Annotated in this window: 191 protein-coding genes and 1 pseudogene (2 of these 192 only partly in view); 123 read left to right on the top strand and 69 right to left on the bottom strand. The window is 49.5% G+C overall.

The genetic code is table 11. The features are described 5' to 3' along the window. The 3 genes from B2739_RS01770 to B2739_RS01760 form a co-directional block, all read right to left on the bottom strand. On the bottom strand, positions 1-2,337 hold the 5' portion of the coding sequence (locus B2739_RS01770) for an LTA synthase family protein (RefSeq protein ID WP_331344155.1). Its footprint begins 441 nt before the window's first position; only the first 2,337 of its 2,778 coding nucleotides appear in the window; its start codon is at positions 2,335-2,337; its stop codon lies off the left edge, out of view. A 13-nt stretch (positions 2,338-2,350) separates the two neighbouring features. Next, a complete protein-coding gene (locus B2739_RS01765; RefSeq protein ID WP_331344154.1) occupies positions 2,351-2,866 on the bottom strand; it encodes a hypothetical protein in 516 nt (171 codons plus the stop codon). A gap of 111 nt (positions 2,867-2,977) precedes the next feature. After that, on the bottom strand, positions 2,978-3,199 hold the full coding sequence (locus B2739_RS01760; RefSeq protein ID WP_331344153.1) for a hypothetical protein: 222 nt from the start codon (positions 3,197-3,199) through the stop codon (positions 2,978-2,980). Between the two features lie 152 nt (positions 3,200-3,351). Here B2739_RS01760 and gmk point away from each other — a divergent pair, with 152 nt between their 5' ends. The 4 genes from gmk (at position 3,352) to B2739_RS01740 (ending at position 7,097) form a co-directional block, all read left to right on the top strand. Then, positions 3,352-3,969, top strand: coding sequence for a guanylate kinase (gmk, locus tag B2739_RS01755; RefSeq protein ID WP_331344152.1), 618 nt, complete (start codon positions 3,352-3,354; stop codon positions 3,967-3,969). Positions 3,970-4,080: 111 nt separating this feature from the next. Continuing rightward, entirely contained in the window at positions 4,081-4,332 is a 252-nt protein-coding gene (gene rpoZ, locus B2739_RS01750) for a DNA-directed RNA polymerase subunit omega (RefSeq protein ID WP_049631254.1), read from the top strand. A 98-nt stretch (positions 4,333-4,430) separates the two neighbouring features. Then, positions 4,431-6,545 (top strand): bifunctional GTP diphosphokinase/guanosine-3',5'-bis pyrophosphate 3'-pyrophosphohydrolase, encoded by a 2,115-nt coding sequence (gene spoT, locus B2739_RS01745; protein WP_331344151.1) that lies wholly within the window; start codon positions 4,431-4,433, stop codon positions 6,543-6,545. Positions 6,546-6,713: 168 nt separating this feature from the next. Continuing rightward, positions 6,714-7,097 carry a RidA family protein gene (locus tag B2739_RS01740; RefSeq protein ID WP_049631252.1) on the top strand — a complete coding sequence of 128 codons (384 nt, stop codon included), beginning with the start codon at positions 6,714-6,716 and terminating at the stop codon, positions 7,095-7,097. A 133-nt stretch (positions 7,098-7,230) separates the two neighbouring features. Here the strand turns inward: B2739_RS01740 and lpdA are convergent, their stop codons facing one another. Both lpdA and B2739_RS01730 read right to left on the bottom strand, forming a co-directional pair. Next, entirely contained in the window at positions 7,231-8,649 is a 1,419-nt protein-coding gene (gene lpdA / locus B2739_RS01735; RefSeq protein WP_331344150.1) for a dihydrolipoyl dehydrogenase, read from the bottom strand. A 126-nt stretch (positions 8,650-8,775) separates the two neighbouring features. Further along, positions 8,776-9,273, bottom strand: a complete 498-nt coding sequence (locus B2739_RS01730; protein WP_331344149.1) for a LysR substrate-binding domain-containing protein — start codon at positions 9,271-9,273, stop codon at positions 8,776-8,778. Positions 9,274-9,355: 82 nt separating this feature from the next. On the opposite strand from B2739_RS01730, the gene ahr reads away from it, so the two are divergent. Further along, positions 9,356-10,360, top strand: a complete 1,005-nt coding sequence (gene ahr / locus B2739_RS01725) for an NADPH-dependent aldehyde reductase Ahr (RefSeq protein ID WP_331344148.1) — start codon at positions 9,356-9,358, stop codon at positions 10,358-10,360. A gap of 124 nt (positions 10,361-10,484) precedes the next feature. Here ahr and trkA read toward each other — a convergent pair whose 3' ends face one another. The 4 genes from trkA to def form a co-directional block, all read right to left on the bottom strand. Then, positions 10,485-11,870, bottom strand: a complete 1,386-nt coding sequence (gene trkA / locus B2739_RS01720) for a Trk system potassium transporter TrkA (RefSeq protein WP_331344147.1) — start codon at positions 11,868-11,870, stop codon at positions 10,485-10,487. A 133-nt stretch (positions 11,871-12,003) separates the two neighbouring features. Beyond that, a complete protein-coding gene (rsmB, locus tag B2739_RS01715; protein ID WP_331344146.1) occupies positions 12,004-13,302 on the bottom strand; it encodes a 16S rRNA (cytosine(967)-C(5))-methyltransferase RsmB in 1,299 nt (432 codons plus the stop codon). Then, positions 13,296-14,267, bottom strand: coding sequence for a methionyl-tRNA formyltransferase (fmt, locus tag B2739_RS01710; RefSeq protein WP_331344145.1), 972 nt, complete (start codon positions 14,265-14,267; stop codon positions 13,296-13,298). The genes rsmB and fmt overlap by 7 nt, the downstream gene beginning before the upstream one ends. A gap of 68 nt (positions 14,268-14,335) precedes the next feature. Next, a complete protein-coding gene (gene def, locus B2739_RS01705; protein WP_331344144.1) occupies positions 14,336-14,845 on the bottom strand; it encodes a peptide deformylase in 510 nt (169 codons plus the stop codon). A 154-nt stretch (positions 14,846-14,999) separates the two neighbouring features. On the opposite strand from def, the gene B2739_RS01700 reads away from it, so the two are divergent. From B2739_RS01700 to B2739_RS01675, 6 genes are all read left to right on the top strand, one after another. Next, positions 15,000-16,058, top strand: coding sequence for a LysM peptidoglycan-binding domain-containing protein (locus tag B2739_RS01700; protein ID WP_331344143.1), 1,059 nt, complete (start codon positions 15,000-15,002; stop codon positions 16,056-16,058). A gap of 51 nt (positions 16,059-16,109) precedes the next feature. Further along, a complete protein-coding gene (gene dprA, locus B2739_RS01695) occupies positions 16,110-17,300 on the top strand; it encodes a DNA-processing protein DprA (protein ID WP_331344142.1) in 1,191 nt (396 codons plus the stop codon). A 41-nt stretch (positions 17,301-17,341) separates the two neighbouring features. Beyond that, entirely contained in the window at positions 17,342-17,911 is a 570-nt protein-coding gene (locus B2739_RS01690) for an L-threonylcarbamoyladenylate synthase (RefSeq protein WP_331344141.1), read from the top strand. Positions 17,912-18,051: 140 nt separating this feature from the next. Then, the gene (gene hemF, locus B2739_RS01685) at positions 18,052-18,969 is read left to right on the top strand and encodes an oxygen-dependent coproporphyrinogen oxidase (RefSeq protein WP_331344140.1); all 918 of its coding nucleotides are present in this window, start codon (positions 18,052-18,054) and stop codon (positions 18,967-18,969) included. A gap of 49 nt (positions 18,970-19,018) precedes the next feature. After that, on the top strand, positions 19,019-19,849 hold the full coding sequence (aroE, locus tag B2739_RS01680; protein ID WP_331344139.1) for a shikimate dehydrogenase: 831 nt from the start codon (positions 19,019-19,021) through the stop codon (positions 19,847-19,849). Positions 19,850-19,859: 10 nt separating this feature from the next. Further along, positions 19,860-20,285, top strand: coding sequence for a YqaA family protein (locus B2739_RS01675; RefSeq protein WP_331344138.1), 426 nt, complete (start codon positions 19,860-19,862; stop codon positions 20,283-20,285). Here the strand turns inward: B2739_RS01675 and B2739_RS01670 are convergent. After that, positions 20,278-21,174: a LysR substrate-binding domain-containing protein gene (locus B2739_RS01670; protein ID WP_331344137.1), complete on the bottom strand. Its 897-nt coding sequence runs from the start codon at positions 21,172-21,174 to the stop codon at positions 20,278-20,280. The two genes, B2739_RS01675 and B2739_RS01670, sit on opposite strands and share 8 nt — an antisense overlap. 171 nt (positions 21,175-21,345) lie before the next feature. Between B2739_RS01670 and B2739_RS01665 the strand changes: the two genes are divergently transcribed. Together B2739_RS01665 and B2739_RS01660 are read left to right on the top strand one after the other, a co-directional pair. Next, positions 21,346-21,786: a DoxX family protein gene (locus B2739_RS01665; protein ID WP_331344136.1), complete on the top strand. Its 441-nt coding sequence runs from the start codon at positions 21,346-21,348 to the stop codon at positions 21,784-21,786. Positions 21,787-21,855: 69 nt separating this feature from the next. Next, entirely contained in the window at positions 21,856-22,548 is a 693-nt protein-coding gene (locus tag B2739_RS01660) for a pirin family protein (protein WP_331344135.1), read from the top strand. A gap of 42 nt (positions 22,549-22,590) precedes the next feature. On the opposite strand, the gene B2739_RS01655 is transcribed toward B2739_RS01660, so the two are convergent. Together B2739_RS01655 and B2739_RS01650 are read right to left on the bottom strand one after the other, a co-directional pair. Then, entirely contained in the window at positions 22,591-23,262 is a 672-nt protein-coding gene (locus tag B2739_RS01655) for a fumarylacetoacetate hydrolase family protein (protein ID WP_331344134.1), read from the bottom strand. A gap of 33 nt (positions 23,263-23,295) precedes the next feature. Beyond that, a complete protein-coding gene (locus tag B2739_RS01650; RefSeq protein ID WP_331344133.1) occupies positions 23,296-23,835 on the bottom strand; it encodes a gamma carbonic anhydrase family protein in 540 nt (179 codons plus the stop codon). 83 nt (positions 23,836-23,918) lie between these two features. Between B2739_RS01650 and prlC the strand changes: the two genes are divergently transcribed. The 6 genes from prlC to B2739_RS01620 all read left to right on the top strand — a co-directional run bounded on the left by prlC (position 23,919) and on the right by B2739_RS01620 (position 33,321). Then, entirely contained in the window at positions 23,919-25,991 is a 2,073-nt protein-coding gene (gene prlC, locus B2739_RS01645; RefSeq protein WP_331344132.1) for an oligopeptidase A, read from the top strand. Then, complete coding sequence (locus tag B2739_RS01640; protein ID WP_331344131.1) at positions 25,992-26,243, top strand: YheV family putative zinc ribbon protein; 252 nt, start codon at positions 25,992-25,994, stop codon at positions 26,241-26,243. Positions 26,244-26,706: 463 nt separating this feature from the next. Then, positions 26,707-29,778 carry a TonB-dependent receptor gene (locus tag B2739_RS01635; RefSeq protein WP_331344130.1) on the top strand — a complete coding sequence of 1,024 codons (3,072 nt, stop codon included), beginning with the start codon at positions 26,707-26,709 and terminating at the stop codon, positions 29,776-29,778. Between the two features lie 203 nt (positions 29,779-29,981). Continuing rightward, positions 29,982-30,704 (top strand): SapC family protein, encoded by a 723-nt coding sequence (locus B2739_RS01630; RefSeq protein ID WP_331344129.1) that lies wholly within the window; start codon positions 29,982-29,984, stop codon positions 30,702-30,704. Between the two features lie 40 nt (positions 30,705-30,744). Beyond that, positions 30,745-31,779, top strand: coding sequence for a cupin-like domain-containing protein (locus tag B2739_RS01625; protein ID WP_331344128.1), 1,035 nt, complete (start codon positions 30,745-30,747; stop codon positions 31,777-31,779). Between the two features lie 57 nt (positions 31,780-31,836). After that, positions 31,837-33,321, top strand: coding sequence for a tryptophan halogenase family protein (locus B2739_RS01620; RefSeq protein WP_331344127.1), 1,485 nt, complete (start codon positions 31,837-31,839; stop codon positions 33,319-33,321). A 183-nt stretch (positions 33,322-33,504) separates the two neighbouring features. On the opposite strand, the gene B2739_RS01615 is transcribed toward B2739_RS01620, so the two are convergent. Continuing rightward, positions 33,505-36,093: a glycoside hydrolase family 3 protein gene (locus B2739_RS01615; RefSeq protein WP_331344126.1), complete on the bottom strand. Its 2,589-nt coding sequence runs from the start codon at positions 36,091-36,093 to the stop codon at positions 33,505-33,507. A 483-nt stretch (positions 36,094-36,576) separates the two neighbouring features. Between B2739_RS01615 and B2739_RS01610 the strand changes: the two genes are divergently transcribed. Then, positions 36,577-38,559 (top strand): carbohydrate-binding protein, encoded by a 1,983-nt coding sequence (locus B2739_RS01610; RefSeq protein ID WP_331344125.1) that lies wholly within the window; start codon positions 36,577-36,579, stop codon positions 38,557-38,559. A 182-nt stretch (positions 38,560-38,741) separates the two neighbouring features. Here B2739_RS01610 and B2739_RS01605 read toward each other — a convergent pair whose 3' ends face one another. From B2739_RS01605 to B2739_RS01595, 3 genes are all read right to left on the bottom strand, one after another. Next, positions 38,742-44,402, bottom strand: a complete 5,661-nt coding sequence (locus B2739_RS01605; RefSeq protein ID WP_331344124.1) for an alpha-2-macroglobulin family protein — start codon at positions 44,400-44,402, stop codon at positions 38,742-38,744. A gap of 50 nt (positions 44,403-44,452) precedes the next feature. After that, positions 44,453-45,289, bottom strand: coding sequence for a BRO family protein (locus B2739_RS01600; protein WP_331344123.1), 837 nt, complete (start codon positions 45,287-45,289; stop codon positions 44,453-44,455). 99 nt (positions 45,290-45,388) lie between these two features. After that, complete coding sequence (locus B2739_RS01595) at positions 45,389-47,641, bottom strand: arginine/lysine/ornithine decarboxylase (protein ID WP_331344122.1); 2,253 nt, start codon at positions 47,639-47,641, stop codon at positions 45,389-45,391. A 75-nt stretch (positions 47,642-47,716) separates the two neighbouring features. Between B2739_RS01595 and B2739_RS01590 the strand changes: the two genes are divergently transcribed. Beyond that, complete coding sequence (locus tag B2739_RS01590) at positions 47,717-48,040, top strand: hypothetical protein (protein WP_331344121.1); 324 nt, start codon at positions 47,717-47,719, stop codon at positions 48,038-48,040. On the opposite strand, the gene B2739_RS01585 is transcribed toward B2739_RS01590, so the two are convergent. Then, a complete protein-coding gene (locus B2739_RS01585; RefSeq protein ID WP_331344120.1) occupies positions 47,979-48,485 on the bottom strand; it encodes a helicase in 507 nt (168 codons plus the stop codon). The two genes, B2739_RS01590 and B2739_RS01585, sit on opposite strands and share 62 nt — an antisense overlap. A gap of 198 nt (positions 48,486-48,683) precedes the next feature. Here B2739_RS01585 and ubiE point away from each other — a divergent pair, with 198 nt between their 5' ends. From ubiE to B2739_RS01560, 5 genes are all read left to right on the top strand, one after another. Further along, positions 48,684-49,433 (top strand): bifunctional demethylmenaquinone methyltransferase/2-methoxy-6-polyprenyl-1,4-benzoquinol methylase UbiE, encoded by a 750-nt coding sequence (gene ubiE / locus B2739_RS01580; RefSeq protein WP_331344119.1) that lies wholly within the window; start codon positions 48,684-48,686, stop codon positions 49,431-49,433. Continuing rightward, positions 49,433-50,059 (top strand): ubiquinone biosynthesis accessory factor UbiJ, encoded by a 627-nt coding sequence (locus B2739_RS01575; protein WP_331344118.1) that lies wholly within the window; start codon positions 49,433-49,435, stop codon positions 50,057-50,059. The genes ubiE and B2739_RS01575 overlap by 1 nt, the downstream gene beginning before the upstream one ends. 168 nt (positions 50,060-50,227) lie before the next feature. Continuing rightward, a complete protein-coding gene (ubiB, locus tag B2739_RS01570) occupies positions 50,228-51,865 on the top strand; it encodes a ubiquinone biosynthesis regulatory protein kinase UbiB (protein WP_331344117.1) in 1,638 nt (545 codons plus the stop codon). A gap of 170 nt (positions 51,866-52,035) precedes the next feature. Next, positions 52,036-53,853: a putative bifunctional diguanylate cyclase/phosphodiesterase gene (locus B2739_RS01565; protein WP_331344116.1), complete on the top strand. Its 1,818-nt coding sequence runs from the start codon at positions 52,036-52,038 to the stop codon at positions 53,851-53,853. 31 nt (positions 53,854-53,884) lie between these two features. Beyond that, positions 53,885-56,635 carry an ATP-binding protein gene (locus B2739_RS01560; protein WP_331344115.1) on the top strand — a complete coding sequence of 917 codons (2,751 nt, stop codon included), beginning with the start codon at positions 53,885-53,887 and terminating at the stop codon, positions 56,633-56,635. Between the two features lie 18 nt (positions 56,636-56,653). On the opposite strand, the gene B2739_RS01555 is transcribed toward B2739_RS01560, so the two are convergent. The 3 genes from B2739_RS01555 to B2739_RS01545 all read right to left on the bottom strand — a co-directional run bounded on the left by B2739_RS01555 (position 56,654) and on the right by B2739_RS01545 (position 59,188). Beyond that, complete coding sequence (locus tag B2739_RS01555) at positions 56,654-57,472, bottom strand: Cof-type HAD-IIB family hydrolase (protein WP_331344114.1); 819 nt, start codon at positions 57,470-57,472, stop codon at positions 56,654-56,656. A gap of 166 nt (positions 57,473-57,638) precedes the next feature. Next, the gene (locus tag B2739_RS01550) at positions 57,639-58,874 is read right to left on the bottom strand and encodes a HipA domain-containing protein (RefSeq protein WP_331344113.1); all 1,236 of its coding nucleotides are present in this window, start codon (positions 58,872-58,874) and stop codon (positions 57,639-57,641) included. Beyond that, entirely contained in the window at positions 58,871-59,188 is a 318-nt protein-coding gene (locus B2739_RS01545) for a helix-turn-helix domain-containing protein (protein ID WP_049631211.1), read from the bottom strand. Before B2739_RS01545 ends, B2739_RS01550 begins: the two co-directional genes overlap by 4 nt. A gap of 448 nt (positions 59,189-59,636) precedes the next feature. Between B2739_RS01545 and B2739_RS01540 the strand changes: the two are divergent. Further along, positions 59,637-60,182 (top strand): annotated as a pseudogene (locus tag B2739_RS01540) (hypothetical protein); the annotation flags it as partial. Continuing rightward, on the top strand, positions 60,169-60,846 hold the full coding sequence (locus tag B2739_RS01535; RefSeq protein WP_331344112.1) for a hypothetical protein: 678 nt from the start codon (positions 60,169-60,171) through the stop codon (positions 60,844-60,846). The pseudogene B2739_RS01540 and the gene B2739_RS01535, both read left to right, overlap by 14 nt. 136 nt (positions 60,847-60,982) lie before the next feature. On the opposite strand, the gene B2739_RS01530 is transcribed toward B2739_RS01535, so the two are convergent. After that, on the bottom strand, positions 60,983-61,438 hold the full coding sequence (locus B2739_RS01530) for a very short patch repair endonuclease (protein ID WP_331344111.1): 456 nt from the start codon (positions 61,436-61,438) through the stop codon (positions 60,983-60,985). Between the two features lie 120 nt (positions 61,439-61,558). Here B2739_RS01530 and B2739_RS01525 point away from each other — a divergent pair, with 120 nt between their 5' ends. From B2739_RS01525 to B2739_RS01510, 4 genes are read left to right on the top strand one after another with little or no spacing between them, the layout of a single operon-like run. Next, positions 61,559-61,771, top strand: coding sequence for a helix-turn-helix transcriptional regulator (locus B2739_RS01525; protein WP_331344110.1), 213 nt, complete (start codon positions 61,559-61,561; stop codon positions 61,769-61,771). A 46-nt stretch (positions 61,772-61,817) separates the two neighbouring features. After that, positions 61,818-63,053: a DNA cytosine methyltransferase gene (locus B2739_RS01520; protein ID WP_331344109.1), complete on the top strand. Its 1,236-nt coding sequence runs from the start codon at positions 61,818-61,820 to the stop codon at positions 63,051-63,053. Position 63,054: 1 nt separating this feature from the next. Then, positions 63,055-64,839, top strand: a complete 1,785-nt coding sequence (locus tag B2739_RS01515) for a hypothetical protein (RefSeq protein ID WP_331344108.1) — start codon at positions 63,055-63,057, stop codon at positions 64,837-64,839. Between the two features lie 22 nt (positions 64,840-64,861). Further along, positions 64,862-67,270 carry a restriction endonuclease-like protein gene (locus B2739_RS01510; RefSeq protein ID WP_331344107.1) on the top strand — a complete coding sequence of 803 codons (2,409 nt, stop codon included), beginning with the start codon at positions 64,862-64,864 and terminating at the stop codon, positions 67,268-67,270. 8 nt (positions 67,271-67,278) lie between these two features. Here the strand turns inward: B2739_RS01510 and B2739_RS01505 are convergent, their stop codons facing one another. Continuing rightward, on the bottom strand, positions 67,279-68,199 hold the full coding sequence (locus B2739_RS01505) for a nucleotidyl transferase AbiEii/AbiGii toxin family protein (RefSeq protein ID WP_331344106.1): 921 nt from the start codon (positions 68,197-68,199) through the stop codon (positions 67,279-67,281). Further along, the gene (locus B2739_RS01500) at positions 68,186-69,037 is read right to left on the bottom strand and encodes a type IV toxin-antitoxin system AbiEi family antitoxin domain-containing protein (protein ID WP_331344105.1); all 852 of its coding nucleotides are present in this window, start codon (positions 69,035-69,037) and stop codon (positions 68,186-68,188) included. Before B2739_RS01500 ends, B2739_RS01505 begins: the two co-directional genes overlap by 14 nt. Positions 69,038-69,287: 250 nt before the next feature. Here B2739_RS01500 and B2739_RS01495 point away from each other — a divergent pair, with 250 nt between their 5' ends. The 3 genes from B2739_RS01495 to B2739_RS01485 all read left to right on the top strand — a co-directional run bounded on the left by B2739_RS01495 (position 69,288) and on the right by B2739_RS01485 (position 73,107). Beyond that, positions 69,288-70,301, top strand: a complete 1,014-nt coding sequence (locus B2739_RS01495) for an alpha/beta hydrolase (RefSeq protein WP_331344104.1) — start codon at positions 69,288-69,290, stop codon at positions 70,299-70,301. Positions 70,302-70,529: 228 nt separating this feature from the next. Next, positions 70,530-72,335 carry a DNA helicase RecQ gene (gene recQ, locus B2739_RS01490; protein ID WP_331344103.1) on the top strand — a complete coding sequence of 602 codons (1,806 nt, stop codon included), beginning with the start codon at positions 70,530-70,532 and terminating at the stop codon, positions 72,333-72,335. 73 nt (positions 72,336-72,408) lie between these two features. Continuing rightward, on the top strand, positions 72,409-73,107 hold the full coding sequence (locus B2739_RS01485) for a hypothetical protein (protein ID WP_331344102.1): 699 nt from the start codon (positions 72,409-72,411) through the stop codon (positions 73,105-73,107). Positions 73,108-73,157: 50 nt separating this feature from the next. Here B2739_RS01485 and B2739_RS01480 read toward each other — a convergent pair whose 3' ends face one another. After that, the gene (locus B2739_RS01480) at positions 73,158-74,057 is read right to left on the bottom strand and encodes a LysR family transcriptional regulator (protein WP_331344101.1); all 900 of its coding nucleotides are present in this window, start codon (positions 74,055-74,057) and stop codon (positions 73,158-73,160) included. Between the two features lie 121 nt (positions 74,058-74,178). Between B2739_RS01480 and B2739_RS01475 the strand changes: the two genes are divergently transcribed. Continuing rightward, entirely contained in the window at positions 74,179-74,934 is a 756-nt protein-coding gene (locus B2739_RS01475; RefSeq protein ID WP_331344100.1) for an SDR family NAD(P)-dependent oxidoreductase, read from the top strand. Positions 74,935-74,984: 50 nt separating this feature from the next. On the opposite strand, the gene B2739_RS01470 is transcribed toward B2739_RS01475, so the two are convergent. From B2739_RS01470 to B2739_RS01455, 4 genes are all read right to left on the bottom strand, one after another. Beyond that, entirely contained in the window at positions 74,985-75,845 is an 861-nt protein-coding gene (locus B2739_RS01470) for a PA4780 family RIO1-like protein kinase (protein ID WP_331344099.1), read from the bottom strand. A gap of 164 nt (positions 75,846-76,009) precedes the next feature. After that, entirely contained in the window at positions 76,010-77,002 is a 993-nt protein-coding gene (locus B2739_RS01465) for a glycosyltransferase family 2 protein (protein WP_331344098.1), read from the bottom strand. Positions 77,003-77,032: 30 nt separating this feature from the next. Next, positions 77,033-78,202 carry a glycosyltransferase gene (locus B2739_RS01460; RefSeq protein ID WP_331344097.1) on the bottom strand — a complete coding sequence of 390 codons (1,170 nt, stop codon included), beginning with the start codon at positions 78,200-78,202 and terminating at the stop codon, positions 77,033-77,035. A gap of 200 nt (positions 78,203-78,402) precedes the next feature. Then, positions 78,403-80,448, bottom strand: coding sequence for an alpha/beta hydrolase family protein (locus B2739_RS01455; RefSeq protein WP_331344096.1), 2,046 nt, complete (start codon positions 80,446-80,448; stop codon positions 78,403-78,405). 208 nt (positions 80,449-80,656) lie between these two features. Here B2739_RS01455 and B2739_RS01450 point away from each other — a divergent pair, with 208 nt between their 5' ends. The 5 genes from B2739_RS01450 to B2739_RS01430 all read left to right on the top strand — a co-directional run bounded on the left by B2739_RS01450 (position 80,657) and on the right by B2739_RS01430 (position 85,359). Next, positions 80,657-80,989 carry a PepSY domain-containing protein gene (locus B2739_RS01450; protein WP_331344095.1) on the top strand — a complete coding sequence of 111 codons (333 nt, stop codon included), beginning with the start codon at positions 80,657-80,659 and terminating at the stop codon, positions 80,987-80,989. A 15-nt stretch (positions 80,990-81,004) separates the two neighbouring features. Beyond that, a complete protein-coding gene (locus B2739_RS01445) occupies positions 81,005-81,334 on the top strand; it encodes a PepSY domain-containing protein (protein WP_331344094.1) in 330 nt (109 codons plus the stop codon). Next, positions 81,334-82,005 carry a response regulator transcription factor gene (locus tag B2739_RS01440; RefSeq protein ID WP_331344093.1) on the top strand — a complete coding sequence of 224 codons (672 nt, stop codon included), beginning with the start codon at positions 81,334-81,336 and terminating at the stop codon, positions 82,003-82,005. Before B2739_RS01445 ends, B2739_RS01440 begins: the two co-directional genes overlap by 1 nt. Beyond that, a complete protein-coding gene (locus B2739_RS01435) occupies positions 82,002-83,468 on the top strand; it encodes a sensor histidine kinase (protein ID WP_331344092.1) in 1,467 nt (488 codons plus the stop codon). Before B2739_RS01440 ends, B2739_RS01435 begins: the two co-directional genes overlap by 4 nt. A 73-nt stretch (positions 83,469-83,541) precedes the next feature. Next, positions 83,542-85,359 (top strand): ABCB family ABC transporter ATP-binding protein/permease, encoded by a 1,818-nt coding sequence (locus B2739_RS01430; RefSeq protein ID WP_414633199.1) that lies wholly within the window; start codon positions 83,542-83,544, stop codon positions 85,357-85,359. A 4-nt stretch (positions 85,360-85,363) separates the two neighbouring features. Here B2739_RS01430 and B2739_RS01425 read toward each other — a convergent pair whose 3' ends face one another. Both B2739_RS01425 and B2739_RS01420 read right to left on the bottom strand, forming a co-directional pair. After that, a complete protein-coding gene (locus B2739_RS01425; RefSeq protein WP_331344091.1) occupies positions 85,364-86,554 on the bottom strand; it encodes a Bcr/CflA family multidrug efflux MFS transporter in 1,191 nt (396 codons plus the stop codon). 109 nt (positions 86,555-86,663) lie between these two features. Beyond that, a complete protein-coding gene (locus B2739_RS01420) occupies positions 86,664-87,131 on the bottom strand; it encodes a hypothetical protein (RefSeq protein WP_331344090.1) in 468 nt (155 codons plus the stop codon). A gap of 259 nt (positions 87,132-87,390) precedes the next feature. On the opposite strand from B2739_RS01420, the gene B2739_RS01415 reads away from it, so the two are divergent. From B2739_RS01415 to B2739_RS01365, 11 genes are all read left to right on the top strand, one after another. After that, positions 87,391-87,600, top strand: a complete 210-nt coding sequence (locus B2739_RS01415; protein WP_049631191.1) for a cold-shock protein — start codon at positions 87,391-87,393, stop codon at positions 87,598-87,600. A gap of 213 nt (positions 87,601-87,813) precedes the next feature. After that, positions 87,814-89,613, top strand: coding sequence for an ABC transporter transmembrane domain-containing protein (locus B2739_RS01410; protein WP_331344089.1), 1,800 nt, complete (start codon positions 87,814-87,816; stop codon positions 89,611-89,613). A gap of 47 nt (positions 89,614-89,660) precedes the next feature. Further along, positions 89,661-90,563 (top strand): LysR substrate-binding domain-containing protein, encoded by a 903-nt coding sequence (locus tag B2739_RS01405; RefSeq protein ID WP_331344088.1) that lies wholly within the window; start codon positions 89,661-89,663, stop codon positions 90,561-90,563. A gap of 656 nt (positions 90,564-91,219) precedes the next feature. Continuing rightward, the gene (locus tag B2739_RS01400; protein WP_331344087.1) at positions 91,220-94,102 is read left to right on the top strand and encodes a TonB-dependent receptor; all 2,883 of its coding nucleotides are present in this window, start codon (positions 91,220-91,222) and stop codon (positions 94,100-94,102) included. A gap of 136 nt (positions 94,103-94,238) precedes the next feature. Beyond that, the gene (locus B2739_RS01395) at positions 94,239-95,441 is read left to right on the top strand and encodes a glycoside hydrolase family 88 protein (RefSeq protein WP_331344086.1); all 1,203 of its coding nucleotides are present in this window, start codon (positions 94,239-94,241) and stop codon (positions 95,439-95,441) included. Between the two features lie 75 nt (positions 95,442-95,516). Beyond that, the gene (locus B2739_RS01390; protein WP_331344085.1) at positions 95,517-96,908 is read left to right on the top strand and encodes a glycoside hydrolase family 28 protein; all 1,392 of its coding nucleotides are present in this window, start codon (positions 95,517-95,519) and stop codon (positions 96,906-96,908) included. Then, positions 96,901-98,082, top strand: a complete 1,182-nt coding sequence (locus tag B2739_RS01385; RefSeq protein WP_331344084.1) for a lactonase family protein — start codon at positions 96,901-96,903, stop codon at positions 98,080-98,082. The genes B2739_RS01390 and B2739_RS01385 overlap by 8 nt, the downstream gene beginning before the upstream one ends. 141 nt (positions 98,083-98,223) lie before the next feature. After that, a complete protein-coding gene (locus B2739_RS01380; RefSeq protein WP_331344083.1) occupies positions 98,224-99,633 on the top strand; it encodes an MFS transporter in 1,410 nt (469 codons plus the stop codon). 18 nt (positions 99,634-99,651) lie between these two features. Beyond that, a complete protein-coding gene (garD, locus tag B2739_RS01375) occupies positions 99,652-101,199 on the top strand; it encodes a galactarate dehydratase (protein WP_331344082.1) in 1,548 nt (515 codons plus the stop codon). Between the two features lie 173 nt (positions 101,200-101,372). Beyond that, positions 101,373-102,290 carry a 5-dehydro-4-deoxyglucarate dehydratase gene (kdgD, locus tag B2739_RS01370; protein ID WP_331344081.1) on the top strand — a complete coding sequence of 306 codons (918 nt, stop codon included), beginning with the start codon at positions 101,373-101,375 and terminating at the stop codon, positions 102,288-102,290. Positions 102,291-102,323: 33 nt separating this feature from the next. Continuing rightward, positions 102,324-103,904: an aldehyde dehydrogenase (NADP(+)) gene (locus tag B2739_RS01365; RefSeq protein ID WP_331344080.1), complete on the top strand. Its 1,581-nt coding sequence runs from the start codon at positions 102,324-102,326 to the stop codon at positions 103,902-103,904. Between the two features lie 94 nt (positions 103,905-103,998). Here the strand turns inward: B2739_RS01365 and B2739_RS01360 are convergent, their stop codons facing one another. Continuing rightward, positions 103,999-104,610 (bottom strand): response regulator transcription factor, encoded by a 612-nt coding sequence (locus B2739_RS01360; RefSeq protein ID WP_331344079.1) that lies wholly within the window; start codon positions 104,608-104,610, stop codon positions 103,999-104,001. Beyond that, positions 104,603-105,721 (bottom strand): sensor histidine kinase, encoded by a 1,119-nt coding sequence (locus B2739_RS01355; protein ID WP_331344078.1) that lies wholly within the window; start codon positions 105,719-105,721, stop codon positions 104,603-104,605. Before B2739_RS01355 ends, B2739_RS01360 begins: the two co-directional genes overlap by 8 nt. A 198-nt stretch (positions 105,722-105,919) precedes the next feature. Between B2739_RS01355 and B2739_RS01350 the strand changes: the two genes are divergently transcribed. Further along, positions 105,920-106,336 (top strand): DUF2141 domain-containing protein, encoded by a 417-nt coding sequence (locus tag B2739_RS01350; RefSeq protein ID WP_331344077.1) that lies wholly within the window; start codon positions 105,920-105,922, stop codon positions 106,334-106,336. Positions 106,337-106,480: 144 nt separating this feature from the next. Here B2739_RS01350 and B2739_RS01345 read toward each other — a convergent pair whose 3' ends face one another. From B2739_RS01345 to B2739_RS01325, 5 genes are all read right to left on the bottom strand, one after another. Then, complete coding sequence (locus B2739_RS01345; protein ID WP_331344076.1) at positions 106,481-107,659, bottom strand: lytic polysaccharide monooxygenase; 1,179 nt, start codon at positions 107,657-107,659, stop codon at positions 106,481-106,483. Positions 107,660-107,943: 284 nt separating this feature from the next. Further along, positions 107,944-109,227 (bottom strand): phosphate regulon sensor histidine kinase PhoR, encoded by a 1,284-nt coding sequence (gene phoR / locus B2739_RS01340; protein WP_331344075.1) that lies wholly within the window; start codon positions 109,225-109,227, stop codon positions 107,944-107,946. 148 nt (positions 109,228-109,375) lie between these two features. Next, positions 109,376-110,074, bottom strand: coding sequence for a phosphate regulon transcriptional regulator PhoB (gene phoB / locus B2739_RS01335; protein WP_331344074.1), 699 nt, complete (start codon positions 110,072-110,074; stop codon positions 109,376-109,378). 112 nt (positions 110,075-110,186) lie between these two features. Further along, entirely contained in the window at positions 110,187-111,011 is an 825-nt protein-coding gene (ubiA, locus tag B2739_RS01330; RefSeq protein ID WP_331344245.1) for a 4-hydroxybenzoate octaprenyltransferase, read from the bottom strand. A 285-nt stretch (positions 111,012-111,296) separates the two neighbouring features. Continuing rightward, a complete protein-coding gene (locus B2739_RS01325) occupies positions 111,297-111,863 on the bottom strand; it encodes a chorismate--pyruvate lyase family protein (RefSeq protein WP_331344073.1) in 567 nt (188 codons plus the stop codon). Between the two features lie 179 nt (positions 111,864-112,042). Between B2739_RS01325 and B2739_RS01320 the strand changes: the two genes are divergently transcribed. Further along, complete coding sequence (locus B2739_RS01320) at positions 112,043-112,318, top strand: HU family DNA-binding protein (protein ID WP_331344072.1); 276 nt, start codon at positions 112,043-112,045, stop codon at positions 112,316-112,318. A 108-nt stretch (positions 112,319-112,426) separates the two neighbouring features. Continuing rightward, the gene (locus tag B2739_RS01315; protein WP_331344071.1) at positions 112,427-113,728 is read left to right on the top strand and encodes a dicarboxylate/amino acid:cation symporter; all 1,302 of its coding nucleotides are present in this window, start codon (positions 112,427-112,429) and stop codon (positions 113,726-113,728) included. Positions 113,729-113,861: 133 nt separating this feature from the next. On the opposite strand, the gene B2739_RS01310 is transcribed toward B2739_RS01315, so the two are convergent. Together B2739_RS01310 and B2739_RS01305 are read right to left on the bottom strand one after the other, a co-directional pair. Further along, positions 113,862-114,527, bottom strand: coding sequence for a hypothetical protein (locus B2739_RS01310; RefSeq protein ID WP_331344070.1), 666 nt, complete (start codon positions 114,525-114,527; stop codon positions 113,862-113,864). Between the two features lie 201 nt (positions 114,528-114,728). Further along, entirely contained in the window at positions 114,729-115,346 is a 618-nt protein-coding gene (locus B2739_RS01305; RefSeq protein WP_331344069.1) for a hypothetical protein, read from the bottom strand. A gap of 207 nt (positions 115,347-115,553) precedes the next feature. Here B2739_RS01305 and hisB point away from each other — a divergent pair, with 207 nt between their 5' ends. From hisB to hisF, 4 genes are all read left to right on the top strand, one after another. Next, positions 115,554-116,147 (top strand): imidazoleglycerol-phosphate dehydratase HisB, encoded by a 594-nt coding sequence (hisB, locus tag B2739_RS01300; protein ID WP_323813637.1) that lies wholly within the window; start codon positions 115,554-115,556, stop codon positions 116,145-116,147. A gap of 3 nt (positions 116,148-116,150) precedes the next feature. Continuing rightward, positions 116,151-116,822 (top strand): imidazole glycerol phosphate synthase subunit HisH, encoded by a 672-nt coding sequence (hisH, locus tag B2739_RS01295; RefSeq protein WP_331344068.1) that lies wholly within the window; start codon positions 116,151-116,153, stop codon positions 116,820-116,822. Between the two features lie 128 nt (positions 116,823-116,950). Then, positions 116,951-117,682 (top strand): 1-(5-phosphoribosyl)-5-[(5-phosphoribosylamino)methylideneamino]imidazole-4-carboxamide isomerase, encoded by a 732-nt coding sequence (hisA, locus tag B2739_RS01290; RefSeq protein ID WP_331344067.1) that lies wholly within the window; start codon positions 116,951-116,953, stop codon positions 117,680-117,682. A 121-nt stretch (positions 117,683-117,803) separates the two neighbouring features. Further along, complete coding sequence (hisF, locus tag B2739_RS01285) at positions 117,804-118,577, top strand: imidazole glycerol phosphate synthase subunit HisF (RefSeq protein WP_331344066.1); 774 nt, start codon at positions 117,804-117,806, stop codon at positions 118,575-118,577. Between the two features lie 76 nt (positions 118,578-118,653). Here hisF and B2739_RS01280 read toward each other — a convergent pair whose 3' ends face one another. The 5 genes from B2739_RS01280 to gpmI all read right to left on the bottom strand — a co-directional run bounded on the left by B2739_RS01280 (position 118,654) and on the right by gpmI (position 124,305). Next, positions 118,654-118,878, bottom strand: coding sequence for a DUF6316 family protein (locus B2739_RS01280; protein WP_049631168.1), 225 nt, complete (start codon positions 118,876-118,878; stop codon positions 118,654-118,656). Between the two features lie 156 nt (positions 118,879-119,034). Beyond that, positions 119,035-119,919, bottom strand: coding sequence for a divergent polysaccharide deacetylase family protein (locus tag B2739_RS01275; RefSeq protein WP_331344065.1), 885 nt, complete (start codon positions 119,917-119,919; stop codon positions 119,035-119,037). Between the two features lie 4 nt (positions 119,920-119,923). Beyond that, a complete protein-coding gene (locus B2739_RS01270) occupies positions 119,924-121,300 on the bottom strand; it encodes a S41 family peptidase (RefSeq protein WP_414633203.1) in 1,377 nt (458 codons plus the stop codon). A 179-nt stretch (positions 121,301-121,479) separates the two neighbouring features. Further along, positions 121,480-122,658, bottom strand: coding sequence for a murein hydrolase activator EnvC family protein (locus B2739_RS01265; protein ID WP_331344063.1), 1,179 nt, complete (start codon positions 122,656-122,658; stop codon positions 121,480-121,482). 99 nt (positions 122,659-122,757) lie between these two features. Next, entirely contained in the window at positions 122,758-124,305 is a 1,548-nt protein-coding gene (gene gpmI, locus B2739_RS01260) for a 2,3-bisphosphoglycerate-independent phosphoglycerate mutase (RefSeq protein WP_331344062.1), read from the bottom strand. A 397-nt stretch (positions 124,306-124,702) separates the two neighbouring features. Between gpmI and B2739_RS01255 the strand changes: the two genes are divergently transcribed. The 4 genes from B2739_RS01255 (at position 124,703) to B2739_RS01240 (ending at position 127,681) form a co-directional block, all read left to right on the top strand. Further along, entirely contained in the window at positions 124,703-125,116 is a 414-nt protein-coding gene (locus tag B2739_RS01255; RefSeq protein ID WP_331344061.1) for a rhodanese-like domain-containing protein, read from the top strand. A 53-nt stretch (positions 125,117-125,169) separates the two neighbouring features. Continuing rightward, positions 125,170-125,427 carry a glutaredoxin 3 gene (gene grxC, locus B2739_RS01250; RefSeq protein WP_331344060.1) on the top strand — a complete coding sequence of 86 codons (258 nt, stop codon included), beginning with the start codon at positions 125,170-125,172 and terminating at the stop codon, positions 125,425-125,427. Between the two features lie 58 nt (positions 125,428-125,485). Then, the gene (gene secB, locus B2739_RS01245) at positions 125,486-125,998 is read left to right on the top strand and encodes a protein-export chaperone SecB (protein WP_331344059.1); all 513 of its coding nucleotides are present in this window, start codon (positions 125,486-125,488) and stop codon (positions 125,996-125,998) included. Positions 125,999-126,178: 180 nt separating this feature from the next. After that, the gene (locus B2739_RS01240; RefSeq protein WP_331344058.1) at positions 126,179-127,681 is read left to right on the top strand and encodes a Ppx/GppA phosphatase family protein; all 1,503 of its coding nucleotides are present in this window, start codon (positions 126,179-126,181) and stop codon (positions 127,679-127,681) included. 37 nt (positions 127,682-127,718) lie between these two features. On the opposite strand, the gene B2739_RS01235 is transcribed toward B2739_RS01240, so the two are convergent. Then, positions 127,719-128,588: a YicC/YloC family endoribonuclease gene (locus B2739_RS01235; protein ID WP_331344057.1), complete on the bottom strand. Its 870-nt coding sequence runs from the start codon at positions 128,586-128,588 to the stop codon at positions 127,719-127,721. A 167-nt stretch (positions 128,589-128,755) separates the two neighbouring features. On the opposite strand from B2739_RS01235, the gene rph reads away from it, so the two are divergent. Both rph and B2739_RS01225 read left to right on the top strand, forming a co-directional pair. Further along, positions 128,756-129,475, top strand: a complete 720-nt coding sequence (gene rph / locus B2739_RS01230; protein WP_331344056.1) for a ribonuclease PH — start codon at positions 128,756-128,758, stop codon at positions 129,473-129,475. Between the two features lie 213 nt (positions 129,476-129,688). After that, the gene (locus tag B2739_RS01225) at positions 129,689-131,191 is read left to right on the top strand and encodes an acetyl-CoA hydrolase/transferase family protein (RefSeq protein WP_331344055.1); all 1,503 of its coding nucleotides are present in this window, start codon (positions 129,689-129,691) and stop codon (positions 131,189-131,191) included. Positions 131,192-131,259: 68 nt separating this feature from the next. Here B2739_RS01225 and metF read toward each other — a convergent pair whose 3' ends face one another. The 4 genes from metF to B2739_RS01205 all read right to left on the bottom strand — a co-directional run bounded on the left by metF (position 131,260) and on the right by B2739_RS01205 (position 136,085). After that, a complete protein-coding gene (metF, locus tag B2739_RS01220) occupies positions 131,260-132,108 on the bottom strand; it encodes a methylenetetrahydrofolate reductase [NAD(P)H] (protein ID WP_331344054.1) in 849 nt (282 codons plus the stop codon). 142 nt (positions 132,109-132,250) lie between these two features. Continuing rightward, a complete protein-coding gene (gene ahcY / locus B2739_RS01215) occupies positions 132,251-133,621 on the bottom strand; it encodes an adenosylhomocysteinase (RefSeq protein ID WP_049631156.1) in 1,371 nt (456 codons plus the stop codon). A 138-nt stretch (positions 133,622-133,759) separates the two neighbouring features. Further along, positions 133,760-134,914: a methionine adenosyltransferase gene (gene metK / locus B2739_RS01210; protein ID WP_049631155.1), complete on the bottom strand. Its 1,155-nt coding sequence runs from the start codon at positions 134,912-134,914 to the stop codon at positions 133,760-133,762. A 145-nt stretch (positions 134,915-135,059) separates the two neighbouring features. Then, positions 135,060-136,085, bottom strand: coding sequence for a metalloregulator ArsR/SmtB family transcription factor (locus B2739_RS01205; protein ID WP_331344053.1), 1,026 nt, complete (start codon positions 136,083-136,085; stop codon positions 135,060-135,062). A gap of 367 nt (positions 136,086-136,452) precedes the next feature. Here B2739_RS01205 and tkt point away from each other — a divergent pair, with 367 nt between their 5' ends. The 3 genes from tkt (at position 136,453) to B2739_RS01190 (ending at position 140,157) form a co-directional block, all read left to right on the top strand. After that, positions 136,453-138,456, top strand: coding sequence for a transketolase (tkt, locus tag B2739_RS01200; protein ID WP_331344052.1), 2,004 nt, complete (start codon positions 136,453-136,455; stop codon positions 138,454-138,456). A 76-nt stretch (positions 138,457-138,532) separates the two neighbouring features. Beyond that, the gene (locus B2739_RS01195; RefSeq protein WP_331344051.1) at positions 138,533-138,955 is read left to right on the top strand and encodes a DUF5991 domain-containing protein; all 423 of its coding nucleotides are present in this window, start codon (positions 138,533-138,535) and stop codon (positions 138,953-138,955) included. A gap of 29 nt (positions 138,956-138,984) precedes the next feature. After that, entirely contained in the window at positions 138,985-140,157 is a 1,173-nt protein-coding gene (locus tag B2739_RS01190; protein ID WP_331344050.1) for a phosphoglycerate kinase, read from the top strand. A 97-nt stretch (positions 140,158-140,254) separates the two neighbouring features. Here the strand turns inward: B2739_RS01190 and smpB are convergent, their stop codons facing one another. After that, on the bottom strand, positions 140,255-140,737 hold the full coding sequence (gene smpB / locus B2739_RS01185) for an SsrA-binding protein SmpB (protein WP_331344049.1): 483 nt from the start codon (positions 140,735-140,737) through the stop codon (positions 140,255-140,257). Between the two features lie 234 nt (positions 140,738-140,971). Here smpB and B2739_RS01180 point away from each other — a divergent pair, with 234 nt between their 5' ends. The 6 genes from B2739_RS01180 to B2739_RS01155 all read left to right on the top strand — a co-directional run bounded on the left by B2739_RS01180 (position 140,972) and on the right by B2739_RS01155 (position 149,739). Beyond that, on the top strand, positions 140,972-142,354 hold the full coding sequence (locus B2739_RS01180) for a sodium-dependent transporter (protein WP_331344048.1): 1,383 nt from the start codon (positions 140,972-140,974) through the stop codon (positions 142,352-142,354). Positions 142,355-142,359: 5 nt separating this feature from the next. After that, a complete protein-coding gene (locus tag B2739_RS01175; protein WP_331344047.1) occupies positions 142,360-142,794 on the top strand; it encodes a type II toxin-antitoxin system RatA family toxin in 435 nt (144 codons plus the stop codon). A gap of 49 nt (positions 142,795-142,843) precedes the next feature. After that, positions 142,844-143,179, top strand: coding sequence for an RnfH family protein (locus tag B2739_RS01170; protein WP_331344046.1), 336 nt, complete (start codon positions 142,844-142,846; stop codon positions 143,177-143,179). A 124-nt stretch (positions 143,180-143,303) separates the two neighbouring features. Beyond that, on the top strand, positions 143,304-147,257 hold the full coding sequence (locus B2739_RS01165) for a PAS domain S-box protein (RefSeq protein ID WP_331344045.1): 3,954 nt from the start codon (positions 143,304-143,306) through the stop codon (positions 147,255-147,257). Further along, positions 147,254-149,272, top strand: coding sequence for a PAS domain S-box protein (locus B2739_RS01160; protein WP_331344044.1), 2,019 nt, complete (start codon positions 147,254-147,256; stop codon positions 149,270-149,272). The genes B2739_RS01165 and B2739_RS01160 overlap by 4 nt, the downstream gene beginning before the upstream one ends. Positions 149,273-149,355: 83 nt before the next feature. Then, entirely contained in the window at positions 149,356-149,739 is a 384-nt protein-coding gene (locus B2739_RS01155) for a response regulator (RefSeq protein ID WP_331344043.1), read from the top strand. Positions 149,740-149,838: 99 nt separating this feature from the next. On the opposite strand, the gene B2739_RS01150 is transcribed toward B2739_RS01155, so the two are convergent. Then, positions 149,839-151,059, bottom strand: coding sequence for an HD-GYP domain-containing protein (locus tag B2739_RS01150; RefSeq protein WP_331344042.1), 1,221 nt, complete (start codon positions 151,057-151,059; stop codon positions 149,839-149,841). A gap of 293 nt (positions 151,060-151,352) precedes the next feature. Between B2739_RS01150 and B2739_RS01145 the strand changes: the two genes are divergently transcribed. Next, positions 151,353-152,984 (top strand): diguanylate cyclase, encoded by a 1,632-nt coding sequence (locus tag B2739_RS01145; protein ID WP_331344041.1) that lies wholly within the window; start codon positions 151,353-151,355, stop codon positions 152,982-152,984. Between the two features lie 96 nt (positions 152,985-153,080). On the opposite strand, the gene B2739_RS01140 is transcribed toward B2739_RS01145, so the two are convergent. Continuing rightward, complete coding sequence (locus tag B2739_RS01140; protein ID WP_331344040.1) at positions 153,081-153,536, bottom strand: outer membrane protein assembly factor BamE; 456 nt, start codon at positions 153,534-153,536, stop codon at positions 153,081-153,083. A 78-nt stretch (positions 153,537-153,614) separates the two neighbouring features. Here B2739_RS01140 and fur point away from each other — a divergent pair, with 78 nt between their 5' ends. Continuing rightward, on the top strand, positions 153,615-154,022 hold the full coding sequence (gene fur, locus B2739_RS01135; protein ID WP_049631139.1) for a ferric iron uptake transcriptional regulator: 408 nt from the start codon (positions 153,615-153,617) through the stop codon (positions 154,020-154,022). A 215-nt stretch (positions 154,023-154,237) separates the two neighbouring features. Here fur and recN read toward each other — a convergent pair whose 3' ends face one another. Together recN and B2739_RS01125 are read right to left on the bottom strand one after the other, a co-directional pair. After that, on the bottom strand, positions 154,238-155,911 hold the full coding sequence (gene recN / locus B2739_RS01130; RefSeq protein ID WP_331344244.1) for a DNA repair protein RecN: 1,674 nt from the start codon (positions 155,909-155,911) through the stop codon (positions 154,238-154,240). A 149-nt stretch (positions 155,912-156,060) separates the two neighbouring features. Further along, positions 156,061-157,680, bottom strand: a complete 1,620-nt coding sequence (locus tag B2739_RS01125; protein WP_331344039.1) for a methyl-accepting chemotaxis protein — start codon at positions 157,678-157,680, stop codon at positions 156,061-156,063. Positions 157,681-158,134: 454 nt separating this feature from the next. On the opposite strand from B2739_RS01125, the gene grpE reads away from it, so the two are divergent. The 5 genes from grpE to B2739_RS01100 all read left to right on the top strand — a co-directional run bounded on the left by grpE (position 158,135) and on the right by B2739_RS01100 (position 163,956). Then, positions 158,135-158,713 (top strand): nucleotide exchange factor GrpE, encoded by a 579-nt coding sequence (gene grpE / locus B2739_RS01120; RefSeq protein WP_331344038.1) that lies wholly within the window; start codon positions 158,135-158,137, stop codon positions 158,711-158,713. A 226-nt stretch (positions 158,714-158,939) separates the two neighbouring features. Beyond that, entirely contained in the window at positions 158,940-160,868 is a 1,929-nt protein-coding gene (gene dnaK, locus B2739_RS01115) for a molecular chaperone DnaK (protein WP_331344037.1), read from the top strand. Positions 160,869-161,116: 248 nt separating this feature from the next. After that, the gene (gene dnaJ, locus B2739_RS01110; RefSeq protein WP_331344036.1) at positions 161,117-162,235 is read left to right on the top strand and encodes a molecular chaperone DnaJ; all 1,119 of its coding nucleotides are present in this window, start codon (positions 161,117-161,119) and stop codon (positions 162,233-162,235) included. A 74-nt stretch (positions 162,236-162,309) separates the two neighbouring features. After that, on the top strand, positions 162,310-163,071 hold the full coding sequence (locus B2739_RS01105; protein ID WP_331344035.1) for a hypothetical protein: 762 nt from the start codon (positions 162,310-162,312) through the stop codon (positions 163,069-163,071). An 81-nt stretch (positions 163,072-163,152) separates the two neighbouring features. Beyond that, positions 163,153-163,956: a CPBP family intramembrane glutamic endopeptidase gene (locus B2739_RS01100; protein WP_331344034.1), complete on the top strand. Its 804-nt coding sequence runs from the start codon at positions 163,153-163,155 to the stop codon at positions 163,954-163,956. Positions 163,957-164,125: 169 nt separating this feature from the next. On the opposite strand, the gene B2739_RS01095 is transcribed toward B2739_RS01100, so the two are convergent. The 3 genes from B2739_RS01095 to B2739_RS01085 are packed head-to-tail and all read right to left on the bottom strand — an operon-like array spanning position 164,126 to position 166,390. Further along, a complete protein-coding gene (locus tag B2739_RS01095; protein WP_331344033.1) occupies positions 164,126-165,043 on the bottom strand; it encodes a TlpA family protein disulfide reductase in 918 nt (305 codons plus the stop codon). Between the two features lie 25 nt (positions 165,044-165,068). Next, entirely contained in the window at positions 165,069-165,515 is a 447-nt protein-coding gene (locus B2739_RS01090; RefSeq protein WP_331344032.1) for a carboxymuconolactone decarboxylase family protein, read from the bottom strand. Between the two features lie 44 nt (positions 165,516-165,559). Then, the gene (locus tag B2739_RS01085) at positions 165,560-166,390 is read right to left on the bottom strand and encodes a helix-turn-helix domain-containing protein (protein WP_331344031.1); all 831 of its coding nucleotides are present in this window, start codon (positions 166,388-166,390) and stop codon (positions 165,560-165,562) included. A gap of 180 nt (positions 166,391-166,570) precedes the next feature. Here B2739_RS01085 and B2739_RS01080 point away from each other — a divergent pair, with 180 nt between their 5' ends. Together B2739_RS01080 and B2739_RS01075 are read left to right on the top strand one after the other, a co-directional pair. Then, positions 166,571-168,064 carry an OmpA family protein gene (locus B2739_RS01080; protein ID WP_331344030.1) on the top strand — a complete coding sequence of 498 codons (1,494 nt, stop codon included), beginning with the start codon at positions 166,571-166,573 and terminating at the stop codon, positions 168,062-168,064. Between the two features lie 328 nt (positions 168,065-168,392). Next, a complete protein-coding gene (locus B2739_RS01075) occupies positions 168,393-169,250 on the top strand; it encodes an AraC family transcriptional regulator (RefSeq protein WP_331344029.1) in 858 nt (285 codons plus the stop codon). 170 nt (positions 169,251-169,420) lie between these two features. Here the strand turns inward: B2739_RS01075 and B2739_RS01070 are convergent, their stop codons facing one another. Together B2739_RS01070 and B2739_RS01065 are read right to left on the bottom strand one after the other, a co-directional pair. Then, on the bottom strand, positions 169,421-170,212 hold the full coding sequence (locus B2739_RS01070; protein WP_331344028.1) for a carbohydrate-binding protein: 792 nt from the start codon (positions 170,210-170,212) through the stop codon (positions 169,421-169,423). A 242-nt stretch (positions 170,213-170,454) separates the two neighbouring features. Beyond that, entirely contained in the window at positions 170,455-173,457 is a 3,003-nt protein-coding gene (locus B2739_RS01065) for a discoidin domain-containing protein (protein ID WP_331344027.1), read from the bottom strand. 556 nt (positions 173,458-174,013) lie between these two features. Between B2739_RS01065 and B2739_RS01060 the strand changes: the two genes are divergently transcribed. From B2739_RS01060 to B2739_RS01045, 4 genes are all read left to right on the top strand, one after another. Continuing rightward, positions 174,014-175,951, top strand: coding sequence for an ATP-dependent DNA helicase RecQ (locus B2739_RS01060; protein WP_331344026.1), 1,938 nt, complete (start codon positions 174,014-174,016; stop codon positions 175,949-175,951). 263 nt (positions 175,952-176,214) lie between these two features. Further along, positions 176,215-177,267 carry a sugar phosphate isomerase/epimerase family protein gene (locus B2739_RS01055; protein WP_049631128.1) on the top strand — a complete coding sequence of 351 codons (1,053 nt, stop codon included), beginning with the start codon at positions 176,215-176,217 and terminating at the stop codon, positions 177,265-177,267. A gap of 167 nt (positions 177,268-177,434) precedes the next feature. After that, positions 177,435-178,580: a Gfo/Idh/MocA family oxidoreductase gene (locus tag B2739_RS01050; protein ID WP_331344025.1), complete on the top strand. Its 1,146-nt coding sequence runs from the start codon at positions 177,435-177,437 to the stop codon at positions 178,578-178,580. A gap of 103 nt (positions 178,581-178,683) precedes the next feature. After that, positions 178,684-179,916, top strand: coding sequence for an MFS transporter (locus B2739_RS01045; RefSeq protein WP_331344024.1), 1,233 nt, complete (start codon positions 178,684-178,686; stop codon positions 179,914-179,916). Positions 179,917-180,349: 433 nt separating this feature from the next. Here the strand turns inward: B2739_RS01045 and B2739_RS01040 are convergent, their stop codons facing one another. The 3 genes from B2739_RS01040 to B2739_RS01030 form a co-directional block, all read right to left on the bottom strand. Then, complete coding sequence (locus B2739_RS01040) at positions 180,350-181,738, bottom strand: cellulase family glycosylhydrolase (RefSeq protein ID WP_331344023.1); 1,389 nt, start codon at positions 181,736-181,738, stop codon at positions 180,350-180,352. Between the two features lie 415 nt (positions 181,739-182,153). After that, the gene (gene fghA / locus B2739_RS01035; RefSeq protein WP_331344022.1) at positions 182,154-183,005 is read right to left on the bottom strand and encodes an S-formylglutathione hydrolase; all 852 of its coding nucleotides are present in this window, start codon (positions 183,003-183,005) and stop codon (positions 182,154-182,156) included. Positions 183,006-183,053: 48 nt separating this feature from the next. Then, positions 183,054-184,166, bottom strand: a complete 1,113-nt coding sequence (locus B2739_RS01030) for an S-(hydroxymethyl)glutathione dehydrogenase/class III alcohol dehydrogenase (protein WP_331344243.1) — start codon at positions 184,164-184,166, stop codon at positions 183,054-183,056. 98 nt (positions 184,167-184,264) lie between these two features. On the opposite strand from B2739_RS01030, the gene B2739_RS01025 reads away from it, so the two are divergent. After that, a complete protein-coding gene (locus B2739_RS01025; protein WP_331344021.1) occupies positions 184,265-185,158 on the top strand; it encodes a LysR family transcriptional regulator in 894 nt (297 codons plus the stop codon). Here the strand turns inward: B2739_RS01025 and B2739_RS01020 are convergent. From B2739_RS01020 to B2739_RS17865, 4 genes are all read right to left on the bottom strand, one after another. Next, the gene (locus B2739_RS01020; RefSeq protein ID WP_331344020.1) at positions 185,155-186,048 is read right to left on the bottom strand and encodes a chemotaxis protein; all 894 of its coding nucleotides are present in this window, start codon (positions 186,046-186,048) and stop codon (positions 185,155-185,157) included. The genes B2739_RS01025 and B2739_RS01020 overlap by 4 nt on opposite strands. Positions 186,049-186,124: 76 nt before the next feature. After that, positions 186,125-188,035, bottom strand: a complete 1,911-nt coding sequence (gene dxs / locus B2739_RS01015) for a 1-deoxy-D-xylulose-5-phosphate synthase (RefSeq protein ID WP_331344019.1) — start codon at positions 188,033-188,035, stop codon at positions 186,125-186,127. 74 nt (positions 188,036-188,109) lie between these two features. After that, on the bottom strand, positions 188,110-188,997 hold the full coding sequence (locus B2739_RS01010; protein ID WP_331344018.1) for a farnesyl diphosphate synthase: 888 nt from the start codon (positions 188,995-188,997) through the stop codon (positions 188,110-188,112). Further along, on the bottom strand, positions 188,997-189,377 hold the full coding sequence (locus B2739_RS17865) for an exodeoxyribonuclease VII small subunit (protein ID WP_414633198.1): 381 nt from the start codon (positions 189,375-189,377) through the stop codon (positions 188,997-188,999). The genes B2739_RS01010 and B2739_RS17865 overlap by 1 nt, the downstream gene beginning before the upstream one ends. Positions 189,378-189,803: 426 nt before the next feature. Here B2739_RS17865 and gspC point away from each other — a divergent pair, with 426 nt between their 5' ends. The 35 genes from gspC (at position 189,804) to B2739_RS00830 (ending at position 226,430) form a co-directional block, all read left to right on the top strand. Beyond that, on the top strand, positions 189,804-190,832 hold the full coding sequence (gene gspC / locus B2739_RS01000; protein ID WP_331344017.1) for a type II secretion system protein GspC: 1,029 nt from the start codon (positions 189,804-189,806) through the stop codon (positions 190,830-190,832). Between the two features lie 7 nt (positions 190,833-190,839). Then, a complete protein-coding gene (gspD, locus tag B2739_RS00995; protein ID WP_331344016.1) occupies positions 190,840-192,909 on the top strand; it encodes a type II secretion system secretin GspD in 2,070 nt (689 codons plus the stop codon). Between the two features lie 3 nt (positions 192,910-192,912). Continuing rightward, on the top strand, positions 192,913-194,454 hold the full coding sequence (gene gspE, locus B2739_RS00990; RefSeq protein ID WP_414633197.1) for a type II secretion system ATPase GspE: 1,542 nt from the start codon (positions 192,913-192,915) through the stop codon (positions 194,452-194,454). Between the two features lie 21 nt (positions 194,455-194,475). Beyond that, entirely contained in the window at positions 194,476-195,714 is a 1,239-nt protein-coding gene (gspF, locus tag B2739_RS00985) for a type II secretion system inner membrane protein GspF (RefSeq protein WP_331344015.1), read from the top strand. Positions 195,715-195,764: 50 nt separating this feature from the next. Next, entirely contained in the window at positions 195,765-196,226 is a 462-nt protein-coding gene (gene gspG, locus B2739_RS00980) for a type II secretion system major pseudopilin GspG (protein ID WP_331344014.1), read from the top strand. Positions 196,227-196,242: 16 nt separating this feature from the next. Next, positions 196,243-196,815 (top strand): prepilin-type N-terminal cleavage/methylation domain-containing protein, encoded by a 573-nt coding sequence (locus B2739_RS00975; protein WP_331344013.1) that lies wholly within the window; start codon positions 196,243-196,245, stop codon positions 196,813-196,815. Next, on the top strand, positions 196,812-197,300 hold the full coding sequence (gene gspI, locus B2739_RS00970; protein WP_331344012.1) for a type II secretion system minor pseudopilin GspI: 489 nt from the start codon (positions 196,812-196,814) through the stop codon (positions 197,298-197,300). Before B2739_RS00975 ends, gspI begins: the two co-directional genes overlap by 4 nt. Then, entirely contained in the window at positions 197,297-197,986 is a 690-nt protein-coding gene (gene gspJ, locus B2739_RS00965) for a type II secretion system minor pseudopilin GspJ (protein WP_331344011.1), read from the top strand. The genes gspI and gspJ overlap by 4 nt, the downstream gene beginning before the upstream one ends. Further along, positions 197,949-199,082: a type II secretion system minor pseudopilin GspK gene (gspK, locus tag B2739_RS00960; RefSeq protein WP_331344010.1), complete on the top strand. Its 1,134-nt coding sequence runs from the start codon at positions 197,949-197,951 to the stop codon at positions 199,080-199,082. Before gspJ ends, gspK begins: the two co-directional genes overlap by 38 nt. Positions 199,083-199,152: 70 nt before the next feature. After that, positions 199,153-200,433 carry a type II secretion system protein GspL gene (gene gspL / locus B2739_RS00955; RefSeq protein ID WP_331344009.1) on the top strand — a complete coding sequence of 427 codons (1,281 nt, stop codon included), beginning with the start codon at positions 199,153-199,155 and terminating at the stop codon, positions 200,431-200,433. Positions 200,434-200,454: 21 nt separating this feature from the next. Then, positions 200,455-200,934, top strand: a complete 480-nt coding sequence (locus tag B2739_RS00950; protein ID WP_331344008.1) for a type II secretion system protein M — start codon at positions 200,455-200,457, stop codon at positions 200,932-200,934. Between the two features lie 51 nt (positions 200,935-200,985). After that, positions 200,986-201,780, top strand: a complete 795-nt coding sequence (gspN, locus tag B2739_RS00945; RefSeq protein ID WP_331344007.1) for a type II secretion system protein N — start codon at positions 200,986-200,988, stop codon at positions 201,778-201,780. After that, positions 201,780-202,757: an FAD:protein FMN transferase gene (locus tag B2739_RS00940; protein ID WP_331344006.1), complete on the top strand. Its 978-nt coding sequence runs from the start codon at positions 201,780-201,782 to the stop codon at positions 202,755-202,757. The genes gspN and B2739_RS00940 overlap by 1 nt, the downstream gene beginning before the upstream one ends. Positions 202,758-202,862: 105 nt before the next feature. Continuing rightward, positions 202,863-204,062, top strand: a complete 1,200-nt coding sequence (locus tag B2739_RS00935) for a hypothetical protein (protein ID WP_331344005.1) — start codon at positions 202,863-202,865, stop codon at positions 204,060-204,062. A 342-nt stretch (positions 204,063-204,404) separates the two neighbouring features. Then, positions 204,405-204,935, top strand: coding sequence for an AraC family transcriptional regulator (locus tag B2739_RS00930; protein WP_331344004.1), 531 nt, complete (start codon positions 204,405-204,407; stop codon positions 204,933-204,935). Continuing rightward, the gene (locus B2739_RS00925; RefSeq protein WP_331344003.1) at positions 204,935-206,896 is read left to right on the top strand and encodes a hypothetical protein; all 1,962 of its coding nucleotides are present in this window, start codon (positions 204,935-204,937) and stop codon (positions 206,894-206,896) included. Before B2739_RS00930 ends, B2739_RS00925 begins: the two co-directional genes overlap by 1 nt. Continuing rightward, complete coding sequence (locus tag B2739_RS00920; RefSeq protein WP_331344002.1) at positions 206,893-209,784, top strand: tetratricopeptide repeat protein; 2,892 nt, start codon at positions 206,893-206,895, stop codon at positions 209,782-209,784. Before B2739_RS00925 ends, B2739_RS00920 begins: the two co-directional genes overlap by 4 nt. After that, positions 209,771-210,589, top strand: a complete 819-nt coding sequence (locus tag B2739_RS00915) for a tetratricopeptide repeat protein (protein WP_331344001.1) — start codon at positions 209,771-209,773, stop codon at positions 210,587-210,589. The genes B2739_RS00920 and B2739_RS00915 overlap by 14 nt, the downstream gene beginning before the upstream one ends. Continuing rightward, entirely contained in the window at positions 210,582-210,950 is a 369-nt protein-coding gene (locus B2739_RS00910) for a hypothetical protein (RefSeq protein ID WP_331344000.1), read from the top strand. The genes B2739_RS00915 and B2739_RS00910 overlap by 8 nt, the downstream gene beginning before the upstream one ends. Positions 210,951-211,023: 73 nt before the next feature. After that, positions 211,024-211,704 carry a MotA/TolQ/ExbB proton channel family protein gene (locus tag B2739_RS00905; RefSeq protein WP_331343999.1) on the top strand — a complete coding sequence of 227 codons (681 nt, stop codon included), beginning with the start codon at positions 211,024-211,026 and terminating at the stop codon, positions 211,702-211,704. 34 nt (positions 211,705-211,738) lie between these two features. Further along, positions 211,739-212,287: a biopolymer transporter ExbD gene (locus B2739_RS00900; protein ID WP_331343998.1), complete on the top strand. Its 549-nt coding sequence runs from the start codon at positions 211,739-211,741 to the stop codon at positions 212,285-212,287. Further along, positions 212,284-212,802: a biopolymer transporter ExbD gene (locus tag B2739_RS00895; RefSeq protein ID WP_331343997.1), complete on the top strand. Its 519-nt coding sequence runs from the start codon at positions 212,284-212,286 to the stop codon at positions 212,800-212,802. Before B2739_RS00900 ends, B2739_RS00895 begins: the two co-directional genes overlap by 4 nt. Before the next feature lies 1 nt (position 212,803). Next, positions 212,804-213,772, top strand: a complete 969-nt coding sequence (locus tag B2739_RS00890; protein WP_331343996.1) for an AgmX/PglI C-terminal domain-containing protein — start codon at positions 212,804-212,806, stop codon at positions 213,770-213,772. Between the two features lie 452 nt (positions 213,773-214,224). Then, entirely contained in the window at positions 214,225-215,376 is a 1,152-nt protein-coding gene (locus tag B2739_RS00885; protein ID WP_331343995.1) for an AGE family epimerase/isomerase, read from the top strand. A gap of 305 nt (positions 215,377-215,681) precedes the next feature. Continuing rightward, positions 215,682-216,065 carry a TfoX/Sxy family protein gene (locus B2739_RS00880; protein WP_331343994.1) on the top strand — a complete coding sequence of 128 codons (384 nt, stop codon included), beginning with the start codon at positions 215,682-215,684 and terminating at the stop codon, positions 216,063-216,065. 100 nt (positions 216,066-216,165) lie between these two features. After that, positions 216,166-217,041 (top strand): response regulator, encoded by an 876-nt coding sequence (locus B2739_RS00875; RefSeq protein WP_331343993.1) that lies wholly within the window; start codon positions 216,166-216,168, stop codon positions 217,039-217,041. A gap of 145 nt (positions 217,042-217,186) precedes the next feature. After that, the gene (locus tag B2739_RS00870) at positions 217,187-218,452 is read left to right on the top strand and encodes a hypothetical protein (protein ID WP_331343992.1); all 1,266 of its coding nucleotides are present in this window, start codon (positions 217,187-217,189) and stop codon (positions 218,450-218,452) included. Further along, positions 218,452-218,877: a hypothetical protein gene (locus B2739_RS00865; protein WP_331343991.1), complete on the top strand. Its 426-nt coding sequence runs from the start codon at positions 218,452-218,454 to the stop codon at positions 218,875-218,877. Before B2739_RS00870 ends, B2739_RS00865 begins: the two co-directional genes overlap by 1 nt. Then, positions 218,874-220,487 carry a sensor domain-containing diguanylate cyclase gene (locus B2739_RS00860; RefSeq protein ID WP_331343990.1) on the top strand — a complete coding sequence of 538 codons (1,614 nt, stop codon included), beginning with the start codon at positions 218,874-218,876 and terminating at the stop codon, positions 220,485-220,487. The genes B2739_RS00865 and B2739_RS00860 overlap by 4 nt, the downstream gene beginning before the upstream one ends. Before the next feature lie 228 nt (positions 220,488-220,715). Further along, complete coding sequence (tpiA, locus tag B2739_RS00855; RefSeq protein ID WP_331343989.1) at positions 220,716-221,477, top strand: triose-phosphate isomerase; 762 nt, start codon at positions 220,716-220,718, stop codon at positions 221,475-221,477. Between the two features lie 170 nt (positions 221,478-221,647). Beyond that, positions 221,648-222,727 (top strand): class II fructose-bisphosphate aldolase, encoded by a 1,080-nt coding sequence (fbaA, locus tag B2739_RS00850; RefSeq protein WP_331344240.1) that lies wholly within the window; start codon positions 221,648-221,650, stop codon positions 222,725-222,727. 89 nt (positions 222,728-222,816) lie between these two features. Next, entirely contained in the window at positions 222,817-223,785 is a 969-nt protein-coding gene (locus tag B2739_RS00845) for a class 1 fructose-bisphosphatase (protein ID WP_331343988.1), read from the top strand. Positions 223,786-223,874: 89 nt separating this feature from the next. Beyond that, positions 223,875-224,861, top strand: a complete 987-nt coding sequence (locus tag B2739_RS00840) for a DUF2157 domain-containing protein (RefSeq protein ID WP_331343987.1) — start codon at positions 223,875-223,877, stop codon at positions 224,859-224,861. Beyond that, a complete protein-coding gene (locus B2739_RS00835) occupies positions 224,858-225,910 on the top strand; it encodes a DUF4401 domain-containing protein (protein WP_331343986.1) in 1,053 nt (350 codons plus the stop codon). Before B2739_RS00840 ends, B2739_RS00835 begins: the two co-directional genes overlap by 4 nt. A 1-nt stretch (position 225,911) precedes the next feature. Then, positions 225,912-226,430: a GDYXXLXY domain-containing protein gene (locus B2739_RS00830; RefSeq protein WP_331343985.1), complete on the top strand. Its 519-nt coding sequence runs from the start codon at positions 225,912-225,914 to the stop codon at positions 226,428-226,430. A gap of 8 nt (positions 226,431-226,438) precedes the next feature. On the opposite strand, the gene B2739_RS00825 is transcribed toward B2739_RS00830, so the two are convergent. From B2739_RS00825 to B2739_RS00815, 3 genes are all read right to left on the bottom strand, one after another. Next, complete coding sequence (locus B2739_RS00825) at positions 226,439-228,721, bottom strand: methyl-accepting chemotaxis protein (protein ID WP_331343984.1); 2,283 nt, start codon at positions 228,719-228,721, stop codon at positions 226,439-226,441. A gap of 207 nt (positions 228,722-228,928) precedes the next feature. Next, a complete protein-coding gene (locus tag B2739_RS00820) occupies positions 228,929-230,050 on the bottom strand; it encodes a pectinesterase family protein (protein WP_331343983.1) in 1,122 nt (373 codons plus the stop codon). A gap of 163 nt (positions 230,051-230,213) precedes the next feature. Beyond that, positions 230,214-230,686 carry the end of a mannitol dehydrogenase family protein gene (locus tag B2739_RS00815; RefSeq protein WP_331343982.1) on the bottom strand. It continues 1,018 nt past the right edge of the window, so the window shows 473 of its 1,491 coding nt (coding positions 1,019-1,491); its start codon lies off the right edge, out of view; its stop codon occupies positions 230,214-230,216.

Here is a 230,686-nt window from a genome sequence, read left to right as displayed (position 1 = left end):
GTAAAACACAATAATGACTGGCGGTGCATTGTCCTCGCTATACCTGCGGATGAGCTCTTCCAATGCCAGCCGCGATTCGCGCACGCCGATCGAATAGGTTTTGATAGCCTGTTGCTCCTCTTCCGTTAGCATTGGCAACTGCTCCCAATCAATTGCCACATCGCGCAACGAGGAATAACGTTGGTCGGTAAACGGCGCGTGGTTGGCCATAGTAACTGCAAAAATAAATTGCGCCTGTTGTGCCTGCTCAATCCGGTTATAAATTAATTGGTTTATGGCTCGGTCCATCACATACAGTTGATTTTTTTCTGCATCATCGAAGGCGCTGATATCCAAAAATTCCTGGAAACCAAGAGATGGGTAGGCTTTATCACGGTTCCAAAACCAACCGCCATTGGGATGAATCCCCAGCGTGTGGTAATTGGCTTGCTGTAGTCGCCAACCAATACTGGGAATCGGTTTTTGGATGTAATGAACAAACGGTACTGTCGCTGGCGGTAACAACCTCATGGATAAACCAGTGAGAAATTCAAACTCACTATTAGCAGTGCTGCCGCCAAAGACAGGAACTTCCACATAGCCTGTCTGGCAATATCCAACGTAGTTTTCACAAATGGTCGATAAATTTCCGGGCGATCCGTGAGGAAATAACTCGCGGTGCAATAGGCCTGGATCCCAAAACGCTTCGGATTGGATTGCAATAATATGGGGTTGCGGTTGATTTGTAATTTGTTGGGGTAGTACGGGAATATCTTGCAGGGAGATATTGATCTGTGCTGCCAGTGACGGAATAGATCGGTTGGAAAAGTCCTGCGGTGGGCTTATGTAAAATTGTTGATAGCGAAATAAAAATCCGGTAATGAAACCAATTTTTTTATACAGACCTGCGCTGTCACCGCTTTCCCATGCATTGGGGATTTTTTCATCCAGAGACCAATTACCTGGTTGTAGTAACCAAAAAATAGCCAACAAGGAAAGTGCCCCGCGCACACCAATCCATGGACTTTTGTTGGCGAGTCGTTTTGCGAAGCGCCACACGCCTAATGAAAATACAGAAAGCACTATAAAGATCGTCAAAAAAACCAAAAATGCTTTTGCTGTTCCGACAATAAATACCAATGAATCCAGTGCTTGATTTATCAGGTTTAAATCGCTGGGCACCAGAGGAACGCCAAGGTATCGCGTTTTTATTTCGCTGGTGACAGAAAAAAGCCCTGCCAAAATAAACAGCATGATTGCTGCTGCATGCCAACTTAAAAAAGTGCGCAGACTGCAATAAATAAGAAAGATAATGCCATAGGCTATTGCGGCGAAAGAAATTGAATCATGTACCCAATACAAAGCGGTTTGAATCGACCAATAACGGAGTGGCAATTCAATAATCAAAAATGTCAGTGTTGTGATGAGCAGGATACGGAATACAGCAAACGATAGAGCAAACACGGCGCTAATGCTCCGTGATTGGTTCAAACGCTTCCACAGGGGAACATCGCCTAAAGCAGAGTTAAGGGAAGCAATTTCATGTGCATTATTGTTTTGGCGTTGTGCTCCGCTGATCCAACCAATCCATCCACTTATCCAGGCCCACAATGTGGTAGCTGAATGTGTTGCTGATAGCAATAGGATCAAAGCGCCCATCACCATGCAAAACAAATACTTTAATAAAAGACGAGAGTCTGCAAAAAAAGCCGGCGACCAGTGGACGACTATAGATGTAAAAATCAAACTGATATAAAGCCAGGATTTGCGTGTACTGAATATGCTGGATATAAATGAATGCAATGGTATTTTTTTATCGTGGAGAAAATATCCGGCAGTTATAACAATAGAAAGACCGACAAAATAATAACCCTGATGGCGAATACTTAACGCAACCATCAATACCAGCAAAAGCACAGGCAACAATAAGGATCGCCAGTGCATCAGTTTTTTTAACTGGAAACTATTTAACTGGAAACTGTGGAAAACAATAATTCCACTTAGCGACATTAATGCAGCACCCGCGAATAACCCTGCCCCTTGTGGCTTCAACCAGGAAAATACTTGTGCATCATCAAGGATCGGGTTTTGGAGCGGATAGTTAATCAGTTGAAGCAATAGGTAACTGACCAGTATTTGCAGTAACAATGTGTTGCTGTGCTGCGGATTAAATTGTTGCTGTAAATGTGTTCCGAGCAATATTGCGATTAGTGCATTGCCTAGATGTGTCCCTATCCACAGGCTGTGGTTAACCCATGGAATGCCTGCGCTTGTCCAGTGGTAAATCAAATGGGTGCAAACCAACACAAAAAGTATGCTGCCAGACCAACCTTGTGGCGATATTAAAAATCGTTTCATAAGCGCTTATGATTTAGTGCGTGATATTCACTGTGAACAGAGTTCGCTGCGATAAAAAAATGGGTGATCCTTGCGCGGGATTTATTGTGTAATGTTCAAAGGGATATAAATAAGTAACGACTTCGTAAATACCAGGTTGTGTATCAGCTGGTATTGGAAGTGAAATCCGGTCATTAAATACCGTGCCACCAGCGGGAATGGAGGCATACGTTTGCCCACTGGTTTGTATGCCAGTGGTATCAAGTACAGCAAGATCCTGTTGCCGGTTGCGCAACCGATAAGAAATCGTATGGCCTGCGGGTAGTGGCTCAAGCAGCCACCAGCTCACCACAAATTCAACATTGCGTCCGCGCATAATTTTTTCCGGTGCGGGAATGACACTGACAAGTTGTGCCTGATTGCCAAAATTAACGCGGTGAATTTCTGCTGCAGGTTGATTGATAAGAGTAAACATCCAGATGAGTGCAATCACAATCGCAATAATGAATGTTTGGGTAATGCGCTGTTCGAGTCCTGTGTGTAGTGACATGTCCTTACCTGTAAATCATGTATGCCAAAAAAAGACATCATTAAAATAATTGTCATATTTTTGTAATGGTGCCATTTTTTACAGGGGGACGTAAACCTTTCAGATTTTGGATTATCCCTCTTGGTGTTCTTGAGCAGTAATTTCCACCAGTGTTGCTATGCCATTGCTGCGCAGTTTTTCCATAAGCTGTGCAAGGCGTTCAACTTGCGCGGCATCCAATTGCTCACCATGAATGAAATCCAGGCGCTTTTTAGCAACTAATTGGCGCACATACTCAGGGCGCACGCGCAAACGTTCGGCTGTTTGGGTAATCGAGAGAAGTTGACGCAACATGGATGAACTCTTAGGCAGATGGACAAGAGCTCTACTATGGCACAGAGCGCGATGTATGGTTAGTGAAACAGGGGTTATTGCAATCCAATGTGCGAGATGGGCGTGCTGTGCCATAATTTGGTTTTTCACTTTTCTGCGAGCAGGTTTTGTCCATGGCTAATCTCGGTACTCTCTACACTGTTTCCGCCCCTTCGGGTGCGGGCAAAACCAGTCTTGTCAGTGCGCTGGTCAAATCCAACCCGGAAGTCTGCGTATCGGTGTCCCACACCACACGTCCTATGCGCCCGGGCGAAGTGGATGGTGTGAATTACCATTTTGTCGATCATGCCACCTTTGAAAAAATGCTAGCCGAGGGTGCTTTTCTTGAGCATGCGCGGGTGTTCAGCAATCTCTATGGAACCTCGCAACAATGGGTGGTTGATACGTTGAACCAGGGTATTGATGTGATTCTGGAGATTGACTGGCAAGGCGCACAGCAGGTGCGCAAGCTGATGCCAGATACCGTCAGCCTGTTTATCCTGCCGCCGTCACTGGCTTGTTTGCGTCAACGTTTGACTGGCCGCGGGCAGGACGACGAATCGGTAATCGAGGCGCGCATGAGCGAGGCGATCAGTGAAATGTCGCATTATGTTGAGGCCGATTACCTGATCATCAACGATGACTTTACCGTCGCACTGGCGCAATTCCAGGCGTTGATTACCAGCCAGCATATCCGTCTTGCGCGTCAGGTTGAGCGCCATAGCCAGTTACTTGGCGACTTATTGGCTTAAATTTGTCCATACGCGGTTGGCATAGTGAGGCCCGCTGACGCATAATAGCCGACCGGATTGCAGCACAGCTGCGTTTACCCACGCGTTTGTTTTTATAGAGCACACAAAGTTATGGCACGTATTACTGTTGAAGATTGTTTGGATCACGTTGATAACCGTTTTGAGTTGGTGATGGTTGGCAGCAAGCGCGCTCGTCAATTGGCGATTGGTGGTAAAGATCCACACGTTGCGCCAGAAAATGACAAGCCGACTGTAATCGCCCTGCGCGAAATTGAAGAAGGTTTTATCGACGCCAGCATCCTGTTGGAAAAAGATACCCTGCCACAACCCAAGCCTGAGCGCGTGTACGACAACGAGATTTAAATTTCCAACAACTGCCTCCATCTTATGAATTGATGTATGGCAGTTGTGCTGTTGGACTGGCCGGACCAAACCCCCGGCCAAAAACCCCGGAGAAAGGCGTGCAAACCATCGAGGCCCTTAGCCATCGGCTTTCGTCTTATCTCGAACCTTCCCAAATCAATTTGGTGAAGCGCGCCTACTTCTATGCCGAACAAGCCCACGACGGCCAAAAGCGCCGCAGCGGCGAAGCCTATATCACCCATCCTCTTGCCGTAGCCGATATCCTTGCCACCATGCATATGGATCATCAGAGCCTGATGGCCGCCATGCTGCACGATGTGATTGAAGATACCGGCATCAGTAAAAAAGCCATCGCTGGCCAGTTTGGCGATTCAGTGGCGGATTTGGTTGATGGCGTGAGCAAGCTCACCCAGATTGAATTTGAATCCCACGCGGAAAAACAGGCGGAAAACTTCCAGAAAATGGCCTTGGCGATGGCCAATGACCTGCGCGTAATTCTGGTTAAGCTTGCCGACCGTCTGCACAACATGCGTACCCTGGGTGCGATGCCACCCGATAAAAAGCGCCGCATCGCCAAAGAAACGCTGGAGATTTACGCGCCTATTGCCCATCGTCTGGGGATGAATGAAGTGCGTTTGGAGCTGGAAGACCGCAGCTTTTACTGCATGTATCCGCTGCGCGCGACGCGCCTTCAAGCTGCACTCAAAACCGCGCGCGGTAACCGCAAGGAATTGGTTGAGCAGATCCAGACTTCGTTTGAAAAACGCTTGCAGAAAGACAATATCACCGCGATTGTGATCGGTCGTGAGAAGCACTTATTCAGCATCTATGAAAAGATGCGCCAGAAGAAAAAGTTCTTCAAAGAAATTATGGATGTCTATGCGTTCCGCATTATTGTCGATTCGGTAGACACCTGTTATCGCGTGCTCGGTGTGGTGCACAACCTGTACAAGCCGGTGACGAGCGAATTCAAAGACTACATTGCCATCCCCAAAGCTAACGGCTACCAGTCGTTGCATACCGTATTGGTCGGCATGCACGGGGTGCCGATCGAGGTGCAGATCCGCACCAAAGAAATGGATGAGATGGCCAATAGCGGGATCGCCGCCCACTTCCTCTACAAGTCCAACAGCGACGAGCCGGTCAACGCAAGTCATAGCCGTGCGCGCCAATGGGTGCAAGGCTTGTTGGAAATGCAGAAAAATGCGGGTAACTCCCTCGAATTCATCGAGAATGTGAAGATTGACCTCTTCCCCGATGAAGTCTACGTATTCACCCCCAAAGGCAAAATTGTGGAGTTACCGACCGGTGCAACACCGGTGGATTTTGCCTACGCCGTGCATACCGATATTGGTAATACCTGTGTAGCGTGCCGTATCAATGAGCGCATGGCTCCGCTATCGCAACCCTTGTTGAGTGGCCAGAAGGTGGCGATCATCACCGCGCAGGGTGCCCAGCCTAACCCCAATTGGTTGAATTTTGCGGTATCGGCCAAGGCGCGTTCGGCCATCCGCCATTACCTCAAGCATCAGCGTCATCACCAGTCAGTGGCGTTGGGCAAACGCATGCTCAACCGCGCCCTGGGCGAGATTCACATGGATCTTGACCACCTGAGCGAGGAGCAGCAGCACAAGATTCTCTACGGCACCCAAGTGGATTCCATGGAGAAGCTGTACGAGGAAATCGGTTTAGGTAACAAGGTAGTTTACTCGGTCATCAAGCTGCTGCAGCCGGATGCTGAAGTAAAAACCCGCGCTGGCGTCATGAATTCGGCGATTACGATCGATTCTGCCGAAGGCATGATGATCAGCTTTGCCCGCTGCTGTCGCCCGATTCCGGGCGATCCGATTATCGGCCACGTCAGTTCCGGTAAAGGGTTGGTGATCCATCAGGATACTTGCCGCAATATCGCCGAAATCCGCAACTATCCCGACAAGATCAGCCAGGTAAACTGGGCGGCGACTGTCAGCGGCGAGTTTTTAGTGGATGTGCGGGTTGAGGTGGAAAGCGACCGCGGCATCATCGCCACTCTCGCTACACGAATTACCGAGCAGGGCGCGAGCATTGAGCACATCAACGTGCACGAGCGCGATGCGCACAACAGCGTGATTCATCTCTGCGTCGGCGTACACAACCGCATTCACCTTGCCAATATCATGCGTCGCATCCGCAACCTGAGTTTTGTGATCCGCGTGAATCGCTCCAAGAATTAATCCCTCCCCGTTGGCTACGCGCCCTTTTTTAAAGGGAGGCGCCTGACTCCCCGTGGAATCCAATGACAAGGCTGAATCAGCCTCCCCTTTGAAAAAACGGGATCGAGGGGGATTTTGTTCTATACTCTGCCGCTTCCGTTGTTTGACTATCGATTAAAAGGTTCTTCTATGACCAATAAAGCCATTATTCACAGCGATAACGCCCCTGCCGCTATAGGGACTTATTCCCAAGCCGTGAAGGTGAACCACACCGTTTACTTGTCGGGCCAGATCCCGCTTGATCCCAAAACCATGCAGATGGTGGACGGCGATTTTGCAGCGCAAGCGCATCAGGTGTTTAAAAATCTGGCTGCAGTATGCGATGCCGCCGGTGGTGGTTTGAAGGACATCGTCAAACTTAATATCTATCTGACCGATCTGGCTAATTTCCCGATTGTGAATGAAGTGATGGGCCAGTATTTCCAACAGCCCTATCCGGCGCGTGCTGCGGTTGGCATCAACCAGTTGCCGCGTGCTGCCTTGATTGAAGCCGATGGCGTGATGGTGCTCTAAGTCTCTGTGTTGAGTCTCGACCAATACTTACAGCACCAGTAATTGACCGGGTGCGCAGTTTGCGCCAGGAAAAACAAAGGGAGCCATTTGGCTCCCTTTGTTTTAGATGGGTTTAGTGACAGATAACAGTAAATCAGGCTTTCTTTGCTTTTGGATTCGGCAAATCTGTAATGGTGCCTGCGCCCAACTCTGCGGCCAAACCGACGGATTCATGCAGGGTCGGGTGGGCGTGGATGGTCAGGGCGATGTCTTCCACACTTGCGCCAAATTCCAGCGCCAGCGTCAATTCACCCAGCAGCTCGCCGGCGTGGACACCCACAATCCCGGCGCCGATCAAACGGTCGGTAACAGGGTCGTAAATCAGTTTGGTCTTGCCTTCGCTGCGGTCGGCGGCAATCGCGCGGCCACTTGCACTCCAGGGGAATACCGCGGTTTTGAATGCGATGCCTTTTTGCTGGGCTTCTTTTTCAGTCAGACCAACCCAGGCAATCTCGGGGCTGGTGTAGGCGATAGAAGGGATCGCCATAGGTTCAAATTTGTGCGGATGGCCAGCAACACCTTCGGCAGCCGCGTGGCCTTCATGGGACGCTTTGTGGGCAAGCATGGGTTGGCCGATGATGTCGCCAATCGCATAAATGTGCGGCACATTGGTTTGCAGGTATTCATTCACCGGGATAAAGCCGCGTTCATCCACATTCACACCCGCTTTATCGGCACCAATCAACTTGCCATTGGGGGTGCGGCCTACGGCGACCAGTACCGCATCAAATTCACGCGGGGTTGCCGGGGCTTGCGCGCCGCTGAAGGCGACAGCAATCGCATCCGGTTTGGCGGTCACGGATTCCACTTTGGTGGAGAGCAGCACCTCAAAACGGTCTTTATTGTACTTGCTGTAAACCGCGACAAGGTCTTTGTCGGCAGCGGGTATCAGTTGGTCGGCAAATTCGACCACCGTCACTTTACTGCCCAGCGCTTCGTAAACGGTCGCCATTTCCAGACCGATAATCCCGCCACCAATCACCAACAGGCGGTTGGGTACAGAGCGCAGTTCCAGCGCACCGGTTGAATCGAAAATGCGTGGATCTTCGGGGATAAAAGGTAATTTCACACTGCGCGAACCGGCCGCGATAATCGCATGTTCGAAGTCGATCAGCGTAGTTTCGCCGCCATTCACGACTTGTAATTGATGGCTGCCGGTAAAACTGCCGTGTCCTTCCACCACACGCACTTTGCGGCCTTTGGCCATAGCGCCGACACCGGACACTAATTTACTGACCACGGAATCTTTGTAGGCGCGAACCTTGTCCAGATCGTGGCTGACAGCACCTATGCTCAGGCCTAGAGCATCGGCATGCTTGGTCTCATTGATGACTTCAGCAACGTGCAACAGTGCTTTGGAAGGAATACATCCCACGTTCAGGCAGACTCCGCCCAAGCTGGAATAGCGCTCAACCAGTGTAACCTCGAGGCCGAGATCAGCGGCGCGGAAGGCCGCAGAGTAACCGCCTGGGCCACTGCCGAGTACAACGAGTTGGGTTTTAATAGTTGCCATCGTTTGCTCCTGTGCACATTGGGAATATCGGGGTGTGAAGCGCATCATAAGCGATTCATTCATGCTTGGGAGGCCAGTTGCCGCCTTATTTTTCGTATTTGGGTCGCCGCATCTCGCGGCTGCTGGTTAATGCGCCTCCCGAAAGCGTAAGTCGAACAGTTCGCGATGCAGGTCAATCCAGGCTAAAAACTCTGCCAGTCGGGCTGATTCGTTGTGTCCTTCCCGGTAAACCAGTGAAATGGGTAACTCAGTGCTGAGCCATTCAGGCAATAGGTGAAGTAGTTTGCCTGCACGGATTTCTTCGCGCACTAATAACCACGGCAATTGCGCGACACCCAACCCTGCAACCGCAGCGTTGACCAAGGCTCCTAAATCGCTACATTGGAAGGCGACTGGCAGCGTCACTTGTTCGATATGAGCCTCTTTCTGCAGTGCCCATACATGCGGCTGTTGTTCAAGGATTTGCAAACTTTTGTGTTGCGCAAGGTCATGTGGTGTGCGGATGGTTTCATGGGTGGCGATATACGCAGGTGAGGCTACAACAACCCGATTAGCCCGACCCGGAGGGCGTTCAATTGTGGCTATTGTTTTTATGTTGCCCGAGATTGATACTTTTAAAAACACATGCAATGACCAATATCCGCATCCCCCTTCAGGTTAAGCCGAAACCTGTTCTCACCTAACCTTATCCATTGAGGAGTTACCCATGATCAAAGCCTATGCTGCCATGGCACCCGGTGCCCGATTTGAACCCTTTGAATATGACCCGGGGCCGCTTGGGAAAGACGAGGTGGAGCTGGATGTTGAATCCTGCGGTATCTGCCATAGCGATTTGAGCATGCTCGACAATGAATGGGGGTTTACCCAGTATCCTTTCGTCCCGGGGCATGAAGTGATTGGAATTGTGAGCGCGGTTGGTGAAGGCGTTACCAGTGTCACGGTCGGGCAGCGGGTTGGCCTTGGCTGGCACTCTGCCTATTGCAACAGTTGCCCAACCTGCCTGTCGGGCGATCACAATTTATGTGCGAGTGCACAGCCGACTATCGCCGGGCGCCATGGGGGTTTTGCGGACAAAGTGCGTGCACAGGCGGTGTCGGTCGTGCCATTGCCCGAGGGTATAGATGCAGATTCTGCGGGCCCCTTATTTTGCGGTGGCGTCACTGTATTTAATCCGCTGGTGCAATTCGAAGTGAAACCTACTGCGAAGGTGGGGGTAATTGGTATTGGGGGCTTGGGGCATCTTGCATTGCAATTTTTGCACTCATGGGGCTGTGAGGTGACCGCGTTCACCTCAAGCGAAAGCAAAAAAGCCGAAGCGCTCAAGCTGGGTGCACACAAAGTGCTTGATAGCAGCAATGCTGCCGCGCTGGCTGCCGCTGCCGGGCAATTTGATTTTATTATTTCAACGGTGAACGTGAAGCTCGACTGGAATGCTTATATTGCAACCCTGGCTCCAAAGGGGCGTTTGCATTTCGTTGGGTCGACCCTTCAGCCGTTAGATGTTGCGGTGTTTCCATTAATCAGTGGGCAGCGCTCTATTTCCGGCTCACCGGTTGGCAGCCCGGCCACCATCAGAACCATGCTGGAGTTTGCGGCCCTGCATGGGATTAAACCGGTCACTGAGTATTTTTCATTTGATCAGGTAAATGAAGCGATGGATAAGCTGCGGCAGGGTAAGGCGCATTACCGGATTGTGTTACAACACAAGTAATACGTTTATCTGTGAGGGTGTTCAATCCAAAGCCCCGGCGATATCGCCGGGACTTTTGCTCCACTTTCCATTCTCTGCTCCGCTTTGCATCCTCTGCTCTACTTCACATCCTCGGGGCATTGAACTAGAAGAAGCTGAAGCCTACCTGGAATAGCTTTTCAACATCGCGGATATGCTTTTTCTGTAACAAGAAAATAATCACGTGGTCGCCGGATTGCACCACCACATTGTCATGCGCGATGACGACTTCATCCCCATCCGGCCCCTGCCGCACAATCGCGCCAATGTTCGCGCCTTCAGGAAGATCGATGTCTTCCAATGCTTTGCCTACTACTTTGGATGATTTGGCATCGCCATGGGCGATGATCTCAATCGCCTCGGCCGCACCGCGCCGCAGTGAGTGAACATTTACTATATCGCCGCGCCGCACGTGGGTGAGCAGGCTGCCGATAGTGGTGGTTTGGGGTGAGATGGCGATATCAATATCGCCGCCTTGCACCACGTCTACATAAGCGGGGTTGTTGATCAGCGTCATCACTTTGCGTGCGCCCAAGCGCTTGGCGAGCATGGACGACATGATGTTGGCTTCATCGTCATTGGTCAGTGCGAGGAATACATCGGTATCTTCAATACTCTCTTCCATCAGCAGGTCTTTATCTGACGCACTGCCCTGGATCACTATCGCCCGTTCAAGCTGTTCAGAGAGGCGGATAGCGCGCTGTTTGTTGAACTCGATAACGCGCACGTTGTATTTGCCTTCCAGCATCCTGGCCAGGCGCAAACCGATATTCCCGCCACCGGCGATAGTCACGCGTTTGTAAGCCACCTCAAGACGGCGCAATTCACTCATGACCGCGCGGATATCCGCTTTTGCCGCGATAAAGAACACTTCGTCATCGGCTTCGATCACCGTGGTTCCGGTCGGCATTATGGCGCGATTGCGCCGGTAAATCGCCGCAACACGGGTATCGACCGAAGGCATGTGTTCACGTAAAAAACGCAGCTCCTGCCCGACCAATGGCCCGCCGTGGTAGGCCTTGACTGCAACCAGCTGCACCTTGCCATCGGCAAAATCCACTACCTGCAAGGCACCCGGCTGTTCAATCAGGCGGAACACATACTCTGATACCAGCTGTTCGGGGCTGATCAGTACGTCAATTGGAATAGCGCCATTTTCAAATAACTGTTGGTGGGTCAGGTAGGAAGTGGCGCGTACCCGTGCGATTTTGGTGGGGGTGCGGAACAGATGTTCGGCGACAGTACAAGCGATCATATTGATCTCATCGTCGCTGGTGACGGCAACCAGCATATCGGCATCTTCTGCTCCCGCTTGCATCAGTACATCCGGATGGGAAGCCTCGCCAGTTACGGCACTGATATCCAAGCGGTCACGCAGTTCGCGCAGGCGCTCTTCATCGGTGTCTATCACGGTGATGTCGTTAGCTTCGCTCGCCAGATGTTCCGCAAGGCTGCCGCCGACTTGTCCGGCACCGAGAATAATAATTTTCATAGTTCGCCTGTTTTATTTTCGTATCGTCACTTTTTATTTGCGCATCGCCGCTTTATTTACACAACGTCGCCTTCTATTTCCGCAACGTTACTCCCGCACGCGGGAGCCCAACAACATAATAGTCGCTATACCCTTACACGGCCTTACGCAAACGCGCGTAGTAAAAACCGTCATGGCCATCCACTTGCGGTAACAATTGTCTGCCGCAGGGTTGTGCCAGACCCCAATCGGCATCGAGTTGATCGCAGCTTGCATCAGGGTTGCGTGTCAAAAAGGCCTCGACAACCCGCGTATTTTCTTTGGGCATAATCGAGCAAGTCGCATAGAGCAACACGCCGCCCGGCTTGAGTAATGACCAGAGATTTTGTAGTAACTGATGCTGCAGCTGCCCTAACCGGTCAATTTCCTCAGGGGTACGCAGCACTTTAATATCCGGATGGCGGCGCACGATACCTGTAGCGGAGCAGGGGGCATCGAGTAGGATGCGGTCAAATAGCTGGCCATCCCACCAATCGCCCGGACGTGTACCATCGCCACAGAGAATTTTTGCGCTCACCCCCAAGCGGGCAAGGTTTTCGCGCACCCGCTGCAGACGGCGCTCCTCCACATCCAACGCAGTTACCCTGAGGCTGGGTTCCAGCTCCAGCAAATGACCGGTTTTTCCACCTGGTGCACAACAGGCATCCAATACTTGCATATTTGGCGATAATTGGAGCAGTTCGCCACTTAATTGCGCTGCTTCATCCTGCACGCTCAGCCAACCTTCAGCAAAATGCGGCAGTTGTCGTGGATCGCAGGCGTGTTCCAGTGTGATGCCATAAGGACTATAAGGCGTGGGTTTGGCGCCAATTCCGTTATCTTGCAGCAGTTGCAGATAATCGCTGCGGTTGATGTTGTGCGTATTCAGTCGCAGCGTGAAGGGTGGATGCTGGTTGTTGGCGGCCATGATTTGTGCGGCTTGTTGCGGCCAGCTTTTGCTGATACTGCCTTCCATCCACGCGGGATGATTGTTTTGAAAGGCACGGTTTTCGCTGAAAAATGCGCTAATTTTGTCGTTATCGCGCTGGAAATTGCGCAAAACACCATTTACCAGATTGGTCGCCCAAGGCTTTTTGATATGACGGGTCACTTCCACTGTCTCGCCAATCGCGGCGTGATCAGGGATGCGTGTGTGCAGCAATTGGTAGAGGCCGAGCAGCAATAGCGCTTGTACATCGCTGTCTTTCGCGCGCAAAGGTTTGTCTAACAAGTATTCGGTGTAGGCTTGCAGCTGGGGGTGGTAACGACAGCAGCCAAAGCAGAGTTCTTGCAGTAAAGAGCGATCATTTTCAGCAATTTTCGGCAAAATTGCCGGTAAAAGGCTTGAAAGTGAGCCGCTGCCGTTCAGTATTTGGGCGATGACCTGAGCCGCGGCGGCGCGCACGCTTAGCATGAAGGCTGCTCCAATTGGTCGCCTACTTTAAACAGGTCGGGATGGCCGCGCAGGATTTCGTTGACCGACATCGCTTTTTTGCCGGGTAATTGCAGCTGCTCAAGCACCAACTGACCCTGTACGCAGGCAATCCAAAGCCCTTGTGCATCAATTCGGACGATGCTGCCAGGTGTGGCTTGGGAGTTGTTGTCGGTAGCTTTGGCGGCCCAAACGCGGATGCGCTGGTCATCGCCTGTGCCTGCTGGTTTGGTGTGGGCAATGGGAAAGGGATTAAACGCGCGCACTTTGCGCTCCAGCGCAAGCGATGGCAATTGCCAATCCAGCGCAGCTTCTTCTTTGCTGAGCTTGGGTGCGTAGTTGGATTGGCTATCGTCCTGTTTTTGCGGGGTAATGGTGCCGGATTGGATCAGATCGAGCGCTTCTACCAGTGCGGGTGCGCCAATATGGATGAGCTTATCGTGCAGGCTTCCGCCGGTATCTTCGGGTAAAATCGGGCAATATGCTTTGATCAGCATGTCGCCTGTATCCAGGCCGACATCCATTTGCATAATCGTCACACCGGTTTCGGTATCGCCCGCTTCTATCGCTCTTTGAATAGGTGCTGCACCGCGCCAGCGCGGAAGTATCGATGCATGGACATTAATGCAGCCGAGGCGCGGGGCATCCAAAACGATTTTGGGCAGGATCAAGCCATAAGCGACAACTACCATTAAATCGGCATTGAGCGATGCCAGCTCGGCGACCGCCTCCGGGCTTTTGAAATTCAGTGGTTGGTAGACGGGAATGCCATGGGCAAGTGCGACTTCCTTTACCGGGCTTGCGGTCAGTTTCTTGCCGCGCCCTGCCGGGCGATCTGGCTGGGAGTAAACAGCAATCACGTGATGGCGGCTGCCAAGCAGTGCCTTTAGATGTTCCGCGGCAAATTCCGGCGTACCCGCAAAGATAATGCGCAAACCTTGGCTCATGGATGACCTATCGTGTTGTTTTACAATAAAAAAAGGCGCTCATGGCGCCTTGGTTGGCAGTGCGTGGATTAGCGCGCCTCGGCCTTATGTTTCTTTTCCAGCTTGGTGCGGATACGCGAGCGTTTGAATGGCGATATATGGTCTACAAACAGTTTGCCATTGAGGTGATCCAGCTCATGTTGGATGCATACCGCCAGCAATCCCTGGGGTTCCATTTCAAATGGTTTGCCATCGCGATCCAGTGCTTTAACCCGGATATGGCCGGGGCGGACTACGGTTTCATAAAAGCCTGGAACTGACAGGCAACCTTCGTCGTATTCGCTTAATTCCTGATCCAGCACTTCAATTTCGGGGTTAATAAACACCATGGGCTGGGATTTGTCCTCGCTCACGTCTATAACTACTACACGTTTGTGGACATTGATCTGCGATGCCGCTAAACCGATACCGGGAGCGTCATACATGGTTTCAAACATGTCATCGACCAGTTTGCGGATACTGTCATCCACTTCTGTGACGGGTTTGGCGACAGTACGCAGCCGTGGGTCGGGAAATTCAAGGATAGGTAACAAGGCCATAGTGTTTGTGACAAACTTCTAGTAAAAAGGTAATAACCGCTGCTAACATGATGATCGCACAGGATTTATGCGGTGCAAATGGAAACAGCATGGGCTTTAATTCATTATTATACGTCTATCTGCCCCAGGACCGAATAAAACAGGATCGGTTTCTATGAAAAAAATATTACTGGCCGTCGCTGCGGCTTCTCTCATCAGCTTTTTTTCCTGGGCTGACGATGCACTTCTCAAGACAGGTCATCCTGACGAATACACCGTCAAAAAAGGCGATACCCTGTGGGATATTTCCGGCACATTTCTGAACAGCCCTTGGTTGTGGCCAGAGATATGGCACGTTAATCCTCAAATTGAAAACCCCCATCTGATTTTTCCGGGCGATTTAATCAAGTTGATCTATCTGGATGGCCAGCCGCGCCTGACGTTGGAGCGCACCTTGAAAATGGTTCCCGGTGAGCGCGGCGCGGGCATGAATGGCGCGACCAAGCTCAGTCCGAGCATTCGTGTGCAAAGTACCGAAGAAGCCATCAGTACCATTCCACTCGATAAAATCGATGCTTTCCTGTCGCGCAGCCGAATTGTGGCTCAGGGTGATCTTGAGGCTGCTCCTTATATGCTTGCAGGACAGCAGCAGCACGTGATTGTGGGGGCTGGTGATCGCGCTTATGCGCGCGGTGAGTTTGATGCCAACTACTCCAATTACAGTGTCTATCGTCAAGGTCAGGTATTTAAAGACCCGGTAACTAAAGAGTTCCTTGGTGTTTACGCGCAGGGCATTGGTACGGTTGCGGTGACAAAAGTGGATAGTGAAGTGGCGACATTGGATGTATTGCGCACTTACGAAGAGATTCGCCCTGGCGACAAACTCTTGCCCAGTGAAGACCGCTCCGTTGACTCTGTATTTTTCCCAAGCGCACCCGATGTTGAGATCGAGGCACAAATCATTGCTGTTGAAGGCGGTGTTTCCCAGGTTGGGAAGTACAACACCGTGATTATCAATCGCGGTGAGCGCGAAGGTTTGCAAATCGGTAACGTGATGGCGATTTATAAAAAAGGTGAGGTGGTCGCTGATCGCGTAAAAGGCGGCAAAATCGCTCTACCAGATGAGCGCGCCGGTTTGCTGATGGTATTCCGTACCTTCGAAAAAATGAGTTTTGCCTTGGTGTTAGAGGCTGATCGCGCTTTGGCAGTTAACGATAAAGTGCGCAATCCCTGATAGCCAATTCGCTGCCGTCACTGGCAGCGCCCCAGTTCAAGGACGAACCCTATGCCCCTCTCCCCCCTTGCCGCAACACTTTTGCTGTTGCGTTTACCTGAAGTTGGTGTCGCCGGGTACTGGCAATTGCTAAGTCAATTGGAATGCCCCTCGCAACTCATCAATTCCCCACCTGCTGATTTGGCTTCTTTTCTAAAACCAGCGGCTGTTGAAGCACTAAAAGATTACTTAGCCAACCCTGATGGCTCGGAACTGGGATGTCGATTGACGGCAGATTTGGCTTATATCGAATCGCAACCGGAACTTTACTGCCTGCTTTACGATGATCCACTTTATCCTCGCCTGCTGCGTGAAATCCCGCGTCCACCGCCACTGTTGTTTGTGCGAGGCGATCCTGCAAGCCTTAGCTTGCCGCAATTAGCGATTGTAGGTAGCCGTAATCCCAGTGGCGGCGGCGCCGAAAATGCTGAGCGTTTTGCGCATTATATGGCTGAGCGCGGGTTTGCCATCACCAGTGGTTTGGCATTGGGGATAGATGCGGCTGCACATCGCGGTGCCCTGCGTGCCAGAGGCAAAACTATTGCGGTGATGGGTACGGGGATTGATCGGATTTACCCTTCACGTCACCGCGCGCTCGCCCAAGACATTATTGATACTGGTGGCGCACTGGTCAGTGAGTTTCCATTGGGAACCGCATCCCATGCCTGTAACTTCCCGCAACGCAATCGCATCATCAGTGGTTTAAGTGGAGGGACTTTGGTGGTGGAGGCTGCGGTACAAAGTGGTTCATTGATCACCGCATCCTACGCGTTGCAGCATGACCGCGAGGTGTTTGCGATCCCCGGGTCGATCCACAATCCTTTGGCGCGCGGTTGCCATCAGCTGATTCGCCAGGGGGCAACGTTGGTTGAAACGGCGCAGGATATCGTTGATCAGTTAGCAGGGCTGCTCAGCTATAAGCGACAAGAAATCAAACAGCCATTACTACAAGCAGATTTTCTCTACCCGAATGAACAGCCGCCAGCATCGATAACGCAAGAGGTTATCACGCTTGATGATCCGGAAAAGCAGCTTTTGCAGGCCTTGGGGTACGATCCGTTACCCGTGGATTTGCTGGCAGAGCGCACAGGTTTGGATATTGGTAGTTTATCGGCGCAGCTAATTGGTCTGGAAATTAAAGGATTGGTACAACAGGTCGGCGCTTCTTATGTGCGGACAGGAGCAGTTGAGCTGGTATCATAGCGGCATCGCATTGTTCTCTCTCGACAAAAGGTTTTGCCCTAATGATTGATTGGTCGCTTAATCCCCGCATCCAATTTGCCGCACGCCAGATGAAACAGGGCGGTGTAGTGGCATATCCGACCGAGGCTGTCTGGGGTTTGGGTTGCAATCCGTTTGATGAAGCTGCTGTGTATGAAATCCTTGCGTTGAAAGATCGCCCGGTTGAAAAAGGCGTAATACTTGTGGCCGCCAACATTGCTATGTTTGAGCCCTTCATTTACCACCTCAATGATCTGCAGCGTCAACGGTTGAAAAATTCGTGGCCGGGGCCTCATACCTGGCTGGTACCTAACAATGGTCTGGTGCCCTACTGGATTACCGGTAAATTTAAGAGTGTGGCACTGCGGGTGACAGGCCATCCGGTTGCGGCGGGTTTGTCGCGCGCTTTTGGCGGGCCGATTGTATCGACTTCATGTAATCCGGCGGGGCTTCCGCCAGCAACTAATATCCATCAGGTGCGCCGCTATTTTGGTAACGGGTTGGATGCGATTACTTCAGGCCAAGTCGGCAAACGCAATACGCCATCTGAAATTCGCGATCTATTGACCGGCGAGATCATCCGCCCGGGCTGATGGGAAGCAACCATTCGTCGCAATCCAACCATAGAACCAACCAAGGTTTTCCCCTTTCACGCATGGCCGCGTAGAATGTCGGCCTTTCTTACCATGTACCCTCTTACCGGGTATTTCCGGCTCATTGTTAAGGAACTCTCATGACTCTTTCTCAACCGGATAAGGCTGCGGTTAAAGCCTATCTTCTCGATTTGCAAGATCGCATCTGTAACGCCCTGGCCGTGGAAGACGGCGGTGCTTCCTTTGTGGAGGATAGCTGGACGCGCACCGAAGGTGGCGGTGGACGCTCGCGTGTTATTGTCAACGGAGCGGTGATCGAGAAAGGCGGCGTTAACTTTTCCCATGTGCACGGGACACAAATGCCGGCCTCGGCGACGGCGCATCGCCCTGAACTTGCCGGGCGCTCTTTTGAGGCTATGGGGGTGTCGCTGGTCATTCATCCGCACAACCCTTATGTACCAACCAGCCATGCCAATGTGCGATTTTTTATCGCCGAAAAAGAAGGCGCAGCACCGGTGTGGTGGTTTGGTGGTGGTTATGATTTAACGCCTTATTACGGCAATGAGGATGATGTTATCCATTGGCACCAAACTGCCAAAAACGCGTGCGATCCACACGGCGAACATCTTTATTCCACATTTAAAAAATGGTGCGATGAGTATTTTTATCTAAAACATCGCAACGAAGCTCGCGGTGTAGGTGGATTGTTTTTTGATGACTACAACGCTGAAAGTTTTGAGCATAGTTTTGCGCTGATGCGCGCAGTGGGCGACAGCTATATTCCTGCGTATCTACCGATTGTTGGCGCGCGCAAAACTACACCTTTTAGTGAACGCGAACGCGATTTCCAACTGTATCGCCGCGGCCGTTATGTTGAGTTCAATCTGGTTTATGATCGCGGGACTTTATTCGGATTGCAGACTGGTGGCCGCACCGAATCGATTCTAATGTCATTGCCGCCACTGGTGCGCTGGGAATACAACTGGCAGCCGGATGCAGGTAGTGCTGAGGCCGAATTGTACGAAAAATTTTTACCGCATCGCGAATGGCTGAAATAAAAAATAAATAGTCTGATAACTGTTTTGTTGAATTTTTTTTGGATACCCCATGACTGACTTATATGCCGTATTTGGCAACCCGATCAATCACAGTAAATCACCTAATATCCATCGCCAGTTTGCCGAACAAACCGGGCAGGACATGCATTACACCAAACAATTGGTAAACGAAGGCGAATTTGAAAAAGCGGCGCAGGAATTTTTTGAGCAAGGTGGCAAGGGTTTAAATATTACCGTGCCATTCAAATTAAACGCGTATGAATTTGCACAGCAACGAACCGCGCGTGCTGAACGTGCAGGCGCGGTCAATACATTAGCGCGTTTGGGTAATGGCACTATTTTGGGTGATAACACCGACGGCATAGGCATGGTGCATGACATGCACAATCTTGGCTGGGAGCTGGAAGGCAAGCGCATTCTAATTTTGGGTGCAGGCGGCGCAGTACGCGGTGTTTTACAGCCTTTGCTGGAGGAAAAACCCGCGCAAGTTGTCATTGCAAACCGAACCTTCGCAAAAGCAGAAGAACTTGCCAAAAACTTTCTTGATTTGGGTGATGTACAGGCAAAAACGTTCGAGCAATTAGCGGGCGAGACATTTGATATTGTGATTAACGGCACCTCGGCCAGTATGCAAGGTGAATTACCGCCACTGCCCAATAATTTGCTCGCAGAAAACGCTTGCTGTTACGACATGATGTACGGCGCTGAGCCCACCATTTTTTTGCGTTGGGCAAAAGATTTCGGTGCAGCGCATGTTGCTGATGGTTTGGGTATGTTGATTGGTCAGGCAGCAGAAGCGTTTTATTTGTGGCGACAAATTCGTCCGGAAGTGGTTCCGGTAATTACTGCTATGCGTCGCCAGATCAACGAGAAAAAATAAATGTGGCGCTATGGTGTATCTCTCACTGTTTTTCACGGCGTTTATCGCCGCTACTCTGTTCCCGCTCTCGTCTGAAGCTTTACTGGCTACACTTCTGTATCAACACTATTCGCCCTGGTTGCTGTGGATTGCAGCAACCAGCGGCAATACACTTGGCTCTTGTGTGAATTGGTATTTGGGAAAAGAGTGTCTGCGCTGGCAAGATAAAAAATGGTTTCCCCTAAAACCGACACAACTGGCTAAAGCCCAACTGCATTTCCAGCGCTATGGTGTATTGTCGTTGTTGTTTGCATGGTTACCGGTCATTGGTGATCCGTTGACGTTTGTAGCAGGTGTAATGCGAATTCCGTTTTGGAGGTTTTTGGCTTTGGTAGCGATTGGAAAATCGCTTCGCTATGGCGCTGTTATTTTGCTAACGCTAAATATCATTAACTAGCAAGCCAGGTGTGGTTGGATATATTTTTGATAAACCACTGCAGTGCCCTGCCTGAATTATTTTTTCGCCATGCCATGTAAAGCGGGATATTCGGGCGTGGCACTGAACATTCCAGCACAATCAAATCGCCACGTTTTACTTCATCGCTAATTAAATGTTTTGGCAAAAAGCCCACGCCTATGCCGAAAATTTGCGCCTGAATTTTTGCAGCGACATTAGGTACGCGGATAATTTGTTTGCTTTCGAGCAAACCTGATTCCCGCCCCGGTGAGGTGAGCGATGAATCTGCCATGACAATCGTAGGGAATGCGCGTATGGCGGCGGCATCGACCGGGCCTTTATGCAGGCAGAGCGGATGTTCGCGCGCGACAGCAAACACAAATTCCACTTCGCCCATCAGGTGATATTCAAAAATACCTTTGGGTAAATCACCGCTCGCACCGAGCGCTAAATCACAGCGCTCGGCGATCAATGCATCCCATGTGCCGCCTAAGACTTCTTCTCTGATGGTGATGGCGACCCGTTTATCCAACTGGTTGAATGCGTTGATCTGTTTTAACAGCGGAGCCAGCGGCAAGACAGTATCCACAGCGATGCGCAATTGCGTTTCCCAGCCGGATTCCAGTTGCTGCACCGCCTCCTCTATCGCATTGGCAGCCTGCAGCAGTTGGCGGCCCTGCTCCAACAACAAACGCCCGGCAGCGGTTAGCTGGGCCTTCTGTTTGCTGCGGTCAAATAAGGTGATGCCAAGATCGGATTCCAGCTTTTGGACGGTATAGGAAAGCGCCGATGGCACCTTGAACAAGGCCTCAGCGGCGGCACTAAAGCTGCCTTTACGGTCAATTGCATCCAGTACACGCAGGGCTTCCAGGGTGATGGCATGGTGCATAGTTTGGCTTTTCCTTTGTTCAAAAAATTTGAAGTAATAACTCAAAATGTTCCGCTTTTTTCTCGGCGGCTACAAGCCTATTCTTGCAACACGTGAGGCGAACAGCGAAATACAGCAAGCCAAACCAACGATATTAACTGAATGCGGTAATCAAATTTTTTGGAGATCATCATGAGTCTAATCACTAAAGTACTTGCCACCAACAACAGCTACTCACAACTGGCGCTGCGTTTGCCACTGGGTATTATCTTCGCCGCCCACGGCGCACAGAAATTGTTCGGCTGGTTTGGCGGCTACGGCCTGCAGGGCACCGGGCAGTGGATGGATTCCATCGGCCTTGGCCCAGGTGTAGTAATGGCGGCGCTGGCCGGTTCAGCAGAGTTTTTCGGCGGCCTGTTTTTGATTCTCGGTCTGCTCACTCGCCCTACCGCGTTGGTACTGGCATTCACAATGGTGGTGGCGATTTTCTCGGTGCATATCAGCAACGGTTTGTTTATGAGCAACAACGGCTATGAGTTTGGTTTGGCGCTGCTTGCCGGTGCTGTGTCCCTGCTGATCTCTGGCGGTGGCCGTGCCAGTGCCGATAGCCTGATCGCCCAGCGTGTACAGTAAATATCAGTAAAAACCTATTGGATAGTTCGCGGCCGGAATTGACCGGCCGCGCAATGAATGAGGTGTAACATGATCAGTATTAGACGCAGCCATGAACGTGGTGGTGCCAACTTCGGTTGGTTGGACAGCAAGCACACGTTTTCATTTGGCAGTTATTACGATGAGCGTCACATGGGATTTTCTGCGCTGCGCGTTATTAATGATGACCGCGTAACGCCCGGTGCCGGATTTGATACCCATGGCCACCGCGATATGGAAATTATCAGTTACGTGCTCGATGGCGAAATCGCCCACAAAGACAGCGAAGGCAATGCGGCAACATTGCCACCGGGTGAGTTTCAGTTGATGTCGGCCGGTAGCGGAATTCGCCACAGCGAATTTAATCCATCGCGCACTAAAGGCTTACATTTTTTGCAAATCTGGATTCAACCGAATGTGTACGGTGAAGCGCCCGGCTATCAGCAAAAAGATTTTGGCCGCAACCCCGGTTTAACCCTTGCGGTAAGCCCGGACGGCGAAGCCGGAAGTCTGGTGATCAAACAGGATGCGCGAATTTATCAACTGTTGTTAGGTGCCAACGAAACTGCGCAATTAAATACCCGCAACAATCGTCATTACTATGTGCATGTGATTGAGGGCGAGTTAAAAATTGAGGATGAATCGGTACGTGCGGGCGATGGTGCAAAACTATCTGCTATCAGCGAGCTGCAATTGAATGCAACCAAGCAACCGGTGAAAGCTTTGGTGTTTGATTTGCCTTGACGAGCTGTAATACATCAGGTGAAAAAAATCACCTGATGTATTTTATTGGTTAATTATTTTTATTGTAAGTTGTTGTGAAAATCCTTCCACACGTGCTTCCAATTTATCGCCAACATTCACTGGCCCTACACCTGCCGGCGTGCCGGTAAAAATCAAATCGCCGGTTTCCAATTTAAAATAACGCGATATTTGCGCAATCAATTCCGGAATTGGCCAAACCATATCGCGCCAGTTGCCGCGTTGTACTTCTTCACCATTGCGCGTTAAGACCAAATCGCCATACTTTTCCAAATCCGCTAGTGAGCCGGGTTGGATTGCGGTGCAAGGCGCTGAACCATCAAAACCTTTGGCCAGTTCCCAGGGGCGGCCTAATTGCTTGGCTTCTTTTTGGCGATCGCGGCAGGTCATGTCCAAACCCACGGCAAAACCAAAGACATAATGCCTTGCCTCGGCAACAGAAATATTCGCGCCGGATTTACCAATCGCAACTACTAATTCAAGTTCATGTTCAACCTGTTGTGAAAAGTGCGGATAAATAAAATCATCGCCATTTTGCGCGAGTGCACTTTGCGGTTTGAAAAAGAAAAATGGCGGTTCGCGCTCGGGGTCATGCCCCATTTCGCGCGCATGTTCGGCATAGTTGCGGCCGATGCAAATAATTTTGTTGATTGGAAATTCCGTGTTGCTACCCACAATCGGTAATGCGTATTTCATTTGCTCTCCTTGATGATGTTTTCGCGTTAGTCATTACGGGTTTTCGTTGATGTAAGTATCTTTTAATTTCACGTAATTATTGGCCGAGTAGGTAAAAAAGCGGCGCTCGGAATCTTTGAGCGGGCGGATTTGTTTGACCGGTGAGCCCATGTACATAAATCCGGATTCAAGGCGCTTGCCCGGCGGCACCAGTGAGCCAGCGCCAATGACCACTTCATCTTCTACTATTGCGCCATCGAGAATGGTTGAGCCTATGCCCACTAAAACGCGGTTGCCAATGGTGCAACCGTGCAAGCACACCGAGTGGCCGACGGTGACATCATCGCCAATCGTGAGTGGGTGGCCAGCGGGATTGAAATCGCTGGCGTGGGTGATATGCAATACCGAACCATCCTGCACACTGGTGCGTGCGCCTATGCGGATGCGGTGCATATCGCCGCGGATAACCACGCACGGCCACACCGATGCATCATCGCCGAGCACGACATCGCCAATCACTACCGCGGATTCATCGACAAATACCCGCGCACCTAATTGCGGGGTGTGGCCTTGGTAATTTCTAATCGCGCCCATAGATATTCTCCTCAAAACCCAACGTCATTGTGGGTGGTATGATACGCCAAACCCCGCCCGATTTTCGCCATACGGAGCTATCCATGAGTAACCCTTTATTAGCCAGCCACTTGCTGCCGCTTTTTTCAGCGATCAAGGCTGAGCATGTCACCCCGGCAATCAGTGAATTAATTGAACAAGGGCGGGCGCAATTGGCGCAGTTGCTGGCGAATGTTACCCAACCGACCTGGGATTCGCTGGTTGCGCCTTTGGAGGAACAAGGTGATAAGTTGGATCAGGCCTGGGCACCGGTTAGCCATTTACATTCGGTTTCCAATAGCGATGAGTTGCGCAAAGCCTACACCGAAAGTGTTGCGCTGCTGACCGATTACTCAACCGAGTTCAGCCAGAACGAAGCACTGTATCGCGCTTATCAGCAATTGGCCGATAGCGATGAATTTACGCGCTTGACCCAAGCGCAACAGCAAACCATCAACAATGCCCTGCGCGATTTTCGCTTGGGTGGTGTTGCGTTGAATGCTGCAGATAAAAAACGTTTTGGCGATATTCAAAAACGCTTATCGGAATTGGCCACTCAGTTTTCCAATAATGTATTGGATGCAACCCAAGCCTGGTATAAACAATTTGACAGTGCCGATGCATTAGCCGGATTACCGGAGTCGGCACTTGCACAAGCGGCGCAAGCGGCAGCGCAAAAAAATCTGCAAGGCTACGCAGTTACCTTGGATTTTCCATCCTATTACGCAGTGATGATGTATGCCGACAATCGCGCACTGCGCGAGGAAATTTATACCGCGTATGTTACCCGTGCCTCTGCGCAAGGCAAAAAGGCCGATGGATCTTCTGCCGCTGAATTTGATAACACCGCGATCATTGCCGAGACGCTTGCCTTGCGCCATGAGCTGGCCACATTACTCGGGTTCGGTAATTACGCCGAGCGCTCGCTAGCGAGCAAAATGGCCGAGTCACCCGCACAAGTGCTGCAGTTTTTGGATGAGCTTGCCCAACAATCCAAACCCTATGCCGAGCGCGATTACGCCGAGTTGCGCGCGTTTGCTGCGGCCAATGGCTGCGCCGATTTGCAAGCTTGGGACACGACTTACTACAGCGAAAAATTGCGCGTAGAAAAGTATTCGGTATCGCAAGAAGAGTTGCGCTCGTATTTTCCAGCGGAAAAAGTGATTGCGGGCATGTTTGACGTGGTGCAGCGTTTGTTCGGCATCCAGGTAACACAGATCGCCGAGTTCGACAGCTATCACCCCGATGTGCGTTTTTATGAAATTGCAAAAAACGGCGCAAAGATCGCCAGTTTTTATCTTGATCTATTTGCACGCGACAAGAAAAAAGGCGGTGCCTGGATGGCCGATTGCCGCGTGCGCCGCAAAACCGGACAAGGCGTGCAATTACCCGTTGCGTTTTTAACCTGCAATTTTACCCCGCCGGTAGGCGATACACCCTCACTGCTTACCCATGATGAAGTGACCACTCTATTCCATGAATTTGGCCACGGCTTGCACCACATGCTCACCCAAATTGATGTTGCTGCAGTCAGTGGTATTAATGGTGTGGCATGGGATGCGGTGGAATTACCGAGCCAATTTATGGAGAACTGGTGTTGGGAGCCAGAGGCGATTCCGTTGATCTCCGGCCACTACCAAACCGGTGAGCCGCTGCCGCAATCCCTGCTCAATAAAATGCTGGCCGCTAAAAATTTCCAATCCGGTTTGCAAATGATTCGCCAGCTGGAATTTTCCATTTTCGATTTCCGTATGCATGCGCAATACAATCCGGCCGCGCCCAAATCCGCACAGGATGTATTAAATGAGGTGCGCGATCAGGTGGCGGTCATTAAGCCGCTTGCATTTAACCGTTTTGAAAATAGCTTCAGCCACATTTTTGCCGGTGGTTACGCCGCTGGTTACTACAGCTACAAATGGGCTGAAGTATTGTCCGCCGATGCTTACTCGCGTTTTGAAGAGGAAGGAATTTTCAACGCGCAAACTGGCGAAAGTTTCCTGCAGGAAATTTTGCAGCAGGGCGGCAGCAAAGCACCGATGGAATTGTTTAAAAATTTCCGTGGGCGCGAGCCGAAGATCGACGCGCTCTTGCGTCACTCCGGGTTCTCTCCTTCTGAAACGTCGGAAGAGGTGGCATAAATGGCTTACAGCACAAAACGTCGTTTCGTTGCGGGCGCGGTTTGTCCGCGCTGCTCGGAAATGGACAAGCTGGTTGTATTCAATGAAGACGGTAAGGATTACCGCGAATGTGTCGCTTGTGGCTACAAAGAAGAAATGCGTTTTAAACCGGCCGCGCGGGAATTGGAAACCCGCGTGAACCAGACCGAAGAAGACAAGCGCGACGCCGTGCAGGTCATCAACATCCTTCCCTTCAGCAAACCGGATCAATGATCTTTAATTGCTAATCAAAATATTTTCATAGATGAATATGCAGATGGCAGTAATGTCATCTGCAATGGCTTTTTCATGAGTACTTGCCCAATTGACAGGGCTGTCAATTTCATCAGTAAAAACCATCACCAAAAGTGCTACCAATGAACCAATTTGTCGTGCGGAGTGTGGTCTGGCGTAACACTTATGGTTTATTCGAATAGAAGCGGCTTTGTTTATGTTGTGGTCAATATGAATATATGATACTTGTATTCGAGTCGGCACTATCTATGACGATTTTTCGCCTACACTGTGTTTACCATCGATTCACAGTGGAGGAGCAATTCACGTCAGTCCTGTGCTTGTCTCCTTCGCTTTTGGCTAGAAGCGATGGAGGGCTTGAACATCATCGACACGTTTGAGCCCAATTTTTTGGCGGTATTAGCAAAAAGTCCTGAACCATAATTAGATTAAGGAGTGCTACATGTATCAAACAGCTACATTCAAAAAGAAACTCATTGCCACAGTCATCGCATCTACAGTCGTTACCGGCTTTAGTGGTTTTGCCGTTGCGCAAGATGAAGGTGTTGAAGAGGTTATCGTGACCGGTATCCGCGCGTCTCTTGAGCGTTCTATGGATACCAAGCGTAATTCGGCGGGCGTCGTGGATGCGATTAGCTCAGAAGACATCGGTAAATTCCCTGACACCAACCTTGCAGAATCTTTGCAGCGCATCACTGGCGTATCCATCAGCCGTTCAAACGGTGAAGGTTCGCAAATAACCGTGCGTGGTTTTGGTGCAGACAACAATATGGTGACCCTGAATGGCCGTACTATGCCAGCGGCATCAACCAGCAACGGTGGTGGTGGTGATTCCAGGGCGTTTGACTTCGCAAACCTGGCTTCAGAAGGTATTAGCGGTGTAGAGGTATACAAAACTGGTAAAGCAAATGTCACTACCGGTGGTATTGGTGCGACCGTTAACGTTAAAACTGCCAAACCTCTGGATAATCCAGACTTGGTAGCGAGCGTTGGCGTCAAAGCAGTTATGGATACCACTAACCGTGCTGGTGACGACGTAACTCCGGAAGCGTCAGGCCTTTTCAGCTGGTCTAATGACAACTCAACTTTCGGTGTGGCTCTGAGTGCCAGCCATCAGGAGCGCGATTCAGGCACTGTTGGTGCTACAGTAAACGATTGGGGCATCTACACGTGGGACAGCGTTAACGAACCACAAAGAGCTTGGAACAACGCTAGTGCCCAAGTGACAAATGCACCGGATGAGGGCCAGATGTACTCGCGCTTTTTTGACTTGCGCTATGAGTTTATCGACACTCAACGTACTCGCGACAACGCACAGTTAACCCTTCAGTTTGCACCTACGGAAGATTTTACCGCTACCGTGGATTACACCTTTGCTGAGAATGAAATCAAGTCACAGTTGGGTCAAGCTGGCAACTGGATGCAGCAACAAGGCAATTTCCAGGCTGTTGAATTTGACAACCAGGATATCGCAACCATGATCTATGCCAAAGAGGCATACGGTAATGCGATTGATGAAGGTTTCGAACAACAGTGGAGAGAGCAAACCAACACACTGGATTCTGTCGGCGTAAACTTGGGTTATCAAGTAAATGATGCCCTCTCGTTCAGCCTGGACGTGCACGATTCAGAAATGCACAGCCGTGGTACTGGCCCTCACGGTACCGGCTCCATCCGTATGGCTCTTGCTGCGCCTGTTGTTGTTGAGCGTGAATGGTTTTTTGGCGGAGAATTCCCTACCTATCTGAACGTTTATGATGATTCACGTCGTCAAAGACCTCAGTCAGCTATAGATGAGCAGGCCTGGACACCTAATGGTATGGTTGATCCAAGCGACCTCAGCTCAACCATGCTCAACTTGGACCAAGCGGATCAGTTATCTTCTGTTACCCAAATTAAACTTGATGGTCGTTACGAGCTCGACAACGGTCACTTTGATTTCGGTATAGAGTCCCGCGAAATGGAATCTAACACCCGCAGATATGCATCAGGAAACATTTCTCTGGGTAACTGGGATGGTAACTACCCAGGTGAGTTTGGCAGTCTGGTTCGTCCTTTTGATCTTCAGGGCGAGTTCGACGACTTCTCTCCAAAAGCGGGTGGTTACGGCTTTATTGCCAACGCTGCAGAGCTGTATGAAGCTGCTATGACTATTCCTCGTTACAGCAGCACATTACCTGCAAAAATGAACCAGTCTGCCCATAACATTGTGGTAGAGGATATGCAGTCTGCTTACTTCCAGATTGGCTTGGAAGGTAACGTAGGGACTATGCCGTTCAGTGTTTTGACCGGTTTGCGCTATGAGACTACCGATGTAGATTCAAGCTCTTTGTCCTCTGCTTACTTCTACCGCTGGGAGAGCGACAACGACGTCTCTATCAACGTTGATAGCTCCAAACCACAGACGTTGGCTTCTGCCAAGGCTAGCTATGACAACCTGCTGCCCAGCTTCGATTTAACATTGAATGTGACTGATGATGTGGTCAGCCGCTTCTCGTTCAGCAAAACCATTGCCAGAGCGGGCTTGGGTTCTCTGGGCGTATCCGCTTCCAACTTTGGTAGCGGTGGTGGTCCTACCTATTTGGGCGCTATTCCAACAGCAAGCGCATCAAACCCTGGCTTGTTACCTTTGGAGTCAACTAACTTCGACCTTTCCGTGGAGTGGTACTACGATGAAGGTAGCTACGCTTCTATCGGTGTGTTTGAAAAGAATGTGAAGAACTTTATTGGTTCCGAACAAGTAAACCGCGAGTTGCTTGGTATTCGTAACTCGACTAACGGGCCTCGTGTAGAGGCAGCAGCAGCACAGTTGAAAGCAGCTGGAATCGCCGTTAGCGATGTTTCCCTGTTCAGTCAGACAGCATTCAACGAATATGTCGCTTTGCCTGGTGGCGGCCTCAATGCAGCTTGGGTGGCTGAGTTTGGTAACACTGGCTACACCGGAACGAGTGAGCAAGATCAGTTCATCCTCGCTCAACCGGGTTGGGATATTTACGACAACTCAACTGATCCGCTGGCGGTGTTTAGAACCAATACGCCAAACAATGGACGCGAAGCTAAAATCCACGGTATTGAACTCGCCGTGCAGCACTTCTTCGGCGATACCGGTTTTGGTGTTCAGGCTAACTACACCCTGGTTCGTGGTGACGTAGGTTTTGATAACCTGGGTTCACCAACCGAGTCTCAATTTGCGTTGGTTGGCTTGAGTGATACTGCAAACCTGTCAGGTATATACGAAAACGACCGCTTCCAGGCACGTATTGCGTATAACTGGCGTGGCGAGTACTTGAATGAGACAAGCAGAGGTGGTTTCAGTAACCCACGTTATATCGAGGATTATTCTCAAATCGATCTTAACCTGAGTTACTCGGTGACTGACGCACTGACTGTGTCTTTGGAAGGTATCAACATTACTGGTGAAGACAGCCGTTCACACGGCCGTAATTACGCGATGATGTGGGATATGTATGACTTGGGTGCACGTTATCAACTTGGTGCCCGTTATACCTTTTAATTAAATCGTTAGATTCAATTAAATATCTTATCGTTGATAAGTTAAAAAGCCGCTGAAAAGCGGCTTTTTAATTTCTTCTGGCTTTTTAATTTCATCTGAAAAGTTTCTGCATTCTCAGGTATGCTTCATTTATATTTGCTACATCAAATACAGATAAAATTTTATAAATAATCATGGGTTTTTAAAGGTCTGGATATCAAGCAATGGCAAACACAGTATTATTGAATAACCTGGCACACCAGGATTTAAAAGTAGTCACCCGCTTCGGCGCCGAATTTGGCGATAATGTCAGTAGCGTATTAGCGTTTCCTACCGAATTTATTGAGCTGCAAAAAGAATATCCAATCCTGTTCAGGAAAAATCCTGAAACGCAAAAATTTCACGCAATTGTTTTGTTGGGGTTGAGTCAAGGTGAAAATCTGTTTTTAAACCCAACAGTAAAAGCAGGGTGGGACGCACATTATATTCCGGCAGTGATTGCCAGAGGCCCTTTCCTTATTGGCTTCCAATCCGATACGGACAAGAAAAAAGTGCCTGTCATCCATATCGATTTGGATCATCCAAAAGCAAATGATGAAAAAGGGTATCCATTGTTTTTGGAACATGGCGGTAACGGTCCTTATCTGGATCACATCGCCCGTATTTTGAACATTGTTCACGAGGGCATTGCGATGCAAGATGCAATGTTCAATGCTTTTACCGAACTTGGTTTAATTGAGCCTGTTGATATAGAGATCGATTTACATAACGGTGAGAAACAGCGTTTGGTGGGTAACTTCACTATTAATGAAGAAAAATTGATGGCGCTTGGCGGTGAGCAATTAGAAAAATTGAACAAGCTTGGATTTTTACCGCTCGCCTATGCAGTAATAAGCTCAATGACAAATATCCGAAAATTGACAGAAATCAAAAATAAGAAAAAGTAATGTTGTCAGAATAGCCTAAAAAGTCAGCGTGAAAAATATTATGACAATGATTACCGCTAGAACAAAAGTTATTACTGATTACGAAAGCCGGGCTTTGGATGAAGACGTTTTTTCATCCAAAGAACCGGTTGTTATTAAGGGTTTAATCAATCACTGGAAACTTGCTGAACAAGGGCGACAATCAGATAGTCATGCAATTCACTATTTAAAGTCGCACTATAACGGGCGCCCTTCAACGGCCTGTATTGGATCGCCCGACATCAAAGGTCGTTTCTTTTACAACGAAGAACGCACACAGCTAAATTACGATTCCCGCACAATGCGGGTGGATGAAGTGCTTGATCTGATTCAGGCAGGTTTTAACGAACAGAATCCCACATCGTATTACATTGCTTCGAATGTTATCGACACACACTTTCCGGATTTCAGGCGCGAGAATGATATTGTTATTCCACGGCCTGAATCGATAGTTCCGCTTGAAGATCTACGCATCAGCATCTGGATTGGCAATCGCACCACCGCTTGCTGTCACTACGATGCTTCGGATAATTTAGCCTGCTGCGTAGTAGGCAAGCGCAGGTTCACCCTTTTCCCTCCGGACCAAATTGCCAACCTGTATCCGGGGCCTTTAACACCGACTCCAGGTGGGCAAGCATTAAGCATGGTGGATTTTAATAATCCCGACTTCACACAATACCCAAAATTTGCCGATGCGATTCAGCACGGCCAAATTGCTGAGCTGGAAGCAGGCGATGCGTTGTACCTACCAAGTATGTGGTGGCACCAGGTTGAAGCGCTTAATACTTTTAATGTGCTGGTAAATTACTGGTGGAGTAATTCACCGAAATACATGGGAGCTGCTAGCAACGTGCTGTATCACGCGTTATTGAGTTTGCGCGACAAACCGGAGCACGAAAAGTTGGGGTGGAAACACATTTTTGACTACTACATTTTTGGTGATGCTGAGCAAGCTGCCGAACATTTACCGGAGCCAGCGCGAGGGTATCTTGGTGAAATGGATTTGGCAAAAAGTAAAATGTTGCGTGCAATGTTGCTGAATAAACTGAACCGTTAAACGTTTTATCTATCTGCAAATATATTGACGAATGCGATTAATTGATGAGCTGTGGCGATGAAAAATAATAGTGTAAAAAAAGTAGTAATTGCGGGTGGTGGTACTGCAGGTTGGGTTGCCGCCGCGGCCCTGTCCAAGCAGCTGGGAAAACTCCTGGATGTGGTGCTGGTTGAGTCAGATCAAATTGGAACCGTTGGCGTTGGCGAAGCCACTATCCCGCCGATGCGGACTTTTCACGCATTGTTAGGGATTGATGAACAAGAGTTTATGCGTGCTACCGAAGCGGTATTCAAACTGGGTATTTCGTTTAAAAACTGGGGCCAAATTGGCGATGAATATATTCACCCTTTTGGCTCTACGGGGAAAGGCAGTTACCTTGCTGAATTTCAACATTTTTGGTTGCATGCAAAAAGCAAAGGGATAAACGCCGAATTTGGTGAGTATAGTTTGGAGGTGCAGGCGGCTAAAGCAAATAAGTTTGCTACGTCAAAAACCGGCAGTATCAATTATGCTTATCATCTTGATGCTACCCGCTACGCAAAATTTTTACGTCAATTTAGTGAAAAGCATGGCGCCAAGCGTATTGAAGGAAAAATTCAGCAGGTGCAGCAGCATCCTGATGGCGATATCAAGGCGCTCTTATTGGAGTCGGGCGAACTTATTGAAGGCGATTTATTTATCGATTGCACCGGTTTTACCGGCCTGTTAATTGATAAAACTTTAAACACACCTTATGAAGATTGGTCGCACTGGTTGCCCTGTAACAGTGCTATTGCTATACAAACCGAATCGGTAGAACCACCCAAGCCTTATGTAACCTGTACTGCCCATCATGCCGGTTGGCAGTGGCATATTCCCCTTCAGCATCGCGTTGGTAATGGCAATGTTTTTTGCAGTGACTTCATGTCTGATGATCAAGCAAAAGCGCATCTTTTAAATAATGTTAAAGGGAAAGTGTTAACAGATCCCCGGGTCATTAAATATAAAACCGGGCGACGCAAGGTTTTTTGGAATCGAAATTGTATTGCGTTGGGGCTTTCGAGTGGCTTTGTCGAGCCGCTGGAATCGACCAGTATTTACATGTTTATGATAGGTGTTGTCCGGCTCATGAATATGTTTCCATTTAATGGCATAACGCAAACAATAATCAAAGAATATAATCAACAATTGATAGCGGAATTGGAAAACATTCGCGATTTTATTATTTTGCATTATCACGTTACTTCGCGTGAAGACAGTGAGTTCTGGCGCTATTGTAAAAATATGAGTGTTCCGGATTCATTGTCCCATCGACTTGAATTATTTAAAGAACATGCGCTGTCTTATCAGGATAGTCGAGAGTTGTTCAGACTTGATTCGTGGCTGCACGTTATGCTGGGTCAAGGGCTTATGCCAAAGCATCATCATTTGATATTCCAGACCATGTCTGATGAGGAGATGATCGGGCATCTTTCCAAAATGCGCGCAACAATTGCTGAGGTAGTCGCAAAGTTACCGATGCATCACGAATTTGTTAGCCACTATTGCAAGTCACAGCGCTGAATCCGGAAAGGCCGTTTGACGATTAATATTTTTATTGATTGTATGTAAACCAATCGGCCTGCTTGGTTGATTAAAAATTAGCGATAAGTAAAAACCTGCATAAAAAAATTTTACAAAAGTACAAAAAACAAAAAGCCCGATCAGTTTTGCTGATCGGGCTTTTTATTTATGCAACGAGTGGTATTACGGACAGGCTACATCTTTGCCTGCACCTTTTACCACGCTTACTTTAGCGAAGGTGATATCCATAGTGCCGCTGGTGATCAGCGAGAAAGGTTGCAGGATTTGTGTCCAGAACTCTTCTGGTGGTTGTGCGATACCGAAGTTGGCACCGGATTGCGGATAGCACTTGAATGGCACAGTGACTGTTTGCCAGCCTTGACCGGCGAAGCCCTTGAGTTTTTCGCTCAGGTCGATGTCCGATGCACAGTAAGAACCACAACCCAAACGCAAGTAGGCAACAGCGCTTGGTGCGGCATCAACTTTAATATCAAACACCAGCGCGGAATCGCTGTTGTAGTAGTTGATAAAGTCCTGACGGTTGGCGACTGATAATGCCACTTGGCCATTACCTGAGCCATTCCACTCTACGCGGCGCGCATCTTCCTGCATATCGCGGTCAACCGCTTTAATGGTGAGCGACGAGGCTTTAACGGTGTTGCTGTTCATTGGCACTATGTCGTTTTGGTAGCCGATAATTTCCAGCTGCCATGGCTCCATTGGACGACGGTTGAAAATTTCCAATACATCCAATGCTTCAGCGGCTTTCAGGCCATCTTCCGGCAAGTCATCACCCAGGGTGTTTTTGTCGGCATAGCTCATACCATAGCCGTATGCGAACAGTGGGTCGTAATTCGCGTCACCTTTGTTGAGCGGCGTTTGGTCAGGATGTTTTGGCCAGGAGAAGCTCAGGCGGCCTTTCATATCGTAATTGATTTCACCGGCGGCATTTTTGAAGATCACATCCGCAACACCTGCACCTTCGGTACCTGGTTGCCAAATCGCAACAAACGCATCAGACGCGTTGAGCTCGCGGTTAACCCACAGTGGGCGACCGGTGATAAACAGGGATACGACAGGAATGCCCTGACTGCGCAGTTTTTTCAGCAATTCCAGATCAGCAGGGTTGCGCGGTTTGTAGGCGAGCATGCCCACATCGCCCTGCATTTCAGCGTAGGGGTCTTCACCGAAAACGACGATGGCGACATCGGGTTTATCGCTAAATGAACCATCCACGCTCAGGGTAGCGGTACCGCCTGCGGCGCTTACGACTTCATTGATACCGCCATAAATAGAAGTGGCACCGGGGAAATCGGAGTTGACGTTACCAGTACCTTGCCAGGTCACAGACCAACCACCGGCTTGTTTGCCGATATTGTCAGCGCCATCACCCGCGACCAGAATTTTTTGGTTGCGCGCGAGTGGCAAAAGGTTGTTTTTGTTTTTCAGCATCACCAGCGATTCACGCACCGCCTGACGCGCAATTGCGCGATGCTCAGGTGCACCCAGCAGTTCTTTCTTGCCGGCCAATGGGCGTGTAGATGGAGCACCTTTCTCGAACAGACCGGCACGGATTTTCACACGCAGGATACGGCGTACCGCATCGTCCAGACGCTCGGCGGTGACTTCACCGGATTTGGCTTGGGCAAGCAGGTTGTTGTAGAGCTCTTTCCAGTTAGGCTCGGGCACCATATAAACGTCCAGGCCCGCCATCAGCGATTCAGGACAATCCACAGCGGTACAGCCGGGGATAAAACTGTGGCCGCTCCAGTCGCCTACGACCAAACCATCAAAGCCCATTTGGCCTTTGAGTACGTCCGTCAGCAGATATTTGTGGCCGTGCATACGGGTGCCATCCCAGCTGGTGAAGGAGGCCATCACCGCCTGTACGCCAGACTCCAGCGCACTGAAATAGCCAGCGCCGTGGATGTCACGCAGATGCTGCTCATCGCCTTGGGTTGGACCGCGGTCCACACCGTTCAAGGTGCCGCCATCGCCAATAAAGTGTTTGGCGGTTGCGATTACATGGTTATTGGACAGGAACTCTTCAGAACCGCCTTTACCCTGCAGGCCTTCGACCATCTTGCCGGCAAAGTCGCCAACGATTTTTGGATCTTCAGACCAGCTTTCATAAGCGCGGCCCCAGCGGTCATCGCGTGCTACAGCAACTGTAGGCGAGAAGTCCCAGTCAAGGCCGGTCACGGCGATTTCAACAGCAGTCACACGGCCGATGTCTTTCAGCAGCTCAGGGTTATTGGTCGCGCCCAGCGCAATGTTGTGCGGGAACAGGGTTGCGCCAATTACGTTGCCCAAGCCGTGTACCGCATCGGTACCCCACATGATCGGAATACCAATACGGCCGTTGGATTTATCGATCGATGCGTTATAGAAACTGTCGGCCAGATTGACCCAGTCTTCCATTGTTGCGTATTTGTTGCTGCCCGGAGTACTGCCACCGCCGTTCAGCACAGAACCCACGTGATACTGCTTGATATCCTCGGGGGTCAGGAATTTGATTTCGGGTTGAATGACCTGGCCGATTTTCTCTTCCAACGTCATTTTGGCCAGCAGCTCGTCAATACGCTGCTCAACCGCCGGGTCTTGTTTTACCGCACTGGTGATAGCAGGCCATTCCACTTTGGTAGCAGTGGTTGTGGCAGCAGATGGTGTGGTAGCCGAGGGAGCTTCTGTTTTTTGTGAGTCACAACCGGCGAGTAGTGATAGTAGAACGGCGCCGGAAACCAGCGACCGAAGTTGTCCTTTGTTGTTCATAGTGGATGACCTGTTATGTAAGCAGTGACTTGTTATTTAAACAATCAATAGCAATGCGATTAACCATACCGAGTGGGATGCCAAACGAGGCGAGCCAAAAAAGGGCGCGATAATAATCAATATTGGTTATATGCAACAGCCAAAAAGACTACAGCATCAATATTCGCTTATAAAAGGTAGCAGTTGATGGCAATCCTGCGAATAAACTTTACCTTTTATGATCGAAAAATCGTCCAGAGCCAGTGATTTGCAAGAAATATTGGGTATATAAAAAACAGGTTTTTATCCATAAAACATCCTGTCTCTTTTAAAAGCATATCCGCCGATGCTCATATGCGAAAAGATTGCAACAGAGCACATGTGTTCTGCATCCCAAAATCGACAAGCTCTTCTACACTGAAAAAGGATAAATACCATCTGACCATATTTAGATTCATATCACTCGGCTCGCAAAACGTATGCGGTTGTAGTTTTGGAGGAACCATGTTCAAGAAAAAAGAGCTCACACGCTTAGGTGACATACTTGTCAGTAAGGGATTGATAACGCCCGCACAGCTCGATCTTGCTATTGCGGAGCAATCCCGTCGGAAACGCTTACTGGATCCTTCGGACAGCACGGCAACTGTCGCACCTATTGGTGAAATTTTAATTGAGCTGGGTTTTATTGACCGGTTACAACTCAAGCGAGGCCTGAATTGGCAATTGCGTTTGCGTCATGCCTCTATCGCAATGGCTTTGTGCGCACCATTCATGATGTTTGCTCCCAGTATTGCCCGCGCGGCTCCCATCACTGTTGAGGCGGAAAATTATTCAACCATGAGCGGTGTGTGGAATGAAAACACTCAGGATGTTGGTGGTGGGATGAATACCGGCAATATCGGCACCGGTGATTGGATGACGTACAACAACATCAATATTCCTGCCGATGGTACTTACAAAATCATTTACCGTGTGGCGAGCTTGAGCGCAGGTGGAAGTTTTCAATTGAAATCAGGATCTGCTGTTTTGGATACAGTGACTGTGCCAGTAACTGGTGGGTGGCAAAAATGGGTTGATGTTGAAAGCACTGTTATGCTCACCGCGGGAACACACAACCTGACCCTGATCGCAACTCTGGGCGGGTTTAATGTCAACTGGTTCAAAATTGAAAATGTAACTGCGCCCTTGGCTTCTTCAAGCAGTTCATCTGTTGCGAGCGTTGCAAGCAGTGCAGCTGCATCGAGTGTTGCCCCTACAGCAACTACGCCAAGTGATTATACGTACATTATTGAGGCTGAAAATTATACAACCATGAGTGGTGTGTGGAATGAGGCAACCAAGGACGTTGGTGGCGGTAAAAATACGGGCAACATCAATACTGGCGACTGGATGAATTACTCCGGCACCAATGTGAAATTACCCTTCACCGGCAAATACAAAATTACCTATCGTGTTGCGAGCCTGAATGGCGGCGGTGTGCTTCAACTGAAAGAAGCCAGTACAAATGCACCCTATCAGGAAGTGAGTATTCCTAAAACCGGTGCTTGGCAAACTTGGGTCGATGTTGAAACTGAAGTGGATATGTCAGAAGGCGACCACCAGTTTACGATTTTTGCAAAAACGGGTGGGTTCAATGTGAACTGGTTTAAGATCGAGCCAATAGGCACGCCTATGCCATTGACTATTCAGGCAGAAAATTATTCTGCAATGAGCGGTGTTTGGAATGAAAATACTTCTGATGTTGGCGGTGGTAAAAATACCGGCAATATTAACACTGGCGACTGGATGGATTACAAAAATGTCGAAGTGTTTATTCCCAAAACAACCAGCTATAAAGTGACGTATCGTGTCGCCAGTCTGAGTGCGGGCGGACAATTTACTCTTCATGAAGCGGGCGGAACTACCATTTTTGATACTGTAACTGTGCCAGTAACAGGCGGCTGGCAAAAATGGGTTAGTGTTGAACGCACAGTAACCTTACCTGCAGGAAAACATTCTTTTGGTATCAAAGCATTGTTGGGTGGGTTTAATGTGAATTGGTTTAAAATCGAACCTATCACGACAAATCCGGTCAGCCCACCGACGGTAAGCAGTTCATCAAGTTCATCCGCTCCTGCGGTCAGTTCGTCCAGCTCCTCAAAAGCAGCGGTCAGTTCATCAAGTTCATCAATTCCGGCAGTGAGTTCTTCCAGTTGGTCATCGTCATCGTCGGCTGCAAATGGCCAACATGTTGCTGGCCCTGTGGGAATTAGTTGGACTGCGCCCAATAAACGTGAGAACGGAAATTATCTGGATATTACTGAAGTGGGTGGCTATGAAATCCGCTACAAAAAAACAACGGATACCAAGTTTACTTACATCAGCATTAATGACGCATGGACAACCACCTATAACTTCCCATGGTTAGAAGGTGACTATATTTTCCAAATCGCCGCATTTGATAAGAACGGTGTTTACAGTCCGTTTGTTGATATTCAGCGGCAGTAATTTTTTAAACGATGTAAACAAAAAACGGCAGATATTTTTCTGCCGTTTTTTATTGGAAAACATTATTTATCTAACGCCCGCCGCTCACATCTACCAAACTGCCAATAGGCCGCTGCTTGCACCGGTAATTAACATAACAGGGTTAACCATCACGAATTCTCTGCTGCTCGAATTTCTTCATGTTAGTTATCTACAACCTCTACCCAATACCCTTTGCTTTTTGCATGTATTTTTTCATTGTACATAGCGCTGGTGTGCCAACCGGGTAAATAGAATTTACCGGCGTAACTCGCGTTTAAAATAATGCGCAATGTCACGCTGGTTTGGTTGCGATCTTGGTAGCGATAATTCCAGTAGTAATTGCGCCACAAACTAAAATAGGCGAGTACGCGGTCATCGCGGATATCCATATAGTCGATGCCTTTGGGCATTTGCGCACCTTCGAGGCGTTCGTTGCGGATTTGCCAACCGCTGGGTACAACGGCGGTGAGTGCAATATTTTCGATATTACTGGTGAGCAATTTATCGAACTCACCAGTGATGGTGACCTCCGCAACAAAATCCTGCCCTTGTGGCAATTGCTCAACGCTAAGCGGTTTATTGTCCAGCGTTAAAAAATCCACCTGCATTGCAAGGCCGTCGCTACCGGGTTCTTCATGCAAATTGGCGGGAATGCCACGGTTACTCACCAGCACACGAATGGGTTTGTCGTGATCATTGCGCACAGTCACTTGCGGATTATTGATCGCGGTGCGGAACAAGGCATTGTTGCTGGCTTGCGTGATCCAATTGTTTTCGCCGTGTTGTTGATACGCGAATTTCACACCGTTACTGCTCACATTGGCGGCAGAAAATTCGCTCATGGCCAATAAGCCCCACGCGATACTTTGTGTGGAGTACCAGCTATCGTTGGATAAATCAGTTGCTACTTGTTCAGCCACTTGCCAGGTAAGGTCTTTGTTTGAATCCAAACTCACCAGTGTTGCGAGCAATAAGCCGCGGTCGCGCATATCAGAACCGTAGGTATATCCGGCCTCTTTATAAACAGGAACGTTATTCGATACTGCGCCCATTACATCTTGCGCGGCATCTTTTAATCCTACATGTTGATATGCCATTGCCAGTAACCAGCGTGCAGGCAGGCGGTAATCCTGTTGGTTATTTTGGGTTGCGGATTTAAATGTTTCGCGCAAACGGTTCATAGCCGGTAATTCGGCTTTGTCGGCTAGTGCCAATGTGTACAGGCGATAGGCCAGCACGACTTCATCGTAATAATTGCCTTCAATTTGTGGATTGCGTGCAGCATTGGTCTGGTAGCGAATCCAATTATCCAGCAAATTTTTTGGAACCGAATAGCCCGCCCGTTTTGCTTCCAACAAAAAGTGCCCTGCATAACTGGATGCCCATTCATTCACATAGCCATCGCCCGGCCAATAAGAAAATCCACCGCTTGCATGTTGGAAACTCGCAAGACGTTTAACGCCTGCATTGATGTTGTGTTCAATATCGGCTTTTTGTGCGTCGGTTAAGTTGACCAATTTTTCCAAACGCAATTGTGGAAATACGGCGGAGGTGGTTTGTTCAATACACCCATGCGGATAACCAATTAAATATTCCAGCCGCTGCTCCAAATTCAAGGGCGGCAGTGTGCTGACTTCAAGGCTGGCGCTATTGGTACCGATCATGCCATTTTGTTGCAGCGGCGATGTCCAGGTCTCGCCCGGTTGTAGCAATTTATTTTCCCAAACGGTAGTGGGCGGATTTGCCGCGCGCGAATCGATATAAATATCTTGCGTGGCGATTTCATTGCCCGAGCGCGCGGTAATTTTTACATGGCCTTTGCCGATACGGTCATTGACTTTGAGTTGCAAGTTGGCAATTGCATCGCCCGGTTCATTAAAGCTGAGCGTTGCACTGCCCTTCTCGATGGTGAATATTTCATTCGCTTCCACAGAAATATCCACGCTCTGGATATTCGCTTCGCTCACAAATACGTTCACCGGTAAGTTAACGGATTCACCTGGCCCAAGCACGCGCGGCAGTGTTGCAAATAACGTGACAGGTTGCGTGACAGTAACGGTTTTTTCAATGCTGCCATACGCGCTCACTGCTTTATCGGCTTTTGCATTGTTAGCGGTATCGCCCGCTACCAACATAACGCGCACCGAGCCCATATAAGGCGGCAATTGAATTTTATGCTCGCGTGTTTCACCCGCTTTTAATTCAAATGCACCGAGAAATTTCACCACCGGTGGAAAGCGGCGTTCACGGCGTTTACGTTCGGCTTCCAGTGCTGCATCGGAACCGCCAATTGCTAAAACGCGTTCCAGTGATGCGCCATAGCCGCCCACCACCATGTCGAATAAATCCCAGGTGCGTACACCCAGTGCTTCGCGTTTGTAAAAATAATCGTGTGCGTCGGGCGCATGGAAATTGGTAAGGCCAAGCAAACCTTCGTCCACCATCGCTAATGTGTAGGTCATTGCGCGTTGGTTTTGCTCGCTCACTTTAATCGTGAATTCTGTTTCTGGCCGGACTTTTTCAGCTACCTCTAATGCGGGTACCAAACGTGTTGCAGGGTCTTCCACCAACAGCGGCACTATGCCGTATAAACGCATAGGTGCTTCGGCAACGCGCTCCTGATGTGGCAGCAACAACGTGATATTCGCATACACATTAGGTGCCATCGCCTGAGTGATGGGAATATCAATTTCGGTTTGGCCTTGTTGCAAATCCAACCAGCGCGATTCCAATACTTTGCTGCCATTTTCAATACTGATTAATGCGCGGCCCTCGCGTGCTTTAGGTAAACGCACTTTGGCAATATCGCCCACCTGATATTTTTCTTTATCCGTAGACAGCATTAATTGTGTTGCAGAATCACTGTTGGTGGATGAGCCGTAACTCCAGCCCAAATAAACCACTTCACCAGAGCAGTGACCCGCATCGCCCGTTTCAATATCGCACGCGCGGATAATGTGACGGCCCCAATCGTATTTATTTTTTTCCAATTTCCAATTGATGCGACCGTTGCTATCGCTCACCAGGGTTTCAGTCGCCACTGAGCGATGTGTGGAATTATTAAAATATTCTGCGAGATTTTCATTTTCTTCATCCCACCACCAGCGCCAGCCGATTTCATATACATTCACTTCAACGGTGCGGTTTGCTTCAGCTTTACCTTGTGCATTTAAGGTTTGGATCAGAATAGGATGATCTTCATCGCGGCTGATGGCATCCATATAACCGCTGCCTTTGGGAATGTTTAAACCCACCCAGTGATCAAACGGCAATAATTCATAGGGCCGTAAAATGGTGCTGAAGTTGCCGCTCTCTTCAAATACGCGGGTAGTGAAGGATGCTGTTAATTTGCCCGGCGGTGGTGATGACAAACTCACATTCACTGGAAAACTGGCATAGCCTTTTTCATCCAATTGCCCATCAAACACTTTTTGGGTGCTGCTGGAAAAACTGCGCACAGGGTCATCAAACACAAATTGTTCGAAGCCTGCAAACACCGAGGCTTTCGGAAAGAGTTTTAATTCAGAATCGGATTTTAAATTTTTCGCGGTTGCACCTTGCAACCATTGCGCAAATAAACTGACTTGGGTTGGCATGTTGCCAATGCGCAAGGGTGTTTCTGCTGGCGTTAAATCGACTTTAATACGATTGGGAACAACCATTTCGATTTTTAACAATTGGTCAAAATAGCGGTTGCCCACATGCACCACTGCGCGATAATTTCCGGTAGGTGCGTTTTCATCGGTGCGCAGATTAAATGTATAAAAATCATTAACGGGCTGAACGTTAGTTTGGCTCAGCACTTTTTTCCCGCTGGGATCAAACAAATCCAACGTAACTGGGTGGTTCGCTGGTAGTTGTTGGGTTTTATCTTCCAAAATAAAGGTCAGGAAAATATCATCGCCCGGCCGCCATACATCGCGTTCGCCGTATAAAAATCCTTTCAGCCCACCTTTAATGTGTTCACCGCTCACATCAAATTGGTTGGTGGGCAGTGCTTCACTGTTGCGCACACGCAAGTAGCCGACCTGCTTATCTTTTTTGGCTTCCAGATAAAATGCCGTGCCATCGGTATTCAATTGCAACATGCCGTAACTGTCAGTTTTTCCACTGCCGATGGGCTGGCGCTGATAGTTATACGCCGTTACCTCGGTGCCATCCAACGGTTTGGCGGTGGTTAATTCAGTGCTGATAATATGCAATTGGTTGTCGCTGCCACGCTTTGCCATCAAACCTATATCAGAGACAATAAAATTGCGCGCCGATGAAATATTGTCGCCGTAATAATAGTAAGTATCGTCACAGGGATTATTGCGTTCGCTGTAATTGTAGTAACCGCTGGATTGATAATATTGTTGATACCAGGCCGGTTCTTCTTCGCGGTCGTAATAATTTTCACCATCAGCATTTTCCGGCATTTTGCTGGTAGGTTCTGTGGGGCGCGCTTGATCGCAAGTGTAAATAGAATTGCTGCGGTCAATACGCAATTCCAAACGGATTAATCCTTCCGGGTGCTGCGCCATTAACTCGGTCAGGTCAAGATTAAAACGTTGCACACCACTGCGTGGAATTTCTGGCAGGTTGTAGGTTTTACGCCACAAGTAGCGGCCAGTATCAGTAGCGGCGTAAGCTGCGGTCAATTGATAGTCTTGTAAATACTGGCCGATGTTATTGGCAAATACTTTAAAGGCGATTACTTGTACTGAATCCACGCCCGCTGCTTCAAACGGAACAGAAATTTGTTTTGCTGGCGGTAATATGGAGGTGCTACCTACAAAGCGAACTAATGGCTTTACTAATTCCAAAACAATTTTTTGTTGGTAATCACTGCCCAGACTTTTGCGCTTTTTACTGTTGACGCTACCGTTGATGGTTAAATTAAGTTCGCCTGCGTCGAGTTTGTCGGGCGTGTAACGCAACACGCTGCCATCCACAACGACATTCACGGGTTTGCCTTCAAGCGTTACCAAACCGCTGAGGTTTTGGGTGTTGTCCAGCTCTTCAGAAAATTGAATGTCGATGGTGGTATTGGGTTTGTGTGTGACTTGCACGCCAGTAATTTGAAACGCTTTTTGTGCAGGGATTTCAATATCGCGCGCACCTTTATCGTCTGAGCCAATAGCAGTACCGTCCCACTCCAAATGAATGGAGCCAGCGGCCTCACCGCGTTCAATGCCGGTAATCAAAAAGCGATGTGTTTTTTTATCCAATTCCTGTGACCAGACCGCGTTGGTATCCCGGCCATTCACCTGGATGCGCAGGATTTTTTTCACTGCATCCAGTTCACTGGTGTCGGCGGTGGTAATTGCACCGCTCAACTGCATAACGTTTTCGTCATCGTCTTGCGTGCTCAAACTGTCTACACGTAAATCAAAATCCTGTTTGATGGTATGCACTTCAAATTCAAAATCATCGAGTGAGCTTTCGATTCCACTCAACCCTTTGGGGCTTAGGCGCACGCGAATTTTGGTATCGCCCGGCAATCGTTCAATCGGTTGGATGCGCAGGTCTGTTGTGGAGGTAAAAGTGAGGTTGACGGGGATTTTTATATCCAGCGACACCTGCTTGGGATCAAATGCGGTGTTCACTTCGGTTTCGCTTATCACCGGATGTGTGAAGCGGATGTACATAGGCGCTTCAGTGGCAATCCAGCGTTTGGGGTAGTCAGCAATATGTGCTTCCCAATCCGGTGCTATGGCCTCTGCTGTTTTTATATCAAGCGGTGCCGATTGTGTTTTTTGTTCTGATGCGGGTTTGTCACACGCACTGAGCAAAAAAGCCAAAGCGGTAATCGCACAATAAGAAAACCAATGAACACGCATAATATTTCCCTGTTTGGTTGTGATAGGTGAAGTTAATTTTTAGCTAAAAATTATTCGCTTTTTTTAGATGCTAATTTTAGTGATTGACTTAACTGCGATGCTGTTTTTGATGTCACTACTTTTTTACCCGTTTTTGATTCAATATCCTTACGTGCATTACCTGCCACTTCACCGCCTTGATGAGCGACTTGTTTATTCTCAGCAAAATTTTGTGGCTCAAGCTCTTTGGAAATTTCAGTAGTTGTTGCCTCTGCCAGCATATTCAACACCAATTCCAAGTTGCTCATATTATCGCGCAGGTTTTCCTTTTTAAGATTCTTAAACTGTTTATACTCTTTGGTTGTCAGCCCGCTCCATGCACGGGTGATTTCATCGGTCAGGATAGCGAATTCCATTCCGCGCTTTACTCCCCGAGCTTCCCATTCATCGGTTAGCTCCTTGCGCACTTCAATGCTTTTAAGACGTTGGTTAATCCATTCTTTGGAATAACCCTTGGCCAGATAGGTTTCCAGTGCACGATCAATGGTGAGTTCCGGGTCTTCGTTTTCCTCCAACCGCTCATAACCTACTTGTGCCAACCAGAGCTTGAAGGGTTCTGCATTAGGAGAAGGAATGGATTGGATAAGACGTAGCAAGGTTTCGGTATTAGCTACATCGGTAAGGTAAGACTTGCCATCCGCAGATGGCATTTTCAGTTGTCCGATTTTATCGGACAACTGACTACCCTCTTTTTGGAGCTTTTTTTTCAGGTCACTCCAATACTTTCTAGGGCGTTCAGACCCTGTAAGCGCTTGGATAATATCAATCACACTAAAATACCATTGCTCCTGCCCGGCATCCCAGTGGCTGCGAATGTGTTGGTTTTCGAATAATTTTACTTTGCTCATAACATGTACCTTCCTGGCTTTATGATAACGACAAAAAAGCCACCGCATTCGCATGGGGTGGCTTTTTAATTTATAACATCCTGTCCATGAACGGCAGCTTTATTGTTTTACGCAGTCAACGTAATAATCTTTTTTGCCATCCACTTCGCGTTTCACCAAGCCGTGTACGTCGGTTTCAAAGCCGGGGAATTTCTCGTTGAAATCGCGTGCGAATTTCAAATAGTCCACGATGGTTTTGTTAAAACGCTCGCCTGGAATCAACAGCGGAATACCTGGCGGATAAGGTGTTAACAAAATCGCAGTGATGCGACCCTCAAGCTGGTCGATTGGCACGCGCTCGATTTCGCGATGTGCCATTTTTGCAAACGCATCGGAGGGTTTCATCGCCGGTTGCATGTCGGACAAATACATTTCCGTGGTCAAGCGCGCAACGTCGTAGGCTTTGTAGAAATCGTGGATCTGCTGGCAAAGATCGCGCAGGCCCATGCGCTCGTAGCGCGGGTTGGCTTGCGCAAACTCCGGCATGATGCGCCACATAGGCGCGTTCTTGTCGTAGTCATCTTTGAATTGTTGCAGCGCGGCTACCAAGGTATTCCAGCGGCCTTTGGTGATGCCGATGGTGAACATGATGAAGAACGAGTAGAGGCCGCACTTCTCGATAATTACGCCGTTCTCTGCCAAATATTTAGTGACGATCGACGCGGGAATGCCGGTCTCGGCAAATTGGCCATTGACCGACAAGCCCGGGTTAACGATGGTGGCTTTGATCGGGTCGAGCATGTTGAAGTTCGGCGCGAGTTTGCCGAAACCGTGCCAGTTGTCGTCGCTGCGCAATACCCAATCTTCGCGCGAGCCAACACCGTCTTCGGCAAATTCATCCGGACCCCAGACCTGGAACCACCAATCCTGACCCCATTCGGCGTCCACTTTTTTCATGGCGCGACGGAAATCTAGCGCTTCCAGAATCGACTCTTCTACCAAGGCCTGACCACCGGGCGCTTCCATCATGGCAGCCGCCACATCGCAGGAGGCGATGATGGAATACTGCGGCGATGTAGAGGTGTGCATCAAATAGGCTTCATTGAAAGCATCTTCATCCAACTTGACGGTTTCTGATTCGCGCACCAATACCTGTGAAGCTTGCGACAAACCGGCGAGCAGTTTGTGGGTGGATTGGGTGGAGAAAATCATCGACTCTTTGGCGCGCGGGCGGTCTTTGCCAATCGCGTGCATGTCTTTATAGAAGCTGTGGAAGGTGGCGTGGGGCAGCCAGGCTTCGTCAAAGTGCAGGGTATCAATCTTGCCATCGAGCATATTTTTCAACGTCTCGACGTTGTAGAGCACACCATCGTAAGTCGATTGGGTAATGGTGAGGATGCGCGGCTTTTTATTGGCTGCTTCTCGTGCAAACGGATTCGCCTGAATTTTGCGCTCAATGCTTTCCGGGGTGAATTCTTCCAGCGGAATTGGGCCAATAATGCCGAGGTTGTTGCGTGTCGGCATCAGGAATACCGGAATCGCACCGCACATGATGATCGAGTGCAGAATGGATTTATGGCAGTTGCGATCTACTACCACAATATCGCCCGGTGCCACGGTGGAGTGCCATACCATCTTGTTAGAGGTAGAAGTTCCGTTGGTAACGAAGTAGCAATGGTCGGCATTGAAAATGCGCGCCGCGTTGCGCTCGGATGCAGCGATAGGGCCGGTGTGATCGAGTAATTGACCGAGCTCTTCTACCGCGTTACACACGTCGGCGCGCAGCATGCGCTCACCGAAGAACTGGTGGAACATCTGGCCAATGGGCGATTTCAAAAAGGCCACGCCACCGGAGTGACCGGGGCAGTGCCAGGAATAAGAGCCATCCTGCGCGTAGTGCACCAGCGCGCGGAAGAAAGGCGGCGCCAAACCGTCCAGGTAGGATTGGGCTTCGCGGATAATGTGGCGCGCCACAAATTCAGGCGTGTCTTCAAACATATGAATGAAGCCGTGCAGCTCGCGCAAAATATCGTTGGGGATATGGCGCGAGGTACGCGTCTCACCATACAGGTAAATCGGGATATCGGCGTTTTTGTAGCGGATTTCTTCCACAAACGCGCGCAGGGCTTTCAGGGCGTGATCGGTCTCTTCTTGCGAGCCGGTGCCAAACTCTTCGTCATCGATCGATAAAATAAACGCAGAGGCGCGCGATTGCTGCTGCGCGAACTGCGACAAATCACCGTAGCTTGTAACACCCAGTACCTCCCAGTTTTCTTGCTCGATAGCATTGGCTAGCGCGCGTATGCCGGAACCCGAGGTATTCTCGGAGCGGAAGTCTTCATCGATGATGACAATAGGAAAGCGAAATTTCATGGGATCCCCACAAAAAAAATAAACGAATGGAATTTCACTTGCTGGCGAGCACGCCTCTGGGTGGTGCTTGTACTGATGCAATACACATCAGCGCTGGTTACTGGCGAACCTTCCGGCCAGCTCACTGGAACAGCGAGCCGAGGAAAAACCGGTGGTGGTTTGGAAGCCATTCAGTATGGTTTACAGTGCCGCGCATTGACCGGTCTAAGTGTAGAACGAATTTTCTACTGGGAAGTTCCCGGCAATGCGACGACGATTGTAATTCACTTGAACGAATTCAAACACCCATTTGTGACATTTAAGGGCGTCGGGAAGATAGACAAGAGCGCTGGCGGGTTTATTTGGCCGGGTTGGGGGCAACAGGCTTGGCAGGATTTTTCCGGGCATCTTCTTCAATGACGCGTATTGCCGCTGGCATTGCCTGTTCAATCAGTCGCTGTTCCTCTGGGCTGGGTGTTTTGTAGCCGCGCGGCCCCATGCCATCCCAGTAGTTCCAGCCGTAGCCCCAGCGGTAGTGGTTCATCCAATAAGGGCTGCCGCCCCAGCGCACATTGCTGTACATGTATTTGGCCATGCCGGGGCCTTGCGCGGTTTTGACGCAGGCTTTGATTTCATCGTCAGCTTGTTTGCGCTCGGCTTTGCTGCCGCCCTTCCAATAGGCCAGATCATGGGCAACACAGCAGTGCCGCCAAAGATTCGGGTTCTCCGGAGTACCATCCAGCCACAACGAACAGCCATCGGTAGTGAAGGGTTTGAGCGGGCTGGTTGTCGCCTGATTGGCGTGGGTCGATAAGCAAGTAAACAAACACAGCAACAGGGCTGTAGCGGTAAAACAAAAGCGCATGCAGGGTTCCTTACTTGTGGTTGATCGCGTTAGGTCCGGTTTTGGTCGCGGCGATTTTACGCACTCACCGTGAAAATATGAAACCGCTGCGAATCCACAATCCATCCTGTACATCTATATGCCTCGCCCAGTGCAGTTAATGCCAGTACAATGCCCGCATCCTGCCCTTTGCGGTTAGCCCTGCCTTTGGAATCCGTTATGAACGAGAAAAAAACTACCCACTTTGGCTTTCAGGAAGTGCCTGTCGATGAAAAGGCGGGGCGTGTTGCTGAGGTATTCCATTCCGTCGCTGCCAAATACGATTTGATGAATGACTTGATGTCGGCGGGCATACATCGTTTGTGGAAGCGCTTTACTATCGAGGCATCCGGTGTGCGCGCTGGCCACAAGGTGCTGGATATTGCCGGTGGCACGGGTGATTTGAGCTACCAGTTCGCCAAGTTGGTGGGTGCCAGCGGACAAGTTGTACTCGCCGACATTAACGCCTCGATGCTCGGCGTTGGCCGCGACCGCCTCACCGACCGCGGCATTGCTGGCAATATCAATTTTGCCCAGTGCGATGCCCAATACCTGCCCTTCCCCGATAACACCTTCGACTGCATCACCATCGCCTTTGGTCTGCGCAACGTCACCGACAAAGATCTCGCGCTGCGTTCCATGCTGCGCGTACTGAAACCGGGCGGGCGGTTGTTGGTGCTGGAATTTTCTAAACCGCAAAGCGACATCCTCAGCAAGGTGTACGACACCTATTCATTCAAGGTGCTGCCGTTTATGGGCAAGTTGGTGACCAACGATGCCGATAGCTACCGCTACCTTGCCGAATCCATCCGTATGCACCCGGATCAGCAAACACTGAAAGAGATGATGGATAACGCCGGATTTGTGCGCACCGAATTCCACAATATGACCGGCGGCATAGTGGCGCTGCATAAAGGGATCAAACCCTGATGCCCCTGTTCATGACAAGCACACTGACTATTGCCGCACTCGCAGGCGCTGAAAAAGTCATTAACACCGCGCTGCGTTACGATCCCGCCACGCGCCTCGGGCTGACCCCGCTTGAGGGGAAAATCCTCGCCGTCAAGATCACTGCACCAGCGCTCACTGTATTTGTGATGCCGATGGACGATGAACTGCGGTTGATGGGCAATTGGGATGGCGATGTGGATACACGTATCACCGGATCATCGCTTGCGCTCGCACAATTAGCGCAAACCGAAATTCACAATTTAAAAGACAGCGGCGTTACCGTGATGGGCGATTTATCGCTGCTTGCTGACTACCAGCGCTTGCTCAAAAACCTCGACATCGATTGGGAAGATATGCTCAGCCAATTCACGGGCGATATTATCGGCCACCAAACAGCGCAATTGATCCGTACAAAATTCGGTTGGGTAAAAGACCGCACAAACAGTGCGCAGCGGCTCACCAAAGAATTCCTCACCGAGGAATTAAAAACCGTGCCCGGCAAACCCGAGCTCGAAACGTTTTATCGCGATGTTGATGAGTTGCGTTTGGCGGTGGATCGCGCAGCCGCGCGTGTTGAAAAACTCATGACGGAGCGAAAGCCGTAGGTTGGCGGTGAGGAACGAACCCCAACAAAGCAACGCGAATAAATTTCAAAAAAATCCAATCCAGTTCGCCCTCATGAAAGGAGTTCATTGTGTTGTGCGAATAAGTCATGTTGGGGTTCGTTCCTCACCCCAACCTACGGTAAAACAAAAAAGAGAATTGTGCTTGTAATGGTCTTTCTGCGTTTATTAAAAATCCTGCGCGTATTTGCACGCTATCGTCTGGATCAATTGTTGCCAGCGAATCTGCCTTTTACAGCAAAAATTTTATTATTATTTTTCAAATTATTCCCTGCACCGCGGCTCTCACGCGGTGAGTGTTTGCGTCGTGCGTGCGAAGACCTCGGCCCTATCTTTGTCAAATTTGGCCAATTGTTATCGACCCGCCCCGATCTCGTTCCCGATGACATAGTGCAGGAATTAAATCACCTGCAAGACAATGTCGCGCCTTTTGCCAGTGAAGAATTCCAGCGCATTGTTGAAACATCCTTAGGTGCGAAAGTCAGCGATATTTTTGCAAGTTACGAACACGCGCCGCTTGCGTCGGCATCGGTAGCGCAGGTGCACACTGCAGTGTTGAACGATGGCCGCGAGGTGGTCATTAAAGTAATTCGCCCGGGTATTAAGGTGGTTATTGAACAAGACATTGAACTGCTGTTGTTGGTTGCGCGCTGGGTAGAAAACAATACGCTCGATGGCAAACGCCTGCATCCGGTTGAAATTGTAGAAGATTACCGCGTTACCATTATTGATGAACTGGACTTGCAGCGTGAAGCCGCCAACGCCTCGCAACTGCGCCGCAATTTTTTAAATTCTCCGCTGTTGTACGTGCCGGAAATTTATTGGGATTACACCCGCAGCAATGTATTGGTGATGGAGCGTATCTACGGCATTCCTGTGACGGACATGGCCGCACTCAATGGGCAAAATACCGATCTGAAAAAATTGGCCGAGCGCGGCGTGGAAATATTTTTCACCCAGGTGTTTGAGCACAATTTTTTCCATGCCGATATGCATCCTGGCAATATTTTTGTCTCCACCAAAAATCCGCAACTGCCGCAATATATCGCGGTGGATATGGCTATCGTCGGCTCACTCACACGCGAAGACCAATATTATTTGGCCAGAAATTTACTGGCAATGTTCCGCCGCGATTATCGCCAGGTTGCCGAGCTGCACGTGCAAAGTGGTTGGGTGCCATCCTATGTGCGGGTAGAAGAATTGGAAGCCGCCATTCGCACGGTGTGCGAGCCGATCTTTGAAAAACCGCTGAAAGAAATTTCGTTTGCGAATGTACTGTTGAGCTTATTCCGCACTGCGCGCCGGTTCGATATGGAAGTGCAACCGCAATTGGTGTTGTTACAAAAAACCTTGCTTAATATCGAAGGGCTTGGCCGACAGTTATATCCCGATCTGGATTTGTGGGTGACGGCGCATCCATTTTTGGAGCACTGGCTGAAAAATCGCTTCCATCCAAAATCCTTGTGGGGCGAATTAAAACGCTATGCGCCCGAGTGGATGGAAAAATTCCCGCAGGTGCCGGATCTGATCTTCAATAGCTTGCAGCAACTGCCGCTGATTACGCAAAAGCTGGATGCATTGGAAAACGATGTTGCCAAGCGCAACCTGCACCAGCATCGCGGTCGTCGCAAATTAATTGCATTGGTGGCATTTGCCGCAGCGGGTTATTTCCTTATTCAGGATATGCAAGGCTCTGCCGTATTGCGCGACTGGATTGTCACTGATGTATCACCCTCCACAATTGTATTGGGTGCCATTGGCTTGCTGGCCTTGTGGTTTAGAAAATAAGTATTAACGTTTAATGACATGGATATACCGGGTTTATCGAGCGAACCCTGCATATGCCTGCTTTGCGTTTTGACACCTGACCACTAAACAAATCTTCATAAACAGCGCGTAGCTATTCTTTTCTCATCTGCTATTATCCGAAGATAACAATAGTCAAGGATTTTATTGTCATGTCGAGCGCGACGCGTATTTTGCTGGTCGATGATACCCCCGAAAATCTGGATGTCCTCAGCGGAATTCTTGAAGATCTGGAGTGCCAATTGATTGTGGCGACGTCCGGAGAGCGTGCATTGGAGCTGGCTGCCCGGCGCCTGCCCGATTTGATTTTGCTTGATGTAATGATGCCGGACATGAACGGCTTTGAAGTCTGCACCCGCCTCAAGGCCGAATTGGCCACCACTGAAATCCCGATTATCTTTGTGACCGCACGCGCGGATGATATTAGCCAGGGCTTCCGTGTGGGCGGTGCCGACTACATTACCAAGCCAATCAATGCCGACGAAGTGCGCTCGCGCGTGCGCCACCAATTGGAACGGCAAACGATGCTGGCGGAGCTGAAATCTTTCAACCGCGAGCTGGAAGGCAAGGTGCGCGAGCGCACCGCCGAGCTGACCATCGCCAACCGCCAGCTGCGCGAAGAAATTAACGAGCGGCGCTATATGCAAGACCGCCTTAATTATCTAGCCACCCATGATTTTGTTACCCGCCTGCACAACCGCAACGCCCTTGAAGCCTATGTATCCGAATTGCTGGCGCGTGTTCAAATCAAAGACATTAACGCTTCTTTTTTATTAATTGATATTGATCGTTTCCGATTAATTAATGAAAGCTGTGGCTGTATCGCTGGCGATGAGTTATTGCGTCAATTCGCTGATAGCATCAGCGGCCTGTTAACATGCAATGATTTTTTTGCACGTTTGGGGGGCGACCGTTTTGCCGTCGTTACGCATTGTGAAGAAGGCGATAAAGGCATAGCGCTGGCGCAAAACATTCTCAAACATTTGCAGCAATTTAACTTCCAATGGGAAGACCGCCAATTCCAGATGGCTGCGTCCATCGCCACCATTCCGCTCAACCGTACAATGGTGAGTTACGATCAGGTAATGCTGGCTGCCGATGAAGTGATTTTTGTTGCCAAGCGCGAAGCGCGCGGCGGTATTTTCAGTTACGAAGAAGCGGCCAAACGCAGCAACCTGCATAAAGACAATATTAATTGGGCATCGCGTTTGGTGGATGCCGTTCACAGCCAATTGTTCCGCGCCTACTTCCAGATGATTGAATTTCTGCCCGCAACGGCAGGCTTGGCCAAACCCCGTTATCGTTTGGAAATATTGTTGCGCCTGTGGGATGCAACTCATCAGCGCATGGTGTCGCCCGGCGAATTCATCGGTCCTGCCGAACGTTTGCATTTGGTGCCCGAGTTGGATAAATGGGTGATCAACAACACGTTTAGTTTATTTGCACAGCATCCGCAACTACTGGAGCGGTTAGAGCTGATATCCATTAACTTATCTGCCATCTCTATCCGCGAATCACAATTGGCGCAATTCATCATCAACAGTTTTCATCACCACAATTTGCCGCCGCAAAAATTTTGTTTTGAAATTACTGAAACCCAAGCGATCGTCAACGTGGAATCCGCACGTCAGTTTATGAAAGAGTTGCGTGAGCTGGGCTGTCATTTTGCGCTGGATGATTTTGGTAGTGGCTTTGCCTCTTATGCTTACTTACATCAGCTCGCATTCGACAAAATAAAAATCGACGGCATTTTTGTGCGCGATATGGATACTGATCCGGCGCATTACGCAATGGTGAAATCTATTGTTGAAATGGCGAATTCTCTGGATAAAGAAATTATCGCCGAGTTTGTAGAAACGGCTGACGTTGCCCAACAGCTGCGCGAGTTGGGTGTCAATTGGGGGCAAGGGTACCACCACCATCGCCCGGAAGAATTGAATTATCAGTCGCTGGAAAAACTCCTGGGATGATTACACCCGAATTGACCAAGGTGTGTTACCGGTGCTGAAGCTCTCTCGCAAATCTTTCTATCTCTATGCCAAATTGCCACTGCTTAACCTGGGTTTTGCAGTGGTGTATTTTTTATTGGTGCAGTTCGGCATTACCTGGGGTTCGCTCACATCGCAAGTGTCGCTCATTTGGCCAGCGGCAGGTTTTGCGCTTTTCAGTTTATTAATATTTGGATTGCGTATCGCGCCGGGAATTTTGTTAGGCACCGTCAGCGCAACCTATTTTGCTCACCTTAAGCCTATTATGGATGCGAGCGTATCAACTTTTGTGGCAGCGGCCGTCATTGGTAGCGCCGCATTATTTCAGGCAATTGTTATTGCGCGTATCAATCGCGGTTTATTGAGCAGTAACTTGTTAGTGAATTTGCGTCGCACGCTATTGTTCATTGCCAGTGTATTTCTCGGCACACTGATTGCCGCCAGTGTTGGCGTAGTCACTCTGTATTGGTTCTCCGTTGTACCCGCGGCAGAGATGGGAAAAACCTGGGCATTCTGGTGGATGGGCGACAGCATCGGCATGTTGGTATTCACCTCGGCATTCGCGTGGTTATTAATTCCGCGGGTGCGACAAAATACCCATTCACAGGCATTTTTGTTGTTGAATGTGGGGGTAGGTTTGGTGATGTATCTGGTGTCTGCATTGGGCTACATCGAACACAACAAATCGAACAGTTTTGCCAATACTGCAGAGATGCTGATGCCCGCGCAAAACACTTTACCTTGGTATCAACCGAGCTGGCTGCAGCTATCGGTACTTGCACTGGGTTTATCGCTGATCGGTTTATTAACAGCCTATATTCGCACGCGTCAAAAACACGAAGCGCTGTTGCGCGAAAATCAAAAACGTTTGGAAGATGAAGTGCTATCGCATACGCAAGCACTGCGCAAAGCTAATGACTGGTTACTGAATGAAGTGGTGCAGCGTCAGCAAACGCAAGAACAGTTGCAAGAGTCCCAAGCCGCATTGCGCGCCCGCGAGCAACATCTACGCAGCCTGCTCGACAATATTCCCGATCCTGTCTGGTTTAAAAACCTCGATGGTATTTATGTCAGTTGCAATAAAGCTTTTGCACGTATGCTCAACCAAACTGAAGATAAAGTGGTAGGCAAAACAGAAGAGCAATTGGTATCGCGTGAATTGGCAGAATTTTTTCGTCACAACGACCAACAGGCATTAAAAACTAATGAGCTGCATCGCTACGAACAATTAATTGTCGTCAATGAGCGTGAACAATACTTGTTAGATACACTCAAAGTCGCAGTGCGTGATGAGCAAGGCGAGGCTGTAGGTATTCTTGGGATTGGCCGGGATATTTCTGCGCAAAAAGAAGTAGAAAAACAATTATCGCTCGCCAAAGATGCAGCTGAAAAAGCCACTCATGCCAAAAGCCGTTTTCTGGCCAACATGAGCCACGAAATCCGCACACCACTCAACGCCGTCTTGGGTTACACCCAATTATTAATGCGCGATGCACAATTTACTGGCAGCCAGCGTGAACGTTTGCAATTAATTCTGGTTGCCAGCCAGCGCTTGCTGACCTTGATCAACGATATTCTGGATCTCTCCAAAATCGAATCCGGTGTGTTGAATTTGCGCAAGGAATATTTTGATCTTCATCAGGAAGTGGAAGATATTAAAATTATTATGGCCGAGCGAGCGCACAACAAAGGCCTGCAATTAATTACCCAGGTTGATTTGCCTGATCCTTATATCGTGAAAGGTGACCGCCAAAAAATCGGCCAGATCTTGTTAAATTTATTGGGTAATGCGATCAAATTTACGCCTGAGGGAAGTGTCAGTTTGTATGTGGCGCATCTCGCTGGTGAAGTTGAATTTGTGATTGGCGATACCGGCCCCGGTATTTCAGAAGCGGAATTGACTGAATTATTTTCGGCGTTCAAACAAGGCCAGGCCGGTGAGGATGCGGGTGGTACCGGCCTTGGCCTTACCCTCTCGCGCCACTTGGCCGAGGGCATGGGCGGCAGCTTACAGCTCTCCAGTATTCTTGGTCAGGGCACGCTGGCGCATCTGCGTTTGCCATTAGTCAGTGAAAATATTTTGCTTGATCCGCGCGACACCCAAACACAAGTTCATCATTTGCAACCGGGTAGTCAATGCAAAGTATTAGTAGTGGAAGACGATGAGGCCAGTTGCGAAATTCTGGTTGATCTACTGCAACAAATTGGCTGCGAAACTTACGCGGCGCACAATGGTCGCGAAGGCTTGGCGCTTTGCCAAGCGCAGCAATTCGATATTATTTTTACCGATATCCGCATGCCGCATTTGAATGGATTGGAAATGTTGCGCCGTTTGCGCGCGCTGCCTGGCTACAGCAGCACGCCCATCGTTGCAGTGTCGGCATCCAGTTTGGAACATGAACGCGCGTATTATTTAACGCAAGGCTTTCAGGAATTTATCGGTAAGCCCTATGCCTTTGACGATGTATTCGCCGCACTAAAACATTATGTGCATGTGCATTTTGATACAGACGCAAATGTAAGCGAGCCAGAACAGGAAGATACTGGCCCCGTTGATCTCTCACTGCTTGCAGGTCGTTTGCAGGAATTAGCTGAATTCGCGGCAAGCGGTGAAATGTCAGCGAGTAAAAAAATCATTACTGCATTCACCGCTGAGCAATTAGGCAAGCAGCGCCACCAACAACTCATTAACGCAATGCGCCAATACGATCTGGAAAAAATAGAGCAACTCGTGCGCGAATGGCTTGCGGGTCTTTCGGTATAATTTTTCGCGCAGGATAAATTACTGCGCCTGCAATACATGTTCAAACAAAAAACGTGCTACACCATCTTCAGTATGGGGTAATGCGTGGTGTGCGTGAGGGAATAACGTTTTCAATTTTTCACTCGCGTTGCTCATCACTACCGGATGGGTAACCGCATCAAATAATTCCACGTCATTAAATCCATCGCCAAAGGCCATGCTATTGGCCAACGAAAAATCTAATTGCATAGCGAGGGTTTTAAGTGCATCGTCTTTGGATATGTGTTGCGGCATCGCCTCCAAATAATACTCATCCGAAAAAGTTAAATGAATTGGTAACGGAAGTGCGTTTTCAATTTGCGTTTTAAGTTGTTGTAGGTTGGCATTTTCCCCGTAGAACAAAATCTTCAATGCGGGCGTGGTGAGCATTTCCTGCAATGGAATTTGGCGATAAAAAAATTGCGATTCCGCATGCGCATCCAACATAGATTCACAAGGCGCATTCACCAACCACTCAGCATCGGTATACATATTTAAATGAACACCCGCAGCCTCGCCTAACGGCAGCAGCGTTTCATTGGCGGCCAGCGGCAAACACACCCGCTGGATCAACTCACCTTCTGCGTTATGGATCATCGCCCCGTTGCAGGTAATTGCCGCAATACCGCCACCCAATTGCGTTAAATACGCACGAATATCCTTGTAGTGCCGACCTGTGGCTATCACCAACCGGTGCCCACGTTCACGCAAGTCATTCAGCACACTCATCGTTAATGGCGAAAGTTCGTGATGCTCATTTAACAGCGTGCCATCCATATCAAATACAAACGTGTTGGGAGCTGATGACTGCTCAAACATACAAAACTCCAAATAAAAAATAATTCGTAGCCCGTATGAAGTGTAACGGAATACGGAGCTGTTGATTTTGCTTTTCTATGCCGCCCTCAAAAAAGACAAACCCCGTATTCCGTTAGATCCCATAACCCCGCATTCCGCTAGGCTCCATGCGGGCTACTCTATGTCTTTAAACATTAAATGCAGCAGAAAGAAGCTGTTGCTCTCCTCGACTAATGCCAATAGCGGTAGCTGTTGTTTTCCATTGGCTGACGCTGGTTAATACGTCAGCTTTGATTTTTTCTGCAGTACTTTTTCTTAATTGAAAAAAGTCGATAACACTCATCGCCAAGTCATAATCCAGGCGATTATCATCGTCGGTGATATTTAAATGTAACCCGTTAGCAGGAGTTACCGGGTTTACATCATATGCTGGTGAAAGAATCCAGCCGCCATGGTGATAAATAAAACCATGGTTGCGTAAATGGTCATCGGTATTTGAAATAGCAATATTAAAAATGATGCGCCGCCATAATTGCTCCAAATCCGGTTTGGTATTGGAACCTTGCTCGGTGAGGAATTGTGCTAATTCCAAATAACTTGCATCGTATTCGCCATCGTAATAACCGAGTTGGGTCATGGCGGAGGTGAAATGCAAACGGCTTTTTTCCGTACGATCAAAACGCTTTGTTAAAAACGTATGGTGATGACTATTAAATTTTTCTATGCGGCAGGGAGCCATATGAATGCCAGCATTCAGCGCGAGTTGATGGGCAAGATATTCCCACGCACCTATATCGTAATCATCATAACGGCTTGGAAATTTCGCTATCCATAAATGTTTTGCATCATCAATAACCGAGGCTTTGGGTCGTGCGCCGCCAAGGGAGGAACCTGGAGACATAAGCATGTACAGCCATTTTAAATAGTCAGGGTCTTCACTATTACTGTCTTCCACTTGTTGCGCTGCGTATTCAAGTTCTTTAAGGGAGGACATGGGCGGCGCTGCCAAGCGCTGGTCGTTATCAAGAAATTCGCCTGTTAATTCGCGTTTGAAACGTAAAGCGCCTTGGCGATAAAGATCATGCACGCCAAGCAAATAATCTATTTCATTAAGCAGCTGCGGGCGGCGATTTTCTTGTCGAGCGATATAATTTTCGCGCCGCTTCATCAGCAACCGACCCCAGCGATCCGGGCATGAATCTAAAAAAATTCTGAAATTATTGGAGTCAGTGCTGTGTTGCTCACCGGAATAAAGATGTAAATCAGGATCAATTTTTTGCGCGAATGAAGACCGCAGCCAAGTCTCATTGTAAGTAAAACTGAAATGCTCTTTATTTTTATTGACTGTTGAACGCAAGCTACCAACTAACGTTGGCTCAGCAAATTCTTCCCAATCGGCAAACACATAAACTTCCGTATTCATGTTGATTTTCCAATCAGTTTTATATCCTGCAATTTACGCCCAAGCGCATCGTCACTCGCCACCTTGAGCAAATCATCCACCAACCCGAGCACACCCAGTACCGCCACATAGTGGCCAAGGGAAACAGTTGCATCCCCATTTTCAATTTTGCGAATAGTTAAACGGCTCAACCCCGTGCGCTCGGAAATCAGCGCCTGAGTGTAGTTGCGCCGTTTGCGCGCAAGCTTGATGTTCTCCCCAAGCTGTGCCAAGACCTTCTGGTTCCGGGGAAAAACAATGGCAGTACGTGATTGGCTGGAGTCGTCTTTGGGCATAATAATTACCAAATAGGTCTTATATGGTAACTATAGTGTTCATTTTATAGCAAGTAAAGCAGGGTTTAGCGATTGCTGTTGGTGATGGGGGCGTTGGTGATACAACCCCCATGATGATTGGTAGCCCGTATGGAGCCTAGCGAAATACGGGAGCTTTTGATGTTGCCCTTTTATTCCGCCCTCAAAAAAGACAAGCCCCGCATTCTGTTTAGCTCCATGCGGATTACGTAACTTAAATGACATTATATGTGATGCCCATAGCGTATATTAAAAACGCTGCCTAAAAACGAATGTATTTTTTTACCTCGGTTGTTACATTTTGTGTTCATCTAATTTGGAACAAAATTAAGGACAGCTCAATGGAACTGCATTTTTTCCCGGGACAGAATTTGCTCGCCCTAAAAAAGGAAATGTATTTTTCGCTCGTTATGAGGCGTGGGGTGGGCCGTCGTCACTAGGCAGTGATCCACGTATGGCAGAAGAGCCAACTTGGCCTGGAACATACGTCATACACGAGACGCAAACTTACGTAACACCCACTTGGCCAATGTCAAAAATAAAATGGGGCACCGCATTACTAGATCAGCCCCAATTAAATGATGTTTATTATCGATTACCAAGTACAAAATGGGGCTCTGTAAAGAACGATATTGGAATAGATAGAAAAACTATCGTTAAGCTCTATTTTGATTATTACGGCAAAATGCGCGTCCCTTCCGTTTGGGTATTTAATGATTTTGGTCCAATAGCCATTCGTTGGTTTAAGGATACCAATGGCAATAAAATATTGGACAAGAATGAAAGATTATCTGGACAAATGTTTCATACCACACCACAAAATGAAGCAGAGTTTTCATTAGGAAAGCCCGTTCAGTTAACTCCCTCGCATGGCTGCATACATCTTAATCCACGTGACAGAGATGTAATTATGAGCATGGGCGGCTTTAAACCAAAAACAACATTCGTGGTGCGCAAATACAATGAAACAATATAAATTTATTGGTGCATTAGCACTATTTCTTTTAACAGCATGCAAAACGAATGCTGATGTATCTCTAGCTTGGCGAGAAGATGGTTTAGTTACCAGTGCTGATGGCAAAAAAATTCAATTGGAAATTCAAGGTATTTACGATGCCCTAAATTATGGGGGGAATGCTTATCTCGCAGGTTTCAAGATAGACAAAGAAGGAACAAACTATCCATATATTGCAAAGATTAGCAGTGATCTCTCCGCTATAAAATATTGGCCATTTGAAAGCATTCAAAACGATATTTTTGTATACCAAAAAAAGATTCATTCAGTAAGCATGGATGGAGAAGTGTATAAAATGGAAAACAACGATTGGCATTTAACCGAGTTAACATTCCCGCCCGATTCACAAGTAGTGTACTCAGATAACAACACCAATCTAATTGTTTGCTATCCAGCTGCATTAGCTAAAACGGTTGTAAGACAAAGCGGTTGTAAATCCTTTAAAAATAAATGGCAGCAAGATTTTGTTTGGCAGAATCACACTCCAAAAATGTGCAATGGCAAGCTCCATGCTATAGCGCAAGAAAAAGATTCAAATTTTATTAAGAAGATCGATATATCTACAGGAAAGGAAATTTCTTCTAACGTGCTCACGCAGGTTCCAGAAGATATCTGTAATCTTTAAACAGTAGCCCGTATGGAGCCTAGCGAAATACGGGGGCTTTTGATATTGAGCTTGTTTTATTTCAATCCTTCGATTGAAGAGAGTCAACCCCGTATTCCGTTAGGCTTCATGCGGGCTACAATTACCACAAACGTTGTTAATTTTTCCCTTCAAGCTCCGCAGACTGTGAATCGTATAAAATCCAATTCGCTGCCGTGTGAATTACCTCATTAAGATTGCGACGGGTTTTGCCTTTTAAGGCGCATTCCCAAATCACCAACACCTTCCATCCCATCGTAATACAAGCCTGAATATTTCGTTCGTCGCGGATTTTATTTGCGCCTATCTTTTCTTTCCAAAACTCAACGCGGGTCGATGGCCATTTGAATATGTGGCAGCCGTGTGCGTGCCAGAAGCAACCGTTTACAAAAATTACGGCGTGATGCTTGGGGAAAACCAGGTCGGGTTTTCCGGGTAAGTCTTTTCTGTGTAGTTGGTAGCGAAACCCCAGCTTGTGCAATCCCTTGCGGATAGCAATTTCTCCACGGGTATTTTTGCCCTTGATTCCGGCCATCATTACGGAGCGTTTTTCTTTAGTAACGACATCGACCATTCAAAAGCCCTTTCGTCAACTGTTTGCACTGTGAATAAATACAGTATTTATAAAATTGAGGATTATATGCCGTGGTTATTTAGTCCTCAGTTAATCAAGATTCGCCCCATGGAAAAACATATGAACAACAAACAACTTTTAGTACTTGCGGAACACATTAAAGCTGTTCGCAAGCAATCCAACATATCACAAGAGCAGTTGGCATTGATCGCCAATGTGGATCGCTCTTTTATTTCTCGCCTTGAGCGAGGAATAGCAAATCCTTCATACCTGATGCTGGTGCAAATCGCCACTGCTTTGGGCAAGTCAGTTAAAGAGTTAATTCCTGATTAACAAAGTTTTCAGTACCTGATTACTTCTATTTGTGTGAGTAAAACTTGTGAGCGAATTCATTTTAAAAATAGAACATCTCTTGGCCGATGTTGCCGAAAAATACACGCCGGATGGTTCTCAGTCAAAAGCAGTTGTTCATCAATGGATTCACGCAATTGCTAATAATACCCCCTTGTTCGGCATAAAAAAGATTACCGAAACTGACAGAATATTAGCAGTCTTAAAATCCGAAAATATCTACAAAGATACTCAATCTTTCAAGAAAAAAATAAGCAAAGATTTTCCAATCTTGGGTGCGAAAGAAAAGAAATTCACTTTTATTGACTTATTTGCTGGAGTTGGTGGTATGCGGATTGGGTTCCAGCGTGCGGGTGGAACTTGCGTTTTTTCATCAGAATTTGAAAAAAATGCGCAAGCCACCTATTTTCAAAATCACGGTGAATTCCCATTCGGAGACATAACTAAAGTACCGGTCAAAGATATCCCTGAACATGATGTTCTAGTTGCTGGTTTCCCGTGCCAGCCGTTTTCACACGCTGGTCTAAAACTCGGAATTGATGATACAAGAGGAACATTGTTTCACAATATCGCTGAAATTTTAAAAGCAAAAAAACCTAAATTTGCTTTATTGGAAAATGTGAAAGGCCTAATTAGTCATGATAAAGGCTATACCTTGCAGGTAATTCTCAGAACTCTTACAGCTATAGGGTATAGCTGCAACATATCTAAAGACGTAATAAAAAAAGGAACACCTAAAGAAATTCAAGCTGAAGCTAAAAAAATGGTTTTGAAATCTATCGATTTTGGTGTGCCTCAAAATAGACAACGGATTTATATAGTTCTGTGGCGTGATGGTTCACTGGATAACTTTGAGTATCCGAAGCCGTCAGGAAAGCTAACAAGAGTTGGAGATGTTCTGGAGGCGAATCCTGATCCGAAGTACACAATATCTGATAGGTTGTGGAATGGACACAAACGGAGAAAAATTGATAACAAAATAAATGGAAAAGGTTTTGGTTTTGGTTTGGTAAATTCTGATTCTCCTTATACAAACACAATATCTGCTCGATACTATAAGGATGGGAGTGAAATTTTAATTGAGCAAGATGGTTTAAATCCAAGAAAGCTTACTCCAAGAGAGGCGGCTAGGATTCAAGGATTTCCAGAGGAATTTATACCAAGTCAATCAAATGTCAATGCATACAAACAATTAGGCAATAGTGTTTCAGTTCCTGTCATCGAAAGTATTGCTAAAAAAATCAATAGCGTAATGGTGGAATAGTATGCTTAAAAATTTAAAGGAAATTGGAGATGATTTAGTTGCTGAATTTACAACTAATTTCAAATATAAAGACTTTATTTTGCCTAATGATTTTAAAGAACGTTATTTGTCACTTATTTCCGATCAAAGTTCTCTTGGATATAGAAAAGTAAATTTTCATAAATATTCTGCTGAAATAGAGACTAATACAGGAAAAACATTTTCTATTCCAAATTATTGGTTTTCGGTGGCCGCACATTTTTCTCCTTATATCAATGAGCTAGCTGTCTATAAATCCGTAATTGACCAAATAACAAAAGATCTTTCTTTACCAAAAGATTGGGCAAAAGACAAAACTATTCCTCACGGGTTTGACTCACTTTCAATTGAGAATAAAGAATATCTCGAAAAATTTATTACGGATTACAGCTGGTGGAGAGGTGGTAAAACCGTTGATCGCACCGATTACTATGTAAGTCCAATATTGAAGTTGGCGAATTGTTTGGCAGAAACTCAAAGTGCGCTAGCTGAAATTTGTTGGCAGTTGGCGCATATTGACGACAAGGTAATTGTGCGGAGTGCTTGTTTGCCTTTTTTTGCGGAAGGGGATATGCCTATAAGGTCTATTAGCAGCAAAAAAGACTTGCTACTACCAAAGTCTTTTTTATTGTTGGCCGGAATATCCGGAACTGGAAAGTCTCGGTTTATTCGAGAGCAGAATTCATCAAAAGAAAACTTCTGTTTGATTTCCGTTCGCCCTGATTGGCATGAACCATCGGATTTGTTGGGCTATGTTTCTCGACTGACAGGTAAAACTGAATACAACCCAACCGATGCCCTCTCTTTTATTGTTAAAGCTTGGGCTAATGCTTGGGATCATTCAAAAGTTTCAGATAACGAATTGTCAATTGTCGATTCATCGCAAATGGAAACATTCTGGTTGTGTTTGGATGAAATGAATCTTGCTCCAGTCGAGCAGTATTTTTCCGATTACTTATCTGTTATAGAAAGCAGGAAATGGATTGCTGGAAATTACACCTGTGATCCTTTGCTAAAAGCCAGTACTTTTGAATGCCTTAAAGAAGGAGAGCTAAAAGATTTAAGGAAATATTTGAAAATTGAAAATTCAAGATACGACAACATGTGGCAGTATTTTTCCAAAGTCGGAATACCGGTTCCGCCAAATTTGATTGTCGCTGGCACAGTTAATATGGATGAGACAACGCATGGCTTTTCCCGCAAGGTTATTGATCGTGCATTGACAATTGATTTCGGTGAGTTTTTCCCGAATGATTTTGATCAATACCTTGAGCCAACAATTCGTACAAAGACTTTTTCATTTCCTATCCTTTCAAATGTTACCAAAGAAGATCTTGCAGTTCTGAAGTTCGATGTCGGTGGAAAAAAAACTATTAAATTTTGCAAAGCGCTAAATGAGAAATTAAAAGGCTCCTCATTTGAACTGGCATTTCGCGCATTAAACGAATTACTCATTTCGCTGGTTTGCATAAACCCAAAAGATGAAAGTGAGTTACAAGCAGTGTGGGATGATTTTTTAATGACGAAAGTATTACCAAGAATTGAGGGTGACGCTGATAAGCTTTCTGTCATTGGAAAAGATGAATCTATATTAGCAGCGCTGACTTCTTTCCTGGATGAGACATTCTCTGAAATAAAGGCCGAACGGATTGATTTTTTTAGAGAAGAAGATGGCAAGCCCGTAAAAATTCCCTGCCGCAGCATAGCCAAAATTAAGTGGATGCAAGATCGCTTGAACAAGGCCACATTCACCAGCTTCTGGCCTTAATGACAGGATGTGAGAATACGGGATGCCGGAATTATTAAAGCTTAAAACCCCTGATTGGGAACTGTCTATTTGGTGTAGTGATATCATCAAGCGGCAACAAGCCTACCAGCGTACGATGGCTGCTCGCGGCCAGCATGAAAATGTTGGTTGCGAACTGCGATGCTCAATGCCTGTGAGAATCGAAACTCTGGATTCAACAGTTGTTGATAGCTTTTGGGTGTCGCCATCTTCGGAGAAGTCTCAAGTAATATTATTAGGGTCTCCCATTTTCTTTGAAAACATGCAATATCAGTTCGAATGGGTGTTTAGCCATAGCGATGTGAGTTGTGCAGCAGCAGAACATAAATTAAAGAACGTGAATGATTCTTTTCGTTTTGTTGCATCGAAAGCGGCGGCAGATTTACCGCGCCTGACTGGCGTTATCAATACAGGCAATGATATCGGCTGGCTGCGGTTACCATGGTCATATGAATCCGATAATGGATTGCAGCGCCTCGCGCTTTCATTTGAAGTGCTTCCGGTGAAAATGGACCTTCACAGTGACTTGCCTGCAATGTACAAAAGTATTGATGCAGAGTTCCCATTATGGCGTTTCAGTCTCGCCCAAAGAACAGAACAGTCTGTTTCCCGTAGCAACTCCCGTGGCAACTTTCCTTTGTTATGGTTGGCTCACTTTGAGTCTCTGCGCACCAAATTTTTTGCAGGGTTAAAAATAATCTCTAATGCCCCTCATAGTCGTTTGCAATCGATTGAACGGAATCTAAAAGCAGACAGACTGAAAGGGAAAGTCAGTAATAAGCTTGCAGAGCGAGTTGTAACGGATTTAAAAGAAAAAGTAAGCCATAAGCATTATCAGCAAGACAAGAAAGTACTCTCTGTTAATACACCTGAAAATCAATTCATAAAAATGGTGGTGGATACCACCAAGCAGCGACTGGCAGATTTCCATCAAAAGTTGTTAGTGAACAACAAAGCCCCTGAAGATCAACGCATTTCGGAAAGTTTTTTAAATACCATCCAGGATTGGCAACAACCACTATTGCGTATGCAAACGCAAAGCTTTTTGCGTGAAGTCGATAAATTTACAGGTATCAGTGGAGAATCATTAGTTCTTCAGCAGAAAACGGGCTACAGCGCCGTATATAAAACCTGGCAAGAATTAAAATTTTATCTGGATGTATTTGCGGCTCAATCGACCGTATCGATGAAGTCCGTAGCAGCTATTTATGAGATTTGGTGCTTTTTGGCGTTGCGTAAAATTCTGGTCGATCAGCTTGAATTTAATGAGTCTCTGAGCGAAAAAAATCGAATGAAGCTCAAAGATTTTGAATACCAGCTAACCGATGGGTTTGCAGGCGCCTTTCAATTTGAGCGCAAGGACGGTGTGAAAATTCGCCTTGCGCATGAACCTGTATTTAAAAAGAATACAAAAGTAATAAGAACGTTTTGGGTAACCCAAAAACCTGACATTTTAATGGAAGTTACTTTCCCTAACGGCAAAAAATGTATCTGGTTGTTCGATGCTAAATATAGAATTAAATCACCCGAATTAGCAGAAGACTCTGAAAGCGCTGAAGACTATGGCAATGCAGAGCACGTTGATTATGTGCCGGAAGATGCGTTAAACCAAATGCATCGCTACAGGGATGCGCTGATTCATATCAAGACAGATGAATTTAATAGTGAGTTTAAAAGCCGTCCGGTATTTGGCGCATTCGCGCTATACCCAGGCTTTTTTGATCAGAACAATGAAGCTAATCCATATCGTGACGTAATTCATGAAACAGGAATAGGTGCATTTGCTTTGTTGCCATCTGTCGATCCTCAAAGAGGCAGTGGATGGTTATTTCAGTATCTCAAGTCTCAAATCGGTTTACCAATCGCTGCTTATGAGGCAAACAAAACCAGCGAAGAATTATTTGTTCAGGAGTCAGCTCGTATTCCTTATTACGGAATGAAGCAGGTTCTTTATCCTGATTTGGTAATGACTGTTTCTCTAGGCAGATCAGAAGGCAGGCGACTTGGATATGTGGAATCCTTCGAGGATGGGAGCGCACGTTGGTACCATATTCCTGTTGATACTTTTGACAGCGTTTTTTCCTCGCATGTTGCACATGAGATTGCATATCTTGCGATAGCAACCATCTCTCCCGGCGAGACGGGTCGCACAATAAAAAAAATATGGAGAGTAAAGGAGGTAACGAAGAAAACGCGAAACTTAATTTCTGAAAATGAAGCGGGTAGCCCTTCAGTATCTGATGAGTTGTATTGGTTATTTGAGCTTCATCCGGCAATGAAATTATCCAGTATTGTTCACGGAGTGCCTCTTAGAAAGTTCAGGCCGGCGATGAAGTTGACAACTGTTTCTCGCCTTAATAAAACAGATGTCTTCAGTGATCTCGAAATTGTATATGAAGACGCTTTACTATAACGCGTCTTTTATCTCGCTATTAAATGCTCCAATTTCTCAAGCAACGCCTCCTTAGTCCCCTCTCCCGATCTATCCAAATTCATCTCCCGCCAGCGCACCGCTGGCAGATTCTGCACTCCCGCTATTCCCAACAAATCCCATTCAGGCTTGCGAGTGTAGAAAGAGCGCAGGAATTGTTTATGGTATTCCGGCATTTGGCTGGTGATGTTGGTAATCAGAGATTGTCGCGCGTTAAGCAAAGTTGATATTTCAATAGGAGTATCAGTCATCCCCATAAAGTTTTGCTCAAAGTCCTGCGTTATATCCTGTAGTACCGGGTTTAGCAGGGAATGTGGGGAATGGTCGTGGCTAATCAGATAGATGATGATCGCATTGCGCAGCTCGTCATTAATGCCTTCATTTTCCAGTAAATGATGCACATCAAATAAATCGCGCGGATGCTGGCGATCCAGCGCGGCCATGATTTTTCCTGCATATAAATCGGCAAAGGAAAGCACATTCATTTCGGCAAATCCGAATTGCTCTTCCACAGTTTCACAGACGGGCATTAATACGGGTTCATACACGCAGCCGCGCAGTACCGGTGTAACTTCAATTTTTATTTGGACTCGCTCGCGTGTGCGTATAACGAGTTTAGTAATTTCTTTTTGGGTTGCCGGTGCGGATTCTGCGATGTGAATATTGGGTTGCTTGCTGCGTAGGCGTTGCGCGATACGTTTTAAGGCTGCATCTATTTCTTGCAGCGCTTGTGCGCGGTCATTAACGGGTAAATAGGTCAGGTCAATATCCACCGAAAGGCGCGGCATATTGCGGATAAACAAATTAATCGCCGTTCCACCTTTTAACGCAAAACATTTTTCCTCTGCAACAGTTGGAATAGTGCGCACCAGCAATTCCACTTGCTTGCGATAAACATCAGTAAATGCCATTAACAGACTCCGCTGTAAATTCCTCAGGTAGGGTGATGTGATATTTGCTGTGCAGCTTGCCGCCTTTTACCAGCACGCGTTTGCCTTTGCCTAAATCGATCTTGCTTACATCCAGATGTTTCAGCCACGCATGGTTGTGGCGTTCGGCGAATACAAAAAACAAGCGTTTTACTTTGATGCTGCTGGCGGCTTCCAGCAGCGATTGCATACGGCGCGGGCTGAGATTGGTTAAGCCTTCCATGATGACATCGGCCATATGAAAGCTTTCGTGTTGCGGTAATTCGTCCAGCAGCTCCAAATAGGCGCGCTCGGGGCTGGAGATAATCAGCGGCCAAACCCAGTGGCCCCAAGTAGTCACTATCAAACCTGCTGGCACTAATGCCTGTTCGAGCGAGGCGGCGGTATCAAGTGGGAGAGAATTCTGAGCGATAACTGGAGCTGGTAAAAACCGGTTGCGGTTGTGAATGACAAAGGTTTCCTGCAAGGGCAATTTCAGTAGCCAGGCGGGAAGTTTGTTATCGGAATAAATATGTATTTGCTGCTGGGTTTGCGGTAGGTAGTGGGCGTATCCACTTAGCTCAAGTGCAGTGCGACCGCCTACAGAAATGGGTTGTTTAAGCAGGGTTTGCAGGGAAATAACCACCTGTTCCCAACTCAATTGCCCGCGTGGGCGACGGAATACACCGCGCGCAGGCTGTTCAAGCCAGCCAGAGGCTACGTATTGATGGCGCAACGACCCGTAGTAGCCTGATTGCTCCAGCCAAGCTGAATCTACCAATAGGCCTTCAGGCAGTTGGCGATCCAAGAGGTTTAACTTATTGCTAATTTGTTCAGTCATACTGAACAAATTAGCGTATTTTCAAACCAATGCCAAGTTTAACTTTATACGTATTTATTTATTCAAACTGAACAAATATGCATAGAGTTAAACCATGTAAAAGGCTTTCTCCCCTTACACTTACTTACACACCCCAAACAAAACCCAACCCAAGCGTTGACGCTTGTCACTTTCCTGCTGGTGGATCGGCATCTATGCTTCTTTCACTACAAAAACAAATGTCTGTAACAAAATCTACAGCGAGGTAATTATGCGAAATACCATCAACTTGTTAATGGCGCTCATGCTGGGTGTGTGCGCGTTGTCGGCAGCGGCGGCTGAGGTGAAAGTCCATAAGGGGATTGAGTTTGCCAAGCCGGATAACTTTCCGTTAACACTGGATATTTACGTACCGCAGACAGGTAAAAAATCTTATCCGGTGTTGGTGATTTATCACGGTGGCGGTTGGTTGGTGAATAACAATTCGATCATGAATGACCTGTCCAACAAAATCGCGCGCGACGGTGAATTTGTGGTGGCGAATATGAATTACCGTTTGTTGGTCGATCAAGGCAACACCGTCAAAATGAACCAGATTATTGAAGATGTATTCGGCGGGTTGTTGTGGGTGAAAGACCATATTGCCGAGTACGGCGGCGACCCATCGCGCATTGCAGTGACTGGCGATAGCGCGGGCGGGCATTTGACTACCATGATTCTCACGCGTGGCCGCCAGTTAGAGAGCGATGGCTACGCGGGAGATAGCCTTGGTTTTAAACCGAGTTATCTGCCTGCCGGAAAAACCGCTGAACAGGTAGCGAAAGAAGATGGTTTAAAAGTGCAGGCGGCGATTGTGAGTTACGGCGCGTTTGATTTGTACAAAGCGGCGCAAGGCGGTTTTGAATCGCCGAGCAATATGTTTTGGAAATTCGGCAATGCCGAAGCGCGCGGCTTGTTTGGTAATGAGATCAACGTAAAAGACCACGCAGATTATTACAAAGCGGTATCGCCAATTTATTTTGTGCCCAACGCGAGTGAGTACAAATTGCCACCACAATTTGTGCATGTGGGCAGCCTGGACAAAACCACCCCGCCGGAATCTGCGCAACACTATGTGGATTTGCTTAAAGCGGGCAAGCAGCCAGTGGAGTACAAGGTTTACCCTAACAAAAATCACGCGTATCTTGATAACGGCTGCAACTGGGCCAATAGTTGCTTTGATAAAGACGCTGCCTGGCCAGTGGACGATATGATCAACTTCCTGAACAAAACGCTGAAAAACTAGTACCGCCTGCGGTTACTCTCACGTGCGGCCAGCACAATGCGGCCGCACGTTTTCACTTATCCCTTCCCCTTTCAAAAATCTCCCCGATAAATTGATGGATATATTCATCAATTTACTGAAAAATCGCACTTTTGATGCATATGTTCATCACTTTTATCAAAGGTTAGCGATGCCAATAGTTGTGAAATCATACCTGTGGACCTTATTGCAAAAGGAATCCGCAACAGGATGAAAACCCCGCTTTCAATTTTAAACAGCGTATTCGGTTACCACGATTTTCGCGGCCCGCAAGCAGCGGTCATCGATGCGGTGGTTGCGGGCGACGATGTGCTGGTGCTTATGCCGACGGGCGGTGGTAAATCGCTGTGTTACCAAATTCCGGCGCTGGTGCGCGAAGGTGTTGGCATTGTGGTGTCGCCGCTGATCGCGTTAATGCAAGACCAGGTGAGTGCTTTGCGTGAATTGGGTGTGCGTGCCGGGTTTTTAAATTCATCGCTTTCGCCGCAAGAAATGTGGCAGACCGAGTTAGCGTTGCAACGCGGTGAGTTGGATTTACTTTACGTCGCGCCCGAGCGTTTGATCCAGCCGCGCACATTGGAGTTATTGCATTCGCTAACTATTTCCCTGTTTGCAATTGATGAAGCGCATTGCGTATCGCAATGGGGGCACGATTTCCGTTCGGATTATTTAAAGCTGGAATTATTGCACCGCGAGTTTCCACGGGTGCCGCGCATCGCTTTAACCGCGACCGCCGATTTGCGCACGCGCGATGAAATTGTCGCGCGTTTGCAATTGGGTAATGCCAAACAATTTATCAATGGTTTTGATCGCCCCAATATCCAATACCGCATCGCACAAAAAAATAATCCTAAAATCCAGCTCATGCGTTTTTTACGTGAAGAACAAGCAGGGAATTCGGGCATTATTTATTGTTTGTCACGCAACAAAGTAGAACAAATTGCGGAGTGGTTGTGTGGCGAAGGCTTTAATGCGTTGCCCTATCACGCCGGGCTTGCCGCAGAGACCCGCCAAAAAAACCAGGAACGGTTTTTGCGCGAAGACAACATTATTATGGTGGCGACTATTGCGTTCGGAATGGGCATTGATAAACCTGATGTGCGTTTTGTTGCGCATTTGGATTTGCCCAAAAGTATTGAAGCCTATTATCAGGAAACCGGGCGCGCCGGGCGCGATGGTGAGCCCGCAACAACGTTGTTGCTCTACGGTTTGGAGGATGTGGTAAAACTCCGCCAAATGATGGCGCAAAGTGAAGGCAATGAGGAATTTAAACGCAATGAACAGCAGCGGCTAAATGCGATGCTCGGCTTGTGTGAAATTACCAGTTGTCGTCGTCAAAGTTTGTTGCGTTATTTTGGCGATACGCTCGCGCAAGCCTGCGGCAATTGCGATTGCTGTATAACCCCACCGCAAACCTGGGATGCCACCGAGGCCGTGCAAATGGCGCTCTCTTGTATTTATCGCACCGGCCAGCGTTTTGGTGCAGGTCATGTGATTGATGTGTTGCGCGGCAGTAATAACGAAAAAATATTATCGTTTGGCCATCACCAATTAACAACTTATGGTATTGGCAAACAGTTGAGTGTCGATGAATGGAAATCAATTTTCCGGCAGTTGGTCGCACGTGGCTTGGTCGATGTGAATAGCGATGGATTCGGTGGTTTGGTATTGAATGAAACCTGCCGGCCTTATTTGCGCGGAGAAGAGAATATCCATTTGCGGCGCGATACCAAAGTGGCTATCAGTTCACCGCGCCGTGCAAACTTATCGCAGCATATTGCCGCAGAAGACCAGCGTTTATGGAATGCGCTGCGCAGTTGCCGCAAACGCTTGGCAGAGGAGCAAGGGGTTCCGCCCTATGTTATATTCCATGATGCCACGCTGCGTGAAATGCTGGAGTTTCGCCCGCTTACGGCGGAACAACTGCGCACTATTACCGGTGTAGGCGAAAGTAAATTAAAACGCTTCGGCGAGGAGTTCCTGGCGGTTATCCGCGAGGTAGAGTACGAAGCTTGATGGGTTCCAACAAAACGCAAGTCCAGTAGTGCAAGACTAATAACGCATATCCATAAAGGAAACGGAGATAACAATGACTGAATCAAATCCTTATCAAACACCGGAAAGCAATTTGCAAGCGCCGCAAGCGGTTGCCCCTTCAATCAATATGGAGTGGACAATTGAAGGTGTTCTTAAAGAAGCATGGGAATTAGTGAGCGGCGTGAAAGCCAGTTTGTGGGGCGCGATGCTGATTTATATCGGTATATCCATTGCTGTATCAGTACCCTTTGAGTTTTTGGGAAAGGACTCGGTAATGATTAATATTATTGGCCAGATTGTTATCGGACTGGTTACCTATCCGTTATATGCCGCTATTACTCTGATGGCTATCAAACGAAGTGTGAACACGCCTATTAATGCGTTCATGGTGTTTGATTGTTTTGCTAAAACCATTCCGATTTTTTTACTCTATGTATTGATGGTGTTGTTGATCTTGTTGGGCTTTGTATTATTGATTATCCCCGGCATTTATTTGGCGATTGCTTACACCGCTGCCATCCCACTGATGGTTGAAAAAAATATGCGCATATGGGAAGCGCTTGAAACATCACGTAAAACCATTACCAAGCGTTGGTTCAGTGTGTTTGCACTGTATTTAATCATGATGGTAATTGTGTTGGTCAGTATTATCCCGCTCGGTATCGGGCTGATTTGGTCACTGCCGTTTGCCATTTTGTTGTCAGGTGTTATTTACAGAAACATGTTTGGTGTTGAACAAGAAACCATGTAACACGCCTACTAAAAAAATAAAAACGGCTGGAAAACCAGTCGTTTTTATTTTTACGCGATATATCCCTGCATTTGTATACTGACCCAATCCATAAATACTTGTAGCCTGCGCGGCAGGTTGCGGCGGTTGGCGTAGATCAGCCATACCGGCATGGGTTCTGCTCGGTAATCTGGTAATACCTCTTTTAATTTTCCTTGTGCGAGAAAATCCTGTGCGCCCACGCGCGGAATTTGGGCAATGCCAAAACCCGCGAGACATGCAGCGGTATAGGCATCGGAATTATTTACCGTGATCTTGCCTTCCATCGCAATAAAATGGATTTCGTTAGCACGCATATATTCAAACCCGGCGGATTTTGTACCCAGTGTTGGAACGTAATGCACCAATTGGTGATGTGCCAGATCCTCCAGCGTGTGGGGCGTACCACATTGGGCGAGATATGCGGGGCTCGCGCAATTGATCAGTTCAAGTTGTCCCAGCGGTTTTGCAATCAGTGATGAATCGCTGAGTTTGCCCACGCGGATAACACAATCAAATCCCTCGCGGATTAAATCGACTCGCCGGTCAGTGCTGCTGATTTCCAAACGCAATTGTGGGTGCAGCGCAAGAAATTCCGGCAGCCTCGGCAGTATGCGGTTTTTGGCTACTGCGCTGGGCATATCAATACGCAAGCGGCCACTCAAATTGCTCGCGCCTTGCTGGAATAAACTTTCCAATTCATCCATATCGGCCAGCAAATCTTTGCTGCGCTCATAAAAAATCTGCCCATCCAGCGTGAGTTGTACCCGCCGTGTGGTGCGGTGCAACAAACGTGTTCCCAGCAAGTTTTCCAATTGTTGTATGCCGGTGGAAATGCTGGCTTTGGGTAGCCCCAGGCTATCGGCTGCTTTGGTAAAACTGGCAAGTTCGGCCACCCGCACAAACATCTGCATTGCATCCAGTCGGTTCATGTCATGCCCTATTGTTCAGATAATCCGAACAGTCTAATCCGTTTTTGCTTGTTTATCTAAATTGGGGCGATTAATAGACTGGCTTCACCAATACAACATCGTCCTTAACGGAGAAATGAACATGAACAAGATTGCATTAGTCACTGGCGGCAGCCGCGGTTTGGGTAAAAACACTGTATTGGCCTTGGCAAGGCAAGGTGTGGATGTAGTGCTGACTTATAACAGTAAACACGCTGATGCAGAGGCAGTTGTGGCCGAGGCTAAAGCGCTTGGTGTCAACGCAGCGGCGCTGCAGTTGGATGTGGGCAATAGCAAAGCGTTCGCCATATTTGCAGAACAATTGCGCGCACTTTTGTCATCCCAATGGCAGCGTGACAGTTTTGATTTTTTAATCAATAACGCGGGCATTGGTATTCACGCAAGTTTTGCCGATACCACGGAAGAGCAATTTGATCTGCTGATGAATATCCATTTGAAAGGCACTTTTTTTCTCACACAAGCGTTATTGCCGTTGATCAAAAACGGCGGCCGCATTGTGAATATTTCTACCGGCCTTACTCGTTTTACCTATCCCGGTTACGCCGCTTACGCCTCCATGAAAGGTGCGCTTGAGGTATTGAGCCGCTACATGGCCAAAGAATTGGGTGCACGTGGTATTGCGGTAAATGCTGTTGCGCCGGGCGCAATCGAAACCGATTTTGGTGGCGGCCGTGTGCGCGACAATGAAGAGCTGAACCAACAAATTTCTGCGATGACTGCACTGGGACGCGCTGGTGTACCCGATGATATCGGGCCGATGATTGCGTCGCTGTTATCCGAGCATAACCGCTGGATCAACGCGCAGCGCATTGAGGTATCGGGTGGGATGATGGTGTAATCTGAATCGCCACTGGCGATGACCATATCGCCAGTGGCTGTTTTTATCGGTTAAAACTCCCCATCCCGCGCCATGCGCTCGCGTTCTTTACGCTCTTCCTCTTCTTCTTTTACGTGCTCGATGATGCGCATCATGGTGGCGAGGTCGGCGTCGATATTGGTTTGCGCAAATTCGCCGGTGAGTTTGGTGTCGGGGTGCAGGTTGCCGTGCTGGTATAAATCCCAAATTTCTTCGGCGTAATGGGTGACGAGTAAATCCGGTGCGTATTGGCCGAAATAATCGCGCATGTTGTTAACATCGCGCGTGAGCATCATCTGCGCGCTGTTATTACCAGCGGCATTGACGGCTTGGGGTAGATCGATCACTACTGGCCCTGAGTGATCGACCAGTACGTTAAACTCCGACAGGTCGCCGTGAACGAGGCCTGCACAGAGCATACGCACAATTTCCTGCATCATTTGCGCGTGATAAGCGCGTGCGGTGTCCGGGTCAAAGGCGACATCATCCAGGCGCGGTGCGGGTTCGCCCTCTTCATCGACCACCAGCTCCATCACCAGAACGCCATCCACAAACCAATAAGGCGTGGGCACGCGCACACCGGCATCGGCGAGGCGATACAGTGCTTCCACTTCGGCATTGAGCCAGGCTTCTTCCGCCTCTTTTTGGCCGAAACGAGTGCCCTTGGCCATTGCACGGGCGCGGCGCGAATTGCGCACGGTGCGCCCTTCTTGATATTGCACGGCTTGTTTGAAGCTGCGTTTATTGGCTTCTTTGTAGACTTTTGCACAGCGGACTTCGTTATTGGCGCGCACCACAAATACTTGCGCTTCTTTGCCGCTCATCAAGGGATAATAAACTTCATCGATCAAACCATCGTCGATCAGTGCTGCCAAACGTTTGGGTATTTTCATTGGTATTTGGAATTAAGCGGTGTTTGAAATTGGGCTGTCTTGCGCACATGATAACACTCACCGGCGATAAGCGGACAATCGCCCCGCCAGCATGTTGTTTCTGTGACTAACAGGGTTGCTGCAAAAGATCAGTGCTTCTACGAAAGAGCAGTATTTTTGCGAGCTTAATGCTCCTGGATAAACCGTCTTAGCCGCAATAACCAGCCGCGTTTGAGGTATTCATTAAAGAGTTCGCGCTTGTTCCAGCCAATATGGCTAAAAAAACGCGTGCGATAAACATGGAGATCCGGTGTTGGATTCTGGTGTAGGCTGCGCATATCGCGCGCAACACAGATATGGGTTTTCACACAAAAATAACTGAAATAAAAGCGCGCCCGCGGTGAAAGTTGTGGATAGTGTTGTAGCCACAAGTCCAATACGCCCTCGCAGGCGACCGACATATCATCAATTTTTTTCTGACTTGAGCTGGATAAAATACTGCCTTCACGCTGTCGGTAAGCAACCCAAACACTGGGTTGGTAAAAATAGGTTTTCACACGCAAAGCAAGGCGCGGTGTGACCACCATGTCTTCCATTACTCGCCCTTCCGGAAAACGCAGGTCAGTTCCCCAGAGTGAACGTTTGGAAATTTTTGACCAGATATGCAGATTGCGTTCTTTATAAATACCTTCAAATAATTTCAACGGATCAGTCAATAGCTGCTGTTTTTTTCCTGCGAAAGTCGCAGTGTGATTTTCACCGCGCCATCTGTGTTTTAAGCGTTGGTGTTCGCGCCACACGCGAAAATCGCACATCACTAAATCCGGCTCGTACTGCCATACAATTTGTTGCAGCTCGTTTATCGCACCTGCATGTAAAGCATCGTCAGAATCCAGAAACCAAATATATTCACCGCGTGCATGATCGAGCAATGTATTGCGTGCTGCACTTAAACCGCGGTTATGTGTGTGACGTAAAATGTTGATCGGAATTTTTGCTGATCCAGCAATGCGCTTGAGTTGTTCGAGAGAGTTGTCAGTAGAGCAATCATCCAGTGCGATAATTTCTACACCGGGAATAACCTGTGCCAGCACGGAGTCCAGACACTCTTGCAGGTAATCAGCAACGTTATAAACAGGGATTAAAATACTGAGCCAGGGTTTGGATGAATACGCCACAATCAATTGCGCCTTGTCGATCAATATGAATCAATTTTCCAGAACAAGTTGTTCGCTGTGTATAACACGTGAACTGTGTTGCAAAGCAAAAAATACCTGTTCGTAGGCCTGTGCCATACGCGCAAGTGAAAACTCGGCCAGCGCACGCTCACGCCCATGGGTGGCGAGTGCTTGCGCATAGCTGGAATTGCCCAGCATTATTTCAAGTGCATCGGCCATTGCATGGGCACATTGGGGTTTTACCAACAAACCATCTTTTCCATGGCGGATCATTTCTTTTACACCGGTTACCGCCGAGCCGATAACGGCGCAACCTGAAGCCATACCTTCTGCCAATGCAAGTGGCATACCTTCGTAGCGAGTGCTTAATACACAAATTTGATGGCGCATTAAAACAAAAGGTAGGTTGCCACAGTGACCTGCAAAATGGATTTGCGCGTTGAGTTGTAATTCATCCACCAAGTTTTTTGCACGGGCAATATGGCGCTTGCTTCCTGTACCTGCAAAAAATACCGACGGGAAAATATTTTTTTCGCGCAACAGTGCAATTGCACGAATCAGTGTTTCATGATCTTTTTGTTTGGCAAAACGCGCGGGCATCACAATGCCCGCAATGCGTTCATTCAGTGGAAGAAGATGTGTTGCGGTATAAGGTGTGAGATCGATACCGTTATTAATTGCGCTAATTTTTTCCGATGGAAATTGCAATTCCACTAGTCGCTGCCGCACACCTTCAGAACAACCAATGATGTTGTCGGTGTGTTGCGCAAGCCAACGCGCTTGCAGTAAGCGCAGCGGTGTATAGCGCTCGCGTGAATTATGCTCAACGTGAATCAAATGCGGCACGCGCGCCAGCAGCCCCGCATAACGCCCCCACAAATGTTCGCTAAAACCGTGGGTAACAAGAATATCGGGCTGGTATTCCTTACAAATGCGGATGAGTTCGATAATAGTTGCTGCATGCGACCAACCGGCCACCAGTTTCAATGCAATACCATCCTGTTGCAATTGCTGCACCCGCGCCATATCGGTGGATGATTTTTTCCGCAACACCAGCATGCTTGAAAGTGCCGGATTTTGTTTGGCGGCACGAATTAATTCAATTGCCACTTTGGTCGAGCCCGTAAAACCACCGGTCACAAAATGGATGACTTTGAGCGGTTCTGCATAGGGTGCAACAGTTGGCAGTGAGCTGTTCATGGCGAAAACCACAGAAATTTAGCTGGCGAATAGGTGTGTTTTATGGCGCGGTATAGAGGCGCGAGAGGTTGCAGTATAAAAAAAAGGGGTATTTAGAATTGTGAAACTTTGTGCGGGACTATTTTTTAGAATAAAAACGTTAATTGCCTAACGTAGATTTAGTCAAAACAAGATCTATGTTAGGCAATACTTATGAAAGCTTATAGGGGTAAATATTTTGCCAGAAAACGATCCATCGCTTCAAAGGTCTGTTGCCGATGGGGGAGATAATCCAGATAGTGGCTTCCATCTTCTAGCTCAATATATTCGTAAGCTTTGCCTTCGTTTTTCAACGCTTTAGCCATTATCTGGCTTTGAATGACAGGAACAACTACATCATCTTTTCCATGGATCAACAAAATTGGAATTTTTATCCGTTCTGCCATGCGTACGGGAGATGTCTGTTTTAATTGGTTTTTGTCTTCTCCAATTTGTTTGCGAGCTGCATTTTTATTGGTGAAGTATCGATACTTATCGCGTAATTTAATCAGATCAGAAATACCAGCAAAACTTATTGCGCATTGGAATAAATCTGGTGTTTTTGCTGCTCCCATAAGTGCGGCGTAACCACCATAGCTTGCACCTACTATGCATACTTTTTTAGGATCGGCAATTTTTTCATTTACTAAATAGGTAACAGCATCTTCGAGATCATCCTGCATCTCCAATCCCATCCCTCCAACAGCTTGCATCATAAAGTCGTGACCATAGCCCGATGAGCCGCGGAAGTTGGGTTGGAAAACGACATAGCCACGATTCGCCATAAAAGTAGAAAACATATCGAATTCTTTGCCGTCCTCGCTCATTGGACCTCCATGAGGCAGGATAATTGTCGCGGTAGGTTTTTTTGCGAAATTTTTCGGTAGCGATAAAAACCCTTCTAGCTCCAACCCATCACGTGCTTTGTAGAGGCGTGCTTCTTTTTCTATTAACACATCTTCGGTTAATTGCGGATAGGCTGCAGCAACATAGGAAAGTGTTTTTGCATCCCTATCGCCAAACATGTAAGTTCCCGGGTTGGTGCTGTTGGTAGTGAATACAATGTATCTACGGGCATTGTTGCTCATGCTTACAATATAGTTACGTGTGTCAGGCATTGCTTTATCAAGGCCTGCTTGAAAAGCTTTGAATTCTTTATTCCAAAAAATGCTACGTGAGCTTCCATCATTGTAATAAAGCCCAACTACCTCTTTATGCGCATCGGAATAAATCAAGCGACCACTTACATCGTAATTTTCATCACTTAATATTAATTCCTTTGGAAAACCTGGTTTGGATAAATCAACCTTGTAGAGAGCTTGACGCCCATCGTGATCGGCAAATAAATAAAGCTCGTTAGGTTTGCTGCCAAAACCTGCAATGCTAATGCTTGGCTCATCAAAAACTACATATTCCCAAGCTATCGTCCATTTTTGTGTGGCATCGTCCAAAACTTTATAAGTGACTTTACGTTTTTTGTCATCATAGTGCTCACCAATGCGGACATTACCTTGGCGATCAGCAAACCAAGACCGTACAGACGAGGAATGTTTTTTAACGCGCGTTAATTTTCCAGTGTAAACATTTGCTTTGTATACGGTTTGTTGAAAAGGGACTTCGCGATCGACACTTAGTAAAATATGCTTAGGGTCATCGTGTAAGTAACTAATAACATTGTCTTGAAATTGGCTGACCCAACCATTGGCGTCATTATCCGGTTTTGACAGGGTAATGATTTTCCCGGGCTTTTTTGCATCAACTGATAGCAAGCGTGTTTGCATGTATTTCACACCGTTAAATGTACGGCTATCAAAACGCAAACTCATCAAAATTCGGTCATTATTGGCCCAGCTAACCCAATTGAATTTAAATTCTTTGTTATCAGTTTTTGTTGGGAAAAAAACTTTACCGGTGCTCAATTCCATCACCATTACTGCAGTATCGCTACCGGAGTTACGCAGTGCTAATAAGTGCGTTCCGTCGGGTGATAGTTGAACTGTTTCAACCAATGCATCGTTATAAAAAGCTTCGAGTGGTAACCGTTTGTATTCGGTATCTGCTGCGAACACAGGGCTTAAGAAAAGTATGAAGGTCAATGTTATAGAGGCTTTTTTCGCATCAACGACCAATGCGCGGAAAAAGGCGGGCAAGTGCATAAGATATCCTTGGATGTGTATCGTTTTTCGATCCGGGTTATAAGCAGTCATTCCTTGATGATCCAGATCCATACACTCCCCTTTCAGGCTCCGTTGAAGGCATGTCTCCATCAGCAATGTCTGCTACGGTGACAGTATCCACAGCGCGGATTTACCCGTCAATCCATTAACCTGTTCTTGGCCATAAACGCCAAAATTAAGTTTCATTTAAGCGATGGGCTTTAACCTGATCACGTCAAATCAAGACTTATTCCTTTTTAACTGGATCAGGAGCTTTACTATGAAAACCTTTAAACAAACTGTAGCGATGGCAAGTACCTTAATATTAGTAGCGGGTATGTCGGCAACGCTGGCGATGAGCGTTCAGGCGCGCGATCTGGGGATCGATGAGGCGATCAAGCTGCGCGATTCTGGTACCATCCAAGCTTTCGACAAGCTCAACGAGGCGGCACTTGCATTGCACCCGGGCGGTGTGATCGGTGAGACTGAGTTGGAGAACGAATGGGGCCGCTATGTTTACCAGTTGGAAATGGTGGATGCCCAAGGTGTTGAGTGGGATCTGGAGCTGGATGCAACCAATGGCCAGGTGCTGAAAAATCATCAAGACGACTAAGGTTAATTACCGTTGATGAAACCTATCGCGCACATTGCTGTATACGTTTTTCTCGCCGCGTTCACCCCCGTTTTTGTTGCGCTACCGCAGGGGGTGAGCGCGCGTGATTTATCGCAAGATGAAGCGCTGCGCTTGCGCGAGCAGGGCAATATTATTTCGTTGGAAAAGCTATTGGAGTTGGTTGCCCAGCGTCATCCAAAATCGAGCTTGTTGGAAGTGGAGCTTGAAGAAGATGACGATATTTATATTTATGAAGTGGAATTAGCCACGCACGATGGTGTAGTACGTGAGCTTGAAATTGATGCGCACACCGGAAAAATTCTGAAAGACGAAGAGGACGATTAATGCGTATTCTCATCGTTGAAGATAATGTTGCGCTTGCGGACGAACTCAGTGCTGATCTAAAGCGTTGTGGTTATGCAGTAGATTGGTTAGCCGATGGCCGCGATGCGCTTTATCAAGGTGCTAGCGAGCCCTACGATTTAATTTTGTTGGATTTGGGGCTGCCAGGAAAATCCGGATTGGATATTTTGCGTGAATGGCGTGCGACTGGCATGCAGCGCCCGGTATTGATTTTGACTGCGCGCGATCATTGGGTAGAGCGCATCGATGGATTGAAAGCCGGTGCCGATGATTATCTCACCAAACCTTTTCACCCCGAAGAATTGCAATTGCGCATCCAGGCGTTGTTGCGTCGCGCCCATGGGCAAGTCAATCAACCTCAATTGGAAGCGGCGGGTATACAGTTAGATGAAGCCAAGCAGGCGGTGATTGTCGCGGGCAATTCGATCGAACTTACCGCTGCGGAATTCAGCTTGTTGCGTTACCTCATGTTAAATGTGGGAAAAATTATTTCCAAAAGCCAGTTGAATGATCATTTGTATGACGGTGAAAACGAGCGCGATTCCAACGTCATTGAGGTGCATATCAATCATTTGCGCAGCAAGTTAGGTAAAAGCGCTATTGAGACCAAGCGCGGCCAGGGATATCGCTTTATTGGAATCCAACAGCCATGAACATTCGCTTCGATTCCATTCAGCATCGCCTTGGGATCAGTCTGTTTGCGCTATTGATATTGGTTGGCTTACTGCTTGCGCAAATCAGTGTGTGGTTATTTGATCAGGGATTGCGCCGGTATTTACAAAATAATTTGCGCGATGAAACGGAATTACTGGTGGCGGCGCTTGCGCGCGGTGCAAACGGTATTGAGCTGGATCAACAGCGAATCTCCGCTTCTTATCATCGCCCTTTTTCCGGATATTACTTTTCGATTGATTTAATTCCTGCAAATTCAACCTCAGCGAATTCAAGTTCAACTAATTCAAGTTCAACTAATTCAAGTTCAACTAATTCAACTGCAACCAATCCTGCATCAACCCCGTCATCTACTGTTCAACCAATGGATCCCGAGCCAATAACATTGCGTTGGCGCTCGCGGTCGTTGTGGGATTTTATGCTGCCAGTGCCCGCCAAAACCGGATTGCAAAAACAGTTAGCAGATGGCCCGCAAGAACAGCAATTATTGATTTACCGCGCGCAGTATCGCCGCTACGGTCAGCAAATTAATATTGTAGTCGCGCAGGATTACACGCCGATATTGGATAGCTTTCGCCGTTTGCAGTGGATTGGCGGCGGCGTGGGGGTCGGCGCATTAATTTTTTTGATCCTGTTCCAGCGCTATTTAGTGGCGCGTGCATTGCGTCCGTTGGAAGATGCACGTGTGCAAATTGCGCAATTGCAACAAGGCCAACGCACAGAATTGGATTCACACGTGCCGCAGGAATTGCAGCCGTTGGTGAAGCAGATTAATCATCTGTTACTGCATACAGAAGATACGCTCATGCGCTCGCGCAACGCGTTGGGAAATTTGGGGCATGCATTAAAAACCCCTTTGGCTGTTTTATTCAGCCTTGCCAATCGTCAGGAATTAAATGCGCATCCTGAATTGCGCGAGCAATTGCGTCACCAACTTGCCAATATGCAAGAGCGCATTGGTCGCGAACTTGGACGCGCCCGGTTAACGGGTGAAGCGCTGCCCGGCGCATATTTTGACTGCACCAGAGAAGTTCCCGATTTAATCAACACACTAATGCAAATTCATGGTGGTGGTTTACATATCGCGTGGATAGAGCAGCAATCACTGCGCTTGCCTTGGGACCGTGAAGATATTCTGGAATTGTTGGGTAATGTACTGGATAACGCTTGCAAGTGGGCAAAGCATCAGGTGCTGCTCAAGATTCAACAAGATGCACACCATTTTACGTTGACCGTTGATGATGATGGCCCCGGTATTCCGGTTGACGCGCGCGAGCAAGTGTTGCAACGCGGGGCGCGTATTGATGAACTTGTGCAGGGACATGGCTTGGGCTTGGGCATAGTGCGCGATATTGTCGAGCACTGCAAAGGCGAACTTGAATTGCACACGAGTCATCTTGGTGGTTTGCAAGTTGTCATTCGCTTGCCCATTGCTGCTTCTTGATTAACACTGTGCTCATTCATTTTTTCTAATGCCGCTTTAGGCACAGTCACTCACAACAGACAGAAGATTTTTTATGCGCGGTATGCACTCCTCCGGCTTATCAGTCCACCCTAATAATGAACCCCGCAGCGCGGACGCCAAAGTCAATTTGCGCCAGAGCATGGCATATCTGCTGCCGTATTTGTGGGAATTCAAAGGCCGTGTTGTGCTCGCTATTGTTGCGCTGCTGGCCGCGAAAGGTGCAACCCTGGTGATGCCCTGGGCGCTCAAACATATTATCGATGGGGTTGACCGCAGCATTGCACCGGAAATTGCATTGCCCGCTTTTTTTATTTTGTTTTACGGTGCCTTGCGCTTTGGCAGTGTGTTTTTCGGTGAAGTGCGCGATGCATTATTCAGCCGCGTGACTGAGCATGCGATGCGCAAAATCGGCTTGCGTGTATTCCAGCATTTGCATTCCCTTGAGTTGGCATTTCACCTTGACCGGGCAACGGGTGGTATTAGCCGCGATATTGAACGCGGCACTAATGGCATCAGTTTTTTGATGCGTTTTTTAATGTTCAATATTGTCCCCACACTGTTTGAAATCCTGATGGTAGCCGTTATTTTTGCCGCGGCATTTTCTATTTGGTACGCGGTTATCACGTTGGTTGCAGTAGCAATTTATGTGGTGTTTACCATCTATACCACTGAGTGGCGCAATAAATTTGTACGCGAGGCGAATCAAGCCGACTCCTCCACCAGCACGCGCGCGATTGATTCGCTGCTCAACTATGAAACCGTGAAATATTTTAATAATGAACAATACGAAGCGGAAACCTACGATCAGTTTCTTGCCAAATGGGAAAGTGCCAAATTAAAAAACCGTATGTCGCTACTCGCACTGAATTCGGGGCAGGCATTGATTATTGCGCTGGCAATGACCGCAATGATGTGGATGGCCGCGCAAAGTGTACTTGATAAAGAAATGACGCTGGGTGATTTGGCGATGATTAACGCTTATATGATCCAATTATTTATTCCGCTCAATTTCCTCGGGTTTGTGTACCGCGAGATTCGCCGCTCGCTGACCGATTTGGAAAATATGTTGGCGTTATTAAAACGCAATCCGGCGATTAGTGATGCCATTGATGCGCAGCCATTGGTGGTGAGCAAGGGTGACATCCAATTCCAGCAAGTTGATTTTGGCTATCACACCGAGCGTCCAATTTTAAAGCAGTTTGATTTGTATATTCAGGCGGGGACAAAAGTGGCTATTGTGGGCTCATCGGGTGCAGGTAAAAGCACGCTCTCGCGCCTGTTGTACCGTTTTTACGATATTAATTCCGGCAGTATCCAGATTGATGGACAGGATATTCGCAAGGTGACTCTAGAGAGTTTGCGTCGCGCTATTGCCATAGTGCCGCAAGATACTGTGCTGTTTAACACTAGCATCCGCGACAACATTGCCTATGGCAATCCACACGCGAGCGATGAGCAAATCGATCACGCAATCAAAATGGCGCATCTCGAACATTTCATTAACAGTTTGCCACAGGGCGATAAAACGCTTGTTGGCGAGCGTGGTTTGAAAGTGTCTGGCGGTGAAAAACAGCGCATTGCGATTGCGCGGGTATTATTAAAAGGTTCACCGATTTTAATTTTTGATGAGGCCACCAGCGCACTGGATTCCAATTCAGAAGCAGCCATTCTTGCCGCTATGGATGAAGTTGCAAGTGGCCACACCACGTTGGTTATAGCACATCGCCTGTCAACCGTTATCAATGCTGACCAAATTATTGTATTGGATGCCGGTAGCGTAGTTGAGCAAGGTACCCACAGTGAATTGTTGGCGCTACAAGGAAAATATGCGCAGATGTGGGCGATGCAATTGCAAGAAGCCGAAGATTAACGGTTTATTTTTTTTCGCAGCGTGATGTATAGACAAACCAGGCTTGGCAAATAATCACGCCCAGTACACCGGCCAACATCAACAGTGAAAAAGGCATGGCGGTACCCGTATAAAAAAATGCAAGCAGCGGCCCGGCAAATGCGCCGCTGCCAAAACGCAATGTGCCCATCACTGCTGTTGCAGTGCCGGAGTTGTGTGGAAATTTCATTAGCACCAGCGCATCGGTATTGGTGGATGCCAGGGTGAGGCCCGCCATCAGTGGTGCGATACTGAATACACTGAACCAGATATTTAATCCAAAAAAATTAAATCCGCACAGCAACAGTGCGCTGATCAATGCAAGCGCAACACCTATGCGTAACATGCGCAGGGAGCCAAGGCGAGTGACCACACGACTGTTAATAAAATTGGCAATAATCAGGCAGATAACATTCACACCAAACAACACGCTGAACATTTGCTCACTTACGCCGAAATAATCGATATACACAAACGACACGGCAGTAATAAAACAAAAGAACGCAAATGAGCCAAACATCATGCTGGCAATTAACGGGCGCGCCTGGGTGTTGGAAAATACCACTTTATAACCGCTAAAAAAATTACCTGTGGCTGAGGGTGAAGCGTTAATAGGTTGGCTGATTTCCGGCAACCATTTCCACACAAATGCAAAAATCAACGCACCGTAAAGTGCCAATGCGATAAAAATACTGTGCCATTCGCTCACCCATAAAATAGCGCTGCCGATGCTGGGCGCCAGCAATGGTGCAAGCATCATAATCATGGATAAATACGACATGCCTTTGGCGGTGTGTTCCTGATACAAGTGTCGCACCAGGCCAGGTACAACAACCGTCGCCGCTGCTCCGCAAAATGCTTGCAGCGCACGCAACAATAAAAAGTGATGAATGTTATCGACAAACGCGAGTGCGATACTGCACAGCGTAAAACCGGTCAAACCAAAAATCGCTAATGGCCTGCGCCCGAGTGAATCGGCGAGCGGGCCGAATAACAACATACCCACGCCATAGGCGGCGAGAAAAATGCTGAGTGATTGCTGCACGCTGCCGATATGTGCATCCAGATCGCGCGCAATATCGGGCATCGCCGGTAAATACATGTCCACAGCAAGCGGTGTGGTGGCGATCACGGCAGCGAGTAAAACAATTAAAAACGGATGGGTTTCTTTGGTCATGGAAAAACACAGGTATTTGCGATTGAGCGTAAGAATGTGGTTTTAGTTTACGCATCTACCTGTATTAAAACGATGGGTCAGCGATGGTGTGAATCAACGAAAAATTCGATCATTGCGTGCTTGTGGTGTTATCGCCGCAATTATTTTTGAGTTTGGTTATAGCATCGCTATAAAGTGGATTTAAAAGTTCTAATTGCTTATCGCCTAAATAGGTTTGTGCAAATTCCCATGGCGCGACACCGTTATTCCAATCGCAATGGATGACCGCAATCGTTGCAAGGTTTTGCGCAACCGAGGTCTTTAAATAAGGCAAATAATTTTTGTCTTGTGCAAAGGCGGCAAATTTATCCAGTTCCGCGACATAAAAATCAGCCGTTTTCTGGAAGCTCACCTTATGTACTCCGGCTTGCTCCATAATCGCTTTCACATAGATCGGCTTAAGTGTGCTTTGGGTGTTGGGCCAATCCGCGAGGGTGAAACCCCCTTCTTGCGCCCAGCTGTGGCAGGCGATGCAGAGGGATAACAGCAGCAGCGAGAGGCGCGTGTATGAACGGTAGTGCAAGCGTAGGGATGACATAGCAGGTCTTCATTTATCTCAAAAGGATTGAAAGTGCGGATTATATTCTGAAGGTCTGGCTGCAGGTTAAAATCCCTTTGATTGACATTAGTATAAAGGCGTGTAAACTGAGTCTTAGCTTGAAAGTACGTCTAATATTTATGCACCACATTTCGAAGTTCCTACGTAGTATTTCGTCCTGTTTACATAAGTAATTCCCACATTTCCAGCACAAACCACCCTTCGGGGTACACTTACTTTTGTATTAATAGGTAATACTATGTCTAAAACAACTACTGGCACTGTTAAATGGTTCAACGAAGCTAAAGGTTTCGGTTTCATCGAGCAAGAATCTGGTCCAGATGTATTCGCTCACTTCAGTGCTATTTCTGGTACCGGTTTCAAAACTTTGGCAGAAGGCCAAAAAGTTAGCTTCACCGTTACCCAAGGCCAAAAAGGCCCACAAGCTGAAAACATCCAAGCTATCTAATTATTTAGATGCTTGCTAGCGACCAAGGTCGCTGGTGTTAACGCTAAAAAGGCGAAATCTTCGGATTTCGCCTTTTTTGTTGCCTGCGTTTTTGTACTGGTGTGTCATTTTTGTCGTCAGTGATCTGACAAACATCACCTCTTGCATCTTCCTGCTTGTTTTTGCATGGGTATCGCCCAATCTGTTCTGCACTTCACTTCTTTCGGAACAGTTATGACAACCCCTCTTTCCCGCCGCCAAATCCTGCTGGATTTGCTCCGCCCTTACCGTTTGCGCATTGTGTTTGCGTTTATCGCGTTGCTGGTCGCTGCCATGTCGGTGCTGCTGATCGGTCAAGGCCTGCGGCAAGTGATCGATAAAGGTTTTGTGGCGGGGAGCGCGCAGTGGCTCAACTACGCATTATTGGGCACGTTGGTTGTGATTCTGGTGATGGCGGTGGCGACCTACGCCCGTTTTTATCTGGTGTCCTGGCTGGGTGAGCGCATCACGGCGGATTTACGCCGCAATGTGTTTGCGCATCTGTTAACGCTATCGCCAGAGTTTTTTGAACAGAACCGTACCGGTGATGTGCTATCGCGCTTAACCAATGACACCACGCAGTTGGAAACCGTTATTGGCTCCAGTGTGTCCATGGCATTGCGCAACGCGTTGCTGTTGTTGGGTGGATTGGTGATGTTGGCCATCACCAGTTTGAAATTGACGTTATTGGTGTTGCTGGCGATTCCGTTTGTATTGGTGCCGATCATTATGTTCGGCCGACGTGTGCGTAAATTGGCGCGTGCGACCCAGGACTCGGTTGCGGATGTTGGTGCCTATACCGATGAAGTGATCCATGAGATTCGCACAGTGCAAGCCTACGGGCATGAGGTTGCATCGGTACGCGAATTCAATGAGCGGGTTGAATCGACATTCGCGACCGGCATCAAACGCATTCGCCAGCGTGCGTTATTGGTGGTGGCGGTTATCACCTTGGTGTTCAGTGCAATCGCACTGATTTTATGGGTAGGTGGGCACGATGTACTCAGTGGTGCGATTAGCGCTGGCGAATTATCGGCATTTATTTTTTATGCCGTGATTGTTGCCAGTGCGATGGGCACCATTTCTGAAGTCATTGGCGATGTGCAGCGCGCAGCAGGTGCCACCGAGCGATTGGTTGAATTGTTGGCAACACAATCCAGTTTGCCGCAGCCGCTGTATCCAGTGGCATTTCCCGCAAAAGTACAGGGCGACATCAGCCTGCGCGATATTGCCTTTGCTTACCCATCGCGCCCCGATACGCCCGTGTTTACCCGTTTTAATCTGCACATTTATCCCGGTGAAAAGATTGCGCTGGTCGGGCAATCGGGCGCGGGAAAAACCACCTTGTTCCAGTTGCTGCAACGATTTTACGACCCTCAAGCAGGCGAGATTTTGCTGGATGGTATCAATATTAAAGAAGCTGATATCCACGCATTGCGCTCGCACATTGCCGTGGTACCGCAAGATCCGGTGATTTTTGCCGCAAGTCTGCGCGATAACCTGCGTTACGCGCGACCAGATGCCACCGATGCCGAAGTAATCGCGGCCTGCGAAGCGGCATTTGCAATGGAATTTATCGCGCAGTTACCGGAAGGCTTGGACAGTTTTCTGGGTGAACGCGGCGTGCGTTTATCGGGCGGGCAAAAGCAGCGCATTGCAATTGCGCGCGCAATTCTTGCTGACCGCCCAATCTTGTTGTTGGATGAAGCGACCAGCGCACTGGATTCCAACAGCGAGCAAAAAGTACAGCAAGCTTTGGAAACGCTGATGCAGAACCGGACAACGATCATGATTGCGCATCGTTTATCGACGGTGGTGAATGCCGATAAAATTTTGGTGTTACAGCAGGGCAATATTGTCGCCAGCGGAACCCATCAGGAGTTGCTCACAAGCAGTGCTCTGTATCAGCAGCTTGCAGCGATTGCAATTTCAGCTGGAACCTTAGCTGCTGACAAATTTACGGGTGATATTCGCGCATCTGAAGTGGCCATCTAATATCATTAAGGAATTGGTGTTTTGTGATTGATACGGATGATGAATAGATGTTTGAGATAAGCCAATTGCGCTGCTTTGTGGCGGTTGCCGAGGAATTGCATTTCAGCCGCGCGGCTGAGCGGCTCAATATGACCCAGCCACCGCTGAGCCGACAGATACGTCTGCTGGAACATCAAATCGGCGTACAACTGCTGGAACGTACCAGCCGCACCGTGCGTTTAACCGCAGCAGGCAAGGCATTTTTCCCCGATGCTGCGCGTATTTTGCGGATGGCCGAAGAAGCGGCCGCCACTGCAAGGCGCAATGCAAAAGGTGAAAAAGGCTCCCTGTCGATCGGTTTTACCGCCTCTTTTGGCTATAAATTGCTTCCGGAAATTGTACGCCACCTGCGCGAGCTGGCACCGGATGTCTCGCTGACACTCAAAGAGTTGGTGACAGGTGCACAGTTGGAAGCGCTCCATTCCGGTGTGCTGGATATAGGTCTGGTTCGCCCGCATAACCACGAAGGTGAACTTGAGACTGCGCTGCTAGGCAGCGAAGAACTCTATCTGGCGATTCCCCGGCAAGAGGCGGACCAGTGGCCCGAGCATCCGGGTTTGGACTGCCTCCATGAAAAGCCTTTTTTGATGTATTCCCCCTACGAAGCGCGTTATTTCCACGATTTGTTATCCGGTTGTTTCCAGCAAGCCGAGGTGTTGCCACAGATTGTGGAATACGTGGCGCAAATCCATACCATGCTTGCTTTGGTGAAGTCCGGAATCGGCGTCGCGCTAATTCCCAAATCCGCCTGCAGCCTCCACTTTGAAGGGTTGCTGTTGCGCAAAGTGTTGACCCATCCAGCCAAACCGGTGCAGATGGCCTATAGCTACCGCAAAGATAATCACAACCCCGCGCTGGAGACCTTATTGCAAGAAGTATTGCCAGGGTTTATGGCGGAGTTGATGGATTGATAACCAGTTTGCACCGCGGTATCAGGCAGTTTTGATACACAAATTAAATAGGTGTGAATAGCAATTGGTTTGATTTGTATATAATTAGCTCGCAAAATCAAACGTAACTGATTTGCGATCCTGTGCGAGTTTCACAGGGCTTTCACTGCAAGGTATCGCGATTCCGTCGGTCACTCTGGTTCGGCGAGCTGGTTCTACTCCGTCCAGAAAGATCGTGATTGTTGTTTGTTTCAGTTACACTCATAGCGTAATTCCTGCGCTTCTCTAACGGGGCGCAGGTTTTTTGTTTGGCAACAAGTGAATCTTTTTCTGTCGCGTTATAGCAGTATTATTTTATAAAAAACGGTTACAAAAAGTTTATTTAAACTTCTTATTCAAAATAATTATTCAAAAAATTTTTAATTAAAAACTTTTAATAGAAAGCAAATAAAAAGTTATTAATACAGCGTTATAAAAATTGCATATCGGCAATGTGTAATTACCTCGGTCTATGGACTGCGCAACGAAGTTTGATCAGCATAAAAATGTATTTCAATAAATAGCAAAACTAAAAAGCTATCTGAAATTTGGCTCGATCACGGCTTCTTTTTAATAAATTACACCAAAACCGATTATCTAATTAATAAAAACGTCAGGTAATAATAATGGAGAGCTCTATGAAAAAGTTTGCAGTTAATCCGCTTGTGTTTGCTATTGCGGCCAGCATGATCCCTATCACCAGTTATGCCCAGGACTCCGAGGTGGAGGAAGTTATCGTTACCGGTAGTTTCCGCGCCAGCTTGGCAAATGCGCTGAATACCAAACGCAACTCGGCCAACAATGTCGATGCAATTGTCGCAGAAGACATGGGCAAAATGCCTGACCTCAACCTTGCTGAATCTTTACAGCGCGTTCCCGGTGTTGCAATTACCCGCGAAGGTGGTGAAGGGCGCAATATTACTGTGCGCGGCCTTGGCCCTGGCTTTTCTGCAACCACATTAAATGGAATGGAAGTGCCATCAAGCACCGGTGGTCTCGACTCATCTGGCGGTGTAAACCGCGGCCGCTCGTTTGACTTCAACGTATTTGCATCAGAATTATTTAATAAAATTGTGTTGAATAAATCGGCCAAAGGTTCACTGGAAGAAGGTGGCCTTGCCTCGACGGTTGAACTTTATTCTGCCAAGCCTTTTGATAATCCGGGCTTGCATGCCGTTGTTGGCGGATCAATGGCCGTTGATAACCTGACCGGTGAAGATGACCCGCGCGTAGTCGGTATGTTTAGCAACACCTTTGCGGATGATAAATTGGGTGTATTGGTGAGTTTTGCGCAATCCGAGCGTAATATTCGTCAGGAAGGTTTTGGCAGTGTGCGCTGGACATCGGCATTTGATAACTCCAACAGAAGTTTTGCCGGTAATGATTCTACCGTTGCTATCAGTGGCGGCACGCCAGATCCAATGGCCAACTATCCGGATTTAGATCCAAACAATCCCAAATTGGCTAATGAAAAACTCGATTACATGTTGTTCCCGCGTTTACCGCGTATGGATTCATTCAACACTGACCAGGAGCGTACCGGTGTAACAGGTTCATTCCAGTTCAGACCAACTGACCGCATGGAATTTACGTTGGATTATTTGAAATCCGATCTGAAAACTTCCGTCTCTTCATACAATTTCTTTGCGCAATTCCGCAATACCTTTGCATCCATCACACCCACCAATATTGTATTGGATGAGGCTGGCCGCGTTGCGATTGCCGGTGAATTTACCGGTGTTACCCCACGTGTAGAAAGCCGTGGACAATTCAGTGATACCGAATTCGAACAAGTTGTGTTGTCAGGAAAGTTTGACCTTACTGATAATTTAAAACTGGATCTGATGTTTGGTAATGCCGCAGTGGTGCACGACGAAGAGCAGTATCGTTTTAACCTTGATGCACTCAACCCGAGTTATGCAAACGCCGCTGCACCTACGCGCAAAGCGATCAACGGATTGAATCCAACCTATTTTGCTTATGATTTCCGCCGCGATGGCGATATTGCGGAAATGAGTTACGGTTTTGATATTACTGATCCACTGAATTATCACTTCACTGCGCCGACATTGCGTAAAGATATTGTGGAGCGTGAGAACGATACTTTCCGCGCAGACTTGACTTGGGATCTGGATGAATCCAGTATCAAAACCGGTGTGATCTGGAATGACCGCAATATTACGTCCGAGCGCCACGATCCAACTGCCGGTTCGCTGACCGATCCTGTTGCAAGAGTGAATACCGGTTCAGGTACCGCAACCATTCTTCCAATCACTCAAGCTACGGTGAATTTGACCACTACTCTGGCGAAAGTGTCCAAAGGTTATGGCGATGCAATTAATCCACCTGCGGGTTTCCCGACGAATTTTATTGTGAATGATTTTGCTGCAACCAAAGCGGCTTATAACGCAGGCTCATTTACATTGAATCCGAATGACCCTACCACCTTCGATGTCACCGAAACGACAACCGGTGCCTACACCGAATACAACCGCAATATGCAATTGGCGGGCATGCCATTAATGGTTAATGCCGGTTTGCGTTATGTTGAAACGGAAGTGACTTCTATTGGTGTTGCCGGAACCGAAATTTCAAAACGCGAGAGCGATTACAAAGAGTGGTTGCCTTCCGTGAACGCCACCTTGGAAGTGGTGGATGATGTATTGGTTCGTTTCAGTGCCAACAGAAATTTATCGCGCCCCAATATGTCAAGCATGACCGCGACTGTTAACGCAACGCCAATCAATGGCAACCTGAATATCGGTAACCCGGGTCTTAAGCCAACAATGGCGGATGCTGTTGATTTAGGTATTGAATGGTATTTTGCGGAAGAATCCGTAGTGGCGATTACGTTCTTCCACAAAGATATTGATAGCTTTATTTTGAGTGACACTGTGGCGAGCACCTTGTCGCCGGAATTGAAAGCGATTGTCGCAACGGCATTCCCGCAAACCAACCCAAGCTCACCGACGTTTGATCCTAATGGTGTAAGCATTAACGATGAGTGGAACATCTCTACTCCGGTTAATGGTGAAGGTGCAACGGTGGATGGTTATGAAATTTCCTATCAACAACCGTTCAGCTTTTTGCCTTCTACCTTTGAAGGCTTAGGTATGTTTGCCAACTACACCTACGTGGATTCTGAAATTACTTACCCTGGTGATATCAAAGGTCCATTAAGTGGTTTATCGGAAAACAGTTACAACTACGGTGTGTACTTTGAGCGTGAAAACTTTGGTGCGCGCGTAGTCGTGAATGGTCGCGATGATTACGTAACCTCAATTCCTGGCAGTGATCGCAACTATTCTGAAAACACCACTGGTCCAACCCGCGTGGATATGTCGGCGTTCTACAACATTACCGACAACGTCAAAGTCAGTCTGGAAGTGATTAACCTGACAGAAGAAGACGAGCGTCTTTACACCACTGGTCCGGTCACCTCAGGTGGCGATTTGGATTTGGTGCGTGAGGTGAATAACACTGGCCGTGAAATCAGCCTTGGAATTCGCGCGACCTTCTAAGTTGTCATCCACAAATAAGTACCATTAGCAGCAATAACCGGATCATTAATGTTGATTAATGATCCGGTTCTTTCCTCTAAAGCATTCCTGCCGCGTAGCATGCGGTATTGATGCTGTTCCGAGTGTGGTGTTCTCCATGAAAAAAATATTTCTGTTGGTATCTTCTCTTATTTTTGGGGCTGCACTTAGCGTGAGCTGTGCAGCACAAGCAGAACAAACGCCGTTGGTGACTACCGAGCTAATGGCTAATTCGATTATGCAGCGCCACCCTGAAGCCTGGACCATGCGCGAGTTCAAGCAGTTAACTGAACCTGAGTGGGGCTATCCTTATTCACTGGTGTTGTACGGTTTTCAAAAACTCTATGTACAAACCGGCAATGAAAAATATCTCGCCTACGGTAAAACGTTTGTCGATCAGCTCATCGATAAAAACGGCAAGATTCACGGTTACTCCCAAACGGAATTTAATATTGATTCCATCAATCCCGGCAAACTTTTATTTTTACTCTATGAAAAATATAAAGATCCGCGCTATTTAACGGCAATGCAAAGTTTGCGTGTGCAATTGCAATGGCAGCCGCGCACTACCGGCGGCGGTTTCTGGCACAAAAATATTTACCCTTGGCAAATGTGGTTGGACGGCTTGTATATGGGCGCGCCCTACTACGCGCAATTTGCACAAGTGCACAAAGAATCCAGCGCATCGTTTGATGATATTGCACACCAGTTCTTGCTGATTGAAAGCAAAACCCGTGATGCCAAAACCGGATTGCTGTTTCACGCCTGGGATGAAAGTCACTTGCAAAAATGGGCAAACAAAGAAACAGGTTTATCGCCGCACTTCTGGTCGCGCTCTATGGGTTGGTACGCCATGGCGTTAGTCGATACGCTTGATTACTTCCCCAAAAATCATCCCAAACGCAAAGACCTGATCCGGTTATTAAACGAATTGTCGGAAGCTTTGTTAAAAGTGCAACACCCAAGTCATCTCTGGTATCAGGTGACAGATCAGGGTGATCGCTATGGTAATTATTTGGAGACCTCTGGTAGCGCCATGTTTGCCTATGCCTTTGCCAAGGGTTACAACAAACATTATTTACCCGAAAAATATAAAGGTATCGCACGTAATATTTTTGATGGGATCGTAAAAAATCATACTGAATTGGATAGTCAGGGCATGCTGCATTTAAAAGATACCTGTGGTAGCGCAGGCCTGGGCAACGAACCCTATAGAACGGGCACCTTTGAGTATTATGTCAGTGAAGCCATCCGCACCGATGACCCTCATGGGTTGGGGCCATTTATTTTGGCTGGTGTCGAAATTGCGCAATTTAAATAATACATTTAGCGAAAAAAACAACGTCTATAAAAGCAGCGTCTATAAAAGCAACGTTTATAAAAAGTGAGAGTCACTATGCTATCAACTACTCTATTCTCCAGTCTGCGAAAAATCAGTATCTGCTTATTACTGATGCAATGTGTTGTGCTATCCAGCGCTCAAGCCTCGACGCATTTTTATAAGAAGTCGGATTGGAAACAAATGGATGTCATTCTTAAAAAAATTGAATCACCGAAGATTCCCGAGAATACTTTTGTGATTACCGACTTTGGTGCAAAAAGTGATGGCGCAAGCGATGCCCGTCCTGCGATTCAAAAAGCGATTGCCGCTGCTGTTGCCGCTGGTGGTGGCAAAGTGATTATCCCTGCCGGTAAGTGGTTGTCCAACGGGCCTGTGCATTTGCAGAGTTTTATTAATTTACATTTAGCAGAAGGCGCAACCCTGTTATTCAGTGCAGCGGCAAAAGATTACTTGCCTGCGGTATTTACCCGATGGGAAGGCACAGAAATTTACGGTTATTCACCACTGGTGTATGCCAATAATGTCACCGATGTTGCTATCACCGGTACCGGCACGATTGACGGTAATGCCAACAGTGAATTCCATGCGTGGCATACACAACAGGCCGATGATATTGCGGCGCTGCGTAAAATGGGTTTTGACGGTGTGCCACTGGAAAAACGCCAATTCGCTGAAGGACATTTTTTGCGTCCATCTCTGATCCAGATTGTGAATGCAAAACGGGTGCTGCTTGAAGGCTACACCGCGATCAATTCTCCTTTCTGGGTTAATCATTTGGTTTACACCGACCACGCACAAATGCGCAAGGTTAAAGTAAACAGCATGTTCCCGAATAATGACGGTATTGATATTGATTCGGGTCGCTGGGTGGTGATTGAAGATAACCATTTCCGCACCGGTGATGATTCGGTCGTGATTAAATCCGGCCGCGATCTGGATGGCCGCACCATTGGTCGCCCCAGTGAAAATGTGGTGGTGAGAAATAATATTCTTGATGGTGAAGACGGTGTGGGCTTGGGTAGTGAAATGTCAGGCGGGATTAAAAATGTCTTTTTCACTGATAACACTTACTTGAAAGGCTCATCGGTTTTCCGTTTAAAAGCGAATCTTGATCGCGGTGGTAGTGTAGAGCATGTGCGCATTCGCAATACCAAAATCGGTGAAGCCAAATATCTATTCTGGTTTGACCTGAGTTATGTGGCGGGTTATCTGGGCGGAAATTTTCCATCCAAATATCACGATATTGTGTTTGAAAATATTGTGGCAGAAAAAGTGGATACTTTTTTTATCAGCCACGCTCCGCAAGTGCAGCCATTGGAAAATGTATTGTTTAAAAATATCCAGGTGAAATCTGCCAAACAGTTTATGGATTTTACCAACCTGAAAAATGTGACCTTTACCGACTTGCAAATCAATGGACAAACATTGTCGGCGCATTTTGAATAATTCTTCCATTATTGGCGCTGTTGAAAAGACGATGCCTGTGCCCGGACTTGGTTGCCGGGCATTTTTATTATTACTTTGTTCGTTTTTATTTGGGTTCTGTGCTATTTCCACAATGGCCTCAGCAACAACAACCTCAGCAACAACAGCCTCTGCAACAACAGCGGTTTATATCGCCAATAGCGATTCACACAGCCTGTCTGTATTTTGGTTGGATGAACAAACCGGCAAAGCTGCATTGCAACAAACCCTTGCGGTGCGCGGTGCAGTCATACCGCTGCGTTTATCGCACAACAAGCGGCTGCTTTATGCCGCGATCCGCTCGGAGCCTTATCGCGTTGCAGTGTTTGATATTAATCCACACACGGGTTATTTAACTGCGCGAACATCAATCCCTTTGCCCGATAGCATGGCTAACATCGATCTTGATCGCGCGGGGCGCTATTTATTGTCGGCTTCCTATGGAGGCAATAGCATTAGCATCCAGCCATTGGATTCCAGCGGAATTCCTGCGGCGCAGGCGCAGGTAATTAAGACAGGTGCGCACCCGCACCAAATAACCGCGGACCCTGAAAATCAATTTATTTATGTGTCGTTACTCGGTGAAAACCGGTTGGATTATTTTCGGCTGGGTGATGACACCCCACATACAACAGCGCTTGAGTTACCGGCAGGTTCCGGGCCGCGCCATTTTGTTTTTTCCAAACAAAAAAAGCGCGTTTATGTACTCAGTGAATTAAGTGCGCAAGTGCAGGTTGCTGTGCGCGACCATTCAACGGGGGTGTTGACGTTGCGCGAGTCGCATTCGCTTTTGCCTGCAGGGAGTACGCCTTGGGCGGCCGATATTCATTTAACGCCGGATGAACATTTTTTGTATGTATCGGAGCGCAACAGCAATAGCCTATTTGGTTTCAGTGTGGATCAGCAATCGGGGCGCTTGCGCGCGCTGGGTAAATGGACAACCGAACATCAGCCGCGCGCGTTTGCGATTGCTGAGAGCGGGCGCTATCTGGCAGTGGTTGGGCAAAAATCCCATCACCTGCAGGTGTTTGCGATAAATCCTGCAACGGGTGCGCTGACCGCAACAGACCGCAAGGCAACCGGTAATAATCCTTCCTGGGTGGAAACGCTTGCATTGAAAGCGCGCACTAATAAACCGGAAGTGCAGGATGAGTGAATGGTATTCATGCGCAAACTGGATTAATCCATTTATCCATTGGTTTGATTCGGCACTCATTAGCTCGCATCATTTAAATGACTTAATAACTTAACAATAACCTAACAATAAAACGATTGAACCAATTGCGGGAGTTAATTCATGGCCAATGCACCAGCAAACGGCGCACCCGACATCAGCCCGGGCAGTAGCAATTTATCCGCTCATCAAGCGGCTATCAGTGCAGCGACTGCAACGCGTGCCCGCTGGGGAATTTTGGCGATGTTATTCATTGCCACAACTATCAACTATGCCGACCGCGCAACAATTTCTATCGCCGGATCTGATATCGCCAGCGATCTTGGTTTATCGCCCATTGAGATGGGTTATATTTTTTCTGCGTTTGCCTGGAGTTATGTGTTGGCACAAATTCCCGGCGGTTGGTTGCTGGATAAATTTGGTTCCCGGCTGACCTATTTTGCGAGTATTTTTTTATGGTCCACTTTTACCCTGCTGCAAGGGTTTGTGGGTTTTTTAACGGGCGGTGCCGCATTCATTATGCTGATTGTGTTGCGCTTGTTGGTTGGTGCGGCAGAAGCGCCTGCCTTTCCCGGCAATAGCCGTATTACCTCTGCGTGGTTTCCCTCCCATGAGCGCGGGCTGGCAGCATCTATTTTTAATTCAGCGCAGTATTTTGCAACCGTTGCATTCGCGCCCTTAATGGGTTGGATGGTGCACAGTTACGGCTGGCAAAGTATTTTCTTTTTTATGGGCGCGCTGGGAATTGTATTGGCCGGTGCCTGGTTAAAAACGATTTACTCACCCAAACAGCACCCGCGCGTCAATGCCAGCGAATTGCGCTACATAGAAGAAGGCGGTGCGCTGGTTGACCTTGATAATTCCACGCAACAAAACCAGCGTGTTGATACCTTCAAGTGCATTAAAGAATTACTTGCCTCGCGCATGTTGCTCGGTGTGTATATCGGGCAGTACTGTATTAATTCGCTCACCTATTTTTTTCTCACCTGGTTTCCGGTGTATTTGGTGCAAGAGCGCGGCATGAGTATTTTGCAGGCGGGTTTTTTGGCATCGCTTCCGGCAATTGCCGGGTTTTTGGGTGGTGTGTCTGGCGGTTGGCTTTCGGATCGCCTGACCAAAAAAGGTTACTCACTCACCTTTGCGCGAAAATTGCCGATTGTGGTGGGCATGTTGATGTCCACCAGTATGATCGCGTGCAATTATGTGGATACCGATACGCTGGTGATTGCGATTATGTCGCTCGCCTATTTCGGCAAGGGTGTAGGTGCGCTGGGCTGGGCGGTTGTGGCGGATACATCGCCAAAAGAGGCGGGCGGTTTGTCGGGTGGATTATTTAATACCTTTGGGAATAGCGCCGGCATAGTCACGCCGATTGTGATTGGTTACATAGTGTATAGCACCGGTTCTTTTGCAGGCGCGCTCGCTTATGTGGGTGCGCATGCGGTTGTGGCGATTGTCAGTTATTTGTGTGTCGTCGGTGAAATTAAACGCATCACCTTGAGCGATTCGGTGAGTGCACCTGCGGCACAATAATTTTTTTGAGGTTTTAGTATGTCCCAAGCGGTTATCAAAATGCATCCGGCCGATAACGTTGCTGTCGTTGTCACCGAGGGTGGGTTAGCAGCGGGAACAGAAGTGGAAGGCGGTGTGATACTGCGTGAAAATATTCCGCAAGCACATAAAGTGGCGTTGAAAAATTTCGCGCAGGGCGATGCGGTGATCCGCTACAACGTCACTATCGGTTATGCCAAAGACAACATCGCCGCTGGCAGTTGGGTGAATGAAAACGTATTGATAATGCCCAATGCGTTAGGGCTGGAAAATTTACCTATCAGTACGCGTATTGGCACTGCAGGCGAGCCGCTGGATAATTTTACATTTCAAGGGTATCGCAATGCCGATGGCAGTGTGGGTACGCGCAATATTTTAGCCATCACCCAAACCGTGCAATGTGTGGCCGGTGTGGTGGATTACGCGGTAAAGATTATTCGCGAACAATTATTGCCAAAATATCCGAATGTGGATGGCGTGATTGGTTTGTCGCACAGCTACGGTTGTGGTGTGGCGATAGATGCACCAGCGGCGCCAATTCCCATTCGCACTATTCGCAATATTTCGCTCAACCCGAATTTTGGTGGCGAAATAATGGTGATTAGTTTGGGTTGTGAAAAATTACAGCCATCGCGGTTAATGCCCGCCGGATCAATTCCTGCGACCGTTGTTGATGGCCCGCAAGTTGTGTGTTTGCAAGATGAAGAGCATGTGGGTTTTATGAGCATGATCAATTCCATTTTGCGGCAGGCGGAATTTCATCTGGAGCGATTAAATAAACGCACACGCGAAACCTGTCCGGCTTCAGCCTTGGTGGTGGGCATGCAATGCGGCGGCAGCGATGCATTTTCCGGCATCACCGCCAACCCTGCACTGGGTTACGCGGCCGATTTATTGGTGCGCGCCGGTGCAACAGTTATGTTTTCAGAAAATACCGAAGTGCGCGATGGTGTAGACCAATTGACGGCGCGCGCAGCAACGCCACAAGTGGCTGCCGACATTATTAAAGAAATGCAGTGGTACGATAATTATCTCGCGGCGGGTATGGTTGATCGCAGTGCGAATACCACGCCCGGAAATAAAAAAGGCGGATTGTCGAATATTGTTGAAAAAGCCATGGGCTCGATTGTGAAATCCGGATCATCGCCCATTGTGGGTGTGGTGTCGCCGGGTGAGCGTTTGCGCGATCGCGGTATTACCCGTGGTTTGGTTTACAACTCCACCCCCGCGAGCGATTTTATTTGCGGCACTTTGCAATTGGCGGCGGGAATGAATTTGCATATTTTCACCACTGGCCGCGGTACGCCTTATGGATTGGCAGAGTGCCCGGTGATTAAAGTGGCAACGCGAACAGAGTTAGCGCGCCGCTGGCACGATCTTATGGATGTGAATGCCGGGCGAATCGCCGATGGTGAAAAAACGATTGAAGAAATGGGCTGGGAAATTTTTCATTTGATGCTCGATGTTGCCAGCGGCAAAAAAACCTGGGCTGAGCATTGGAAATTATATAACTCACTGGTGTTGTTTAATCCTGCACCGGTCACCTGATCTGTACCAAACGCGCGACTTGTTCGCGCGTTTTTATTTTTCGGCCGTGAAGAAATCGACGCGGAATTTTTATCAATACAAAATCAGTATTGACCCAGTCAGCAATTAAGCTTTACCTGCATAGATTGCGGTGCAAAAATTTCCTTGAAATATTCACCGCAGGAGATGATTCCGTGTCCCGTTATACACCTAAAGAATTCGCAAAAATTGTTGGCAGCGGTCTGTTGTCTTTTCCGATTACCCACTTTAAAGCCAGCGACCATTCGTTCAATGAAGACGCTTATCGCGCTAATTTGAATTGGCTATTTAGCCACGATGCTGCGGCCATGTTTGCAGCCGGTGGTACGGGTGAATTTTTTTCGCTCACGCAAAAAGAAGTGGATCGCGTTGTGCGTGCAGCAGTGCAAGAAACCGGACATAAAATGCCGGTGATTGCGCCTGCCGGTGGTGGTACAGCGGTATCAATTGAATATTGCCAAGCCGCAGAAGCAGCCGGTGCCGATGGTGTTTTATTGTTGCCGCCTTATTTAACCGAAGCCGCAAAAGACGGTGTGGCCGCGCATGTAGAAGCCATTTGTAAATCCACCAAACTAGGTGTGATTGTGTATAACCGCGCAAACCAGCGCCTTGATGAAGTCGAGCTGGAAAAACTGGCGGAGCGCTGCCCTAATCTGGTGGGCTATAAAGATGGTTTGGGCGATATTGAATTAATGACCCGCATCTACGCCCGCTTAGGTGATCGCCTGACTTACATTGGCGGGTTGCCGACAGCAGAAACTTTTGCATTGCCTTATTTGGAAATGGGCGTGACTACTTATTCGTCGGCCATTTTTAATTTTGCGCCAGAATTTGCGCTGAATTTTTATCATGCTGTGCGCGCGCGCAATTATGAGCAGGTGTATAAATCACTCAATGAATTTGTGTTGCCGTATATTGCGATTCGCAATCGCAAACAGGGTTATGCCGTGTCGATTGTGAAAGCAGGTATGAAAATTGTGGGGCGCGATGCAGGCCCTGTACGTACACCCTTGCTGGATTTAACCGAGAGTGAAATGGCGGAGCTTGCCGCGTTAATTTCACGCATCCAATAAAATTCACAGGATACATTGTTAAAGGTAGCTGCAATGAAATTAACGGGAAACTTGCTTATCGGTGCTGCGCAAATCGCGGGTGACAAGGGAACCTTGTATGCCGTGAGCCCTGCAACCGGCGAACAACTTGAGCCTGTTTATCATTTGGGTGGTGTGGCGGATGTTGAACGTGCCTGTGCGTTGGCAGAGCAGGCATTCGATAGTTATCGCGCAACTTCACCTGTGGTGCGCGCAAATTTTTTAGAGACTATCGCGCGCAATATTGAATCCCTTGGCGATACATTAATTGAACGCGCTATGGCAGAAACCGGTTTGCCGCGTGCACGTTTGGAAGGCGAGCGCGCACGCACCTGTAACCAATTGCGTTTATTTGCGCAGGCTATCCAATCCGGTGAACACAATCTGCCGCGCATTGATTTGCCTATGCCGGAACGCAAACCTTTGGCGCGTCCGGATTTACGCCAACGCCGTATTCCACTTGGCCCCGTTGCGGTATTTGGTGCAAGTAATTTTCCGCTCGCGTTTTCGGTGGCCGGTGGCGATACCGCCTCTGCTTTTGCGGCGGGTTGTCCGGTTATTGTAAAAGCGCATTCGGCGCATCCGGGTACATCGGAATTGGTTGGGCAGGTTATCCAATTGGCGGTAGCGCAATGCGGTTTGCCTGAAGGTGTATTTTCGTTGCTGTATGGTTCGGGCAATACTTTGGGAACGGCGCTGGTTGCGCATCCGGTTATTCAGGCCGTTGGATTTACCGGCTCGCGTGCCGGTGGTATTGCGCTGATGCGTGTCGCGCAGCAGCGTCCACAACCGATTCCTTTTTATGGCGAATTAAGTGCATTGAATCCGGTGGTGTTGCTACCCGGTGCATTAACAGAAAAAGCGGTGGAATTAGGCCGACAATTTGTTGCATCACTCACCATGGGGGCCGGGCAGTTTTGTACTAATCCGGGATTATTATTGGCGATTGATTCCCCTGCGCTTGATCAATTTATCCAATCCGCAAAAATGGCGCTGCAAGAATCGGCTGCGCAAACCATGCTGAGCCCCGGCATCCATAATGCGTATCAACACTCCACTGCCTGCATCGCAAAAAGTAAACAGGTGGAGCTTGTTGCCTCTGGTTTGGCTTCAGATGCGCCCAATGCTTGTCAGGCCATGCTTTATGCAACCACTGCAGCTGCTTTTATGGACGATATTAATTTGCACGAAGAAATGTTTGGCGCTGCATCGCTAGTGATTCGCTGCCGCAATGAAGATGAAATAGTGCAAGTGCTAAAAAAAATGGATGGACAACTCACTGCCACGCTTCATTTTGCAAACACCGAACGTGATGCCGCGCGCAGACTTCTGCCGGTTTTGGAACGCAAAGCTGGGCGCATTCTTGCCAACGGTTGGCCTACCGGTGTGGAAGTGTGTCATGCAATGGTTCATGGTGGCCCTTGGCCAGCAACAACCGATGCGCGCACTACATCGGTCGGCACTGCTGCACTGGAGCGTTTTTTGCGGCCGGTGTGTTATCAGGATTTGCCCGATGAATTATTGCCTGCAGAATTACAGGCGAATAATCTGTTGCAGGTGAAGCGTTTGATTGACGGCACTATTTTTCTAGTGTGAGTCCGGTTTTCTAGTGTGAACTCGTTTTTTAGTATGAATCCGGTTTTTTAAGGTGCATCCGGCGTAAAACACAAGCGTTTTTTCAGTGTGTGTTTTACGCCAGATTTTCGCTGATGGCTTTGAGTACCGCTTGGGTGCGGTCGCGGCAGTCGAGTTTGGCGAGTATATTGGATACGTGATTACGCACTGTGCCTTCCGCCAGAAAAATCGTTTTTGCAATTTCTTTATTGGACAGGCCATTAACCAACAAGCGCAAAATTTGTTTTTCCCGTTCAGATAAATCCAATGTCGATTTTTTTTGCTGGAATTCACGCAACATATCGGGCTCGGCCAAAAATGTAGAACCGTCAGACACCAGTTGCAAACTGCTGACGAGTTTTTCCAGCGACACATCTTTTAATAAAAAACCGTTAGCGCCTGCTTTTATGCTCTGCGCAAATAAATCCGCATCGTCAAATGTTGTGAGCATCAAAATGGGTGTGTTATTGCTGCGTGCGCGCAGGTGCTTCACCAGGCTGATGCCATCCATCACTGGCATACGAATATCGGCGAGCAGCACATCGACAGGCTGTTGTGTGATAAACGCCAGCGCTTCTTCGCCGTTGCGCGCCTCCCAACTGACTTGCGCATTGCCGGAAATTGCCAGCAATCCGGAAATCCCCTGCCGCACCAATTGCTGGTCATCAACCAAACCTACATTAAGCATTGTGTAACTCCATTGTTATCGCTAACCGACAACCTTTCTTCAACGGTATTAATTCAACCTTGCCCGCAAAAGGATGAAGACGTTCTTGCATCCCTTTAAGTCCGTTACCGGGGTTAAGCAGCGCGCAGCCCTGGCCGTTATCATCGAGCTGAATAAAAATGTGTTGTTGGTTTTGTTGTTGTTTCTGCTCAAGCGCGAGTTGGATTTTTTTGGCTTTGCCGTGACGCACCGCATTACTGATACCCTCCTGGATGCAGAGCAATAATTGCTCGGCGATTTGCGCAGATTCCAATTGCAAATGGCCGTTGATTTCCAACTCCAATTCCGGGAGATGTTCTGCCAGTGCCTGCACTGCCTGATGAAAATCCACTGCGGTAGCGGTGCGTTGGTCGCGTACGACCGCGCGGATATTGTCGAGCAACTGTTTGGCGAGTTGTTTGGTATCCATCACCGACGCTTGCAGTGGTTGCCCTACTTTGTGTTGCAAAATTTCCAATTGTAAATTGAGCGCGGTGAGTTGGTGCCCGAGAATATCGTGCAGGTCGCGCGCAATGCGCAAGCGCTCTTCCTGTTTGCTGGATTGCGCCAGAATAATACGTGTCGCTAACAATTGTTGGTTGGCCTGCTCCAGTTCTTCACGCGCATGGCGCTCACTGACGCGTGCAAATGCGGTGGCCAGTGCAAATATCTGGAAGCCAAGAAATGTCAGTGCACTGACCACTTGGTTGGTGGAATGCCAGATCCAGGTCATGATAAAAAAGAACACAAGATTGCTGAGCAGTACCCATAAAATCGCCTGGCGGCGCGAAAAATAATCGGCCAGTTGCGCTGCCCAAATAACGAGTAGTACGGGTGCTATATCACTGCGCTGAACAAGCAATAACAAAAGTGCAATGACCAGTTGCAGCAATAAAAAAATCCGGTGCCGCCGGTAATGAAGCGCGATGTTTGCTGTGTAAGTGACTCTGACAAATAAATATAAAAAAACCAGATAACCAGCAATGCCGGGGATGGCATAAGCGGATTCCAGCAGGCGCTGGAATTCAATATAAGCGACCGCGCCCCAGGTGATTACGCCCGCCAGTGTGAGAAGGTATCGGTCATTGGTCATCGGGTAGTCCTGACACTTTGCGTGTGGAAACGGGCCGCCTATCTTACGTCCAAAATTACATCCACAAGAACAGGACATTTGTCATCGTGTTTTGATGAGTTGTGTCATCGCAAAATACTGAGTGTTGACACCTGCTTTTGAAGCGGGATTTTCTTATTGTGTGTGGGTGTTCTATCACTATAGATAAGGAGTTTTGTTATGCAGTCGATCAATAAATTGGCAGGTGCAGGATTGTTGGTATGCGCGCTGCCCGCTATGGCGCACGAGTTGGTGGTGAATGTGGGTAACATCGACTCAACAGATGGTCATTTGCTGGTGGCGGTTTATAACCAACAAACGCACTACGACAACAACAGCCAGCGCGTGGCTGTGCAAAAAGTAAAAATGACCGGCGACAGTATGCGGGTTGTGCTGGGCGATCTTCCCGCGGGGGAATACGCGGTGAAGTTGTTTCAGGATGAGAACGATAATGGCAGTATCGATATGAATGCGATGGGTATCCCCACCGAGCCTTATGGGTTTTCCAACAATGGTGGGATGTTTGGCCCGCCGTCATTTGACGATGCGAAAATACAGCTTGATAAACCGACTGAAATTGAAATCCAGCTGCGTTAGTAACAGGCCAGGTAGTGGAGGTGGTAGGTTGGGTTAAATAAAAACGGCGATCTTTTCAGATCGCCGTTTTTATTTATTTGCACTGCATTACCTACACGCCAGACTTGCAGGACTTTTACCTGTAAGTAATACAGTCAGCAGGTCTTAGTTACAGCTGCGCACCAAAGACCATGCGTTTTGCCATGCCCAGCCAGTACCGGGTGCATATGGACCGCCAACAGTACACCAGCCGCTCACGGTACATTGATACTCGCTACCTGCGTTAACCACTTTAGCGCCGTTTGCGTAGCTAGCACCGTTCACATAAGCAGGAGAGGTGCAGTTACCGGTAGACACAGACGAAGCGACTGATGAGGCAACAGATGAAGCAACAACAGAAGACGCTACGCTTGATGAGCTAGGTGCAACGCTGGATGGGGTAGATGAAGTAGAGCCACCACACGCGCCCAGATCCAACCAGTGAGCGTATTGGCCATTGCTGGTCTCAGGGTTGTTGCCTTGAGTCCAGTAGTTAGCCTGGTAACGCTTGCCGTTGTGTTGTATCTGGGTTGGGTTTTGGTAAGCGATAGTCGGGTTCCAGATACCCAGACCAGCACAAGTGTTGCTGGAAATACTTGATCCAACAGACGAGCTAGCTACAGATGTAACCGATGAGCTTGAGGCTGAAGATGCAACTGAAGAGGCAACAGACGAGTTTCCGCCACCGCCGTAGTTAACGTCGATACATTGATAGAAGCCTTCAGCCGCATCTCTTTCCCAGTCACGTTGCCATACGCTGTACACGATGTGACGGCCAGTACGTTGTGGCATTTGAACAGTGTGGTAAGAAATTTGTTCCTGATCCGCTTTACCTGAGTCGTGGATCAATTCAAGGTCAGACCAGCGCAGTGGTTGCGCGTGGTTGTAGCCTTCGCGGGTGATGTAGTAACGGAAGTACATGGTTTTGTGTGCCGCAGTGTTGGTCCACACAAATTGCAATGGGCCTGCACTTACGTTGGTTGCTGGCCAGTCAGTACGCGCCAGATCCATACCGTACAGGTTAGAACGACCTACAGAACAAAGACGGCCATCCGGAATAAAGTATTCGTGGTTATCGCGCACGCCACCTACCGCCACTTCTTGTGGGGTGTAGAGACCGCCGTTACCCGCTGCTTTCGCTGCGATACAGGCTGGGTGGGTCGGGTTTTCAATGCCGTTTTCTTTACATTGGATCACACGGCTTTTGGGGGAAGATACATAACCGTGGGCAAATGCCTGGCCTGCAATCAGGATTGAGCCCAATACGACTGCGGAAATACCGCATGCTTTCATTGTCTTTTTCACTTTCAATCTCCGAACTTATTGTTTGTTAGACGGTGCCTGAACAGCACTCGGGAGCACAGCTGAATAAAACATGCATCTGATCAGGGTATAACACCAGGATCATTGCATGGGGATTGAGTCTAAAATGACAACGTTGTATTGGCGAGTCCGACTTTCAGTTTGGGGGGTAATATTTTGGGAGGCAGGTTTGATTTTCGGAAAATTTTCAGAAGAAAACGAAATTAAAAGTTCGAGTTTTATTTTGACGTCAAAATAATGTGATTTGCTGCGCAAAATAACGAAATTTAGTGCGGCAAGGGAAACACGCACATAAACACACTGCCTTTGCCCGGCTCGCTGGTGATTTTCAATTCGGCTTCATGACGCATCAATACGTGTTTCACAATCGCCAGCCCCAAGCCTGTTCCACCCGTCCCACTATTTCTGCTGGCATCGACACGATAAAAACGCTCGGTCAAACGCGGGATATGTTGGGCTTCAATTCCGGAGCCGTTATCGCTCACCGACACATACACATTTTTTTGATCTTGCCAGAGCAGCATGCTCACCTTGCCATCGATGGGTGTGTATTTGATCGCGTTGATGACCAGATTGGAAAAGGCGCTGTGCAATTCTTTTTCATTGCCGGGCAACAATAAGGGCTTGGTGGTGTTGTTGCAGATCAGTGTCAGCTGCTGGTTTTTTTCTTTGCTGAGCACTTCCGCTTCACTTTTGATGATCGTTAGCAGTTGCTCGATATTAATCGGCTTGTGGTTGTGCCCGGCTTCGGTGGTTTCCAGTTTGGATAGCACCAGCAAATCGTTGATCAGCAGCGACATGCGTTTGGCCTGTTGCAACATTTGCTGCAAGGGTTTATTCCAGCTGGGGATGGTGTTGTTATCGGCCAGCGTCTCTACATAGCCGTTGATCACCGTGAGCGGCGTGCGCAACTCGTGCGACACGTTGGCCACAAAGTCTTGCCGCATTTTTTCCAGATTGTGCACCTGGGTGATATCGCGCACGACGATCAAGCGTTCATTTTTACCAAACGGAGTAATCTGGAATTGCAGGTGCTTTGAGGCAAAACGGGGCGATGGCAGCTCAAGCGGCTCTTCGTATTTGCCTTCTTCAAAATAGGCGACAAATTTGGGGTGGCGGATAAAGTTGATCACCGACTGCCCCTGGTCTTTGGTATTGAGCGCCAGCATGCGATGGGCGGCGGGGTTCCAGAAATCCAGATGGCCGCGCGCATCCAAAATGATCAATCCATCTTTTAGCGATGAGCTGATTTCCTGGATGCGTTTGATCACCGCCTGCAGGTTTTCTTTTTCAAGGCGCTGGTCGCGCTGCAATTGATAGATGTTGTCGAAAATTTGCCCCCAGATGCCGCTGGCTTCTGGCGGGTTCTGGCTGTCTTGCCGCACCAGCCATTGGTTGAGGCGGCGGATTTGCCAGAGCATCCAAATGATATAAATGGAGCAGCCAATCAGCATCCACAGCGAATAATTATCGCTGAAGAAACCAATCAGGCTGCAAATGGCGAGGATGATAAGAATGCGCTGGAGTTCAGCGCTAAAACCTTTTAACAAGACCTAAACCTCGTGGCACATAGCAGTAGCAAGGTAGGGACTCCGTTGCGAGACCGTCTGCTGCATGGATGCAGCAGTCGAGCCTACAGGGAAGTATTCACGGCGTGTCTTGCAATGGAGTCACGGCCTTGCTGCGGAATTCAGGGGATCAGGCTTCAATACGAGTAGAAAAACGATAGCCCGTACCGCGCACTGTCTGGATCAAATCTTCGTGGCCATCAATGGTCAGTGCTTTGCGCAGGCGGCGGATATGCACATCCACCGTGCGCTCTTCCACATACACATTGCCGCCCCAGACGTGATCCAGCAATTGGCTGCGAGTATAGGCTCTTTCCTGATGGGTCAGGAAAAATTCCAGTAAACGATATTCGGTTGGCCCCATATCCACCGACTGGTTATTGATGGTGACGCGGTGGCTGGCGGGGTCAAGGCACAAGCCCTGTACGGTGATCGGTGCTGAGTTGATTTGCGGATCAGCGCGGCGCAACACGGCTTTCAAGCGGGCAACCAGTTCACGCGGAGAAAAAGGCTTGGTGATGTAATCATCGGCACCCACTTCCAGCCCCTGGATCTTGTTGTCTTCCTCGCCTTTGGCGGTGAGCATAATGATGGGGGTGTTGGCGGTGACTTCGTCGCGTTTTAAACGGCGCGCCAGTTCAATACCGCTGGTGCCGGGCATCATCCAGTCAAGCAATATCAAGTCAGGCTTTTCATCAATGATCAGGCCGTGGGCATCCTGTGCATTGCTTGCCTCCATTACCTGGTATTCGGCCATTTCCAGCGCCACACGCAACATGTCGCGGATTGCGGATTCATCGTCAACGATCAGGATTTTACGACCAGTCATAAATGTTCTGCCTGAAAAAACTACGGAGCGCCCCACGGGTTTGTGAAGCTATTGTTGCAGCTTATTAAATAAGCTCAGTGTTACACATTTATGACAGGATAAAAATTTTGCGCTAGCGCAATGCGTAATCGGCAGCAATGCCCACAAACACCGCCGCACCCACCCAATTGTTGTTCAAAAATGCTTTGAAGCAGTCCTCGCGTTTGCGAAAGCGTATCAACCATTGTTGATACACAAAAAGCGCTCCCGCAACGGCCAGCCCAAGGAAGTAAGCAGCGCCTAATTCAAAGCGTTCCCCAACAAGCAACAGCGCGTAAAGTGCCATTACCTGCAGAACGCCGGTCATCAGCCGGTCTTGCTCACCAAACAAAATGGCGGTGGATTTCACACCGATTTTCAGGTCGTCGTCGCGGTCAACCATCGCATAAAAGGTGTCGTAGGCGACTGTCCAGAGCACCACAGCGAGGTAGATGAGCCACATGCCATGATGCAGCTCCCCGGCTTGTGCCGCATAGGCCATGGGGATTCCCCATGCAAATGCAGCCCCGAGCACCACTTGTGGCAAATGGGTGTGGCGTTTCATAAACGGATAACAGAAAGCCAGAATCAGGCCGCCAACGGACAGCTTGATCGTGAGTGGATCGGTCATTAGTACCAGCCCGAACGCAATCAGGCAGAGCGCGATAAACAAGCCAAGCGCCTCTTTGCTGGATACCGCACCGGTCGCGAGCGGGCGGTCTTTGGTGCGCTTGACCTTGCCGTCGATCTTGCGGTCGGCAAAGTCGTTGATTACGCAGCCAGCGGCGCGCATCACGATCACTCCCAGGGTAAATATCACCAGATTTTTTAGGCTGGGTACGCCCTTGGCGGCAATCCACAAGCTCCAGAGCGTCGGCCAGAGCAATAACAACGTACCTATAGGGCGATCCATACGCATCAAGCGCCAATAAAGCAGGACTTTTTGGCGTAGGTCTGTCTGGCCTGCGGTTTGTTGCGTGGCGCGCTGGAGGATTTTGCCGGCACTGGATTTTGCTGCCTTGGCAGATTTGGGAGCGGCAGATTTGGGCGTGGCGGGTTTGGCCGAGCCGGTTTTGGTGGAGGTTGCAGCAGGTTTTTGTGAGTTGGGAGTTGTCATAACCAAAGCGCCGGCATTGTTGGAGTTATCGGGTATCAGGACGGTTCTGGATTATCTGGCTGTCACATTTGAGCGATCAAACTCAGGCTATTCAATCAGGGCAATAAAGTCAGGTAAAAACACTTCGCTGACTAGCAGGGGTTTGGCGTGTAGATAAAACACCGAACGCCGCCCCCACAGATGCCCCTTGCCGCACAATTCGGCAGGCATATAGGCATGATCGCGGCTAATTCGCGCCACTGCAATGGCACTGCGCACCAAGTGTGGCTGACTGAACAAAAACGCGCCCAGCGGGCGGCTGCCTTGTTGGCGCAGATGACGCAGTGATCCGGTCAGGCTCGATAGCGGTAAAATGCTGCGCGCAAATACCCAGGGTGTTCCTTTGCCGCAGAGTATCACCTCGCGGATCAAGGCCTGTTGCGGGCGGCTCATACCCAGCGCCTGGCGCTCATTCAAGCTCGGGATACCAAGCGTCTGGCGCAAGACTTTTACGGCAAACTGACCCTGGCTTAATGAGACGAGGCGCGCTGTCAGTGAACCGTTATCGGCCAGCCAATCCTGTAGCGCGGCTTGCGGGCGCTGTTGGCGGGCAAGTTGGCGGAGAGGTTTCCACGAACGGGTTGAAAGCGGGCGGGGCATTGCGGCCTTGGGCAAAGCGGGTTCCTCAATCGGCTAATGTGGCAGTCGGTTGGTGCTGGCAAGCGCAAATCAGTGGATGGCAGTTTATCAGCTTGGCCAATCCCAGGCGTGAATAATGCGTTTATAAGTCTGCCGCAATCCTGTGAATGCAGGTAAACTCCGCGTGAAATTCAATGTTGATGGAGAGAGAAAACATGCATAAGACCGACATCGTAGTGGCTTTGGCCAATAATTCTGATCTGGGTGTAAATAAAGCGGACCTGGTGGTTTCGGCCTTTATTGAACAAATTACCAATGCTCTGGCGCGTGGGGAATCGGTAGCCTTGTTGGGGTTTGGCACATTCAACGTGAGCGCGCGCGCGGCACGTGAAGGCCGCAATCCGCAAACCGGCGCAACTATCCAGATCGCCGCCAGCAAAACCGTCACCTTCAAAGCAGGCAAAGCCCTGAAAGACGCAGTTAACGAATAATAATGTTACGGCGGCATAACTATGCCGCCCTCGCCTGATCTCCTACCATCTGTTGCTTTAACGTCCTGAATTACATTTCATCAACCAATAATAACGACCGGGGTGGCTATGTCGCTGACCAATAAAATTTTACTCGGCATGCTTTTGGGTGTCCTTGTGGGGGTCATCTTTAATTTAGTGCTCGGTGTAGACGGTCCCCAAACCGCACCCACGACGACCTATGGCCAGTGGATCCAAACGGTATTGATCAATGGCGTGCTCGATACTATCGGCCAGATTTTTGTAGCGTCACTCAAATTATTGGTTGTGCCACTTGTGTTTGTGTCATTGGTCTGTGGCGCTGCTTCACTGGGTGGCCATAACCGCATGGGCGCCCTGGCAACCAAAACGGTTGTGTTGTATTTGTGTACAACGTCAATAGCGATTGCACTGGCGATGGGGGTGGCGGTTTTTATCCAACCAGGTGCTGCCGTCGACATGGCATTGTCCAGCACATATTCCGCGCCACCTGCGCCATCCATCAAGCAAACGTTTCTCGATATATTTCCCAGTAATCCGGTTCAGGCAATGGCTGAAGGCAATATGTTGCAAGTCATTGTCTTTTCGATTTTGTTTGGTATTGCCATATCGCGCACGGGTGGTGAGATTGGCAGCAACATGAAAACGTTTTTTGAGCACTTGAATGAAGTGGTGCTCAAAATGATGTTGTTGCTGATGCAATTGGCGCCTTATGGTGTGTTTTGTTTGTTGGCAAAATTGTTTGCCAATATCGGTTTTGCTGCGATCATTGATTTGGCGAAATATTTTTTCACTGTGTTGTTTGTATTATTGCTACATGGTTTTGTCGTTTACGGATTGTTGATAAAAACATTATCCGGATTAAACCCCGTCATCTTTTTCAAAAAAATGTGGAAGGTCGCAGTGTTTGCGTTCAGTACCGCATCCAGCAACGCAACCTTGCCGGTCACTATGCGCACCGTTGAGCACGATCTTGGTGTGGACAATAAAGTCAGCAGTTTTTCAGTGCCTCTGGGCGCGACCATCAATATGGATGGCACCGCCATTATGCAGGGGGTTGCCACCGTATTTATTGCCCAGGTGTACAACATTGATATAGGGATGTCCGGTTATTTGATGGTGATTCTGACGGCCACGCTCGCCTCCATCGGCACCGCCGGTGTGCCCAGTGTGGGCCTGGTAATGCTGGCGATGGTGTTGCAATCGGTTGGCTTGCCGGTCGAAGGGATTGCATTGATTATCGGTGTTGATCGTTTGCTGGATATGGTGCGCACTGCAGTCAATGTCACAGGTGATGCAACCGTGTCTGTGATTGTGGCCAAGAGCGAAAATATGGTGGACAAAACGCGCTACGAAGATATGACACTCAACGCAGAAGTCGATCCGGTTTAAGAATTGTCCGCAGCGGAAAATCAGTTCAATAAAAAGGCGAAGCGTGTTGTGCGCTTCGCCTTTTTATTGAACTGTTATGTAACGGTTTGAATATACTTTATTTGAAACAGCGGTGCTGAGTGAGTAAAAAAGTTTAATGGTGCGTTATGGTGTCGCTATCAAACTCCACGCTGATCGATAAATCTTCTACCAAACAAGGCCAGCGCTCCAATTCTTCCTGCCAACCCTTATCGCGATGCGCATTGACGTAATGTGAAATGTTGGCACCTTCGAAACCGTGTTCGGTTAATAATAACTCCGCTGAAAATAAAACTGCCTGATCCAGTTCATTCGCGAAAGGTTCACCAATTAATTCGTGCGCAATAATGTTCGCGACAGTCATATCCATAGGCGCGAGCGGGATTCCGCTTTTTGCCATAAAACGGTCATTCACTTCTTCCAGCAAACGGTGTGCAAGATAAGCTTCATCGAGCAGTGCTTCCAATTGGCTGTGAGGATCAACAATCGACGGTGGCGATAAAAAATAATCGCTCGCAATTTTTAGCAGGGGTTCAATATCGTTAAAAATACCTGCCTCTTGCGCCATGCTGCGGATCGCATCAATAAAATCCGGCACGTGTTTTATGTAACGCACTACGAAATCAGCCAGATCTTTGGTGGCTTGCTGGTCAGGTAATTTGATGGCCGCATGCAAGTGCTGTTTACGGCACTCCACAAATTCAAGCAGCTTTCCGCTTGCGGCATCCTGTTCCTGCGCCTGATGTATAAGCTGGCGTATAGGGTTGAGGGGATCGTTCAATCTGTGTCTCTGGTAATGGTTATAAGTAATCACATCATCCGTCCTGCGCAATACCGGCGTACTTTGTTTTTCTTGCGTTTTAAAAGTAAACCATGAGACCGTAAACGCAAGTGACTCTTAATACCGACTTTTTATAAAAACCAAAGCAACTGCAGAAATCGGCCTGATGGCATTTTTTGTGCCATCAGGCGTATAAGCTTGTTAAAACGCGCCGGATATTTTCAGGCGCAAGGTATTGTCCAAATCGCCACTCAGGTATTGCTGGAATTGCAAACTCAGATCAATACGGCCCAACGTCTGGCCAATGCCGATCAGGCCATAGACTCCGCCGTCAATTTCAATATCCTCTGAGTAGCAGTCGCGGCAGTTGCTGATACTGCGCTCGGAGCCGAGTATGCCGCTCACGCCACCGCGCACACTGAAAAAGCTCATGTTGTCGCGCCCGAAGCGATATTTGGGGCCGTATTCCGCAAACAGCATCAGCGCGTTTGCATCCGATTCTTCATAACTTTCATCGCCCCAATAATCTTCCACATATTGCGAGAACTCAGCGTTGTCGCGGTAAAACAGCAGGCTTGCGCCAAGCGACAAGGTGTTTTCGCTGTCGCTTGCGTAATACTCAGCGGCACCGCCAATCGCAACGGCAGTGTCTTCAATCCACTGCTCGGCCGCGGCTTGTTTGTCGATGTTGATATGATCCACATGGCCGGACCAGCTCCAGCCGGTTTGGCGCACATTGTTGTCGGATTGCGCCAAGGCGAAAGGGCTCATGGCGATAAGGCAGGAGGCCAGTACAAGGGGTTTTAAGGTGGTAAGCATAGGATCGATCCATCAGTGAATGAAATAATGCGGCGATGAGGTTTCTCGCCATCCACGCAAGAGTTTGCGCAGCCGAATCTGTATTTGGGCTTAACAATCGCACCAATAGCGCTGCTTTCCGTGAATTCGGCGCGCCAAGTCTATATAATTCCCGCCGATTAATTTGTATCAGCTTGTGAGTCCAGTCATCTTAATGTGAGTCTTCCTATGTCCGACCGTATCGCTCAGGTCACGCGCAATACCCTTGAAACCAAAATCAGCGTTAGCCTCAATCTTGATGGTGCCGGTAAAGGCGTGTTTAACACCGGTGTTCCTTTCCTTGAGCACATGATGGATCAAATTGCCCGTCACGGCATGATTGATCTGGATGTGACCTGCGATGGCGACACCCATATCGACGACCATCACTCGGTAGAGGATATTGGCATCACTATTGGTCAGGCGATTGCCAAAGCAGTCGGCGACAAAAAAGGCATTCGCCGCTATGGCCACGCCTATGTGCCGCTCGATGAAGCGCTGTCGCGTGTGGTGATCGACTTTTCCGGCCGCCCCGGTTTGGTGATGGATATTCCGTTTACCCAAAAGCGCGTCGGTCAGTTCGATGTAGAGCTGTTCTGGGAGTTTTTCCAGGGTTTCGTCAACCACGCCGGTGTAACTCTGCATGTGGATAACCTGCGCGGCCACAATGCGCATCACCAGATCGAAACCGTATTTAAAGCCTTTGGCCGCGCCCTGCGTATGGCGTTGGAAAAGGATCCGCGCATGGAAGGTATTACCCCTTCTACCAAAGGAACTCTGTAAGCGATGACAGATGCGCCAGTAATTACGCCAAAACAGACAGTTGCCGTGATTGATTACGGCATGGGCAACCTGCATTCGGTCAAAAGTGCCCTTGAGCATGTCGCCCCCGAGCAACATGTGGTGGTGACTTCTGATCCGGCCGTGGTTGCCGCGGCTGATCGTGTGGTCTTCCCTGGTGTGGGTGCAATTCGCGACTGCATGGCGGAAATCAAACGCCTTGGATTCGACACATTGCTGCGCGAGCAAATCGCCACTGGTAAGCCGGTGCTGGGGATTTGCGTGGGTATGCAAGCATTGATGGATCACAGCGAAGAAAACGGCGGTGTTGATTGCATCGGTATCTTGCCGGGAAAAGTGCGCTTCTTCGGCGAAAATCATATTGATAGCGCTGGTGCGCATTTAAAAGTGCCGCACATGGGCTGGAATCAGGTGCATCATAATGATCATCCTCTCTGGGATGGCATTCCTCAGGATAGCCGCTTCTATTTTGTGCACAGTTACTGCGTAATTGCCGACGATGCCAGCTTGGTTGCTGCAACTTGCGACTATGGCTTTCAATTTCATGCCGCGCTAAATCGCGGGAATTTATTTGTGGCGCAATTCCACCCGGAAAAGAGCCATACCGTTGGCCTGCAGTTGTTGAAGAACTTTTTACATTGGGATGGAAAATCCTGATCCCACATGGTCGTAGGTTGGTGGTGAGCTTGCGAACCCCAACGCTGGTCATGGGCTGAAAGATGGTCATGTTGGGGTTCGTTCCTCACCGCCAACCTACGAATCCATTTATCTGTAGAGATTGTTTAATGTTAATTATCCCCGCAATTGATTTAAAAGACGGCCAATGCGTGCGCTTGCGCCAGGGTTTGATGGACGATTCGACCGTTTTCTCCGACGATCCCGTCGCGATGGCAGCACAATGGGTGCAACAAGGTTGCCGCCGTTTGCATCTGGTTGACTTGAACGGTGCTTTTGAAGGTAAACCAGTCAATGGCGGAGTGGTAACGGCGATTGCCAAAGCCTACCCGAACCTGCCGATCCAGATTGGCGGTGGTATTCGCAGCGCGGAAACCATTGAGTACTACCTGAATGCGGGTGTGCAGTACGTGATTATCGGCACCAAAGCGGTGAAAGAGCCGCAGTTTGTGACCGACATGTGTAAACAATTCCCGGGCCATATCATTGTTGGTCTGGATGCCAAAGACGGCTGGGTTGCCACCGATGGCTGGGCAGAAGTATCCAATTTGCAGGCATCTGAACTTGCCAAACGCTTTGAGCAAGACGGCGTGAGCAGCATCGTCTACACCGACATCGCGCGCGATGGCATGATGCAGGGCGTGAATGTGCAGGCGACTGTCGCCATGGCACAGGCTTCCAGTATTCCGGTTATCGCTTCTGGCGGCATCACCAATATGGACGACATCATCGCGCTCAAGGCTGAAGCCCATAAAGGCATCTGCGGTGCCATCACCGGCCGCGCTATTTACGAAGGCACCCTGAGCATGGCGGAAGCGCAGGCTTATTGCGATGCCAATTAAGTGGTCTGCGCATCGTTGAAGTATTGGATGGTTCTGCGAGATAGCCCTATTGGGCATCGCTGCGCTCAGCACCAACCTGCAAAGCAGCTTGAATTAAGATTGGATTTGAGAATTTAACGCTATGGCACTCGCAAAACGCATTATTCCCTGCCTTGATGTTGATAACGGCCGTGTGGTGAAAGGGGTAAATTTCGTCGGTATCCGCGATGCGGGCGATCCGGTGGAAATTGCCAAGCGCTACAACGATGAAGGCGCAGATGAAATCACCTTTCTCGATATCACCGCGACCCACGAAGGGCGTGACACGACTGTGCACACAGTGGAGAAGATAGCCAGCGAAGTATTTATCCCGCTCACGGTGGGCGGAGGTATCCGCACCGTGGATGACATCCGCACTATGCTGAACGCGGGTGCCGACAAGGTAGGTATCAATTCAGCAGCTATTTATAACCCGGATTTTGTGAAAGCAGCGTCTGATCGCTTCGGCGCACAATGTATTGTTGTTGCCATTGATGCAAAGAAAGTAAGCGGTCCGGGCGAGGCACCGCGCTGGGAGATTTTCACGCACGGTGGGCGCAAGCCAACCGGTATCAATGCGGTGGAATGGGCAATCAAAATGGCTGAGTTTGGTGCGGGCGAAATCCTGCTCACCAGCATGGATGGCGATGGCACTAAAAAAGGCTATGACCTGGCATTAACCCGTGCGATCAGCGACGGGGTACCTATTCCGGTTATCGCCTCCGGTGGTGTAGGTAACTTGCAGCATCTGTGTGATGGTGTGACGCAAGGGCGTGCGGATGCGGTATTGGCTGCGAGCATTTTCCATTTCCGCGAATACACTATCCCCCAAGCCAAAGCATTTATGCGCGCCCAAGGCATTGAAGTGCGTTTATAGAGATTGATTGGCAAAGTTGAAACAATAAAAAAGGGCGCTCAATGCGCCCTTTTTTATTATCGGCCCAAGATAACCCTTAGGCCGCACGGTACTGTTTAAGCATGTCCGACACTTTGGGTTCGGATGCCTGGATAAAGTCGATAAATTCACCGACACCAATTTCGGCATCGTCGCGGCTATCAAACGGGCCTATGTCCACTCCTTCACGGGTGGTGTAGTACCAGTAGCCATCTTTTTGTAGGTAACGCCCGTGACGCACAGGTACTGAACCTTGTTCACCTGCTCTGTTTGTAGTAGCCATATCGATTCCTCGCTATTGTTCCTGAACACTCGGATCCTTCACCGGTTGATCAAAAATCACCCTCGGCGATTATAAACAGCAATCAGAAGTGCTAGCTAGATTTAGTTCATCTTTTGATTTGAAACTTTAATAACCAAAAGCTGTAGTCCGGCAGGCCTAATGGTCATTATTGAAAGGATAGTCTATGGCGAAAGGGTCTGCTGGCACATGGAGCCGTGGCCACAACTCCATGGGTGGAGCAAGACAGCTAAATGGTTTTTGGATGGTATGGCGATGGCTGGGCATTAGGTGCGAGGCGGATACCAGCTTTACCTGGTATTGCTCCAGCAGCGGAGGTAATTGCTCAAGTAGCGCAAGGGTTTCCGGGTAAGGATGGCCGATGGCAATAGCCGAGCCCTGCTGTCGGGCGCGCTGCAGGGCATTGATCAGTTGCTGGCGAATGGCGTCGGTGTCGCGTTCATCATCCAGAAAGACATCGCGCTTGCGGCTGGGCAACTGGATGCGTTCCGCCATCGCCAACGCTTGGGTTTGGGCACTGGTGCGGCTGTCCACGAAATATAGGCGGCGCTGCTGAAGCTCATCCATCAACCAGCGCATGGGTTCGGCCTGCTCGGTGAGCCTGCTTCCCATATGATTATTGACGCCTCTGACATAAGGAATGCTAGCGAGATTTTGGCGCAGTACAGCGAGAAACTCTGCATGTTTCATGGTACTGGTTAACCCGCCGCGCCCTAGTGGGTAATCGTGATGGTTGCTCATGGGGGCGTGGAGCATGATTTCTTTGCCATGCTTGTGCGCGCGCTCGGCCAGCTCCGCGCCATGGGGGGTAAAGGGTAAAACCGCGAGGGTGAAATTGCCGGGCAAATCGGCGGTGCGCCGCCCGAGTGAAAGGTTGTAACCAATGTCATCGATGATGATTGCTAACTGCCCGCGGGCAGGTACGCCTTCAGATTTTGCTTGGGGAGCAAGAGGGCTGCCATTTGCGAAGCAGGCGAACACTATAAAGCCGAAGACAGCGAGAGGGGCAATCTGCTTCGGCATGGCTTTATTCGCTGATATCGGTAGGTTCTTCTGGTTGGATGACGATATCTGGCGCTATGTCCGGACTCATCTCTGCCGTGCTCGCGGCTAATGGTGAGCTCTGGATAAAGATGTGCAGGCCTTTGAGTAAATTGAGTGCCTCGTGCAATTGGTTGTCTTCTTTGAGCAGTTCGGCGCTGCTGATTCTCCGGTCGGCACGGTCTTTACTGGTGCTTTCCTTGCCGCCCTTGGTGTTACCCAAGTGGCGCGCCAAATCGGCTTCCGTCGTCATCAACCCTTGTTGGATGGCTGCAATCTGCACCCGTTCCACATTGACGTCCGGCTCAATGCCCTGTGCCTGGATTGAGCGGCCGTTGGGGGTGTAATAGAGCGCAGTAGTGAGTTTGATGGCGCGGTCATTACTGATAGGGATCACTGACTGTACCGAGCCTTTGCCAAAACTGCGGGTGCCCATAATCACGGCGCGCTTATGGTCTTGCAGGGCACCGGCGACAATTTCTGACGCGGATGCCGAGCCATCGTTGATCAGGACAACAAGCGGCAGGTTATTGGTGATATCGCCAGCTTCAGCGTTGTAACTGATATTGCTGTTCTCCTGACGGCCCTGGGTGTAAACCACCTGCCCTCCATCGAGGAAGGCATCGGCGACTTCGACTGAAGACTGCAAGACTCCGCCGGGGTTGTTGCGTAAATCGAGAATGATGCCTTTGGTGGCGGGGTTTTTCTTAAGCTGCGCACGCAATTTTTTGGCGACATCCTTACCGGTATCCAGTTGGAATTGCGCCAGCCTGATATAAAAGTAATCTTCTTCCAGTACCCGTGTACGTACACTTTGTACTTTGATGATGTCGCGTACCAGATTGAATTCGATGGGTTGGTCAACTCCCTCGCGCATCACGGTGATGTGAATGTTGCTGTTTTTGGGGCCGCGCATCAGATTAACGGCTTTATTTAAATCCATGCCTTTAACCGGCTTGTCATCGATGCGGATCACCACATCGCCTGCCAATATCCCGGCTTTTGCTGAAGGACTATCATCGATCGGCGTGACAACTTTGACAAAACCTTCATCGATACTCACCTCCAGGCCTATCCCACCGAACTCACCGGAGGTATTGGCTTGCAGGTCGGCAAACGCGTCTTTATCGAGATAGGCAGAATGCGGGTCAAGCTCGGCAATCATGCCTTTGATGGCATATTCGAGTAATTGGGCATCATCGATTTCATCCACATAGCCACTGCGCACGTGATCGTAGACGCGCGTAAACGTGCGCAATTCCTCCAGCGGCAGCAAACCACCATTGGCGGGCTTGGCCTCATCGGCAACCACGGTGCCGGAGCACAGCGCCAGTGCAAACAGGGCGGCAGGATAAGATGACATCCCTACAACAAACCGGGGGAAAGCAGCGCGAAACATAGCGTCTCCGATGATCGCAACAACTAAAAAAACAGATGGATGAAAATATTGATTGGCAGGTACCGTATCAGAGCGCGCACGTTAAGCCAAAGCATTTAAAAATGACAGATGGCGCACAAAATAATTCCGCCTTTCGGCAGAGTTTAGCTGCGCGCCAGCCAACTGCCCGGATCTATAGGCTTTCCGTTGTGGCGAATTTCAAAATACAAACCGCTACTTGACTGACCACCAGAGTTGCCAACATGGGCAATGGCCTCGCCTGCACTCACAGGTTCACCGGCTTTTTTCAGCAAACTTTGGTTGTGCGCATACAAGCTCAAATACCCCTCGCCATGATCCACAATCACCAGAAGACCGTGGCCGCCAAAATAATCGGCAAACACAACGCGGCCGTGATGTACCGCCACAACAGAATTACCCATCGGTGCTGCAATGTAGGCACCATTCCAATTCATTTGGCCCGCAATACGTGCGCTGCCAAAACGGTGGATCATGCTGCCTTGTGTTGGCCAGGGTAAACGGCCTTTACGCAGTGAAAATTTTTCGCCACCTTTGGGTAACGGAACATAACCGGGAGAGTTGATAGCACCTGTGGTGGCAACGCGGGAGGTTACGCGCTCCAGCAATGCTTGCAAGCGGCGGCGGTCTTCACTGAGCTGCTTTAATTCCTGATTTTTATTTTTCAGCTCGCTGTTCACTTTGGCCAGCGCTTGTTGGCGCGTTTGGTGGACGGTTTTCAATTGGGCTCGCTGGGTATCCAGCTCCGCCTGCATCGCACCTAACTCAAATGTTTTTTTTTCTATCTCGGGAGTCAGTGCATCAATTCGCGTAATCGTATCCAGATAGGTGCGCATTTTTTGGCTGTGTGCTTCCATGAAATAACTGTGGTATTTCATGATGCGTGATACTTGATCAGGTGATTCCTGATTAAGCAAAACCTTGACTTCACTTTGCTCGCCCAATTTATGGGCCGCACGCATTTGTTCAGCGATTTGTGCCTGCTGTTGTTGGCGCGCTTGCTCCAATTGGCTGCGTTCGTTTTTTAATTGGTTTAATTCGTTGTTTTGCTCTTTAAGCTGCTTATTGATGTCGTTGGCTTTTTTTTGCAGCTCATTAATTTGCTTTTCTGATTTTTCCAAATCTTTTTGCAGCGTTGAGCGCGTGCCTTGCACCTGTTTAAGTTCTTTTTGCAGGGCTTCTATATCTTTCTGCAGTTTTGCCATTTCGGCTTTTTCATCAGCCTGTGCATAAACGCCAGACAGCGCTAAAGACAGCAGGCTGCAGGCGAAAAATGTTTTGGTCAGAATCAAAAAACGCTTCATGGCATGTATTGTCTGCTGAAAAAGAAAAATAAAACGGCTGTTAAAAACAACAACCAAACAAACGGCAGAAAGAAAATCAGCCGTTTGTTTGGTGGCGCATTAACCGAGCGTAATTAAATTGCGGCCAGTCATTTCTTTGGGTTGCGGTACATTCAGTAGCGCCAGCATGGTGGGTGCCACATCGGCGAGCGATCCGCCATTTGCCATAGTGGCTTTACGGTCACTGACAAAAATAAAGGGCACGGGTAAGGTCGAATGCTGGGTATGTGGTTGACCGGTTTCATCGTCAAACATTTCTTCTACGTTGCCGTGGTCAGCCGTGACCAAGGCATCGCCACCAACTTTTTTAACTGCAGCAAGTACTTTACCCAAACACACATCCACGGCTTCTACCGCTTTCACCGCCGCATCCATCAAGCCTGAGTGGCCGACCATATCGCAGTTGGCGTAGTTGCAAATAATTGCATCGTATTTGCCGGACTCAATTGCTTCCACCAATTTCTCAGTCACTTCCGGTGCGCTCATTTCCGGTTTCAAATCGTAAGTGGCCACTTGCGGCGATGGAACCAAAATACGGTCTTCGCCGGGGTAAACCACTTCGTTGCCACCATTAAAGAAAAAGGTAACGTGCGCGTATTTTTCTGTTTCAGCGATGCGCAATTGGGTTTTGCCCAAGCCGGAAATATATTCACCAAATGAATTACTCAAATCTTCTGGCGGGAACGCGATGGGAGCCTTGATGCTGGATGCGTATTCGGTGGTTTGCACAAAGTGCGCAATTTTTGGATGGGTCTCGCCGCGGTCAAAACCGTCGAAGGATTCATCGATCAATGCGCGGGTAATTTCACGCGCGCGGTCAGGGCGGAAGTTCATGAAAATCACTGAGTCGCCATCGTTAATGGTCGCGACTTCTTCTTCCTCACCGCAGATAACGGTGGCCTTCACAAACTCATCATTTTCACCGCGCTCGTAAGCGGCCTTCAGGCCTTCAACGGCAGTGAGTGCATCGTATTCAGCATCGCCAGTTACCATCACATCATAGGCTGCTTTTACGCGATCCCAGCGGTTGTCGCGGTCGAGTGCAAAGTAGCGGCCAACGATAGACGCAACGCGGCCGGTGCCCAATTCTTTGAACAGGTCTTCGGCTTTTTGCAACGACGATTCAGCACTGCGCGGCGGCGTGTCGCGGCCATCGAGGAACGCATGCAGGTAAACGTTTTTGGCTCCACGCTGCACGGCCATTTTGATCATCGCGTACATGTGCTCCTGATGCGCATGCACGCCGCCTTCAGACAGCAAACCGAGGATGTGCACCGATTTATCATTGGCGATAGTGCTATCAATCGCTTTGACATATTCAGGGTTGGTAAAAAAATCGCCATCGCTGATGGATTTATTGATGCGGGTAAAGCTTTGGTACACCACGCGGCCTGCGCCAATCGTGGTATGACCAACTTCGGAGTTGCCCATTTGGCCTTCCGGTAAGCCCACCGCCATACCGGATGTTTCGATCAGGGTATTGGGGCAGGTTTTCCACAGCTCGTCATACACCGGGGTATTGGCGGCGTGGATTGCGTTGTATTTGGTTTTTTCCGAATAGCCGTAACCGTCGAGGATCAGCAAAACTACAGGTTTCTTGGCGCTCATAAATCGCTTCCAGTGTCGGATGAACTTGAAGTGGTTGGTGACGATGGCGGCTTGTGATCGCCGGTGTACGCAACCCCGGATAAGATGGGGGCAATGCCCGCACAGTTAGCCTGCATTCTAGCGGGTTGGGCGGCGTAACTCTATGTCTAAACCCATGAACGGTCTGCTCCGGCTGGCTATCGCGCCCATAGTTGACGATGTTTTTGGCATCTGTGCCAGGCGGATGCCCTTGTTGAATCGTGTATACTTCGCCGCCTGTCGCGCGCAGGGTAAAGTTTTTGTGGATTTCATTTGAAATCGACCTTGTTGCCCCCACCTCGGTTTCACCGGGACAGCGAGCGATCCAATCCTCTCCTTGCAGGCCATCATCCTGCAGTTTTATAAGAAGGCCGTTATCGTGGATTTTTTTAATTTTGTGACCCAAGAGTGGCTATTAGTCACCACCCTGATTGTGCTGATTTATATCTATGTCTGGCGCGACCGTATTAAAAGTGGCCGTCCGGTGTCGCCCCACGAAGTGACCAAACTGGTCAATGCGGGCAATGCGGTGGTAGTTGATCTGCGCGAGGGTGCAGAGTTCAAAGCCGGGCATATCGTAGGGTCATTAAATATCCCTTACGCCAAGCTGAGCAAAGAATCCACCGAGGTGGCGTCGTACAAAGGCAAAACTATCATTCTGGTCGATAAGCTTGGGCAACATGCTGGTGCAGTTGGTCGTTTCTTGGGCAAAGAAGGTTTTGATGTTCGCCGTTTAGGTGGTGGCATCGCCGAATGGCAAGCGCAGAGTTTGCCTTTAGTGAAAGGTAAATAAGTTAAGGTAATACTTAGTTACGTTAGCAGCCCTTGTAGGGCGTGGAGTTTTGTATGGCGCGCGTGTTGATGTACACCACAGCAGTTTGTCCTTATTGCGTTAATGCCAAAAAGCTGTTGGCGCAAAAAGGTGTAACCGTGGAAGAAATCCGCGTCGACAGCCAGCCGCATTTGCGCCAGGAAATGATGGCCAAAAGCGGTCAGCGCACAGTGCCGCAGATCTGGATCGGCGATACCCATGTCGGCGGCTTTACTGATCTCTGGGCGCTGGATAAAGCGGGTAAATTGGATCCATTGCTGGCGCAGCCCTGATTGCGCCAGAAGTTTTTAAACAAACGTTAAATTTAATCACATCAAGTCGAGTTAGATCATGTCTGAAGAAAATAACCAACAAGACGCTGGCCAGGCAGCTGGCAGCAATCCGATATTTGCTATCCAACGTATTTATTTGAAAGATATTTCTTTCGAAACCCCAATGGGTCCCGAAGCGTTTACCAAAACATACAAGCCTAATATCCAGCAGGATTTGAACATTCAAGCGAACCAGATTGAAGAGGGTTTGTTTGAAGTGGTATTGCTGCTTACTATCACTGCGCGCATTGAAGATCGCGCTGTATTTTTGGTGGAAGTAAAGCAGGCCGGTTTGTTTGCAATTTCCGGTATCGAAGGCCCAGCGGTGACTCAATTAATCAACACGGCTTGCCCGCAAATCCTGTTCCCTTATGCGCGCGAAGCGGTGGATAGCATTCTCGGTCGCGGCAGCTTCCCTCCATTAATGCTGGCTCCAATTAATTTCGACGCAGTATTTGTTCAGGCGATTACCGCTGCACAACAACAAGCCCAGGCACAAGCGCAAGCTGAAAAACCGGAAGTAGTGAATTAATTCCACACAGGTTTTTCCCAAAAAAGGCGATCATTAAGGTGATCGCCTTTTTTTATTGCGTGTGATTGATGCGTCCGATTTAACGTTGACTCGAATTTGTCATTGTAATCCCGTCAAACTTTCGTAATATCATCAAGGCACTACTTCATTTGAAATACTTTCCGCCTTGGGGCTTCACGCATGTTCAATCTCTCCAGCACCAACCGCCACGCCAGCCACATTGCAGCGATTGATCTTGGCTCCAACAGTTTTCACATGATTGTTGCCCAATGGGACAATGGCCAGCTCAACTTGCTCGATCGTTTACGCGAGCCCGTGCGTATGGGGTTTGGCTTGCAAGAAGATGGCGGCTTGAGTGAGGATGCCCGTGACCGCGCACTCGCGTGTCTTGAGCGTTTTGGTGAATGCCTGCGTGCCTACCCATCGCGCAGTGTGCGTATTGTTGGTACCAAAACCCTGCGCAGCATTAATGATTCTCGTCAGTTTTTAATCGAAGCCGAAAAACGCCTTGGCCACCCTGTTGAAATTATTTCTGGCGATGAAGAGGCGCGTCTGATTTATATCGGCGTTGCGCACGATATCGCACCGGATGGTGACAACCGTATTGTGATGGATATTGGCGGCGGCAGTACGGAAGTTATTATTGGCAAAGGCATGCAGCCAATATTGAAAGAAAGTTTAAGCATGGGCTGTATTGCCATCACCAAAAAATTTTTTAGTGAGGGAAAGGTCACCGAAAAATCGGTTACCAAAGCATTGATCGCTTGCCTGCAAGAATTACAGCCAGTAAAAGATGAGTTTTTACAATCAGGTTGGTCGCAAGTGTTGGGAGCATCAGGCAGTATCAAAGCGGTTGCTAAAGTATGTCAGGCCAATGGCTGGAGCGACGGCACTATCACACTGGAAGCGCTTGAAAAAATTATGTCAATTTATGTGCAGCATGGAAAATTGGATGTGCACATAAATGGTTTATCGGAAGATCGCCAGCCGGTTTTTCTGGGCGGCGTCATTGTGTTGGCGGCACTATTTGATGCGCTGGAATTAAAACAGATGATCGCCGCCGAGTGGGCGTTGCGCGAAGGTTTATTGTTCGATCAGAAAGGCCGTTTGGAAAATCACGATATACGCCAGGCCAGTGTCGATGCCCTCGCTGCGCGCTTCCACGTGAATATGGAAAAAGCCATTGCTGTAGAAAAAACGGCATTGGGTTTGTTGCAACAAGTCGCAGCGGGTTGGCACTTAACAGCCGATGATGCCAATAAATTATTGGGTTGGGCAGCGCGATTGTATTTGGTTGGTTTGGATATCGCGCATAACGATTACCACAAACACTCTGCGTATATTGTACAAAATGTGGATCTCGCCGGCTGCTCCCGCGCAGAGCAAACGCAAATTGCCGCCTTGGTGCTGGCGCACCGCAAACGTTTTCCTGCAAAAAATTTCCCGCTCGACAACACTAATTTGTTGCGCTTGGCGATTTTATTACGCCTTGCCGCGATTTTTCATCGCGGCCGCATTAAAGACGGTTTGCCCGCCATAAAATTAAAATGCGATGGCAAAAAAATAAAACTTTATTTGCCCGGAAAATGGCTGGATACGCATCCATTGACCCAGGCCGATCTGGAAACTGAACAGCGTTATCTAACGGATATAGATTATGAATTGCAGTTGACAGCAGATTGAATTCCCATACAACCAAAATTAATCTGCAATACAATCATCACTCAATATTTTGCACCTGTTCGCGCATTTGCTCGATCAACACTTTTAATTCCACCGCTGCTTGGGTCGTCTCACTCACTACCGATTTTGATGAAAGCGTATTGGCTTCGCGGTTTAATTCCTGCATTAAAAAATCCAGGCGGCGACCAAGGGAATCGGTTTTTTTTAAGCTGCGTTTGACTTCAATTACGTGAGTATCAAGGCGGTCGAGCTCTTCATCGACATCGGCTTTTTGTGCGAGCAGGACGATTTCCTGTTTCAATCTTTCCGGGTCTAATTCGATTTGCAAGGCGGCAAGTTTGGTTTGTAATTTTTCGCGTTGTGCCGCCAGAATTTCGGGCATGCGCGCGCGCACATTAGCGACTTGAGCAGAGACGCTATCGAGACGGTTGATAATTAATTGTTCAAGCTCGGCACCTTCACGCGAGCGATGTTCAATCAATCCTTCCAATGCCGACTCAAATAATTCCAGCGCAGCTTTATGCAGTGCTTCGCGATCCAGTTCCTGTTTTTGAATCACGCCTGGCCAGCGCAAAATATCCAGTGCATTGACCGGTGCGGCGGCGCTGCCTAACAGGCCATTAATTTGCTGGGCGGATTTGGTTAGCTGCGACACTTTGGCGAGGTTGATGCCGAGTTCCGATTCGCCTTCCTGTTCCCATTGCACGCTCAAGCTGGCTTCAACTTTGCCGCGCTGCAGTGCTTTGCGCATGGCATCGCGCAGGTGCGGTTCAATTTCGCGGAAATCTTCCGGTAAACGGAAGCTGGGTTCGAGGTAGCGGTGATTCACACTGCGGATTTCCCATACCAATGTTCCCCAGGGGAGTTTGGCTTCGCGGCGGGAGAATCCAGTCATACTACGTGGCATAAGGGCTCCTGGAACTATGGTGTTCTATGCTGGGTTGATACAGGGCGGGCGGTGACTTCTACGCACAAGAGCTGGTAGAGTTCCCCGGCAAATTAACATTTATGAACAAGCGAGGGATGGTAACACACCTTCCCGCAGATCTATTTCCAGTAGTAAGGAATCCTTTTATGCAACGTCCTAGCGGCCGCACTCCAGGCCAATTACGCCCTATCCGTATTACCCGTCACTACACCAAACACGCCGAAGGCTCGGTATTGGTGGAGTTTGGCGATACCAAAGTGATCTGCACCGCGAGCGTGGTTAATTCGGTACCGCCCTTTTTGCGCGGGCAAGGACAAGGGTGGTTGACCGCTGAATACGGCATGTTGCCCCGCTCTACCGGCACCCGGATGGATCGCGAGGCCGCGCGCGGCAAACAACAGGGGCGCACCGTGGAAATCCAGCGCTTGATCGGGCGCTCATTGCGTGCGGCGGTTGACCTGACAGCCTTGGGTGAAAACACCATACACATCGATTGTGACGTTATTCAGGCAGATGGCGGCACCCGTACAGCCTCCATCACCGGTGCCTGGGTTGCGCTGGCCGATGCGATCAACTTTCTGAAGGCTCAAGACAAAGTCACCGGTGAGCCGCTCAAGCGCGCAATTGCCTCTATCTCTGTAGGGATTTATCAGGGTGTGCCGGTATTGGATTTGGATTACCCCGAGGATTCATCGGCCGATACCGATATGAATGTCGTCATGGGTGATGACGGCGGCATTATTGAAATTCAGGGCACCGCTGAAGCAGAGCCTTTTACGGAAGCCGAATTTGCGGCGATGCTGGGACTAGCTAAGCAAGGCATTGCGCAGCTACACGAACTTCAGCGCCAAGCATTGCAAAAATAGCCAACGGATTTCGCTGAAATCACCTTTTTATCTGGCAGTTAATACCAAAAAACCGATCTTACATACAGGATCGGTTTTTTGTTTATAAGGAAATAATTCTTAACGGTTTAATTTAAGCAAACCCAACAAAAGTGAGCATAATATTGCTCTTCACTTTGAGTTAACTCTCTTGTTATACCGCATTAACCTCTTCTTTTTTTACAAGCTGAAAATATGTCTTTAGATAAAATTCGCCTTCAATCGCTCCACGCTAAAGTGATGAGCGCACATCAAGCCGCATCTTTTATTCAAGATGGCATGACCGTCGGCATGAGTGGTTTCACTCGTGCCGGCGAAGCCAAAGCGGTGCCTCAAGCTTTGGCCGCACGCGCTGTACACGACCCGTTAAAAATCACTTTAGTCACGGGTGCAAGTCTGGGTAATGATCTGGATAAATTACTGACTGAGTCGGGCGCGCTTTCTCGCCGCATGCCGTTTCAGGTAGACAGTACCCTGCGTAAAGCGATCAACGACGGCAAGGTGATGTTTATCGATCAGCATTTGTCCGAAACCGTGGAGCAAATGCGCAACAAGCAATTACCAATGCCGGATATCGCCATTATTGAGGCTGTTGCAATCACCGAAGAGGGATACATTATTCCTACTACCTCGGTGGGCAACTCAGCCAGTTTTGCGATATTCGCCAAGCAGGTGATTGTTGAAATTAATACGGCGTTGAGCCCGGCGTTTGAAGGGCTGCACGACATTTATATTCCTAGCTATCGCCCTACGCGCGCGCCGGTGCCATTGGTCGATGTTAAAGATCGCATTGGTACCAAGGGCATTCAGATTGCGCCGGAAAAAATTGTCGGTATTGTGTTTAACAACACGCTGGATTCTCCATCAACCGTGACACCACCCGATGACGAAACCCAAGGTATCGCCAAAAATTTGATTGCGTTTTTGCAACAGGAAGTTGATGAAGGTCGTTTACCTAATAATCTTGCGCCCTTGCAAGCGGGTATCGGTTCGATTGCCAACGCGGTGATGATGGGCTTGCTCGGGTCGCCCTTCACCGATTTGGTGATGTATTCCGAGGTGTTGCAAGATTCAACCTTTGAATTGATTGATGCAGGCAAAATGAGTTTTGCCTCGGGCAGTTCCATCACCTTATCCAAAGCCTGTTCTGAGCGCGTGTTTAATAATCTCGACCATTACAAAGATAAATTGGTGCTGCGTCCGCAAGAAATTTCCAATCATCCTGAGCTGGTGCGCCGACTGGGTATTATCGCTATTAATACCGCGTTGGAATTTGATATTTACGGCAACGTGAACTCAACGCATGTATGCGGTACACGCATGATGAATGGCATTGGCGGGTCAGGCGATTTTGCACGTAACGCGCACTTATCGATTTTTGTCACCAAGTCCGTTGCCAAAGGCGGCAGCATTTCGTCTGTGGTACCGATGGTGAGCCATGTGGATCACAGCGAGCACGATGTGGATATTCTGGTGACTGAAATAGGTTTGGCGGATTTGCGCGGGCTGGCACCACGTGAACGCGCACGTGTGATTATCGATAACTGTGTTCATCCGGATTATCATGCGGCACTCAATGATTACTTCGAGCGTGCGTGCCAATTGGGTGGCCATACTCCGCATATTTTGCGCGAAGCTTTTCAGTGGCATATTAATTTGGAAGAAACCGGCCATATGTTGAAGCAGAAGGCCAATTAAAAGAGCGCAATAAAAAACCCGCAACACGCGGGTTTTTTTATGTACGTAGATGGCTAAGGATTACCGGTTTATTCAACCGGAATCAAACCTAGGTTACGCACAATTTGCGCGGTAGGTTCGGTTTGGTTCATAGTGTAAAAGTGCAAGCCGGGCGCACCATTTTCCAACAGGGTTTCGCACAGTTCTGATACCAGCTCTACGCCGAATGCTTTCAGGCTGGCTTCATCATCACCATAATTTTCCAGCGCTTTACGCAACCAACGCGGAATTTCTGCACCGCAGGCATCGGAAAATCGCGTTAAATTTTTGTAGTTGATAATGGGCATAATGCCGGGATAAATCGGTTGGGTAATTCCGGCCTTCTGGCATTGATCGATAAAGAAAAAATACGAATCCGGATTAAAGAAATATTGCGTGATCGCACTGTTGGCGCCCGCATCAAATTTTCCTTTCAGGTAGCGCACATCATCGCTATAGCTTTTGGCTTGCGGATGGATTTCCGGATAGGCAGCAACCTCCAGTTGGAAATGTGCACCAAAATGTTTGCGGATAAATGCCACCAGCTCATTGGCGTAAACCAGCTGAAAACCACCGCCAACACCGGATGGGATATCGCCACGCAACGCGACTATGCGATCAACGCCAGCGTCTTTATATTCCTGCAGTAAACCGAGAATGGTTTCTTCATCATCACCACCAAACGACAAATGCGGTGCGGTGCTGACGCCATCAGCGGTAAATTTTGTTACCAGCCCTTTGGTGTTGTCGCGCGTAGAGCCGCCCGCACCATAGGTGACGGAAAAGAAATCCGGATTAAAAAAATTCAAGTCATCGCGCACTTTAATTAGCTTTTCTTTTCCTTCCGGTGTTTTGGGCGGGAAAAATTCAAAGCTCAGACGCAGTTGTGAGTCGTTCATAATTTTACCTTTACGATTTTCCCTCACTCCAACCCTCTCCCGGAGGGAGAGGGCGCATGTTCAACTTAAGAATAAATTGGTCTTAAGTGGCACGTACAGTTCCTTCTCCCTCCGGGAGAGGGTTAGGGTGAGGGAAACAAAATTAATACTTATAAGAATCCGGCTTAAATGGCCCTTCAATTTCCACACCAATATATTCGGCTTGGTGAGAAGTCAGTTTGGTGATCACGCCACCGAAACCTTCCACCATATCGCGCGCCACTTCTTCATCAAGTTTCTTCGGCAGTACACGCACATAAATATGTTCTGCTTTTTGTTCGGCTGGCAAGTCAGCAAATTTACGCTCGTACAAATACATTTGTGCGAGTACCTGGTTGGCGAAAGAGCCATCCATGATGCGCGATGGGTGACCGGTTGCGTTGCCTAAATTCACCAAACGACCTTCGGATAAAATAATCAAATGGTTGTTGGTGGCTTTATCGCGATACACTTTGTGCACCTGCGGTTTGATCTCTTCCCACTCCCAATTTTTGCGCATAAACGCTGTATCGATTTCACTATCAAAGTGACCGATGTTGCACACCACGGCGCCATTTTTTAATGCGCGCAGCATGGCAGAATCACACACATTGACGTTGCCGGTTGTGGTGACAACCAAATCAGTGGTGCCCAATACAATGTGATTGATGTCTTCGTATTTGCCGGTATTGATGCCATTGTTGTAAGGCGATACCACTTCAAAACCGTCCATACAAGCTTGCATTGCACAGATAGGATCAATTTCGGTAATTTTTACGATCATGCCTTCCTGACGCAATGATGCAGCAGAACCTTTACCTACATCGCCGTAACCCACGACCAATGCTTTTTTGCCCATCAGCAAATGGTCGGTGCCGCGTTTGATGGCATCGCTCAAGCTGTGACGGCAGCCGTATTTGTTATCGTTTTTACTTTTGGTCACGGCATCGTTTACGTTGATGGCTGGCACTTTCAATGTGCCTTTTTTCATCATCTCAACCAAACGGTGTACACCGGTGGTGGTCTCTTCAGAAATGCCGTGGATTTTGTCGAGCATGTGCGGATATTTTTCGTGCACGATTTGGGTAACATCGCCGCCGTCATCAAGAATCATATTGGCATCCCAAGGCTTGCCATCTTTGTTGATGGTCTGCTCGATGCACCACCAGAATTCTTCTTCGGTTTCGCCTTTCCACGCAAATACAGGAATACCGGCAGCAGCGATCGCAGCGGCAGCGTGATCTTGCGTCGAGAAAATATTGCACGATGACCAACGCACTTCTGCACCGAGATCCACCAGTGTTTCAATCAGCACTGCGGTTTGGATAGTCATGTGGATGCAGCCAATAATTTTGGCATCCGCCAGTGGTTTGCTCGCTGCATATTTGCGGCGCAGCGCCATCAATGCAGGCATTTCGCCTTCGGCGATTTCAATTTCTTTACGGCCCCAATTAGCGAGGGACATATCGGCAACTTTGTAGTCGGTGAAGCTCATAATAATTTTCCTAAAATGAATTCTGTGTTTTTTTCCCCTCACCCAGCCTCTCCCGGAGGGAGAGGAGCGGAGAGTGCTAAATTCGTAGTGCGTGCTTTTAACCCCCTCTCCCTCTGGGAGAGGGCTGGGGTGAGGGTCTTAAAGCGCTTTCTTCAATGCATCTGCCTTATCGGTTTTTTCCCAAGTGAAATCGGGTAACTCTCTACCAAAATGACCATATGCTGCAGTCTGGCGATAAATCGGGCGTTTCAAATCCAGCATTTGGATCAAACCGCGCGGACGCAGATCAAAATGTTCGCGCACCAATTTGACGATTTCAGCATCCGACAATTTTCCGGTACCGAATGTGTTGATAGAAATTGATGTTGGTTCAGCAACACCAATCGCATAGCTCACCTGAATTTCACATTTATCAGCCAAGCCTGCCGCAACAATATTTTTTGCCACGTAACGGCCTGCGTAAGCGGCAGAGCGATCTACTTTTGATGGATCTTTACCAGAGAATGCACCGCCGCCGTGACGTGCCATGCCGCCGTAAGAATCCACAATAATTTTGCGGCCAGTCAAACCGCAATCGCCCACTGGGCCCCCGATAATAAATTGGCCAGTCGGGTTGATATGGTATTGCGTATCTTTGTGTAGCCATTCAGCAGGCAATACATTTTTGATAATCAATTCGCGCACGGCTTCGCGAATTTCTGCTTGCTGCACACTCGGGCTGTGTTGGGTGGAAAGTACAACGGCATCGATTGCCACCGGCTTACCGTTTTCGTAACGCAAAGTCACCTGACTTTTTGCGTCGGGGCGCAACCAGGGCAATTCACCGCTCTTGCGCAATTGTGCTTGTTTTTCTACCAAGCGGTGCGCATAAAAAATCGGCGCTGGCATCAATACGGAGGTTTCATTGGTGGCGTAACCAAACATCAAACCCTGGTCACCTGCACCCAAATCTTTTTCATCGCCTTCATCAACACCCATGGCGATATCGGCCGATTGTTTGCCGATTGCATTTAATACTGCGCAGCTTGCGCCATCAAAACCAACATCGCTGGAGTTGTAGCCGATATCCAGAATTACCTGGCGAATCAAATCTTCCAAATCAACGTAAGTGGATGTACGCACTTCACCGGCGACAATCGCCATGCCGGTTTTTACCAGTGTCTCTACTGCAACGCGCGCGTTGGGGTCATCTTTTAAAATGGCATCGAGCACAGCATCGGAAATCTGGTCAGCCATTTTATCGGGATGGCCTTCGGAAACTGACTCGGACGTAAAGACGGAATATTCGGACATGGCTTTTTCCTTTACATAATTTCGAAAATAAAAAAATAGGGTAGCCCGTATGGAGTGAAACGCAATAAGGGCTTTATTGTTACATCATCGGTGTTCCCGTATTTCGCTAGGCTCCATACGGGCTACGTATTAAATTTTTAAGAAGCTAAAAATTCGTCGGTTTGAAAAATTGGCGCAATTGAATTTGGAAACCGTTGCGCAGTGCAAAATACACACTTTGACCTTCATCTAATTTTGCCGCCTGTGCCCAGCGCGAAAAATCCTGTGGATCAAACCCTTGCCACAAATCACCGCAAGCTTCGCGCGCCCAGGCTTGTTCGTGGCGACACAAATCGCAAACCAACAGCGCGCCGCCGGGTGCGAGAGCATTACTTAAATCCTGAAAAATATCGGCAGGTGACGGCGTATGGTGCAGAACCATATTTACCAAGATGCAATCAGCCAATATTTTATGGCCGAGCAAACTCTGTGTGTCGCCGTGGATAAATTCGATATTGCGCAGATTTTTTTCGCTCGCAAATACGCGCGCTTTGTCGAGCATATTGGCGGCATTATCGAGTGCAATTACGTGATTAAAGTGTTGTGCGATCACCGCTAAAAATTCACCTTCACCGGGGCCGATTTCCAGCGCGAGTTTTTTATCGCGCAGCGGTGTGTTGTTGAGCAACTGCGTCATCTGCTCGGCATACACCGGATAGCTGGCAATCAGATCTTGCTGCGCGCGAAATTTATCGGCATTTTCGCTAAAAAATTGCTGCGCGGCCTGGCTGCGTTCTTGCTGCAACTCGCGGATGGGCAGCAACAGGTGTTCGGCAATCGGAAAGGTATCGACGGTGGCAAACAATTGTTGCTGTAAAGCGGCGAGTGGGTGATCGGGTGCTAAATAAGCGCGACGATAAAAAATCGAATTGGCCTCGCGCCGCGAACTGAGCAGCCCCGCATTATTGAGCACTTTAAGATGATGGCTCATGCCTGACTGTTTTATCGAAAAGATCCGGCACAGCTCCAGCACACCAAACGAATCCTGGCTCAGCACCCGCAGTATCTCCAGGCGCAAAGGGTCGCCTGCGGCTTTAAGCAGGTTGGCGAGTGGACTGAGTGGCGTCTCCAGCTCGACCATGTCGGTTAGCACTGGCAGGGATGCATCATTGTTTTGCAGGGATTGGTTCATTCTGTGGTCAACAAGTGGAAAGTGCTGCGCAGTCTAGCAGCCAAAAAAACCTATATCAAAATATTTTGATATAGGTTTTAGGCTTTTTTATGCTCAAGAACGCCGATAGCGGGCGTTTTTGTCATTAATTCTACCTATGAGACCGGTTATTTCTTTACGACTGGCGCTTGCTGGGCGAAAATGCCTGCCCATTTTGTCCCAGCGACGGCGGCTGGAACCCAACGACACCAAAGCCCATCAGAGGCCTGTAAATAAGTGGCATTTGCCCATTAGTGCTTTGCAACCCCGGGTGCCCTGAACCGCATAGACGGCAGTGATGCGCCCAACTACAACAGCAATCAACTTTATTTAAGGAGCCTTGAGTTTCATGCCAACTCGTCAACACCTTGCCAATGCGATCCGTATCCTCTCTATGGATGCGGTTCAGAAAGCCAACTCAGGCCACCCGGGCGCCCCAATGGGCATGGCGGATATCGCCGAAGTTCTGTGGAACGACTTTTTAAAACACAACCCGCAAAACCCCAAGTGGGCTGACCGCGACCGTTTTGTGCTGTCCAATGGCCACGGCTCTATGCTGATTTACTCGTTGCTGCACCTGAGCGGTTACGCGGTTTCCATTGAGGACCTGCAGCAGTTCCGTCAATTGCACTCCAACACCCCCGGCCACCCGGAATTGGGTTACACCCCCGGTGTTGAAACCACCACTGGCCCATTGGGTCAGGGTATTGCTAACGCCGTGGGTATGGCGCTGGCTGAGAAAGTACTGGCGGCGCAATTCAACCGCGATGGCCATGAGGTAGTTGATCACTTCACTTACTGCTTCCTCGGCGATGGCTGCATGATGGAAGGTGTTTCGCACGAAGCCTGTTCTCTGGCCGGTACTCTGGGCTTGGGCAAGTTGATTGCGTTCTACGATGACAACGGTATTTCTATCGATGGCCACGTTGAAGGCTGGTTTACCGATGACACCGCCAAGCGTTTTGAGGCTTACGGCTGGCAGGTGATCCGTTCTGTTAACGGTCACGATCCGGTAGAAATCAAAACCGCGATTGAAACCGCGCGCGCTGAAACCCAAAAGCCAACCTTGATCATCACCAAAACCATCATCGGTTTCGGTTCACCGAACAAACAAGGTTCACACGATTGCCACGGTTCACCACTCGGTCTGGAAGAAGTGGCATTGGTACGTAAAACCCTCAACTGGGAATACGAGCCATTTGTGGTGCCTGCGGATGTATACGAAGGTTGGGATGCAAAAACCAAAGGTGCTGCGGCAGAAAAATCCTGGGGCGAAAAATTTGCAGCCTACCAAGCTGCGTATCCGGAACTCGCTGCTGAATTTGATCGCCGCGTAGTCAAAGGCGAATTGCCAGCGGACTTCGCCGCAAAAGCAGAAGCCTTTATTGCCGAAACCCAAGCCAAAGGCGAAAAAATTGCGAGCCGTAAAGCATCGCAAAACACTATCGCGGCATTTGTTGAGTGGTTGCCGGAAATTCTTGGCGGCTCTGCCGACCTCGCCGGTTCTAACCTGACTCTCGTGAAAAAATCCAAAGGCGTAGAAGCGGGCGATGCCAGCGGTAACTACGTGTACTACGGCGTGCGCGAATTCGGTATGAGCGCGATCATGAACGGTGTTTCTGCTCACGGTGGATTTATCCCTTACGGCGCAACCTTCCTGATGTTCCAACAATATGCGGCTAACGCGGTGCGTATGTCGGCATTGATGAAATTGCGCAACGTGTTTGTTTACACCCATGACTCCATCGGTCAGGGCGAAGACGGCCCAACTCACCAACCAATCGAAGTGCTGGGTACTTTGCGTCTGACTCCAAATCTGGAAACCTGGCGCCCGGCGGACAGCACTGAATCTGTAGTAGCGTGGAAATCGGCAGTAGAGCGTACCGATGGCCCAGCGGCATTGGTATTCAGCCGTCAAAATCTGGATTTCTTTGCGCGCACCCAAGAGCAAGTCGCCAACATCGCCAAAGGCGGTTACGTATTGGTTGATTCCGTTGGTGAGCCAGAAGCTATTTTGATCGCAACTGGTTCTGAAGTGGGTGTAACGGTGAAAGCGGCTGAAGCGTTGAAAGCCAAAGGCAAAAACGTTCGCGTTGTGTCTATGCCTTCGACTTCTGTGTTTGACCAGCAAGATGTTGCCTACAAAGAATCGGTATTGCCAATCAGCGTAGGCGCGCGCGTTGCGGTTGAAACTGCACACGCTGACTACTGGTACAAATACGTTGGCTTCGATGGTCGCATCATCGGCATGACCACCTTCGGTGAATCAGCCCCCGGCAATAAACTGCTCGAACACTTCGGCTTCACTGTCGACAACATTGTCGCCACTGTTGAAGAATTGTTGGAAGACTAAAATCTTCCATGAAAACAAAACACCCGACTTAGATCGGGTGTTTTTTCTTAGGGATAGCAAAAGTTAAAGTTGATCCATGAAAGCAGTAAAACGATCGTCTTTGTTAGTAGGTGCTCTACTTTCTTTCACTGCATCTGCAAATCCAGTATGGCATGGCTCATATGGCTTTGATCTTGATTTGAGTGGCGGAATTCCTGATCGCTTGATGTTTGTTGAATATGTTTTGAATGTCGACGATAAATCTTGCCAGCTAAGCATTCAAGGTTATCAAGTTTTTGAAACTATTATGTGTGACGCTAAGGACGACAAAAAAGCGCTGCGTATTTACTTCAAATCTTATGAAGATGGTTCAGTGAAAAATGCTTATGGAGTTGAGCTTTACAAAGTCGGGCAGCGGTTGTTTTGGTTGGATGATGAATTGGTAACTCATTGGGATGCGCTGGTGCCTGATGAGTCTGTAGCGAAACCGGGAAAATATTTTTTAAAGAAAGCTCAGTAAAATTATTGGCAATAGCTAAGAGGCTCACTATGACTGTAAAACTAATGAAAGACCAGGATCTTGCTGGTAAGCGTGTATTGATTCGTCAGGATCTGAACGTACCCTTGGAAGATGGGCGTATTACCAGTGCGGTGCGTATTGATGCATCGATTCCTACTATTCAGGCTGTATTGGCTGCTGGTGCAAAAGTCATGGTGATGTCGCACCTCGGTCGTCCTGATGAAGGTGTTTATGATGAGGCTGCATCGCTTGCGCCGGTTGCAAAATATTTGAGCGAAAAATTAGGCCGCGCGGTTCCGCTGGTAAAAGATTGGGTTGATGGCTTTGCTGACCAAGGCGATTTGGTGTTGCTCGAAAACGTTCGCTTCAATGTAGGCGAAGGTAAAAACTCTGACGAGCTTTCCAAAAAAATGGCGGCGCTGTGCGATGTGTTTGTAATGGATGCGTTTGGTACTGCGCACCGCGCGCAAGCATCGACTCACGGTGTTGCGAAATTTGCGCCCATCGCTTGTGCAGGTCCTTTGCTTGCTGCCGAGTTGGAAGCGCTGGCAAAAGTGCTCGACAACCCTGCGCGTCCATTGGTGGCTATCGTTGGTGGTTCGAAAGTGTCTACCAAACTGAGCGTGTTGGATGCTTTGTCAAAAATTGCTGACATTCTTGTAGTCGGTGGTGGCATTTCCAATACTTTCGTTGCGGCGGCAGGTAATCAAGTAGGCAATTCACTGCATGAAAAAGATTTGATTCCCGAAGCACAACGCCTGTGCAAAACCACGGAAGTGGTTTACGCGACCGATGTGCGTGTTACCAAAGAAGGTTTCAAATCATGGAACCACAACTCTGTGTGTGTAGCGAAAAAAGTTAACGAAATTCAGGCTGACGAAGAAATTATCGACTACGGTCCTGAAACTGCAGCACGCGTTGCCGAGATTATTAAAAACGCCAAAACCGTTTTGTGGAACGGCCCTTGCGGTGTATTTGAGTTTGATGCTTTCTCTAAAGGTACCGAAACCATTTCGCGCGCCATTGCTGAAAGCGATGCATTTTCAGTTGCAGGAGGTGGCGATACTTTAGCGGCTATCGATAAATGGAACCTTGCAGACAAAATTTCTTACGTCTCTACCGGCGGCGGTGCTTTCCTGGAATTCGTGGAAGGAAAAGTATTGCCAGCAGTAGCGATTCTGGAAGAGCGCGCTAAAAACTAATCTGTTTTTAAACGCATAAAAAAATGCCGGTGCTGAAAATAGTACCGGCATTTTTTTTGATTTTTTAATAAGTGCGAAAACGGTGTTGCGCAAAGTGCTATCGTTTTTGATCCTTTTGGAACAGGCGCTGTTTGTCGCGCGCCCAGTCGCGTTCTTTTTCGGTTTCGCGCTTATCGTGTAACTGCTTACCTTTGGCGATGGCGATTTCCAGTTTGATCAGGTGATCTTTCCAGTAGAGCGCAGTGGGCACTACGGTATAGCCTTTTTGATTGACGGCTTCTTGCAGGCGATTGATTTCGCGGCGATTGAGCAGCAGTTTGCGGTTGCGAAACGGGTCGGTGACGAAGTGCGTTGAGGCGCTCAGCAGCGGTTGGATTTGCGCGGCTTGTAGCCAGGCTTCGTCATTTTTAAACATCACGTAGCAATCGGTAATGTTGCCTTTACCGGCGCGCAGGCTTTTCACTTCCCAACCGGTGAGTGCAACACCGGCCTCAAAACGCTCGTGCAGTTCGTAATCGAACTTGGCTTTTTTGTTGAGGGCGATGGTATTGCCTTGGTTCTTCTGTGCTTTTTTGGCCATGGATGCTGCTACTTGAACAAGATCAAAAACGGACGGGCATTATATCGGCAAACGCTCCGTGATGTCTTGGTGCAAGCGCTTGGCGCGGGTTTATACACGAGGGGTAATCTGGGTACAATTCACCTTTAGGCATGTGTATCGCGTTTTACTATTGATAAAGGGCGCGCGCTGTTTCTGGTGCAGTCTGTGCTTGGCTAATAATAATTTTCTGCAAAGACAAAAGGGGAACATCCTGTGAAGCGACTCAAGCAGCATGTCATTTGGGGACAGCGCGGCAGTTTTATCCTGGCGGCGACAGGCTCGGCAGTGGGTTTGGGCAATATCTGGAAGTTTCCCTACATCACCGGTGAGAACGGCGGCGGCGCCTTTGTATTGATGTATCTGGTGTGTATTTTGCTGATTGGCATCCCGATCATGATGGCGGAAATTTTGATGGGACGGCGTGCGCGCGCTAACCCGATTCTCGCCACCGCCGAGCTGTGCGAAGCCGCCGGTGCGAGCAGGCTCTGGACGGGTATTGGCTGGATGGGTGCCTTGGCCGGTTTGGTGATTTTATCGTTTTACACGGTGATTGCCGGTTGGACATTAGAGTACATAGTGGCCGCGGTGAGTGGCGAATTCACCGGCCTGACCGGCGAGACCTCCAAACAGTTATTCGATAGATTGTTGGCTGACCCGGACAAGATGCTGCTCTGGCACACTTTGTTTACGCTGATGACGGTAGTGATTCTTGCGCTGGGTGTGACGCGCGGGCTGGAATCTTCGGTGCGGGTGATGATGCCGCTGTTGTTTGTATTGTTGCTGGTGTTGTTGGGTTACGCGGCGGTCGAGGGCGAGTTTGCGACATCGCTGCGCTTTATGTTCAGCTTTAACCCGCAGGATATTTCCTGGGAGTCAGCCCTGATCGCCATGGGGCATTCGTTTTTTACCCTGAGTTTGGGGATGGGCGCGATTATGGCCTACGGTGCCTATATGCCGAGCAACCAGTCGGTGAGCCGCACGGTGCTGTATGTTGCACTGCTGGATACGCTGGTCGCCCTGGTCGCTGGTGTGACGATTTTTGCGCTGGTATTTGCCACACCCGGAATATCGCCCGGTAGCGGCCCCGGCTTGATGTTTGTGACCTTGCCGGTGGCGTTCGGCAATATGAGTGCGGGCTTGGTGTTTGGTGCGGTCTTTTTTGTGATGGTGATGCTCGCCGCCTGGACCTCGACGATTTCGCTGCTGGAGCCGGGCGTGGCTTATTTAAATGAGCGCTTCGGGTTCAACCGGGTTGCAGCGAGTGTCTTGTTGGGGGTAGTCGCCTGGGTGATGGGCTTGGGCTCGGTGTGGTCATTTAATGAGTGGTCGGGCAAGCAATTCCTGTGGGGTAAATCCTATTTTGACTCCATGGATTTTATCGCCACCAACATTATGTTGCCGTTGGGCGGTGTGCTGATTGCCCTGTTTGTGGGGTGGAAGCTGCGCGACCATCATATTCTGCATGAGCTGGTATCCGAGCCGCCGCGCTTGATTCGCTGGTGGCGGCCGGTATTGAAATTTATTTCGCCGATTGCGGTACTGGTGGTATTGATCAACGGTATTTTTCCGGTGCTGCGCGCCGTGTTTGTGGAGTAACGGGCTTGGCTCACAGGGTAGAACGATCCGCGCTGGTGAATTATTCGGCGCAGCAAATGTTTGATCTGGTCAACGATATTGAAGCCTATCCACAATTTATGGAGGGCTGTACTGGCGCAAAAATTCTCGCGCGCGGCGATGGTTGGCTGGAGGCGCGCCTGGAGCTGCATAAGGCGGGCGTGAGCCAGAGTTTTGTTACCCGCAACCAGTTGCAGCCGCCGCATAGCATGAGCATGGAATTGGTCGATGGGCCATTTAAATATCTGCGCGGCCTATGGCGTTTTGTTCCCTTGGCGGATGCCGCATGCAAAGTCAGTTTTGAGCTGGAATTTGAGCTGCAAAACCGCTTGTTGGGCATGGCAGTGGGAAAATTGTTTGAAGGCGTCAGCAATAAACAGGTGGATGCGCTCTGTGCGCGTGCCAAACAGGTTTATCGCTGAATTTTCGTGTTGTTTATCACGTGTTTTTTTACGTTAGTTGGATGCAGCAATGGCGGATTTTGATCTGATTACGGTGGAAGTGGCCTATGCCCTGCCGCACAAACAAAAAATTATCGCGCTCTTGGTGGAACCGGGCACTACGGCGCTGGAGGCAGTCAAACGCTCCAAAATTGCCGATCACTTTCCCGGTCTGGACATTACCAGTGCCAAAATGGGTATTTTTGGCCAGTCGCTCGGCACCAAGGGGTTGGAGACGGCTGATAAGCATGTGCTGCACGCGGGCGACCGTGTTGAAATCTATCGCCCACTCGCCTCTGACCCCAAAGATGCCCGCCGCAAACGCGCCGAAAAAACCGGCACCGGCGACACAGCTGCGGACGCCTAGCCCACATGCAGGCCAAGGCACCGTTTCCGGTGTAGTGGCCAGCTCCCGCGAAATTTTGCACTACACTGGGGTAATACTCTGCCACATTTAGGGGGCGGACGTTATTGATTACCCGAGAGCGTTCATGTCTGTGAATTACAAACGTCTATTCCGCTGGTTGCCCTGGGTGTCTTCCCTGGGGCTGGCGGTGGTATTTGTATTGTTTATGCTGGCTGACCTCAGTACCCATCGTCAGGTCTGGGAGGAGCGCCTGGAGTGGAATGCCCAAACCCAGAATGATTATGTCCACGCCACTGGTCGCGACCTGACCCAACAGGCGATGCTGTTGGCGCAATTGATCGGGCGGGATTACCGCGTCATAGAGCAGATCCGCACGGCGCACCAACTCTATATCAATGCCAGCAATGGCCGGGGTTCTGCACAGCTGCAGGCCTCCCGTCTTGAATTACAACAGCTCTTGCGCGATTACTGGGACGACATGGGGGATCTGGGTGCACACCAGTTGAGTGTGTATTTCGCGCCCGGGGCAGTGAGCTTCTTGCGCATGCACCGCCCGGATCGCTACGGCGACAGTGTGAGCGGCCTGCGTCCCATGATCAGCGCTGCGTTTACTTCCGGTGTTCCCACCTGGGGCTTGGATGTCGCCCGTCAAGGCAGCGGGTATCGTGCAGTCTTGCCGATTATGGCAAACCCCGACCAGACCGGTGGCGTGATTGCCGTACTTGAAGTGGGAATGTCATCACTGCCTGCGGGCGATGCTCCCCGCTCACCTATCCAGTTGGCGATGTTCCTGCGTAAATCGGCCGTGGAGCAGGTGTTGTGGGAGCGAACCCGGCAGCAGCTCAAAGAGCAGAGCCCCACCACGGTAGATGATTGGCGCTTGGAAGGGGCGACTGACCCGCAATTGTATGGTTGGTGGTCAGGTGGACTGGTGCCGATTAACCAGCGCGGCCATTTGCTGTTCAGCGAGGGCAAAGCCTATGTGGCTTCCTGGTGGCCGCTGGAGCAGGCCTCGGTGCCGATTGAGCAATCGGGATTGGCGATGCTGGCCTGGACGGATATCACCCCTGACTACACAACCTATACCAATATCCGCCAGCGGGCGATCGCCAAATGGATGACGGCGATGGTGTGTGCCCAATTGTTGTTGCTGGGATTTAGCCAGCTCAACCGCCGCTATCTACGCAACCTTGTGCAACAGCATGGCGAGCAGCTGCAAACCGAACATGCGGTGAGCGAACAGTCGCGCCAGCGTCTGGCACTGGCGCTGCGCTCCAGTGATTCGGGCTTCTGGGAGTGGAATATCGCCCAGGACAAAGCGAGCTTTTCCCCTGAGTGGCGTCAGCTCTGTGGCATAGGCCCTGAGTCGCCAACATCGCTTGATCTGGATGAGTGGATGAGCCGCGTCCACCCTGCCGATAAGCGCACCAGCTACAGTGACATCATCCGCCACATCAAAGGCGAGACCGCGATGTATGAAAACGAGTATCGCCTCAAGGTGCACGACGGCAGCTACAAATGGATTCTCACGCGCGGCAAGGTGGTGGAGTGGGATGAAAAAGGTAAAGCCACGCTGATGCTGGGTGTCTATACCGACATTACCGACCGCAAAAATACCGAATTGATCAGCATCCGCCAGCAGGCGGCGCTGCACTCGCTTAATGAGATTGCCTCGCTTTCGGCGGTGGACCCGGATGAACAGCTGCGCCGCGCGCTGAATTTGGGTGCGCGCTATTTGGGCTTGAGTGGCGGGGCGATCAGCCAGATCAGTGGCGATGACTACCGGGTGCACATCCAGTTTTCCGCCCAGGGACAGCACAACCTGCCCGCTTTCAGCCCGCTTGCGAAAACCTACTGTAGCCTGACGGTCAGCTTGCGCGACGTGTGGGCGGAGGACGATATTCCCGCCAGCGAATATCGCCATCACCCCGCCTATTTGTTGACCCAGATAGAAAGCTATATCGGTGCGCCTTTGTGGGTGAACGGCGAAGTGTACGGCACCCTCTGCTTTACCTCGCGCAAAACCCGCCATCACCCATACGATTCGCTCGACAAAGACTTTGTGCGTTTGCTCGCGCGTTGGATCAGTTCAGTCGTCGAGCGCCTGCAACAGGACGCCGAGAAAAAAGTCATCCTGCAGCGCTTCCAGAAACTCAGCGAACGCCTGCCGGGCTTCCTCTACCAATTCCAGTTGCGCCCTGATGGCAGCTCGTTCTTCCCCTACGCCAGCCCGGGCATCAAGAATATTTACAACGTCAACCCGGAAGATGTGATGTTTTCGGCGCACAAGGTATTCGCCGTCATACATCCGGACGACGCCGGCTGGGTGGGCGAGAGCGTCTCCTATTCTGCGGCCCACCTCACTCCTTGGGTGGCGACTGTGCGGATCAATAACCCGCAGCGCGGCATGATCTGGTCTCACATCGAGTCGGTGCCGGAAAAACTGGAAGATGGCAGCGTGCTCTGGAGTGGTTATGTATCGGACATCACCTCGCTCAAAGAGACAGAGATCAAACTCAAAGAGATCAATTCCCTGCGCAAAGCGATTCTGGATGCCGCCAGTATTGCGATTATCTCAACCGATAAAACCGGCGTGATCAAAACCTTCAATCACGGTGCGGAGCTTATGCTGGGCTACAGCGCCGAGGAGATGATCGATAAACAGTCGCCAGCGATACTGCATCTGCCAGAAGAAATGATCGCCCGCGCGCACCAACTGACCTGTGAGCTCGGGTATGAAATTGCGCCGGATTTCAATGCCTTTGTGGCCAAGGCGCGCGAAGGAGATGACGATGAACACGAATGGGTCTATGTGCGCAAAGATGGCAGCTGCCTGCCGGTTGTGTTGACGGTTGCGGTGCTGCGCGATGCTGAGGGGGAAATCAGCGGCTATTTGGGTATGGCGCGCGATGTCAGTGAACTCAAGCGTATCGACCAGATGAAAACCGAATTTATCGCCACCGTCAGCCATGAACTGCGCACCCCGCTGACGGCGATCAGTGGCGCGCTGGGGATTTTGGTCAATGGTCTGACTGGCGCGTTGCCCGGGCAATCGGAGCGCATGATCCAGATAGCCCACAATAATTCACAGCGCCTGATCCATCTGGTCAACGACCTGCTCGATATGGAAAAACTGGTCGCGGGCAAAATGCATTTTGATATCAAACCGCAGATGTTGCTGCCGCTGATCCAGCAGAGCATTGAGGCCAATAGTGTGTTCGCCCAACAATACGGCGTGACCTATGAACTGCTGCCGGGCAATAGCGATGTCAAAGTTACCGTCGATAACCAACGGCTCCTGCAGGTGTTGGCCAACTACCTCTCCAATGCCGCCAAATTCTCGCCCTTGAATGATGTGGTGACGGTACAGGTGGAACCGCGCTTTGGCAGTGTGCGGGTGAGTGTGACCGACAAAGGGCCGGGTGTACCCGAGAACTTCCGCGCCCGCCTGTTCCAAAAATTCTCCCAGGCCGACTCCTCGGATACCCGCCAAAAAGGCGGCACTGGTTTGGGCCTGGCGATCTGTAAAGAGATTATCGAGCGCATGGGCGGCAAGGTGGGGGTGGATTCGGTACCGGGCAAAGGTGCCAGTTTTTATTTTGACTTGCCCTGTGAAGACGCCACCCAAAGAGTCCCGGCCAGCCGCCAGGAGCCGAGCAAGACCAAGCCGCATTTGCTGGTCGTGGAAGATGATCTGGAAACCGCCGAGGTGCTGGTCACGGCGCTTGCCTCGCGCGATTACGATGTGGATTGTGCGACGACCGGGCAATCGGCGCTGGAGCACCTGCAATTGCGCGATTACGATCTGATAACGCTCGACCTGAATCTCCCCGATATGAATGGAACGACCATTGTGGAACAAATCCGCCAGCAGGAATCACTCCTGCAAGACGGAAAGCGCCTGCCGGTGATCATCATCACCGGTGCTGTGGATGAGGGCAAAAAACGGTTGCCGGAACTGGTATCACGCAGTGGCGTGTTCTGGTTGCAAAAGCCATTGGTCAACGGGCAACTGGAAGACATCATCCAACAAGCGCTGGCACAGTTGGCAACTGAACCGGCGGGAGCAGCACCATGATAAAAGCAGTCTTACCCCGGCGCGAAAACGAGCGTCTCGCCTATCTGCACAATCTGGCGATTCTGGATACTCCGCGTGAACAGAGTTTTGATGATCTCACCCAGTTAGCCGCGAGTATTTGCGCCACACCTGTGGCATTGGTGTCGTTGATTGATGCGGAGCGCCAATGGTTCAAAAGTTGTATGGGGTTGGATGGAACGGAAACCCACCGCGATCTTGCGTTCTGTGCCCATGCCATTCTCGAACCCGATACCTTGTTGGTGGTGGAAGATACCCACCAAGACCCGCGTTTTTGCGATAACCCCATGGTGTTGGGCGAGCCTCACATCCGTTTTTATGCAGGGGCACCACTGGTCACTACAGATTGCCTGGCGTTGGGGACACTGTGTGTGGTCGATTACCAGCCGCGCCAGTTAGACCAAGCCCAAATACAGGCGCTGAAGTTACTGGCTGGGCAGGTGATGCAACTGCTGCAGTTGCGCGAAGCCAATAATACCCTCGGGCAGGAGCGCCGCATCGCGCAGGAGCGTGAAGATCGCCTGCAAAGTATGGTCAGCAACTTTCCCGGCGCGGTTTATCGCTGCGAAAACAACTCCCGCTGGAGCATGCTGTTCATGAGTGCGGCAGTTGAGTCACTGACGGGGTACCCAGCGAAGGACTTTTTGGGTGACGATGCCCTGAGTATGACCGACATCACCCACAGCGATGATGTGCCTGTCATTTATGAGCTGGTGCAGGAGGCATTGGCACAGCACCGCTCGTTCCACCTGATCTATCGCTTGCAGCACGCTGACCAGTCATGGCGCTGGGTAGAAGAAGTCGGCTGCGGTGTATTTGATGAACAGGGTGAGATCAGGTTTATCGACGGGTTTATCTGGGATATCACCACCGCGGAAGTGACGCGCAAAGAGATCGCCCTGAGTGAACAGAAGCTGTCCACGCTCTATACTCAGGCCCCGGTGGGAATCATCCTCAATGATCTTAGCGATGGCCGTTTTTTGGACTGCAACCCGGAGTTTCCCCGATTGACGGGCTACAGTGTCGATGAAATTCTCACTATGACCTACGTGGATCTGACGCCGCCTGAGTATCAGGAGTCGGATAAGCGCGAGTTGCAAAATTTGGTGGAGAGCGGGCGTTATGGCCCCTATGAAAAGCACTATATCCACAAAAATGGCCAACTGATTCCGGTGCTATTGAATGGTGTATTGACCGAAACTCCCACTGGCGAACAGCATATCTGGACATTTATTCAGGATATCACCGAGCGCAAGCGTATCGAGCAGATGAAAAATGAGTTTGTCTCTGCCGTGAGCCATGAATTGCGCACACCGCTGACCGCCATTTCCGGCTCACTGGGGTTGATCGCCAGTGGGATGTTGGGCGATCTGCCATCCACTATCCGCAATATGGTGGACATCGCCCATAAAAATTCGCTGCGCTTGACCTTGTTGATTAACGATTTGCTGGATATGGAAAAAATCCTGGCCGGCAAAATGGAATTCAATATGAAGGAGCAGGCGCTGTTGCCGATATTGGAAAACTCGCTCGAAAGTAACAAAGCCTATGCCGATACCTTTGGCATCAGGCTCGAGCTGCGCACACCGGCGGCGGATCTGCGGGTGCGGGTTGATGCCCAGCGTCTGCAGCAGGTGCTGGCCAATTTCATCTCCAATGCCGTCAAATTCTCGCCCTCGGGTGGTCAGGTAGAACTGGAACTGTCGCAACAGGGTGAGTGGGCAAGAATTGCGGTGGTGGATCACGGGCCGGGCATCAGCGAAGAGTTTCGCGCGCGTATTTTCCAGAAGTTTTCCCAAGCGGATTCGTCGGATTCACGCCAGCGCGGCGGCACAGGTTTGGGGTTGGCGATCAGCAAATCGTTTGTTGAAAAGATGCAGGGCAAGATCGGCTTTGAATCAGAGTTAGGCAAAGGCGCCGCGTTTTTTGCGCTGTTTTTAATTGCGGGCGAGCGGTTATCCAGCCACCAGAAGGTGTTGCCTGCAACGCATTCCTGATTTGTTAAATAGGCCGCTACCTACTGCTATCCAGGTTAAATCGTTACATACATACATGCAGACATACAGACAGGTATTCATCTATGACGCAGGAGTTGAATCGAATTTTATACGTAGAGGATGACCCGGATATCCAGGCTATCGCCATGATGGTATTGGAGACCATCAGCGGCTTTACGGTAGAAGCCTGCAGTTGTGGCAGCGATGCACAGGCAAAGGCAGTTGCGTTTAACCCGGATTTGATACTGCTGGATGTGATGATGCCGGGCATGGATGGACCGGAAACCCTCAAAGGGTTGCGCAGTTTTCCGGAGCTGGCGCAGACCCCCGTGGTATTTATGACCGCCAAGGTGCAACCGCAAGAAGTGGAAGGCTATCTGAAGCTGGGCGCAGTAGGTGTGATTGCCAAACCCTTTGACCCTATGACGCTGACGCAAGAGCTGCGCGACATTTGGTCAAAACAATAAAGAGTGGTCGAGACAGTAACACAACCAGAGAGTCGTCATCCTCGCGCAGCGGGGATCAATACCTAGGGCGCCTTAGATCAGCGCACCGCGCCATCAAGTCTAACCAAGCCCCGACCAGAGAACATCCAGATTTTTGAAACCCCAATCATCGGGCGATTCGCGGCCGATGATCTTCTCTTTGCCCTGCAGTTTCGCCAGATCCAATGTCTCCTGGATGATCGGCATCTTGGATTTTGCCGAGAAAAATACCTTTACGGTGGGGGTGAGCAGTGATTTCTCATTCTGCTCGACCACAACCGCCAGCCGGCCGCTCTCCAAGCGCACCAGTGAGCCGGTTGGATAAATACCCACGGTTTTCACAAAGGCCTGAAAAATAGCTTCATCGAAGTGGCCTTTGCTCCACTCCGCCATCTTGCGGATGGAATCCGCGGGGGACCAGCCTTTTTTGTAGGGGCGGTTGGAGGTGATGGCGTCGTACACATCACACACTGCGCCCATTTTGGCGTACAGGCTGATGGTGTCGCCTTTCAGTCCGTGGGGATAACCTGTGCCATCGACTTTTTCATGGTGATGCAAGCAGACATCCAGCACCATCGGGCTGACATCGTAGCTCTCAATTAAAATCTTGGCTCCCACATCCGGATGGGATTTCACAATGGCGAACTCGTCGTCGGTCAGCTTGCCCGGTTTGTTCAGCACCTTGAGCGGAATGCCGACCTTGCCAATATCGTGTAGCAAACCGGCAAAACCTGCCTCGCGCACCATGTCTTCGTTCAGGTTTAGCTGGCGTGCGAGCGCGATCATCAGGGCGCAGACCGCCACAGAATGCATATAGGTGTATTCATCGGCCGTTTTTAAGCGGGCGAGACTGATCAGGGCATGGGGTTGGCGCAACACGGAATTGGAGATGTCCTCCACCAGTGCCCGCGCCTCTTCAACTTGAATTGCTTTACCCATGCGCGCATCGCTGAACATTTCAATCACGGCTTCTTTGGCTTTGGCGCAGAGTGTAGCGGCTGTGGCAATTTCATCGGCGAGCGACGTCTTCTCGGTGGAGGCCGCTTTTGCTGCGGACAACAATAGCGCATCGGTTTCGCGCTCGACTTCCTCTTCTGATTTACCCGGGACAGCGCCCAGATCGGCACCTTTGGCTACGTCAATCCACAGCTCTTTAATGCCGCTGCTTTTAATGGTTTGCAGATCACTTGTATCTGTCAGTAAAAACTTGGTTTTCCAGAACGGATGCTCCATCCATGAGCCACAAAATTCACAAATGAACATTCCGAGCTGTAGATCGTTGACAGCAATTCGCTTGAGCATGTGAGTCCAGATGAATGAAAGTGAATGCCTGATCGAGCAGGATTAAAATCAGTATAGACAGTGTTTTTTATTGGGTAAGACTGGCGCGCATTAATTCTTTTAAATGGCTTTGGGACAGGAGCGGGATGGCGTTTGCCGGTTGGCTAAACCAGCGGATCAGACCTATTATTCAAAACATTAACGGGAACTGTGCCAGCACTCAATTTTGGTATGGGCTTAGATTCCTATAATGAAAGGCCACCAAAAATGAAAAGCCATCAAGTGGCTCAACCAGTGTCAGGCATCGGTTACTCATGGATAAAAATGCTGAAATTGCCTTAAAACTTCAGGCGCTTCGGGCCGATTATGCAGCGCGTCTTCCCGTTGAAATCCAACAGCTACGCAGTTTGGTTGAGCATTTGACCAAGCCTGATCCTGCCATCCAGTTGGATGCGCTCAACCAGTTGCGCCAACGGCTGCATAAATTAGCAGGCTCTGCAGGGAGTTTTGGTTTTCCTGAATTGGGTAAACAAGCCAAGAAACTGGAGCTGCAAACCCAGGCGTGGATCGATAGCAACCAATTGGATCTGGGGTTGGTGCGGGTGTTTGCGGTCGCAGTGGCGGCATTGGATGGCCTGGCGCAAAACGATAGCCCGAAGAAAACCCCTGTGGTATCGCAACTGGCACCGCTCAAAACCAATATCCTGATTTATGTGCTGGAAGATGACCAGGATATTGCCGATGAAGTCTGCATGACCTTGCGTCACTTTGGTCATCAGGTAGAGCACTTCTCTACCATCGCCGCGGCGGAGGCTGAAGTGTTGCGCCACCCGCCGGATTTTATGATCTGCGACATTATGTTTACCGAAGAAGGCCGCGAAACGCCCGAAGCGGTCGCCATCATGCAACAGCAATTACCTGTCCCTATTCCGGTGATTTTTGTCTCTACCCGCACCGATTTTGATGCCTACCATGCCGCCGTGCGCGCCGGTGCGGTGGGCTATTTTGTGAAGCCGCTGGACATCATCCGCTTGGTCGATTGCTTTGAGTACTATCTGGATCGCAACCGCAGTGCGCCGCACAGGGTATTGATTATCGACGATGATCTGGAGTTGGCCGAGCATTACAAACTGGTGCTCAGCTCAGCGGATATCCGCGCGGAGGTGATTAACAATCCGCGTGAAGTTTTTGAAAAGCTGCAGGATTTCCATCCGGAATTGATTTTGCTCGATATCAATATGCCGGGTTGCGACGGCGCGGAGTTGGCACAGGTAATCCGTTTGAATCAGGACTGGCTGCGGATACCCATTACCTATTTGTCATCCGAACAGGATGAAGAAAAGCGCGCTAATGCCATGGGGCGCGCGGGCGATGATTTTCTCAGCAAACCTCTGGGTGACCGCGAACTGGTGACTGCCGTTTCGGTGCGCGCAGCGCGCAGCCGACAATTGAGTGATGCGCTGGATCGCGATAGCCTGACCGGCTTGTTGAAACACTCACGCATCAAAGAGCAGGTCGATGTCGAGCTGAGCCGGGCTATCCGCTCGGGGGACTCTCTCAGCCTGGTCATGCTCGATCTCGACCACTTCAAACAGGTCAACGACACCTACGGCCACCCCGCTGGTGACAAGGTGATCAAGGCTATTGCCCACCTGTTGCGCCAGCGCTTGCGTAAATCCGATGCGGTTGGGCGATACGGCGGTGAAGAGTTTGTCGCCGTATTGCCACGCTGCGGTCGCGATGAAGCCCTGGCATTGATGGAAGATGTGCGCCAGCGGTTCAGTGAAATCACCTTTACGGTCGACCAGCGCAGTTTTAATGTCACCCTCAGCGTCGGTATTGCGGCCTATCGCGAAGGTGTCGCGCGCGCCGAGCAATTACTGCAGGAAGCCGACGCCGCTCTCTATAAAGCCAAAGCGGAAGGCCGTAACCGGATTTGTAGTTAATCGTCTTGCTCTTGTGCCGCATCCACATCGCTGCCGCCATAAACACAACGCCCGGCATTTAGCCGGGCGTTGTCGTTTTCGGTGAATCTGGCGCGCTTACTCAAGCTCATCAGGATCAGGTACTTCAGGCGGTGTGCTGTCATCGGTAGGTACCGGCACATCGCGGTTCATATCTTCCAGATATCGCTTCGATTTTTCACCGCTTAATGGCGCTTTGCCCGGCAAAAAATCCCCTTCGGTTTTGACTAGCTTGTCGTTTTCAAAATACACGGTGTAAAGGTATTGGGTGATCTTGCCTTGCGAGCCACGGCGCACGCTGTAAGGGTAATCCCAGCGGTCATCATTAAAGGTATCGGGCATCAAGGTATTGCCGAGAACAAAACGCACCTGACGTTTGGACATGCCCAACTTGAGCTGGTCTACCATCTCCTGGGTGATGATATGACCCTGCTGGATGCCGACTTTATACACGCCAGGAAAACGGAAGCCGGAGCAAGCGGTGAGACTGAATGCTAAGACAAGGGCCAGAAAAACACGGCTGGCTAATTTCATACTAGGGCTTCCACTAACGAAAATGAACGCGGATAATACCCGAACCACAGGAACACTGAGAAGGGTTTGGGGGAAATAATGGCAGACGGTAACCACGAACTGCGCAAAGCGGGTCTTAAAGTGACCTTGCCTCGTGTGAAAATTTTGCAAATGCTGGAGTCCTCTGAGCAGCATCACATGAGCGCTGAAGATGTGTATAAAGCGCTAATGGAGCAGGGTGATGACGTAGGTTTGGCAACTGTCTACCGGGTACTGACCCAATTTGAAACTGCCGGTTTGGTAGCGAGACATAATTTCGACGGCGGTCATTCTGTATTTGAAGTTGCGCGCGGCGAGCACCATGATCACATGGTCGATATAGATACCGGCAACATCATTGAGTTCCATAACGATGAAATTGAAACCTTGCAAAAGCGTATTGCTGCAGAGTATGGTTTCGAGCTAACTGATCACAGCTTGGTGTTATACGTAAGGAAAAAACGCTAAGCGTTCCGGGCAAGTGTTAGGCGAGTAATGTTAGTGAAGAGAAAAATGTTTTAGCAGGAAAACGTTAGTGCTTGATATGCGTACGCATAGGTGTTATGAAAGAAACGTTGATTTGTATTACTGCTTGAGGGCGCGTTTATCGCGCCCTTTTTATTTCCGGTTTTTTATCCGATGTGATGGATTGGATGATCAGTGAAGCCCATTATTGAAGCTCATTAAGGTTCAATAGCTAACATTTCACGGGCGTGAGCGAGCGACTGGTCTGTAATTTTCAAGCCGCCGAGCATGCGCGCAATTTCCTCTACCTTGCTGTCCCCCACCAGCTCAACCAGTGTTGATTCAGCACTTTTTTTGCCCGCTGTTTTGACCACCTGCAAGTGCTGATGCCCTTTACTTGCGACCTGCGCCAGATGGGTTACGCAAATGACTTGGCCTTTTTCGCCCAGCTGCCGCAGCAATTGCCCCACAACATCGCCAGTTGCGCCGCCAATACCGACATCCACTTCGTCAAATACCAACGTTGGTGTGGCAGATGTTTGCGCAGTAATCACCTGAATCGCAAGACTAATCCGTGACAGCTCGCCACCGGAGGCCACTTTGGCCAAGGGGCGCGGCGCTTGGCCGGGGTTGGTGCTGATCAGAAACTCCACTTCTTCCAGGCCATTGGCACCGGGTTTATCCCCCAAAGGAATCAGGCTAACGCTCAGTTTGGCATTTTCCATCGCCAGTAGTTTGAGTTGTTCGTTGACTTGTTTGGCGAGATTGTTACCTGCCTTGTTGCGTTTGGCAGACAGTTGTTCAGCCAGTTGGCGATAGGCTTTTTCTGCCTGTTCAACCTGTTGCGCCAATTGATCGAGTTTGGCGTCGCCACCGGTTAGTTGTTCCAGTTCTGCGCTGAGCTGGTCGATAAAACCGGGTAGCTCGTCCGGTTGGATTCGGTGCTTGCGCGCCAGATCATAAATCGCCGACAAGCGATCTTCCACTACCCCCAGACGCGCCGGATCAAGATTGAAACTATCGATATGGCGATCAATTTCGTGTTGCGCTTCTTCGACTTGAATTTGTGCACTGGCAAGTAACTCTTCTGCGGCCAATAACGCAGGCGATTTCTCGGGCAGATTGCGCAAAATATGCAGCGCGCGGTGCAGGTTGATACTCAAACCCTGCTCTTCATCGCTACAAAAAGCGGCCAGTTGTTGGCTGCCGCGCATGATGTCCTCGGCATTGGCAAGGCTGCGCTGTTCGGCCTCCAGTTTGGCTAATTCACCCGGCTGTAACCCGAGCTGTTCCAACTCGTTGTATTGGTAACTCAGTAATTGGAAGCGCGCGCTGACATCGGCGGCGTTGTCGCGTAGATGGATAAAGTGTTCAAGCCGGCTTTGCCATTCACGAAACGCCAGACGCACTTGTTTGGCTAATTCCGTCTGGCCTGCAAATTCGTCCACCAAACGGCGATGGGTGTCTTTCACCAGCAGTGATTGGTGCTCATGTTGGCTGTGAATATCCAGTAGCATCTCACCGAGGATGCGCAACTGCTGCAAGGTTACCGGTTGGCCATTGATATAGGATTTGGATTTGCCTTCATTGTTAACGAGTCGGCGCAGCAAACACTCTTGCGGATTATCCGGTTGCTGCAAATCCATATTGAGCAGCCATTCCTGTGCGCTGGGAATAGCACTGGTATCGAAGGTGGCGGTGATATCGGCACGGCTGGCTCCCAGTCTCACCCTGTCCGCTTCCGCGCGATCGCCCAGCGTCAGTGCAAGTGCATCCAGCACGATCGATTTGCCTGCCCCAGTCTCGCCGGTAATCACTGTCATTCCGGGTTTGATATCCAGATCGAGCCGTTCGACCAAGGTGAAGTTTTGGATATTCAGGTGAGTCAGCATGGATGCCTCGCGAGTTGTGCTACGCACTGGACGAATGCGCCAATAAAAAAGCCAGACATTTCGTTCAACAAAATGTCTGGCTATTTATACAGTATGTTTTGCTGGTGTAGCAAGCTGCAGGCGCGTGAAAAATCGGCTGCAGCAGATGATTACAAGCGGAAACCTTCCAGTTGGCGGTTGAGTTCGTCAGAGGCATCGCGGATTTGTTGCGATGCCAGCAAGGTACCGCGCGCAGCGTCTTTGGTGCCTAGCGATGATTGCTCAACATGGCTTACGTATTCGAGGATCAAACTGCTGGCTTGTACGTGCTCAATCAGCGAGTTGCCGATATGCGCCACCATCTTGGCAACTTCATCAGTCTCAAGGCGTACGCTTTCGACAATTTCCCCACCCTGACGGGTTTGGCTGATGCCTTCTTTTAACTGCACCACCATGTCATCCATATTTTGTTTGGCGACACGGCTGGAGTTTTGTACGGCGGTAATGGTGTCGCTGATCTCGGTAGTCGCCTGCGTGGTGCGTTGCGCAAGTTGGCGAACCTCATCGGCTACTACCGCAAAACCGCGCCCTTGTTCACCTGCGCGCGCTGCTTCAATCGCGGCATTAAGGGCAAGCAAGTTGGTTTGGTTGGCGACTTCGCTAATCACCGAGATAACGGCTGAAATGCTGTTGATCCGGTTGGCAAGGTCATCAATGCTGCCCTGGGTTTGGATCACGCTGTTGTCGATCTCCACAAAACTTTTGACCGCACTGGAAATCAGTTTTTGACCTTGGTTTGCGGTTTTGGAGGCGTGGTCAGTTTGGTTGGTTGCCACTTTGGCTTGCTGCATGGCATCTTTGGTCTGCATATTAAATTCTTCGGCAGAGGATGCAATTTTGATGGTATTAACACTTTGGTCTTCGGCCATTGCCGTGCTGGTTTCCGCTTTATGGACAATGTCATCGCTGATGGAATGCAGGCGCGACACCATTTGCGAAATTCCACCAATCACTTCGCGCAGCGCATGACGCATGCGTACTACCGAGCCATAAATACTGTCTTCCGGCGCATTGTGTACATTGCGTTCGGTCAAGTCGCCACCGGCAACAGCACGCACCAGCGTCAACACCTCTTTTAACTCGGCACCCAGTCCGCTATCAAGTTTGCGTGCAAAAACCACCACAGGAACAACAATCGCCAGCATTACCAGCATGCAGATGGTCAGTTGCCATTTTGCGGTTTCCCAGAAACGTGCATTCACTTCATTAAATCCAATCCCGGTGCCTACCACCCAGTTCCAGCGCGGCGACAGTTTGGCGATCGATAACTTTTCTTCAATGGAGCCGTCAGGTTGTTTCTGGGTCCAGTTGTAACGCGCGAGTTGGCCATTGGCTTTCTCTACAGCCCTTTGCAATATTTCACCAACGCTCTGGCCTTTGCCGTCGCGGAACTCATGAAAGCTGGTGCCGTGGATTTGCGGGTCGAGAGGCGCGGCAACAAAGTTAAGCTTCTCGTCGGCAACGTAAACGTATTCCGACTTGTGATAGATATTATTGCGCAACAAGGTCGTGGCGATTTTTTTTGCGGTCTCATCATCCATCTCGCCACGGGCAGCCATTTGCTCCATTTGGATGACAGTAGCGTAGGTACTATTGAGTAATTGCTCGACGCGGGCGGCGTTGTCTTTTTCACTGGAATAGCGAACGGTATAAAGGCCGATCAGCATGATTCCCAGCAAACCAACAAAGATTTGAGCGGAAAGGATCCAGATTTTGACGCGCAGTGACATTGTGCCCCCTGGCTGTGGCTAAGTTGTGAACAGTTAGATCGCTGACCTTATGCTCATAAGACAACGTTGTCAAATGATTTTTTGCTTCATAAGGCAAGCGTTTGCGTCCATGTAAATCCAAATAAGCTTGCGCGCTGGCTTGGCGCGTCAATCTTCATTTTTTGCACCAAAGGCGCGCAAATCCAGGCCGCTATAGCGCGGTTGCATCTAGCGGATGATCATGGCTGTAACAAGGTTAATTTGGGTGTAGAACCAATTTCCCAAAAGTAAGTAGTGGCGGATCCTTGGTATTTAACCGTTGCCATTCCTTTTTGCTATCGGCAGTGGCGGGAAAAACTTTGGTGGAAAACTTGAATCCGCCGCCGCTAGCCCCATATAGCCACACAGTTATTAAAGCGGGATTTGTGCCAATCATCTGGCCGGTACCGTGCAACCTGTGATGGGAGAGATTAACGTGTCAACCCAAGACTATACCGATATCCAAAACACTACTGAGCCGCAGAATCCGGCAGAGGAAGTGACCGAGCAAACACAAGCGGAAGCGCAAGCATCAGACATCAGCATTGAAGCACTGCAAGCCCAGCTGGCTACTCTGGCCGCCGGTTATGAGTCTGCTAAAGAGCAAGTTTTGCGCGCCCAAGCCGATGCGCAAAATGCCCGCCGTCGCGCGGAGCAAGATGTGGAAAAAGCGCACAAGTTTGGCTTGGAAAAAATGGTGAATGATTTGCTGCCTGTGGTTGATAACCTGGAGCGCGCGCTTGCTTCTATTGATGCGGGTAATGAGGTCTTGACTGCAATTGTGGAAGGCATCCAGCTCACGCATAAATCATTTGTCGATGCGCTTGCCCGTCATCAAGTGATTGCAGTCGATCCGGTAGGTGAACCTTTTGATCCTAATTTACATCAGGCGGTTTCAGCAGTACCAAATCCCGATGTTGAGCCTAATACCGTAATCAACTGTTTCCAAAAAGGTTACACCCTGCATGGTCGTTTGGTGCGGCCCGCAATGGTTGTGGTTTCCAAAGCGCCATAACCAACGGTTGATGTGATTACGTGGTTGCGCAAGTTTCGTACAGATTTTTTTTAGCGTGACACTTGAATTCAAATGCCGCGCGCCAATATAGAAATCAACTGCAATCGAAAGCGCAAAACATTTATGTGAGCGCGATTAGGGCAAGCGATTCATACCAGTCATTAACATCCGGTGCATGGCAGTGCTATGCACCCAGCAACAAATAGAATTTTTCAGGAGCAACACCATGGGTAAAATTATCGGCATCGACTTGGGTACTACCAACTCTTGCGTCTCTGTACTTGAAGGCGGCAAGCCAAAAGTGATCGAAAATGCCGAAGGCGATCGCACTACGCCATCGATTATTGCATTCACTAGCGACGATGAAATTCTGGTGGGTCAATCCGCCAAGCGTCAGGCTGTCACTAACCCGCACAATACATTGTTCGCGGTAAAACGTTTGATCGGTCGCAAATTCAAAGACGACGTTGTACAGAAGGACATCAAAATGGTGCCCTACAAAATCGTCGCTGCTGATAATGGTGATGCATGGGTAGAAGTGAAAGGCGATAAAAAAGCACCGCCACAAATTTCTGCTGAAGTATTGAAGAAGATGAAAAAAACCGCTGAAGATTATCTCGGCGAGACAGTGACCGAAGCGGTAATTACCGTTCCGGCTTACTTCAACGATTCACAGCGTCAAGCCACCAAAGATGCCGGTCGCATCGCGGGTCTGGATGTAAAACGTATTATCAACGAACCTACTGCTGCAGCACTGGCTTACGGTTTGGATAAAGGCGTGGGCGATCGCACTATCGCGGTATACGACTTGGGCGGTGGTACCTTCGATATTTCGATCATCGAAATTGCAGACGTAGATGGCGAACATCAATTCGAAGTGCTTTCAACCAACGGCGATACTTTCCTCGGTGGTGAAGACTTCGATATGCGCTTGATTGAATTCCTGGCGGAAACCTTCAAGAAAGATACCGGTATCGATCTGCACAATGACCCACTGGCATTGCAACGTTTGAAAGAAGCGGCAGAGAAAGCCAAGATCGAATTGTCATCCAGCCAGCAAACAGAAGTGAACTTGCCGTACATCACTGCTGATGCAAGCGGTCCAAAACACTTGGTGGTAAAACTGACTCGCGCCAAGTTGGAATCTTTGGTTGAAGATCTGGTGACCAAATCGTTGGAGCCGGTGAAGCAAGCTATTAAAGACTCTGGTAAATCCATCAGTGAAATTGACGATGTAATTCTGGTGGGCGGTCAAACCCGTATGCCATTAGTGCAAAAAGCGGTTGCCGATTTCTTTGGTAAAGAAGCGCGTAAAGATGTAAACCCGGACGAAGCAGTTGCAATCGGTGCGGCAATTCAAGGTTCGGTATTGTCGGGCGATACCACCAACGTATTGTTGTTGGACGTGACTCCATTAACGCTGGGTATTGAAACAATGGGTGGTGTTGCCACACCGTTGATCGACAAAAATACCACGATTCCTACCAAGAAATCGCAAATTTTCTCGACAGCGGATGACAACCAAACGGCGGTAACGATTCACGTAGTGCAAGGTGAGCGCAAACAAGCGGCGCAAAATAAATCACTCGGTCGTTTTGATCTGAGCGATATTCCACCAGCGCAACGCGGTATGCCACAAATTGAAGTGACTTTTGATATCGATGCTAATGGTATTTTGAACGTAAGCGCGAAAGACAAAGCTACTGGCAAAGAGCAATCCATTGTGATTAAAGCATCTTCTGGTTTGAGTGATGAAGAAATCCAGAAAATGATTAAGGATGCGGAAGCCAATGCCGAATCCGATCGCAAGTTCGCAGAAGTGGTTACCGCACGCAACACGTTGGAAGGTTTGATTCACGCTACGGAAAAAACGGTGAAAGAAGCCGGAGACAAAGCGACTGCAGAAGAAAAATCTGCAATCGAAGCTGCGTTAACCGAAGCGCGCGATGTTGCCAAGTCAGACGATCTGGCAAAAATCGAAGCAGCTACCACCAAGTTGACAGAAGCTTCCAGTTCACTGGCGCAAAAACTGTATGCTGAGCAACAAGCTGCTGGTGCTAACGCTGGTGCACAACAAGCGGGCGGCAACAGCAAAGCAGCCGATGACGGCGTAGTGGATGCTGAGTTCGAAGAAGTGAAAGAAGACAACAAATAAGTTTTCGATCGCTAATCAGGAAGTAACAACAACAAATGCGGGCTTGCCCGCATTTGTCTTGTAAGAAGCAAATATTTTTTAGAAGTGATTTTTCAAATCCATTGCACCAACGCCTCGCAAGAAGGGAGTCAGTTCCTCCCTTTGAAAAAGGGAGGCGAAGGAGGGATTGAACAATAGAAAAATCCCCCCTAACCCCCCTTTTCCAAAGGGGGCGCTTGATCACCTGAAATTCCAGTTAAGGTAGCACCATGGCAAAACGTGATTACTACGAAGTGCTCGGCGTCAAAAAAGATGTAGACGCAGCAGAATTGAAAAAAGCTTACCGTCGTGTGGCGATGAAATATCACCCGGACAGAAATCCGGATGACCCCTCTGCGGAAGAAAAATTCAAGGAGGCCAACGAGGCTTACGAAGTGTTGTCCGACGAACAAAAACGCGCGGCTTATGATCGCTTTGGTCACGCTGGCGTGGATGGCCAGTCAGGCATGGGCGGTGGCGGCGGTGCTGGCTTTAATAATTTCAGCGATATTTTTGGCGATGTATTCGGTGATATTTTCGGTGGCGGGCGCGGTGGTCGCGGCGGCCCAAGCCGTGGTTCCGATTTACGCTACAACCTTGAATTAAATCTGGAAGAAGCCGTCAAAGGCACCAGCGTACAAATCAAGGTGCCTACCCTGGTGTCTTGTAAAACCTGTGATGGTTCCGGTGCAAAAGCAGGCAGTAAACCTGTGAGCTGTACTACCTGCGGCGGTCATGGACAAGTGCGCATGCAACAGGGCTTCTTCTCTGTGCAGCAAACCTGCCCTACTTGTCGCGGGCGCGGCACAATTATTTCTGATCCGTGTAAATCCTGTAGTGGCCAAGGCCGTGTAGAAGAAACCAAAACCTTGCAAGTCAAAGTGCCTGCAGGTGTGGATACCGGTGACCGCATCCGCTTATCCGGCGAAGGTGAAGCTGGAGCAGATGGCGGGCCAAGCGGCGATTTATACGTGCAAGTCCACGTGCGCGAACACAATATTTTCAAGCGTGACGGTGCCGATTTATATTGCGAAGTCCCGATTGATTTTGTCGATGCCGCACTCGGCGGCGAGCTTGAAGTGCCAACGCTTGATGGCCGCGTGAAATTAAAAGTCCCGGCAGAAACCCAGACCGGAAAACTGTTCAAGTTGCGCGGCAAAGGTGTAACGCCAGTACGCGGTGGTGGCGTAGGTGATTTACTCTGCCGCGTTGTAGTGGAAACACCCGTCAACCTCACCGGCAAACAAAAAGAGTTGCTCAAAGAATTCCAGGCGACAATGAAAGGCGGAAAATACTCGCCCAAACAGTCGAGTTGGTTCGATGGGGTTAAGAAGTTTTTTGGTGAGTAAATAATATTTAAATCTAAAAAGCCGATTCGAGAGAATCGGCTTTTTTGTTTTGATCGTGATATGGGTTTTATATTATGGAAAATAAAAATTTCTTAAGTTGTGATGGGTTAGATGATGCGCTGAGATCATTGGCGTTAGTTTATGGTGTAGAAAAAAGCAGTATTCTACAAATGTATAAAAATAATTGGCCTGACTTTTTGCCTGAATATGATGGATTGCTCGCTATAAAGCTGGATTATTTTAATGATCTAATGGGGGAGTATTTAAGGGTTAAGAACTTTGAATGTCCCAGTGTTCAGGTCGCTTTTTATCATAGGGCTAGGTTTGATGGAACGAGTACATGGTTTCGTGATGGCCTTCTCGACTCTGTTAGTGGTGCCAAAATCTTTGTTGAAAAAGTTAGAGGGATTCTTGAGCCGCATTTTGATGTTGATAAGCTGAGCGGGGCTATAATTTCCAATATTGAGAACAGAACACAACTTGAAGGAAAGGCTATTGGAGGTCCGTATGCATTTGACTGGTATGACGCTGCTGTAAACGCTTCTGGGTATGATGTTCCGGAGTTCTTGTGTGGTACTTTCTCCGATGGAAAGGGCGGAAAAATTTACTTCCTAAAAGATGTGGCTGATTTATTGTTGGAGAGCTTGTCGCCTGTAATTATTAAGTTTTTAGATTTCCCAAGAGATCATCTTACCTACGTTAATGGTTTGTGGGAGTATGTTTATAGAAAACGATTTGATTACGAAATATCGCAGCAAACAGGTAGATGTAGTTTCACTGCAAATGGCAAAAAAATTGAATTTGAAAAATTGATAGGGTTTTTAACGGATTTCTAACTTATATGTGAATTTATATCTAAAAGTGTTGGGCATCGCTGCGCTCAGCACCAACCTACGGAACCTTGAAGAAAAATAATTGTGAATAAAAAAGAATTGATGTTGAGTTTGGTATTGGCGGCTTTGGTTATAGGGTTGGTCATTGTTACTTGGCTGCCGTTGGTGAATGCGATTGGTTTGATGGGGGTTGCATTTCTTGCGTGGTTTTTCCGCAAAGAAAAATTTAACCCTTGGATTAAGACAGGTTTATTTTTATTGTTGGTGCCGCTGGCGTTTTGGGTGGCGAGTTATGAGCCGCAAGGGTTTTCGTATCCGTTGTTGTTGAGTTTGGATGGCGATGCTGGAGAGCCTGCGCGCTATGAGTTGTCGGTTGATTTTGCTAAAGGGATTGCCGGGTTTTTATTGTTGTATTTGCTTTGGCCAAAACGAATGGCCAATGAATGGGTTGCGGATAAATGGATTTCTGCATTGTTTGTGGTGTTCGCTCCGCTAATCATAATCGGTGTTGCGATTTTGGTGTTGGGTTTGCAGTGGCAACCCAAACCTATTGAGCAAATCCTGCAATTTGCAGCGGTGAGTTTGTTAATCACCTGCGTGGCGGAAGAAGTGTTTTTGCGTTTTTTATTTCAACACAACTTGCGCAACGCAGTTGCGAGTGTTGCCGCCAATCGTGCACTGCAAGAGATCATCCCGCTTCTGCTGGTGACCTTTGTATTTGTCGCAATCCATTCAGGGCTTAGCGGTGCGGCTGTTTGGGTGTATGCGCTGGCGGGATTTTTGTACGGGCTGAGCTACACGCTGGGAAAAAATATCGTTTATCCGATTGCGCTGCACTTTTTAGTAAACCAAATCCACTTTTCGTTTTTGACTTATCCATTGGGATAGTTAGTGCGAGTTATCGTGTTTTACGCATATTTATATGATTTCTGTTTTTTTGCTGTAGTCTTTTTCAGCGATAATGCTTCTGTAGATTGAAAAAAGCGATTTTAAAAATGCCGCCGTAAACAGCGGCATTTTTTATTGGAGCCTATGTTGCGAGATGGGGGTTTCAGGTTCAGTGTTTCTCAAGCGCGCGTTTAAGTGCGTTGAATGTATTTTCGCCCTGATCAAACTCTGTAAAACGCGCCGTTTCCATTCCATTTTTAAATACAATCAATGTTGGATAGCCGCTGGCTTTAAAGCGGCGGAATTCATTGTTGTTATCATCCATTGTTACTTTATAAGGCAGCGAGAATTTTTTGCTGTACTCTTCTACATCCTTCGCTTCTGTCCATAAATGTGTCACGTATGCACTTAGCTGAAGGCCTGGTGTGGAGCGATAAAGCTTATCGACAGCGCGCTGTGCGTAAATGCAATTGTTGCTGATTTCCGGATGAATATCTTTCATGTACCAATCGCACCAGGTTGCAGAGAAATAGACGAGGGATATGCCAGATGGTAGTGGCTTGGATGAGCTCTGAGCGGCAGTGTTGATGTCTATTACTTGTGAGGCGGCTGCGGAATCTTTTGCTAACAACGCTAATTGTTGTGCAAGTTGTGCATCGTCTTTATAGGTTGTGTATACCACTTCCCCTTTGCGATTAATCAGTACGTGAAATGGGGTTCCCTTAAATACAAAGTTGCTTGCGATAGTGCCGTTATTGTCCATGAGAACAGGAATAGTGAGCCGGTGTTTTTGCTGTAACTTTTTAATCGCTGTATCGGTTTCATTGATGTTCAGGTTTACCGCAAACATCGCGATTTGATCGCGATGTTTTTGGTAAGCCTGTTCAAGGCTCGGCAGTTCGTGCCGGCATTCAAGGCACCAGGTTGCCCAGAATTTTAAATATACGGGCTTTGCGCCAATCACAGCTTGCAGTGATGCTTTTTCCCCTTCAAAAATTTGATACTGATTTTCCAATAGTAACGGCTTGGCGTGTAGACTCGCTGACAGCGATATGAATAAAACCAATAGCCAGTAATGTTTACGCATAAGGCAGCTCCTGTGCGGATGAAAATTAAAAATTCGGTGCAAAATTAAACCCTATTGCGATGCGGTTCCATGCATTAATGGTTGCGATGGCCGCACTCAGGTTGACGATTTCTTTTTCGTTAAAATGCTCGCGCACTTCAGTAAAACAGGTATCGCTCACGCTGTGGGTGGAAAGTTGTGTGAGTGCTTCGGTCCACGCCAATGCGGCGCGTTCACGTGCGGAAAATATTGCCACTTCTCGCCATGCAGGCAGAACATCCAAACGGTGTTGTTGTTCGCCATCTTTTCGCGCTTCGTTGGCGTGCATGTGTTGGCAAAAAGCACAGCCATTGATTTGCGATGCACGCAATTTCACTAAATGGATTAATGAGTGTTCCAACTCATCCGCAGCCGCGTTGCCTAAATCAATTAGCGATTTTAGGATCGCGGGTTGGAGTTTGTATACGTCGGGCTGCTTGATTCGCTGTTGCATGAAGTGCTCCTGTCCAGATAGGTAAGAGCGTCCATCCTGCGGAATCAAGATGACATTGGATTGTATTTTTGCGACATCTTTTTAAGGCGATATTGGTTGGGGGTTAATTTGGTGAGTTTTTGGAATTGGCGGATGAAGTGCGCCTGGTCATAAAAACCGGCATCCAAACCTATTTGTACCAGCGGTTGGTCGGGGCGTTGGCTGATGAGTGCGCGCGCGAGTTTGATGCGGTGCAATTGTTTAACTTGTGCAGGGCTAAAACCGACTTCTACTTGGAATTTTCGCTCCAGCTGGCGCAGGCTGATGGGCAGTTGCGAGCTTAAATCCGCAATCGGTTCCTGCGCGAGCATCAAGCGCGGCAATAATTGCTGCACCAATCCATTTGCAGCTTGGGTGATGTTCGCACGCTTCAGCAGCCAAGTATCAATCAGGGTTAAGCGCCGGCTGATCTCACTCGCTTCCGCCAATTGGTATTGAAGTTGTTCGATATCGGGTAAGGCCAGCGCATCGGCAGAAAATTCGTCCTGGTCGAGCGCGGACATTTCCACCCCTAACAATTGGAATGCCCCGCCGGGATGGAAGCGGATACCTATGCGATGAATAGATCCGGTAAACACCATTTTGCCGGCGGTTTTGGTGGCATTGAAGCGGATGTCAGGCAGTTCGCTACCTGCGAAATCCAGCCCCAAACTGCTGCCTGCATCGGGGTAAACTGTTTCGCTCAGGCTCTGGTTGGAGGGCTGATCGCGCTGCGCAATCCAATAGCATTGCACCCAGGGGCGTAACCGCGGGTGCGGCATAAAGCGCTGGAAGCCAAGGTGTTGCAGGCTGTTAAACGGCGCGTTGGCGATAGACTGCGGGTGGTAAGGAACCATAACGATCATCAGAAAGTTTGATGGAGTTCAAAGGATATTACATCCAATAGGCATTTGTGATGTTTATGATGGCATTCATATCATCATTCATAAAACATTCAGCCCTGCACGTTAGTCTGCGGGTTTGCTTGCAGTCAGGTTCAGTAAACATTTTACATATCATGAGATAAAGGAGTCGCTATGTTGCGTCGGGTATTGTCATTCGGAGTTGTTTTTCTCGCATTGATCGGGGTCTCTGCTTTGGTCGGGCAGTCTGCCTATGCCGATTGGGAAGAAGATCATCCCTTATTTTCTGCTTACCCCAATGCCGATCTTGAACAAGCGCAAATGTATGACTATGAGAAATTTTCATTGCCAGCATCGGTGGTGGATACCAGCCAAAACGATCCGCAATTCACCCAAGTAGATGCCATTGGCGATGTGTACTGGCACAACTACGATCTGGAAAATGTATCGTCTTTGAAGGTGTACGAAAATTATTTAGCCGCCGCTAAACAGTTGGGATTCAAGGAATTGTTTTCCTGCGCATTGGATGCCTGTGGCGATGAAAAACAAGCAAGGGAATTGGGCTCATTAGTCGCAGTGCGTGGCGATGTGTATAACCACTATCGCAATCCTTACTACTGGTTAGGTGAAAAAGACACACCGAAAGGAAAAATTCTGGCCGCCTGGTTTGTGGGTGCATACGAAGACAGCGTCAGTCTGCAACAGGTCATTGTGGAAACCGAACCGCTGCAAACCGGATTGGTAAAAGTCGATGAAGCCTATGCGAATAAACCTGCTACAACTGCAGAAGTTGCACCACTATCGGAAGAAGAAAAAGCAAAAGACCATTCCATGTTGCCACGTTATCCCGGGGCAAAATTACGCAATCACAATAAAGTCGATACCGAAACAGTCACTATTCCTGTTGCCAATAATGCCGCTGACAAAACCCCGCTGAAACTCACCGGTGATTTGGCCAGACATGGTTACACTATGCAAAATGTATCCACACTGAAAGTGTATGAGAACTACAAAGCTGCACTGACAACTGCCGGTTTTAGTTTTATCTCCCAATGCGAATTGGAGCAGTGTGGTACAGAAAAACAAGCGAGTGATTTGGGTGGCAAGGTTTCAATGGAAGAAAGTGTCTACAACTGGTATCGCAAGCCCTATTACTTGTTGGCGAAAAAATCCCTACCGACAGGCAATGTTTACGCTGCAATTTTTATTGGTGGCTATGAAGATGAAGTGGGCTTGCAGCAAATTATCCTCGAAGAAAAAGCAGTACAAACCGGTTTGGTAAGCGTTAATGCCGATGAATTAAAACAGCAGATTGATGCAGAAGGTAAAGCGCTGATTTACGGAATTTATTTTGATACCGGAAAAGCGGAAATTAAAACCGAATCCAAACCCACACTGGATGCGATTGCAGAATTGTTAAAACGCAATCCCGATTTATTGCTCTACGTGGTAGGTCACACCGACGATACCGGTGATGGCGCTGCGAATGTTACTTTATCCAGGCAGCGTGCAGATGCAGTGGTTGCGGCGTTGATAAAAGAGTACCAGGTTGCGGCCAACCGTTTACAGGCGCAAGGTGTTGGCCCTTATGCACCAGCGGGCAATAACACCAGCGAGGCGGGCAAACAAAAGAATCGTCGTGTTGAGTTGGTAAAACGCTTGCGTTGATGCTGTATTGACTTTGAAAAAATACCTGCAGCGCAAACACTGTTTTTATATTTTCGTCGTCACTCCCGCTTGCGGGAGTCCAGCTTTTGAGATTGCTTTAAAACCTATGGATCCCCGCAAGCGGGGATGACGACTCCCTTTTTCTGTGCTCAAAAGTGATTCTTGTTTCTTGCCATATTAAATAAATTCTGGTCTGATAATCCCGGTCACAACTTTACGCTTAACATAATAAAAAACCTGGCAGCTCTGGCGTGATTGGTACGACTAACATCATGTTTATGCGCACATCTCGCGGATATTATTTGCTTGCATGTTTCTGGAGCCAGCCATGAAACCTATGTATGAAAAAGTTTTGCCTACCGAAAACTCCTCATGGCGTTATTGGCTCTACGCACTCGATGAAATTCCTTTCAATTGGCACTACCACCCTGAATATGAAATTTGCCTCACGCTCAATAGCCGTGGTCAACGCTATATTGGCGATGATATTGCCAATTACAGCGATCTCGATTTGGTTTTACTCGGCCCCAAGTTGCCACACACCTGGCACTCCAAAGAATTAATTACACCGGGGCAGCATTTGACTTATGTGGCGCAATTGCCCACGCAGTGGATTGATGCCGTAGTACAAATGCCGGAATTAAAACCACTTGGTGATTTGCTTGCAAAAAGTAAACGCGGTGTAGCGTTTGGTTTGGCCACTGCACAGCAGTGTCGTATGCGTTTTGAGGCAATGGCGAATGCTTCACCCATGCAGCGGCTGCTGTGGCTATTGGAAATTTTGCAATTGATGTTGGATGACTCCAGCGCGCGGTTGATTTCCAGCGATGGTTATGCACCAGCGAATGTTGCTGATTCGGCGACGGAAAAAATTGACCGCGTTATTGCTTATATTCATCAACATTACACCAGCGATTTGTGTGCGGAACAGATGGCCACTCTTGCACACATGAGCACCAATCATTTCCACCGTTTTTTTAAGCAGCGCACTGAACAAACGTTTACTGAATTTGTAAACCAGTTGCGTGTGGGAAAAGCCTGCTCATTGCTGCTGACGACGGACTTTCCGGTATCCACTATCAGCTATCGCTGTGGTTTCAATAATATTTCCAATTTTAATCGCCGTTTTTTGCAACTAAAACACTGCACGCCGCGCGAATTCAAACGCAGCTACCAACATAATTAACCTGGAATGGTTTTATGGATACCTGCGTTCGCAGGTATGACGACAGTGTTACTGTTTAAATCCCTCCCAACCTCCCTTTTGCAAAGGGAGGAGCTTGACTCCCCTCTTTGGCAAAGAGGGGTCGGGGGAGATTAATCGTGTGATTGGATTTAAATTTTTTTGATTCTGTATCAGTTGCACACCTGGAATTCCACAATGCCGGAGCCGGAACCAAAGCGTTGCATGGTGTATTTTTCCAAATCAATTAAATAACCATCGCCTGCAAGGTTGGCAGTGCAACAACCATTGCAGTCTGAATCGGCGCAAGCATCGTAAACTTTTACAGTAAGATGCTTTATACCTTGACGTATATTCAGGGTTTTAAGGCCGAGCCAATTCCAATCTTGTAAATGTACGGCGGCAATATTATTTGACATCACCCAGGATTCTGGTTGCTTACCGGAAATCCCATAAAAATATCCGCTCCACAAACAGCCGTTATAAATCACACACTCGTCACTGCCGGGCGCAGGATAAGATTCATAGTTGGTCAGGTTCGCGCGATACCACGCCGAGCCGCAATCATTACCTGCAACAGACGAACTTGATTTGCTAGATGCGACAGACGATTTGCTGCTCGATTTACTCGAAGCCAGCGATGATTTACTGGAACTTTTTACCGAGGATGCCGCTTTGGAAGAAGATGCCACCGCATCGCAACTGCCGAGTAATTTCCACTCTTGCCACTGGCCGGAATAATTAGCCGGGTTATGGCCCTGCGACCACCACTGTGCCTGGTAAGCTTTATTATTTTGTTTGACCTGCGCACCGCCGTTATACGCAGTACTGCTGTTCCATTCGGCGATGCCGTTACAACTAATGGCCTGCACGTTTAAACACAAAAAGCTGCCGCTCAGTGCGACCCCAAAAACAGCCAGCCGTTTAAGCGCCCGCCCGATTGCCTTGCTCACAAGATGGTTCATATTGACCTCGACATTATTGTTAGTTGTGGGATGCTCACGTGAAAAATAATCCTTGTTGATTGGTAGCGTCCGTCATCCTGCGTCGATTCTGCCAAGATTGGTTGAAGCAAAAATGTATTTTTGAATGCAAGACAGATACTTTTCTATCAGCTCATAGAAAACCAAACAGCGTGCCCACAAAAAAGCCCCAGCGAATTTTTTGTTCGCGGGGGCTTTTGTTTTTTTGCAGATGTGTAATTTACTTATTGCGGATAGCTAGTCACACGCGGAGTTTGCACCGCAATACCCGGTGGGGTTGGATCGCCAGTGTTATTGATCACGCGTTGGATGCCGCCATCGTTGGTCAGGTTTACCGTCACCATATGTTCAAATTTCACATTGGGTGAGGTCGGTGTTTCTATCGCGTGCGACAGGAATACATTCGGGCGCAGGAACACGGCGTAGATGCCCATGCCGCGTGCATCGTGTTGCGTTACGCTGTCAGCGACTTTGTACGATGCCCAACCGTTTACGCCCGCTGCACTGCGCCATTGGTCTTGCGTAGGTGGATCGTAGGGAATTTCAGACTGATAAAAATAAGTCTTGCCGTTGTTGCCGTTCCACAGCACCTGATATTCCTGATAGTGCTCCACAAACAAACCGTAAGCCGATACGTTATTGCCGTTCACGATCAAGCCATTGGCCGCGGTATTCAAGTCCCAGGCCACGCCATCGCCGTGGTCTGCGCGCCACAACCAGGTGTGGTCGATGATCACGTCACTGCTGTTCACCAACAGGCTTACGCCCGCGCGGCCAACGCCGTTACCGCCCACGCGCACAAAGACATCGTGCAATACCGTCGGGTTAGACGTGTGGCTGGCGTTGCTGCCGTTCTCGCCAATGCGGATCAATACCGGCGAATTGGTTACACCGGCATCGACCATCAAGTGCGATACGGTAACGCCGTCCACATCCGCCACGTCCAACACGCTATTGCCATTGGTTGGGGTCAGGGTCGCGTAGCCCATGCCCAGTACGATGGTGTTGGCGCGGTTGACTTTGATCGAGTCCGCCAGCGGGTAAATACCGGGTGTGAGCAGCAGGTTTTTACCCTGATTGAGCGCCGCGTTGATGGTGGTGGCGTTATCGACACCGGCGCGGGCAACGTAGAACTGGCTGATCGGCAATGAGCTGCCTGCCGATTGTCCATTCGCCCACGACAGGCCTTTGCTGTTGGTGCGCAGTGACGGCACAAACACTTCGTAATTGCCATTGTTCAGGTACAGGAACGGTTTTTCGCGGATCACTGGAGTGCTATCGATAAAGGTATTGGCCGAGGCTGGCCAAGTGCCGCCGGGCAGGTTGTTGGCGATACCCAAAAACACCATGTTCCATAGGCTGCCGGTCCAACTGCCCCATTGGCTGTTGCGCGATACCCACTGCTGCTGCGAGCCGGTGCCAATGTCGTAATCCACTTTGGAATCTGCCAGCCAGCCGCCGCTTGCCCAACCGCCGTAATAGTGCAGGATCAGGTTGTTGTTGCGCACATGCATACGGCGCATGGGAGCTGCTTGTGATACCGACCACAACATGCCGCCGCCCGGTGGGGTGACCGAGAAGTTCTCGATACCGCGCCAGAAGTTTTGCGTCGAGTTGTTGTTGGGCAGCACGGGGTAGGAGACCACTTGGCCGACGATATGCACATCATCCGGTAGCGCGCCCAGGCCGATCACGTGGGTGAAGAAGCCAACCGGAATCTCCACATTGTAGGTACCCGGTTTGAACATAATCGCATCGCGCGGGGTGCCGAATTGGTTGTCGCGCTGGCGCTCGTAGATCTTATTGATCTTGGCCTGGATCTGCGCTTGCGGCATCGACGGATCAAAAATAGTCACGTTGCTGCCAAAGTTAACCGACGCGCTATCGCTCTCGGTGGATACCGGGAAAGGCGCGCTGGCCGCAGAGGCACCGACGCGGTTAATCGCCACTACGGTGAACGAGTAAACCGTATTCGGGGTCAGGCCGGTAATCACCGCATTGGTTGCGGTTGGCGATGCCACAAGAGTGCCGTTTTGGTACACGCGGTAACCCGTTGCATTGCACGGTGGAACTGACGTGAAAGGTGCCGTCCAGGAGAGTGTCAGGCCGGTTGTAGTGACACCGGTCGCAGACAAGCCAGTCGGTGCATTGAGCACACTGCCGCACTGATCAGTAGATGAGACCGACGAGGACGATAGTGACGATGAGCGCGATGAAGGCGCAACCGATGATGAAGTTGCCGGTGCTGACGACGAGGTGACAGCGACAGACGAAGATGTTGCCGGAACAGACGATTTGCTCGATGGCGCCACTGAACTTGATGGTGCAATCGATGATGGTGCAGACGATGAACCCGTACCACCGCTGCGGCTGCCATACACATCAAACTCCCACAGCGAATAGCCGTAACCGGTTCCGCGCGCCACGCCATTCATGCGCACATAGCGGCCGCTGCCAGACAGCGTGATCTCGTCGATACCGCCATCGCTATTGGTGGTGGAGTAGACCGTTGACCAATTACTGGCATTATCCGACACCTGTATCTGATACGACTTGCCGTAGGCCGCCTCCCAATTGAGCACCACTTTGCTCAGGTTGGCGCTGGAGCCCAGATCGAGCGTGATCCACTCGGCATCGTTAAAGTTACTGCCCCAGCGGGTAGCGGTGTTGCCATCCACCGCGCTTGCGGCGGTAAAACCGCCCTCTTGCGATGATGCTGTTACTGGCGCATTGCGCGAGAGCAAACTCGCCGTTTGGCCAAATTGGCCGTACACCTGCATCTCCCACAGCGAGTAGCCGTACCCATTGGCGCGCGCCGTGCCGTACATGCGCACGTAGCGGCCGCTGCCATTAATGGCAAGGTCGTCAATGCCGCCATCGCTGTTGGTGGTGGAATAGATATTGGTCCAACTGGTGCCGTTGTCAGACACCTGGATCTGGTAAGCCTTGCCGTAAGCCGCCTCCCAGTTCAACAGTACGCGGTTGATACTGGCGACCTGCCCCAGATCGACCGTAATCCACTGCGGATCGGCAAATACACTGCCCCAGCGAGTGCCGGTGTTGCCATCAAACGCCATAGCGACGGCTAGCGCAGCGCCTTCCTGCGTTGAGGCCACGGCGGGTTTGCCTTGGGATAACAGCGTCTGTGCCGACGCTGCGGGGGAAAATACACTCAAGGCCAAGGGCACGCACAACGCCCCCAGCCGCACTAAATGCTGCTTTAACATGCTGGATACTCCAGGGTTATTTTTATGTAGGGATTTTTGGTTAATAGAACTGTGTCGTGGGAATGGATTCGCGTGCCATCCCGGCCTGAATCCGGCCGCACATCACCGGTCGTACCTCCCTTAAAAAAGAAGCGCTGCAGCCAGCAGTTCCTGTAAGCGGGCAATGTGGTGCAGCCATTGTAGAAAGCTGAAAAAAACTGTCGTCCTGACGGTTGCATCGAACGCAAATGACAGTGTTCGGATAAGCCGCAACAAACCTACGGGCTAAAAATCATTGCTAATCAATTAATTAAGATTTTCGCTCGGGCGACGTATGAAAGAAGGGAAATGCATTTTTGTGATGCAAGTAAAAAAGCGGGCTGCGCGCCGTTTGATCACTGACGTTGAGTTGTTCACCGCGCAAACCTGAAAGACAAAAGTGGGACGGATTTACGTGAAGTAGCGCACTGCGATTTGTGCAGGAAAACGGGCTGCCTGCTAGCCACAATGATCAGCGATATGTTTATGATGCGCGCAACATGAATATCAACCGACATTCGCACAGGGAAGGCAAACAATGACAACAGGAATCACCATGACAACACCTGCACAACTGTTACAAAACACCTTTAAATTGCCCGCATTCCGCCCCGGGCAAGAGGCAGTGATTAACGCGCTGCTGCAAGGGCACTCCGCGCTCGCGGTGTTTCCCACCGGCGGTGGCAAAAGTCTTTGCTATCAATTGCCCGCACTATTATTGGATGGATTGACGCTGGTGGTATCACCGCTGATTGCGTTGATGAAAGATCAAGTGGATGCACTGCAGGCCTTGGGCATCAGCGCCGCGCGTTTGGATTCATCGCTCAGCAAAGAAGAGACGCAAGTGATCTATTCATCGCTGCACAACGGCAGTTTGAAATTATTGTATGTCTCACCCGAGCGCTTGAAGAACGAACGTTTTGTGCAGCGGCTCGGGCAATTAAACATCAGCTTATTGGCCATTGATGAAGCCCACTGTATTTCCGAGTGGGGTCACAACTTCCGCCCGGATTATCTGCTGCTTGCTGACCTTGCCAAAAAATTGCGCGTTGAACGTGTGCTTGCGTTAACCGCTACGGCAACGCCCAGTGTGGCTGCCGATATTTGCAAACAATTTGCGATACAACCAGAGCATCACATTCAGACCAGCTTTGCGCGCTCCAATTTGCAATTGCGTGTTACACCCTGCACGGCTGAAACGCGGATGGAATTATTGCTCGCGCGTTTGCACAAACACCCGCGTGATGCCGCGACTATTGTCTACGTCACCCTGCAAAAAACCGCAGAAGAGGTTGCCGCTGCAATCAATGCTGCGGGTTTGAGTGCAGCGCACTATCACGCCGGTTTAAAAGACGACGAGCGCGAGCAGGTGCAAAACCAGTTTATGAGCGGTGAGGTGCCGATTGTAGTGGCGACAATCGCGTTTGGAATGGGGATCGATAAAAGTAATATCCGCGCGGTTTACCATTTTAATTTGCCCAAATCGATAGAAAATTACGTGCAGGAAATTGGCCGCGCTGGGCGCGATGGCAATCCGTCGCTGTGCGAAATGCTGGCGGTGGGCGATGACATGCGCACGCTGGAAAATTTTACCTACGGTGATACACCGACAGCAGAAAGTGTGCGTGCGCTAGTGGAGCATTTGCTCGCGTTTGATGATGTATTTGATATTTCCACTTACGAGTTGTCGCACCAATTTGATTTGCGTCCGCTGGTATTAAATACCGCGCTCACCTATCTTGAGTTGCAAAATGTCATCAGCGCCCAGAGCCCGTTTTACACCGAATACAAAGTCAGTTTCATCCAGGATAAACAATTTATTTTGTCGCAATTCGATGCAGGGCGCGCTGCGTTTTTGCAGCAATTATTTTCCGCCGGGCGCATGGGTAGAAAATGGTTGACGCTCGATATGCTCAGCATTGCGCAGCAATTAAATGAACCCAAAGAGCGCATCACCAAAGCGCTGGAGTACATCGCCGAAAAAGGGTGGATTGAATTAACCGTCGCCAATTTGCGCCAGGGTTACAAAAATAATCAGTCGATCAATTCACCGGAAAAACTCAACGCGCTGTGTGAACATTTAAATACACTCTTTGCCGAGCGTGAAGCGCGCGATATCAAACGCATCCACAGTGTGCTCGCGTTTGCGAATAACCCTGCGTGTTTAAGCCAGCAGTTGATGCACTATTTTGGCGAGGCCAGCGCGTCGTCCTGCGGCATCTGCAATCACTGCCGCAACCCATCATCTGCTCAGGTTGAATTGCCCATGGCTGTACCGCTTACATCGGCGCAGCAAAACCTGATCGCCAGCTTAAAAAGTGAAGGTCATGCCGTATTGCGCCAGCCACGCCAAATGGCGCGGTTTTTGTGTGGCTTGCCCAGCCCGGCCACCAGCCGCTCGGCACTTAAATCCCACCCTGCATTTGGTGCCTTGGCGGGCGTGGCGTTTGCCGGAGTATTGGCGGGGCTTCATTAAAAGCAGTCTATGATTGACCTTGGAGCTGCCCGTCGGGTAGCTTTGGGTTATAAGTACTATAAGAAGTGTAAATAACTGTTTTGGCGTATCGCTCCCTTGGGCGACATGGCATAAAGTCTTGCGCCTGAAATAATAAATCCGATATTTGTCGCTGCGCAGGCCTGTCTGCGCAGTCGAAACATTGAAAACGACACGTTAAAAACAAACAGATACATTAAAAACAATATGGACGCGCGCCGTCCCGCCACTGCCGGAGAATTACCATGAAAACCCTCAAAGGCCCCGCTATTTTCCTCGCCCAATTTGCGGGCGATGAAGCTCCCTTCAACAGTCTGGATTCGATCGCCGGTTGGGTGGCGAGTTTGGGTTTTAAAGGCGTGCAAATCCCAACCTGGGACAAGCGACTGTTCGATCTGGAGCAGGCGGCAAAAAGCCCGGAATACTGCGCCCAAATCCAGGCGACCCTGGCCAAACACGGTTTGGTTGCGACGGAATTGTCGACCCATTTACAAGGCCAGCTAGTGGCTGTGCATCCGGCTTACGATGATATGTTCGACGGTTTTGCGCCTGAATCGGTTCGCGGCAACCCCAAAGCGCGTCAGGCATGGGCGGTTGAGCAATTAATGATGGCGGCGCAGGCGAGCAAAAACCTCGGCCTGAATGCCCATGCGACCTTCTCCGGTGCGCTGCTCTGGCCATACTTGTACCCATGGCCACAGCGCCCCGCTGGTCTGGTGGAAAAAGGGTTTGAAGAATTGGCCGAGCGTTGGCTGCCGATTCTGGATGCGTTTGATAAAGCCGGTGTGGATGTGTGCTACGAAATCCATCCGGGTGAAGACCTGCACGACGGTGCGACCTTTGAGCGTTTCCTCGCGGCAGTAGACAATCATCCGCGCGCGAATATTTTGTTCGACCCATCGCACTTTGTGCTGCAGCAACTCGATTATCTGGCGTTTATCGACCGCTATCACGCGCGCATCAAAATGTTCCATGTGAAAGATGCGGAATTTAACCCGAGCGCGCAGCAAGGCGTTTACGGCGGTTATGAGAGCTGGGTGAATCGCGCGGGCCGCTTCCGCTCACTGGGCGATGGCCAAGTGGATTTCAAACAAATTTTCTCCAAATTCGCAGCCTACGATTACGACGGCTGGGCGGTGTTGGAATGGGAATGCTGCCTGAAGCATCCGGAAGTGGGTGCGGCAGAAGGTGCGCCATTTATCCAGCAACACATCATTAAAGTGACTGAGCGCGCGTTTGATGATTTTGCAAAAAGCGGAATTGATGAAGCGAAGAATCGTAGGATTCTTGGTCTGTAAATTATTTATTTTCGTCACTCCCGCTTGCGGGAGTCCAACTTTTGATTTTGGGTTAAGACCTATGGATCCCCGCAAGCGGGGATGACGATTCCCTGATGAACCAGTTATCGTTACCCCGCTGTACCGGGATGACGATTCCCTGCAAAAATTATTGAAGAGTTATTGTTATGACAACTCCACGAATTCGTTATGCAATGGTTGGCGGTGGCCGCGGTGCATTTATCGGTGCGGTGCATCGAATTGCTGCACGTTTGGATGACCGTTTTGAATTGGTCGCCGGTGCGCTTTCATCCAATCCGGAAAATGCAAAATTATCAGCGGCTGATTTACATATCGCTGCTGATCGCGCTTACACCTCTTACGAAGAAATGTTGCGCGTGGAAAAAACACGCGCCGATGGTATTCAAGCGGTGGTGATCGTTACGCCTAACCATATGCACTTTCCCGTCGCCAAAGCGTGTTTGGAAGCGGGCATTGATGTGATTTGCGATAAGCCGGTCACGCGCACGTTAGAAGAGGCGTTGGAGCTTGAGCAGATCGTGAAAAAAAGCGGCTGCTTCTTTGCGCTCACCCACAATTATTCTGCGTACCCTCTGGTGCGTTACGCGCGTGAATTGGTTGAACAGGGCAAGCTTGGAAAAATCCGCGTAGTGCAAGTGGAGTATCCACAAGAATGGTTGACCGAAGCGGCGGGCGATGACAACAAACAAGCGTCATGGCGCACTGATCCTGCGCGCTCCGGTGCAGCGGGTTGTTTGGGTGATATCGGCACCCACGCGTTCCAACTTGCGCGTTTTATTACCCAGCAAAAACTCAGCGCTGTGAGTGCGGATTTAACCAGTTTTGTCGATGGCCGTTTGGTCGACGACAACGTGCACGCGCTCTTGCGTTTTGATGGCGGTGCGAAAGGCATGTTGTGGAGCAGCCAGGTGGCACCAGGTTGCGAGAATGGTTTGCGCATCCGCGTGTTTGGCGATAAAGCCGGTATCGAATGGGCGCAGGAAAACCCCAATGAATTGTGGTTTGCTGAATTAAACAAGCCCCGCCAGCGCATCACCCGTCGCGGTGATATCGGCAGTGAAATTGCCGCGCGCGGCATGCGTACACCGGGCGGGCATCCGGAAGGTTATCTCGAAGGTTTCGCCAACTTGTACAAAGACATCGCCGATATTTTGGTTGCACGCGCGCAAGGTGAAGCGCACTTTTTGCAAAACTGGGTACCGAATATCGACACCGGTGTGGAAGGCATGCGCTTTATTAACGCTGTGCTAACCTCAAGTCAGCACGATGGTGTTTGGACACCGCTGGCATAAGGTTTTTCAGGCATTTTTGACTAAAACGCGCGGTGCTGTTTTACCGCGCGCAATACAAATGATGACAACATAAACGATCACAATAACAAAAGGTAAACCCATTATGACCACCTCCTCTGCGACGCTATCCCCTGCGACAATCAATCCCCAGCGGTTATTTATGGCGTGTTGTATTGCGCTGATCGTAACCGCCATGACCTTCGCGATTCGCGCGGGTATTTTGAGCGAGCTCAGCGTTAAATTTAATTTCAACAACACCGAGCTGGGTTGGATCAATGGCATGGCATTTTTGGGTTTCCCAATTGCCATGATGTTCGGCGGTTTGATTTATAACTACGTTGGTGCGCGTACGCTGATGTATCTGGCATTTGCCTGCCATTTACTCGGGCTGATTATGACCATTACCGCCGGCGGTTTTTGGACGCTGTTGTTGTCGAGCTTCTTTATCGGCTTCGCCAACGGCTCGGTTGAAGCGGCGTGTAACCCGCTTATTGCCGATATTTATCACACTCGCAAAACCGCGATGCTCAATAAATTCCATGTGTGGTTCCCGGGCGGTATTGTGATCGGCTCACTGGTGTCGGCGCTGATGACCAAATTGGGCTTGGGCTGGCAGATGCAAATCGCGATCATGATCATCCCGACGCTGATCTACGGCTTCATGATTTTCGGTCAACCTTTCCCTAGCATGGCCAATTCCGAGACCTCAACCGCGACCAATATCAAAGCGCTCTTCTCGCCGCTGTTCTTGTTCATGATCGTGTGCATGACCATGACCGCCATCTCCGAGTTTGGCGCGCAGCAATGGGTGGGCCGTATTTTTGAATCCTCCGATGTGCATCCGATGATGATTCTGGCATTGACCGCAGGCTTGATGGCGTTAGGCCGTTTCTTTGCCGGCCCGCTCGTACATGCATTTAACCCAGCCGGTGTATTGGTGATGTCGGCGATCGTGACCACAATCGGTTTGTTGCTGTTGAGCCAGGCATCAGGCTTCATGATTTATGTATCCGCAGCCGTATTCGCGCTGGGCGTCACTTATTTCTGGCCAACCATGATCGGCTTTACCAGCGAGTACACCGCTAAAACCGGTGCCTTGGGTATGTCCCTGATGGGCGGTGCGGGCATGTTCTCGGTCAGTATGTGGAACCCGGTGATTGGCGGCTGGTTGGATGATGCGAAAGCAGAAGCGGTTGCCAGCGGTGTGACCGGTGATGCGGTTGAGTTAGTTGCAGGTCAAGCAACCCTGCAGAATCTGGCGATGATTCCAGGTGTATTGATCATCGCCTTCAGTGTGCTGTTTATACTGCGCAAACGTTTTGCCCACAGCGAATAAACACAGGCTTATCGGCTTCGGCTTATTCCAAAAAAAGCGCCCAAGGGCGCTTTTTTTGGCGTTGATAAAAGCGTCACATTATAAAAAGCTGTAATATCTTGTAATAAGTTGATGCATTTGACGACAAATATGGGATTTGCATCACATTTATTGCAGGGCGAATTGGGTTTTTTAAAAAACCAAGAGTATAAAGAACGGGCATGACCATGATATGAGTGAGTGGTTTAGTGAGCTCAAAGGGACTTGAGTTTCCACCTTCTTCCTTCTGTATACGTTCTTCCTCCAATTTTTCCTCGCTACTTTCGCAATTTCCCCCTTTGTACTCTCTTTCAGCGACATTCTGATAATGTTGTGTTCGCGCCCTGCAATAAAAAAGACGATGCACTTTCGCACATCGTCCAAGGGGGGGAATAACTCCTGAAGTCTTAAGAAATTACTGTGAGTTACAAGTGCTTTGCGCTATGCAGCTTTTATTATTTTCCCAACCCCAGCCTGAGCTGGCATTAATACAGATTGGGTAGCTGGTCCCGTACCAATTGCAGGTTCCACCAGAAGCCACGGATGAACTACTGGATGTGCCAGTTAAGCTGATCGTGAATTGGCGCGTACTTTTGGTGCCGCAACTGTTGGTGTAGGTCGCAGTCGCACTGCACGCACTGCTGATAGTAACGTTTTGCGCGCGGCTGGTACCGGAAGTGCCGCAACCCGACCAACTCCATGAGCCACCGCTGGTGGGATGAGGCCCAAACTCGACTCGTGCACCGGAGCTGACGGTCACTGCTGCTGTTTGCTGCCAGCTACCGCTATTGACGCGCAAGTAAGGTGTGACAGTGGTGGCGCTGCAGCTACTGCTGCCGCCGAAGATGGTCGCTACTTTTGATGTTGCTTTGATCCCGTTGGAACCATTAATTAGAGTATTTCCCCAACTGCTCAAGGTGCTGGCATTGAAGTTCTGGGCGATATCGAGTGAAGTCAAACCTGTGCCATTGCCTGACCAAGACCAGCCGAGATAGCCATAACCATACTGCTTGGCGTAACTCATGATCGATGCTTCGTCGACATTCTCACCAAAGTGATCTGCAGCAAACTCGCCCACCACCAACGCCAGTCCATTGTTTTTGAACGACGACATATAACTGTTGATACTGCTGGCGTTGTTGTATACCTGATACATGTGCACGCTAAAAATCACATTTTTCTGCGGGTCGCTGGCCAATACACTGGCGGCGTTATCGCGCATGATGTTTTGCCAATCCTGCCCCCAGTTAGCGGCGTCGACCATCAATGCGTGCTTGAAACCGGCAGCACGCAGACGGCTGATGGCATTTTTGTGGCCATCGGTCCATGCACTTGCAGATTGCCCATTCCCAAAAGGCTCATTGCCAATATTGATAATGACGTAATCCTCTTGCCCGATCAGCGAGTTTTTAATGCTGATCCAATAATCTACTGCCTCGCTCAGGGTTGCCGCCGTCTGCTCGCCGTAGCCTGTGGTGTCGTGCACTTCGAGAACGGTGATCAGTTTGTTGGCTTTGGCTTGGCTAATAATACTCGCGACTTGTGACTCTGATGTCTTACTCCACAGCTTTCCAGTAGCCAGTACCACACGGACTGTGTTGGCACCGGTTTTAGCGATGTCGCTGAGCGAACTACTGGTTTTATCGGCATACCAGGCATGGGCGACATTGACCCCGCGCATTACAAACGGCGAGCTGTTTTCGTAAACGGTACTACCGGAAACGTAAATACCAGCGCTGGCGTTAATGGCGGCAACTGCCAGCGTTATAGCGGAGACTTGTTTGATTAAGGTTGATGCTTTCATTGAAATATCCTCATTATGGTTATTGTCGATAGTGCGCCCCTGCACGGGGCAATTTGCGGTAGCCATGGTTCGTCGTAACTTCCTGTTGCGGCACTCTTCCTGACATCCTCTCCTTTTGTTTTAGGCGTTTACAATGCATTCACAAAATCGATATTTTGTAATCGGTTACAAAAATTTGACGAATAATTCGCCATTAATGGGGCTTAACCGGAATCAAAAACTCTGGGCTTATGGTGTTGGATTTTAAATAAGTGTTTGATTTAAGTAAAAAATTTATTTGTGCGATGATAAATGAGCATTGAATGACTAATAAGTTATTATTTTTATTTATGTAAACGGTTACAAGGCTAGTGCAAAAAAAGGGGCTTGGCAAGCCCCTGACAGAAAAGTTTTTAAAATGCGGAGTGGATGCAGTTTACCTGGCGCTGCCAAACAGATGGCGCGCGTGGTAATGCAGGTGATCTTCGATAAAACTCGCGATAAAAAAGTAGCTGTGGTCGTACCCTGCATGGTTGCGGTAAACCAGCGGATGCCCCGCTGCTTTGCACGCTGCTTGCAATTGCTCGGGCTTGAGTTGCTCGGTTTTGAAATTATCGGAATCACCTTGATCGACAAATAACTCCTGTTTTGATGCTCTTGCTGCGATCAGTTCGCAGGCATCGTATTGCGCCCAGGTATTGCGTTCAGCACCCAGATAACCGCTAAACGCTTTTTGCCCCCAAGGGCAATTACTTGGGTTGGTGATGGGGGCAAACGCAGACACAGATGTGTAGCGACCCGGTTGGCGCAGCGCCAATACCAGTGCGCCGTGGCCGCCCATGGAATGGCCACTGATGGCTTCGCGGCCGTTAAGTGGCAGGTTTTCCATGGCAAGCTCCGGTAACTCTTTGGTCACGTAATCGTACATTTGGTAGTGGTTTTTCCAGGGCTCCTGAGTCGCATTGACGTAGAAACCTGCACCAGAGCCAAAATCGTAGCTGTCGTGTTCGCCGGGTAAATCCAGCCCGCGCGGGCTGGTATCGGGGCAGATAATCGCGATGCCTAGCTCAGCGGCAATCCGCTGCGCGCCCGCTTTCTGTATAAAGTTTTCATCGGTACAGGTCAGGCCGGATAGCCACCAAAGTAGCGGGACTTTTTGTGCTTCTGCCTGTGGGGGCAGATAAACCGCAAAAATCATGTCGCAGTGCAAGGTGCTGGAGTGATGCTTGTAGCGTTTAAGCCAGCCACCAAAACTTTTGGTAGAACTCAATTCAGTTAATTGGCTCATGCTTTCTCCTGATTCAAATCGAAGCGCAAACTAAAGGCTCAGCGCTAATTAAAAATGCAGCACAGTGCGGATACTTTTGCCTTCATGCAGCAGATCAAACGCGTCGTTGATTTTGCTGAAGGGCATATCGTGGGTAATAAACTCGTCGATCTTGATTTCGCCGTTCATGTAGCGTTCCACATAGCCGGGCAATTGGCTGCGGCCTTTTACGCCACCAAACGCCGAACCCTTCCATACGCGGCCGGTCACCAGTTGGAACGGGCGGGTAGAAATTTCCTGACCTGCACCGGCAACGCCAATAATGATCGACTCCCCCCAGCCTTTGTGGCAACACTCCAGCGCCGAGCGCATCACGTTCACATTGCCGATACATTCAAACGAGTAATCCACGCCGCCGTCGGTCATATCCACAATCACTTGTTGGATGGGCGCGCCGTGGTTTTTGGGGTTGACGAAATCGGTCGCGCCAAATTGACGGGCGAGTTCAAATTTATCGGGGTTGATGTCGATGGCAATAATACGGCTGGCCTTCATCATCTGTGCTCCCTGGATGACCGCAAGCCCGATAGCACCTAAACCAAATACCGCGACGGTTGAACCCGGGGTGACTTTGGCGGTGTTGATCACAGCGCCAATGCCGGTGGTAACACCACAGCCGAGCAGGCAGATTTTATCCAGCGGAGCTTCTTTGGACACTTTGGCCAGCGAGACTTCCGGCAGTACGGTGTACTCCGAGAAAGTCGATGTGCCCATGTAATGGAACAGCGGTTTGCCTTCAAATGAGAAGCGGGTGGTGCCGTCGGGCATCAGGCCTTTACCCTGGGTCGCGCGCACCGAGCCGCACAGGTTGGTTTTGCCCGAGAGGCAAAATTTGCACTTGCCGCATTCGGCGGTGTAAAGCGGGATTACATGGTCGCCCACTTGCAAGCTGGTCACGCCCTCGCCCACGGCCTCTACAATCCCCGCACCTTCATGCCCCAGTACTGCCGGAAATACTCCTTCCGGGTCTGCGCCGGAAAGGGTGTAGGCATCGGTATGGCAGACGCTGGTTGCCACTATGCGCACCAGCACTTCACCGGCTTTCGGGCCTTGTACATCTATCTCTACTAACTCCAATGGTTTGCCTGCTGCGAGGGCAATGGCGGCGCGTGATTTCATGATGGCTCCTGAGGATAGAAAAATAGGTGGCAGAGTGTAGACTAGTGACTCAATGGCAATAAGCCAGCTAAAAATCACTTAATTATTGCTATGGAGCAACAATGCAGCATTGGGAGCGGGTGGAGGCGTTTATCGCCGTGGTGCGGTTTGGCAGTTTTGCAGCGGCAGCGCGCGAGCTGCAGGTATCCAATTCCCATGTGAGCCGTTTGGTCAGCCAATTGGAGCTGCAACTGGGCACGCAATTGCTTTATCGCACCACGCGCCAAATCCGGCTGACTGATGCTGGTCAGTTGTATTACGAAAGCTGTCGCCATTTGTTCGACGGCTTGCGCGAGGCGGAATCGCTCCTGCAACACCATCAAGGCCAACCGACCGGGCTGCTTAAAATCACTGCTGCGACCACTTTTGGTGACCGCTATATCGCCCCGCTGGTGAATGATTTCCAGCTTCTTTACCCGCAGCTCAAGGTGAATATGTATTTCAGTAACCGACAGGTAGAGCTGATCGAAGAAGGCTTTGATCTGGCGATCCGCATGGGGGTGATGCGGGAATCGACCCTTATCGCCAAGCGCTTGTGCGACCGGCAGGAGTACATCGTCGGTTCGCCTGCTTATCTCGCGCGCATTTCTGCGCCGCAAACCCTGACCGATCTGGAGCGCCACAATTGTTTGGTAGGGACGCGTGGCTATTGGCTGTTACAGGAGAATGGGCAGCGCAAAGATCTGGTGGTGCGCGGCAACTGGCAGGCCAACTCCGGTCCGGCGCTGCTGGATGCGGCTCTCAAAGGGCTGGGGTTGGCGCAACTGCCGGATTATTACGTGGATAAATTTCTGGCCGATGGTCGTTTGGTATCGGTGCTGGATGGCTATCGCTTCAATGATGCCGGTGTATGGGTGGTTTATCCGCAACAGCGCCATCTGGCACCCAAGGTGCGCTTGTTTATCGATTTCCTTGCGATGCGTTTTGCCGCAGGTGTGCCACCTTTGTCTGCTTAACTGGATTTTTTCGCCGCGCCGCGCAACATGCCGTCGATCAGCTCGCGCGCGTCAAACTTGGTGAGCGCCTCATCGGCACCGACTTGGCGCGCCTGACTGACACTGATACTGCTGGACAGTGAGGTGTGCAGGATAATGTAGGCGCCCGCCAACTGTTTATCGTCGCGCACGGCAAATGCCAGCTCGTAGCCATCCAGCCCGGGCATCTCGATGTCACTGACCAGCAAATCAATCGGTTGCCCTTCTTTGGCGGCTGCGCGCATGATCTCCAGCGCTTTTTGGCCGTCGTCCGTCACCTGATATTTCACGTTGATCGCATCGAGCGAGTCGCTCAGTTGTTTGCGCGCGGTGCGGGAGTCGTCGACCAATAAAATACGCATGGGGCGCAGTTGCTCGCGCTCGACATCGGTGATGGTAGCGGTTGCTTTGGATGGGTCGAGTGGGAACAGGCGCGCCATAATCACCTCCACATCCAGCAACTGCACTAGCTGCTCATCCACCCGGGTGACGCCGGTGATGTAGATACTGTTGCCCAAAAACTTATCCGGTGCGCTTATATCCCGCCAATTGGCATCGACGATGCGCTCGATCTGGCGCACCAGAAAACCGACTTTTTGTCGCTGTACATCGGTAATGATAATGAAGCTGTTGGCCTGCATGTCTTTGGGGGTGGCGCCTTTGCCAATGGCGGCCGCCAGATCGACGATGGGCATGGTCTGCCCGCGGATATTCAAAGCACCCAAAATACCGGGTTGCTGGTTAACCATGGGCGTAACAGGCTGGAAGGGAACCAGCTCCTGGATCTTGAGCGTACCCAGCCCGAACAGTTGCTGGTTGTGCAGGCGAAATAACAACAGCCCTTGGGAGTGATCAGCTTTAGAGGATGACAAAATACGGTGCTCCTCACAGGTTAGGCAGATGAAAATTGCGACGCTATATAATGAATACTATAGCGCTAAATAACGTTTAATTCGCCGCCAGTTTGGTATCTTCGGCGGCGCTGTCAAGGTGCAGTGTAATGCGCTCGGCGATAGATTTTGCGTCCAACCCTTGGCTGGCCAATTGTTGCTTCTGGCTGGCATGTTCCACGAATTCATCGCTAAAACCCAGTTGCAGTACTGGCACATTAAGTGCGCGGCTATTGAGGTACTCGCACACACCACTGCCTGCACCACCAGCAATCGCGTTTTCTTCCAGAGTGACGAGCAACTCATGGGTTGCTGTCATTTGTTCGATCAGCCCGGTATCCAATGGTTTAACAAAACGCATATCGCACAGGCTGTATCCGTATTGCTCGGCAACTTGCTGCGCTGTGGCAAGCAGGGTTCCAAAACAGAGAAGGGCGACTTGTTTGCCCTCGTGTTTGATCACCCCTTTGCCTATGGGGAGCAGTTGCATATCCGGTTGGATTGCAGCGCCAACACCGGTGCCGCGCGGATAGCGTACAGCCGCTGGCCCAGGATGTTGGTAGGCAGTGTGGAGCAATTGGCGGCATTCGTCTTCGTCGCTGGGGGCGGCAATGACCATATTGGGAATACAGCGCAGAAAGCTGATATCAAAGCTTCCCGCATGAGTCGGGCCGTCTTCACCGACCAAGCCTGCACGGTCAATAGCAAAGGTGACATCGAGCTTTTGCAGGGCAACATCGTGCACTAATTGGTCGTAGGCGCGCTGCAAAAAGGTGGAATAAATCGCGACAACCGGTTTCTGGCCTTCGCAAGCCATACCTGCGGCGAGGGTGACAGCGTGTTGTTCGGCGATGGCGACATCATAAAAACGCTCGGGATAAGTGCGTGCAAATTCCACCATGCCCGAGCCTTCGCACATGGCAGGGGTAATGCCCACCAGCTTGCCATCCTGTGCGGCCATATCGCATAGCCACTGGCCGAATACTTCCTGGTATTTCAGTTTTTTCGGTGTATTGACAGCACCAATCGCGGCTTTTTTGGGTTCGATCTTATTGAGTGCGTGATAGCCAACAGGATCTAATTCTGCGGGCTCAAAGCCTTTGCCTTTTTGGGTGATGATGTGCAGCAGCTTGGGGCCTTTTATCTCTCGCAGGTTGCGCAGGCAGCGCACCAGATCGGTCAAATCATGGCCATTGATCGGCCCTACATAGTTGAACCCCATCTCTTCGAACAGGGTACCGGGCGACATAAAGCCCTTGAAATGCTCTTCGGTGCGGCGTGCAAATTCCCATGCGGGCGGGATTTTACCCAGCACTTGCTTACTGCCTTCGCGCAGCGAGTTATAAAACTTGCTCGCCCAGATTTTGGATAGATAAGTAGACAGGCCGCCAACATTGGGCGAAATGGACATATTGTTGTCATTAAGCACAACGACCATATCGGTTTCGGTGTGGGCGGCATGGTTTAATGCTTCAAACGCCATGCCGGCGGTCATGGCACCATCGCCGATGATCGCTGCAACTTTTCGCTCAATTCCCGCCATTTTGGCGCCGATTGCCATGCCTTGGGCGGCGCTGATCGAGGTGCTGGAATGGCCGACACCAAAGGTATCGTAGGGGCTTTCTTCGCGCTTGGGAAAGCCCGACAAACCATTGCCCTGGCGGATACTGAGCATCCGCTCGCGGCGCGAGGTGAGGATTTTGTGCGGATAGGTCTGGTGGCCAACATCCCACACCAAGCGGTCTTCCGGTGTCTGGTAAACGTAATGCAGCGCGATGGTCAGTTCAACAACGCCTAAGCCTGCACCAAAATGCCCGCCGGTTTGCCCCACGGAATACAGCAAAAATGCGCGCAGCTCGTCAGCCAGTTGCGGCAATTGCTTCTCGCTCAGGGCGCGCAGATCGGCAGGTGAATCAATACTGTCGAGCAACGGCGTCGGCGGGCGGTTGGTGGGGATTTCGTTATACATTCACGGTCATCATTTATAGTGGTGCGGCGCGCCGCTTGTGGATGGCTATTGTAGGCGGCTTGCCCGAGGCTTGGCTAGTTCGACCTGTGGACGATATAGCTGGCCAGTTGGCGCAAATACACAGCGCTTTCGCCGAAGCTTGCAAGTGCATCCTGTGCCTGACGATGCAGTTCCTCTGCTTTGGCGCGCGCCGTTTCCAAGCCCAACAGGGATACATAAGTTGGTTTGTTGCGTGCGATATCAGCGCCCTGCTGCTTGCCCAGCGTAGCGGTATCGGCGGTGACATCAAGAATGTCGTCCTGAACCTGAAAGGCGAGGCCGATAGCCGCGGCGTAGCTGTCCAGAGCTGCTATCTGTGCGTCATTAGCCCCGGCGCTGATAGCGCCCATTGCCACACTGGCGCGGATGAGTGCACCGGTTTTATGCCTGTGCATGGTTTCCATTTGTGCAAGATCGAGCTGATGATCTACTGACGCCAGGTCGATTGCCTGACCAAGTACCATTCCTTCTGCCCCTGAGCCTGCTGCCAATGAACGGATCAGCCGGATTTGTGTGGGGGCGGGCAGATCAGTTTTGGTTAGCAGCTCAAATGCCAGGGTTTGCAAGCCATCGCCCGCCAGTATGGCGTTGGCTTCGCTGAAGGCGATATGGCAGGTGGGTTTGCCGCGACGCAAGTCATCGTCATCCATTGCTGGCAGGTCATCATGTACCAAGCTGTAAGAATGCAGGCACTCCAGTGCGCAGCTGACAGGATCTATCACATCCAGGTTGATGTCGGGGTCGATGGCCAATGCACTGGCATAGGCCAGGATGGGGCGAACACGCTTGCCGCCGTTGAACAGGCTGTAGCGCATAGCGGCGCGCAACTGTGTCGGGTCTTCGCCGATGGGGAAGTGACGGTCAAGCGCATCATCTACGCGGGCGCGGCAATGTGATGCAAAGTGGGAAAATTCAGCGGACATCAGGCATCGCCTTCATCGGAATCAAAAGGCTCAAGCCGGATATTATCTTGCTGCTCAACCAGTTTGGTTACTTGCTGCTCGGCAGCGGCCAATCGGGCTTGGCATTCGCGCGTCAGTGATATACCGGCTTCAAATGCCTGCAGTGATTCCTCCAGCGTCATATCACCCTGCTCCATGCGAGCTACCAGATTTTCAAGTGTGCTGAGCGATTGCTCAAAATCGATACTTTTCTTCTTGGGCGGCATGGGATCTGTCTCGCAATCGGTGAGTGGCGGCGGATTATAAACCTGCGCGTACAAATCTGCAGGCGTTTTGGCTGGCGTGCGTGTGAGATATTTCCTACAAAATTTACAGAAATTGGCCACTATTGCCTGACGCATGTTTCATCAATAATGGCTTCAGAGGAATTTGCCACAGGACGTGGCTCCAGCAAGGACTACAACGGAATCAAGCACATCCATCGCCAAGGTGTGGCCATCATCCTGTAAAAACCCTGATTGCCCCCTCCTGCAATCAGGGTTTTTTGTTTATATCACCCTCGGTTTGATCCTCATCTTATGTGGCATCTGTCGCATATTTCATTCATCCTGCAACTTCTGCGTTGTTTCTATATCCAAAATGCGCCGAAACTCGCCACAGCCCACGCTAAGACGGCTGTTTTCGACGATTTCGCTTTTGTAATATGGATGGAGTAGAATCCCGTGGCTTTGATAATCATAACGCACTAAGCTTTTGATGCGACTGACAATTGCCACCGCTACGCCTGTTCCCGTCGTATTTCCTGTGTGAAGGAATCAATCAACCCCATGCAAGACAAATTAGTAGCCCACAGAGCCGCCGTCGAGCAGCGCACCGCCCAGTTGGAGCAGCAGCTGCGCAGACTATTGGCATTGCTGGAGCGGATACCATTGCAACGTTGGCAGTGGTTGGTGATATTGCTGCTGGTTGTGTGGTTGAGCCACAGTCTGGCGCGCTTGTTTTGGCTGGTAGTGCCCAATCCTGAAATTCCGCCAGCCTCTATCATGTTGGTGGCATCTGATAGCCCATCGGGTGCAGCCGCAGCTGATACAGTCAACATCGCCCAAATTAAAATGCTTACCCCTTTCGGGGATAGTGCCCAGGAGGCAGCTCCGGTTGCTATCCAACCCGCTGATCAGGGTATCGAAAACGATGCTGCTGATACCCAATTGAATCTTGTGTTGCGCGGTGTATTGGGAAGCGCAGATGACAAAGCCGGGCGTGCCATTATTGCCTCAGGTGATCGTGCGGATGTCTACGCGGTGGGTGACACCCTGCCAGCGGGTACCAATGTCACTCTGGCAAAGGTGTTGGATGTGCGTGTCATTATCAACAATAACGGCACATTTGAATCTTTATGGCTGTTTAAAGAAGATCCCAATGCACCCAAATTGACGACATCTTTTGCTCCTCCTCCCCAGCCAGATAGCCTGAATTCCAATCCGCGCGGTTATGCCGACCCTCCCTTCCAACAACAGCCGCCTTTATATGTCGATAAAAGCCCGATAGTGGATTCGCCGCGCTTTGCTGCCGACCCCGCTGCTGCAAGCAAGACGTTGGCAGATGTAGTGGCGATGAGTATCTATCGTGAAAATGGTCAGGTGGTCGGTTACAAAATTCGCCCGGGGCGCAATGCGGAGATGTTCAACTCGCTGGGTCTGCAGACCGATGACATAGTCACGGCGGTCAATGGTGTGCCGCTTAGCAGCCCCGGCAAGATTATGGAAATATACAAAAGTATGGGTAGTGCCACATCGGCGAACCTGGAGATCAGGCGCGGTGGCAGTACAGTTAACCTAGACGTAATGCTCAAGTGAGGTTTTCGTGATCCGGTTTTATGGTCGTAACAATAACAACATCATCGGCGGCCTGTTGCTGGCGACACTCATGGGGATGAGTTGTTCGGGCTTTGCCCAAGTGCAGGAGCAACCCGCTGATGCGCAAGGTGAGACCCGTTGGGCGGTTAATTTCAACGACACTGACATTCAGGATGTCATCAAGTCGATTGCTGGGTTGACGGGTAAAACGTTCATTATCGACCCTAAGGTTCGCGGACCTATCAAGGTCATCAACAGCAAGCCACTGAATGCGAAGGAGCTATACGAGTTATTTTTAGCTTCGCTCGATGTGCACGGTTTTACCGCTGTTGAAAGTGGCAACATCGTGCGTATTGTGATGAACCGCGATGCGCGCAACTTGCCAATTCCCACCGAGAATAATGTCACCAATAAAGATGACCTCTATATTACCCAGGTCATTCCGCTGAAAAATACCAGCGCGGCCAAAATCCTTGCGGCATTGCGCCCATTAGTCCCGCAATACGGCCATCTGACAACCTATGAGCCCAGCAATGCGCTGATCATCACCGACACCCGCGCCAACGTCGCGCGTATGAATGAATTGGTGGTGCAACTGGACAAGATTGGTATCACCCATACCGATGTCATTCCACTGCGCTATGCAAATGCAACCGACGTAGTGGCGATGCTGACCCAACTGGAAAAACCGGACCCCAACCGCGGCCTGACCACTTCACCGCCTGTGATTGTTGCCGATAAGCGCACCAACGCGGTGGTCATCAGTGCAGATGATCTGAGCCGCCAACGTCTCAAATTATTGGTCGATGACCTTGATCGTCCGCAATCCAAAAACAGCAATGTACGGGTTGAGTATCTTCAATATGCCAAGGCGGAAGATGTCGCCAAGGTGCTCTCCGGAATGATACAAAGCCTCGGCCAGGGCAAGGCGGCGGAAGGTGCTGCGCCGAACAGTAATCCACCCGCCGTGCAGGCCGATGAAGCCACCAACTCGGTATTGATCACTGCGGATGTAGACACCATGGATACCATGCTGTCGATTATCGAAAGTCTGGATATCCGCCGCGCGCAAGTTTTGGTTGAGGCGATTATTGTTGAGCTCTCCAGCGATAATGGTAAGGAATTGGGTATCGAATGGATGTATCGCAGTGATGATTACGGCTTTGGTGGTTCAACCAATAGCGGTGCCTTGGGCAAAGTCGGCGCTGCGGCCTTGGATATTGAAGCCAATGGCACGGGCGAGGGTAGCGAATCTCTTGTGCAACTGGCCGCCGGTGTTGCCGGTATTCCCGGCCAGGTATTTGGCGTTGGGCGGATAGGTGGGAAAACCGACTTTTTATCGGTATTGAAAATGCTCCAGACCGATAGCTCCAGCAACATTCTCTCCACGCCCAACCTGCTGACCACGGATAACACCGAAGCATCTATTTTGGTGGGTGAACAAGTCCCTTTCCGCACCGGTTCTTACTCTGGCCTGGGTAATACCGGCGGCACTACCGGTAACACCGGTTTTACCAGCCCATTCAACACTATTAATCGCGAAGATGTGGGTATCAAGTTACAAGTGACGCCACACATTAACGAGGGTGACAGTGTGGTGCTTGATATAGAGCAGGAAATTTCCAGCGTTGTACGCACCACCGAAGATGGCCCCGTCACCAGCAAGCGCGAAGTGAAAACCCAAATTTTGTCGGCCGATGGCCAGACGGTTGTGCTTGGCGGCCTGATTAAAGACGATGTGCTGGTATCCAATAACCGCGTGCCGGTATTGGGCAGTATTCCGGTATTGGGACATTTGTTCCGCAGCCAGAAGTCCACCAAAGTAAAGACCAATCTGTTGATCTTCATCCGTCCAACGATTATTCGTGACGATCGCGTACTGACCGGGGCGACTGCAGAAAAATACCGCGCTATTCGCCAAGAGCAGATGGGCTTTACCCGCAAAAGAGGGTTGCTGACACGCGAGCGCGATGTGCCAGTAATCCCTGAATGGGATGAACAAATCCAGAAATACCTTGATGCTACCAAGGCGGCCAATGAGGCAAATGCCACTGCGCCTGTGGATACCAGGGAGTAAGCCGTGAGCGAGCCAGTTGTCGATTCGCTCTCTTTTGATGGAGACCCACTCACCGATGCTGCCGAGCCTTCGGTGTTTGAGCGCCTGCCATTCAGTTTTGCCTCTGCCCACGGGGTGATGCTGGAAGAGTTGGCCCCGGGGCTTATGCCGCGTGTGCTGCACAAACCCGGCCTCACGCTGGATGTGCTGCTGGAATTGCAGCGAATTCTTGGGCCTGATTTACAGCTGGAGGAGCTGCCTGCCGAGGATTTCCAAAAGCGTCTGACCCGCGAATACCAAAGTGGTGATGGTGCTGCCCAGCGCGCCGCCGAAGACTTGGGCAACGAGTTTGACTTGTCCTCCATGGCCGACGATCTGGCCGATCGCAGCGATTTGTTGGCTGGCGATGATGACGCCCCGATTATCCGCCTGATTAATGCAATCCTTTCCCAAGCGGTGCGCGAAGGTGCATCGGACATCCACCTTGAGCCATTTGAAGATCGCGTATCAGTGCGTTTCCGCATTGACGGGGTGCTGACCGAAGTGCTTTCGCCCAAGGCAGAATTGGCTCCGGTATTGGTATCGCGTTTGAAGGTAATGGCGCGTTTGGATATTGCTGAAAAACGCCTGCCGCAGGATGGCCGTATTACCGTGCGTCTTGCTGGCCACGCGGTGGATATCCGTGTATCGACTATCCCCTCTGCATTTGGCGAGCGCATCGTACTGCGTATTCTCGACCAGGCTGCTGGCCAGTTGCGGCTGGAGCAGTTGCAAATGCCGCAACTGGTGTACGAGCGCCTGACCAAAAATCTGACTAAACCACATGGCATTATTCTGGTAACCGGCCCGACCGGTTCGGGTAAAACCACCACGCTTTACGCCGGATTGAGCCATATCAATACCCGCAGCCGCAACATTCTTACGATTGAAGACCCGGTCGAATATTTGCTGCCGGGAATTGGCCAGACGCAAGTGAACAGCAAGGTTGATATGACCTTTGCACGCGGCTTGAGGGCGATTCTCCGTCAGGACCCGGATGTGGTGATGGTGGGTGAGATCCGCGACGGCGAAACCGCCGAGATTGCGATCCAGGCATCGCTCACCGGTCACTTGGTGTTATCGACCCTGCACACCAATACCGCAATTGGCGCGGTGCTGCGTTTGAAAGATATGGGTGTGGAGCCCTTCCTGTTGGCATCGAGCCTTGAAGTGGTGATGGCGCAGCGCTTGGTGCGCGTGCTGTGCAGCCACTGTAAAGAGCAGTACATGCCGGTCGATTCCGAGCGGGATATGCTCAAGTTGCCTGCTGATACGCCGATCTGGCGTCCGGCTCCGAGCGGTTGTAAACACTGTAACCAGCAAGGGTATCGCGGCCGTAAGGGTATCTATGAACTGATTGAAATTACCGAGCGCTTGCGTCACCTGATCCATGAACAAGCAGGTGAGCAGGAACTGTTGGCCGAAGCGCGCAAGGCCAGTCCGTCGATGAGCGATGACGGCCGCCAATGTGTACTCAACGGCATCACCAGCATTGAAGAAGTGCTGCGTGTCACCACTCAACTTTAACCTCGTTAACAGGCCGGCATCATGGGTGCGTACAGTTACAAAGCGCTGAACGAGGATGGCAAAGCCGTCAAAGGCATTCTTGAAGGGGATTCCGAGCGGCATATCCGCACGCAATTGCGCGCAAAAAAGCTGAAACCGCTTGAAGTAGTCAGTGCTGCAGGCGATGCGTCTGCTTCAACAGCCAGTGAAAATACGTCTTTTGCTGCCAGTTTCCGTCGTCGCGCCAGCAAGCTAAGTACCCGCGATTTAAGTTTGATTACCCGCCAATTGGCTTCATTGGTGAAGTCCGGCTTGCCGCTGGATGAAGCCCTTCACGCCACCGCCAAACAATCGCAAAAAGCCAATGTAAAACGGGTTGTCTTGCAGGTGCGCACCAAGGTTTTGGAAGGTTTTAGTCTGGCACAGGCACTGGGCGATAATCCGGCTGCATTTAATGACATGTATCGCGCTCTGGTGCGTGCCGGTGAAGGTTCGGGTTATTTAAGCCCGGTACTTGAGCGTTTGGCGGATTACACCCAGACCAGTCAGCAGCTGCAACAGCGCATCAAAATGGCCATGATTTACCCCATGGTTATGCTGGTGGTGAGCTTGGCGGTAATTGTCGCCTTGATGGTACTGGTGGTGCCCAAACTGGTGAAAATCTTTGAGCAAGGCAAGCGCGAATTGCCTGCACTTACCGAAGGTATGATCGCCACCAGTAGTTTCTTGATGAATTACGGCTTGTACCTGTTGGTAGCATTGGTGGGTTTGTACTTCTTTGTGAAGAAACTCATGCGTGATCCCAAACGTTTGCGTGCCTGGCATGTGGTGCAACTCAAGCTGCCAGTGATCGGCGAGCTGGTCAAACAAATCAACTCGGCGCGCTTTGCCGCAACGCTCAGTTTGTTGTCTGCCAGTGGTGTACCGCTGTTGCAGGCGCTCAATATTTCCGGTCAGGTGATGACTAACAAAATCCTGCAAGAGGCTTGCGATACGGTTGCCGCCTCGGTGCGTGAAGGTATGAGTTTGAGTCGCGCCATGGAAAACACCGGCCACTTCCCGCCATTGCTGGTGCAGTTGGTGGCAAGTGGTGAAACCAACGGCACCCTGCCGCAGCAGTTGGATAACGCCTCCAAAGACCAGGAGCGCGAATTGGAAATGATGTTAGGTGTGGCGATGGGGTTATTGGAACCGGCAACCATTATTTTTATGGGGGGCGCGGTGTGCGTGATTGTATTGGCAATCCTGACCCCGATTTTTGAAATGACCAAGCTTGGTTAATTTACCGACTTGCACGATTGATCGATTTTGATTTGGAGGAAATAGAAAAAATGAAAACAAGAAGCATGCAAACAACATCAGCATTGGGCCGTCAGAGTGGTTTTACCCTGGTGGAGATCATGGTGGTAGTGATCATTATCGGGCTGTTGGCCGGTATTGTGGTACCCAATGTGATGGATAACCTCGATAAAGCCAATGTGCAAAAAGCGCGTGCAGATTTTAGCTCGCTGCAAACTGCACTTAAGCTCTATCGTATCGATAACTTCAATTACCCGACCACTGAACAGGGTCTCGAAGCTCTGGTCACCAAAACTTCTATCGCACCCGTGCCGCGCAATTTTAAAGCCAGCGGTTACATCGATAACCTCAACAAAGACCCATGGGGTAACGATTACCAGTACATGAGCCCAGCCGATGATGGCAAAGAGTACGATATTTACAGCCTGGGTGCAGACGGTGTGAGCGGTGGTGAAGGCCAGAATGCTGACATCAGTGTTTGGGATGAGCAGTAATCTGAAGGCATAAATAGTGAAACCCACCGAGCGCGGATTTACCCTGATTGAAATCATTATTGTGGTTTTTATCATCGGTATGGCGGTGGGGGTGATTTCAGTGTCAGTGGGCGGTGATGATGCCGCCGACCTCGCGCGCAAGGAAGCCGGGACATTTATGCTGCAAGGTTCCTATATTGCCGAGCAGTCGGTGCTTAAAGGCGAAACCCATGGGCTGTTTGTGGAATTGCGCCCGCCACAGGACATCGACAGCAAGGAACAGTGGTGCTACCGATGGCGCAGGGTGCGCGACCGCCAGTGGCAGGATGTACCTGAGCTGGAACAACATTGTTTACCCGAGCAGTTGGCGATTGAGTTTGTGATCGATGAAGAGCTGTGGGAATACGATCCGGAATTGGAGTATCAGGAACCGGTGATGGGTTTCTTTCCCAGCGGCGATGGTTCCGGCGCAGTAGACATCAGCATTTTTGCCAATGAACTGCAGGCAGGTAATGATGTGGAAACTGAACAGTTCAAGCTGGATATGATGGGTGAGCTGCATTGGGTAAGCGAAGAAAAGCGCTTTGAAGAGGAGCAAAAAGGGCGATGACAATCCGCTCGTTTTGGTCTGTATACGGAAAAAAACAGCGTGGTTTTACCTTGCTGGAAGCCATGATTGCATTGGCGATAATCGCCATGGCCTTGCCTGCGCTGATTAATTTGGTGATGACACAGCTGGATGGCTCCGCGGCTATCCGCGATAAAACCTACGCCTACTGGGTGGCAGAAAACCAGCTGACACGCGTGCGTTTGCTCCAACAACAAAAAATGAAAAAGACCCTGCCGAGTTACCAACTGCCGGAAAAAGATTCCGGTCTTGTAGATATGGCAGGCATGCGTTGGCAGTGGCAATTGAAAACCATCGCCATGGAGAGCCTTCCGGTTCCCGGGTTCAAACGGGTTGAAATTTCGGTGCGACTGATGGGGGCGGCCGATGGAGCTGTTTTGGGTGGCGGTACGGTAGATGAAGATCTACCGGTACTGGCGATGCTGACGGGTTATATCAGCGACCCGGAACAGGTAACCACCCAATGAATAGCAATCGCCCACAACAGGGTTTTACCTTACTGGAAGTGCTGATTGCGCTGGTCATTTCTGCGCTGATTGCGGTGATGGCATTCCAATCGCTCAATGCGGCCAATAACGGCGCTGAGCGTACCAATCAGGTTCTCGATGAGATCAACCGGATTGACCGGGCGTGGCAGATTATCGCGGCCGATTTACGCCACAGCATACCTTTGCCCGCGACGGCAGACAGGAACTGGGTATTCAGGGCTGAGAGCTTGCGCACCTCGGGCGAGAATTCGGATCAGGAAGTGTTGCTGTTCAAGCGGCGCGGCTGGGTTAATTTTTCTAACCTGCCGAGAAGTGATTTGCAGATCGTCAGTTATCGCGTACTGGATGGCGAGTTATGGCGCGATTTTTTGCCTGAGCACAACCGTGATCTGGGTGATGTCGATCTGGAAGAAGATGGTTTTCATCAGCTATTGCTGAAAAATGTAAAAGACGTGCAGTTGCGGATGTTGCATCAAGGCGCGATTACCTCAAAAGGTAAATCTGCACTGGAGGATCGCGAATATTCCAATGATTGGCTGCAGTCATGGCCGGACAACAATCAACAAGGTGCCAATGGCTTGCCACTGGCAATAGAGATCAGTATCGAACTTGAAGGAGTTGGCACCAGTGTGCGCCTCTTCGCATTGCCTGAACAACCGCAATAGTCTGGTAGTGCCTATGGCGCATACGCAGCGGGGTACAGTATTGGTACTGGTGGTGCTGATTGTGGCGCTTATTGCCGGATTAAGTGTGAAATATGCCGCGCAATACCAGCTGGGTATGGCGCGTGCGGAGACCCGTTGGCATGGTGCCCAGGCGCGAGCCTTCCTGGAAGGTACAGAGGAAGTGGCCAAGTTGATGTTTCCTGATGGGGATATCGATTCCAATGTGGACGTATTGAGCGAGCCCTGGAGCAGCGAGGTGCCAATTGAGGATGAAGGTGTCTCCGGCTTTGCGCGTCTGACAGATGCGACGACGCAACTGAATTTAAATGATCTGGCAAACCCTATTGATTTACAAAAACCGGAGGGCGATCCAACCCGCTACTCTGAGGCGCAGCGACGGTTTATCCGGTTGTTACAAACCTTTCCGGATATGCCGCTCGACCAGGGCCAGGCAGAGTTCCTGACGGCCGCTGTGGTGGATTGGCTTGATGGTGATGATGGGGAATCGGGTGCCGGTGGTGCGGAAAGTAATTATTACCAAAGCTTGCCGGACCCCTATTTGCCTGCCAATACCAATTTCAAATCAGTCGATGAACTGCGCATGGTGCGCGGATTTAATGAAGCCCCGTTGCTGGTAGCACGGCTGTTGCCGTTTATTACGGCGTTACCTGTCAATGATGCCGGTTTGAACATCAATACACTGGATGCGCTCGGGCCAGACGGCAAAGGATTTAATAATGTGTTGGCGGCGATAAACGGCAAGGATGAACTGGTACCCACAAATCCTGCCGATATGACCCAATTTATCACCACCCGGCCACAGGAAGGATTCAAAGACGCACAGGCAGTTATGGATGCCTGGAATACCATGTTTGCCGGCAAGACTCTGGATACCGCCGGGTTGAATATTGCGACCAGATTCTTCTGGCTCAACTCCACTGTCCAGTTGGTTGACCAGCGCCGCAGTATGCGCAGCTTGATGCGGCGGGGTAATGAGCCCGGCACATTGATTGTTATCCAGCGAGATGATGTATTTGAACTGCCCACTGTCGTTCACAACGAAGATGAAGAAGACGATGGCGAGTTGGTGGAATAGCAGGCGCTGGAAAAGTGGCGACCTGGTTGAAGATATAAAAACACGATAAACACAAGAGTTAGAGCAAATTATGTCCATGCAATTGGTGCTCTCTGTAGATACCTCCAATGACGGCAAAAGCCTGGCGGACAATTTCCGCTGGTGCTGGCTGGGCGCTGATGGTGTGCCTGCTGCAGGTGCCAGCGGCGACCGCGAGGCCTTGCGTACTGCGCTAGGTGAAAGACCGGGCAACCCGCAATCGGCCTGGTTGATACTACCCGGCAGCCGGGTCAATACGCGCGAGCTGGAATACACTGAAAAAGAGAAAAAACACCTGCGCAATCTTCTGCCATTCCAATTGGAAGATTCCGTGGTGGGCGATGTAGAAGAGCTGCACTTTGCCTTAGACACACCGGCTAATGGCAAGGTCGTTGTCGCTTTTGCCGATAAAGTCTGGATGCAAGCGGCCTTTGCCGAGTTGGCTGCGTTGGGGATCGAAGTCACCCGCTGCTGGACTGCCCCTTTGACCTTGCCGCTCGCGGCGGAGGCGAGTGCCGGAGCCAATAACTCCGACGTGAATAATCATTGGACACTGGGTCTGTACCAGCACCAGGTATGTCTGCGTTATGCGCGAACTCTGGGGTTCAGTATTGCCCAGTCCCATGCGCGTCTGGCGCTGCAAATGTTATTGCGCGAACAGGAGCGGGTCGACAGCCTGCCCAGCCTGCATTTACGTGCGGCTAATGAATCGGATTTGGCGCTTCTGGAAGAAGCCATTCCGGCAGAGTTACAGCCGTCCATTGCCTCACGGACGCTTGCGGATGAATGGGCGCTGGATTTCAGCAGCAGCTCGATTGATCTTTGCCAGGGCGACTTTTCCCAGCGTCTGCCAATTGAGCGCTGGTGGAAGCTATGGCAATCGGTGGCGATATTTGCCGGTGTCTGTGTGGCGGTATATCTGGGAACCCTGTTGTTTGAAATCCATACGCTCGGGCGCGAGAACCTGAAAATCCGCCAGCAAATTGAAGCGGTTGCGCGCTCGGTGATCCCGCAGGGACGTATTGTCGATCCTGAGAAACAACTCAATAACCTGCTGAGGCAGAGCCAACCGGTAGATCAGTCGGTCAGTGTAATGTCGCTGTTGGCGGTAGCCCTGCCGCAGATTGCGCAGGAGCCTAGCGTACAGGTGAAAGGTATTTCCTTTGCCAGTGAATCCGGCGAGCTGAACTTCAGCATCCAGGCAGGCAGTTTCAGTGCGTTTGAATCGCTTAGCCAAAACCTGCGCAATCAGGGGCTTAACGCAGAGACTTCCAGCTTTAATGCGCAGGGTAATGTGCAAACTGCACGCCTGCGTGTGACTAAAAATCCTTAATCACTATCCGTATTGGTACCTATGAACCAGTTACTCAGTTTCCTTAACAAATATAACCGCCGCGAGCAGACCATGATTCTGGGCTGCGGTCTGGCTGTCTTTGTCTACATGGTGTGGTTGTTGGTGTTTGTGCCCATCGAGAAAAAACGCGACCAACTGTTGTCAGCCAATACTGCAACAACCCAAACCCTTGGGCGGGTGCAAATTGTCGCAGCGCAAATCGAGCAAATGCGCAGCCGCGGTGCTGCGGCCAGCACGGAAAATATCAACGGTCTAATTGATACCACGTTGCGCACCAATGGCCTCGCCATGAGTGGTTTCCAGCCCGGTGCCAATGGCGAAGTGCGGGTGCGTCTGGATCGTGCAAATTACGAATCGCTGATGCAGTGGCTCTACGATCTGGAGTTTAAACAGGGGGTCAAAGTGAGCGACTTATCCATTGCGGCGACCAATGATCCGGGGCAAGTCACCGTTAACTTGCGCCTGCAAAAAACCAACTAACACTGTCCAAACGCCCGAGCAAAAAGCATCTGAGCCAGACTGAAACCATCTATGAACCCGATACCTGCTTTGTTAAAAACCCACAAAAAACTCTGGATTTCCTTGGGCGTTTCGCTGTTTTTGATTTTTGTGATCAGCAGCATTCCGGCCGTATGGGGAGCCTATTTACTCAGCCGCAGTTCGGGTTTGGCATTGAGCGGTGTGACAGGAACTATCTGGAATGGCCGCGCGAGCCTTGCCAGTTTGCCGCGCCCTGAGCGGGAGTATTCGCTCGGTCAATTAAGTTGGAGCCTGAGCCCGCTCTCATTACTGACGCTCTCTCCTTGCGCACATGTCAAAACCACTTTGCCCGGGCAGCAATTTGAAGGTGATGTCTGCGGTGGCACCGGCGGTGCGGTAACCCTGCGCAATGCGGACATATCGCTTCCTGTGGCCTTGGTGCAGGCAAAGCTGCCAATTCTCGTGCAGGGGCAATTTTCTTCCCATATCGAAGAGATGGAATTGCGTGGGAATGTGTTACTCAAGCTTAAAGGCAAGTTGACCTGGAATGGCGCGCGGGTAAATACCGGCGTTAACTGGTTGGATATAGGCAGTTACGCGGCCGAATTTACCGACAACGGCAGTAACGGAATCAGCGCCAAACTCTTCCATTTGGCAGGGCCGGTGGATGTGGACTTGCAAGTTGAACTGACTGCGCCCAGTGGCGGCAAAGTGACGGGTGAGCTGGCTGCGCCCAAGGCGTTTTTTGAAGCAGCCAATGCGATGGATATGTTAGCGATGTTTGCTCAGGAAGACCGCGTTGACGAAGAAGGCAAAACCCATTATCGCGTGGATATGAACCTGTAATGCTCCGCTTTATTGTCGTCTTACTGGTGTGCGTCAGCTTGCCGTTGCAGGCCAAATGGCACGGCGATGAACAAGACATCATGGGTACCAAAGTCAGTGTTGCCTTGTGGTTGGATGATGACACCAAGGCTGAGCAGGCTGTGGCAGCTGCAATGGCAGAAATGCGCCGCATCGATGAGCACTTCAGTCCTTACATTGAAACCAGCGAGCTGTATCGCGCCAATCAATTAGCGCCCAAAGCCAGTGCCCAAAAGCCGCTGGCAATCTCGCCGGAATTGGCCGCGATTATCGATAAATCGCTCTATTACAGCCGCTTGAGCGACGGCGCATTTGATATCACCTTCGCTTCACTCGCCCGCTATTACGACTACCGCAACAAACTATCGCCCAGCGAACAACAGCGTGAAGAGCTTCTGCCCGCTATTAATTACCGCCTGATCCACCTCGATTCCCAACGCAATACTGTCTGGTTTGCGCACCCCAAGGTGTATATCGATTTGGGCGGCATCGCCAAAGGGTATGCGGTCGATAAGGCCATTGAAATTGTGCAGTCATTTGGCGTGAAGCATGCGAGCGTTACTGCCGGTGGCGACAGCCGGGTGATTGGCGACAAGTTTGGTCGCCCGTGGCTTGTGGGGATCAAAAACCCGCGCGCTGAGGCCGTTGCCATCACCTTGCCGCTGGAAGATGTTGCAGTGTCTACCTCCGGTGATTACGAACGTTATTTTATTAACGAACAAGGTGAACGAGTTCATCACATCATCAACCCGCGCACGGGAAAATCAACCAATGGTGTCAACAGCGTCACGATTATTGGCCCACTCGGATTTGATACCGACCCTCTCTCGACCACCGTGTTTGTAATGGGCGCAGAGAAGGGTTTGGCGTTAATCAACCGGCTACCCGGTTTTGATGCGGTCATTATCACCAGCGAAGGCAAAGTGCTGTACAGCAAAGGGTTGATGCCGCCTGAGTAATGGCGTTTCCGCTTTGGTTATCTCCACTCAATTATTTCGGGTTTCATTTTTTATCTCATCTTTTTTGTCCCATCTTTTTTTATTTCATCTTTCAAGAAGCTGTAATTGAAGTCGTGTATCGGAATTGCTGTGGTTAGCATGTTGTTGGGGGCTTGTGGTGGCGGAGGCGGTGGCGGTTCATCGTCGGGTGGAGGAAATTCATCGCAACCTGGGGGTGGGATTGTCAGCAACAGTTGCGGTAGCGATGGTGTTCTTTTCAAGGATTGCATCAACAAAAATTGGGGTTCCTTAAAAGCTTGGGAGTATGAAATAACAACGGGTCAGGGGCAGGGATACACAACCGGAACCAACCCCAGTAACGTGCAGTGGAAAGAGGTTGATTCCCCGGCTGCGGGGCACGGAAAGGTTTTGGAAATTAGCTACGGTGCCAAGACTGGGCATAGTAGCCAGGTTTATATCAATGTCGATCCTGTTGACCGCAGTGCTTATGCAACGGGCAAACTGAAATTTGATGTGAATGTACAAAGTTTTGGTGATGCCTACGATGCCCAGCGTGGGCAAATGCTGTTTGAAGTCATCGTTGAATGCGTGTGGCCTTGCACATCCCACTCGGCCAAGGTGCCGGTTAATTTTCTCAACCAATGGCAAACCGTCGAGCTCGATATTGCTGATAGGGTGCGCGATGGTCTTGATCTGAAAAAAGTGGATACCGGATTCCTGATTCGCCCGTCGATAGAAGATGGTGTACAAACTGGCGTTTCCTTCCAAGTGGATAATATCCAATGGGTAAAAGGTACTGGCAGCATCAGTGCACCCAAGGAGATTTTCGCGGAGCACTTCAATACTCAGGATTCCGCCAGCAATTGGAAGTTTGTGACCTATGATGGCGGCATTACCCAAACCGAAAAATATTTGTCGCAAGGTTTGGTCACTTTCCCTTACTGGATGAGCAGTATGGATCACTGGGCGCTGGAGCATGATCTTGGCAATGCGATCAATATCAAAAACAAAGAAGTAAGTTTGCAGATTAAATTGGTGTCAGCCTATGGGCAGGGTTTTTCCAGCCCTATAGAGTTTGTGTTAGTTGCAACCGATGGTGCTAATCGTCAGGCTTCTACCGAGCGTTTCAGTAGCCACGCAATGATAGATAAACAATGGCAGCAAGTGAGCACCCGGTTGGGGGGCAGTTTTGCTGGCGGGTTTAATGCGGCAGATGTGCGCAAGCTTGCAGTACATATTTATGCCACTGACCAGCCTTTACCCTACGGCTACATCAATCTGGATACAATTCGTATCACTGAGTAAGTTCGCCCCTGCATAAGTTCACCCCTCCCTCGCTATTGCTGCAGTAATAGCGGGGTTTTGCCCCGCTTCAAAAACCATCTAAACTTTTTCAGGCTTGTCGCTATTTTTCCAGACTTGTCTTTGGTGGTTTCCTAAAGTCGCACTTTTTGCCCCAGCTTGTCACTTTTGTGCAGGGCTTGATCGTGCTCATAAAAAAATCACTCAAGCGCCAGATCAACTGTGCTCAGTGTCACATCCAAGAACCCTATTGGCTTCTAGAATGATTTGATCAAGGTGGCCATGAGTGCCAAACTCATGCAGCGGCGATGGGCGCGCAAACATAAAAAAATCCGGAGAAAGACGATGATCCACCCCTTGCGCAAATTGCTGCGCCACTGGCTTCACTTGGTTGTACTCCTGCCATTGCTCAGCAGCGCACTGTCATTTGCGCAAGAAGCCGCAAGCGATGTTGAATCGCTCAAGGAATCGGTGCTGACTCTTAATCGCGATTTGTTGATTCTCGAAGAAGAATTGTTGTATCCCGCCAGCAGCCAGATAGCGGTTTATGTGTCGATGGATTTGGGCGCTTACTTTGCATTGGATGCGGTCAAGCTGGAGATCAATAACAAATTGGTCGCCAGCGAACTCTACACAGATAAACAAACCAAAGCGTTATTTCGCGGTGGTGTGCAGCGTTTGTATATCGGCAATTTAAAAGCGGGTGAGCACGAAATCAGTGCATTCTTTACCGGGCGCGGCCCCCAGCGCGATTACAAGCGCGGTGCAAAACTGGTTGTCACCAAAGCGCAGGAACCACTTGTGCTTGAGTTACGTATTGTCGATTCCAGCGCACAATTGCAGCCCGTATTTGAAATCAAGCAATGGCAGATGTAATGCATAGCCTTGCTCGCTTTGGCCTTTTACTGTGTGCATTGAGTTGCATTGCTTCAACCTACGCCAAAGAAAAACCTAAAACCTCAGCGGCCGATTTGCGCTACGGCGTCGCGCTCTATCATTACTATCAGCAGGATTATGTTGCGGCGCTTGCCGAGTTAATGGTTGCCGATACGCGCGATGGTATTCAAGGACACAGTGATAATCCGGAATTAATTGCTGGCGGTGTAAGCCTTGCATTTGGTATGCAGCATCATGCCGAGGCGGTGTTCACACAAATTTTACAAGATGAACGCCGTCCGCAATCGGTGCGCGATGCCGCCTGGTTTTACCTGGGAAAGCTACACTACACCCGTGGTAATTGGAGTGCAGCCGAACAAAGTTTTGCGCGTGTGAGTAAAGAATTTAAACCATCACTGCGTGCACAAATGCAAGCGCTGCAACTCAATATCCGTATCCGCAATAATCAGTATGCAGATCTTGCGTTGAATGATATTGACGAGGACGAATTGCGTTCATGGAATCCTTATGCGCTTTACAATCTGGGTGCAGCCCATGCCCGTCAGGGCAATTTCAAAACAGCGCAAGACTTTTTTAATGAGTTGGCCGATATCGACATTAGCGATAATCCTCTGCGTAAAAAAGAACAGTGGGCACTGCAAGACAAAGCCTACACCGCCATCGGTTATACCTATCTCTCGGAAAAAAAATACGCCGCTGCAATACGTGAATTTACCAAAGTGCGGCTCGATGGCATTTACGCCAACCAGGCATTATTAGGTTACGGTTGGGCTGCTGTTGCGCAAGAGGAATACGACGAAGCCCTGCGCCCCTGGCAATTGTTGCGCACGCGCAGTTTGATGTATCCCGCCGTACAGGAATCATTGCTCGCACTGCCTTTTGCGTATGAAAAATTACAGGCACAAGGTGAAGCCATTGCCGCTTACCAAACGGCGGAAGAATTGCTGGTGCGCGAATTACAATTAATCCGCGACATGCGTGCAACGCTTACAGCTGAAGAATTGTTAACTGTAGTTGGCAGTGACCCTGTTCCTACCGAAGAAGCCAATGCGCTTCTGCGAAATAATAAAAGTAGTGATGACGGCAATGAGTCCGATGCAGGTGCGCTCACTGCCGTAGTCACCGATGACGGACAAAACTGGTTGAAGTTGGATAGCACCAGTATTATCAAAACCCGCTCTGCCTACCTCAATGAATTATTTGCCAAAAACACATTCCAGACCGCCGTGCTCGATCTGCGCGACTTACTGCGGTTGCAATCGCTATTACAACAATGGTTGCCCAAGCTGGATGCCTATCAGGAATTGCTTTTGCAAAAACAAAATATCCGCAATCGACAAGATCAAATGTTGAAGCAAGATGTGATTGGCCAGCAAGCGCAAAAACTGCAAACGGCTCGCGATCAATTGGCGCAGCGTTTGGCACAAATCGATAGCGACGAAAATTACATCGCGCTGGCCGATGATGATACTCGATCGATGTATGAACGCGTGGAAAAAGGCCAGCAAACCATCGCGCGCATGAAAGCCGCAGGGCAAGACACAGCTGAGCTGGAGCGCCGTGTTGCAATGTTCGGTGGGATATTGTTATGGAATGCCGCACAGGAATATCCGGCGCGCTTTGCTGCGCAGCAAGCAGAATTAAAAGCAATTGATCAGTCGCTTGAAAACATTGCCAAAACGCGCCTCCACATAGAAGACATTACCGCAACCAGCATGGACATCCAGCCAACACTTGCGCGCTTGCAAGTACTGCAAAAAGAAGTTGCCGATAAGTTATCAAATACCGATACCCTGCTTGCTCGCCAAACACAATTGTTGCGTACCCAGGTTGACCAGCAACTCGCGGCACATGAAAAGCGCCTGAATAATTATTTGGCGCAGGCGCACCTTGCGGTAGCGCGTTTGTACGATGCCGAGTTAAGGAAGCAACCAGAATGAAGCACCTTAACCAACCACTTTTCCGCATTTCCATACTCACATTACTCGTGAGCGGATTAATACAACTACAAGCCTGTAGTGTTGTCGGTTTGGGCGATGATGGCCGTGGAAAAACCCTGGCCGATTTACCGGCTGCAAAAATTCCCGATGGCAAAGCCAAAGTAGAAGTTGTTGATATGGCGCGCATCGAGCAAAGTTACCAGCGCGCATTGGCGGCAGCGGAAGATCCTGCATTGCGTCAACAAATTATGGTGCGCTTGGCTGACCTTGAAATGGCGCGCGCCGAAAAAGCCCAGCTGGATGCATCAGATCTGCGCCGTTTTTACGATAAGCCCGTTGCGATGTATCGCGAGCTGTTAAAAATGCAGGCGGAAAATCCGCAGCCCGTCAAAGGTATTGAGGCAGATCAGCTGCGCTACAAATTGGCCAAAGCGATGTCACTTGATGGGCGCAACGACGAAGCCTCGCAAGTGTTGGATCAATTAGCAGGCACCAATCCAAATTCCGCGTTTATGGCCGAAACACAATTCCGGCGCGCCGAAAAATCCTTTTCCGATGGCGATTACGCGGCCGCAGAGCGCAACTACGATGCGGTGGTAAAAGGGAATAATCCCGAGCTCAAACAAAATGCGCTGTACATGAAAGGCTGGGCGCAATTTAAACGCGGTGATTATGATCTTGCGCTGAAGTCCTTTGCGCTGGTGCTCGATCAACTCATCGGGCATGCCCCGAGCGCAAATGATGTTGATGCAACTCTTGCCGATATAGGCGCATCCAAAGCGAACCTGGTAAAAGACACATTGCGTGTAATGGGCTTGTCGCTGTCTTATTTGGACGGGGCAAAATCCATCAGCCAATTGCAAACAGAATTGGGTGGTGGCCGCGTTTACGAATATTTGTTGTATCAACAATTAGGGCAGTTGTATCTCGATCAAAAACGCTACACCGATAGCGCCGAAACCTATCAACATTTTGTGCAAAACAATGCCAATTCTGATTTTGCGCCCAGCTTCAGTATTAAAGTGATTGATGTTTATCAGCAGGGTGATTTCCCTACCTTGGTGCTACCTGCAAAACAGGATTTTGCCGAGCGTTACGGAATTAGCAGTAATTATTGGACACAGCGTAAAGGTGCAATTGGTGACAACGCGTTGGCGTATTTGCATCAGTCGCTGCAAGAACTGGCGCAATTTGAGCACGCCCAAGCGCAGACACTGAAAGCGGCAAAAAATCCGGAGGCAACAGTAGCATTTGGTCGCGCTGCAAAATGGTATCGCGAATTTGTAGAAACCTTTTCCAAAGATGCACAAGTTGCCGAGATGACATTTCTATTAGCCGAGTCGCTCAATGAGTCAGGTGATTTACCCGCTGCGATGGATGCCTACGAGCAGGTTGCTTACGGTTACATGGATAAATTGCGCGGTGCAGATTCCGGCTACGCTGCAATTTTATTACCGCAGCAATTAATTCAATCAGCACGCAGCTTGCCCGATAAGCGTTTACAGGAATGGCAAAATCGTAAAATCCAAAATGCGTTGAATTTTGCCGATGTATACAGAAGCGATTCGCGCGCGGTATTGGTGCTTGCGGAAGCAGCAAATGATTTGCTGCAACAAGAGCGCTACGACGATGCCAAAATGGTGGCAGAGCGCGTTATTGAGTGGCAGCCGCCCGCCGAAGGAAAATTATTATTTTCCAGCTGGCTGATCCTCGGGCATAGCCGTTTTGAAACCAAAGAATATGCAGCGGCAGAACAAGCGTATTTTCAAGTGTTAAATTTATTACCCGCCTATGGCAATGCACCCGGTGCGCCCAGCGCACAACAAGTTCGCGAACGTATTGCGGCCAGCATTTACCAACAAGCGCAAGCCAGTTTGGAATTTGGCGATAAAGATTCTGCTGTCGCACAACTGCTGCGTATAACCCAGGTCACGCCGGATACTGAAATCGCTATCAAAGCGCAATACGACGCAGGCGTGTATTTAATAGAGCAGGAAAAATGGGCGCAAGCTGAAAATGTGTACTTAGGCTTCCGCAAGAAATATCCCAACCATCAATTAGCATCTACCTTGCCCGCGAAAATGGTATTGATTTACCAAAACCAAAATAAATGGCAACAAGCGGCCGATGAATTGGTGGTGATGGAACGCACCAGCACCGACCCTGATGTCAAACGCCAATCGCTGTACATGGGCGCTGAGCTTTACGAAAAATCTGGTAAGCGCGCGCAGGCAATTGAGCAGTATCGCCGTTATGCAGCAGAATATCCGCGCCCGCTCGCGAATAATCTGGAAGCGCAATTTAAATTGACAGAGCTATATGAGTTGGCGGGCGATAAAGCCAAACGGTTGTATTGGCTGCAAAATATTATTAACACGCACAATCGCGCTGGCGCAGACAAGACGGATCGCTCCACATGGATGGCTGCAGGTGCACAAACAGAATTGGCACAAGCATCTTACGATGAGTTTACCCGTATCCAATTAACGCTACCGCTCAAAAATAGTTTGCAGCGTAAGCGCGCCGCAATGGAAAAAGCGTTAAAAGCGCAAGAACAAATATTGGCATTTGGGGTGAGTGAATTTACCACTGAAGCGAGTTTTAAAATTGGCGAAGTCTACGCGCAATTGAGCCGCGATCTTATGAACTCACAGCGGCCAAAAGACCTTGATGATCTGGCGCTTGAGCAATACGAAATTCTGTTGGAAGAACAAGCTTATCCGTTTGAAGAAAAAGCGATAGAAATCCATCAGGCCAATGCGCAGCGCAGTTGGAAAGGTATCTACGATGCGGGTGTGAAACGCAGTTTTGATGCGCTCGCTAAATTGTTGCCGGCGCGCTACAACAAAATGGAATCGCGTGTGGAGGTGAGTAATGAGATTCACTAATCACGTCGCCATTATTGCTCTTGTTGGATTTTTATCTGCCTGCTCCTCATCGCCTGCTAAAAAAAGCGATGCGCAATCCGCTAAGGAAAATACACCTGCTTTGTCCGAAAGTGGTGAGGCTGGTGCATCCATATTACCTGCTGGTCCTGTAACGCCGAACCCGTATTTGCAAAACCGTCCAGCGGTGAGCAGGCAGGCACAGCAATATTTTGCGGATGCAACCCGGGCGATGCGCAATAAGCAGTGGGCGCTGGCGCAATCGCATTTGGAAAAAGTAATTGCGGAAAATAATAAGCTATCGGGTGCGCATCTTAATTTAGGGTTGGTGTATCGCGCACAACAGGAAAATAAACGCGCAGAACAAGCATTTAACGATGCCATCATGGCCAACCACACCAATCTGGATGCCTATAACCAACTGGCTATTTTGCAGCGCGAAGCAGGTAAATTTTCGGAAGCAGAAAGCAATTATAAAAAAGCCTTAAGCATCTGGCCGTTTCATGCCGAGAGCCATAAAAATATCGCCATACTTTACGATTTATATATGGGCAAAGGCGCCGAGGCTTTGCCTCATTATGAGGCGTATTTGCAGTTGCGTGGCGGTGATGACAAACAGGTTGTCAGTTGGATTGCTGATTTGCAGCGTCGCTTGGGTATAGCACCCAAGCCGAAAAAGGCGGCTGTATCCGCACCAGTGCAAGCTCCGTTGACGAACGATGTTGGCGAGTTTGGTATTGCTGATGATAAAGACCAGGTTGAAGATAAAGAGCCGACTGATGAAAAAGAGGAAGCCAGTGATGAATAAATTATTGTTAGTGCTGGCGTGTTTTTTATTTGTATTTACAGCGCAAGCACAGGATGCAGCGCAAGAAAAACCTGCAGCTAATACAGAGGCGGTCAGCTCTGCGCAATCCTCTGAAAAACCATCGGCTCCGGCGGGTAAACAAATGATCCGCGAAGCCAATATTAGTTTACAAACAACCGTGACCGGAAATCAGGAGCAGCCGCGGGTGATGTACATATTGCCCTGGCAATCGCCGTTAAGCCCCGACCTGGAAATGGAAATGTTAAGCAGCCAGGAAGATGCGATATTCGGCCACATTGAGCGCGATGAAATGCAGCGCAGTTTGGAAGCGGCAGGCGAACTGGATCAGCCAGATGAGTAAGTATTGATGTAAATTGGATTCATTATTTTTATACATTATTTTTTGTTTTCTTTTTTTCGAGGTTAATAAGGTTATGGATACTCTGATTCGTTTTTTTCAAGAAGGCGGTGCCTTTATGTATCCCATCGCGGTGGTATTGGTGGTGGGGTTGGCGATCGCTGTTGAACGTTGGGTTGTGTTGTCATCGGCCAAAAGTTCTAACCGCCAGGCGTTTGATCGCATATTGCCGATGTTGCAGAAAAAAGATTATGCGGGCGTGATGAATTTGGGCAAAAGTGTTGATGCACCGATTGCACGTATTATCGCAGCAGGTATCTCACGCATGGCGCAGTCACCACGTCGTGATGATGTTGAATTGGCGATGGAAGAAGGTGTGATGGAAGCTATGCCGCGTTTGGAAAAACGTACGCCTTATTTAGCGACGCTCGCCAATATTTCTACACTGCTTGGATTGTTGGGCACCATTATTGGTTTGATTCAGGCATTTACCGCCGTGGCCAGTGCAGACCCCGCCGAAAAAGCGGCGCTGTTGTCTTCATCCATTGCGGTTGCGATGAACACCACTGCGTTTGGTTTGGTCGCGGCTATTCCTCTGCTGCTGATTCACTCGATGCTGCAAAGTAAAACCACTGAAATTATCGATAGCCTTGAAATGGCGGGCGTGAAATGTCTGAACATCATCACCCATGTGCAAGATGTTCCGCGCACGCGCACTCAGGATACTTCTGCTGCAAAACCACAAGCGGCGCAATAAGCGTTTAACGGGCTAACGAATAGGATTTACACCTATGCGCATTAAACGGCGATTTAAAGAGGACGCAGACCTCGACATTACTTCCTTTATGAATTTGATGATCATATTGGTACCGGTATTGTTGATGAGTATGGTGCTCGCGCGCACGACCGTATTGGATTTGAAATTGCCGGATATGGCTGATTCAAGTACTCCACCAACGGAAGAGCCACCGCAGCAATTGGAATTAATTATCCGTGCAGACAAATTTGAAGTGAATTATCCGGCGGGGATAAAACTTAAGTGGATTGAAAAAACGCCCGCAGGTGAATACGACTACACGCTGCTTGCAAGTGTGCTGCAGGAAACCAAGCGCCTGTTGGAAGATAAAGGCATCCAGAAAAAAGATATTTATATTCTTTCGGAAAAAGATACCAGTTACCAAACTTTGGTGAGCACCATGGATACTGTTCGCTCATTTAAAGCTGTGGTGGCAGCATCGGTTGTGGATGCAGAATTATTTCCGGAAATTGCCTTGGGCGATGCACCGCCACCGGGTGAATCCATGGGCGCTGTTGCGCCTGCAGCAGGAGGTGCGCAATGAAGCAATCGCTGCGCGCCAAGCGTATGGCAAAACATCACCGTCGTTTGAATCAGGCACCCAAATTAAATCTGGTGTCGCTGATGGATATTTTCACTATTTTGGTATTTTTTCTGTTGGTGAATTCCGGTGATGTAGAAGTTTTACAGGCAGACAAAAGCATCAAATTACCAGCATCCGTTTCCGAGCAGGTACCGGAAAATAATTTGTTGGTTGTGGTGAGTGCAACCGATGTGATGGTAGGTGGACGCAGCGTAGGCAAGGTGTCGGAATTATTGGCCAGTACGGACGATAAATTTATTCCGCTAGAAACGGAATTAAAGTATCAAGCGCAGAAAGCGGGTCCATTAAAACCGGAAGATGAGCTGACCGGCCGTCCAGTCACCATTATGGCCGACCAGGGATTGCCATATGCGATGTTGAAAAAAATCATGGCGACCTGCGCAGCGGCAGAGTATCGCGCTATATCGCTCGCAGTGACGCAAAAAGATGTTAGCGCCGATACGGGAGGAGGCTGATATGGCCACTAGCCCACTGTTTAATCTGGCGCTGCCCTGGAGTTCGTCCATCGAGGACGACAAGCGCTTTACCAAAATCCTGTCGGGATTTTTGGTGGCGATGGTGGTGGCGAGTGTGATCGTCACGTTGGTTAATGTGCCTGACATCGCGCGCGAGGAAAAAGAAAAGTTGCCGCCGCAATTGGCGCGCGTGGTGCTGGAAAAGCAAGAGCTGCCGCCACCCAAACCGGTTGAACCGCCTAAACCGGAAGAGGTAAAACCGGAGCCAAAACCCGAAGAGGTAAAACCGGAGCCCAAGCCTGTTGAAAAGCCCAAAGAGCCGGTAAAAGCGCCACCGAAACAAACCGTGGAAAAAGCGCGCGAGCAAGCGGAAAACAGCGGTGTTATGCAGTTTAAAGATGACCTCGCTGAAATGCGCGATATGCTGCAAACCTCAGCGGTAGAAACGGCAGCCACCGCCGTAACTAATAGCACGGGTGAAGCTGCGCAGGTTGATCGTGCCATGATTACCAGCGGTGCCAAAACCGCCAGTGGTGGAATCAATACGGCTAACTTGAGTCGCGATACCGGTGGTGTTGCGCTCTCCGGGCGTGAAACCACCAAAGTCAAAAGCGGCCTTGCCGATGGCACTAAAAAATCCGGCCAGGCAACTGCGGGTAATAGCAATGGTGCAGGGGGAGCGGCGCGCAGCGAGGAAGAAATCCGCAAAATTATGGAGCAGCATAAGGGCGCTATTTATTCGATTTACAACCGCGCCTTGCGCCAGAATGCTGCACTTGAAGGCAAGATGGTGGTGAAAATCGTCATTGACCCTAACGGGCGTATTGTCGAGGCTACGCTGATATCCAGCGAATTGGGTGATAGTGATCTGGAAGCGAAGATACTGTTGCGCATCAAACAGATCGTTTTCCCGGCATCTAATGTGGCAAGAACAACGCTCAACCAGACTTTTGATTTCCTGCCCCAGTAGTTTTCCATCCTTCCCGAGCCCCGGTTTACCGGGGTTTTTTATAGCTGCCCCAATAATCTTCTGATTTTGTGATCCTTTGCGGCAATTTGTGTGTCGCATCCTTGTGTCATATCTAAAAATTAGGGGAGACTTAAATGGAGTTGTTGAAACCGGTTACATTTATATGGATAATGCCTCCGCTAAGGTCTTTTTATTCATGTGGTTACGGCAATAATCGGTTACTTTTGGCGGGCAAAGCTGCTGGTTCCAAGGTAATGCGAATACTCGGTAATACATGATGAATTGCTAAGCCATAGCCCGCTGTTGTGTTTTTGCGCCCCGGTTCGCCGGGGTTTTTTATATGCGATTTGCGCCTCTGTTGTTCCTCACGCACAATGCCCCTGCTACATCAGCCGCAATTAATCCGATCATTATTTTCTCGCCAGGGGCGGCGCTGCGAATTGGGAATTCTTATGACACAAGCATTGCGAGCGGCGGCCAGTCGCCTGGAAAACTGGATCAAAAATGATGCCCTGCCACTGTGGTTGGCGCGTGGCATTGAACCTCAAACCAAGGCCAACTATGAGCGGTTAACGCCCGCCGGTGTACCTGACCTGACGTGTAGCACCCGTGTGCGGGTGCAAGCGCGGCAGGCGTTTTTCTTTGCGGCTGCCTATCACCGTGGCTGGTGTGCAGAAGGCAAAACCGTTGCTAAAAACCTGCTCGATTTTGTCCATAAAACCGCTGCGCACCCAACGGCAGGTGGCGGCTACACCCATTTGCTGAGTAGCGAATGGAAAGTTATCGATACCAAGCAAGATCTGTATGACCATGCCTTTTTCCTGTTGGCTAACGCCTGGTGCTATCGCGCCTTGGGTGAAAAAGCCTATCTGGATGAGGCCGACAGGCTGATCGCTCATCTGGATGCGCGTTTCGGCTCTGCAGTAGGCGGGTGGATTGAAGGTGATTACGACTACGCCTGCCGCCGCCAAAATCCCCATATGCATCTGTTTGAAGCTTTTCTCGCGCTTTATGATGCCAGCGGCGATGCGAAGTATCTGGCGCGCGTAGGGGAGTTGTTTGCCTTGTTTCAGGCGCATTTTTTCGATGCGCAACACGGTGTGCTGTTTGAGTTTTTTGACGAAAACTGGGCGCGCCTGCCCAATGCCAAAGGCGATACGGTTGAGCCTGGCCATATGATGGAATGGATCTGGCTGCTGGATTGGTATCACCGCCGCACCGGCCGTCCGGTTGCTCATTACACCAAAGCGCTGTACGCGCGCGGTCTGGAAATCGGCATGGATAAATCCGGATTGCTGTTTGATGCTGTGTCCTACACCGGCGAAGCGATTGACCGCAACAAGCGCTGTTGGGGAATCACTGAGCTGATCAAGGCCAGTTTGGTGCAGATCCGCGCGGGCAATCCACAGGCTGAAGCGATTGCGGTAAAAGCGGTAGATGATCTATTCACCTATTACCTGTGTGCGTCCACGCCCGGTTCTTATGTGGATCAACGCGGTGCCAATGACGAAGTGGTTGTGGATGTTGCGCCCGCCAGTACCCTGTACCATCTGATTGTGGCGGCGATGGAGCTGCAGGATCACTTTGAACTGACTGCCCAGTAAATTCAGGTGTGTCATTGGAGTGGGGGGAGCCCGGAAACAGGCTCCCCTCTATTCTTATCCTTGTACCCTGTCGTTTTATCCGTGTGCCTGATTAGTCTTACCGATTTGCATAAACAAAAAAATTTTCATCAAAAAAGTTTATATAGTTAAAAAGTCTACTATGCTATTTTTGGCGCAGAAAATGGTATTAGCAAACCATTGCAAATGGATGCGCCACTCCCTAGAGTTTTGCTGCCATGCTTCAGCGTTTTGGCACACATCCTACCGAGACTGTAACTGCCAACGGACGCCAGAGGCGCATAATAATGACTGTCAGCAATACGTATATCGACCGCGTTATCGCTAGCCTCTCGCATGTGGCAGAAATTTCTTATCGTCGAATTTTTAACGGCATTGGTATTTATTATCACGGCGTCCAGTTTGCCATTGTGGTCAATGATCACCTGTATTTCCGCGCCGACGAGTACTCCCGCCCGCTCTACCTGCAAAAATCCATGAAGGCTTTCCAGCCGCGGGCAAGTGTTCAGGTAGAGTCCTGTTTTTTTGAGTTGCCCGATGAGGTGCTCAACGCGCCCGCAGAATTGCGTCACTGGCTGAGAATCGCGGTTGAAGCTGCACAGACTGGCGATTACCGCGATGATGAAACCACCGTCGAAACACCGATTCGTCATATGCGCCAACGCGCCTGAGTGAAACTACCCAGGCGCTGCATGCCGTTTTCAGTCGCTTTAATGCGCAAATTCCCAAAGCTGGGCTAGGCTCAAGGGATATTCTCTTGAGGGCTGTACAATGGGTATCCGTATCCTGGTGGTGGATGACGCTACCTTTATCCGCGATATGATCAAAAAACAATTGCGCGATAAAATTTCCGGTGTCGAGATCATCGATGCACCCGATGGTGCGCGGGCATTGGCACAAATGAAAAACCAATCGGTTGATCTCATCCTGTCGGATTGGGAAATGCCTAATATGACCGGTGCGGAGTTGCTGACGTCTGTGCGCGCCATGCCCAATGCTGGCAATGTCCCTTTCATCATGATTTCCAGCCGCGGTGATCGCAACCATATCGTCAAGGCGATAGAGCTGGGCGTATCAGATTATTTGACCAAACCTTTTTCGGCTGAAGAGTTGCTGAAAAAAGTGTTCAAGCAGTTAAAAATCATTGGCAAAACCCCCGCCCAGCGCGCCAGTGGCGGTAGCACCCAAGGAATCGCGTTTGCCTCGGTGGACGTGCTTACCGGTGGTGCGGCGCCGGTTGCGGCCAGACCTGTGGCCGCCAATCCTTTCGCCAACAACAGTGCCAGTGCCCTTGGGGCAAAACCGGCGATCAAAGCGGTGGAAACACCGGTTAAAAGTGCCAAGGGCAAGGCGCAATTGCGCTTTGCCAACAATCGCACCTTTGCCTGTGTGATCCGCGAGATGTCCCTGCAACTCATAAGTTGCTTAATGCAGCGGGCAGATGAATTGCCCGGCCTGTTTGAGCAAGCAGTGGTTGATATAGAAACGGGTGATGGCAATAACCTGGCGCGGGTGAATGGCTATGTTCACAGCATCCAGGCCGGGGAGAATCGCCCCGACACTAATGTAGTCAAAATTGTTATCCGTTTTGTGGATAACGATGCTGAAAAATTTGAGACCCTTTCCAAGTACATCGCCCAGATGTAAACCTGCAAAGCCCGGTGAGCTGACTATACTGAGTCCATATTTCTTTGTTTCCAGCCGATTTTCTGTTCCAGTCTATTTCTTGTTCCAGTGTGTGGATTTCAGGGGTATCGGCTGGCGCTGACCGGACTCGCAGGTTGTGTTGCCCATGATGTCGAATAATCGTTGTTACGCCTTCCTTTTGGCACTGGTATTGACCAGTGCTGCCTCCTTCACCCAGGCCGATGTTGAGCACCGGCTCTCCGGTTTTGCCACGCTTGGCCTTGCACTCAGCGATAACCCTGAACTGGTGTTCCGGCGCGATGTCACCAAAGATGATGGTGCCTACGACAATAGCGGCAGCTGGAAAAGTGACTCGCTGGTCGGCCTGCAATGGCAGGCGGATTGGTCGCCCGAGTGGGGCACTATGGTGCAGCTGGTTGGAAAAGACCGTTTCAATAATGGCCTTGGCGAGTCGGTTGAATGGGCGTTTTTGCGCTATCGCCCGGTAGATGGTTTGGATCTGCGCTTGGGGCGCTTGGGGGCGGATGTGTTTATGCTCTCCGAGTATCGCCAGGTAGGTTACGCCATTCCCTGGGTGCGCCCGCCTCATGACCTGTATGGCATTACGTCGCTCTACCACCTTGATGGCGCAGACATCAGCAAGCGCATAACGCTGGGCGACGCCATGCTCAACATCAAAGCCTTTTACGGTAATTCCGACGAAGAATACCCTACGGGGTTTAATGATGGACAAAGCCTCAATGTCGATTTTGATGTTTACGGAGCCAGTACCAGTCTTGAGTGGAATTACTGGAAGCTGCGCTACACCTATGCCCGTGTGCAGTTGAACAGCGATTACACCAAAACCCTGCGCGATGGGCTGCAATCTTTGGCACCCTGGTGGCCTGGCTCTGCCATTTACAGCGCTCTGCTGGAAACCGAAAACAAAGAGTTCGATTACAACCAGATAGGCCTTAATTACGACAATAACGATTGGTGGGTGCAGGGCGAATACGTGCGTCTGGGGTCAGAGCTCACACTGGTCGCTGCAGGTCAGCACGCCTACCTCAGTACGGGCAAACGTTTTGGTGATCTGGGTATTTACCTGCTTGCGGGCTATGCCGAACCTGAAAACGCGCGCATCACCGTAATGCGCCCGGGAATTGCATTTTCCGGCCCAATCGACCAGCAAATTGATTTGTTGGCTCGGGCAACCGAGCGCACCCTGAATGGCGTGCGCATCAAACAGCGCAGCTATGGCATAGGCGCACGCTGGGATTTCACACCCAAAATGGCGCTGAAGTTCCAACTGGAGCAAATCAATGTCGATAAAACCGGCACCAATCTTTGGTTGCGCACTGACAATACCCAGCCAATTCTTGAAAACCAGAAGCCGGTTGTCACCAGCCTTGCGTGGGATGTGCTCTTCTAATGGCCAGAGTGATGTTGTTAATTGTCGCGCTGATGCTCAGCGGCCAGCTCCAGGCGCAAATACTGGTGATCGTCAACGCAAAAAATCCGGTGGCAACGCTGGAGAAAAAACAAATCGTGGATTTGTTTATGGGGCGCGTGTCGGTTTTCCCCAATAAACAGCCAGCGCAAACACTGGATTTAAAAGCAGGCACACCACTGCGCGCCGGATTTTACAAATACCTCACGGGCAAAAATGAAGCCCAGGTTGATGCCTACTGGGCGACTTTGGTATTTGCCGGGCGCATGTCGCCACCCCGGCAAGTGACCAATGAAAAAGAATTGATTAAAGAAGTAGCCACTAATCCGGCAGCGATTGCTTATGTGAGTAAGCAGCCGCTACCGGCGAATGTCAAAGTGGTGATGGAACTGGCATTGGACGAATGAATATCAACAGTTTGCATATCAAAGTTTCACTGAGCGTTGCGGCAGCAGCACTGTTTGTAGTGATTGTGTCATCGCAATTTTTTTATCAGCGCAGTTACGAAAATTCATTCAGTGACAGTGAGCGTTCAGTGCAGCAATTGTTGGAAACCGTACAAGCCACGGCAGCCATTGCCGCGTATGTTGGCAACCGCGAATTGGCGCAGCAGGTGGTGTCTGGTTTAACCCAAAACGATATTGTGGTCGGTGCAAAAATAACGGCCAACAATGAAGTCATTGGCCAAAACGGAAAAACGGCAGACAGTAAAAAGAATCCATTGATTGCCATTGTGCTGCACGCCCCGTTTGACGAAAAAGAAATTGTCGGTGAGCTGGCGGTTGCGCCCAATATTCCACTGATTGCACTGCGCGCACGCGATTCGGCAATGGCAACCGCCATGGGACTCGCTGCACAAGCGGCAGTGGTTGCGCTTCTGGTGCTGATCCTGGTGTATTGGATGATGACGCGGCCACTCTCGCACCTGTCCGGTCGCTTGCACCGCATTACGCCTGGCGATGGCAGCCGGCTCGATGTCCACAGCCTGCATCGCGGCGATGAAATTGGCCTGCTTGCGGGCGACATCAACGCGCTCTTGCACACGGTTGAAAAAATGCTGGAAGAAGAACGGCAGTTGCGTCATCGCGATGAATTATTGGAGACGCGTTTTCGCGGTATTTTTGAGGACAGCAGCGCCGGGATTTTTTTGGTGCGCGATCAGGGTACGCTGGTCACTGCCAATCCGGCGTTTTTCCGCCTGACCGGATTAAACGAAAATCATCCGGCGGAACATATTGATGACAACATTATTGCGCGCGTTTTTCTCGATCAGGAACAGGCTGAATCGCTGATTCAACTGGCCTTGGCCAGCGGGCGGCCGCACTCGGCTGATTTGCGTATACGCACCGAAAATAATGAAGGCGTGCGCTGGGCTCATTGCATTTTTTCCCAGGCGGGCAATGCGCAGCAGGGCGCGACTGTGGAGGGGGTAATGTACGATGTTACCCAGCGCAAACGCTCTGAAGACCGCATTCGTGAATTGGCAGAAAAAGATAGCCTTACCGGATTAAGCAACCGTCAGGCGGCAGAAATGGCGCTTGCCGAATTGATGCAACAGGCCCCCAAAAGCGGTTGTGAATTTGCCATCATGATGATCGATCTCGATCGCTTCAAATTTATCAACGATACCTACGGCCACGATGCTGGCGATAAAGTGTTGTACACCGTCGCCCAGCGGCTGCGCAAACTGGTACGTGAATCCGATGTGGTTGCACGCTTGGGCGGCGATGAATTTTTGCTGCTGCTCAATCATGCAGGGAACATTGAAATGGTTGAGCGCATCGCCCGGAAAATACTCGATGCCCAGCAAATTCCGATCGATGTACAGCCGGGGGTGCTGGAGAAGGTCGGGATGAGTATCGGGATTGCGCTCTACCCCGACCACGGCGACAACCCGCTGAGCCTGCGTAAACATGCCGACCAGGCCATGTACGCGGTCAAACGCCAGGGTAAGAATAACTATGCAATCTACCGCCCGGAGGGGCTATCCGCTGTCGGGGAAGAGGCTGCGGAATAGCAGTAAAATGTAAACGTTTACATTTTTTATTGCCGCTAAAATGAAACGTTTACACGTGTTTTCACTGATTATTTAGGATTTAATTTCTACAAAAATCCATTTTTAAGCAAAATAATCCTGCGCGGCTATTGCCCGATTTCATTCCCCTGTGTAGCATTTTCACTATCAGAACTGCCCCTGTTGCCTCAAAAGCAGCCGGGGTGTTTTTTCTTACTTGAGTTATTCACCATGAAACAACGCAAACCCATTGTGATCGCCAACTGGAAACTGAATGGCGGTTTGGATCTGATCTGCACCTCGGTGGCCTCCTTTATTGGGAAGCACTTTGCAGCGCAAATTGCCATCTGTCCGCCCTATTTGTATATGCGCGACATGATGACCTTTTTGCAGTATTCCGAGCTGCAGATCGGCAGCCAGAACGTGAGCCGCTACGAATCCGGTGCCTATACCGGTGAGACCTCTGCGCAAATGCTCAAGCAGGCGGGTTGCTCGCTGTGTTTGATTGGTCACTCGGAACGTCGCGCCATGTTTGCCGAGAATAATGAAGGTTGCCAAATCAAAGTGCGCACTGCGTTGAATCACGGTCTATTGCCGGTGCTCTGCGTCGGTGAAAATCGGCAGCAGCGCGAGGCCAATATCACCGAGCAAGTTCTGCGTGAACAATTGCGCGGTGGTCTTACTGATATTGATTTGACCGGCAAGGATTTATGTATCGCCTACGAACCGGTCTGGGCGATTGGCACTGGCCTTGCCGCAACACCGGCAATCGCGCAGGAGGTGCATCAATTTATCCGCGCGGAACTCGCGCAAATTTTTGATCAGGCCACTGCAAACCGTGTGCGTATTCTCTACGGTGGCAGCGTCACCAAAAGCAATGCGCAGGATTTATTGCAGCAAGCGGATATCGATGGCCTTCTGGTCGGCGGTGCCAGTTTGGACCCGGGGCATTTTGTGGCGATTTGCGAACAGGCATCAGAAATCGCAGGGTGATGTATAGAAAATGTTGTTAACGTCACTCCCGCGTGCGGAAGTCCAGTTTTTGATACAGATAAAAAACAAGTTGCTACTCCAATAGAAAAATCAAAAAAGAAAAACTAAAAAAATCCAATCGGCGAATAACTCGGTCATCACAAAAATCAACCACGACACAGGATTTTATGATGAACAGTCTCGCTAACCTTGTTGCCCCCGGTGTTGCCACTGGCGATGCGGTAAAAACCTTATTCAATGCCGCCAAAGCGGGCGGCTTTGCTTATCCTGCAGTGAACGCAGCCAACACCAATACCATTAACGCTACGCTCGAAGCAGCGCGCAAAGTGAACTCGCCAGTGATTGTGCAATTGTCGCAAGGCGGTTCTGGGTTTTTTATCGGTAAAAGCATCAAGCTCGATGGCCAGGGCAGTTCTATTCTCGGTTCGATCGCGGCGGCTCATTATGTCCACACTGTTGCGGCTGCCTATGGTGTACCGGTGATTTTGCACACCGACCACGCCGCCAAAAAATTATTGTCCTGGATCGACGGTTTACTCGATGCCAGCGAAAAACATTTTGCACAAACCGGCGCGCCGTTATTCAGCTCGCACATGATTGATTTATCGGAAGAATCGCTGCAGGAAAATATCGAAATCTCGGCGCACTATCTCGCGCGCATGAGCAAGCTTGGCATTACGCTTGAAATTGAATTGGGCTGCACCGGCGGCGAAGAAGATGGTGTCGATAACAGCCATCTGGATAATTCCGCGCTCTACACCCAGCCGCAGGATGTTGCCTACGCCTATGAAAAATTGCGCCCGATCAGCGACAAATTTACCATCGCAGCTTCCTTCGGTAATGTGCATGGCGTTTATAAGCCTGGCAATGTCAAACTCACGCCCGAAATTTTGCGCAACTCGCAAACCTACGTGAGTGAAAAATTCGGTGTGCCATACAACAGCCTCGATTTTGTTTTTCACGGCGGTTCAGGTTCCGAGGCGGACGATATTGCGCAATCCATCCGCTACGGTGTGGTAAAAATGAATATCGATACCGACACCCAGTGGGCGTTTTGGGAAGGCACTATGGATTACTACAAAGCCAATGCCGATTATTTACAGGGCCAGATAGGCAACCCCGAGGGCGATGAAAAGCCCAACAAAAAATTTTACGATCCGCGCGTCTGGTTGCGTCAAAGTGAAGAGTACATGGTGAAACGCCTTGAACAATCCTTTGCCGATTTAAATTGTCTTAATCGCTATATTTGATTTAGCTGCATCCCGTGTCGTCATGCCCGCAAGCGGGCATTCATAACATCAGTGGATGAAAAAGTTGTTATAGAGAGATGGGTAATTGCATGAAAAATCTATTCAGTGTATTGCGTAGTGACGATGTGGCCGATGACCTTGTGCGGGTGATCGAAACCATTATCGATGCGAGCAAAGAAATTGCTTTCCGTGTGCGCCAGGGAGCGCTTGCCGGTGTGCTGGGCTCAACGCAGGATGAAAATATCCAGGGCGAAACGCAAAAACAATTGGATGTGATTTCCAACCAATTGTTAAAAGATTTGCTACTCGCCAATAGTGTTGTCGCTGCTATCGCATCGGAAGAGGAAGACACCGTTGTGGCTGGCAGTGCAGCAGGAAAATATCTGGTGGCTTTTGATCCGCTCGATGGTTCATCCAACATTGATATCAACGGCCAGATTGGAACTATTTTCAGCATTTATCGCGCGCTGGATTTAATTCCGCACAACAGTGAATTGCAATTTCTCCAGCAGGGGGCACAACAGGTCTGCGCCGGTTATGTGCTCTACGGCCCATCAACCCTGCTGGTGATCACCACTGGCAAGGGTACGCGCTGTTTTACGTTGGATTCCACCCAAGGCAATTTTTTATTGACGGCGGATCACATTCGCATCGCGCAGGACACGCAAGAATTTGCCATCAACATGAGCAACGCGCGTTTCTGGAATGACAATATGCGCAGCTATATTGATGATCTGATTCTGGGTGAAACCGGCGCGCGAGGCAAACGTTACAACATGCGCTGGAACGCAGCCATGGTGGGCGATGTGCACCGCGTAATTACGCGCGGCGGAATATTTTTATACCCGTCCGATAATCGCAACGCCAAACAGCCAGCAAAGTTGCGCTTGTTGTATGAAGCGAATCCCGTGGCGATGTTAATTGAAAATGCCGGTGGCAAAGCCTGCAGCGAAACGCAGCGGATTTTGGATATCCAACCCACGCAATTGCATGAACGTGTTGCGGTAATTTTAGGTTCAGCAAATGAAGTGAGTGAGTGTTTGGGTTATTTGCAATAGCCTTCTCGTCTGGCTAATCGGGTGCTGGCAATAACGGCAGCCACTCTCTACTATGGTGCGGACAACTGTGTTCAACAGGAAGAACCACCATGCAACCAACAGACCCTTCAGATCGCGCCCCATTGCTTGAATTGATTGAGCGGGGCGCGCTTTCACCAGAGCAAATTCCGGCAGCACTTGAATTGACCGGGCTTTATCCTGACCGCCTGCGGTGGCGACATTTCATTGAACAGCTATTGCTGTGGCTGGGCGCTCTTGCGCTGGTATTTTCCCTGCTGTTTTTTATTGCCTACAACTGGGACAACCTTGGCCGCTTTGCAAAATTTGCGATGGTCGAGGTATTTGTCGCAGCGAGTGTTGCTGGATATTGCAAATGGCAACGGCATCCGGTGTTGGGCAAATTATCGTTATGTATGGCGAGTATCGGCCTGGGTATTTTGCTTGCACTTTTCGGCCAGACGTACCAAACCGGAGCCGATCCCTGGCAATTATTTTTTAATTGGGCGCTGCTGATTCTGCCGTGGACATTGCTCGCGCGTTTTCCCTCGCTGTGGATTGTGTGGCTGGTGTTGTTGAATTTATCGGCCATTCTGTATTTCAAAACCTTTCGCAATACCTTCAGCTTTTTATTTCATTCCGATCTCGCGCTGATATGGATTTTATTTTTCTTTAATGCGATTGCGTTGGCCTGTTGGGAAGTGCTCGCTAAAACATTAGCGTGGCTACGTACTGCCTGGGCGACACGGATAATTGCAGTAGCAGCGGGAGTTGCTGCAACATGCTTGGCGTTTTACGGCATTTTTGAACGCGATGCCAATGTGATTATCCATTTTGCGGCGTGGCTTGTTTATGTGGCCGCCCTACTGGGTTACTACCGTTATCAGCGGCCCGATTTATTTATGCTCGCCGGTGCGTGTTTATCGGTGATTGCAGTTGTTATTGCACTTATGACCGACAATTTATTCAGCACCTTGGATGATGGCAGCGGTTTATTGTTAATTGCCTTAACGATTATCGGATTAAGTACCGCGGCCGCTATGTGGTTGCGCAAAGTACACAAGGAGTTGGATCTATGAGCCGCACACAACAAATACTCTGGCAAACATTACAGCAGGCAGGTGTAGTTCAAGGCGATATGCCCGCAAAAAATAAAGACGCATCGCCTTGGTATATCAAGGTGTTGCTAGGAGTATCCGGCTGGTTAGCCGCGTTATTTCTGATGGGGTTCATCGGTCTTTCGCTATCGGATTTATGGCGCGAGTTTTCCACTGCACTGGTGGTTGGTGTGCTGATGATCGGCATTGCGTGCGTCATTTTTCACAGCGCAAAAAATGAATTTACAGAACATCTTGCCTTGGCGATCAGTCTCGCTGGTCAGGGTTTGAGTATTTTTGCGCTGTTCGGGCTTATCCATAACGACAGTCTGGTCTTGTTATTAATAGGTCTTTCCCAGTTGTTGTTAGTGGTGTTAATGCCCAGTTATTTGCACCGCATTTTTTCCGGTTTTTGTGCAGCCGTAGCGTTTTATATTGCGATGATGTCGCTGGGTTTTCCATTTGTATTTGGCAGCGTTTTATTGTTGGTAACGGTTTGGGTGTGGCTGAATGAATTTCATTATCCAAGTTATTTTTCACTTATGCAGCCGGTTGCTTATGGGTTGATATTTGCGCTCTTGATCATTAATGGAACCAATTGGTTTTCCAGCGATTTATGGGATTGGCGTTACGATGTCAGCCACAGCGTTGTGCAACCCTGGATGGCTGAAGTGCTAAGCGGTATGGTTGTACTCTGGATGGTCGCACAATTATTGCGTAGGCATTTTCATTCACTGGGTGAAAAAATATCTGTCGCGGTTTTTGCTGGCACCTTGTTGTTATGCCTTGTCTCGTTAGAGGCGAGGGGAATCACTGTGGGCATGGCCGTGTTGTTATTGGGGTTTGCAAACAGTAACCGCATCCTGATGGGGCTCGGTGTTATATCGCTGCTCGCTTACCTTTCTACCTATTACTATTGTCTAGATACGACGCTGCTGCAGAAATCGTTTTCTTTATTATTGATTGGTGTGGTGTTATTAGTTTTGCGCTGGGTGCTGGTGACATTTTTTCCTGTGCAGGAGGGCGAATAATATGTCTAAGGTCATCGCAGTTGCTGCACTGGTAGTGGTACTCGGTTTAGTAAATTGGTCAATTATTGAAAAAGAAAAGCACCTTGCTCAAGGTGATATTGTGTATTTGGAATTGGCTCCGGTTGATCCACGCTCATTGATACAAGGTGATTACATGGCGTTGGAATTTCGTGTGGCGCAGCAGATTTACGATGCGTTGCCCAAGTCAGATAAATATCGCGGTTGGAACCGCAATGCTGATGCAGGCGATGGTTTTGTTGTCGTTAAGCTGGATGCAGAGCGCCGTGCGGACTTTGTGCGGATTTACACTGGCGGTGTGCTGGATAAGAACGAAATCAAAATGCAATACCGTGTGCGAAACGGCGCAGTTAAATTTGCAACTAACGCTTTCTTTTTTCAGGAGGGGCATGCGCAGTCTTACGAGGCTGCGCGCTACGGACAATTCCGCGTCAATACACGCGGAGAAGTGTTATTAGCGGGTATGTTCGATAAAGACCTCAAGCACATCACCGGCCAATAAATTTGATATTAATGACTGCGCACAAACTTCACCACTTTTGCCGCCGTCATGACTTTGTTTGCCAATGCATTTTGTTGTTCAGCGCCCTCAGCTAAACGCGCAATCGCGATATCCGTTTCATTAATTCCCGTTACTAATTTAATCAAGCGGCTGCGCATCGCGAGTGCGCGGTTGCTTTCATCCTGTGCGCTGGTGTTGATGTGCTGCGCTATATCATTGGCATCGGCCACGGCGTGTTGTACGTGGGCGAGCGATTCCTGTGTCGCATTGGTTTCTTGTAAACAAGCCTGCGCTGTTTTTTGTTCCGCTTCCAATCCTTCTGAAATTTGCAGTACGGTTGTGCGTAAGTGATCAATCATTTTATTGATTTCACCCGTCGCTTTTTGTGTGTCAAATGAAAGCCGGCGCACTTCTTCTGCCACCACTGCAAAACCGCGCCCGTGCTCGCCTGCTCGCGCTGCCTCAATGGCGGCATTGAGTGCGAGCAAATTGGTTTGCTCGGCAACACTGTGGATGGTATCCAGCACCGAGCCAATGTTATCTGTTGCGGTGCGTAATTCCCCTAGTGTTGAACAGGAGTCGCCCACTTGTTCTGCCAATGTTTGCATTTGTATTGCGACACGGGTTGCGCGCGATTTTCCATCGCTCGCCGCCAGCATCGCCTGATTGATTTTTTGCGTAACGGCGTCCAGACGATGGGTAATGTCGCTCATGGATTTCACCACTGCTTCGGTTTCAGCGCCAACATGGTTCATCTCGTTGCGCTGGCGCGCTGTTTCATCGCGGCACTGGCGAGTAGTCGTGACATTTTCCAATGCGCCTTGCAAACTTTGCTCGCTGGAGCTGTTGACCTGATGCATCACTGAATTTAATTCGCTGAATAAATAATTCAGTGAGCGGCCTATATCGCCCAGTTCATCGTTGCGCTGCACTGCAAATTGGCTGGCGAGATTTTTTTCCTGTGCTGCGGCTTTAATTGTTTGCGCCAGTTGTTTTAACGGATTGCCAATAAATTGTGCAAACACGTAAGCAAATCCGGCTGCAATAATCGATAACACCAGGCACGCAATAATCACGCTGCGCCACACGGTAAATTCCAAATGATCAAGCGAAGAAAATACTTCTTCAGGTGATTGCTGGGCAATTAATGCAAATGATTGGTTGTGGATCTGCAATGGTTGCCAGCTGCTGACTACGGTTTGTTGGCGATAATCCTGTTGTTCACCAACGCCGCGTTTGCCTTCAAGTGCTTGGTTAACAGGAAAGGTGTTGATGGTGCGATAGTCACTGGTTTGTGTTTCAGATTGTTCCTGTTCAGCGCGCAACCCGGTAATTAATGAATGCCGGGAATCGACAAGATAAATATCGCCAGTATTGCCCAAGCCAAGTGTTTGCCAGCGTTGGTTGGCGCTAATGATATTGGTAAGCCGCGCTGCCGGAATTTCTGCAATTAAAAAACCAATCGCTTTGGTCGGGCTTTGCACATCGTGAAAAACCGGTACGCCCAAATAAACCAGGTGCTCGCCAAAACGCCATTGGTTGTGATGGAACTCTGACAGGAGCAATTGGTTGCCATCGGCATTTTGTAATTGTTGGGCGATTTTTGCCAAAGGTGATTCTGAAAACGGCCCATCTTTCAATGAGCTGCCCAGCACCGGTGTTTTGGCAACGGAATAAATAACGGCGAGACTTTGGCTGTCTACCAAGAGTAAATCGCTAAAACCAAAACGATTAACCAAATCGCGAAAACTGCTTTGGTAGCGGCGGTGTTGTTGCCCATAGATAGTTGCATCGGCTGCATCATCCATTAAATCCAATTGCCCCATAGGCTGCGAATTTTGTTGCAGATAATGATGTTGGATTAATAAAGTTTCCAATGAAAATTGTTGCACCCATTGTGACGTGTCGGGTGCAGCCGTGCGGTTGCTTTGCCGGTCATAGGGTAAATAGGTTTGCTGATACCACTGGGTTAACTGGCTGCGCAGTTCTTCGATGGGTAGCGGGCTTACCTCATAGCGATAGGATGCAAATGGCCGCACTAATGCGAATACTGCTTCCTGTGTCATGCGCCCGTGGGATAGCGACAATAACAAATCCGAGTAGCTGGTAAATTGTGATTGGATTGCCTGGGCGCGGCTTTCTGCCAGTGCCTGAAATTGTTGTTCCAGATTTTGCGACAGCGCCTGCTTGGATTCTTTAAGTGCTAACCAACTGGTAGTGCCAGCCGCTAACACCACAGCAATGCCAGTTATTGCAATGGCGCCTAACATTAAACGTGCAGAAATTTTCATAATAATACATTGCCTGATTAATCACTGGGCAATGTAGGTTTTGTCGATGACATTTTTATTACAGATGTCGCGGTTTGAATTTTATTGGTTATTTTTCCCAATAAAATAATTGGTTTGCCTTGCTCTAGTGTGATCCGGGTATATTAAATTTTAAATCGCGTGTTTTTGGTAATGACATGGCGATAGCCTCATCCTTGAGTTCGCTGCTTAATGTGTTGGATTCCAATCGCCCAAAATTTTATCGCGCGAATAGCGTTTCGCTTCTTCATTGGTTAATTGGCGGCGCTTGTGATTAATTGTTGCACCGGGACCGTGACTATTAAATTCAAAAAAGCGTGAGTCTTCGGGTAAGAACACCATTTTACTGCCGTCTTTTGCGGTGCCGCTCATGGAATACCAACCATTTGTAGTGATGTGCGCATCCATCCAGCTATTAATAAATACTGCTTTGCCAATTGCATTGGGGTCAGCGTAGCGTCCGTCGGCAAATTGGGTAGTGGGGTGCCAGGGGCGGCCGAGCGGTACGGAATTATCCGGTACGGATGCTGCGCGGGTGAGTGTGCAATCGATAAAGGTTAAGCCGAATTCATCCGCAATATTGGTCGAAGGCGCAACCAGAAACGCATGAGGATTCGCCGGTTTGCCACGCCCGGTGGTGTGAATGTCTGACTGGGTAAAAAGTGCATTGCCACGCCCGAAAATAAAATCGATATTGCCTGCAATAAAAACCTGATCAAACCAACTGCGCCCGGCGTTCACAAATAAGGTGTCCTGATTGCCCAGCAAACGGACATGGCGCGCGAGAAAGCGATCGCTGCCGTTATCCAAATGCAATGCAACGGCTTGGGCATTGGCAATACGGTTTGGATCATTGTCAGCTAGTGCATCGTTGCCGATAAAATCAAAACTGTTTTCAATTGTGATGTGGTGAAGTTGTATATCCGCTGCGCGAATAATTAATGTGCCGGAACCTGAGGTGCCCCAAATTTGCCCTTTGGTTGCGCCTATATCAGTGGATTGTTGCCCGGCGTAAGCATCGTAATACAGGCGGGTGTTATTTTTATTTTCTCCGATCAAATGAATGTTGGGTTTTGCGATAACGATTTTTTCATAGTAATCGCCTGAGGTAATAAAAATTCGATAGGGTTTTATGGAGTTGTTGGGTGCAGCATCCAGCGCAGCCTGAATACTAGTGAAGTGATGAGCTGTCGATTTTGCAGAGCGATCCACCCATGCATCGTAAGTAGATGTGGGTTGATTGGCACAACCGAACATAATTAATGTTGTGAGAAAAATCCAACTGATTCCGGGTAGCTGCCTGGCAATCATCAATGTAGCTCCACTGGGCAAGAATGTGTAATTGATTTGAATTTGTCGCATCCCAGACAGAGCTTGGGAACGGGAAATAATAATCGCGAGTCGTCATCCTCGCGAAGCGGGGATCCATTTTTGCAAGCTGGATCCCCACGAATGAGTGCGACGTTAGGAAATGTTATTGAAAAGCGTCCTTAATAGAATTGAATACACCTTTGCTATAAAAACGCTCCAACCACTGTGTCGTTGTTGCAACAAAGCGCGCTTCATTAATTAAATCGCTGCCAAATACTTTTTGAATTCCCACAACCGCTTTTACCATGCCTGCAGGGTTACCTTGATTGGCATCGCAGGCGGCACGCAATTCTTTTGCAAGCGGATCGGACACTTCAATCGCATTGCCTTGTTCATCCACACCGGATACATAGCGAATCCAGGCGGCAACGCCCAAACATAAAATATCGATGTTGCCATTGCCTGCTAATTGTTCGCGCAGGGTTTCCAATAAGCGCTGTGGCAATTTTTGCGAGCCATCCATAGCGATCTGCCAGGTGCGATGCTTGAGTGCTTTATTGGAGAAGCGGTCGCGCAATTGTTGTTTGTAAGCTTCAATGTCAAAACCTGCAGGCGCACTGATGGTTTCACCGGCTT

The organism is Cellvibrio sp. UBA7661 (assembly GCA_002483365.1).
Lineage (GTDB): Bacteria > Pseudomonadota > Gammaproteobacteria > Pseudomonadales > Cellvibrionaceae > Cellvibrio.
Note: the sequence above shows the minus strand (reverse complement) of the source record. Positions and strands in the feature narration are given on the sequence as shown.

Excerpts from the sequence above, each read along its gene's own strand:
- B2739_RS01765 (WP_331344154.1), bottom strand. The coding sequence starts at position 2,866 with ATGTCACTACACACAGGACTCGAACAGCGCATTACCCAAACATTCATT.
- B2739_RS01760 (WP_331344153.1), bottom strand. The coding sequence starts at position 3,199 with ATGTTGCGTCAACTTCTCTCGATTACCCAAACAGCCGAACGTTTGCGC.
- gmk (WP_331344152.1), top strand. The coding sequence starts at position 3,352 with ATGGCTAATCTCGGTACTCTCTACACTGTTTCCGCCCCTTCGGGTGCG.
- rpoZ (WP_049631254.1), top strand. The coding sequence starts at position 4,081 with ATGGCACGTATTACTGTTGAAGATTGTTTGGATCACGTTGATAACCGT.
- B2739_RS01740 (WP_049631252.1), top strand. The coding sequence starts at position 6,714 with ATGACCAATAAAGCCATTATTCACAGCGATAACGCCCCTGCCGCTATA.
- lpdA (WP_331344150.1), bottom strand. The coding sequence starts at position 8,649 with ATGGCAACTATTAAAACCCAACTCGTTGTACTCGGCAGTGGCCCAGGC.
- ahr (WP_331344148.1), top strand. The coding sequence starts at position 9,356 with ATGATCAAAGCCTATGCTGCCATGGCACCCGGTGCCCGATTTGAACCC.
- trkA (WP_331344147.1), bottom strand. The coding sequence starts at position 11,870 with ATGAAAATTATTATTCTCGGTGCCGGACAAGTCGGCGGCAGCCTTGCG.
- rsmB (WP_331344146.1), bottom strand. The coding sequence starts at position 13,302 with ATGCTAAGCGTGCGCGCCGCCGCGGCTCAGGTCATCGCCCAAATACTG.
- fmt (WP_331344145.1), bottom strand. The coding sequence starts at position 14,267 with ATGAGCCAAGGTTTGCGCATTATCTTTGCGGGTACGCCGGAATTTGCC.
- def (WP_331344144.1), bottom strand. The coding sequence starts at position 14,845 with ATGGCCTTGTTACCTATCCTTGAATTTCCCGACCCACGGCTGCGTACT.
- B2739_RS01700 (WP_331344143.1), top strand. The coding sequence starts at position 15,000 with ATGAAAAAAATATTACTGGCCGTCGCTGCGGCTTCTCTCATCAGCTTT.
- dprA (WP_331344142.1), top strand. The coding sequence starts at position 16,110 with ATGCCCCTCTCCCCCCTTGCCGCAACACTTTTGCTGTTGCGTTTACCT.
- B2739_RS01690 (WP_331344141.1), top strand. The coding sequence starts at position 17,342 with ATGATTGATTGGTCGCTTAATCCCCGCATCCAATTTGCCGCACGCCAG.
- hemF (WP_331344140.1), top strand. The coding sequence starts at position 18,052 with ATGACTCTTTCTCAACCGGATAAGGCTGCGGTTAAAGCCTATCTTCTC.
- aroE (WP_331344139.1), top strand. The coding sequence starts at position 19,019 with ATGACTGACTTATATGCCGTATTTGGCAACCCGATCAATCACAGTAAA.
- B2739_RS01675 (WP_331344138.1), top strand. The coding sequence starts at position 19,860 with ATGGTGTATCTCTCACTGTTTTTCACGGCGTTTATCGCCGCTACTCTG.
- B2739_RS01670 (WP_331344137.1), bottom strand. The coding sequence starts at position 21,174 with ATGCACCATGCCATCACCCTGGAAGCCCTGCGTGTACTGGATGCAATT.
- B2739_RS01665 (WP_331344136.1), top strand. The coding sequence starts at position 21,346 with ATGAGTCTAATCACTAAAGTACTTGCCACCAACAACAGCTACTCACAA.
- B2739_RS01660 (WP_331344135.1), top strand. The coding sequence starts at position 21,856 with ATGATCAGTATTAGACGCAGCCATGAACGTGGTGGTGCCAACTTCGGT.
- B2739_RS01655 (WP_331344134.1), bottom strand. The coding sequence starts at position 23,262 with ATGAAATACGCATTACCGATTGTGGGTAGCAACACGGAATTTCCAATC.
- B2739_RS01650 (WP_331344133.1), bottom strand. The coding sequence starts at position 23,835 with ATGGGCGCGATTAGAAATTACCAAGGCCACACCCCGCAATTAGGTGCG.
- prlC (WP_331344132.1), top strand. The coding sequence starts at position 23,919 with ATGAGTAACCCTTTATTAGCCAGCCACTTGCTGCCGCTTTTTTCAGCG.
- B2739_RS01640 (WP_331344131.1), top strand. The coding sequence starts at position 25,992 with ATGGCTTACAGCACAAAACGTCGTTTCGTTGCGGGCGCGGTTTGTCCG.
- B2739_RS01635 (WP_331344130.1), top strand. The coding sequence starts at position 26,707 with ATGTATCAAACAGCTACATTCAAAAAGAAACTCATTGCCACAGTCATC.
- B2739_RS01630 (WP_331344129.1), top strand. The coding sequence starts at position 29,982 with ATGGCAAACACAGTATTATTGAATAACCTGGCACACCAGGATTTAAAA.
- B2739_RS01625 (WP_331344128.1), top strand. The coding sequence starts at position 30,745 with ATGACAATGATTACCGCTAGAACAAAAGTTATTACTGATTACGAAAGC.
- B2739_RS01620 (WP_331344127.1), top strand. The coding sequence starts at position 31,837 with ATGAAAAATAATAGTGTAAAAAAAGTAGTAATTGCGGGTGGTGGTACT.
- B2739_RS01615 (WP_331344126.1), bottom strand. The coding sequence starts at position 36,093 with ATGAACAACAAAGGACAACTTCGGTCGCTGGTTTCCGGCGCCGTTCTA.
- B2739_RS01610 (WP_331344125.1), top strand. The coding sequence starts at position 36,577 with ATGTTCAAGAAAAAAGAGCTCACACGCTTAGGTGACATACTTGTCAGT.
- B2739_RS01605 (WP_331344124.1), bottom strand. The coding sequence starts at position 44,402 with ATGCGTGTTCATTGGTTTTCTTATTGTGCGATTACCGCTTTGGCTTTT.
- B2739_RS01600 (WP_331344123.1), bottom strand. The coding sequence starts at position 45,289 with ATGAGCAAAGTAAAATTATTCGAAAACCAACACATTCGCAGCCACTGG.
- B2739_RS01595 (WP_331344122.1), bottom strand. The coding sequence starts at position 47,641 with ATGAAATTTCGCTTTCCTATTGTCATCATCGATGAAGACTTCCGCTCC.
- B2739_RS01590 (WP_331344121.1), top strand. The coding sequence starts at position 47,717 with ATGCAATACACATCAGCGCTGGTTACTGGCGAACCTTCCGGCCAGCTC.
- B2739_RS01585 (WP_331344120.1), bottom strand. The coding sequence starts at position 48,485 with ATGCGCTTTTGTTTTACCGCTACAGCCCTGTTGCTGTGTTTGTTTACT.
- ubiE (WP_331344119.1), top strand. The coding sequence starts at position 48,684 with ATGAACGAGAAAAAAACTACCCACTTTGGCTTTCAGGAAGTGCCTGTC.
- B2739_RS01575 (WP_331344118.1), top strand. The coding sequence starts at position 49,433 with ATGCCCCTGTTCATGACAAGCACACTGACTATTGCCGCACTCGCAGGC.
- ubiB (WP_331344117.1), top strand. The coding sequence starts at position 50,228 with ATGGTCTTTCTGCGTTTATTAAAAATCCTGCGCGTATTTGCACGCTAT.
- B2739_RS01565 (WP_331344116.1), top strand. The coding sequence starts at position 52,036 with ATGTCGAGCGCGACGCGTATTTTGCTGGTCGATGATACCCCCGAAAAT.
- B2739_RS01555 (WP_331344114.1), bottom strand. The coding sequence starts at position 57,472 with ATGTTTGAGCAGTCATCAGCTCCCAACACGTTTGTATTTGATATGGAT.
- B2739_RS01550 (WP_331344113.1), bottom strand. The coding sequence starts at position 58,874 with ATGAATACGGAAGTTTATGTGTTTGCCGATTGGGAAGAATTTGCTGAG.
- B2739_RS01545 (WP_049631211.1), bottom strand. The coding sequence starts at position 59,188 with ATGCCCAAAGACGACTCCAGCCAATCACGTACTGCCATTGTTTTTCCC.
- B2739_RS01535 (WP_331344112.1), top strand. The coding sequence starts at position 60,169 with ATGAAACAATATAAATTTATTGGTGCATTAGCACTATTTCTTTTAACA.
- B2739_RS01530 (WP_331344111.1), bottom strand. The coding sequence starts at position 61,438 with ATGGTCGATGTCGTTACTAAAGAAAAACGCTCCGTAATGATGGCCGGA.
- B2739_RS01525 (WP_331344110.1), top strand. The coding sequence starts at position 61,559 with ATGAACAACAAACAACTTTTAGTACTTGCGGAACACATTAAAGCTGTT.
- B2739_RS01515 (WP_331344108.1), top strand. The coding sequence starts at position 63,055 with ATGCTTAAAAATTTAAAGGAAATTGGAGATGATTTAGTTGCTGAATTT.
- B2739_RS01510 (WP_331344107.1), top strand. The coding sequence starts at position 64,862 with ATGCCGGAATTATTAAAGCTTAAAACCCCTGATTGGGAACTGTCTATT.
- B2739_RS01505 (WP_331344106.1), bottom strand. The coding sequence starts at position 68,199 with ATGGCATTTACTGATGTTTATCGCAAGCAAGTGGAATTGCTGGTGCGC.
- B2739_RS01500 (WP_331344105.1), bottom strand. The coding sequence starts at position 69,037 with ATGACTGAACAAATTAGCAATAAGTTAAACCTCTTGGATCGCCAACTG.
- B2739_RS01495 (WP_331344104.1), top strand. The coding sequence starts at position 69,288 with ATGCGAAATACCATCAACTTGTTAATGGCGCTCATGCTGGGTGTGTGC.
- recQ (WP_331344103.1), top strand. The coding sequence starts at position 70,530 with ATGAAAACCCCGCTTTCAATTTTAAACAGCGTATTCGGTTACCACGAT.
- B2739_RS01485 (WP_331344102.1), top strand. The coding sequence starts at position 72,409 with ATGACTGAATCAAATCCTTATCAAACACCGGAAAGCAATTTGCAAGCG.
- B2739_RS01480 (WP_331344101.1), bottom strand. The coding sequence starts at position 74,057 with ATGAACCGACTGGATGCAATGCAGATGTTTGTGCGGGTGGCCGAACTT.
- B2739_RS01475 (WP_331344100.1), top strand. The coding sequence starts at position 74,179 with ATGAACAAGATTGCATTAGTCACTGGCGGCAGCCGCGGTTTGGGTAAA.
- B2739_RS01470 (WP_331344099.1), bottom strand. The coding sequence starts at position 75,845 with ATGAAAATACCCAAACGTTTGGCAGCACTGATCGACGATGGTTTGATC.
- B2739_RS01460 (WP_331344097.1), bottom strand. The coding sequence starts at position 78,202 with ATGAACAGCTCACTGCCAACTGTTGCACCCTATGCAGAACCGCTCAAA.
- B2739_RS01455 (WP_331344096.1), bottom strand. The coding sequence starts at position 80,448 with ATGGATCTGGATCATCAAGGAATGACTGCTTATAACCCGGATCGAAAA.
- B2739_RS01450 (WP_331344095.1), top strand. The coding sequence starts at position 80,657 with ATGAAAACCTTTAAACAAACTGTAGCGATGGCAAGTACCTTAATATTA.
- B2739_RS01445 (WP_331344094.1), top strand. The coding sequence starts at position 81,005 with ATGAAACCTATCGCGCACATTGCTGTATACGTTTTTCTCGCCGCGTTC.
- B2739_RS01440 (WP_331344093.1), top strand. The coding sequence starts at position 81,334 with ATGCGTATTCTCATCGTTGAAGATAATGTTGCGCTTGCGGACGAACTC.
- B2739_RS01435 (WP_331344092.1), top strand. The coding sequence starts at position 82,002 with ATGAACATTCGCTTCGATTCCATTCAGCATCGCCTTGGGATCAGTCTG.
- B2739_RS01430 (WP_414633199.1), top strand. The coding sequence starts at position 83,542 with ATGCGCGGTATGCACTCCTCCGGCTTATCAGTCCACCCTAATAATGAA.
- B2739_RS01425 (WP_331344091.1), bottom strand. The coding sequence starts at position 86,554 with ATGACCAAAGAAACCCATCCGTTTTTAATTGTTTTACTCGCTGCCGTG.
- B2739_RS01420 (WP_331344090.1), bottom strand. The coding sequence starts at position 87,131 with ATGTCATCCCTACGCTTGCACTACCGTTCATACACGCGCCTCTCGCTG.
- B2739_RS01415 (WP_049631191.1), top strand. The coding sequence starts at position 87,391 with ATGTCTAAAACAACTACTGGCACTGTTAAATGGTTCAACGAAGCTAAA.
- B2739_RS01410 (WP_331344089.1), top strand. The coding sequence starts at position 87,814 with ATGACAACCCCTCTTTCCCGCCGCCAAATCCTGCTGGATTTGCTCCGC.
- B2739_RS01405 (WP_331344088.1), top strand. The coding sequence starts at position 89,661 with ATGTTTGAGATAAGCCAATTGCGCTGCTTTGTGGCGGTTGCCGAGGAA.
- B2739_RS01400 (WP_331344087.1), top strand. The coding sequence starts at position 91,220 with ATGAAAAAGTTTGCAGTTAATCCGCTTGTGTTTGCTATTGCGGCCAGC.
- B2739_RS01395 (WP_331344086.1), top strand. The coding sequence starts at position 94,239 with ATGAAAAAAATATTTCTGTTGGTATCTTCTCTTATTTTTGGGGCTGCA.
- B2739_RS01390 (WP_331344085.1), top strand. The coding sequence starts at position 95,517 with ATGCTATCAACTACTCTATTCTCCAGTCTGCGAAAAATCAGTATCTGC.
- B2739_RS01380 (WP_331344083.1), top strand. The coding sequence starts at position 98,224 with ATGGCCAATGCACCAGCAAACGGCGCACCCGACATCAGCCCGGGCAGT.
- garD (WP_331344082.1), top strand. The coding sequence starts at position 99,652 with ATGTCCCAAGCGGTTATCAAAATGCATCCGGCCGATAACGTTGCTGTC.
- B2739_RS01365 (WP_331344080.1), top strand. The coding sequence starts at position 102,324 with ATGAAATTAACGGGAAACTTGCTTATCGGTGCTGCGCAAATCGCGGGT.
- B2739_RS01360 (WP_331344079.1), bottom strand. The coding sequence starts at position 104,610 with ATGCTTAATGTAGGTTTGGTTGATGACCAGCAATTGGTGCGGCAGGGG.
- B2739_RS01355 (WP_331344078.1), bottom strand. The coding sequence starts at position 105,721 with ATGACCAATGACCGATACCTTCTCACACTGGCGGGCGTAATCACCTGG.
- B2739_RS01350 (WP_331344077.1), top strand. The coding sequence starts at position 105,920 with ATGCAGTCGATCAATAAATTGGCAGGTGCAGGATTGTTGGTATGCGCG.
- phoB (WP_331344074.1), bottom strand. The coding sequence starts at position 110,074 with ATGACTGGTCGTAAAATCCTGATCGTTGACGATGAATCCGCAATCCGC.
- ubiA (WP_331344245.1), bottom strand. The coding sequence starts at position 111,011 with ATGCGTATGGATCGCCCTATAGGTACGTTGTTATTGCTCTGGCCGACG.
- B2739_RS01320 (WP_331344072.1), top strand. The coding sequence starts at position 112,043 with ATGCATAAGACCGACATCGTAGTGGCTTTGGCCAATAATTCTGATCTG.
- B2739_RS01315 (WP_331344071.1), top strand. The coding sequence starts at position 112,427 with ATGTCGCTGACCAATAAAATTTTACTCGGCATGCTTTTGGGTGTCCTT.
- B2739_RS01305 (WP_331344069.1), bottom strand. The coding sequence starts at position 115,346 with ATGCTTACCACCTTAAAACCCCTTGTACTGGCCTCCTGCCTTATCGCC.
- hisB (WP_323813637.1), top strand. The coding sequence starts at position 115,554 with ATGTCCGACCGTATCGCTCAGGTCACGCGCAATACCCTTGAAACCAAA.
- hisH (WP_331344068.1), top strand. The coding sequence starts at position 116,151 with ATGACAGATGCGCCAGTAATTACGCCAAAACAGACAGTTGCCGTGATT.
- hisA (WP_331344067.1), top strand. The coding sequence starts at position 116,951 with ATGTTAATTATCCCCGCAATTGATTTAAAAGACGGCCAATGCGTGCGC.
- hisF (WP_331344066.1), top strand. The coding sequence starts at position 117,804 with ATGGCACTCGCAAAACGCATTATTCCCTGCCTTGATGTTGATAACGGC.
- B2739_RS01280 (WP_049631168.1), bottom strand. The coding sequence starts at position 118,878 with ATGGCTACTACAAACAGAGCAGGTGAACAAGGTTCAGTACCTGTGCGT.
- B2739_RS01275 (WP_331344065.1), bottom strand. The coding sequence starts at position 119,919 with ATGCCGAAGCAGATTGCCCCTCTCGCTGTCTTCGGCTTTATAGTGTTC.
- B2739_RS01270 (WP_414633203.1), bottom strand. The coding sequence starts at position 121,300 with ATGTCATCTTATCCTGCCGCCCTGTTTGCACTGGCGCTGTGCTCCGGC.
- B2739_RS01265 (WP_331344063.1), bottom strand. The coding sequence starts at position 122,658 with ATGAAGCGTTTTTTGATTCTGACCAAAACATTTTTCGCCTGCAGCCTG.
- gpmI (WP_331344062.1), bottom strand. The coding sequence starts at position 124,305 with ATGAGCGCCAAGAAACCTGTAGTTTTGCTGATCCTCGACGGTTACGGC.
- grxC (WP_331344060.1), top strand. The coding sequence starts at position 125,170 with ATGGCGCGCGTGTTGATGTACACCACAGCAGTTTGTCCTTATTGCGTT.
- secB (WP_331344059.1), top strand. The coding sequence starts at position 125,486 with ATGTCTGAAGAAAATAACCAACAAGACGCTGGCCAGGCAGCTGGCAGC.
- B2739_RS01240 (WP_331344058.1), top strand. The coding sequence starts at position 126,179 with ATGTTCAATCTCTCCAGCACCAACCGCCACGCCAGCCACATTGCAGCG.
- B2739_RS01235 (WP_331344057.1), bottom strand. The coding sequence starts at position 128,588 with ATGCCACGTAGTATGACTGGATTCTCCCGCCGCGAAGCCAAACTCCCC.
- rph (WP_331344056.1), top strand. The coding sequence starts at position 128,756 with ATGCAACGTCCTAGCGGCCGCACTCCAGGCCAATTACGCCCTATCCGT.
- B2739_RS01225 (WP_331344055.1), top strand. The coding sequence starts at position 129,689 with ATGTCTTTAGATAAAATTCGCCTTCAATCGCTCCACGCTAAAGTGATG.
- metF (WP_331344054.1), bottom strand. The coding sequence starts at position 132,108 with ATGAACGACTCACAACTGCGTCTGAGCTTTGAATTTTTCCCGCCCAAA.
- ahcY (WP_049631156.1), bottom strand. The coding sequence starts at position 133,621 with ATGAGCTTCACCGACTACAAAGTTGCCGATATGTCCCTCGCTAATTGG.
- metK (WP_049631155.1), bottom strand. The coding sequence starts at position 134,914 with ATGTCCGAATATTCCGTCTTTACGTCCGAGTCAGTTTCCGAAGGCCAT.
- B2739_RS01205 (WP_331344053.1), bottom strand. The coding sequence starts at position 136,085 with ATGAACCAATCCCTGCAAAACAATGATGCATCCCTGCCAGTGCTAACC.
- tkt (WP_331344052.1), top strand. The coding sequence starts at position 136,453 with ATGCCAACTCGTCAACACCTTGCCAATGCGATCCGTATCCTCTCTATG.
- B2739_RS01195 (WP_331344051.1), top strand. The coding sequence starts at position 138,533 with ATGAAAGCAGTAAAACGATCGTCTTTGTTAGTAGGTGCTCTACTTTCT.
- B2739_RS01190 (WP_331344050.1), top strand. The coding sequence starts at position 138,985 with ATGACTGTAAAACTAATGAAAGACCAGGATCTTGCTGGTAAGCGTGTA.
- smpB (WP_331344049.1), bottom strand. The coding sequence starts at position 140,737 with ATGGCCAAAAAAGCACAGAAGAACCAAGGCAATACCATCGCCCTCAAC.
- B2739_RS01170 (WP_331344046.1), top strand. The coding sequence starts at position 142,844 with ATGGCGGATTTTGATCTGATTACGGTGGAAGTGGCCTATGCCCTGCCG.
- B2739_RS01165 (WP_331344045.1), top strand. The coding sequence starts at position 143,304 with ATGTCTGTGAATTACAAACGTCTATTCCGCTGGTTGCCCTGGGTGTCT.
- B2739_RS01160 (WP_331344044.1), top strand. The coding sequence starts at position 147,254 with ATGATAAAAGCAGTCTTACCCCGGCGCGAAAACGAGCGTCTCGCCTAT.
- B2739_RS01155 (WP_331344043.1), top strand. The coding sequence starts at position 149,356 with ATGACGCAGGAGTTGAATCGAATTTTATACGTAGAGGATGACCCGGAT.
- B2739_RS01150 (WP_331344042.1), bottom strand. The coding sequence starts at position 151,059 with ATGCTCAAGCGAATTGCTGTCAACGATCTACAGCTCGGAATGTTCATT.
- B2739_RS01145 (WP_331344041.1), top strand. The coding sequence starts at position 151,353 with ATGGATAAAAATGCTGAAATTGCCTTAAAACTTCAGGCGCTTCGGGCC.
- B2739_RS01140 (WP_331344040.1), bottom strand. The coding sequence starts at position 153,536 with ATGAAATTAGCCAGCCGTGTTTTTCTGGCCCTTGTCTTAGCATTCAGT.
- fur (WP_049631139.1), top strand. The coding sequence starts at position 153,615 with ATGGCAGACGGTAACCACGAACTGCGCAAAGCGGGTCTTAAAGTGACC.
- recN (WP_331344244.1), bottom strand. The coding sequence starts at position 155,911 with ATGCTGACTCACCTGAATATCCAAAACTTCACCTTGGTCGAACGGCTC.
- B2739_RS01125 (WP_331344039.1), bottom strand. The coding sequence starts at position 157,680 with ATGTCACTGCGCGTCAAAATCTGGATCCTTTCCGCTCAAATCTTTGTT.
- dnaK (WP_331344037.1), top strand. The coding sequence starts at position 158,940 with ATGGGTAAAATTATCGGCATCGACTTGGGTACTACCAACTCTTGCGTC.
- dnaJ (WP_331344036.1), top strand. The coding sequence starts at position 161,117 with ATGGCAAAACGTGATTACTACGAAGTGCTCGGCGTCAAAAAAGATGTA.
- B2739_RS01105 (WP_331344035.1), top strand. The coding sequence starts at position 162,310 with ATGGAAAATAAAAATTTCTTAAGTTGTGATGGGTTAGATGATGCGCTG.
- B2739_RS01095 (WP_331344033.1), bottom strand. The coding sequence starts at position 165,043 with ATGCGTAAACATTACTGGCTATTGGTTTTATTCATATCGCTGTCAGCG.
- B2739_RS01090 (WP_331344032.1), bottom strand. The coding sequence starts at position 165,515 with ATGCAACAGCGAATCAAGCAGCCCGACGTATACAAACTCCAACCCGCG.
- B2739_RS01085 (WP_331344031.1), bottom strand. The coding sequence starts at position 166,390 with ATGGTTCCTTACCACCCGCAGTCTATCGCCAACGCGCCGTTTAACAGC.
- B2739_RS01080 (WP_331344030.1), top strand. The coding sequence starts at position 166,571 with ATGTTGCGTCGGGTATTGTCATTCGGAGTTGTTTTTCTCGCATTGATC.
- B2739_RS01075 (WP_331344029.1), top strand. The coding sequence starts at position 168,393 with ATGAAACCTATGTATGAAAAAGTTTTGCCTACCGAAAACTCCTCATGG.
- B2739_RS01070 (WP_331344028.1), bottom strand. The coding sequence starts at position 170,212 with ATGAACCATCTTGTGAGCAAGGCAATCGGGCGGGCGCTTAAACGGCTG.
- B2739_RS01065 (WP_331344027.1), bottom strand. The coding sequence starts at position 173,457 with ATGTTAAAGCAGCATTTAGTGCGGCTGGGGGCGTTGTGCGTGCCCTTG.
- B2739_RS01060 (WP_331344026.1), top strand. The coding sequence starts at position 174,014 with ATGACAACAGGAATCACCATGACAACACCTGCACAACTGTTACAAAAC.
- B2739_RS01055 (WP_049631128.1), top strand. The coding sequence starts at position 176,215 with ATGAAAACCCTCAAAGGCCCCGCTATTTTCCTCGCCCAATTTGCGGGC.
- B2739_RS01050 (WP_331344025.1), top strand. The coding sequence starts at position 177,435 with ATGACAACTCCACGAATTCGTTATGCAATGGTTGGCGGTGGCCGCGGT.
- B2739_RS01045 (WP_331344024.1), top strand. The coding sequence starts at position 178,684 with ATGACCACCTCCTCTGCGACGCTATCCCCTGCGACAATCAATCCCCAG.
- B2739_RS01040 (WP_331344023.1), bottom strand. The coding sequence starts at position 181,738 with ATGAAAGCATCAACCTTAATCAAACAAGTCTCCGCTATAACGCTGGCA.
- fghA (WP_331344022.1), bottom strand. The coding sequence starts at position 183,005 with ATGAGCCAATTAACTGAATTGAGTTCTACCAAAAGTTTTGGTGGCTGG.
- B2739_RS01025 (WP_331344021.1), top strand. The coding sequence starts at position 184,265 with ATGCAGCATTGGGAGCGGGTGGAGGCGTTTATCGCCGTGGTGCGGTTT.
- dxs (WP_331344019.1), bottom strand. The coding sequence starts at position 188,035 with ATGTATAACGAAATCCCCACCAACCGCCCGCCGACGCCGTTGCTCGAC.
- B2739_RS01010 (WP_331344018.1), bottom strand. The coding sequence starts at position 188,997 with ATGTCCGCTGAATTTTCCCACTTTGCATCACATTGCCGCGCCCGCGTA.
- B2739_RS17865 (WP_414633198.1), bottom strand. The coding sequence starts at position 189,377 with ATGCGTCAGGCAATAGTGGCCAATTTCTGTAAATTTTGTAGGAAATAT.
- gspC (WP_331344017.1), top strand. The coding sequence starts at position 189,804 with ATGCAAGACAAATTAGTAGCCCACAGAGCCGCCGTCGAGCAGCGCACC.
- gspF (WP_331344015.1), top strand. The coding sequence starts at position 194,476 with ATGGGTGCGTACAGTTACAAAGCGCTGAACGAGGATGGCAAAGCCGTC.
- gspG (WP_331344014.1), top strand. The coding sequence starts at position 195,765 with ATGAAAACAAGAAGCATGCAAACAACATCAGCATTGGGCCGTCAGAGT.
- gspI (WP_331344012.1), top strand. The coding sequence starts at position 196,812 with ATGACAATCCGCTCGTTTTGGTCTGTATACGGAAAAAAACAGCGTGGT.
- gspJ (WP_331344011.1), top strand. The coding sequence starts at position 197,297 with ATGAATAGCAATCGCCCACAACAGGGTTTTACCTTACTGGAAGTGCTG.
- gspL (WP_331344009.1), top strand. The coding sequence starts at position 199,153 with ATGTCCATGCAATTGGTGCTCTCTGTAGATACCTCCAATGACGGCAAA.
- B2739_RS00950 (WP_331344008.1), top strand. The coding sequence starts at position 200,455 with ATGAACCAGTTACTCAGTTTCCTTAACAAATATAACCGCCGCGAGCAG.
- gspN (WP_331344007.1), top strand. The coding sequence starts at position 200,986 with ATGAACCCGATACCTGCTTTGTTAAAAACCCACAAAAAACTCTGGATT.
- B2739_RS00940 (WP_331344006.1), top strand. The coding sequence starts at position 201,780 with ATGCTCCGCTTTATTGTCGTCTTACTGGTGTGCGTCAGCTTGCCGTTG.
- B2739_RS00930 (WP_331344004.1), top strand. The coding sequence starts at position 204,405 with ATGATCCACCCCTTGCGCAAATTGCTGCGCCACTGGCTTCACTTGGTT.
- B2739_RS00925 (WP_331344003.1), top strand. The coding sequence starts at position 204,935 with ATGCATAGCCTTGCTCGCTTTGGCCTTTTACTGTGTGCATTGAGTTGC.
- B2739_RS00920 (WP_331344002.1), top strand. The coding sequence starts at position 206,893 with ATGAAGCACCTTAACCAACCACTTTTCCGCATTTCCATACTCACATTA.
- B2739_RS00915 (WP_331344001.1), top strand. The coding sequence starts at position 209,771 with ATGAGATTCACTAATCACGTCGCCATTATTGCTCTTGTTGGATTTTTA.
- B2739_RS00910 (WP_331344000.1), top strand. The coding sequence starts at position 210,582 with ATGAATAAATTATTGTTAGTGCTGGCGTGTTTTTTATTTGTATTTACA.
- B2739_RS00905 (WP_331343999.1), top strand. The coding sequence starts at position 211,024 with ATGGATACTCTGATTCGTTTTTTTCAAGAAGGCGGTGCCTTTATGTAT.
- B2739_RS00900 (WP_331343998.1), top strand. The coding sequence starts at position 211,739 with ATGCGCATTAAACGGCGATTTAAAGAGGACGCAGACCTCGACATTACT.
- B2739_RS00895 (WP_331343997.1), top strand. The coding sequence starts at position 212,284 with ATGAAGCAATCGCTGCGCGCCAAGCGTATGGCAAAACATCACCGTCGT.
- B2739_RS00890 (WP_331343996.1), top strand. The coding sequence starts at position 212,804 with ATGGCCACTAGCCCACTGTTTAATCTGGCGCTGCCCTGGAGTTCGTCC.
- B2739_RS00885 (WP_331343995.1), top strand. The coding sequence starts at position 214,225 with ATGACACAAGCATTGCGAGCGGCGGCCAGTCGCCTGGAAAACTGGATC.
- B2739_RS00880 (WP_331343994.1), top strand. The coding sequence starts at position 215,682 with ATGACTGTCAGCAATACGTATATCGACCGCGTTATCGCTAGCCTCTCG.
- B2739_RS00875 (WP_331343993.1), top strand. The coding sequence starts at position 216,166 with ATGGGTATCCGTATCCTGGTGGTGGATGACGCTACCTTTATCCGCGAT.
- B2739_RS00870 (WP_331343992.1), top strand. The coding sequence starts at position 217,187 with ATGATGTCGAATAATCGTTGTTACGCCTTCCTTTTGGCACTGGTATTG.
- B2739_RS00865 (WP_331343991.1), top strand. The coding sequence starts at position 218,452 with ATGGCCAGAGTGATGTTGTTAATTGTCGCGCTGATGCTCAGCGGCCAG.
- B2739_RS00860 (WP_331343990.1), top strand. The coding sequence starts at position 218,874 with ATGAATATCAACAGTTTGCATATCAAAGTTTCACTGAGCGTTGCGGCA.
- tpiA (WP_331343989.1), top strand. The coding sequence starts at position 220,716 with ATGAAACAACGCAAACCCATTGTGATCGCCAACTGGAAACTGAATGGC.
- fbaA (WP_331344240.1), top strand. The coding sequence starts at position 221,648 with ATGAACAGTCTCGCTAACCTTGTTGCCCCCGGTGTTGCCACTGGCGAT.
- B2739_RS00845 (WP_331343988.1), top strand. The coding sequence starts at position 222,817 with ATGAAAAATCTATTCAGTGTATTGCGTAGTGACGATGTGGCCGATGAC.
- B2739_RS00840 (WP_331343987.1), top strand. The coding sequence starts at position 223,875 with ATGCAACCAACAGACCCTTCAGATCGCGCCCCATTGCTTGAATTGATT.
- B2739_RS00835 (WP_331343986.1), top strand. The coding sequence starts at position 224,858 with ATGAGCCGCACACAACAAATACTCTGGCAAACATTACAGCAGGCAGGT.
- B2739_RS00830 (WP_331343985.1), top strand. The coding sequence starts at position 225,912 with ATGTCTAAGGTCATCGCAGTTGCTGCACTGGTAGTGGTACTCGGTTTA.
- B2739_RS00825 (WP_331343984.1), bottom strand. The coding sequence starts at position 228,721 with ATGAAAATTTCTGCACGTTTAATGTTAGGCGCCATTGCAATAACTGGC.
- B2739_RS00820 (WP_331343983.1), bottom strand. The coding sequence starts at position 230,050 with ATGATTGCCAGGCAGCTACCCGGAATCAGTTGGATTTTTCTCACAACA.